This window comes from Sphingopyxis bauzanensis, assembly GCF_002205675.1.
Taxonomy (GTDB): Bacteria; Pseudomonadota; Alphaproteobacteria; order Sphingomonadales; family Sphingomonadaceae; genus Sphingopyxis; species Sphingopyxis bauzanensis.
In genome coordinates, this window is the sequence record NZ_NISK01000001.1 from 1,095,303 (window position 1) to 1,319,873 (window position 224,571).

The 224,571-nt window shown below is 64.1% G+C and carries 217 protein-coding genes, 1 pseudogene and 3 riboswitches (1 of these 221 cut by a window edge); of the genes and pseudogenes, 74 read left to right on the top strand and 144 right to left on the bottom strand.

The window, feature by feature from the left end; all coding sequences use genetic code 11:
- The first annotated feature begins 133 nt into the window (after window positions 1-133).
- Window positions 134-583, top strand: a complete 450-nt coding sequence (locus tag CDQ92_RS05355) for a hypothetical protein (RefSeq protein ID WP_088440284.1) — start codon at window positions 134-136, stop codon at window positions 581-583.
- Window positions 584-589: 6 nt separating this feature from the next.
- On the opposite strand, the gene CDQ92_RS05360 is transcribed toward CDQ92_RS05355, so the two are convergent.
- Both CDQ92_RS05360 and thiS read right to left on the bottom strand, forming a co-directional pair.
- Window positions 590-1,360: a thiazole synthase gene (locus CDQ92_RS05360; protein WP_088440596.1), complete on the bottom strand. Its 771-nt coding sequence runs from the start codon at window positions 1,358-1,360 to the stop codon at window positions 590-592.
- Window positions 1,357-1,560: a sulfur carrier protein ThiS gene (gene thiS / locus CDQ92_RS21910; RefSeq protein WP_229667277.1), complete on the bottom strand. Its 204-nt coding sequence runs from the start codon at window positions 1,558-1,560 to the stop codon at window positions 1,357-1,359. Before thiS ends, CDQ92_RS05360 begins: the two co-directional genes overlap by 4 nt.
- An 81-nt stretch (window positions 1,561-1,641) precedes the next feature.
- On the opposite strand from thiS, the gene CDQ92_RS05370 reads away from it, so the two are divergent.
- The 4 genes from CDQ92_RS05370 (at window position 1,642) to CDQ92_RS05385 (ending at window position 5,559) form a co-directional block, all read left to right on the top strand.
- On the top strand, window positions 1,642-2,082 hold the full coding sequence (locus CDQ92_RS05370) for a type II 3-dehydroquinate dehydratase (protein WP_088440285.1): 441 nt from the start codon (window positions 1,642-1,644) through the stop codon (window positions 2,080-2,082).
- Between the two features lie 70 nt (window positions 2,083-2,152).
- Complete coding sequence (gene accB / locus CDQ92_RS05375; protein WP_088440286.1) at window positions 2,153-2,626, top strand: acetyl-CoA carboxylase biotin carboxyl carrier protein; 474 nt, start codon at window positions 2,153-2,155, stop codon at window positions 2,624-2,626.
- Between the two features lie 20 nt (window positions 2,627-2,646).
- Window positions 2,647-4,008, top strand: a complete 1,362-nt coding sequence (accC, locus tag CDQ92_RS05380) for an acetyl-CoA carboxylase biotin carboxylase subunit (protein ID WP_088440287.1) — start codon at window positions 2,647-2,649, stop codon at window positions 4,006-4,008.
- 192 nt (window positions 4,009-4,200) lie between these two features.
- Window positions 4,201-5,559 (top strand): L,D-transpeptidase family protein, encoded by a 1,359-nt coding sequence (locus tag CDQ92_RS05385; RefSeq protein ID WP_088440288.1) that lies wholly within the window; start codon window positions 4,201-4,203, stop codon window positions 5,557-5,559.
- A 110-nt stretch (window positions 5,560-5,669) separates the two neighbouring features.
- Here CDQ92_RS05385 and rpoC read toward each other — a convergent pair whose 3' ends face one another.
- Together rpoC and rpoB are read right to left on the bottom strand one after the other, a co-directional pair.
- A complete protein-coding gene (rpoC, locus tag CDQ92_RS05390) occupies window positions 5,670-9,956 on the bottom strand; it encodes a DNA-directed RNA polymerase subunit beta' (protein WP_088440289.1) in 4,287 nt (1,428 codons plus the stop codon).
- Between the two features lie 55 nt (window positions 9,957-10,011).
- The gene (rpoB, locus tag CDQ92_RS05395) at window positions 10,012-14,190 is read right to left on the bottom strand and encodes a DNA-directed RNA polymerase subunit beta (protein WP_088440290.1); all 4,179 of its coding nucleotides are present in this window, start codon (window positions 14,188-14,190) and stop codon (window positions 10,012-10,014) included.
- A 544-nt stretch (window positions 14,191-14,734) separates the two neighbouring features.
- Here rpoB and CDQ92_RS05400 point away from each other — a divergent pair.
- Entirely contained in the window at window positions 14,735-15,583 is an 849-nt protein-coding gene (locus CDQ92_RS05400) for a hypothetical protein (RefSeq protein WP_188682326.1), read from the top strand.
- A gap of 330 nt (window positions 15,584-15,913) precedes the next feature.
- Here CDQ92_RS05400 and CDQ92_RS05405 read toward each other — a convergent pair whose 3' ends face one another.
- The 31 genes from CDQ92_RS05405 to CDQ92_RS05555 all read right to left on the bottom strand — a co-directional run bounded on the left by CDQ92_RS05405 (window position 15,914) and on the right by CDQ92_RS05555 (window position 49,807).
- Window positions 15,914-17,473: a fatty acid--CoA ligase gene (locus CDQ92_RS05405; RefSeq protein ID WP_088440291.1), complete on the bottom strand. Its 1,560-nt coding sequence runs from the start codon at window positions 17,471-17,473 to the stop codon at window positions 15,914-15,916.
- Window positions 17,474-17,574: 101 nt separating this feature from the next.
- Window positions 17,575-18,213: a DUF938 domain-containing protein gene (locus CDQ92_RS05410; RefSeq protein ID WP_188682324.1), complete on the bottom strand. Its 639-nt coding sequence runs from the start codon at window positions 18,211-18,213 to the stop codon at window positions 17,575-17,577.
- Window positions 18,213-18,659, bottom strand: a complete 447-nt coding sequence (locus tag CDQ92_RS05415; protein ID WP_088440292.1) for an ABA4-like family protein — start codon at window positions 18,657-18,659, stop codon at window positions 18,213-18,215. Before CDQ92_RS05415 ends, CDQ92_RS05410 begins: the two co-directional genes overlap by 1 nt.
- Before the next feature lie 92 nt (window positions 18,660-18,751).
- Window positions 18,752-19,090 (bottom strand): hypothetical protein, encoded by a 339-nt coding sequence (locus CDQ92_RS05420; RefSeq protein WP_088440293.1) that lies wholly within the window; start codon window positions 19,088-19,090, stop codon window positions 18,752-18,754.
- Entirely contained in the window at window positions 19,087-20,679 is a 1,593-nt protein-coding gene (gcvPB, locus tag CDQ92_RS05425; protein WP_088440294.1) for an aminomethyl-transferring glycine dehydrogenase subunit GcvPB, read from the bottom strand. Before gcvPB ends, CDQ92_RS05420 begins: the two co-directional genes overlap by 4 nt.
- On the bottom strand, window positions 20,676-22,034 hold the full coding sequence (gene gcvPA, locus CDQ92_RS05430; protein WP_088440295.1) for an aminomethyl-transferring glycine dehydrogenase subunit GcvPA: 1,359 nt from the start codon (window positions 22,032-22,034) through the stop codon (window positions 20,676-20,678). The genes gcvPB and gcvPA overlap by 4 nt, the downstream gene beginning before the upstream one ends.
- 3 nt (window positions 22,035-22,037) lie before the next feature.
- The gene (locus CDQ92_RS05435) at window positions 22,038-22,820 is read right to left on the bottom strand and encodes a glycosyltransferase family 2 protein (protein WP_088440296.1); all 783 of its coding nucleotides are present in this window, start codon (window positions 22,818-22,820) and stop codon (window positions 22,038-22,040) included.
- A 155-nt stretch (window positions 22,821-22,975) separates the two neighbouring features.
- The gene (gene gcvH, locus CDQ92_RS05440) at window positions 22,976-23,347 is read right to left on the bottom strand and encodes a glycine cleavage system protein GcvH (protein WP_088440297.1); all 372 of its coding nucleotides are present in this window, start codon (window positions 23,345-23,347) and stop codon (window positions 22,976-22,978) included.
- Window positions 23,348-23,350: 3 nt separating this feature from the next.
- Window positions 23,351-24,493 (bottom strand): glycine cleavage system aminomethyltransferase GcvT, encoded by a 1,143-nt coding sequence (gene gcvT, locus CDQ92_RS05445; RefSeq protein WP_088440298.1) that lies wholly within the window; start codon window positions 24,491-24,493, stop codon window positions 23,351-23,353.
- A gap of 54 nt (window positions 24,494-24,547) precedes the next feature.
- Window positions 24,548-24,657: riboswitch (glycine riboswitch) on the bottom strand.
- Window positions 24,658-24,759: riboswitch (glycine riboswitch) on the bottom strand.
- Window positions 24,760-24,816: 57 nt separating this feature from the next.
- Window positions 24,817-25,464 carry an NAD-dependent epimerase/dehydratase family protein gene (locus CDQ92_RS05450; protein ID WP_088440299.1) on the bottom strand — a complete coding sequence of 216 codons (648 nt, stop codon included), beginning with the start codon at window positions 25,462-25,464 and terminating at the stop codon, window positions 24,817-24,819.
- On the bottom strand, window positions 25,457-26,629 hold the full coding sequence (locus CDQ92_RS05455) for a deoxyguanosinetriphosphate triphosphohydrolase (RefSeq protein WP_088440300.1): 1,173 nt from the start codon (window positions 26,627-26,629) through the stop codon (window positions 25,457-25,459). The genes CDQ92_RS05450 and CDQ92_RS05455 overlap by 8 nt, the downstream gene beginning before the upstream one ends.
- Window positions 26,626-28,536, bottom strand: coding sequence for a tetratricopeptide repeat protein (locus tag CDQ92_RS05460; RefSeq protein ID WP_088440301.1), 1,911 nt, complete (start codon window positions 28,534-28,536; stop codon window positions 26,626-26,628). Before CDQ92_RS05460 ends, CDQ92_RS05455 begins: the two co-directional genes overlap by 4 nt.
- 59 nt (window positions 28,537-28,595) lie before the next feature.
- Window positions 28,596-30,059, bottom strand: a complete 1,464-nt coding sequence (gene ftsZ, locus CDQ92_RS05465; RefSeq protein ID WP_088440302.1) for a cell division protein FtsZ — start codon at window positions 30,057-30,059, stop codon at window positions 28,596-28,598.
- A gap of 152 nt (window positions 30,060-30,211) precedes the next feature.
- The gene (ftsA, locus tag CDQ92_RS05470) at window positions 30,212-31,468 is read right to left on the bottom strand and encodes a cell division protein FtsA (protein WP_088440303.1); all 1,257 of its coding nucleotides are present in this window, start codon (window positions 31,466-31,468) and stop codon (window positions 30,212-30,214) included.
- A gap of 3 nt (window positions 31,469-31,471) precedes the next feature.
- Window positions 31,472-32,410, bottom strand: coding sequence for a cell division protein FtsQ/DivIB (locus CDQ92_RS05475; protein ID WP_088440304.1), 939 nt, complete (start codon window positions 32,408-32,410; stop codon window positions 31,472-31,474).
- The gene (locus tag CDQ92_RS05480) at window positions 32,407-33,330 is read right to left on the bottom strand and encodes a D-alanine--D-alanine ligase (protein WP_088440305.1); all 924 of its coding nucleotides are present in this window, start codon (window positions 33,328-33,330) and stop codon (window positions 32,407-32,409) included. The genes CDQ92_RS05475 and CDQ92_RS05480 overlap by 4 nt, the downstream gene beginning before the upstream one ends.
- Entirely contained in the window at window positions 33,327-34,226 is a 900-nt protein-coding gene (murB, locus tag CDQ92_RS05485) for a UDP-N-acetylmuramate dehydrogenase (RefSeq protein WP_088440306.1), read from the bottom strand. The genes CDQ92_RS05480 and murB overlap by 4 nt, the downstream gene beginning before the upstream one ends.
- On the bottom strand, window positions 34,223-35,653 hold the full coding sequence (gene murC, locus CDQ92_RS05490) for a UDP-N-acetylmuramate--L-alanine ligase (protein ID WP_088440307.1): 1,431 nt from the start codon (window positions 35,651-35,653) through the stop codon (window positions 34,223-34,225). Before murC ends, murB begins: the two co-directional genes overlap by 4 nt.
- Complete coding sequence (gene murG, locus CDQ92_RS05495) at window positions 35,653-36,837, bottom strand: undecaprenyldiphospho-muramoylpentapeptide beta-N-acetylglucosaminyltransferase (RefSeq protein ID WP_088440308.1); 1,185 nt, start codon at window positions 36,835-36,837, stop codon at window positions 35,653-35,655. Before murG ends, murC begins: the two co-directional genes overlap by 1 nt.
- A complete protein-coding gene (locus tag CDQ92_RS05500; protein ID WP_188682322.1) occupies window positions 36,834-38,072 on the bottom strand; it encodes an FtsW/RodA/SpoVE family cell cycle protein in 1,239 nt (412 codons plus the stop codon). Before CDQ92_RS05500 ends, murG begins: the two co-directional genes overlap by 4 nt.
- Complete coding sequence (gene murD / locus CDQ92_RS05505; RefSeq protein WP_088440309.1) at window positions 38,069-39,373, bottom strand: UDP-N-acetylmuramoyl-L-alanine--D-glutamate ligase; 1,305 nt, start codon at window positions 39,371-39,373, stop codon at window positions 38,069-38,071. Before murD ends, CDQ92_RS05500 begins: the two co-directional genes overlap by 4 nt.
- Window positions 39,370-40,440: a phospho-N-acetylmuramoyl-pentapeptide-transferase gene (gene mraY, locus CDQ92_RS05510; protein WP_088440310.1), complete on the bottom strand. Its 1,071-nt coding sequence runs from the start codon at window positions 40,438-40,440 to the stop codon at window positions 39,370-39,372. The genes murD and mraY overlap by 4 nt, the downstream gene beginning before the upstream one ends.
- The gene (locus CDQ92_RS05515; RefSeq protein WP_088440600.1) at window positions 40,440-41,816 is read right to left on the bottom strand and encodes a UDP-N-acetylmuramoyl-tripeptide--D-alanyl-D-alanine ligase; all 1,377 of its coding nucleotides are present in this window, start codon (window positions 41,814-41,816) and stop codon (window positions 40,440-40,442) included. Before CDQ92_RS05515 ends, mraY begins: the two co-directional genes overlap by 1 nt.
- On the bottom strand, window positions 41,813-43,252 hold the full coding sequence (locus CDQ92_RS05520) for a UDP-N-acetylmuramoyl-L-alanyl-D-glutamate--2,6-diaminopimelate ligase (RefSeq protein ID WP_088440311.1): 1,440 nt from the start codon (window positions 43,250-43,252) through the stop codon (window positions 41,813-41,815). Before CDQ92_RS05520 ends, CDQ92_RS05515 begins: the two co-directional genes overlap by 4 nt.
- Window positions 43,252-44,946, bottom strand: a complete 1,695-nt coding sequence (locus CDQ92_RS05525) for a peptidoglycan D,D-transpeptidase FtsI family protein (protein WP_088440312.1) — start codon at window positions 44,944-44,946, stop codon at window positions 43,252-43,254. Before CDQ92_RS05525 ends, CDQ92_RS05520 begins: the two co-directional genes overlap by 1 nt.
- Window positions 44,943-45,536: a hypothetical protein gene (locus CDQ92_RS05530; protein WP_169714531.1), complete on the bottom strand. Its 594-nt coding sequence runs from the start codon at window positions 45,534-45,536 to the stop codon at window positions 44,943-44,945. The genes CDQ92_RS05525 and CDQ92_RS05530 overlap by 4 nt, the downstream gene beginning before the upstream one ends.
- Entirely contained in the window at window positions 45,530-46,510 is a 981-nt protein-coding gene (gene rsmH / locus CDQ92_RS05535; RefSeq protein WP_088440313.1) for a 16S rRNA (cytosine(1402)-N(4))-methyltransferase RsmH, read from the bottom strand. Before rsmH ends, CDQ92_RS05530 begins: the two co-directional genes overlap by 7 nt.
- Window positions 46,507-47,007, bottom strand: a complete 501-nt coding sequence (locus CDQ92_RS05540) for a division/cell wall cluster transcriptional repressor MraZ (RefSeq protein WP_088440314.1) — start codon at window positions 47,005-47,007, stop codon at window positions 46,507-46,509. The genes rsmH and CDQ92_RS05540 overlap by 4 nt, the downstream gene beginning before the upstream one ends.
- Before the next feature lie 273 nt (window positions 47,008-47,280).
- Entirely contained in the window at window positions 47,281-48,444 is a 1,164-nt protein-coding gene (locus CDQ92_RS05545) for a Gldg family protein (protein ID WP_229667275.1), read from the bottom strand.
- Window positions 48,441-48,830, bottom strand: coding sequence for a hypothetical protein (locus CDQ92_RS05550; protein ID WP_229667272.1), 390 nt, complete (start codon window positions 48,828-48,830; stop codon window positions 48,441-48,443). The genes CDQ92_RS05545 and CDQ92_RS05550 overlap by 4 nt, the downstream gene beginning before the upstream one ends.
- Complete coding sequence (locus CDQ92_RS05555; protein WP_088440603.1) at window positions 48,827-49,807, bottom strand: cysteine synthase A; 981 nt, start codon at window positions 49,805-49,807, stop codon at window positions 48,827-48,829. Before CDQ92_RS05555 ends, CDQ92_RS05550 begins: the two co-directional genes overlap by 4 nt.
- A gap of 192 nt (window positions 49,808-49,999) precedes the next feature.
- Between CDQ92_RS05555 and CDQ92_RS05560 the strand changes: the two genes are divergently transcribed.
- Complete coding sequence (locus tag CDQ92_RS05560) at window positions 50,000-52,126, top strand: TonB-dependent receptor (RefSeq protein WP_088440315.1); 2,127 nt, start codon at window positions 50,000-50,002, stop codon at window positions 52,124-52,126.
- Between the two features lie 204 nt (window positions 52,127-52,330).
- Here the strand turns inward: CDQ92_RS05560 and CDQ92_RS05565 are convergent, their stop codons facing one another.
- The 4 genes from CDQ92_RS05565 to CDQ92_RS05580 form a co-directional block, all read right to left on the bottom strand.
- Window positions 52,331-52,801 (bottom strand): hypothetical protein, encoded by a 471-nt coding sequence (locus tag CDQ92_RS05565; protein WP_088440316.1) that lies wholly within the window; start codon window positions 52,799-52,801, stop codon window positions 52,331-52,333.
- A 34-nt stretch (window positions 52,802-52,835) separates the two neighbouring features.
- Window positions 52,836-53,579 (bottom strand): 3-oxoacyl-[acyl-carrier-protein] reductase, encoded by a 744-nt coding sequence (gene fabG, locus CDQ92_RS05570; protein ID WP_088440317.1) that lies wholly within the window; start codon window positions 53,577-53,579, stop codon window positions 52,836-52,838.
- Window positions 53,580-53,604: 25 nt separating this feature from the next.
- The gene (fabD, locus tag CDQ92_RS05575) at window positions 53,605-54,543 is read right to left on the bottom strand and encodes an ACP S-malonyltransferase (RefSeq protein WP_088440318.1); all 939 of its coding nucleotides are present in this window, start codon (window positions 54,541-54,543) and stop codon (window positions 53,605-53,607) included.
- A 106-nt stretch (window positions 54,544-54,649) separates the two neighbouring features.
- The gene (locus CDQ92_RS05580) at window positions 54,650-55,477 is read right to left on the bottom strand and encodes an LD-carboxypeptidase (protein WP_088440319.1); all 828 of its coding nucleotides are present in this window, start codon (window positions 55,475-55,477) and stop codon (window positions 54,650-54,652) included.
- A gap of 157 nt (window positions 55,478-55,634) precedes the next feature.
- Here CDQ92_RS05580 and CDQ92_RS05585 point away from each other — a divergent pair, with 157 nt between their 5' ends.
- Window positions 55,635-57,017 (top strand): Mur ligase family protein, encoded by a 1,383-nt coding sequence (locus CDQ92_RS05585; RefSeq protein WP_088440320.1) that lies wholly within the window; start codon window positions 55,635-55,637, stop codon window positions 57,015-57,017.
- Between the two features lie 54 nt (window positions 57,018-57,071).
- Here CDQ92_RS05585 and CDQ92_RS05590 read toward each other — a convergent pair whose 3' ends face one another.
- Window positions 57,072-58,295 (bottom strand): S8 family serine peptidase, encoded by a 1,224-nt coding sequence (locus tag CDQ92_RS05590; RefSeq protein ID WP_201792029.1) that lies wholly within the window; start codon window positions 58,293-58,295, stop codon window positions 57,072-57,074.
- 342 nt (window positions 58,296-58,637) lie between these two features.
- Between CDQ92_RS05590 and rpsF the strand changes: the two genes are divergently transcribed.
- From rpsF to CDQ92_RS05615, 5 genes are all read left to right on the top strand, one after another.
- Window positions 58,638-59,006, top strand: a complete 369-nt coding sequence (gene rpsF / locus CDQ92_RS05595; RefSeq protein WP_088440321.1) for a 30S ribosomal protein S6 — start codon at window positions 58,638-58,640, stop codon at window positions 59,004-59,006.
- Window positions 59,007-59,017: 11 nt separating this feature from the next.
- A complete protein-coding gene (rpsR, locus tag CDQ92_RS05600) occupies window positions 59,018-59,242 on the top strand; it encodes a 30S ribosomal protein S18 (protein WP_088440322.1) in 225 nt (74 codons plus the stop codon).
- 14 nt (window positions 59,243-59,256) lie between these two features.
- Window positions 59,257-59,886: a 50S ribosomal protein L9 gene (rplI, locus tag CDQ92_RS05605; protein ID WP_088440323.1), complete on the top strand. Its 630-nt coding sequence runs from the start codon at window positions 59,257-59,259 to the stop codon at window positions 59,884-59,886.
- A gap of 179 nt (window positions 59,887-60,065) precedes the next feature.
- Entirely contained in the window at window positions 60,066-61,124 is a 1,059-nt protein-coding gene (locus tag CDQ92_RS05610; RefSeq protein ID WP_088440324.1) for a hypothetical protein, read from the top strand.
- Complete coding sequence (locus CDQ92_RS05615; RefSeq protein WP_088440325.1) at window positions 61,112-61,768, top strand: Fe2+-dependent dioxygenase; 657 nt, start codon at window positions 61,112-61,114, stop codon at window positions 61,766-61,768. The genes CDQ92_RS05610 and CDQ92_RS05615 overlap by 13 nt, the downstream gene beginning before the upstream one ends.
- 92 nt (window positions 61,769-61,860) lie before the next feature.
- On the opposite strand, the gene CDQ92_RS05620 is transcribed toward CDQ92_RS05615, so the two are convergent.
- Window positions 61,861-63,642 carry a sensor domain-containing diguanylate cyclase gene (locus CDQ92_RS05620; RefSeq protein ID WP_088440326.1) on the bottom strand — a complete coding sequence of 594 codons (1,782 nt, stop codon included), beginning with the start codon at window positions 63,640-63,642 and terminating at the stop codon, window positions 61,861-61,863.
- Between the two features lie 84 nt (window positions 63,643-63,726).
- Window positions 63,727-64,338 (bottom strand): TetR/AcrR family transcriptional regulator, encoded by a 612-nt coding sequence (locus CDQ92_RS05625; protein ID WP_088440605.1) that lies wholly within the window; start codon window positions 64,336-64,338, stop codon window positions 63,727-63,729.
- 86 nt (window positions 64,339-64,424) lie between these two features.
- On the opposite strand from CDQ92_RS05625, the gene CDQ92_RS05630 reads away from it, so the two are divergent.
- Window positions 64,425-65,867, top strand: coding sequence for an 8'-apo-carotenoid 13,14-cleaving dioxygenase (locus CDQ92_RS05630; RefSeq protein WP_088440327.1), 1,443 nt, complete (start codon window positions 64,425-64,427; stop codon window positions 65,865-65,867).
- Here the strand turns inward: CDQ92_RS05630 and CDQ92_RS05635 are convergent.
- Window positions 65,788-66,648 carry an NTP transferase domain-containing protein gene (locus CDQ92_RS05635; RefSeq protein ID WP_088440328.1) on the bottom strand — a complete coding sequence of 287 codons (861 nt, stop codon included), beginning with the start codon at window positions 66,646-66,648 and terminating at the stop codon, window positions 65,788-65,790. The two genes, CDQ92_RS05630 and CDQ92_RS05635, sit on opposite strands and share 80 nt — an antisense overlap.
- On the bottom strand, window positions 66,645-67,673 hold the full coding sequence (locus tag CDQ92_RS05640) for a D-alanine--D-alanine ligase family protein (protein ID WP_088440329.1): 1,029 nt from the start codon (window positions 67,671-67,673) through the stop codon (window positions 66,645-66,647). Before CDQ92_RS05640 ends, CDQ92_RS05635 begins: the two co-directional genes overlap by 4 nt.
- A gap of 283 nt (window positions 67,674-67,956) precedes the next feature.
- Between CDQ92_RS05640 and CDQ92_RS05645 the strand changes: the two genes are divergently transcribed.
- Window positions 67,957-69,024, top strand: a complete 1,068-nt coding sequence (locus tag CDQ92_RS05645; RefSeq protein WP_088440330.1) for a hypothetical protein — start codon at window positions 67,957-67,959, stop codon at window positions 69,022-69,024.
- 114 nt (window positions 69,025-69,138) lie between these two features.
- On the opposite strand, the gene rplL is transcribed toward CDQ92_RS05645, so the two are convergent.
- The 3 genes from rplL to CDQ92_RS05660 all read right to left on the bottom strand — a co-directional run bounded on the left by rplL (window position 69,139) and on the right by CDQ92_RS05660 (window position 71,564).
- Window positions 69,139-69,510, bottom strand: coding sequence for a 50S ribosomal protein L7/L12 (gene rplL, locus CDQ92_RS05650; protein ID WP_088440606.1), 372 nt, complete (start codon window positions 69,508-69,510; stop codon window positions 69,139-69,141).
- Between the two features lie 58 nt (window positions 69,511-69,568).
- Window positions 69,569-70,084: a 50S ribosomal protein L10 gene (gene rplJ, locus CDQ92_RS05655; protein WP_088440331.1), complete on the bottom strand. Its 516-nt coding sequence runs from the start codon at window positions 70,082-70,084 to the stop codon at window positions 69,569-69,571.
- A gap of 337 nt (window positions 70,085-70,421) precedes the next feature.
- The gene (locus CDQ92_RS05660) at window positions 70,422-71,564 is read right to left on the bottom strand and encodes an ISAs1 family transposase (protein WP_088440332.1); all 1,143 of its coding nucleotides are present in this window, start codon (window positions 71,562-71,564) and stop codon (window positions 70,422-70,424) included.
- Between the two features lie 197 nt (window positions 71,565-71,761).
- On the opposite strand from CDQ92_RS05660, the gene CDQ92_RS05665 reads away from it, so the two are divergent.
- The 5 genes and pseudogenes from CDQ92_RS05665 (at window position 71,762) to CDQ92_RS05685 (ending at window position 74,123) form a co-directional block, all read left to right on the top strand.
- Window positions 71,762-72,367, top strand: a complete 606-nt coding sequence (locus CDQ92_RS05665; protein ID WP_229667270.1) for a PadR family transcriptional regulator — start codon at window positions 71,762-71,764, stop codon at window positions 72,365-72,367.
- Window positions 72,367-72,687: pseudogene (locus CDQ92_RS05670) on the top strand (DUF2218 domain-containing protein). The gene CDQ92_RS05665 and the pseudogene CDQ92_RS05670 overlap by 1 nt, the downstream one beginning before the upstream one ends.
- 229 nt (window positions 72,688-72,916) lie before the next feature.
- Window positions 72,917-73,441, top strand: a complete 525-nt coding sequence (locus CDQ92_RS05675) for a DUF2975 domain-containing protein (RefSeq protein ID WP_088440333.1) — start codon at window positions 72,917-72,919, stop codon at window positions 73,439-73,441.
- Window positions 73,441-73,650: a helix-turn-helix domain-containing protein gene (locus CDQ92_RS05680; RefSeq protein ID WP_088440334.1), complete on the top strand. Its 210-nt coding sequence runs from the start codon at window positions 73,441-73,443 to the stop codon at window positions 73,648-73,650. Before CDQ92_RS05675 ends, CDQ92_RS05680 begins: the two co-directional genes overlap by 1 nt.
- Window positions 73,651-73,856: 206 nt before the next feature.
- Window positions 73,857-74,123 (top strand): TFIIB-type zinc ribbon-containing protein, encoded by a 267-nt coding sequence (locus CDQ92_RS05685; RefSeq protein ID WP_229667282.1) that lies wholly within the window; start codon window positions 73,857-73,859, stop codon window positions 74,121-74,123.
- Between the two features lie 148 nt (window positions 74,124-74,271).
- Here the strand turns inward: CDQ92_RS05685 and CDQ92_RS05690 are convergent, their stop codons facing one another.
- From CDQ92_RS05690 to CDQ92_RS05700, 3 genes are all read right to left on the bottom strand, one after another.
- Window positions 74,272-75,669 carry an amino acid permease gene (locus CDQ92_RS05690; RefSeq protein WP_088440335.1) on the bottom strand — a complete coding sequence of 466 codons (1,398 nt, stop codon included), beginning with the start codon at window positions 75,667-75,669 and terminating at the stop codon, window positions 74,272-74,274.
- A gap of 143 nt (window positions 75,670-75,812) precedes the next feature.
- Window positions 75,813-76,454 (bottom strand): YoaK family protein, encoded by a 642-nt coding sequence (locus tag CDQ92_RS05695; RefSeq protein WP_088440336.1) that lies wholly within the window; start codon window positions 76,452-76,454, stop codon window positions 75,813-75,815.
- Between the two features lie 4 nt (window positions 76,455-76,458).
- Window positions 76,459-76,746, bottom strand: coding sequence for a 4a-hydroxytetrahydrobiopterin dehydratase (locus tag CDQ92_RS05700; protein WP_088440337.1), 288 nt, complete (start codon window positions 76,744-76,746; stop codon window positions 76,459-76,461).
- Window positions 76,747-76,797: 51 nt separating this feature from the next.
- Between CDQ92_RS05700 and CDQ92_RS05705 the strand changes: the two genes are divergently transcribed.
- From CDQ92_RS05705 to CDQ92_RS05715, 3 genes are read left to right on the top strand one after another with little or no spacing between them, the layout of a single operon-like run.
- Window positions 76,798-77,217 (top strand): metallopeptidase family protein, encoded by a 420-nt coding sequence (locus CDQ92_RS05705; protein ID WP_088440338.1) that lies wholly within the window; start codon window positions 76,798-76,800, stop codon window positions 77,215-77,217.
- On the top strand, window positions 77,214-77,798 hold the full coding sequence (gene ccmA, locus CDQ92_RS05710) for a heme ABC exporter ATP-binding protein CcmA (RefSeq protein ID WP_088440339.1): 585 nt from the start codon (window positions 77,214-77,216) through the stop codon (window positions 77,796-77,798). The genes CDQ92_RS05705 and ccmA overlap by 4 nt, the downstream gene beginning before the upstream one ends.
- Before the next feature lie 34 nt (window positions 77,799-77,832).
- Window positions 77,833-78,480, top strand: a complete 648-nt coding sequence (locus CDQ92_RS05715) for a heme exporter protein CcmB (RefSeq protein ID WP_088440340.1) — start codon at window positions 77,833-77,835, stop codon at window positions 78,478-78,480.
- Between the two features lie 5 nt (window positions 78,481-78,485).
- Here CDQ92_RS05715 and CDQ92_RS05720 read toward each other — a convergent pair whose 3' ends face one another.
- The 5 genes from CDQ92_RS05720 to CDQ92_RS05740 all read right to left on the bottom strand — a co-directional run bounded on the left by CDQ92_RS05720 (window position 78,486) and on the right by CDQ92_RS05740 (window position 85,274).
- A complete protein-coding gene (locus CDQ92_RS05720) occupies window positions 78,486-79,409 on the bottom strand; it encodes a right-handed parallel beta-helix repeat-containing protein (RefSeq protein WP_308423604.1) in 924 nt (307 codons plus the stop codon).
- A 123-nt stretch (window positions 79,410-79,532) separates the two neighbouring features.
- On the bottom strand, window positions 79,533-82,157 hold the full coding sequence (metH, locus tag CDQ92_RS05725) for a methionine synthase (RefSeq protein WP_088440342.1): 2,625 nt from the start codon (window positions 82,155-82,157) through the stop codon (window positions 79,533-79,535).
- Window positions 82,158-82,300: 143 nt separating this feature from the next.
- On the bottom strand, window positions 82,301-83,350 hold the full coding sequence (locus tag CDQ92_RS05730; protein ID WP_088440343.1) for a homocysteine S-methyltransferase family protein: 1,050 nt from the start codon (window positions 83,348-83,350) through the stop codon (window positions 82,301-82,303).
- Entirely contained in the window at window positions 83,347-84,285 is a 939-nt protein-coding gene (metF, locus tag CDQ92_RS05735; protein ID WP_088440344.1) for a methylenetetrahydrofolate reductase, read from the bottom strand. Before metF ends, CDQ92_RS05730 begins: the two co-directional genes overlap by 4 nt.
- Window positions 84,282-85,274: an ArsR/SmtB family transcription factor gene (locus CDQ92_RS05740; protein WP_088440345.1), complete on the bottom strand. Its 993-nt coding sequence runs from the start codon at window positions 85,272-85,274 to the stop codon at window positions 84,282-84,284. Before CDQ92_RS05740 ends, metF begins: the two co-directional genes overlap by 4 nt.
- Before the next feature lie 229 nt (window positions 85,275-85,503).
- On the opposite strand from CDQ92_RS05740, the gene CDQ92_RS05745 reads away from it, so the two are divergent.
- The 4 genes from CDQ92_RS05745 (at window position 85,504) to CDQ92_RS05760 (ending at window position 87,455) form a co-directional block, all read left to right on the top strand.
- Complete coding sequence (locus CDQ92_RS05745) at window positions 85,504-85,821, top strand: hypothetical protein (RefSeq protein WP_088440346.1); 318 nt, start codon at window positions 85,504-85,506, stop codon at window positions 85,819-85,821.
- A 172-nt stretch (window positions 85,822-85,993) separates the two neighbouring features.
- Window positions 85,994-86,287, top strand: coding sequence for an entericidin EcnAB (locus CDQ92_RS05750; RefSeq protein WP_088440347.1), 294 nt, complete (start codon window positions 85,994-85,996; stop codon window positions 86,285-86,287).
- 84 nt (window positions 86,288-86,371) lie between these two features.
- Window positions 86,372-86,581: a hypothetical protein gene (locus CDQ92_RS05755; protein WP_088440609.1), complete on the top strand. Its 210-nt coding sequence runs from the start codon at window positions 86,372-86,374 to the stop codon at window positions 86,579-86,581.
- A gap of 34 nt (window positions 86,582-86,615) precedes the next feature.
- A riboswitch (ZMP/ZTP riboswitch) is annotated at window positions 86,616-86,708 on the top strand.
- A gap of 21 nt (window positions 86,709-86,729) precedes the next feature.
- Entirely contained in the window at window positions 86,730-87,455 is a 726-nt protein-coding gene (locus CDQ92_RS05760) for a DJ-1/PfpI family protein (RefSeq protein ID WP_088440610.1), read from the top strand.
- A gap of 108 nt (window positions 87,456-87,563) precedes the next feature.
- Here the strand turns inward: CDQ92_RS05760 and CDQ92_RS05765 are convergent, their stop codons facing one another.
- The 5 genes from CDQ92_RS05765 to CDQ92_RS05785 all read right to left on the bottom strand — a co-directional run bounded on the left by CDQ92_RS05765 (window position 87,564) and on the right by CDQ92_RS05785 (window position 92,932).
- The gene (locus tag CDQ92_RS05765) at window positions 87,564-88,310 is read right to left on the bottom strand and encodes a glutaminyl-peptide cyclotransferase (protein ID WP_088440348.1); all 747 of its coding nucleotides are present in this window, start codon (window positions 88,308-88,310) and stop codon (window positions 87,564-87,566) included.
- Between the two features lie 214 nt (window positions 88,311-88,524).
- Entirely contained in the window at window positions 88,525-90,168 is a 1,644-nt protein-coding gene (gene groL, locus CDQ92_RS05770) for a chaperonin GroEL (RefSeq protein WP_088440349.1), read from the bottom strand.
- Between the two features lie 63 nt (window positions 90,169-90,231).
- A complete protein-coding gene (groES, locus tag CDQ92_RS05775; RefSeq protein ID WP_088440350.1) occupies window positions 90,232-90,519 on the bottom strand; it encodes a co-chaperone GroES in 288 nt (95 codons plus the stop codon).
- Window positions 90,520-90,726: 207 nt separating this feature from the next.
- Window positions 90,727-92,115, bottom strand: coding sequence for an MATE family efflux transporter (locus CDQ92_RS05780; RefSeq protein ID WP_169714532.1), 1,389 nt, complete (start codon window positions 92,113-92,115; stop codon window positions 90,727-90,729).
- Between the two features lie 244 nt (window positions 92,116-92,359).
- Window positions 92,360-92,932 carry a Pycsar system effector family protein gene (locus CDQ92_RS05785; RefSeq protein ID WP_088440352.1) on the bottom strand — a complete coding sequence of 191 codons (573 nt, stop codon included), beginning with the start codon at window positions 92,930-92,932 and terminating at the stop codon, window positions 92,360-92,362.
- Between the two features lie 164 nt (window positions 92,933-93,096).
- On the opposite strand from CDQ92_RS05785, the gene CDQ92_RS05790 reads away from it, so the two are divergent.
- The 3 genes from CDQ92_RS05790 (at window position 93,097) to CDQ92_RS05800 (ending at window position 96,717) form a co-directional block, all read left to right on the top strand.
- Window positions 93,097-93,333 carry an acyl carrier protein gene (locus CDQ92_RS05790; RefSeq protein WP_088440353.1) on the top strand — a complete coding sequence of 79 codons (237 nt, stop codon included), beginning with the start codon at window positions 93,097-93,099 and terminating at the stop codon, window positions 93,331-93,333.
- A gap of 94 nt (window positions 93,334-93,427) precedes the next feature.
- Window positions 93,428-94,630 (top strand): serine palmitoyltransferase, encoded by a 1,203-nt coding sequence (spt, locus tag CDQ92_RS05795; protein ID WP_088440354.1) that lies wholly within the window; start codon window positions 93,428-93,430, stop codon window positions 94,628-94,630.
- A gap of 113 nt (window positions 94,631-94,743) precedes the next feature.
- Window positions 94,744-96,717 carry an ATP-binding protein gene (locus tag CDQ92_RS05800; protein ID WP_088440355.1) on the top strand — a complete coding sequence of 658 codons (1,974 nt, stop codon included), beginning with the start codon at window positions 94,744-94,746 and terminating at the stop codon, window positions 96,715-96,717.
- A gap of 27 nt (window positions 96,718-96,744) precedes the next feature.
- Here the strand turns inward: CDQ92_RS05800 and CDQ92_RS05805 are convergent, their stop codons facing one another.
- Genes CDQ92_RS05805 through CDQ92_RS05815 form a run of 3 tightly spaced genes read right to left on the bottom strand, consistent with a single transcriptional unit; the run spans window position 96,745 to window position 99,113 of the window.
- Window positions 96,745-97,605, bottom strand: coding sequence for a hypothetical protein (locus CDQ92_RS05805; RefSeq protein WP_088440356.1), 861 nt, complete (start codon window positions 97,603-97,605; stop codon window positions 96,745-96,747).
- 10 nt (window positions 97,606-97,615) lie between these two features.
- Window positions 97,616-98,590: a diacylglycerol/lipid kinase family protein gene (locus CDQ92_RS05810; RefSeq protein WP_088440357.1), complete on the bottom strand. Its 975-nt coding sequence runs from the start codon at window positions 98,588-98,590 to the stop codon at window positions 97,616-97,618.
- Window positions 98,591-98,597: 7 nt separating this feature from the next.
- A complete protein-coding gene (locus tag CDQ92_RS05815) occupies window positions 98,598-99,113 on the bottom strand; it encodes a DUF2141 domain-containing protein (protein WP_088440358.1) in 516 nt (171 codons plus the stop codon).
- 132 nt (window positions 99,114-99,245) lie between these two features.
- Between CDQ92_RS05815 and lptF the strand changes: the two genes are divergently transcribed.
- Together lptF and lptG are read left to right on the top strand one after the other, a co-directional pair.
- On the top strand, window positions 99,246-100,466 hold the full coding sequence (gene lptF, locus CDQ92_RS05820) for an LPS export ABC transporter permease LptF (RefSeq protein WP_088440359.1): 1,221 nt from the start codon (window positions 99,246-99,248) through the stop codon (window positions 100,464-100,466).
- Entirely contained in the window at window positions 100,467-101,564 is a 1,098-nt protein-coding gene (gene lptG, locus CDQ92_RS05825) for an LPS export ABC transporter permease LptG (protein WP_088440360.1), read from the top strand.
- A 37-nt stretch (window positions 101,565-101,601) separates the two neighbouring features.
- Here lptG and CDQ92_RS05830 read toward each other — a convergent pair whose 3' ends face one another.
- Both CDQ92_RS05830 and CDQ92_RS05835 read right to left on the bottom strand, forming a co-directional pair.
- Window positions 101,602-102,090 carry a hypothetical protein gene (locus CDQ92_RS05830; RefSeq protein WP_144035686.1) on the bottom strand — a complete coding sequence of 163 codons (489 nt, stop codon included), beginning with the start codon at window positions 102,088-102,090 and terminating at the stop codon, window positions 101,602-101,604.
- A gap of 30 nt (window positions 102,091-102,120) precedes the next feature.
- Window positions 102,121-103,227: a fatty acid desaturase family protein gene (locus tag CDQ92_RS05835; protein WP_088440362.1), complete on the bottom strand. Its 1,107-nt coding sequence runs from the start codon at window positions 103,225-103,227 to the stop codon at window positions 102,121-102,123.
- A 119-nt stretch (window positions 103,228-103,346) separates the two neighbouring features.
- Between CDQ92_RS05835 and CDQ92_RS05840 the strand changes: the two genes are divergently transcribed.
- From CDQ92_RS05840 to CDQ92_RS05850, 3 genes are read left to right on the top strand one after another with little or no spacing between them, the layout of a single operon-like run.
- On the top strand, window positions 103,347-104,513 hold the full coding sequence (locus CDQ92_RS05840) for an N-acetyltransferase (RefSeq protein WP_088440363.1): 1,167 nt from the start codon (window positions 103,347-103,349) through the stop codon (window positions 104,511-104,513).
- Window positions 104,514-104,561: 48 nt separating this feature from the next.
- Entirely contained in the window at window positions 104,562-106,007 is a 1,446-nt protein-coding gene (locus CDQ92_RS05845) for a DUF1800 domain-containing protein (protein ID WP_229667267.1), read from the top strand.
- Window positions 106,008-106,010: 3 nt separating this feature from the next.
- Window positions 106,011-107,132 carry a DUF1501 domain-containing protein gene (locus CDQ92_RS05850; RefSeq protein ID WP_169714533.1) on the top strand — a complete coding sequence of 374 codons (1,122 nt, stop codon included), beginning with the start codon at window positions 106,011-106,013 and terminating at the stop codon, window positions 107,130-107,132.
- On the opposite strand, the gene xth is transcribed toward CDQ92_RS05850, so the two are convergent.
- The 7 genes from xth to CDQ92_RS05885 all read right to left on the bottom strand — a co-directional run bounded on the left by xth (window position 107,129) and on the right by CDQ92_RS05885 (window position 114,327).
- Window positions 107,129-107,899 carry an exodeoxyribonuclease III gene (xth, locus tag CDQ92_RS05855; protein WP_088440612.1) on the bottom strand — a complete coding sequence of 257 codons (771 nt, stop codon included), beginning with the start codon at window positions 107,897-107,899 and terminating at the stop codon, window positions 107,129-107,131. The two genes, CDQ92_RS05850 and xth, sit on opposite strands and share 4 nt — an antisense overlap.
- Before the next feature lie 120 nt (window positions 107,900-108,019).
- On the bottom strand, window positions 108,020-108,361 hold the full coding sequence (gene erpA / locus CDQ92_RS05860; RefSeq protein WP_088440364.1) for an iron-sulfur cluster insertion protein ErpA: 342 nt from the start codon (window positions 108,359-108,361) through the stop codon (window positions 108,020-108,022).
- Between the two features lie 101 nt (window positions 108,362-108,462).
- Window positions 108,463-109,137 (bottom strand): M23 family metallopeptidase, encoded by a 675-nt coding sequence (locus CDQ92_RS05865; RefSeq protein WP_229667266.1) that lies wholly within the window; start codon window positions 109,135-109,137, stop codon window positions 108,463-108,465.
- Window positions 109,138-109,277: 140 nt separating this feature from the next.
- Window positions 109,278-110,069, bottom strand: a complete 792-nt coding sequence (locus tag CDQ92_RS05870; protein ID WP_373289622.1) for a ferritin-like domain-containing protein — start codon at window positions 110,067-110,069, stop codon at window positions 109,278-109,280.
- A gap of 149 nt (window positions 110,070-110,218) precedes the next feature.
- A complete protein-coding gene (locus CDQ92_RS05875; RefSeq protein ID WP_088440367.1) occupies window positions 110,219-110,686 on the bottom strand; it encodes a peroxiredoxin in 468 nt (155 codons plus the stop codon).
- The gene (locus CDQ92_RS05880; RefSeq protein ID WP_088440368.1) at window positions 110,683-113,388 is read right to left on the bottom strand and encodes a bifunctional [glutamine synthetase] adenylyltransferase/[glutamine synthetase]-adenylyl-L-tyrosine phosphorylase; all 2,706 of its coding nucleotides are present in this window, start codon (window positions 113,386-113,388) and stop codon (window positions 110,683-110,685) included. The genes CDQ92_RS05875 and CDQ92_RS05880 overlap by 4 nt, the downstream gene beginning before the upstream one ends.
- A 144-nt stretch (window positions 113,389-113,532) precedes the next feature.
- A complete protein-coding gene (locus tag CDQ92_RS05885; RefSeq protein ID WP_088440369.1) occupies window positions 113,533-114,327 on the bottom strand; it encodes a response regulator in 795 nt (264 codons plus the stop codon).
- Window positions 114,328-114,524: 197 nt separating this feature from the next.
- Here CDQ92_RS05885 and CDQ92_RS21055 point away from each other — a divergent pair, with 197 nt between their 5' ends.
- On the top strand, window positions 114,525-114,695 hold the full coding sequence (locus tag CDQ92_RS21055; RefSeq protein WP_158213764.1) for a NepR family anti-sigma factor: 171 nt from the start codon (window positions 114,525-114,527) through the stop codon (window positions 114,693-114,695).
- Window positions 114,696-114,697: 2 nt separating this feature from the next.
- On the opposite strand, the gene tgt is transcribed toward CDQ92_RS21055, so the two are convergent.
- The 8 genes from tgt to CDQ92_RS05925 form a co-directional block, all read right to left on the bottom strand.
- Entirely contained in the window at window positions 114,698-115,822 is a 1,125-nt protein-coding gene (gene tgt / locus CDQ92_RS05890) for a tRNA guanosine(34) transglycosylase Tgt (protein ID WP_088440370.1), read from the bottom strand.
- Window positions 115,823-116,015: 193 nt separating this feature from the next.
- Entirely contained in the window at window positions 116,016-116,504 is a 489-nt protein-coding gene (locus CDQ92_RS05895; protein WP_088440371.1) for a hemerythrin domain-containing protein, read from the bottom strand.
- Window positions 116,505-116,562: 58 nt separating this feature from the next.
- On the bottom strand, window positions 116,563-118,752 hold the full coding sequence (locus CDQ92_RS05900; RefSeq protein ID WP_088440372.1) for an EAL domain-containing protein: 2,190 nt from the start codon (window positions 118,750-118,752) through the stop codon (window positions 116,563-116,565).
- 252 nt (window positions 118,753-119,004) lie between these two features.
- Window positions 119,005-120,042 carry a tRNA preQ1(34) S-adenosylmethionine ribosyltransferase-isomerase QueA gene (gene queA, locus CDQ92_RS05905; protein WP_088440373.1) on the bottom strand — a complete coding sequence of 346 codons (1,038 nt, stop codon included), beginning with the start codon at window positions 120,040-120,042 and terminating at the stop codon, window positions 119,005-119,007.
- A 23-nt stretch (window positions 120,043-120,065) separates the two neighbouring features.
- Window positions 120,066-120,875 carry a peptidylprolyl isomerase gene (locus CDQ92_RS05910; RefSeq protein WP_188682320.1) on the bottom strand — a complete coding sequence of 270 codons (810 nt, stop codon included), beginning with the start codon at window positions 120,873-120,875 and terminating at the stop codon, window positions 120,066-120,068.
- Window positions 120,876-120,962: 87 nt separating this feature from the next.
- Window positions 120,963-121,469 (bottom strand): pantetheine-phosphate adenylyltransferase, encoded by a 507-nt coding sequence (gene coaD, locus CDQ92_RS05915; RefSeq protein WP_088440374.1) that lies wholly within the window; start codon window positions 121,467-121,469, stop codon window positions 120,963-120,965.
- On the bottom strand, window positions 121,469-122,323 hold the full coding sequence (locus CDQ92_RS05920) for a polyprenyl synthetase family protein (protein ID WP_373289621.1): 855 nt from the start codon (window positions 122,321-122,323) through the stop codon (window positions 121,469-121,471). Before CDQ92_RS05920 ends, coaD begins: the two co-directional genes overlap by 1 nt.
- A 72-nt stretch (window positions 122,324-122,395) precedes the next feature.
- Complete coding sequence (locus CDQ92_RS05925; RefSeq protein WP_088440615.1) at window positions 122,396-122,671, bottom strand: exodeoxyribonuclease VII small subunit; 276 nt, start codon at window positions 122,669-122,671, stop codon at window positions 122,396-122,398.
- 131 nt (window positions 122,672-122,802) lie between these two features.
- On the opposite strand from CDQ92_RS05925, the gene CDQ92_RS05930 reads away from it, so the two are divergent.
- The 4 genes from CDQ92_RS05930 to CDQ92_RS05945 all read left to right on the top strand — a co-directional run bounded on the left by CDQ92_RS05930 (window position 122,803) and on the right by CDQ92_RS05945 (window position 126,767).
- Entirely contained in the window at window positions 122,803-123,219 is a 417-nt protein-coding gene (locus CDQ92_RS05930) for a DUF2177 family protein (RefSeq protein WP_188682318.1), read from the top strand.
- Between the two features lie 132 nt (window positions 123,220-123,351).
- Window positions 123,352-123,648 (top strand): hypothetical protein, encoded by a 297-nt coding sequence (locus CDQ92_RS05935; RefSeq protein WP_088440376.1) that lies wholly within the window; start codon window positions 123,352-123,354, stop codon window positions 123,646-123,648.
- A gap of 81 nt (window positions 123,649-123,729) precedes the next feature.
- Window positions 123,730-125,985, top strand: coding sequence for a phosphoribosylformylglycinamidine synthase subunit PurL (purL, locus tag CDQ92_RS05940; RefSeq protein ID WP_088440377.1), 2,256 nt, complete (start codon window positions 123,730-123,732; stop codon window positions 125,983-125,985).
- Between the two features lie 44 nt (window positions 125,986-126,029).
- Entirely contained in the window at window positions 126,030-126,767 is a 738-nt protein-coding gene (locus CDQ92_RS05945) for a DUF72 domain-containing protein (RefSeq protein ID WP_088440378.1), read from the top strand.
- Between the two features lie 35 nt (window positions 126,768-126,802).
- Here CDQ92_RS05945 and CDQ92_RS05950 read toward each other — a convergent pair whose 3' ends face one another.
- A complete protein-coding gene (locus CDQ92_RS05950; RefSeq protein WP_229667264.1) occupies window positions 126,803-127,585 on the bottom strand; it encodes a ubiquinone biosynthesis protein COQ4 in 783 nt (260 codons plus the stop codon).
- A 129-nt stretch (window positions 127,586-127,714) separates the two neighbouring features.
- Here CDQ92_RS05950 and CDQ92_RS05955 point away from each other — a divergent pair, with 129 nt between their 5' ends.
- Window positions 127,715-128,968, top strand: a complete 1,254-nt coding sequence (locus CDQ92_RS05955; RefSeq protein WP_088440380.1) for a DUF418 domain-containing protein — start codon at window positions 127,715-127,717, stop codon at window positions 128,966-128,968.
- On the opposite strand, the gene CDQ92_RS05960 is transcribed toward CDQ92_RS05955, so the two are convergent.
- From CDQ92_RS05960 to panB, 6 genes are all read right to left on the bottom strand, one after another.
- On the bottom strand, window positions 128,962-129,366 hold the full coding sequence (locus tag CDQ92_RS05960; RefSeq protein WP_188682316.1) for an Hpt domain-containing protein: 405 nt from the start codon (window positions 129,364-129,366) through the stop codon (window positions 128,962-128,964). The genes CDQ92_RS05955 and CDQ92_RS05960 overlap by 7 nt on opposite strands.
- 115 nt (window positions 129,367-129,481) lie before the next feature.
- Entirely contained in the window at window positions 129,482-129,709 is a 228-nt protein-coding gene (locus CDQ92_RS05965) for a sulfurtransferase TusA family protein (protein WP_088440381.1), read from the bottom strand.
- Window positions 129,699-131,075, bottom strand: a complete 1,377-nt coding sequence (der, locus tag CDQ92_RS05970; RefSeq protein WP_088440382.1) for a ribosome biogenesis GTPase Der — start codon at window positions 131,073-131,075, stop codon at window positions 129,699-129,701. Before der ends, CDQ92_RS05965 begins: the two co-directional genes overlap by 11 nt.
- Before the next feature lie 48 nt (window positions 131,076-131,123).
- A complete protein-coding gene (locus tag CDQ92_RS05975) occupies window positions 131,124-132,458 on the bottom strand; it encodes an outer membrane protein assembly factor BamB family protein (protein WP_088440383.1) in 1,335 nt (444 codons plus the stop codon).
- Between the two features lies 1 nt (window position 132,459).
- Entirely contained in the window at window positions 132,460-133,233 is a 774-nt protein-coding gene (locus tag CDQ92_RS05980; protein ID WP_088440384.1) for a tetratricopeptide repeat protein, read from the bottom strand.
- A 118-nt stretch (window positions 133,234-133,351) separates the two neighbouring features.
- Window positions 133,352-134,215: a 3-methyl-2-oxobutanoate hydroxymethyltransferase gene (gene panB / locus CDQ92_RS05985; RefSeq protein ID WP_088440385.1), complete on the bottom strand. Its 864-nt coding sequence runs from the start codon at window positions 134,213-134,215 to the stop codon at window positions 133,352-133,354.
- A gap of 125 nt (window positions 134,216-134,340) precedes the next feature.
- Between panB and CDQ92_RS05990 the strand changes: the two genes are divergently transcribed.
- Genes CDQ92_RS05990 through CDQ92_RS06000 form a run of 3 tightly spaced genes read left to right on the top strand, consistent with a single transcriptional unit; the run spans window position 134,341 to window position 135,437 of the window.
- Window positions 134,341-134,760 (top strand): hypothetical protein, encoded by a 420-nt coding sequence (locus CDQ92_RS05990; RefSeq protein WP_088440618.1) that lies wholly within the window; start codon window positions 134,341-134,343, stop codon window positions 134,758-134,760.
- 34 nt (window positions 134,761-134,794) lie between these two features.
- Window positions 134,795-135,223, top strand: a complete 429-nt coding sequence (locus CDQ92_RS05995) for a hypothetical protein (RefSeq protein ID WP_229667262.1) — start codon at window positions 134,795-134,797, stop codon at window positions 135,221-135,223.
- Window positions 135,216-135,437, top strand: coding sequence for a helix-turn-helix transcriptional regulator (locus CDQ92_RS06000; protein ID WP_088440386.1), 222 nt, complete (start codon window positions 135,216-135,218; stop codon window positions 135,435-135,437). Before CDQ92_RS05995 ends, CDQ92_RS06000 begins: the two co-directional genes overlap by 8 nt.
- Window positions 135,438-135,759: 322 nt before the next feature.
- Here the strand turns inward: CDQ92_RS06000 and CDQ92_RS06005 are convergent, their stop codons facing one another.
- Genes CDQ92_RS06005 through CDQ92_RS06015 form a run of 3 tightly spaced genes read right to left on the bottom strand, consistent with a single transcriptional unit; the run spans window position 135,760 to window position 137,888 of the window.
- The gene (locus tag CDQ92_RS06005) at window positions 135,760-136,845 is read right to left on the bottom strand and encodes a glycerophosphodiester phosphodiesterase (protein WP_088440387.1); all 1,086 of its coding nucleotides are present in this window, start codon (window positions 136,843-136,845) and stop codon (window positions 135,760-135,762) included.
- Window positions 136,842-137,192 (bottom strand): ArsC family reductase, encoded by a 351-nt coding sequence (locus tag CDQ92_RS06010; protein ID WP_188682315.1) that lies wholly within the window; start codon window positions 137,190-137,192, stop codon window positions 136,842-136,844. The genes CDQ92_RS06005 and CDQ92_RS06010 overlap by 4 nt, the downstream gene beginning before the upstream one ends.
- A 57-nt stretch (window positions 137,193-137,249) precedes the next feature.
- A complete protein-coding gene (locus tag CDQ92_RS06015) occupies window positions 137,250-137,888 on the bottom strand; it encodes a cyclic nucleotide-binding domain-containing protein (RefSeq protein WP_229667260.1) in 639 nt (212 codons plus the stop codon).
- A 293-nt stretch (window positions 137,889-138,181) separates the two neighbouring features.
- Here CDQ92_RS06015 and CDQ92_RS06020 point away from each other — a divergent pair, with 293 nt between their 5' ends.
- Window positions 138,182-139,555: a class II 3-deoxy-7-phosphoheptulonate synthase gene (locus CDQ92_RS06020; protein ID WP_088440390.1), complete on the top strand. Its 1,374-nt coding sequence runs from the start codon at window positions 138,182-138,184 to the stop codon at window positions 139,553-139,555.
- 125 nt (window positions 139,556-139,680) lie between these two features.
- On the opposite strand, the gene CDQ92_RS06025 is transcribed toward CDQ92_RS06020, so the two are convergent.
- Window positions 139,681-141,186 (bottom strand): M20/M25/M40 family metallo-hydrolase, encoded by a 1,506-nt coding sequence (locus CDQ92_RS06025; RefSeq protein WP_229667258.1) that lies wholly within the window; start codon window positions 141,184-141,186, stop codon window positions 139,681-139,683.
- Between the two features lie 188 nt (window positions 141,187-141,374).
- A complete protein-coding gene (locus tag CDQ92_RS06030) occupies window positions 141,375-142,178 on the bottom strand; it encodes an HpcH/HpaI aldolase/citrate lyase family protein (protein ID WP_088440392.1) in 804 nt (267 codons plus the stop codon).
- A gap of 81 nt (window positions 142,179-142,259) precedes the next feature.
- Here CDQ92_RS06030 and CDQ92_RS06035 point away from each other — a divergent pair, with 81 nt between their 5' ends.
- Together CDQ92_RS06035 and CDQ92_RS06040 are read left to right on the top strand one after the other, a co-directional pair.
- On the top strand, window positions 142,260-143,201 hold the full coding sequence (locus tag CDQ92_RS06035; protein WP_088440393.1) for an SPFH domain-containing protein: 942 nt from the start codon (window positions 142,260-142,262) through the stop codon (window positions 143,199-143,201).
- Window position 143,202: 1 nt separating this feature from the next.
- A complete protein-coding gene (locus CDQ92_RS06040) occupies window positions 143,203-143,649 on the top strand; it encodes an NfeD family protein (RefSeq protein ID WP_088440394.1) in 447 nt (148 codons plus the stop codon).
- 98 nt (window positions 143,650-143,747) lie between these two features.
- On the opposite strand, the gene CDQ92_RS06045 is transcribed toward CDQ92_RS06040, so the two are convergent.
- The 4 genes from CDQ92_RS06045 to radA are packed head-to-tail and all read right to left on the bottom strand — an operon-like array spanning window position 143,748 to window position 147,955.
- Window positions 143,748-145,625: a cation:proton antiporter domain-containing protein gene (locus tag CDQ92_RS06045; RefSeq protein ID WP_229667256.1), complete on the bottom strand. Its 1,878-nt coding sequence runs from the start codon at window positions 145,623-145,625 to the stop codon at window positions 143,748-143,750.
- Window positions 145,622-146,050, bottom strand: coding sequence for an iron-sulfur cluster assembly scaffold protein (locus CDQ92_RS06050; RefSeq protein ID WP_088440395.1), 429 nt, complete (start codon window positions 146,048-146,050; stop codon window positions 145,622-145,624). Before CDQ92_RS06050 ends, CDQ92_RS06045 begins: the two co-directional genes overlap by 4 nt.
- Entirely contained in the window at window positions 146,047-146,583 is a 537-nt protein-coding gene (locus tag CDQ92_RS06055) for a CvpA family protein (protein WP_088440396.1), read from the bottom strand. The genes CDQ92_RS06050 and CDQ92_RS06055 overlap by 4 nt, the downstream gene beginning before the upstream one ends.
- A gap of 10 nt (window positions 146,584-146,593) precedes the next feature.
- Complete coding sequence (gene radA, locus CDQ92_RS06060) at window positions 146,594-147,955, bottom strand: DNA repair protein RadA (protein WP_088440621.1); 1,362 nt, start codon at window positions 147,953-147,955, stop codon at window positions 146,594-146,596.
- 211 nt (window positions 147,956-148,166) lie between these two features.
- On the opposite strand from radA, the gene fsa reads away from it, so the two are divergent.
- From fsa to CDQ92_RS06075, 3 genes are all read left to right on the top strand, one after another.
- A complete protein-coding gene (gene fsa, locus CDQ92_RS06065; protein ID WP_088440397.1) occupies window positions 148,167-148,817 on the top strand; it encodes a fructose-6-phosphate aldolase in 651 nt (216 codons plus the stop codon).
- A 165-nt stretch (window positions 148,818-148,982) separates the two neighbouring features.
- Window positions 148,983-149,777 (top strand): crotonase/enoyl-CoA hydratase family protein, encoded by a 795-nt coding sequence (locus CDQ92_RS06070; RefSeq protein WP_088440398.1) that lies wholly within the window; start codon window positions 148,983-148,985, stop codon window positions 149,775-149,777.
- Window position 149,778: 1 nt separating this feature from the next.
- Complete coding sequence (locus tag CDQ92_RS06075; protein WP_229667254.1) at window positions 149,779-151,281, top strand: acetyl-CoA acetyltransferase; 1,503 nt, start codon at window positions 149,779-149,781, stop codon at window positions 151,279-151,281.
- Between the two features lie 118 nt (window positions 151,282-151,399).
- Here CDQ92_RS06075 and amaB read toward each other — a convergent pair whose 3' ends face one another.
- The gene (gene amaB, locus CDQ92_RS06080) at window positions 151,400-152,899 is read right to left on the bottom strand and encodes an L-piperidine-6-carboxylate dehydrogenase (RefSeq protein ID WP_088440623.1); all 1,500 of its coding nucleotides are present in this window, start codon (window positions 152,897-152,899) and stop codon (window positions 151,400-151,402) included.
- Between the two features lie 98 nt (window positions 152,900-152,997).
- Here amaB and acs point away from each other — a divergent pair, with 98 nt between their 5' ends.
- A complete protein-coding gene (acs, locus tag CDQ92_RS06085; protein ID WP_088440399.1) occupies window positions 152,998-154,962 on the top strand; it encodes an acetate--CoA ligase in 1,965 nt (654 codons plus the stop codon).
- A gap of 219 nt (window positions 154,963-155,181) precedes the next feature.
- Here acs and CDQ92_RS06090 read toward each other — a convergent pair whose 3' ends face one another.
- The 9 genes from CDQ92_RS06090 to CDQ92_RS06130 all read right to left on the bottom strand — a co-directional run bounded on the left by CDQ92_RS06090 (window position 155,182) and on the right by CDQ92_RS06130 (window position 165,183).
- Window positions 155,182-156,339 (bottom strand): serine hydrolase domain-containing protein, encoded by a 1,158-nt coding sequence (locus CDQ92_RS06090; protein ID WP_158213765.1) that lies wholly within the window; start codon window positions 156,337-156,339, stop codon window positions 155,182-155,184.
- A 76-nt stretch (window positions 156,340-156,415) separates the two neighbouring features.
- Window positions 156,416-157,147 (bottom strand): proteasome-type protease, encoded by a 732-nt coding sequence (locus tag CDQ92_RS06095; protein WP_088440401.1) that lies wholly within the window; start codon window positions 157,145-157,147, stop codon window positions 156,416-156,418.
- Between the two features lie 48 nt (window positions 157,148-157,195).
- Entirely contained in the window at window positions 157,196-157,999 is an 804-nt protein-coding gene (locus CDQ92_RS06100; RefSeq protein WP_088440402.1) for a transglutaminase family protein, read from the bottom strand.
- The gene (locus CDQ92_RS06105; protein WP_088440403.1) at window positions 157,996-158,937 is read right to left on the bottom strand and encodes an alpha-E domain-containing protein; all 942 of its coding nucleotides are present in this window, start codon (window positions 158,935-158,937) and stop codon (window positions 157,996-157,998) included. Before CDQ92_RS06105 ends, CDQ92_RS06100 begins: the two co-directional genes overlap by 4 nt.
- Complete coding sequence (locus tag CDQ92_RS06110) at window positions 158,937-160,334, bottom strand: circularly permuted type 2 ATP-grasp protein (protein WP_188682313.1); 1,398 nt, start codon at window positions 160,332-160,334, stop codon at window positions 158,937-158,939. The genes CDQ92_RS06105 and CDQ92_RS06110 overlap by 1 nt, the downstream gene beginning before the upstream one ends.
- Before the next feature lie 187 nt (window positions 160,335-160,521).
- Window positions 160,522-161,256 carry a sulfite exporter TauE/SafE family protein gene (locus CDQ92_RS06115; protein WP_088440404.1) on the bottom strand — a complete coding sequence of 245 codons (735 nt, stop codon included), beginning with the start codon at window positions 161,254-161,256 and terminating at the stop codon, window positions 160,522-160,524.
- 15 nt (window positions 161,257-161,271) lie between these two features.
- Window positions 161,272-164,007, bottom strand: coding sequence for a preprotein translocase subunit SecA (gene secA, locus CDQ92_RS06120; protein ID WP_088440405.1), 2,736 nt, complete (start codon window positions 164,005-164,007; stop codon window positions 161,272-161,274).
- 109 nt (window positions 164,008-164,116) lie between these two features.
- Window positions 164,117-164,377 carry a hypothetical protein gene (locus CDQ92_RS06125; RefSeq protein WP_237246111.1) on the bottom strand — a complete coding sequence of 87 codons (261 nt, stop codon included), beginning with the start codon at window positions 164,375-164,377 and terminating at the stop codon, window positions 164,117-164,119.
- 290 nt (window positions 164,378-164,667) lie between these two features.
- On the bottom strand, window positions 164,668-165,183 hold the full coding sequence (locus tag CDQ92_RS06130) for a hypothetical protein (protein WP_088440407.1): 516 nt from the start codon (window positions 165,181-165,183) through the stop codon (window positions 164,668-164,670).
- Between the two features lie 109 nt (window positions 165,184-165,292).
- Here CDQ92_RS06130 and CDQ92_RS06135 point away from each other — a divergent pair, with 109 nt between their 5' ends.
- Window positions 165,293-166,096 (top strand): SDR family oxidoreductase, encoded by an 804-nt coding sequence (locus CDQ92_RS06135; RefSeq protein WP_088440408.1) that lies wholly within the window; start codon window positions 165,293-165,295, stop codon window positions 166,094-166,096.
- A gap of 42 nt (window positions 166,097-166,138) precedes the next feature.
- Here the strand turns inward: CDQ92_RS06135 and CDQ92_RS06140 are convergent, their stop codons facing one another.
- The 8 genes from CDQ92_RS06140 to CDQ92_RS06175 all read right to left on the bottom strand — a co-directional run bounded on the left by CDQ92_RS06140 (window position 166,139) and on the right by CDQ92_RS06175 (window position 171,210).
- Window positions 166,139-166,852, bottom strand: coding sequence for a head GIN domain-containing protein (locus CDQ92_RS06140; RefSeq protein ID WP_088440409.1), 714 nt, complete (start codon window positions 166,850-166,852; stop codon window positions 166,139-166,141).
- 43 nt (window positions 166,853-166,895) lie between these two features.
- Window positions 166,896-167,663, bottom strand: coding sequence for a head GIN domain-containing protein (locus CDQ92_RS06145; protein WP_088440410.1), 768 nt, complete (start codon window positions 167,661-167,663; stop codon window positions 166,896-166,898).
- A 61-nt stretch (window positions 167,664-167,724) separates the two neighbouring features.
- Window positions 167,725-168,375 (bottom strand): NrsF family protein, encoded by a 651-nt coding sequence (locus tag CDQ92_RS06150; RefSeq protein ID WP_088440411.1) that lies wholly within the window; start codon window positions 168,373-168,375, stop codon window positions 167,725-167,727.
- A 1-nt stretch (window position 168,376) separates the two neighbouring features.
- Window positions 168,377-168,898, bottom strand: coding sequence for a sigma-70 family RNA polymerase sigma factor (locus tag CDQ92_RS06155; protein ID WP_088440412.1), 522 nt, complete (start codon window positions 168,896-168,898; stop codon window positions 168,377-168,379).
- Window positions 168,895-169,353, bottom strand: a complete 459-nt coding sequence (locus tag CDQ92_RS06160; protein WP_088440413.1) for a DoxX family protein — start codon at window positions 169,351-169,353, stop codon at window positions 168,895-168,897. Before CDQ92_RS06160 ends, CDQ92_RS06155 begins: the two co-directional genes overlap by 4 nt.
- A 3-nt stretch (window positions 169,354-169,356) precedes the next feature.
- Entirely contained in the window at window positions 169,357-170,052 is a 696-nt protein-coding gene (locus tag CDQ92_RS06165; protein ID WP_088440414.1) for an HvfC/BufC N-terminal domain-containing protein, read from the bottom strand.
- The gene (bufB, locus tag CDQ92_RS06170) at window positions 170,045-170,911 is read right to left on the bottom strand and encodes an MNIO family bufferin maturase (protein WP_088440415.1); all 867 of its coding nucleotides are present in this window, start codon (window positions 170,909-170,911) and stop codon (window positions 170,045-170,047) included. The genes CDQ92_RS06165 and bufB overlap by 8 nt, the downstream gene beginning before the upstream one ends.
- A 5-nt stretch (window positions 170,912-170,916) precedes the next feature.
- Window positions 170,917-171,210: a BufA1 family periplasmic bufferin-type metallophore gene (locus tag CDQ92_RS06175; protein ID WP_088440416.1), complete on the bottom strand. Its 294-nt coding sequence runs from the start codon at window positions 171,208-171,210 to the stop codon at window positions 170,917-170,919.
- Between the two features lie 163 nt (window positions 171,211-171,373).
- Between CDQ92_RS06175 and CDQ92_RS06180 the strand changes: the two genes are divergently transcribed.
- From CDQ92_RS06180 to CDQ92_RS06200, 5 genes are all read left to right on the top strand, one after another.
- Window positions 171,374-171,850 carry a GreA/GreB family elongation factor gene (locus CDQ92_RS06180; protein ID WP_088440417.1) on the top strand — a complete coding sequence of 159 codons (477 nt, stop codon included), beginning with the start codon at window positions 171,374-171,376 and terminating at the stop codon, window positions 171,848-171,850.
- Window positions 171,847-172,026, top strand: coding sequence for a hypothetical protein (locus tag CDQ92_RS06185; protein ID WP_056368868.1), 180 nt, complete (start codon window positions 171,847-171,849; stop codon window positions 172,024-172,026). Before CDQ92_RS06180 ends, CDQ92_RS06185 begins: the two co-directional genes overlap by 4 nt.
- 6 nt (window positions 172,027-172,032) lie before the next feature.
- On the top strand, window positions 172,033-173,211 hold the full coding sequence (locus CDQ92_RS06190; protein WP_088440418.1) for a BaiN/RdsA family NAD(P)/FAD-dependent oxidoreductase: 1,179 nt from the start codon (window positions 172,033-172,035) through the stop codon (window positions 173,209-173,211).
- A gap of 65 nt (window positions 173,212-173,276) precedes the next feature.
- The gene (locus CDQ92_RS06195) at window positions 173,277-175,145 is read left to right on the top strand and encodes a DEAD/DEAH box helicase (RefSeq protein ID WP_088440625.1); all 1,869 of its coding nucleotides are present in this window, start codon (window positions 173,277-173,279) and stop codon (window positions 175,143-175,145) included.
- Window positions 175,146-175,328: 183 nt separating this feature from the next.
- On the top strand, window positions 175,329-176,312 hold the full coding sequence (locus CDQ92_RS06200; protein ID WP_088440419.1) for a quinone oxidoreductase family protein: 984 nt from the start codon (window positions 175,329-175,331) through the stop codon (window positions 176,310-176,312).
- A gap of 94 nt (window positions 176,313-176,406) precedes the next feature.
- On the opposite strand, the gene fghA is transcribed toward CDQ92_RS06200, so the two are convergent.
- The 12 genes from fghA to CDQ92_RS06260 all read right to left on the bottom strand — a co-directional run bounded on the left by fghA (window position 176,407) and on the right by CDQ92_RS06260 (window position 190,023).
- On the bottom strand, window positions 176,407-177,255 hold the full coding sequence (gene fghA, locus CDQ92_RS06205) for an S-formylglutathione hydrolase (RefSeq protein ID WP_088440420.1): 849 nt from the start codon (window positions 177,253-177,255) through the stop codon (window positions 176,407-176,409).
- Complete coding sequence (locus tag CDQ92_RS06210) at window positions 177,252-177,755, bottom strand: prolyl-tRNA synthetase associated domain-containing protein (protein WP_088440421.1); 504 nt, start codon at window positions 177,753-177,755, stop codon at window positions 177,252-177,254. Before CDQ92_RS06210 ends, fghA begins: the two co-directional genes overlap by 4 nt.
- A gap of 16 nt (window positions 177,756-177,771) precedes the next feature.
- A complete protein-coding gene (locus tag CDQ92_RS06215) occupies window positions 177,772-178,149 on the bottom strand; it encodes a VOC family protein (RefSeq protein WP_088440422.1) in 378 nt (125 codons plus the stop codon).
- Between the two features lie 51 nt (window positions 178,150-178,200).
- The gene (purU, locus tag CDQ92_RS06220) at window positions 178,201-179,061 is read right to left on the bottom strand and encodes a formyltetrahydrofolate deformylase (protein WP_188682311.1); all 861 of its coding nucleotides are present in this window, start codon (window positions 179,059-179,061) and stop codon (window positions 178,201-178,203) included.
- A gap of 130 nt (window positions 179,062-179,191) precedes the next feature.
- On the bottom strand, window positions 179,192-180,304 hold the full coding sequence (locus CDQ92_RS06225; protein WP_088440424.1) for an S-(hydroxymethyl)glutathione dehydrogenase/class III alcohol dehydrogenase: 1,113 nt from the start codon (window positions 180,302-180,304) through the stop codon (window positions 179,192-179,194).
- Between the two features lie 378 nt (window positions 180,305-180,682).
- On the bottom strand, window positions 180,683-182,062 hold the full coding sequence (locus CDQ92_RS06230; RefSeq protein WP_088440425.1) for an L-serine ammonia-lyase: 1,380 nt from the start codon (window positions 182,060-182,062) through the stop codon (window positions 180,683-180,685).
- Window positions 182,063-182,269: 207 nt separating this feature from the next.
- The gene (locus tag CDQ92_RS06235; RefSeq protein WP_088440426.1) at window positions 182,270-182,884 is read right to left on the bottom strand and encodes a superoxide dismutase; all 615 of its coding nucleotides are present in this window, start codon (window positions 182,882-182,884) and stop codon (window positions 182,270-182,272) included.
- A gap of 267 nt (window positions 182,885-183,151) precedes the next feature.
- A complete protein-coding gene (locus tag CDQ92_RS06240) occupies window positions 183,152-184,804 on the bottom strand; it encodes a cisplatin damage response ATP-dependent DNA ligase (RefSeq protein ID WP_088440427.1) in 1,653 nt (550 codons plus the stop codon).
- A complete protein-coding gene (locus tag CDQ92_RS06245; protein WP_088440428.1) occupies window positions 184,801-185,814 on the bottom strand; it encodes a ligase-associated DNA damage response exonuclease in 1,014 nt (337 codons plus the stop codon). The genes CDQ92_RS06240 and CDQ92_RS06245 overlap by 4 nt, the downstream gene beginning before the upstream one ends.
- A complete protein-coding gene (locus CDQ92_RS06250; protein ID WP_088440429.1) occupies window positions 185,814-187,241 on the bottom strand; it encodes a UdgX family uracil-DNA binding protein in 1,428 nt (475 codons plus the stop codon). Before CDQ92_RS06250 ends, CDQ92_RS06245 begins: the two co-directional genes overlap by 1 nt.
- Window positions 187,238-188,488 (bottom strand): putative DNA modification/repair radical SAM protein, encoded by a 1,251-nt coding sequence (locus CDQ92_RS06255; protein WP_088440430.1) that lies wholly within the window; start codon window positions 188,486-188,488, stop codon window positions 187,238-187,240. The genes CDQ92_RS06250 and CDQ92_RS06255 overlap by 4 nt, the downstream gene beginning before the upstream one ends.
- A gap of 50 nt (window positions 188,489-188,538) precedes the next feature.
- A complete protein-coding gene (locus CDQ92_RS06260) occupies window positions 188,539-190,023 on the bottom strand; it encodes a sensor histidine kinase (RefSeq protein ID WP_229667251.1) in 1,485 nt (494 codons plus the stop codon).
- 252 nt (window positions 190,024-190,275) lie between these two features.
- On the opposite strand from CDQ92_RS06260, the gene CDQ92_RS06265 reads away from it, so the two are divergent.
- Window positions 190,276-191,070, top strand: a complete 795-nt coding sequence (locus CDQ92_RS06265) for a response regulator (protein ID WP_088440432.1) — start codon at window positions 190,276-190,278, stop codon at window positions 191,068-191,070.
- A gap of 6 nt (window positions 191,071-191,076) precedes the next feature.
- On the opposite strand, the gene CDQ92_RS06270 is transcribed toward CDQ92_RS06265, so the two are convergent.
- Both CDQ92_RS06270 and CDQ92_RS06275 read right to left on the bottom strand, forming a co-directional pair.
- Complete coding sequence (locus CDQ92_RS06270) at window positions 191,077-191,706, bottom strand: sigma-70 family RNA polymerase sigma factor (protein WP_088440433.1); 630 nt, start codon at window positions 191,704-191,706, stop codon at window positions 191,077-191,079.
- A gap of 112 nt (window positions 191,707-191,818) precedes the next feature.
- Window positions 191,819-192,238, bottom strand: coding sequence for a BLUF domain-containing protein (locus tag CDQ92_RS06275; protein WP_088440434.1), 420 nt, complete (start codon window positions 192,236-192,238; stop codon window positions 191,819-191,821).
- A 172-nt stretch (window positions 192,239-192,410) separates the two neighbouring features.
- On the opposite strand from CDQ92_RS06275, the gene CDQ92_RS06280 reads away from it, so the two are divergent.
- The 4 genes from CDQ92_RS06280 to CDQ92_RS06295 all read left to right on the top strand — a co-directional run bounded on the left by CDQ92_RS06280 (window position 192,411) and on the right by CDQ92_RS06295 (window position 195,526).
- Window positions 192,411-192,665, top strand: a complete 255-nt coding sequence (locus CDQ92_RS06280) for a NepR family anti-sigma factor (RefSeq protein WP_088440435.1) — start codon at window positions 192,411-192,413, stop codon at window positions 192,663-192,665.
- Window positions 192,665-193,294: a sigma-70 family RNA polymerase sigma factor gene (locus CDQ92_RS06285; protein WP_088440436.1), complete on the top strand. Its 630-nt coding sequence runs from the start codon at window positions 192,665-192,667 to the stop codon at window positions 193,292-193,294. The genes CDQ92_RS06280 and CDQ92_RS06285 overlap by 1 nt, the downstream gene beginning before the upstream one ends.
- Window positions 193,295-193,481: 187 nt before the next feature.
- Complete coding sequence (locus CDQ92_RS06290; protein ID WP_088440437.1) at window positions 193,482-194,654, top strand: PQQ-dependent sugar dehydrogenase; 1,173 nt, start codon at window positions 193,482-193,484, stop codon at window positions 194,652-194,654.
- Window positions 194,655-194,776: 122 nt separating this feature from the next.
- Window positions 194,777-195,526, top strand: coding sequence for an esterase/lipase family protein (locus CDQ92_RS06295; RefSeq protein ID WP_088440438.1), 750 nt, complete (start codon window positions 194,777-194,779; stop codon window positions 195,524-195,526).
- Here the strand turns inward: CDQ92_RS06295 and CDQ92_RS06300 are convergent, their stop codons facing one another.
- Window positions 195,527-196,039: a GNAT family N-acetyltransferase gene (locus tag CDQ92_RS06300; protein WP_088440439.1), complete on the bottom strand. Its 513-nt coding sequence runs from the start codon at window positions 196,037-196,039 to the stop codon at window positions 195,527-195,529.
- A 375-nt stretch (window positions 196,040-196,414) separates the two neighbouring features.
- Here CDQ92_RS06300 and CDQ92_RS06305 point away from each other — a divergent pair, with 375 nt between their 5' ends.
- Together CDQ92_RS06305 and CDQ92_RS21060 are read left to right on the top strand one after the other, a co-directional pair.
- Complete coding sequence (locus CDQ92_RS06305; RefSeq protein ID WP_158213766.1) at window positions 196,415-197,737, top strand: S41 family peptidase; 1,323 nt, start codon at window positions 196,415-196,417, stop codon at window positions 197,735-197,737.
- Window positions 197,721-198,245: a MarR family winged helix-turn-helix transcriptional regulator gene (locus tag CDQ92_RS21060; protein ID WP_158213767.1), complete on the top strand. Its 525-nt coding sequence runs from the start codon at window positions 197,721-197,723 to the stop codon at window positions 198,243-198,245. The genes CDQ92_RS06305 and CDQ92_RS21060 overlap by 17 nt, the downstream gene beginning before the upstream one ends.
- Here the strand turns inward: CDQ92_RS21060 and CDQ92_RS06315 are convergent.
- Window positions 198,205-198,597, bottom strand: a complete 393-nt coding sequence (locus CDQ92_RS06315; protein ID WP_088440441.1) for an acyl-CoA thioesterase — start codon at window positions 198,595-198,597, stop codon at window positions 198,205-198,207. The two genes, CDQ92_RS21060 and CDQ92_RS06315, sit on opposite strands and share 41 nt — an antisense overlap.
- Before the next feature lie 136 nt (window positions 198,598-198,733).
- The gene (locus CDQ92_RS06320) at window positions 198,734-199,984 is read right to left on the bottom strand and encodes a threonine ammonia-lyase (protein ID WP_088440442.1); all 1,251 of its coding nucleotides are present in this window, start codon (window positions 199,982-199,984) and stop codon (window positions 198,734-198,736) included.
- A gap of 47 nt (window positions 199,985-200,031) precedes the next feature.
- Here CDQ92_RS06320 and CDQ92_RS06325 point away from each other — a divergent pair, with 47 nt between their 5' ends.
- From CDQ92_RS06325 to CDQ92_RS06340, 4 genes are all read left to right on the top strand, one after another.
- Entirely contained in the window at window positions 200,032-200,922 is an 891-nt protein-coding gene (locus CDQ92_RS06325; RefSeq protein ID WP_237246112.1) for an NAD(P)-dependent oxidoreductase, read from the top strand.
- On the top strand, window positions 200,919-202,580 hold the full coding sequence (locus CDQ92_RS06330; RefSeq protein ID WP_088440443.1) for an amidohydrolase: 1,662 nt from the start codon (window positions 200,919-200,921) through the stop codon (window positions 202,578-202,580). The genes CDQ92_RS06325 and CDQ92_RS06330 overlap by 4 nt, the downstream gene beginning before the upstream one ends.
- Complete coding sequence (locus tag CDQ92_RS06335; protein WP_158213768.1) at window positions 202,567-203,829, top strand: FAD-dependent oxidoreductase; 1,263 nt, start codon at window positions 202,567-202,569, stop codon at window positions 203,827-203,829. Before CDQ92_RS06330 ends, CDQ92_RS06335 begins: the two co-directional genes overlap by 14 nt.
- A gap of 104 nt (window positions 203,830-203,933) precedes the next feature.
- Entirely contained in the window at window positions 203,934-205,082 is a 1,149-nt protein-coding gene (locus tag CDQ92_RS06340) for an alpha-hydroxy acid oxidase (RefSeq protein ID WP_088440445.1), read from the top strand.
- A 146-nt stretch (window positions 205,083-205,228) separates the two neighbouring features.
- On the opposite strand, the gene creD is transcribed toward CDQ92_RS06340, so the two are convergent.
- The gene (gene creD, locus CDQ92_RS06345; protein ID WP_088440446.1) at window positions 205,229-206,713 is read right to left on the bottom strand and encodes a cell envelope integrity protein CreD; all 1,485 of its coding nucleotides are present in this window, start codon (window positions 206,711-206,713) and stop codon (window positions 205,229-205,231) included.
- A gap of 165 nt (window positions 206,714-206,878) precedes the next feature.
- Window positions 206,879-207,625 carry a TorF family putative porin gene (locus CDQ92_RS06350; protein ID WP_088440447.1) on the bottom strand — a complete coding sequence of 249 codons (747 nt, stop codon included), beginning with the start codon at window positions 207,623-207,625 and terminating at the stop codon, window positions 206,879-206,881.
- Window positions 207,626-207,886: 261 nt separating this feature from the next.
- On the opposite strand from CDQ92_RS06350, the gene ispG reads away from it, so the two are divergent.
- The gene (gene ispG, locus CDQ92_RS06355) at window positions 207,887-209,038 is read left to right on the top strand and encodes a flavodoxin-dependent (E)-4-hydroxy-3-methylbut-2-enyl-diphosphate synthase (RefSeq protein ID WP_088440448.1); all 1,152 of its coding nucleotides are present in this window, start codon (window positions 207,887-207,889) and stop codon (window positions 209,036-209,038) included.
- Between the two features lie 15 nt (window positions 209,039-209,053).
- Here the strand turns inward: ispG and pip are convergent, their stop codons facing one another.
- From pip to CDQ92_RS06400, 9 genes are all read right to left on the bottom strand, one after another.
- On the bottom strand, window positions 209,054-210,148 hold the full coding sequence (pip, locus tag CDQ92_RS06360; RefSeq protein WP_088440449.1) for a prolyl aminopeptidase: 1,095 nt from the start codon (window positions 210,146-210,148) through the stop codon (window positions 209,054-209,056).
- A 79-nt stretch (window positions 210,149-210,227) separates the two neighbouring features.
- Window positions 210,228-210,953, bottom strand: coding sequence for a 2OG-Fe(II) oxygenase (locus tag CDQ92_RS06365; RefSeq protein ID WP_088440628.1), 726 nt, complete (start codon window positions 210,951-210,953; stop codon window positions 210,228-210,230).
- Between the two features lie 126 nt (window positions 210,954-211,079).
- Window positions 211,080-213,413, bottom strand: coding sequence for a polyribonucleotide nucleotidyltransferase (pnp, locus tag CDQ92_RS06370; protein ID WP_088440450.1), 2,334 nt, complete (start codon window positions 213,411-213,413; stop codon window positions 211,080-211,082).
- Between the two features lie 192 nt (window positions 213,414-213,605).
- The gene (gene rpsO, locus CDQ92_RS06375; protein WP_088440451.1) at window positions 213,606-213,875 is read right to left on the bottom strand and encodes a 30S ribosomal protein S15; all 270 of its coding nucleotides are present in this window, start codon (window positions 213,873-213,875) and stop codon (window positions 213,606-213,608) included.
- A 25-nt stretch (window positions 213,876-213,900) separates the two neighbouring features.
- Window positions 213,901-214,857 (bottom strand): tRNA pseudouridine(55) synthase TruB, encoded by a 957-nt coding sequence (truB, locus tag CDQ92_RS06380; RefSeq protein WP_088440452.1) that lies wholly within the window; start codon window positions 214,855-214,857, stop codon window positions 213,901-213,903.
- Between the two features lie 32 nt (window positions 214,858-214,889).
- The gene (locus tag CDQ92_RS06385) at window positions 214,890-215,306 is read right to left on the bottom strand and encodes a DUF6491 family protein (RefSeq protein ID WP_088440453.1); all 417 of its coding nucleotides are present in this window, start codon (window positions 215,304-215,306) and stop codon (window positions 214,890-214,892) included.
- Window positions 215,307-215,485: 179 nt separating this feature from the next.
- Complete coding sequence (locus CDQ92_RS06390) at window positions 215,486-216,022, bottom strand: GNAT family N-acetyltransferase (protein WP_088440629.1); 537 nt, start codon at window positions 216,020-216,022, stop codon at window positions 215,486-215,488.
- Window positions 216,022-217,296, bottom strand: coding sequence for a M20/M25/M40 family metallo-hydrolase (locus CDQ92_RS06395; protein ID WP_162291065.1), 1,275 nt, complete (start codon window positions 217,294-217,296; stop codon window positions 216,022-216,024). The genes CDQ92_RS06390 and CDQ92_RS06395 overlap by 1 nt, the downstream gene beginning before the upstream one ends.
- Window positions 217,297-217,355: 59 nt before the next feature.
- The gene (locus CDQ92_RS06400) at window positions 217,356-217,961 is read right to left on the bottom strand and encodes a thymidine kinase (RefSeq protein WP_088440455.1); all 606 of its coding nucleotides are present in this window, start codon (window positions 217,959-217,961) and stop codon (window positions 217,356-217,358) included.
- A 56-nt stretch (window positions 217,962-218,017) separates the two neighbouring features.
- Between CDQ92_RS06400 and CDQ92_RS06405 the strand changes: the two genes are divergently transcribed.
- The 5 genes from CDQ92_RS06405 (at window position 218,018) to CDQ92_RS06425 (ending at window position 223,249) form a co-directional block, all read left to right on the top strand.
- Entirely contained in the window at window positions 218,018-219,604 is a 1,587-nt protein-coding gene (locus CDQ92_RS06405) for an AbgT family transporter (RefSeq protein WP_088440456.1), read from the top strand.
- 87 nt (window positions 219,605-219,691) lie between these two features.
- The gene (locus CDQ92_RS06410; protein ID WP_088440457.1) at window positions 219,692-221,107 is read left to right on the top strand and encodes a WS/DGAT/MGAT family O-acyltransferase; all 1,416 of its coding nucleotides are present in this window, start codon (window positions 219,692-219,694) and stop codon (window positions 221,105-221,107) included.
- Window positions 221,108-221,193: 86 nt separating this feature from the next.
- The gene (locus CDQ92_RS06415) at window positions 221,194-222,117 is read left to right on the top strand and encodes a hypothetical protein (RefSeq protein ID WP_088440458.1); all 924 of its coding nucleotides are present in this window, start codon (window positions 221,194-221,196) and stop codon (window positions 222,115-222,117) included.
- 31 nt (window positions 222,118-222,148) lie between these two features.
- The gene (locus CDQ92_RS06420; RefSeq protein ID WP_088440459.1) at window positions 222,149-222,628 is read left to right on the top strand and encodes a GNAT family N-acetyltransferase; all 480 of its coding nucleotides are present in this window, start codon (window positions 222,149-222,151) and stop codon (window positions 222,626-222,628) included.
- Between the two features lie 153 nt (window positions 222,629-222,781).
- Window positions 222,782-223,249: a nuclear transport factor 2 family protein gene (locus tag CDQ92_RS06425; protein WP_088440460.1), complete on the top strand. Its 468-nt coding sequence runs from the start codon at window positions 222,782-222,784 to the stop codon at window positions 223,247-223,249.
- A 48-nt stretch (window positions 223,250-223,297) separates the two neighbouring features.
- On the opposite strand, the gene CDQ92_RS06430 is transcribed toward CDQ92_RS06425, so the two are convergent.
- Both CDQ92_RS06430 and CDQ92_RS06435 read right to left on the bottom strand, forming a co-directional pair.
- Window positions 223,298-224,407: a S41 family peptidase gene (locus tag CDQ92_RS06430; RefSeq protein ID WP_088440461.1), complete on the bottom strand. Its 1,110-nt coding sequence runs from the start codon at window positions 224,405-224,407 to the stop codon at window positions 223,298-223,300.
- A gap of 81 nt (window positions 224,408-224,488) precedes the next feature.
- Window positions 224,489-224,571, bottom strand: the final stretch of a protein-coding gene (locus CDQ92_RS06435; RefSeq protein ID WP_088440462.1) for a hypothetical protein. It continues 115 nt past the right edge of the window; 83 of the gene's 198 nt are visible here — the last part of the coding sequence; its start codon lies beyond the right edge, outside the window; the stop codon is at window positions 224,489-224,491.

Consider the following 224,571-nt stretch of genomic DNA (forward strand, 5'->3'; position numbering starts at 1 on the left):
AAAGCAAATCACGTCGATGACGGCTCTGAGCCGTGCGCGGCATCAGATCGGAATCCCGCGCGGGATCAGATCGGAACGATGCGCGTGATCATGTCGGTATCCCTGCGCGGGATCGTCGGAATCCGCAGGCGGCATGATATTTTTGCGCGCAATCCCGCTCGCCGCGACCGTGCTGCTGTTCGCCCCCGGCGCTCTCGCGCAGTTCGGCCCGACAAAGGTCGACGCGCAACCGCAGTTGCGCGGCATGACGGCCGATGAAGCGGCGGCGCTGATCGCAAAAGTCGCCGATGCGCAAGCGAAGGTGAAGAACGAGGAGCAGGTCGTTTTCGACCTGCTGTCCGGCGCCCCCGCCTTTTATTCGATGACGCGCACGAGCCCGCGCGAGGCTTTTCTCCGCCTGCCGCTCGCCAAGACGTTCAGCGTCGAGCGCAAAGCGACCGACAACAGGTTGTGGCAGCCTTACCAGATCATCGTCCTGCCCGACGGCCCCGGCAAATTACTCTGGGATGTCGAAGTCGTGCTGGGCATCAACGGCCAGATCGAGCGGATCGAAATGCTCTACCGCCCGCCTGCGCCCTTCTGACTGCGCTCAGATTAGTCCCGCCAACGGACTGGACGGGTCGGCATATTTGCGCAGCCCCATCCGCCCCGACAAATACGCGTCCCGCCCTGCCTCGACCGCCAGCTTCATCGCCCGCGCCATCCGGATCGGATCTTTCGCCTCGGCGATCGCGGTGTTCATCAGCACGCCGTCGCAGCCAAGCTCCATGGCCACCGCGGCATCGCTCGCCGTGCCAACGCCGGCATCGACCAGCACGGGTACCGACGCGCCCTCGACGATCAGCCGGATCGTCACCCGGTTCTGGATCCCCAGCCCCGACCCGATCGGCGCACCCAGCGGCATTACCGCGACCGCGCCCGCATCCTCCAGCTGTTTCGCGGCGATCGGATCGTCGACGCAATAGACCATCGGCAGGAAACCTTCCTTGGCCAGCACCTCGGTCGCCTCCAGCGTCTCGCGCATGTTGGGGTAGAGTGTCTTGGCCTCGCCAAGCACTTCCAGCTTGACCAGATCCCAGCCCCCTGCCTCGCGCGCCAGCCGCAAGGTGCGGATCGCGTCGTCGGCGTTGAAGCAGCCCGCGGTGTTGGGGAGGTAGGTGATCTTCTTTGGATCGATATAATCGGTGAGCATCGGCGCGGTCGGGTCCGACACATTGACGCGGCGCACCGCGACCGTGACGATCTCCGCCCCCGAAGCCGCGACCGCCGCCGCATTCTGCTCAAAATCCTTGTACTTGCCGGTCCCGACAATCAGCCGCGACGTGAATGTCCGTCCGGCAACGCTCCAAGTGTCGGTCAACAACCGCCTCCCACAAAATGTACAATTTCCAGCGCGTCGCCCTCGCACAGCGCCACATCCGCCAGCGTCGAGCGAGGCACGATTTCGCGGTTGCGTTCGACCGCGACCTTTTTGACGTCGAGGCCGAGCGAGGCTACGAGATCGGCAATGCTGCCATCGCGCACCTGCCGCGTTTCGCCGTTGAGGATGACCAAGATCACTGGGGAATCCGCCTTGCTTTGCCTTTTGCCGAGCAGCCCATATAGGGGGAGCGCATATCGTCGCAACCGAAAGCCCCCGCCTTGACCGACAAGCCGACCGTTTTTGTCCTCTCCGGCCCTAACCTCAACCTGCTCGGTACGCGCGAGCCGGAGATTTACGGCCATGATACGCTGAACGACATTCACGCGCGGCTCGAAGCGCAGGCGGCCGAACTCGGCCTTCGCGTCGAGTGCCGCCAGACCAACCATGAAGGTGTGCTGATCGACTGGCTGCACGAAGCCTATGTCGCGGGCGCCAAGGCGGTGTTGCTGAACGCGGGCGGCTACACGCATACCTCGATCGCGCTCCACGATGCGATCAAATCGATCAAGGTGCCGGTGATCGAGGTCCACCTGTCGGACCCGATGCAGCGCGAAGAGTTTCGCCACATCAGCTATGTCGGCATGGCAGCAGTGGCGCATTTTGCAGGCCATGGCGCGAACAGCTACACGCTGGCGCTGGACGCCGCCGCGCGTCTCTGACAAGAGGGCGCATCAAAAACGGGGTCTGAGCGTCCTTATCAATGGACGCCGCAAAAACAGGAAAATTCTCATGGGTGACCATAAAGACGATGGCATCAATATCGATCCGGCCTATGTGCGCGCGCTCGCCGAGCTGCTCGACGATACCAGCCTGACCGAAATCGAAGTCGAGGACGGCGATCGCAAGGTCCGCGTCGCGCGCAAGGCCGCGGTTACCGCGGCGCCCGTCGCTTATGCGCCCGCACCGGCACCCGCCGCCGCGGCCCCGGCGGCAGCCCCCGTCGCGGCCGCCCCCGCGGCTGCCAGCTTCGCCGACGCGGTCAAGTCGCCGATGGTCGGCACCGTGTATCTTTCGCCCGAACCCGGCGCACCGAATTTTGCGACCATTGGCTCACCGGTCAAGGCTGGCGACACCGTGCTGATCATCGAAGCGATGAAGGTCATGAACCCGATCGTCGCCCCCGCATCGGGTACGTTGACGGGTGTGCATGTTGAAAACAGCCAGCCGGTCGAGTTCGACCAGCCGCTGTTTACCATCGCCTGAGGCGAAGGAAACATTCGGCAATGGCCATTGAAAAACTTCTGATCGCCAACCGCGGTGAAATCGCGCTGCGTATCCACCGTGCCTGCCACGAAATGGGCATCAAGACGGTCGCGGTTCATTCGACCGCCGACGCCGACGCGATGCACGTCCGCCTCGCCGACGAAGCCGTGTGCATCGGCCCCCCCGCGGCGAAGGACAGCTATCTCAACATCCCCGCAATTATCTCGGCCGCCGAAATCACCGGCGCCGACGCGATCCACCCGGGTTATGGCTTCCTGTCAGAAAACGAGCGCTTCGCCGAGATCATCGAAGCGCACGACATGATATTCGTCGGGCCAAAGCCCGAACATATCCGCACCATGGGCGACAAGGTCGAAGCGAAGCGCACGGCGGTCACGCTCGGCCTGCCGGTCGTTCCGGGTTCACCCGGTGCGGTCACCTATGGCGACGAATGCCGAAAAATGGCCGAAGACATCGGCTATCCGGTGCTGATCAAGGCCGCGTCGGGCGGCGGCGGGCGCGGGATGAAGGTCGTCCCCGACGCCGACAGCCTCGAAAGCCTGATGGGCCAGGCATCGAGCGAAGCGGCGGCGGCGTTCGGCGACCCGACTGTTTATATGGAAAAATATCTCGGCAACCCGCGCCACATCGAATTTCAGGTGTTCGGCGATGGCCGGGGAACGGCAATCCACCTCGGCGAGCGCGATTGCTCGCTTCAGCGTCGCCACCAGAAAGTGCTCGAAGAAGCGCCCTCGCCGATTATCTCGGCCGAAGAGCGCGCGCGCATGGGCAAGGTGTGCGCCGACGCGATGGCCGCGATGCAATATCGCGGCGCCGGGACGATCGAATTCCTGTGGGAAAATGGCGAATTCTTCTTCATCGAAATGAACACGCGCATCCAGGTCGAGCATCCGGTGACCGAAATGATTACCGGCTTTGACCTTGTTCGCGAACAGATTCGCGTCGCCGGAGGCCGCGACCTGTCGGTCAGACAGGAAGACCTGGAGTTCCGCGGCCACGCGATGGAATGCCGCATCAACGCCGAAGACCCGCGCACCTTCATGCCCTCGCCCGGCAAGGTCACCAATTATCACGCCGCGGGCGGCATGCATGTGCGCGTCGATAGCGGGCTGTACGCCGGTTATTCGATCCCGCCCTATTACGACAGCATGATCGGCAAGCTGATCGTTTATGGACGCACCCGCGAAAGCTGCATGATGCGGATGCGCCGCGCGCTCGAGGAAATGGTGATAGCGGGGGTCAAGACCAATATCCCGCTGCACCAGGCGCTGCTCGCAGACCCCGACGTGATCAACGGCGATTATACGATCAAATGGCTGGAAGATTGGCTCGCGCGACACGATGAGGCGGGCGCAGCATGAACATTTTATAAACCCCTCCCATCAGGGCAGAGGCAGCGAGAATTGCCAGCTTGCTGGCTTAGTCGCAGCGGGGTGGGCTTTGAGACGCAACCGCCGCCCCAACCGCTCTCCCGCAGGGGAAGGGCTTCTTATGCGCCCAACTGTGCGCCACCTCACTTTAACTCCCCCGCATTTTTGGCTAAGGGCTAAACCATGGTCAAAAACGCCCCAAACGCAGCGCGCCGCGCCGCGACGCTCCTTCTGCCGCTGAGCCTGCTCGCCATGCCCGCCTTCGCCCAAACCGCGGTGAAAGAGGATTCGGTCATCCTCCAGCCCGACAAGGTCGCCGACGACGCCCCGGTGATCGCCGCACAAGTGACGTTGCCGAGCTGGACCGAAGAAGACGCCACCGCGCTGCTCAGTACGATCGAAAACATCGGCGCCGAAGGCCTGTTCGCCAAGGATTATAACCCCGATGCGCTCGCCGCGGCGATCCTTTCCAACGATCAGGTCGCGCTCGACAAACGCGCGACCGACACCTTCCTGCTGCTCGCGACGCATCTGCGCGACGGGCGCACGCCCAATGCGGCACGCAAACAATGGTTCATGGTCGATAGCGACGCCGATGCCGAACCCTTGCTGCCGCTCCTCGAGACCGCGCTGAACGCCGGGTCGATCCGAGAAACGCTCGCCTCGCTCAACCCCATTCACCCCGACTTCGCGGTGCTCAAGGCCGCGCTCGCCAATGCCAAGGCGCCAGCCGACGCCAATGCCATCCGTGTCAACATGGAACGCTGGCGCTGGATGCCGCGCGCGCTCGGCGAGCGCTATGTCGTCAGCAACGTCCCCGAATATATGACCCGCGTCGTCCATGGCGGCACGATCATCGCGACCCACAAGGCCGTCGTCGGCAAAGCATCGACTGCAACGCCGCAGCTGAACCCGATGGCCACCGGCATCATCGTCAACCCGACCTGGACCCTACCGCGCAGCATCATTAACGAAGGCATCGGCGCGACGATTGCCCGCAACCCCGCCTCGGCGCGCGCGCAGGGCTATACCTGGACCGGCAGCGGCAAGACGCTGTCGGTGGTGCAAAAGGCGGGGCCAAACAACGCGCTGGGCGTGATGAAGATGGAAATGCTCAACGAGCATGCGATCTACCTGCATGACACTCCGTCCAAGGGCGCGTTCAACGCTGCCGCCCGCGCATTCAGCCACGGCTGCATCCGCACCGAACGCGCGCTGCATTTCTCGGGCCTGATGGCGGTCATGTTCGCGGGACGTAGCCCGGAAGAGTTCGGCGAAGCGATCGCGAGCGGCAAGACCACCCGCTTCGGCTTCGACCAGCCTTTCCCTGTCTATGTTGCATATTGGACCGTCATCCCCGACGGCAAGGGCGGCACCAAAAAACTCGCCGATCTCTATGGGCGCGATGCGCCGGTGGTGGCCAGCTTTGCCAAACCCGGTCGCCCGACCGCTACGATCATCACACCGGTCGCGCCGCAAGTGGTCCCGACGGTCCAGACCACAGCGCGCGTAACGACACCGGGGACCAGCGGAATTTATTGAGCAGAGCCGCTTCCGACCGGAACCCGTTCTCACCGCAAACCACACAAGAAAAAGCCCCGCCAGATCACTCCGGCGGGGCTCTTTTCTGTCAGGCCTGGAGACCGAAGCGGTTACGCCTCGCCCTCACCCTCCGGACGCTCTTCGACCATCACGTCATCGGTCGTGAAGTCTTCGCCCTGCACCTTGCCCAGCGGATCGTCGCCCATCGCGGCTTCCGGCCCCTGCGCCAGTTCGGCCGCATGCTCGGCAGCGGCATTCGCCGGCGCGATCAGGTCCACCTGGCTCGCGGCGCGCATCGATGCGCGCAGCGCGGCATCCTTGCTCGACGCGGTGACGCGGACGCGGTTCATCGCGGCACCGGTACCCGCCGGGATCAGGCGGCCGACGATGACGTTTTCTTTCAGCCCGATCAGTGAGTCGACCTTGCCCTGCACCGAAGCTTCGGTGAGAACGCGCGTCGTCTCCTGGAACGATGCTGCCGAAACGAAGCTGCGCGTTTGCAGCGACGCCTTGGTGATGCCCAGCAGGACCGGACGGCCCTCGGCTGGAACACCATTCTTTGGCAGCTTGGCGTTATATTCCATCATCTCCAGATAATCGAGCTGTTCGCCCGGCAGCAACGTGGTGTCGCCGCCCGCGGTAATCTCGACCTTCTGCAGCATCTGGCGAACGATCACTTCGATGTGCTTGTCGTTGATCTTCACGCCCTGCAGTCGGTACACTTCCTGGATTTCCGCGACCAGATATTCGGCCAGCGCCTCGACGCCCATGACGTCCAGGATGTCGTGCGGGTTCGGCGAACCGCTGATCAGCGCATCGCCGCGCTTGACCTGATCGCCTTCCTGCACTTCCAGCACCTTCGACTTGGGGATCAGATATTCGATCGGATCGCCTTCTTCCGGAACGATCGCAATCTTGCGCTTCGCCTTGTAATCCTTGACGAATTCAATGCGGCCGCTGATCTTTGCGATAACGCTGTTGTCCTTCGGAATGCGCGCTTCGAACAGCTCGGCCACCCGCGGCAGACCGCCGGTGATGTCGCGCGTCTTCGACGCTTCACGGCTGACGCGGGCCAGAACGTCACCCGCCTGCACCGTCTGACCATCCTCGACCGACAGCATCGTGCCGACCGCGAGCAGGTAGCGCGCGGCTTCACCCGAAGCATCGTCAAGCAGGGTCAGGCGCGGCTGAAGATCTTCCTTCTTGGCGCGGCCAGCCGAACGATATTCGATCACGACGCGCTGGGCGATGCCCGTCGCTTCGTCGACCTGTTCGATCAGGGTCTTGGTGTCTTCCAGATCCTGATACTTCACGACGCCCTGCTTTTCGGTGATCAGCGGCATGGTGAACGGATCCCATTCGGCAATCCGGTCGCCCTTCTTCACCTTGTCGCCATCCTTGAACAGGATATGCGCGCCATAAGGCAGCTTGTGCGACGCGCGCTCGCGACCTTCGCTGTCGATCACCGCGACTTCACCCGAACGGGCGAGCGCCAGACGGCGACCGCGCTGGTCGACGATCGTTGGCATGTCACGATATTCGATCGTGCCGTCCGAGATCGATTCAGCGTTCGACTGCTCGTTAACCTGCGCCGCACCACCGATGTGGAAGGTACGCATGGTCAGCTGGGTGCCGGGTTCACCGATCGACTGGGCGGCGATAACGCCGACCGCTTCACCGATGTTCACCGGGGTACCGCGGGCCAGATCACGGCCATAGCATTTGCCGCAAACGCCCAGCACCGCTTCGCAAACCAGCGGCGAACGGATCTTGACCGACTGGACTTCGGCATCTTCGATCCGCTGCGTCGTCGGCTCGTCGAGCAGGGTGCCGACGGGGGCCAGCACATTGCCGTCCTTGTCGAGCACATCTTCCAGCGTCGTGCGGCCCAGGATGCGCTCGCCCAGCGAGGCGATCGTCGAACCGCCCTGGATGATCGCGCGCATTTCCATGCCGCGGTCGGTGCCGCAATCTTCCTCGATCACAACGCAATCCTGCGACACGTCGACCAGACGGCGGGTCAGGTAACCCGAGTTTGCCGTCTTGAGCGCCGTATCGGCCAGTCCCTTACGGGCGCCGTGGGTCGAGTTGAAATATTCAAGAACGGTCAGACCTTCCTTGAAGTTCGAGATGATCGGCGTTTCGATGATCTCACCCGACGGCTTGGCCATCAGGCCGCGCATACCGGCGAGCTGCTTCATCTGCGCCTGCGAACCACGGGCACCCGAGTGCGCCATCATATAGATGGAGTTGATCGGGGCCAGACGACCCGTTTTCGGATCCTTCGGCTCGGCGCGGATTTCGTCCATCATCGCGGTCGCGACCTTGTCGCCGCACTGCGACCAGGCGTCGATCGCCTTGTTGTACTTTTCCTGCTGCGTGATCAGGCCGTCCTGATACTGCTGCTCGAAATCCTTTACCAGGGCGCGGGTTTCATCAACCATGCCGACCTTCGACGCCGGAATGATCATGTCATCCTTGCCGAACGAGATGCCGGCTTTGAACGCGTGGCGGAAGCCCAGCGCCATGATGGCGTCGGCGAACAACACGGTCTCTTTCTGGCCGGTGTGACGATAGACCTGATCGATCACGTCGCCGATTTCCTTCTTGGTCAAAAGGCGATTGACGACGTCGAAGGGCACGGTGTGCGACTTCGGCAGGCATTCGGCGATGAGCATACGGCCCGGGGTCGTTTCAAAGCGCTGAAAATATTCATTGCCCTTCTCATCGGTCTGCGGGACGCGGCTGACGACCTTGGTGTGCAGGGTCACGGCACCGATAAACAGCGCCTGATGCACTTCGGCCATGTCGGCGAGCAGCATGCCCTCGCCGGGTTCGCCTTCGCGCTCCATCGACAGATAATAGAGACCAAGCACCATGTCCTGCGACGGCACGATGATCGGCTTGCCGTTCGCGGGGCTCAGGATGTTGTTGGTCGACATCATCAGCACGCGCGCTTCCAGCTGGGCTTCCAGCGAGAGCGGGACGTGAACGGCCATCTGGTCACCGTCGAAGTCGGCGTTGAACGCCGCGCAGACCAGCGGGTGAAGCTGGATCGCCTTGCCTTCGATCAGCACGGGTTCGAACGCCTGAATGCCCAGGCGGTGAAGCGTCGGGGCGCGGTTCAGCAGGACCGGGTGCTCGCGAATGACTTCGTCGAGGATGTCCCAGACTTCCTTGCGTTCCTTTTCAACCCACTTCTTTGCCTGTTTCAGGGTCATCGACAGACCCTTGGCGTCGAGGCGCGCATAGATGAACGGCTTGAAAAGCTCGAGCGCCATCTTCTTCGGCAGGCCGCACTGGTGCAGCTTGAGTTCGGGACCGGTCACGATGACCGAACGGCCCGAATAATCGACGCGCTTGCCGAGCAGGTTCTGACGGAAGCGGCCCTGCTTGCCCTTGAGCATGTCGGACAGCGATTTCAGCGGACGCTTGTTGGCGCCCGTGATCGTGCGGCCGCGGCGGCCGTTGTCGAACAGCGCGTCAACGGCTTCCTGCAACATACGCTTTTCGTTGCGGACGATGATGTCCGGCGCGCGCAGTTCCATCAGGCGCTTCAAACGGTTGTTACGGTTGATCACGCGGCGGTAGAGATCGTTCAGATCCGACGTCGCGAAGCGGCCACCGTCGAGCGGCACCAGCGGGCGCAGTTCGGGCGGGATCACGGGGACGACTTCCAGGATCATCCATTCGGGGCGGTTGCCCGAATCGATGAAGCTTTCGACGACCTTCAGACGCTTGATGATCTTCTTGGGCTTCAGCTCCGACTTGGTCGTGGCCAGATCTTCCATCAGGTCGGCGCGTTCCTGCTCCAGGTCGAGATTTTCGAGCAGAACGCGGATCGCTTCGGCGCCAATGCCGGCCGAAAAGGCGTCTTCGCCATATTCGTCCTGCGCGTCGAGCAGCTCGTCTTCGGTCAACAGCTGGAACTTCTCGAGCGGGGTCAGGCCGGGTTCGAGCACGATATAGGCTTCAAAATACAGGACGCGCTCAAGCTGCTTGAGCTGCATGTCGAGCAGCAGTCCGATGCGCGACGGCAGCGACTTCAGGAACCAGATGTGCGCAACGGGCGCGGCGAGTTCGATATGGCCCATGCGCTCGCGGCGGACCTTGGTCACCGTGACTTCAACACCGCATTTTTCGCAAACGATGCCCTTGTATTTCATGCGCTTGTACTTGCCGCACAGGCATTCATAATCCTTGATTGGGCCAAAGATGCGCGCACAGAACAGGCCGTCACGCTCGGGCTTGAACGTGCGGTAGTTGATGGTTTCGGGCTTCTTGATCTCGCCGAACGACCATGAGCGAATGCGCTCGGGGCTCGCGATGCCGATCTTGATCATGTCAAAGGTTTCGGTCTTCGCGACCGGATTCATGAAGTTGGTAAGCTGGTTCATATTCTAGCTCCACTCTTCCCCCTTCGCGCGGAGCGAAGGGGGTGAGGATAAGATCTTATTCGGCGGCTTCGGGAAGGGCGTCGGGCGCCTCGTCCGGGTCCAGATCCGCATGGGACGACAGTTCGACGTTGAGTCCCAGCGAGCGCATTTCCTTGACGAGCACGTTGAAGCTTTCGGGAATGCCGGCCTCAAAGGTGTCGTCGCCCTTGACGATCGCTTCGTAAACCTTGGTGCGGCCGATCACGTCATCGGACTTCACCGTCAGCATTTCCTGAAGCGTATACGCGGCGCCATAAGCTTGCAGTGCCCACACTTCCATTTCCCCGAAGCGCTGGCCACCGAACTGCGCTTTACCGCCCAGCGGCTGCTGGGTAACAAGCGAGTACGGCCCGATCGAACGCGCGTGGATCTTGTCGTCGACAAGGTGATGCAGTTTCAGGATATACATATATCCCACCGTCACCTTGCGGTCGAACCGGTCACCGGTGCGGCCGTCGTACAGATCGACCTGACCCGACCGGTCAAGACCGGCACGTTCCAGCATCGCCGACACGTCGGCTTCGCGCGCACCGTCGAACACCGGGGTCGCAAAAGGTACACCGACCGACAGGTTCGAGGCGAGTTCGACAACCTCGTCTGCGGTGCGGGCCTTGATCTCGTCGGCATATTCATCGCCATAGGCATGAAGCAGTGCATCGCGCACGGCCTCGGGCGGAGTTCCCGCCACGGGGTCGGGGTTCGCCATGCGCCAATCTTCCAGCGCCGTCGTGATCTGCTGACCGAAGCCGCGCGATGCCCAGCCAAGGTGCGTTTCGAGAATCTGTCCGACGTTCATGCGCGACGGCACGCCCAGCGGATTGAGCACGAAATCGACATGCGTGCCATCTTCCAGGAACGGCATGTCTTCGACCGGCAGGATGCGGCTGATGATGCCCTTGTTGCCGTGACGTCCTGCCATCTTGTCGCCCGACTGCAGCTTGCGCTTCACGGCAACGAAGACCTTGACCATCTTGAGCACGCCCGGGGCGAGTTCGTCGCCGCGCTGCAGCTTTTCAACGCGATCTTCGTATTTCGCGCTGATCCGCTTGATCGCGTCGTCATACTGCGCCTTGATCGCTTCGAGCGCGGTCTGACTGTTGTCGTCGACAACCGCCAGCTTCCACCAGTCGCCGCGATCGAGTTCGGTCAGCATCTCTTCAGTGACGACGTCGCCCTTCTTCAGCCCCTTCGGTACCGCGCTGGTCGCTTGACCGATCAGCAAGTCTTTCAGGCTCGAGAAGGTCGCACGGTTGAGGATCGCGCGCTCATCGTCGGCATCCTGCTTCAGACGCTCGATCTCTTCGCGTTCGATCGCGATTGCGCGCTCGTCCTTGTCAATGCCGTGGCGGTTGAAAACGCGGACTTCGACGACCGTGCCCGAAACGCCCGGCGGCAGGCGGAGGGAGGTGTCGCGCACATCGCTGGCCTTTTCGCCAAAGATCGCGCGCAGCAGCTTTTCTTCCGGCGTCATCGGCGATTCACCCTTGGGGGTGATCTTGCCGGCCAGAATGTCGCCCGGGCCGACTTCGGCGCCGATATAGACGATGCCCGCCTCGTCGAGGTTGCGCAGCGCTTCCTCGCCGACGTTCGGGATGTCGCGTGTAATGTCTTCGGGGCCAAGGCGCGTGTCACGCGCCGTGACTTCGAATTCCTCGATGTGGATCGAGGTGAAGACGTCGTCCTTCACGATGCGTTCGCTGATGAGGATACTATCCTCATAGTTATAGCCATTCCACGGCATGAACGCGACGAGCACGTTCTTGCCCAGCGCCAGTTCGCCCAGCTCGGTCGACGGGCCGTCGGCGATAATGTCGCCGGTGCGGACGATCTCGCCCACCTTCACCAGCGGACGCTGGTTGATGCAGGTGTTCTGGTTCGAACGCTGGAACTTTTGCAGGCGATAGATGTCGACGCCCGACTTGCCGGGTTCAACCATATCGGTCGCACGGATGACGATACGCGTCGCATCGACCTGATCGATCACGCCGCCGCGGCGCGCTGCGATCGCAGCGCCCGAATCGCGGGCAACGGTTTCTTCCATGCCGGTGCCGACCACCGGAGCCTCTGCACGCAGCAGCGGCACAGCCTGACGCTGCATGTTCGAACCCATCAGCGCGCGGTTGGCGTCATCGTTTTCCAGGAACGGGATCAGCGATGCCGCAACCGAAACCAGCTGCTTCGGCGACACGTCCATCAACGTGATCTGTTCGCGCGGCGCCATCAGGAATTCGCCCGCTTCGCGCGCCGAGATCAGCTCGTCGATAAAGCTGCCGTCGGGGTTGAGGTCGGCGTTCGCCTGCGCAACCGTGTGCTTCTGCTCTTCCATCGCCGACAGATAAACGACGTCGGTCGTCACCTTGCCGTCGATGATCTTGCGGTACGGGGTTTCGATGAACCCGTACTTGTTCACTCGCGCAAAGGTCGCGAGCGAGTTGATCAGACCGATGTTCGGGCCTTCCGGCGTTTCGATCGGACAGATACGGCCGTAGTGGGTCGGGTGAACGTCGCGGACTTCGAAGCCAGCACGCTCACGGGTAAGCCCTCCCGGCCCAAGCGCCGACACGCGGCGCTTGTGGGTGACTTCGGATAGCGGATTGGTCTGATCCATGAACTGCGAAAGCTGCGACGAGCCAAAAAATTCACGCACCGCGGCAACCGCAGGCTTCGCGTTGATCAGGTCGTTCGGCATGACGGTCGACACATCGACCGAGCTCATGCGCTCCTTCACCGCGCGCTCCATGCGGAGCAGGCCGACGCGATACTGGTTTTCCAGCAGCTCGCCGACCGAACGGACACGGCGGTTACCGAGGTTATCGATATCGTCGATTTCGCCCTTGCCGTCCTTCAGGTTAACCAGCTCCTTGACGACGGCAAGGATGTCGTCGCTGCGCAGCGTGGTGACCGTGTCTTCGGCATCGAGACCGAGGCGCATGTTCAGCTTGACGCGGCCGACAGCCGACAGGTCGTAACGCTCGGGGTCAAAGAACAACCCGCCGAACAACGCTTCTGCGGTTTCGCGCGTCGGCGGCTCGCCGGGGCGCATCACGCGATAGATGTCCGAAAGCGCCTGATCGCGATCCTCGGCCTTGTCGGCCTTCAGCGTGTTGCGGATCCACGGACCGGTGTTGTTGTGGTCGATGTCGAGCAGGACGAGCTTGTCGATACCCGCCGCGTCGATCTTTTCGAGGTTCTCGGCCGACACTTCGTCACCAGCTTCGATGTAAATCTCGCCGGTCGTCTCATTGATCAGGTCATAGGCCGAATAGCGACCGAAGATTTCCTCGGTCGGGATCAGCAACGTATCGAGACCGTCCTTCGCCGCCTTGTTGGCAAGGCGCGGGCTGATCTTGTGACCAGCAGCAAACACGACTTCGCCGGTCTTCGCGTCGACGACGTCGAACGCGGGCTTCGCACCGCGCCAGTTTTCGACCATGAACGGCACGCGCCAGCCATTGGCGGCGCGCTCGAAAATCAGGCGGTCATAGAAATGGTTGAGGATTTCCTCACCCGACATGCCCAGCGCGTAGAGCAGGCTGGTGACCGGCAGCTTGCGCTTGCGGTCGATGCGGACATTGACAATGTCCTTGGCGTCGAATTCGAAATCGAGCCACGAACCGCGGTACGGAATGACGCGCGCAGCGAACAGGAACTTGCCCGACGAGTGGGTCTTGCCGCGATCGTGGTCGAACAGGACACCCGGCGAACGATGCATCTGCGACACGATAACGCGCTCGGTGCCATTGACGAAGAAGGTGCCGTTGCCCGTCATCAGGGGCATGTCGCCCATGTAAACGTCCTGCTCCTTGATATCGAGGACCGAACGGGTGTCGGTTTCGCTGTCGACTTCAAAGACGATCAGGCGCAGCGTGACCTTCATAGGCGCCGCATAGGTGATGCCGCGCTGGCGGCATTCGTCGACGTCGTACTTCGGCGCTTCGAGTTCGTAATGGACAAAGTCGAGCTCGGCGGTGCCGGCGAAATCGCGGATCGGGAACACGCTGCGCAGCGTCTTTTCAAGCCCCGAGACATAACCGATCGACGGATCCGAGCGGAGGAACTGCTCATAGGATTCGCGCTGCACCTCGATGAGGTTGGGCATCTCCACCGCTTCGTGGATATTGCCGAACAGCTTGCGGATGCGCTTGCTCGCGGTTGCTTCGAGGGCCTTGCCCACCGACTTCGCTTTGGTCGCCATAAGTGATTGTCTCGCCTGTCAAAAATCCAAATCGCGGGCGCTCCGACGCGAAAAAAGCCGCAGGCAACCGTTGCCGGTTTACCGCAGCTTTCCAACGCCTGTCGAAATCCCCGCCGACCTATCCGTACAATCCGCTGCGCAAGGCGGACTCTATCTCGAACGATGGGGTGTGACGGCGATATAGGTTTGGGGGGGCGAAGTGTCAACGGGCGGATCGCGAAATGCGCCGTTGCAAAGGACAGCGATGAGGTGGGCGCGTACCTCATGCTCCCCGACGCAAGCCTACGACATTCACACATCGTGTTTTGAATGAGGTTGAAGGGCTGTGCGATGTCCTGTCTAACAGCAAATCATGCTGCGCAAAAGTGCGCGGTGCGCCGACGGAAATGCGCGCGGCGGCACGCGATATTATGGCAGCGAGCCGACGGTGGCTCAGTTTGTCGCGACTTAGGCACGGTTAGTCAGCATTGGCGTGTCCTTTGCCGCACTACACGCGTTCAAACTGCGACCCTCTCGTTCAACACACTCTAGGAGACCACAAGCAATGCGGAAATTCGCAGGCTTTATCGCAACCCTTTCCCTTGGCGCAGCCGCCATTGTCGCGCCCCCCGCGATGGCGCAGGACGCAGCAGCGGCAACCGTCGACGTGTCGGTCGGCACCAAGGTTTTTGATTCCGAAGGCGCCGAACTCGGCACGGTAACCAGCGCGCAGGGCGCGAATGTTGTCGTCGACCTTGGCGCGGGCAAGCAGGTTACGCTCCCCAGCAATGCATTCGGCAAACTTGAACAAGGTCCGACAATCGGCGCGACCAAAGCTCAGGTTGTCGCAGCCGTCGATCAGGCCGCAGCTGGCAGCGACGCCAAACTGACCGCCGCGCTTCAGCCGGGTGCTGACGTGCGCAGCGCCCACGGCGCGGCCATTGTCGGTAAGGTGAAGCTGGCTGAGGCGGATGCCGTCGTGCTCACGACCCCGACCGGCGACGTCAAATTGCCGCGCAAAGCCTTTTTTGTCGGCCAAGCAGGGCTGGCGACCAGTTTTACTGCTGAACAATTTGCCGCTGCGACGGCCGAGGCGAACAGCGCTGCCGTCGCCAACGCTGCTGCAGTCGCGTCTGCACTTGTTCCGGGCGCCGATGTCCGGAGTCTCAAAGGGACAACAGTGCTGGGCAAGGTGAAATCGGCGAGCGCCGAGAGCGTTATTGTGACTGCGGCCACGGGCGACGATGTCAGCCTGCCGCGCAGCGCCTTCCTCATGTCACCGGCAGGCCTAGCAGCGGCGTATACCGCAGATCAGTTTGCAGCCGCTCTCGCGCAGGCGACCGGAGCCCCGGCGCCGCTCCCCGACGCGACCGCCGAGGCCACATCGGCCGCTCCGGACAAGCCGGCGAGCTGAGCCTTTCGGTACGTTCGTTCAGGGCGCGGAAGCACAGCTTCCGCGCCCTTTTCGCTGCCCGGCAATTACACAATGGCGCCATCACACTGCGGCACCTCTACGGAATATCCTTTGGGGTGGAAAACGGACATGAACTCGTCTCCCCTTGAGGGAGAGGATAGCGCAGCTTGCTCCGTCAGGAGCTGGTGAAGCTTGGGGGTGAAGCGCCAGCGGACGAAGAATCCCCTCTCAACTGCAGCTAGGCAGCAAAGCTGCCAAGCCTGCGTATCTCTCCCTCAACGGGAGAGAGGAAGAACGTGCCAAGTCCGCAATGGGTCGTTTTACCGCCGCTCAATTCACCATCCGCTCAAACCCCGCCCAATAGGGCGCCCGCAAATCCTTGCGCAAAATCTTGCCGCTCGCGTTCCTCGGCAAAGCATCGATCACGTCAACACTGCGCGGGCATTTGAACGGCGCAATGCGCTCGCGCGCCCAGGCGATAATGTCGGCTTCGTCGACCGTCATGCCCGGCTTGGCGACGCATACGGCCTTCACGCTTTCGCCCCATTTGTCGTCGGGGATGCCGAACACCGCGACCTCCTGCACCGAGGGGTGGCCGAAAATCGCGCTTTCGACCTCGGCGGGATAGATATTCTCGCCGCCCGAAATGATCATGTCCTTCATCCGGTCGTGGATGAACAGATAGCCGTCTTCGTCGAGATAGCCGGCGTCGCCGGTGCGGATCCAGCCGTCGGCGCTGACCGTCTTGGCGGTCGCGTCGGGCAGGTTCCAATACCCCAGCATGTTGTTCGAGGATCGCGTGACGACCTCGCCGACATCGCCGACCGGGACTTCCTCGCCATCGGGGCCAAGGATCCTGATCTCAACCCCCGGCAGTGGCTTGCCCGCCGATCGCATCCGCGCATTGCCCGCCGGATCATGGTCCTCGGGCGGCAGCATCGAAATGGTGCCGGTTGTTTCAGTCATCCCATATGCCTGAATGAACTGCGCCCCGAACATCTGGATGCACTGGCGCAGCAATTCGAGCGGGATAGGCGCGGCGCCGTAGAGGATATATTTGAGGCGGCTGTAATCAACGCTGGCGCAGCGCGGGTGCATCAGCAGGAATTGCAGCGCCGCGGGAACCATGAAAAAGCGCGTCACGCCATGTTGCTCGACCGCGTCGAACACCCCGTCGGGGTTGAACTCGGCAAGGATGATACCGGGCAGACCTGCCGCCAGCGCCATGATACCCAGCCCGGTGCCGCCAATATGCGCGCACGGCATCGCAACCAGCACTGCCTCGTCATCGTCCCATTTGGTATAGGGCATGTCGAGGTCGCTGGAATGTTTGCGCAGCGCGAACAGGTTGCGGTTCGACAGCACGGCGCCCTTGGGGTTGCCGGTGGTGCCCGAAGTGTAAAGCTGGAGCACCGCGTCATCGGTGCCCGATGGCGCGAATGCGGTCCGCGTGGCGCCGTCGATCATCGCGCGCGCCTCGGCGGCACCGACGATGGTGGGGGCATGGTCGAGCTTACCGGCAAGCTGATCGGCGAGCGTGTCGAACCCCGGCCCCGCGAACACCATCTTCGCCTGCGTGTCGTTGACGATGAACGCCCATTCGGTCGGCGACAGGCGCCAGCCGATCGGCGCCATCACGATCCCGGCGCGCGCGGCGCCGTAGAAGAGGATGAAATAAAGGTCGCTGTTCTTGCCGATCCACGCGATCCGGTCGCCCTTTTGCAGCCCCGCAGCGAACAGCGCCGACGCGACTCTCGCGGTCGCTTCGTCGAGTTCGGCATAGGTGTAAACGCGGTCTTCCTCGCGCAGCGCGACGCGGTCGGCGCGCTCGCTGGCCCAGTGGGTCAGGAATTCGTCGAATGTGAAAAGCTCCGAAACGTCGCGGGGCATGAACTCTCTCTCCTCGAATCGCATCTTTTGCGTGCAATTGGGAAAAGGCTAGCGGCTGCGCGCGGCACGTAAAGCGCGTATCGACAACCCTGTCAGCAACGTCAGGTGCGGCGGAACAGCAGCATCAGGTTGTTCGCAGGCATTGCGCGCCGCTCCATGAAGGTCAGGCCCGCGTCGGCGGCTGCCGCCTTGACGCCATCGATGTTACGCAGCCCCCACGCCGGATCGCGTGCGCGAAGACTGGCGTCGAAGGCAATATTGCTGTCCGCGGTCGGCACATTGAGTTCGACATAAGGGCCGTAAAGAATCAACGGCGCACCGGTGCGCAGCAACCGCGCCGCGCCCGCCAAAAGTCCGAGGGACGCATCCCACGGGCTGATATGCACCATGTTGATGCAAAGGATCGCGTCGGCGCAGTCGATCGGCCAGCCGCTGACAGATGCGTCGAGCGCCAGCGGCGGCGCGATATTGGCAAGCCCTGCGTCGGCGCACCATGCCGCGATCGAAACCAGTCCGGCCGGATCGGGATCGCTCGGCTGCCAGCCCAGCGTTGGAAAGGCCGCGGCGAAATGGACAACATGTTCGCCCGATCCGCTTGCGACCTCCAGCACGGTGCCTGTCGCGGGCAACCACTCGGCGAGCACCGCGGCGATCGCGTCGCGGTTGCGCAGCGTCGCCGGGGCGTGGCGCTTGTCGTCGCTGCCGCCGTCGCGGGGCATCCACGGCGGTGACGATGCCATCAGGCTTTGGCCTGCGCCCGTGCACGGCGTTCGCGGACGATCAGCCATACGAGCAGCCCGACGGGGCCGGCCATCAGGGTCAGAAGCAGGAATGGGAACTGCACGACGCGGCTGAACCCCTTGTTGTCCGCATCGCGCGCGATCCACATGCCGGTGAACAGGTCGAAAGCCAGATAATGCGTCCACCCCAAAGTCGCGCCGCCGGGGCTGTCGAACAGCTTCATGACCCCCGCCAGCGTCGTGAAATCGCCGCCGCCAGGGCCGCCGGGATCGATCCCGCCGCTGAGGAACCCGACAATCATCACGGTGTAGGCGAGGCAGAGCAGGAACACCCCGGCATAGAGGATTACAGCTAGGATTTTCGGACCGCGCGGCAGGAACGCCAGCGCGATCCAGCTGGCGAACGCCCAATAATTGGCGAGCAGAAAGATCGTATCCCAAGTCATCTATCGTCCCTCCCCCAAAATGCAAAACGCGATCCGTCTCGGCGACATGCGTCGTACGCGCGCACGCTGCCGACGTTTCGGTTGACCTCAGCCTATATCAACCCGCCAAGCCCGAACAGCACGATCCCGCCGAACAGTGCGACCAGCCCGGTCGTGGCGATCAGCAGCGTCATGCGCGCCGCGGGCAGTCGCCGCGTCGCCGCGAAGGCCGCGGCGAGTCCCGCCCCCAGCGCGATCAGCGGCGCATAGACGAAGGCCCAGCCGTAGCTGAACTCGCGGCGCACCTTGATCAGCTCCCATTGTTCGACGACAAGCCCGTACAGCGTGATCGCGGCAAGCCAGACCGCGACGAAGACGACCGCGAACAACGCTCCGCCGGCCAGGCAGCCCGCCGTCGTGCGTTTCGCGCCGCTGTCGCTGCCTTCGCTCAACTGCCGCCGATCTCGCTCGGCGCGGGGGTGTCGGGTGCGGCGGCGGGCTCGTTCCAGGCAAGGATCGGCTTGCGCGCCGCCGCGGTCTCGTCAAGCCGCGCGCGGGGGGCGAAATGCGGGGCGGATTTGAGCGCCGGGTCGCCGTTTTTCGCACGCATCGCAATGCTGCGCAGCGCGCCGATGAACTGGTCGAGCGCCGCCTTGCTCTCGGTCTCGGTCGGCTCGACGAGCATCGCGCCGTGGACGACGAGCGGGAAATAGACCGTCATCGGATGATATCCCTCGTCAATCAGCCCCTTCGCGATGTCGAGGGTCGAGAAGCCCTCGGCGAGGCCTTTGTCGCTGAACAGCGCCTCGTGCATGCACGGCCCCGACGCGGCGAACGGTGCGTCGAGCACGCCCTCCAGGCTGCGCAACACATAATTGGCGTTGAGCACCGCATCCTCGGCAACCTGTTTCAGCCCGTCGGCGCCATGACTGAGGATGTAGGTCAGCGCGCGGGTGAACATGCCCATCTGGCCGTGAAAGGCCGTCATGCGGCCAAAGGTTTGCGGATGATCCTCCCCCGCGCTTTCTTCTTCGATCAGGCGGAAGCCTTCGGCATGCTTTGTCACGAATGGCAAAGGCGCAAAGGGCGCGAGTGCTTCGGACAGCACCACCGGCCCCGAACCCGGTCCACCGCCGCCGTGCGGAGTCGAGAAGGTCTTGTGCAAATTGATATGCATGGCATCGACACCGAGGTCGCCGGGGCGCACGCGGCCAACGATCGCATTGAAATTGGCGCCGTCGCAATAGACATAACCGCCCGCCACATGCACCGCGTCCGAAATCGCCTTCATGTCGCGCTCGAACAGCCCGCAAGTATTGGGGTTGGTGATCATCACGCCCGCGACGTCGGGGCCAAGCCGCGCCTTGAGCGCTTCGAGGTTGACGCGGCCCGCTTCGGTTGCCGGAATATCCTCGACCGTGAAGCCCGCGAACGCCGCGGTCGCAGGGTTCGTGCCGTGCGCGCTTTCGGGGACCAGAATGACGCGGCGGTCCTCGCCGCGCGCTTCCAATGCCGCCTTGATGCAGAGGATGCCGCACAGCTCGCCATGCGCGCCCGCCTTGGGCGACATTGCGACGCTGTGCATGCCGGTCAGCGTGATCAGCCATTCGGCGAGTTCGTGGATCACCGCATAGGCGCCCTGCACCGTCTCCTGCGGCTGCAAGGGATGCGCGTCGGCAAAGCCCGGCATCCGCGCGACCTTTTCGTTGAGGCGCGGGTTGTGCTTCATCGTGCAGCTGCCCAGCGGGAACAGGCCAAGGTCGATCGCATAATTCTGCCGCGACAGGCGCGTGTAATGGCGCACCGTTTCGGCTTCGCTTAGCCCCGGAAGGCCGATAGGCGCGGTGCGCGCCAGCGGGCCGAGATCGGCGGCGGATGCGGCTTCGTCGAAATCGACGCCAGTCGTTTCGGTCGAGCCGATTTCGAAGATCAGCGCTTCCTCGAGCATCAGCGCGCGGTTTCCAGTGAAGGTGGTGCTGTCATCGGCACCGCCCGCGGCGATCATTTCGGGGCGCCAGCCGCCGGGGTTGAGCGCAGTCATGCCAGCACCTCCTTCAGAGCAGCGGCGAAGACGGATATATCCGCGGCAGTCACGGTTTCGGTGACCGCAACGACAAGGCCGTTCGCCAGGTTTGCGTTGGCGGGATAGAGACGGCCCAGCGATACGCCGCCCAAAATGTCACGCTCGGCCAGCTTATGGATCACCGGCCGCGCTTCGGTCGGCAGCAGCAGGGTGAATTCGTTGAAATAGCTGTTGTTGAGTACCGACACACCCGGGATTTTGGCCAGTTCAGCGGCAGCTTGCTTGGCGCGGCCATGGTTGATTGCGGCGAGCTGGCGCAGCCCCGCCTCGCCCAACAACGTCATATGAATGCTGAAGGCGAGCGCGCAGAGCCCTGAATTCGTACAGATATTGCTCGTCGCCTTTTCGCGGCGGATATGCTGTTCGCGCGTCGACAGCGTCAGCACAAAGCCGCGTTTGCCATTGGCATCGACCGTCTCGCCGCAAAGGCGGCCCGGCATCTGGCGGACATATTTGGTCTTGCATGCGAACAGGCCGACATAAGGCCCGCCGAACTGCAATCCCACGCCGATCGACTGCCCTTCGCCGACCACGATGTCGGCGCCCATTTCACCCGGCGCTTTGATCAGGCCGAGCGCGACGGGTTCGGTGACTACCGCGATCAGCAACGCCCCCGCGGCCTGACACGCCGCGGCAAGCGCGGTCATATCGTCGATGCGACCGAGGATGTCGGGATATTGGACGACAACGCAGCTTGTTTCCCTGTCGATTTTATCCGCGAGTGCCGCCCAATCGGTCCCGGCGTCGAGGCTGGGATCGCCATCGACGAGCACATCGCCGGTATATTTCGCCATCGTGCGCGCCACGCTGCGATAATGCGGATGCAGCCCGGTCGACAGCAGCGCCTTGCCGCGCTTGGTGATCCGTCGTGCCATCACGATCGCTTCCCAGCAGGCGGTCGAACCATCATACATCGACGCATTGGCAACGTCGGTGCCGAGCAGGCGCGCCACCTGCGACTGGAATTCGAACAGCATCTGCAGCGTGCCCTGCGCGATTTCGGGCTGATACGGGGTGTAGGCGGTCAGGAACTCGCCGCGCTGGATCAGATGATCGACGCTGGCAGGAACATGGTGGCGATAGGCGCCTGCGCCGAGGAAAAACGGCCCGTCGGCCGCGGCGCGGTTCTGGCGCGACAGCGCCGCCATGTGCCGTTCGACCGCGAGTTCGCTGGCGTGCATCGGCAGCCCCGCCATCGGGCCGTCGAGCCGCGCATCGACCGGAACGTCGGCGAAAAGTTCGTCGATCGACGCCGCCCCGATGGTGGCGAGCATAGCGCTGCGGTCATCGGAGGTAAGGGGCAGGTAACGCATGTACTACTCCGCAGAAGAAACTGGTTTTGAAGAAAAAAGCTGGACGGTATCGGCGAGCGTGCCGGAAAAGATCGCCGGACCGGCGTGGGTTGTGCGGATCCATGGCGCGAGCCAGATGCGAAACCCCGCGTCGCGCACGCGGCGACAAAAGGCATAATCGTCCGACAGCAGAGCCTGGCTTTCGGGCTCGATATAGGGGCAGAAAAACGCGGGGACGATATCGCCAACGCCATGCGCCTGCCGCTCGGCCGGGTCAGGCCGGAAAACGAGGTCGGGCATCTCCTTCGCCATGCCTTCGAGCACCGCACGACGGATGAGCATCATCGCGGTGCCAAGCCGCGTCAGCTCGACGAGGTCGGTCATCTTGAAACTCTGCTCGGGGTTCAGGAAATGCAGCGCGAAGTCGCCAGTGTAGCGCGCGAGATCGGCGGGATTATCGTTGGCCAGCCCCTGTTCGACGGCACGCGCGACATTGGCCCAATTGATCATCCGCCGCGGATAGGCGCCGCCCAGCACCCCGCAATCGGGGTTCGCCTCCATCACGCGGATCAGCGAGAACACATCGTCGGCCGAAAAATCGATGTCGGCATCGATGAACAGCAGATGGGTGCAATCGCTGGCGAGGAACATCGCGTTGAGCATGTTGCGCGCGCGGGTGATCGACGGCTGGTAGAGGATGAATTCGAACCGCACCGAAATGCCCATCGCCTGCGCGCGCAGCGCCAGCGCCAGCGCCGCGCGGACATAGGTGCCCTGCGCCCCTTCATAGATGGGTGTCGCCACCATCAGGCGGCAATTGGCGAGGGCAGGTTCGGTGGCGATTGCTTTTCTCCCCCCTCCCGCTTGCGGGAGGGGCCGGGGGAGAGCCTGTTCGAAAGAAAAGTCTGTCCCCCGACAGGCCCCTCCCCTAACCCCTCCTGCAAGCGGGAGGGGGATCAACTCTACAGCGCGTCGCAGAAGGCCTTGTACGCGGCGGCGTCCATCAGCCCGTCGAGTTGGCTCTTGTCGCTGAGCGCGAGGCGGAAGAACCAGCCTTCTCCCTCGGGGTCCGAATTGACGAGTGCCGGGTCTTCCTCGAGCTGGTTGTTGCCTTCGGTCACGGTGCCATCGACGGGGGCGTAGACGTCGCTCGCTGCCTTTACCGATTCGACCACCGCAGCATCTCCGCCCTGGCTGAGCTCGGCGCCCGTGTCGGGCACCTCGACGAACACGATGTCGCCAAGCTGGCCCTGCGCAAAATCGGTGATGCCGACCGTTGCGACGTCACCATCGACATCGATCCACTCATGCTCTTCGGTATAATAACGCGGCATCGATCAAGCTCCTGTTTTACGAACATAATTATGCGGAACAAAGGGCATGGCGGCGACGGTGCACGCGACCCGCTTGCCGCGCACTTCGGCGGCGATCGCGGTGCCGGGCTCGGACAGACCGGTCGGCACATAGCCCATCGCGATCGGCGCGCCGACGCTGGGCGCGAACCCGCCCGAGGTCACGACCCCGATTTCGGTATTGCCGTCGAACAGCTTGGCACCCTCGCGCACTGGCATTTTCCCGTCGACAAGGAGGCCAACGCGCTTGCGCGGGCTGCCGTCGGCGAGGTGACCAAGGATACGCGCTGCGCCGGGAAAGCCGCCTTCCTCGCGGCGACGCTTGCTGATCGCGAACGCCAGATCGCCTTCGACCGGATCGATCGTCGGGTCGAGATCATGGCCATAAAGCGGCAATCCCGCCTCCAGTCGCAACGAATCGCGCGCACCCAGCCCGATCGGCTTGACTTCGTCCATCGCACACAGCGCGTCAGAAAAAGCGTTCAGCACCTCATTGGGCAGCGAAATTTCAAAGCCATCCTCGCCGGTATAGCCGGAGCGGCTGATCGCGATCGCATGGCCGTTCCACGTCGCACGCATCGCCTGCATGAACACGAGGCCCACTGCCTCGGGCACGAGCCGCGTCAGCGCGGTGACCGCCTTCGGCCCTTGCAGCGCGAGCAGGCCATAATCCTCATTGTGGTTGAGCGTGATGTCGTCGGGCAGGCTTTCGCGCAGGTGCCCGATATCTTCCCACTTCACCGCGCCGTTGACGACGATGCCATATTGATCACCCTCGTTGGTGATCATCAAATCGTCGAGAATGCCACCATCCTCGTCGAGCAGCAGGGAATAGCGCATCCGGCCCGGCTTCAGCGCCGAAATATCCCCGGGAACCAGCGTTTCGAGCGCTTCGGCGACCTTGTCGCCCGACAGCGTCAACTGCCCCATATGGCTGACATCGAACAGTCCGGCGTGTTCGCGGACCCACAGATGCTCGGCCATGATACCTTCATACTGGATCGGCATCCAGTAACCGGCGAATTCGACCATCCGGCCGCCTTTCGCGCGATGCCAGGCATCGAGCGGCAGCACTTCGGTCGCGGCTTCGATCGCGACCTCTTCGTCCAGCTGTTCGGTTTCGGTCATGTCAGTCTCCCGCGGTTGCACGGCGGATGCGCGGCGGGGTGCCGCGCCTTTCGCCATGCCCCCTCTGTCACGGGAACCTGAGAGTTTTCCCCCGGCAACAAAGTCCGCGGTTACCCCTTCGGTGGCTCCAGCAGACAGCCGGAACGCTTTCCAGAGTGTCCGTTCCAGCCTGCGCGGTCCTGCTGACCTGAGAGTTTCCGGGGCGGTTGCTCCTTCGGTGGTGAGGCGCCGGTTACCCTGCCCTCACGCTCTCCCGCGCGGCCGGTCGAATCTCTTGCGAAACCCGACAGACACCCGAGCCTTGGCGCTGCCCTTAAACGGAGTCAATCGGCGAGCGCGCGGATTGCGTCGTTTTCGTGGATATGCACACCCGAACCGTCTTGGCCAACGAGCGCAACGATCGCGGCGGCCACCGTCGGGCCATGAATCGAGCGGTAGCGGCGGAACGACCCGTGCAGCAAAGCATCGGCCAAGGGCGCCGCGATCGTCGCCAGCCCCTCACCCAGCCGCGGCGGCCCGGGCCGAGCGCCGAGCAGCAGGCCGGGGCGGATCAGGTCGAGCCGCGCGAACCCGAGCGCGCGCAACGCATCCTCGGTCTCGCCCTTGGTGCGCAGATAGAAATTGCCCGCTTTCGCCGATGCCCCCACCGAGCTGACGACGATCATTTGCGCCGTGCCGCCTTGCCGGGCACCGCGCGCCGCAGCGAGGATCAGGTCATGGTCGACGGCGCGGAACGCCGCTTGCGACCCGGCCTGGCGGATCGTGGTTCCGAGGCAACAGATCAATACCGCGGGTTGTTCGGCGGCGATGATGTCGGGCCAGTTGTCGGACGGCGCCACGCGTTCAGCGTGGTGCGGTGCGAGCCCTTCGACCGGGCGGCGGGCGACGACCGTGACGCCCCTGCTCCCGAACGCGTCGATCACGGCGCTGCCAACTAGTCCGGTTGCGCCAACGATCAGTGCGTCAGACATGCGCCAACGCTCCGGGCACCGCAGGGCGCCCAAAAATCTCGGCGTAGCGGTCGATGGCGAAACGATCGGTCATCCCGGCAATATAGTCGCCTATATGCCGGGTTGTCGCGCATTCGTCGCCGGGCAGACGGGCTGACCAATCCTCGCCCATCAGGCGCGGGTCGTCGGCATAGGCGCCGAACAGCCGCCCGACGACCTCGTTCGCGCCAGCGGCGGCGGCGACCTGTTCGGGGTGGTGATAGAGGTTGGCGTACATGAAGCCCTTGAGCTCGCGCTCCTCGGCTGCAAGTTCGGGGGAAAACCCGCCGAGCGAGCGGCCCGCGGCGCGGACCTCGGCGACACTCGCCACGTCAGCCGCCACCACATTCGCCGTGGTCGCGGCGATCACGTCATTGACCATCACCCCGATCTGGTCGCGGACGAGTTCGCGCAACAAGCGGTCGCGCGGCGCGCCGGGGAAGCGTGCTTCGACGGCGCGGAAATTGGCGGCGACGAACGCCTGCTCCATCAACTGATCGAGATCGAGCAGGCCCGCGCGCAGCCCATCGTCAATGTCATGATTGTCATAGGCGATGTCGTCTGCAACCGCCGCAATCTGCGCCTCCAGGCTGGCGTGGCTGCCAAGGTCGAGCGCGAAATCACCATCGATGGCGGCGAGCGCCCAGCCGGGATCGGTCACCGGACCATTATGCTTCGCCAGACCTTCGAGCGTTTCCCAAGTCAGGTTCAGCCCGTCGAAACGCGGATAGGGACATTCAAGCGCCGCCAATGTGCGCAGCGTGTGGCCATTATGGTCAAAGCCGCCATGGTCCGCCATCGCCGCCTTGAGTGCATCTTCGCCCGCATGACCAAAGGGCGGATGGCCGATGTCGTGCGCGAGGCAGAGCGCCTCGGTCAGATCTTCATTCAGCCCCAGCGCGCGGGCGATCCCCCGCCCGATCTGCGCGACCTCGATGCTGTGGGTCAGGCGGACGCGGTAATGGTCGCCGTCGGGGGCAACGAACACCTGCGTCTTATGACGCAGGCGGCGAAAGGCGATCGAATGTATGATGCGGTCGCGGTCGCGCTGAAAATCGTCGCGCGGCCCGCGCACAACGCGGCCCGTTTCTTCATATCGACGCCCGCGGCTTTGCGCCGGGTTGCTGGCGCAGGCGGCGACGGTCACTTGATCGGATCGACGGTCTCGCCCGCCTCGCTGTTGAACAGAAAGCCGTCGCCCTCCGCCTTTTTATAGTCATCGAGCCATGTCTGGGCTGCCTTGCGACTGGCGAACGGTCCGACCAGCAGGCGCCGAGTCTGACCCCAGTCGGCCGTGCCGCCCGATTTGCCCTTGAACAGCGCGGCGTTGCGTTTGGCGAAGCGATTATAGTCGAACGCCAGCGCCTTGGGATTGGCGCCGGTCGCGATCTGAACCCAGGTGCGCGCCGGATGCGCCTTTTTCTCGGCGGCTTCGGCCTTGGCCTTGGCGTCGGCTTCGGCTTTGGCTTTTGTCGCGGCCGCATCCTTTTCGCGTTTCGCCTCCTCGGCAGCATCGGCGCGGCGCTTATCCTCGAGCAATTTGGTCAGCGTTTCGGCACCGATTGCATTTTCGGGCTGGCTCAGCTCTTCAGGCGGAATTTCGATCGACCCGACAATATCCGCGAGCGAGGCTAGCGGCGCGGAAACAGTTGCGGACGGCGCGGCCGCGACAGTCGCGGTACGAATCGGCGACCGTGGCACAGTCGTGGGGGCGCTCGCGGCACCACGACCGATGTCGGCAATCGAGAAGCCGGGTCCGACGGGGTCGGCCGATTGGGTTGGATTCGTGCCAACCGGCGCTGCCGCCGATGCCGCGGCGATCGATTCAGTCGCCGCCTTTGATGAAACCTCCACAATCGCCGGTTTCGGCTTCGAAGCGGCGGGGAAAGGATTTTCCGGCGTCGGTCCATCCCGAACCACGGTCGGCGCCGGGCCGCCAGCGGCGGGAAACGGATTCTCAGCAGTCGGTCGCGGTGACGCGGTCCGGGGGGTGGGGTTCACTGTCGATGATGCGACCGTCGCCGGGCGCGGCGGCGTCGCTACCGTGGTCGGCGGAGTGGCGGGCGTCCGCGGCTGGGCATAGGCCGGTCCGAGTGGTCGGGAGCTGGCAGTCGAGGTCGGAGACGCGGTAGCGGCAACCGACGCCGCCGGCGGACGCTTCGTGCTGGCCGACGCGCGCCTGCCCGATGCAGCGGGGGGCGGCGAAGGCGGCGTTGTTGCCGCTATCTGCACGGGCTTGCGCTTCGGCCCGAGCTGGCCGTTGGGGAAGCGCCCAAAATGCGCCGCGGCGGCCTGCTGCGCAGGATTGAGCCGGTCCATCTGGGTCAGATAGGGCAGGATATTCTGCGCCATCGCGGGTGGCATCGTCGCGTTGACGATTTCGGTGGCCTCGCCGTCGCGACCGTTCATCGCCAGGATCATCGCGCGCAGCCGCCACGCGCCGCGATCCTGGGCGCGCAGTTGCGGGGTGAGCATCTGGATCGCACGGTCAGCCTCGCCAGTGATCCCGAGCGACAGCGCGTAGCGCCGGGTCAGTTCGTCATTCGGGGCAATTGACAGTGCCAGCTGATAATCGCGCTGCGCTGCATCCTGTTGGCCGAGCAGGTCGCGCGCCAGCGCCCGGTCGGACAGGAACAACCGCTCCGGCGCACCGAGCAGTTGCGCTTCGCCGAAATAGTCGAGCGCGCGGGTCGGGTTTTCCATATGGACCATCGCCGACCCAAGCGCCGCCTTGATCGCCCCATCGCGCGGGCTCGCCTGTTCGGCGCGGACCAGAAACCCCAAGGCCGCACGATAATCATCGAGTTCGATCGACGCCCGCCCGGCGTCGAGCAGTGCGCGGGGATCGCTATGGTTCGACCCGATGCGGGCGAGCGCCGACGACAGCAAAGTCCGCGCCGCGGTGCGTTTTTCCATCGCCGCCTTGGTCGCGGCATCGGGCGGCGTCACCTGCGCGGACGCAGGCGCCGCCGCGAGCCCCAGAAGCAGCGCGCCGAACGCACGAGCGCAGAGCCGCGCGCGTGTCGGCTTCGCCGTCATTTTCGCTTGCCGCATGGGCAAATCATCCCGATCTCCGGTCTGCCGTGCCCTGCGGGCAGCCGATTACAGCCCCGTTACTGGTTGTTCTGACGCCCCAGGAAACGCGGGATGTCGACACCCTCTTCCTTATCAGCCGTCTCACCTTCGGGCGGAGTGGCTCCACGCGACAGGCGCGACATGCGCTCGAACAAGGTACCACCGCCGATCGAGCGGGCTGGCGATTCATCACCAGCCGCCGCATCGCCGGCCGATGCCGGCGCCGTGCGATAGTCGCTTACGGGTGCCTCAGGAGCATCGAGGACAAGTTCGTCGGACGTATCGTCATAGCTCGCGGCGACCTGTGACAATTCCATCGGCTCTTCACCGACCGCAGGCGCTTCGGCTTCAACCGTTTCGCTCAACGAAAAGCCGGGCGACGGTTCATTCGCGTCATCGGCGGGAACTTCTGCAACCACCTCTTCTTCGACGACCGGTTCAAAGGCTTCTTCGACCACCGGCGCAGTGGTCGCGGCGCGTGCCGGGGCAAAGGAGAAGCTGCGCGTCGCGGGCGAGGCCTGCGCTGCCGTTGCGCCGCTGCTATCGATGCCGGTCGCAACCACCGACACGCGGATCTTGCCGTCGAGGCTGTCGTTGAACGCGCTGCCCCAGATGATGTTGGCGTCGGGATCGACCAACTCGCGGATATGGTTCGCGGCCTCGTCGACTTCCATCAGGCGCATGTCCTCGCCGCCAGTGATCGAGATGATGACACCCTTGGCGCCCGCCATCGACACGCCGTCGAGCAGCGGGTTGGCGATGGCTTTCTGCGCAGCTTCGAGCGCACGGCCGTCGCCTTCGGCTTCGCCGGTGCCCATCATCGCTTTGCCCATTTCGCGCATCACGCTGCGCACGTCGGCAAAGTCCAGGTTGATCAGGCCGGGCATGACCATCAGGTCGGTGATCCCGCGCACGCCCTGTTGCAGCACTTCATCCGCCATGGTGAAGGCTTCTTTGAAGGTCGTGTTCGGATTGGCAACCAGGAACAAATTCTGGTTCGGAATGACGATCAGCGTGTCGACATGTTCCTGCAGCTCGGCAATGCCCGAGTCCGCGGAACGCATCCGGCGCTGGCCTTCAAAGGTGAAAGGCTTGGTCACGACGCCGACGGTCAGGATGCCGCGGTCGCGCGCCGCCTTGGCGATCACAGGCGCCGCACCGGTACCGGTACCGCCGCCCATGCCCGCGGCGATGAAGCACATATGCGCGCCGTTCAGCGCTTCTTCGACCTGCGCGATGCTTTCCTCGGCGGCCGCGCGGCCAACCTCGGGCCGCGAACCAGCGCCCAACCCCTGGGTAATCTGGGTCCCCAGCTGGATGCGCCGCTCAGCGGGCGACGCGTTCAGCGCCTGCGCGTCGGTGTTCGCAACGATGAAGTCGACCCCCTCGACCCGCGCCGCAATCATGTTCGCGATGGCATTGCCACCCGCGCCGCCGACGCCGATCACCGCGATCCGCGGCTTCAGCTCATCGACCTGCGGTGGGCCAATATTGATGCTCATCAAAAAGTCTCCCTGCAGCGGCGGACAGGTGCCGCTTCCCCAACCTTGCGACCCAAACGAGCGGGTGTCCCGCCGCCCGGTTTCTTACCCCGCATTGCACTATTGTGACCGGGGAATCACCCAAAAAATTAACCTTTTTTCGCGTTTCACCGCTAAAAACTGCTTTTTAGGGCCGCCATCAACCGATGCAGGATCGAAGTGCTCGCCGGACGATAGACGTCCTGCGACATCATAGGGAGATCGCGCAGGTCGACCGGGTCCGACGCGGCGTACAGAACCAGACCGGCGAGCGTCGCGAAAGCGGGGCCGCTGTGCGCATCGGGCAGACCGTGCAGCCCGCGCGGTCGCCCGATACGCGCAGCGCGCCCGAGCGCGCTCTGGGTGTAATCGGCGATGCCTTTCAGGTCGGCGCCGCCGCCGACGAGCACGACCTGACGCCCGATCGGGCCGACGAAATGCAGGTCTTTCAGCGTCCTGCCAATCTCTCCCATCATCGCGTCGAGGCGTTGACGGATCACTGTCACCAACTGCGCGCGGGTGATACGCGGGGCATCGCCGCTCGTCGGCGCGCCGGGTTCCAGCTCGATAATCTCGTTATTGTCGCGCGGGCTGGCCGAGGCCGAGCCGTAAAAGCTCTGGAGCCGCTGCGCCTGACTGCGCCGGATGCCAAAGGCCGAGGCAATGTCGTCGGTGATGTCGCTGGCGCCAAAAGGCAGCGACGCCATTTCAACCAGCATGCCGCCGGCATAGAGCGACACCGTCGTCACCGCCGCGCCGAGTTCAACGAGCGCGACGCCGAGGTCGCGTTCTTCGTCCGACAGGCACGCCAGCCCCGCCGCGATTGGTGACGCCACCACCGCGTTCACGTCAAGATGCGCCTGCCGCACCGCCGCCTCCAGGTTCCGCACCGGGGCGCCGTCGGCCATAATGATATGGATATCGACCCCCAGCCGGTCGGCGTGGAGCCCGATCGGGTTCTTGACCCCAGTCAGCCCGTCGAGCGTGTAGAGCGCGGGCTGCGCGTGGAGGATCATCCGCCCTTCGGGATCGATCCCGGCACGACCCGCGGCGAGCAGGTCGTCGATGTCTTCTTTCTCGATGCGGTGGCCGCCAAGCTCGCTTTCGATCGGCGCCACATCGCTGAGCAACCCGCCCGCCGAGAAACTGACCCAGACGTCATCGATATTGAGCCCGGCGATGCGCTCGGCCTGCTCGATCGCCTCGCGCACGATATGCTCGGTCTGCTCCATGTCGGCGACATAGCCGCGCTGGACCCCGCGGCTTTCGCGCTGCCCGGTGCCGAGCACGTGCAACTGGCCGTCGGCAGTCTGCCCCGCGATCAGCGCGCACACCTTCCACGACCCGACATCGAGCGCGGTGATGATCTTTTCGATGCGCGGCGGCGCCATGCCCTATCCTTCGTTCGACGCGGTGGTCGCGACCGCATCGACCGCGGCGCGTGCGTCGTCGAGCTTTGCGGGCGCCACCTGCCCCTCATGCGGCAGGCGTAGCACGAACCGCGCCGGATCGCGCATGTCGAAACGCAGGATGCCGCGCCCGAGCAAGCGGTTGGCGCCATCCAGATGCGCAAATTTGGCGAGCGCGGCCTTTGCTGCAACTTCACCTTCGGGGAGCGATAGCGTTTCACCGCTGCGGAAACGCAAATCCCAGCGGCGGTTGCCGACCCAGGTTGCGCCCGCGAGCAATTCTTTCAACGAGCTTGCCTCGGCCAGCAAGCGGTCGAGATCCTGCGAGCGCTGGTTCGCCTTGGGGCCGATAACCAACGGCAGGTCGGGCATCGTCGCGACGGTCACCGGCTCAAGCACCACACCCTTTTCGTCGATTAACGACAGGCGATTATTATGCTGCCAGATCGCCGCCGGGGTGCGTTCGACGATGTCGACAACCAATGTATCGGGCAGCCGCCGCGACACGCGCGCATCCTTGATCCAGCCATAGCGCATCAAATCGCCGCGCACGCCGTCGAGGTCGACCGCCGCCATCGAACGGTCCTTTTGGGCCAGCGCAATGTCGTAAACTTTCAGCCGGTCGATACGATCGGCCCCAACGACCTCGACCTTCTTGACCTGAAACCCGGCGCGGCCGACCGCCTGCGCATATTCCTCATGAATCTTGGCGGTAACCCCGGTGGCGTGGGCGGCAAGGCCCGCGACCGCGAACAGGCCGAGCCCGATCGTCCAGTTGGCGACTTTCTGCAGCCGCTGCGGGCTGATCGGCAGCGCGTTGATTATCGCGTTGAGCCGCGACGTCTGTACCTTGCGGCGCTTCTTCGGCGTCCGTGCTGGTCGGCGTGGCGGCGAGCTGCCGCGCTTGATCCGCGTGTTACTCATAACGCTTCCCCCACGATGCGTTCGACCAGTTCGGCATAATCCATGCCGACCGCGCGACCCTGTTCGGGCACGAGGCTGAGCGGCGTCATCCCCGGCTGTGTGTTAACTTCGAGCAGATAGATGCCCGCCAGCCCATGTTCGTCGTCCCAGCGAAAATCGGAGCGCGAGGCGCCCTTGCAGCCGAGCAGGCGATGCGATTGCAGCGCCAGGTCCATCATTCGCTGCGCGACGTCGGCGGGGACATCGGCGGGGCAGACATGCTCGGTTAGTCCGTCGGTATATTTGGCGTCATAATCATAGAAGCCCGACTTGACGCGCAGCTCGGTCACCGCGAGCGCCTGATCGCCGAGCACCGCAACGGTCAGCTCGCGCCCCTTGATAAAAGGTTCGGCGAGCAGGCGGTCGAATTCCTGCCACGGACCCACGGCCTCGCGCGCGATCGGGTTGCCGTAATTGCTGTCGTCCTTGACAATCGCGACCCCGACCGACGAGCCCTCGTTGACGGGCTTCAGCACATAGGGGCGCGGCAAGGGGTCGATGGAATAGAGGCTCTCGCTGTCGACCATGGTCCCCGTCGGCATCGGAATACCATGCGGCACCAGCGCCTGCTTCGTCAATTCCTTGTCGATGGCGATCACTGAGGTGACGAGCCCGCTGTGGGTATATTTGAGCCCCATCAGGTCGAGCATGCCCTGCACCGTACCGTCTTCGCCCGGAACACCATGCAGCGCATTGAACACGACGTCGGGTTTCGCCTCGGCCAGCCGCTGCGCCACGTCGCGATCCATGTCGATCCGCGTGACCTTGTGACCGCGGCTTTCGAGCGCGTCGGCAACGCCGTTGCCGCTCATCAGCGACACCTCGCGCTCAGCCGACCAGCCGCCCATCAGGACGGCGACATGCCACGGACCCCGGCTCATTCGGGCTTACCCACGCGTTGAATCTCCCATTGCAAATCCACACCGCTCTTGTTCTTCACGCGGCGGCGAACTTCTTCACCAAGCGCTTCGATGTCGGCGCTGGTCGCATCGCCGGTGTTGATCAAAAAATTGGTGTGCTTTTCGCTGACCTGCGCGCCGCCAACCGCGAAACCACGGCACCCGGCCTCGTCGACGAGCTGCCAAGCCTTGTGGCCGTCGGGGTTCTTGAAGGTCGAGCCACCGGTTTTCGAACGCAGCGGCTGCGACGCTTCGCGGCTTGCGGAGATGCGGTCCATTTCGGCCTGGATCACCGCGGGCTCGCCGGGCCGACCGCGGAAGGTCGCGCCGATAACAACCGCCCCCTCGGGCAGCTCGCTATGGCGATAGGTGTAGCCGAGGTCGGCGAGCGACAACGTGCGGCGCTCGCCCGACCGCAGCACAACGTCGGCATCGATCAGTATGTCCTTCACCTCCCGGCCGTAGGCGCCGCCGTTCATGCGGACGAAGCCGCCAACGGTGCCCGGAATGGAGCGAAGAAACTCGAGGCCCCCTACACCGACATCCCGTGCCGTCGAAGAGACCAGAATGCCAGAAGCGCCGCCGCCGCAGCTTAGCGTCTGCCCATCCTCAACCGTCACCTTGGCAAAGGTCTTGCCGAGTCGGACGACGACGCCCGGGAAGCCGCCGTCGCGGACGATGAGGTTCGAGCCGAGGCCGAGTGCCATCACCGGGATGGCAGGATCCAAGTCGCGAAGGAAATCCGACAGGTCACCCGCGTCCTTGGGTTCGAACAGCCAGTCGGCGGGGCCACCCGACTTGAACCAGACGAGCGGCGCCAGCGGCGCCTTCGCCGTCAACTTGCCGCGCACGACGGGAAGGGTTTCGGCGGTGCTCACGCCGCCTCAACCACGTTCGCCAAACCCGCTGCCATCTTCGTTATATCACCCGCACCAAGGCAGATGACCATATCGCCCGCGCCCAGATCGCCCGCGGCAATGCTGGCGGCGATGGCCGAGGCCAACGCCCGCGCATCCGCAACGACGCTTGCCTGCCGATGCCCGCGATCGCGCAAACCCGCGACCAGCGCGTCTGACGACACGCCGTCGATCGACGCCTCGCCCGCGGCATAGACCGGCAGCGCCAGCACCATGTCGGCGTCGTTAAACGCCTGCTGGAAATCGTCCATATGGTCGCGCAGGCGCGTGAAGCGGTGCGGCTGAACCACGCCGACGACGCGCCCTGCCCCGACACCTTCGCGCGCCGCCGACAGCACCGCCCGGATTTCGACCGGGTGGTGGGCGTAGTCGTCTATCACCGTGACCACGCCGCCCTCGACCTCGATCTCGCCAACCTTGGTGAAGCGGCGCTTGACCCCGGCAAAGCCATTGAAGCCCGACACGATCTTGTCGTCACTGACACCCATGTGAAGCGCGACCGCAATCGCGGCGAGCGAATTCTGGACATTGTGGCGGCCCGACATCGGCAAATGGATGCCCTCGACCGTCCGGCTGTTCCCGTCGCGGTCGCGCACGACGACGTCGAAGCGGTTGCCGTCGGGACCAGGCACCACATTGGTGCCGCGCACGTCGGCCTGCGCCGAAAAGCCATAGGTCACGATCCGCCGGTCGCGGATGCGCGGAATGATCGCCTGCACTTCGGGATGGTCGAGACAGAGCATCGCGGCGCCATAGAAAGGCACATTCTCGATGAACTCGACGAAAGCGTCCTTGATCGCATCGAAGCTGCCATAATGGTCGAGATGTTCGGGATCGATGTTGGTGACGACCGCGATCGTGCCGTCGAGGCGGAGGAAGCTGCCGTCGCTCTCGTCGGCCTCGACCACCATCCAGTCGCTGGCGCCGAGGCGCGCGTTCGAGCCATAATTGTTGATGATGCCGCCGTTGATCACCGTCGGATCGATGCCGCCCGCGTCAAGTAGCGCGGCGACAAGGCTGGTCGTCGTCGTCTTGCCGTGGGTGCCAGCGATGGCGACGGTCGATTTCAGCCGCATCAACTCGGCGAGCATTTCGGCGCGGCGGACGAGCGGGATGCGGTGCGCGAGCGCCGCCTCGACCTCGGGATTGCCGCGCTTGACCGCGGTCGAGGTGACGACCACCGCGACGCCATCGACGTTCGCGGCGTCATGACCGATTGCAACCTTGATCCCGCGCTTGCGCAAGCCATCGATGACATAGCCGTCGGCGATGTCGCTGCCCTGCACCTGATAACCCAGGTTGTGCATCACTTCGGCGATCCCCGACATGCCGATGCCGCCGATGCCGATGAAATGGATGGTGCCGATGTCGGTCGCAACGCCGCGCATCACTCGCCTCCCATGCGCGCCGACGCCATGCCGCTCGCTGCGGCGCGCTGGCCCGACAGCGCACCGACGCGGATGACGTCCATCATCGGCGGCGCGGCGAGCGATTCGACGAGGTCGGCCAGATCGCGGGTCGCATCGGGCAGGCCGCAGCTCGCGGCGCGCGCGGCGGCATTTTCCAGCGCGCCGGGTTCGAGCGCCATGCGCTGAATCTGCTTGGCGAGCTCGCTGGCTGTGAATTGCGGCTGCGGGATCGACCGCGCCCCGCCCGCCTCGACCATATCGACGACATTCCAGGTCTGGTGATTGTCCATCGCGTGCGGATAGGGAACGAAGATTGCCGGTCGCCCGGCGCAGGCCAGCTCAGCGACCGTGGATGCCCCGGCGCGCGCAATCACCAGATGCGCCCAGCGCAGCCGGTCGGGGAAATCGGCGATATAGGTCGCGCATTCGGCGGCGACCCCCATGTCGGCATATTTGCCGCGCACCTCATCCAGATCGGCGTCGCGGCATTGCTGCACCACCTGCAACCGGTCGAGCAGCGCGCGCGGCAGCATCGCGATCGCGGCGGGGACCACGTCGCTGAGCACCGTCGCGCCCAAGCTGCCGCCGACCACGAGCAGACGAAAAATGCCGTCCTCGGTCAGCGGCGGAAAACCTTCCTCACGGATCGCGATAATCTCGTCGCGCACCGGGTTGCCGGTGATATGTTTCTTCAGCTCATGCCCTGCCGGGTAACGTTGGATATTGTGGTAAGCGACCGCCACCGCATCGACGCGCGGCGCCATCATGCGATTGACGCGGCCGAGCACGGCATTTTGTTCGTGCAGCACGCGCGGCCGTTTCGTCGCGCCCGCCGCAAGCAAGCTGGGCAGCGACGGATAACCGCCGAAGCCGACGACGACCGCCGGGTCGAAGTCGCGGATCAAGTCGATCGCCATGCGGCGCCCTTTGCGGATCGCCAGCGCCGCTTTTATCCAGCCGACCGGACCGCCAGTGACACGGCCCGCTGGCAGCACATGCGTTTCAAGCTCATGCGGCGCGCCAGGAATTTTCAGGCCGCGGTCATCGCTGACCAACGCGACGCGGTGTCCACGCGCAATCAGTTCGCCCGCAAGCGCATAGGCGGGCAGCATATGTCCCCCCGTCCCACCGGCGGCGAGAAGATAGTGGCGCGTTGCAGTCATTTCTTGTTCCAATTGCGGGTCATCGACACCCGCGCCGCATAGGGGTTTCGCCGGGTCAGCGACAAGAGCAAACCCATGCCGATCGACAGCGCAATGAACGACGAACCACCATAGCTGATGAACGGCAAGGTCATGCCTTTCGACGGGAAGATCTGGGTGTTGACCGCCATGTTGATCACCGCCTGCCCGCCGAATTGCGCGATCAGCGCCGCGACCGCGAGGATCAGGAAACTATCCTCCTCGTCGAGCAGGCGCACCAGCACCCGCACGATGATCGCGAGATAGAGGATCGCGATCGCGATGCACGCGATCATCCCGAATTCTTCGCCGATGACCGAGAAGATATAATCGGTGTGCGCCTCGGGGAGCTGGAATTTCGCCAACCCTGCGCCCGGGCCGGTGCCGATCAGCCCGCCCGCGGTCAGGGTCGCATGGGCCTTGTCGACCTGGAAACTGTCACCCTCGGCGAACAGCCAGATATTGATGCGCTGCTGCGCCACCGGATAGAAGAAATAGGCGAGGATGATGCCGACGACCCCGGTCGCCGCGAGCATCCCCATGATCCGCATCGACAGCCCGGCGACCAACACCAGCACCAGCCAAGTCGCGGCGAAGATGACGGTCTGGCCGAGATCGGGCTGGCCCATCAGCAACACCGCGATGACCCCGGTCAACACAAAGCTGAGCGGGACGACCGGCAGGCTCTGATCGTGCAAGCGGAGCGACAAGATCCACGCGAGCGACACGGCGAAGAAGGGCTTGAGAAACTCCGACGGCTGCAACCGGAAAATTCCGCTGCCGATCCAGCGCTGCGCGCCGTTCACCGTGGCACCGAACAACGGCACGAGGAACAGCAGGACTAGAAAGATGATCGTGCCGTAAATCGCGAAACGCCGCGCCTGCGCCTTGGGCAGCATCGACACACCCAGCATCACCGGAACCCCGACGATCACCCACATCAGCTGGCGGTAGAAATAATAAAGCGGGTCGAGCAACGCCGTGCTGGTCGACAATTTCTGCGCCGCCACCGGTGACGCTGCGGCGACCGCGACCAGCCCGATTGCGACCAGCATCGACACCAGCAGCAGCAGGACGCGGTCGATTTCCCAGAACCACAGGCCCAGCGGAGTGCGGTCGGCGCGGCTGAGCCGCGGGCCGCGGCGCTTGACGGTGCGCGTCGCCGCGATCACCGGCCGCTCGGTCGTGGCGTCCATATTGTCCATTCCCCCGCTCATGCCCCAAGCGCTTGCACAAGTCCGCGAAAGACATCGCCGCGCTGCTCAAAATCCTTGAACTGGTCGAACGACGCGCAGGCGGGCGACAGCAGCACGATGTCGCCGGCCTTTGCCGCCGCCGCCGCATGCGCAACCGCCGTCGCCATATCGCCGGAAAGATCGACCGGAACCGCATCGCCGATCTCGGCGGCAAAAGATTCCGTCGCAGCGCCGATCAGATACGCCTGCTTCACATGGCCGAACCACGGGCGGCACGCCGCCAGCCCGTCGCCTTTCGCCTGCCCGCCGACGATCCAGTGCAAACGCTGGTCCGGCGCCGGCGGAAAGGCCGCCAGCGCCGGTGCAGCGGAAGCCGCGTTGGTCGCCTTGCTGTCATTGAACCAGCGGACACCCGCGACTTCGCCGACCAATTCCATGCGATGCGGCAGCGACGTGTAGGTCGCGAGGCCGCGCTCAATCTGTTCGTCGTTCAATCCCAGTACCCGGCACACAGCAATCGCGCAGACGGCGTTCTGCGCATTGTGCGGGCCTTGCAGCGCGGGCCAGCGGTGCTGGTCGACCGGATCGATGTCCTGGCCCGACACGCGGTGCAGCCGATGGTTGATCCGGCTCGCGATCATCTTCGACGGATCGTCATCGACCGCAACGATCGCGACCTGATCGCGGCGCTGCAAGCCGAACAGCCGCGCCTTCGACGCAGCATAGCCGGTAAAGCCGTCATAGCGGTCGAGGTGATCGGGGCTGAGATTCGTAAGCACGGCAACGTCGCACGCCAAGCTGTGCGACAGGTCGATCTGGTAGCTCGACAGTTCAAGCACATAGACCCCGCCCTCGGGCAGCGGGTCGCGCGACAGGATCGGCAGCCCGATATTGCCGCCCATCAACGACGGAACCCCTGCGCTCGCCAGCATATGATGGATCAGCGCAGTGACCGTCGACTTGCCGTTGGTCCCGGTGATCCCGACGACCTTGTGCGGCGGCAGGTCGCCCCGCGCCTCGGCAAACAGCTCGACGTCGCCGATCACCGGCACATGTGCCTCGCGCGCATGGGCCGCGATCGGGTGGCGGTTGAGTGGCACGCCTGGCGAGACGACGACCCCGGCGAAACCGATCAAGTCGATGTCGAGCGGATTGCCAATGTCGGCGCCCAGCGCCATCGCATCGTCGCACGCCTCCTCGCGGTCGTCCCACGCCGTGACCCCGGCGCCGCTGGCGACGAGAGCCTCGACCGTCGCGAGCCCCGAGCGCGCCAGCCCCAGCACCGCATAGCGGCGACCGGCAAAGGCGCGCGAGGTGATCACCGCAGTTTCAAGGTCGCGAGTCCCGCGAGCGCAAGGACGATCGACACGATCCAGAAACGGATAACCACGGTCGATTCGGGCCAGCCCAATTGTTCGAAATGATGGTGGATCGGCGCCATGCGGAACACCCGCTTGCCGGTGCGCTTGTACCAGAACACCTGGATGATCACCGACAAGGCCTCGACCACGAACAGCCCGCCGATCAACACCAGCACCAGTTCGTGCTGCGCGGTCACCGCGATCGTCGCCAGCGCGCCGCCGAGTGCGAGGCTACCGGTATCGCCCATGAACACCGCCGCGGGCGGGGCGTTGAACCACAGGAAGGCCAGACAGGCGCCGATGATCGCGGCGGCGAAGATGGCGAGTTCACCCGCCCCCGCGACGTGCGGAATGCCCAGATATTCAGCGAACTTGGCGTTGCCCGACAGGTAAACGATGATCAGCATGGCCATGCTGGCGATGATCACCGGGAAGGTCGCGAGACCGTCGAGCCCGTCGGTCAGGTTCACCGCGTTGCCAAAGCCGACGATCAGCACCATCGCAAAGACATAATAGAGCGGCCCGAGTTCGAGCACGATACCGCTGAAAAACGGCAGATACAGGTCGGTGCCGGTGCGTGACACGATCAGGAACACCGCCACGCCCGCGATCAGAAACTCGATCAGCAGCCGCACCCGCCCCGGAATCCCGCGGTGGCTGGCCTTGGTGACCTTATCGAGATCGTCGAGGAAACCAACCGCCGCAAACCCGCCGGTCACAAAAATACACGCCCATACAAAGCGGTTCGACAGGTCCATCCACAGCAGCGCCGAGATCATCAGCGAGATGAGGATCATCAGCCCGCCCATTGTCGGCGTGCCTTTTTTTGCGAGGTGGCTTTGCGGCCCGTCCTCGCGGATCGGCTGGCCCTTCCCTTGCCGCATACGCAGCATCAGGATGAAGCGCGGCCCGATCCACAGCCCGATGATCAGCGCGGTCGCAACCGCGGCGCCCGAGCGGAAGCTCAGATAGCGAATGAGGTTGAGAACCCCCGGAAAGCCCAGCCATTCCGCCAGCCAGTAAAGCATCAAAATTCCCCGTTGGTCAGCGCGGTCACCAGATGCGACAGGCCGACGCTGTTCGACCCCTTGATCAGCACCGTGTCGCCGGGACGGATCAAGTCGCCCAGCCGCGCTTTGGCGGCCGAATGGTCGGCGACATGCGCGAAATCGATGCGGCCCTCAAGCGCCTTTGCCAGCGGCGCGATCTCGTCGCTGACGAGCAGGGCGAACTGCACCCCGGCTGCGACGAGCGGAGCCGCGAGGTCAGCATGATAGGCTGCGCCATCAGGACCCAGTTCCTTCATCGCCCCCAGAATCGCGATCCGGCGCTCGCCCGATTCGCTGCCGAGCTGGCCGATCGTCGCCGCCATCGAAGCGGGGTTGGCGTTGTAGCTTTCGTCGATCAGCAGGATATGCCCGCCGCCGAACGGCACGCGGTGCCGCGCGCCGCGTCCGGCCAGCCCGGCCATTTCCGCAAAGGCCAGTCCTGCCGCGGGCAGGTCTCCGCCCACCGCCTTCACCGCCGCGAGCACTGCGAGCGAATTGGACACCCAATGCGCCCCCGCCTGCGCGATCGTGAAGCACAGCAGCGCGTCCTGCACCTGCGCGGTCACGAGCGATCCGCCCTTGCCGTCCGAAAGCCAATCGACCGCGCGCACATCGGCATCGGCACCCAGCCCAAAGCTGATGACATGCGCGGCGTGCTGCTCGGCCTTGGCGCGCAGCCGCGCGTAGTGCGGGCTGTCGAAGGGCACGATCGCAGTGCCGCCGGGCTCCAACCCTTCGAAAATCTCGCCCTTCGCGTCGGCGATGGCTTCTTCGCTTCCGAAAAACTCCAGATGTGCCGGGGCGATGGTGGTGACGATGGCGACATGCGGGCGGACCATGCGCGTCAGTTCGGCGAGTTCGCCGACATGGTTCATTCCCATCTCGAACACCCCGAAATCGGCGGTCGAGGGCATCCGCGCCAGGCTGAGGGGTACCCCGACATGGTTGTTATAGCTTTTGACCGAGCGGTGCGCCTTGCCGGGACGGAAGCGATCGAGCGCCGCGAACAGCGCCTCCTTCGTCCCGGTCTTGCCCGCCGACCCGGTCACCCCGATGATGCGGCCATGGCTGCGCGCGCGCGACGCGGTGCCGAGCGCGTTCAGGGCCGCGGCGCTGTCGGCGACGCGGACATGCGGGTGGTCGATGGTGCTTTCGCAGACGATGCCAGCAGCGCCCGCTGCAATCGCCTTGTCGATGAACTTGTGTCCGTCGGTCGCCTCGCCGCGCATCGCGACAAACAGGTCACTGGTGGTCACCTCACGCGAATCGAAAGCAACGCCATGCACGGTAAAATCGCTGCTCGCTTCCCCGCCGGTTGCAGCAGCGATGGCGCGCGCGGTCCACAGCGGGGTCATGCCGCGCACTCGCGCGCAACGGCAACGTCGTCGAAGGGAAGGACGCGCATCGCGGTGCCCGCGCCGACGATCTGCCCCTGTTCATGCCCCTTGCCCGCGATGCAGACGATGTCGTCGGCGCGCGCCTTTGCAATCGCGGCAGCAATCGCGGCGCGGCGGTCCTCGATGACCTGCGCGGTCGGTGCGCCCGCAGCGATTGCGGCACGGATCAATTCCGGATCCTCACCGCGCGGGTTGTCGTCGGTGATGATCAGCACATCGGCTTTCGCGGCGGCCACCCGGCCCATCTCGGGGCGCTTCGCCTGATCCCGGTCGCCGCCGGCTCCGAACACCAGGATCAACCGCCCGCTCGCATGCGGGCGCAGCGCGTCGAGTGCCGCCTCGATCGCGTCGGGGGTGTGGGCATAATCGACATAGATCGGCGCACCTGCCCGGGTGATCGCCGCACGCTCCAGCCGCCCGCGTACCGGCTGAAGCCGCTCCAGATTGGCGAGCGTCTGCGCGACATCGCCGCCCGTCGCGATGACCAGACCCGCCGACACCAGCGCATTGGCGACCTGATACGCCCCGATCAGCGGCAGATCGATCTTGTGGTTCACATCGCCCGCCGCGATGACGAGTGACTGCCCAAGCTGAGTCGGTTCGCGCGAAACGAGGCGCAGGTCGTCGCCCGTCACGCCAACGGTCATCAGCCGCACGGCGCGTGCGCGCGCCGTGTCGACCACGGCGGCAGAATAGGCATCGTCGTTCCACACGACCGCCGTGCCGCCGGGTTCCACCACTTCGCTGAACAGCCGCAACTTGGCAGCAAGATAGGCCTCCATCGTGCCATGATAATCGAGATGATCGTGGCTGAGGTTAGTGAATGCCGCCGCCTTTACCGGCAGCCCCTCGGTGCGATACTGGTCGAGACCGTGGCTCGATGCCTCGAACGCCGCATGGCTGACGCCTTCGGTTGCGAGCCCCGACATATTGCTCAGGAAGGTCACGATGTCGGGCGTCGTCAGCCCGGTCGAGGCACTGTCGTTCGACGTCGTGATGCCCAGCGTGCCGATCGACGCGGCGTAAAAACCCGCCATCCTCCACAACTGCCGCGTCATTTCGACGGTCGAAGTCTTGCCGTTGGTCCCGGTCACTGCGACGCAGGTCGCCGGAAAACGATGAAAATAATGTGCCGCGATATGGGCAAAAGCGCGGCGCGGATTGGCATCGGCCACATGCACTGCGCCGGCAACCGGCGCCTCGGGCCGCGCGACAACCGCAATCGCCCCGGCTTCGACTGCCGCCGGAATGAAATCTTCGCCGTTGAATTTTTCGCCGACAAACGCGCCGAAGATCGTCCCCGGCGCAACCTTGCGATGATCGATGGCAAGGCCGGTGACGACCGGATCGGTGCCCACCGGCCCAGCGTCGCCTATCAGCGCGGACAGGCGCATTATTCCTCTTCCCCGTTTCTCCACAGCAGCGGGGTGAGTTCGGACACATCGACGTCGCGGCTTTCGTCGGGGAAGACGCCCAGCATCGGACCGGCGCGGGTGACGACCTTGCTCACCACCGGCGCCGCGGTCCAGCCCGCAGTACGCTGCCCCGAGCTAAAGGCATTGCCCTTCGGCTCATCGATCATCACCAGCACAACGTAGCGCGGATTGTCCATCGGAAAGGCCGCGGCGAAGGTCGCGACGACCGAGCTGCGGCGATAGCCGCCCGCGCCCGGCTTTTCGGCGCTGCCAGTCTTGCCCCCGACGCGGAAGCCTGGCGCTTCGGCCTTTTTGCCGGTGCCGTCGGACACGATCAGACGCAGCAACTGGCGCATCCGCGCGCTGGTCGCGGCCTTGAACACGCGGCGGCCCTTCGGCGGCGCCTGGTCGCCGAGTTTGGTGACCGTCGCCGGACGATAAATGCCGCCATTGACCAGCGCGGCATAAGCGCTGGCGAGATGCAGCGGGGTGACAGCAATACCATGGCCGTACCCGGTGGTCATCGTCGTCAACCGGCCCCAGTCGCGCGGCCACAGCGGGAAGGCGCGTTCCTTGATATCGATCTGCGGGCGACCGTCAAATTCCAGGCTGCGGAACATCGCCTCCATCTTTTCGCGGCCAAGTTCGTCGGAAATGCGCGCGGTGGTGATGTTCGAGCTGTGGATCAAAGTCTCAGGTACATTCAGCCAGCGGTTCGACGGATGGCTGTCTCGGATCCGGAACCCGGCGATCGCCAGCGGCTGCGTCGCGTCATAGCGGCGCGCCATACTGGTGACGGTGCCCGCGTCGATCGCAGCAGCAACGGTCAACGGCTTGAAGGTCGACCCAAGCTCATACAGATTATGCGTCATCGCATTGCGGCGCGTCGCGGGATCGCTGCCGCTCAGCTTGTTCGGGTTGAAGGTCGGCAGCGACGTCATCGCCATCACTTCGCCCGTGTGAACGTCGAGGATGATCCCCGCGCCGCCGATGGCTTCAAGGTTTGCAACCGCCGAACCCAATTCGCTTTCGAGCACCCCCTGCACGCGCGCGTCGATCGACAGCGCCAGCGGATCGCCGCGCGTCGCCTTGTCGATCAGGCGGTTGTCGAATGCGCCTTCGACCCCGGTAACGCCATGGCCCGCGGCATCGGTGAAACCCAAAACATGCGCAGCAAGCGAAAGCTGCGGATACAACCGCTCCTTTTCGCGCGGAAAATCGAACCCGACGTCGCCGATCGCATTCACCGCCGCGACCTGGTCGGGCAGCGCGCGGCGGCGGATATAAGTCGGGCGCGATCCGCTGACCTTGGCGAGCAGCTCGGCCCGGGGCATATCGGGAAAAATCTTGTGCAGTTCGTCAGCCAGATACTGTCGGTTGTTGAGCAGCTTTTCGGGAACGACGCGGATCGCGTAACCGTCGATCGTGCGCGCCAGCGGCACACCGTTGCGATCGACGATATCGGCGCGCGCCGGGATGAAGGCGGCCGACGCCGACCCATTGCGCGACCCGGTATCGAACAGCGCGAAATAGACCAGACGGACCGACACCAGAAAAAATGCCGCCATGAACAGCAGCATCAAGATCATCAGACGCTGCTGCGCGGTCAGCAAGATCTGCTGCCGCACCCCAGCGGTACGCACGCGCGTCGGACGGACGACCAGCGTGTTCATCGGCTGGGCTTGCCCCCTGCGGCTTCGGCGGCGGCGGCACGCTTCAGGTCGGTGAGCGTCGATTCGGCGAGCAACTGGTCCTCGATCATCTTGATCTGCTCGCGGCGACGGGTCGGCGTCATGCGCGGCACAGCGTCGCTGCGGATGCCGGTTTCGGCCTGCGCCAGCATGACGGTCTTCGTCGCAGCGGGCTTTGCTACAACCGGGCTTTCCTTTGCCGCTGTTGGAACGGCGACCGGCGATACCATCGCCATCAACACCGGCGCGACCTCGTTGGCGCCGCGGGCGCGCGGCAGGCCATCGAGCGAGGCGAGCTGGCGCTCATTGGCGAGATATTGATCGGCACCCGGCGCCGAATAACCAAAGGTGTCGGCGTTCCACTGCTCGAGCTGGCGCATCGACGCGCGCACCGCGAGTTCGGATTCGAGGTAGCGGATATTGTCGCGGCTGCGCTCAATCTTTTTTTCGATGCGCGTCAGCTCGCTGCGCGTCGCTGCGACCTTGAGCGACACGGGATAGAGCATCATGGCACAGATGAGCACGAGCAGGACCAGCCCGATGCCCTGAAGTTTGCGCGCCGCCATCAGCATGAGATCGCCTCCTTCATATTGGATTGACCCGGCCAGGCCGGGGCTGCCGTCCGCACCGCGCTGCGCAGCGTGGCCGAGCGGGCGCGCGGGTTGCGCGTCTCTTCGGCCTTGCTCGGCCGCACTTTGCGCGCCGGCGTTTCGAAAGTGGCGGCCCGCGCCAGAGGAATCGGCGCGGGCCGGTGACGCGAACCAGCGGCATCGCTTCCGCTCCGTTCGCGCAGAAAATTCTTCACGATCCGGTCTTCGGTGCTGTGAAAGCTGACCACCGCCAACCGGCCGCCCGGGCGGAGCAACCGTTCGGCGGCGGCGAGCCCCGCGACCAGCTCGTCGAGTTCAGAATTGATGTGAATGCGGATCGCCTGAAAGCTCTTCGTTGACGGATCCTTGGGCGCGCCGGGCGGGTGGCGCAGCGCCTTGCGGATCACCGTCGCCAGCTCGGCGGTACGTCTGAGCGGGCGCGCGGCAACGATCGCACGCGCGACGCGGCGCGACTGACGCTCATCACCATAATGGAATAGAACGTCGGCGATCTCGGTCTCTTCGGCGCGGTTCAGCCACTCGGCGGCGCTTTCGCCGTCCTGCGCCATCCGCATGTCGAGCGGGCCGTCCTTCTGAAACGAAAAGCCGCGCTCGCCCTGATCGAGCTGCATGGACGACACGCCGATGTCGAAGGTGATGCCATCGACGGCGTCGATGCCGCGTTCGGCGAGCAGCCGGTCGATTTCACCAAAGCGGCCGTGGATCAGCGTCAGCTTGCCATCGGCTTCCTCGACCAGCACCTGCCCTTCGGCAATCGCATCGGGATCGCGGTCGCAGGCGACGACGTCGGCGCCCGCGGCGAGCATCGCGCGGGCATAGCCACCGGCACCAAAGGTCGCATCGACATGACGCTCACCAGGGGCGATGGCGAGCGCGGCGATCACTTCGTCGCGCAGGACGGGGTCGTGGCGGGGATCGCGGGAAAGGTCGCTCATTTGCGCCCCTTCCCTTTGGTCGCATCCCATGCCGCGGCGAGCCGCTGCAGCACCGGATCGGCGTCGGCGCATTCGGCGAGCGTCGGCAACCACCAGATTTCAAACCGGCGACCCGACCCTACAAAGGCGGTCGCACCGACGTCGCCGACGCGGTCGCGGTGGGTGAAGCCGGGCAAGAAGCGCCCGCTGTCGTCGAGCGCATAGGCATCGGTGTAGCTGAAGCGCTTCTTAAACTCGGCATCCTCGTCGAAATCGAGGTTGCGCGAACGCGCAGTGTCGCGGTCGCGTTCGATCTCGCCATTCAGTCGGTCATATTGATCGTGGCCATAGGCGACGAGGCAGGGCAGCTTTTCGTGGAAGCCAACCCAAAGCACGCGCTGGCCGTCCGCCGTAAGGGGCACATTGTTGCGGAACTGAGAGGGGACGGCGATGCGTCCCTTGCCATCGATCGCAGCGAAGCTGGTTCCCGCATACTGGCCGGGCGTCACAATCGCCATCGCTCTGCCCCCCGTATGCGCCTGCGGGCAATACTTTCCTGGCCCCAGAATCGCGTGATTCCAGTTGGTTCGGTTTCGGCGGAGATTGCCCCTCTCCGATTCCTAACTACCAACTATAGAGTAGGGTGAAAAGGGGAAATTTAGGGTGAAATAGGGAATCTAGCCCCTAATCGCCGCAAAATGACCAATTAGTCGGCCGAAATGCGGTCGGCACGGATCAGCGCAGCCGCAACACGCAGCTTCGTCAGGGCAAAATGGGGTCAAAAGGACGCCTCAGTTGGCGCGGGCGCGAATCCACAGCGGTTGCAGCACCGCGACTCCGGCACCGGGCCACAGCTGCGCCGACAGCCATTCGATCGTGTCGGCCTGCCGCAGATGGTCTGCCCCCGGCACGAGCGGCGACCAAAGGGGCGCAAACAACAGGTCGGCATCACCCACCAGCCACGCTTCGCCCGCTCCGATCCGGCATTGCGCGACGTGGCGGTCGGCGAAGCTGCGGCACGTCGGCGGCAGGCGCTCGAATGCCCCAGCGCTCGACAGGCGCAGCCGCGCGCCATCGACATCGACCACCGACGCCGCATTGTCGTCCGTCGGCGCCGCGCCCAGCGCCACCCCCCAATGATCGAGCAAAGGGGTGAGCAAGCTGGTCACCGGCGGATTGCGCGGATCGCCGAGCGGGTGAGTCGCGGGCCAGCCCGACAGCGCATCGGCCAGCACCACCGCCTTGCCGCCACGGCGGACAAAGGCGTCAATCGCCACCAGTTCCTGCGGCGCCAGCGCGCGCGGGTGCGCAATGAGCAGCGTACCGCTCGGCGGCGGTACCGAATCGACCAGACTGTCGACCAGCGACACCGGCCCCATGGCCTCAAGCTGGGCCAGCGCCGGATCATCCTCTCCCCCATCGGCAATGATCACCGCAATATCGCCGCTACCCGACCAGCGCAGCGGCAGGCCCGTCAGCATCGTCATCGCCGGAGCGCGAGACGATGCCGTCGCGGGCCGATAGAGCGCAGCGAGCAGCGCATGCCCGCCCCCGAACCCGCCGATCACCAGCACAAGCGCAGCAAGCCAGGGCAGGAATGTCCTTCGCGGCCGCCATTGCACGACGTGATCGGCGACCAAAGCGGCCACAGCACCGACCATCAGCGTGAGTCCCACTTGTGACCACACCATCGATCCCGCCAGCACAGCCCCAAGCAGCGCTTGCGCCGTCGCCAGACATACTAGCGCGACGATGAACGTCCGCCGCCGCAGCGCAGTTCTCACTCCGCGATGCCAGAGCGCCAGCAGCAGCATCGGCAGCGCGATGATGGGTATTGCGAGCGCGGGATCGATCCGGCCAAGCCATGCTTGCCCGCCGCCGATCCACGTCAGCAGCAGCGTCAAGACAGCAATCGAAACAGCGCGCACCAACAGGCGGCGCGACAATATCGTCACGGAGCCGATCGGCGCGCGCGCTGCAATTCGGGATCGGGCTCAAGATCGGGAACGGTTGCGGGCGACGGTGCCGCCTGCGGCACCTTCACCGGTGTCTCGGCATTTTCATCTTTCGACGATGGCGACACCGGCTGAACCCCCAGCTCTTCAAGCGGGGCGCCGCCGGTCTTAACCTCATCGCCGGGCATTTTGACCTCGGCAGAGGTCGCTGCGTCGCTCTCAACATTTTCGCGCGCGCGGTCGCCGATCAGACCCGCCATGCCGACGAGCAACAACACCGTAAGCACCCCGGCGATACCGATCTGCAACCGCCGCATCGTGTCGTTGACCGGGGCCGGGACCACCACCTTTGGCGGCGCATTTTTGTCGATCCGCATATCGGTCATGCTGTCGTCTCCGCCAGACCTTTGCTCGCCAGCCACTCGGGGTTGTAGAGCGTCGAGAGGTAGCGAAAGCCGCTGTCGCACAGGATGGTTGCGATACGCTTGCCCGGGCCGAGCTGCCGCGCCAGCGCCATCGCCCCGGCGACGTTGATCCCCGATGACAGCCCCAGGCACAGCCCTTCGTCATCGAGCAGCGCCCGGACGACCGCTAGCCCCTCCGCATCTGAAATGCGGAACTGGGTGTCGATCGGCGCGCCGTCTAGGTTGGCGGTGATGCGGTTCTGGCCGATGCCTTCGGCAACGCTGCCGCCTTCAGCTTTCAATTCGCCGCACTGGTAATAATTATACAGCCCGGCGCCATGCGGATCGGTCAGCGCAATGACAATGTCGGGATTATGCGCCTTCAACCCCAGTCCCGTCCCCGCGATCGTCCCGCCTGTCCCCGCAGCGCAAGTAAAACCGTCGATCCGACCGCCCATCTGCTCCCATATTTCCTCGGCGGTGCCCATCACATGCGATTTGCGGTTGGCAATATTGTCGAACTGGTTTGCCCAGACCGCATTGTCGGTTTCCTCGGCAATGCGGCGCGAGGTGTGGACGAAGTGGCCGGGGTTGGCGAACGGCGCCGGCGGCACCAGCACCAGCTCGGCGCCGAGCGCGCGGATTGTCGCCATTTTCTCGGCGCTCTGGTTGTCGGGCATGACGATGATCGTCTTATACCCCAATGCGTTGCCGACCAGCGCCAGCCCGATGCCGGTGTTGCCCGCAGTCCCCTCGACGATCGTGCCGCCGGGCTTGAGGCTGCCGTTCGCTTCGGCGTCGCGGACGATATAGAGCGCGGCGCGGTCCTTCACCGACCCGCCGGGGTTGGCATATTCGCATTTGCCCCAGATTTCGCAGCCGGTGGCTTCGCTCGGCCCCTTCAGCAGCACCAGCGGGGTGTTGCCGATCAGGTCGAGGCTGTTTGCAGCAATAGTCATGCCCATGATCTAGGGCCGCACCTCCGGCCTCGCAAGACAGCTTCGCTTGATCCGGCGAAGATCAGCCTTTGTCGACCAACGGGCGCCCTCCTCCGACGAACGGCAGCGCACGCCCTCCGGCGGGGGTTGCCATTGTGACAGTATATCATTACTGGACCCGCACAGGTCGCTATAGAACAGGACTCTCCCCTTATGCGTTTGCTTTGCTCCGCCGGTTTCTCCTTTGCCATCTTCCTTGCCGCCCCCGCCTTGGCGCAGGACCGTGCCGCCGCGGGCAGCGACGACGATGTGCATACCGGCGACCCGATCATCGTCACCGCGCCCTTTGTCCGCAGCCTCGATATTCTCGGCAATGTGTCGGTGCTCGAGGGTGACGAGCTGGCGCGCGACATCCGTGGCCAGATCGGCGACACGCTGACCCGCCAGGCCGGCGTATCGGCGACCAGCTTTGCCCCCGGCGCCTCGCGCCCGGTGCTGCGCGGCTTTTCGGGCGAGCGCGTCCGCGTTCTGACCGACGGCATCGGGTCGATCGACGTCTCGAACACCTCGGCCGACCACGCCGTCACCATCGACCCGCTGACAGTCGAACGGATCGAAATCCTGCGCGGCCCCGCAGTGCTGCTGTTCGGCAGCCAGGCGATCGGCGGCGCGGTCAACCTGTTTGACCGCCGCATCCCGCGCAAGGTGCCGTCCGACCATATCCATATAGACGCGATCGGCGGCTACGCGACCGCCGCAAGCGACCGCAATATCGGCAGCTCGATTGACGTCGCGCTGTCCCCACAGATCGTTGCGCATCTCGACGGCAGCTGGCGCAAGACCGGCGACGCGCGCTCGGGCGGCTTTGTCTATGCGCCCGACATCCGCGACGACCTTCTCCATCTCGCCGAACATGAGGTCGAAGAAGGCCATCTCGACGAAGCCGCCGAGCTGACCGCAGACGCCAACCGCAGGGGCAAGATCCCCAACACCGCCAGCGAGACCTGGACCGCGGCGGGCGGGCTGTCGCTCATCAACGACGGCGGCCAACTGGGCATTTCGGTCAGCTATTACGACAGCAAATATGGCGTTCCCAACCGCCCGGGCACCGAGCATCACCATGAAAGTGGAGAGGAAGGTGAAGAAGAGGAAGGCCACGACCATGGCGAAGCGCCCGTCACCATCGGCCTGAAGCAATGGCGCGCCGACTTGCGCGGCGAGGTCGAGCTGGGAGATGGTTTCTTCGACAAGCTGCGCATCCGCGCCGGGTTCGCCGACTATGAACATACCGAATTTGAGGGCGACGAGGTCGGCACCGTCTTCACCAACCAGGGTGTTGAGGGTCGGCTCGAGCTGGCGCAGAACGACCGCGGCGGCTTGCGCGGCGCCAGCGGTATCCAGTACAGCCACCGCGATTTCAACGCGATCGGCGCCGAAGCCTTTGTCCCGCGCAACCTGACCGACCAGTTCGCGCTATTTACCCTGCAGGAATGGACACTGGGTTCGCTCGGCGTCGAAGCCGCGGCGCGCTATGAAACAACCGATGTCCGCGCCCCGGCGCTCGGCATCGCGCGCAGCTTCGACACCTTCTCGGGTGCCTTGGGCGCGAATTACGACATCAGCGACAGCGCGAAGATCGGCCTGTCGGTCGCTCGCGCCGTTCGCGCCCCGTCGGCCGAAGAGCTCTTCTCGAACGGGCCACACATCGCGACGCAATCGTTCGAGATCGGCGACGTCAATCTGAAGCGCGAAGCCAGCTGGGGGGCCGAAGCGTCGTTCAAGGTGAAGACCGAAGCGTTCAGCCTTAGCCTGACCGGCTATTCCAACTGGTTCGACAATTTCATCTATTCCGACGCCACCGGCGAGGAAGAAGATGAGCTGCCCGTCTTCCAATATTTCCAGCGCGACGCCCGCGTCTGGGGTTTCGAGGCCGAGGCGAGCGCCCGGCTAGCGCAGATCGGCGGTTTCAACATTGTCGGCGATGTCGTCGCCGACATGACGCGCGCCAAGATCAAGGGCGGCGACCATGTTCCGCGCATCCCGGCGATGCGCGTGCTGGGCGGCCTTGAAGCGCAGGGCGAACGCATCGACGCGCGCGCCGAGGTCGAATGGACCGACGACCAGACCCGCATCGCGCCGTTCGAAACGGCGACCAAGGGCTTCACGCTGGTGAACGCCTCGATCAGCTGGCGGCCGCTGCCTGACACCAAGAACCTGACGCTGTCGCTAGCGGCGAACAATATCTTCGATAGCGAGGCGCGGCGCCACGCCAGCTTTACCAAGGATTATGTGCCGCTGACCGGCCGCGATATCCGGATTACCGCGCGGGCAAGTTTCTGAGCGCTAAGCTTAAAATGGCACCGTCATTGCGCGGAGCGAAGCGACGCGGCAATCCAGAGTAGCGTAAACCGCCCTGAATTTCTTCGCTTCGCTCGCAATGACGAGTCTCGCGGGAGCGATCTTCCCAATCGATCGTCAAAACGGCAATTGTTTCCGCTTGTTCCAGTAAATCGATGTCGCCGCCGCATAGGCGCCGACCTTTTCCTACGCCGCTTCATCAACCTTTTCAATATCGACGCCACTGTCGATATAGGCCTGGACGATCGCCATGATCTGATCTTCCGTCATGTCGCTCGACAAGTCGGGGTTCGCGCCTGCCGGCCCGAAATCGAGCGCCTTATCGACGATCGCCGACGGCAGGTTGAGCTTGGCGATGTCACCAACCAGCCACTCGCGCGAGATGCGCGCGAGGCTGTAATCGAAATACGCGGTCTTCTGCGCTTCGGCGATGCCATGCTTCGTCACGCAGCCCTCGGTAATCGTCGCAAGCTGCTTGAACAGGGCTTCGCGTGAGGCATCGTCGCCTGCGCCTGCCATCGCCGCACCGATCGACGCCTTGATGTCGGCTGCGACCGCCGACACGGCGCAATCGAACTTCTCGCCTTCCTGCGCTGCGGCCCCGGCGGGTAGCGCCGCGATTGCCAAGACAGCGCTCGCGATCAAACCCTTCAGCATCCCGATATTCCCTTCACCGTCACCGCGCGATCCATCAGGACAGCATGGCCATGCCGCCGTTCACATGCAATGTCTGACCGGTGACATAACCCGCTTCTTTCGACGCCAGATAGACAACTGCGGCGGCAATATCGCTGCCCTCGCCCATTCGCCCCGCCGGAATGCGCTGGTTGAGCGCTTCCTTCTGCGCGTCGGGCAGGTCGTCGGTCATTGCGGTGGCGATAAAGCCCGGCGCGACGCAGTTCGCGGTGACACCGCGGCTTGCCAGTTCCTGCGCCAGCGCCTTGGTCATGCCGGTGACCCCCGCCTTCGACGCCGCATAATTGGCCTGCCCCGGGTTGCCGGTGGCGCCAACGACGCTGGTGATCGAAATGATCCGCCCGAACCGCGCCTTCATCATCGGCTTGGCGGCCGCGCGCGCAAGGCGGAAATTGGCCTCCAAGTTGATACGGATGACGTCCATCCACTCCTCGTCCTTCATCCGCATGATCAGATTGTCGCGCGTCACCCCGGCGTTGTTGACCAGGATGTCGAGCTTGCCACCAAGCGCCTCGACCGCCGCCGGGACGAGCACATCAACCGCCGCCGCATCGCCCAGATTGCAGGGCAAAGCCACATGGCCGCCGCCGAGCGTGTCGCGAAAAGTGTTCAGCTTGTCGGCATTGGAACCGGACACCGCGAGCCGTGCGCCCTGCGCCGCCAGCGCCTGAGCAATCGCCGAACCGATACCGCCCGATGCGCCGGTAACAAGGGCCGTCATGCCGGTGAGATCGAACATCTGAATTTCTCCTGAAATCTTTGAATTAGAGCGTCTTGAGCAGTGCTTCGATGTCGTCCATGGAAATGACGCTCACCGTCTCGACCTCGCCCGACGCGCTGCGCTTGACCATCGGCGACAGCACTTTGCCGCCGAATTCGACGAAGTGCGTCACCCCGACACCCTCCATCGCGCCGACGCTTTCGCGCCAGCGGACGCGGCCGGTGACTTGCTGGACGAGGAGGTCGCGGATCATGTCGGGGTCGCTGACCGGGCCGGCGGTGACGTTGGCGACGACCGGCACCAGCGGCGCAGACGGCGGGTTGGCGCTCAGCGCATCGCCCATCGCGTCGGCGGCGGGCTGCATCAGCGGGCAGTGGAAGGGCGCCGAGACGGGCAGCAGTACGCCGCGCTTGATGCCAAAATCCTTGACCAGCGCGACCGCGCGTTCGACCGCGCCCCTGTGGCCCGAGATCACGACCTGCGACGGATCATTGTCGTTGGCGACGGTGCACATTTCACCCTCGGCCGCCGCATCAGCGAGCTTCTGCGCGGTCTCGATATCGGCGCCGAGCAGCGCCGCCATCGCGCCGATGCCGACCGGCACCGCGGCCTGCATCGCCTGCCCGCGCGTCTTGAGCAGCCGCGCTGTGGTCGCAAGGTCAAAGGCGCCCGCTGCACAGAGCGCCGAATACTCGCCGAGGCTGTGGCCCGCGACATAAACGGCTTTGGCCGCCAGCGTCACGCCGCCTTCCCTTTCGAGCACGCGCAGCGTCGCGATCGCATTGGCCATGATCGCTGGCTGGGCATTTTCGGTGAGGACCAACTGGTCCTCCGGCCCTTCGGTCATCAGCCGGAACAGTTTTTGACCCAGCGCATCGTCGACTTCCTGAAACACCTCGCGCGCGACCGGCGACGCGTCGGCGAGCGCCTTGCCCATGCCAACCGCCTGGCTGCCCTGACCCGGAAAGATGAATGCGCGCATGATTCGTTCCTCATCGTCATCCCAGCGTAAGCTGCGATCGGTTGCGTCCTAACTCCCGCGATTCCAGCTTACGCTGGGATGACGGAAAGATGCCGCGCCTATTCCCTCACCCGGCGCGATGCAAGCCGAAGGGGACCACCTTGTTGTCCGCGTCATGCCCGATGTCGGCGCGGCCAAGGTACGGGATGTCGCAGCGCGCGCACCACTCCTGCGCGATCTCCTCGGCCTCCATGCCGAACGGGCGGTCGTTCTCGCGAATGTCGCCCACCCGGCCGAGCCGTAGGCCGGCGAGTCCGAGCGGACCAAGATAGCTTGCGACATGAAAAAGGGCGCGGTCAAACGCATAGAGATATTCGCTCACCTCCTCGATCACCAATATATGCCCCGCGAGGTCAGGCTCCAGCGGCGTGCCGAGCAGCATCGACAGCGTCATCAGGTTAAACGCCGCATGACGCGCCCCATGCTGCAAACCCGGCTCACAAGCGCCCGGATCGCGCGCGACGAGCCAGTCGAGTGCGCGCAGCACCGCCGCATCGCCGCCGTCGCGGCGGATGTCGGCGACCATCGGCCCGTGCGCGACATGGTCAAAGCCGTCGCGATAGAGCGCGCCGAGCAGATTGCCCTGATCCGAATAGCCCAGAAACGCCTTGCCCCGCGCGACGTCGGTCATCGCCGCGACCGCATCCTCGGCGATCCGGCACGCGCCATAACCGCCGCGCGCGAACCAGATCCCGTCGATGTCGGGACGGTTCGCCATCTCGACCAGCGCCGCAAAACGATGCCCGTCCTCGCCCGCAAAATGACCGTGCGTCGCGAAGCATTGCGGATCGAAGATCAGCTCGACGTCGGGATAGCCAAGGCTGGCGAGCGCCCGGACCGCCTCGGCATCGTCGGGCAATATGGGGGTCGAGGGAGCAACAATCCCGATACGCATTTTTTCAGCCGACCCCCTGTTCCGTTCGCATCGAGCGAAGTCGAGATGCCCCTCGGCCCTGCGCTGTCCCGATGGGTGCCTCGACTTCGCTCGACACGAACGGAATTTGCGGCGGGCGCCAGTTGCAAACCTTGTAACAAGCCCATATCGCGCCGCCATGTCGGAAAACAAATCCTATTTCTTCTGCGGCATCGGCGGGTCGGGCATGATGCCGCTGGCGATGATCGTCGCGGCGCGCGGCGCCAGCGTTGCGGGGTCGGACCGCAGCCATGACCAAGGCCGCTCGCCCGACAAATTCGCGTGGCTTGAAAGCCAGGGCATCGCCCTTTACCCGCAAGACGGCAGCGGCCCGAAATCCGGCCAAATCCTCGTCGCCTCGGCGGCGGTTGAGGACAGTGTTCCCGATGTCGCCGCGGCCAACGCGCTCAGCCTCGCGCGCATGACCCGCGCCGACCTCAACGCCGCGCTGTTCAACGCTGCGGACAAGGCGATCGGCGTCGCCGGGACCAGCGGCAAGTCGACGGTTACCGGGATGATCGGCTGGATCCTCGCAAGCGCAGGCCGGAAGCCCACAGTAATGAACGGCGCGGTGATGCGCAATTTCGCGAGCGACGACCGGCTCTATGCCAGCGCGCTCGTTGGCGATGCGGAAACCTATGTCAGCGAGGTCGACGAAAGCGACGGCTCGATCGCGCTGTACAACCCCGACGTCGCGGTCGTTACCAACATCAGCCTCGATCACAAAAGTCTTGCCGAACTGCACGCATTGTTCGGCGATTTTGCTGCGAAGGCGCGCATCGCGGTGATCAACGCCGACGACGCCGAATCCGCACCGCTGCTCGCGGCTCAAAACGTCATGCGTTTTGGTTTCAGCGACGCAGCGGCGATCCGCGGCGGCGATTTCGAAGCTTTGCCCGATGGCTGCCGGTTCACGGTCAGCTTTGCTGGCGACCGGCACGCGGTGCGCCTGCGGATGCCCGGGCGCCACAATGCGATGAACGCCCTTGCCGCAATTGCCGCGGCGCGTGCGGTCAACATTTCGGTCGATCAGTCGGTCGCCGCTCTCACCGATTTCGCTGGCCTCGCGCGCCGGTATGAGGTGCTCGGCCAAGCAAACGGCGTCACCGTCATCGACGATTTCGCGCACAACCCCGACAAAGTTGCCGCAACCCTCGCCGCGGTCGCCGAGCTACCGGGGCGCGCCCTGCTGTTCTTCCAGCCGCACGGTTACGGCCCGCTACGCCAGATGGGCAAGGAACTCGCGGCGAGCTTTGCGAAGGGAATGCGCGACGGCGACAAGCTCTATGTCTGCGATCCCGTTTATTTTGGCGGGACTGTCGACCGCAGCATCGGCAGCGAGGCACTCGTCGCCGACATCGTCGCTGGCAGCGGCGATGCGGCGCATCTGACCACCCGCGCCAATTGCGGCGCTGCGATGCTGGACGAGGCGAAATCCGGCGATCGCATCCTGACCCTCGGCGCGCGCGACGATACCCTCACCGAATTCGGGCGCCAGCTTCTCGAAAAATTGAAGGCATAGGAAAAGGCGCCGGTGGTCAAAGACCGCCGACGCCTCCCCGAACATCATAATCGATCAGCGGTGCGCGATCGGGTCGCGGTTGCCGTCAGGGTCGTTGATCGCCAGTCCGTCGGCGCGTACGGCGCCCAGCAGGAACAAGCCCGCCACATGCGGCGTCGCCATCGAGGTACCCGAAATGGTGTTGTAACCGCCGTCTTTCCAAGTCGACTGGATCGAAACGCCCGGCGCCGCCCAGTCGACCGGCGGATTGCCGAAGTTGGAAAAGCTCGCCCAAACATCGTTGCGATCGACGGCGGAAACGGTGACGATATTGGGTCCGTTGGCGCGCGCCGGCGACTTAGTCGTGGCGCTGGTGCTTTCGTTGCCTGCGGCGAGCGCAAAGACGATGCCATTGCTCGCCGCCGCGATCACCGCATTGTCGAGTGCCTGCGAGGCACCGCCGCCAAGGCTCATATTGGCGACATCGCCGCTGCGCCCGGTCGCCGCAACATAATCGACCCCCGCGATAATGTCGGCATAGCTGCCGGTACCGCGGCGATTAAGCACCCGAACTGCCGCAACCCGCGTCCCCGGCGCGACCCCCACGACCCCGATGCTGTTGTTCACCGCCCCGATGGTCCCGGCGACATGCGTGCCGTGGCCGTTCGTATCTTCAGCCGAGCTTTCGCGCGCCACGAAGTTGCGACTGAGCACGGTGTCGACGATCAGGTCGGGGTGGTTGAGGTCGATGCCCGTGTCGATGACCCATGCGATCCCGGCAGCGGTCGTCGTGCCGCCGCCGACGCGGGCGATCCCGGCCGGCACTGTCTGCGCAGGTGGCGTACCGCCACCGCCGCCCGGCTTGGCATTGATGCCAACCGGATCGATAATCGACGCCACCTGGTCCTGCTCGCAGTAGGCGATGTTCGGATTGCGCGCCTGCATATTGGCAACGCCTTGCGCTGACGCCTGCACGGCAAAGCCCTGCAAGGCGGTTGAATAGACATGGCTGACATTGCCGCCGCCGGCATTGGCCGATCGCACGGCTTCGGCCCGCTCGTTACCGCGGCCGACGGCGCGGGCGCGAAAGATGCAGATATAGCTGCCGGCGATCTTGTCGCCGGCCTTCAGCTCTGCGACTGGCGCCTTGGCGGATGCCGCCGCGGGCGTCGAAGCTGTCCCGGCAGCAGGCAATTGCACCAGCCAGTCGCCGGCCATGCCCTTGCCGCCGGCCGCCGCATAGGCCGCCCCGGCCAATGCCACGAGCGCCACCCCACCAATAATTCCGGATTTACGCATCAAAAGTCTCCCCGTTTTTCGATCCGGAAAAGCTGCGCCCATCGGACGCGCAATGCTATCAATTTCTCATCTCGATCCGCACTTTTGCGCCCCCGGTAATGGAGCATCTTCGTCCGAGAGGATTTTGTATCAAAATTGCCCATCATGGCGAGTGATACTGGCTGGTCGCCGCCACCCCAAAGCTTGCTTTCCGTCGCCAAATCTGTAAAGGCGCCCTCATTCGGGGCGAGGCTCTATGCCATCGCCCCGTTTGCTTTGCACCGATTCGCAAAGCGAGACGACAGCCGGAGGGGCCTGCGATTGGCGCAGGTCAGCGATCGGCCAAATCGAAGGAAGCGCATCATGCCGTTCTACGAGCATGTTTTTATCGCGCGTCAGGACCTGAGCCAAGCTCAGGTCGACGCGCTGGCGGAAACCGTCACCAACGTTATCACCGAATATAAGGGCGAAGTCCACAAGACCGAAACCTGGGGTCTGAAGCAGCTCGCCTACAAGATCCAGAAGAACCGCAAGGGTCATTATGTGATGTTGTCGGCCGAAGTGTCGGGCGACGCGATCGCCGAGATCGAGCGTCAGGCAGCGATCAGCGAAGACATCATCCGCTGGATGACGATCAAGGTCGACGAACTCGAAAAGGGCCCGTCGGTCATGATGCGCAAGCAGGAACGTCGGGGCGGCCGTGGCGGCCGTGACCGCGACGGCGAAGAATAAGGATAGAGACCATGGCACGACCCTTTTTCCGCCGCCGCAAGACCTGCCCCTTCACCGCGAAGGATGCACCGGTCATCGATTACAAGGACGTTCGCCTGCTCCAGGGTTACCTGTCGGAGCGTGGCAAGATCGTCCCGTCGCGGATTACCGCGGTGTCCGCCAAAAAGCAGCGTGAGCTGGCAAAAGCGATCAAACGCTCGCGCCACATCGGCCTGCTGCCCTACATTGTGAAGTAAGGAGGGCTGGTCTGATGGAAATCATTCTGCTCGAACGCATCGAGAAACTCGGCGGCATCGGCGATGTCGTCAACGTCAAGAACGGCTTTGCCCGCAATTACCTGTTGCCCAACAACAAGGCGCTGCGCGCGAACGACACCAACCGCAAGCTGTTTGAAGCGAACCGCACCAAGATTGAGGCCGATAACGCCGAACGCCGTGGCGAAGCCGAAGGCCGCGCCAAGGACATCGACGGCAAGCAGATCGTTCTGATCCGCCAGGCGTCGAACACGGGCCAGCTTTATGGTTCGGTTTCGGTCCGCGACATCGTCGATGCGCTGGCCGAAGACGGCATCACGGACATCGGCAAGTCGATGGTCGCGCTCGAACGCCCGATCAAGGCGCTCGGCCTGGTCGACGTCAAGGTCAAGCTGCACCCTGAAGTCATCGTGTCGGTAGGCGTCAACGTCGCCCGCTCGCCCGATGAAGCCGAGATGCAGAAGCAAGGCATCGACGTCATCGCCGCGATGTTCGAGGAAGAACAGGCCGAAGCCGTCGCAACGGCGCTCGAGCCCGACAGCGAAGACGAATTCGACGACGCAACGCCGCCGTCGGAACTGGTCGCCGAAGCGCCTGCCGCGGACGAAGCCGAAGAGAAAGCCTGAGCCTTCTCTGGCGAAAGCCATTTGAAAAGGGCCGCGTTTCCGAAAGGAAGCGCGGCCCTTTTGCTTTGCGGGAAGCTTGACGGGGAGGATCGGCTTCGTCCGCTCCCACCCCTAAGCACTCTCCGGTCACCGGCTCATCCCATCTGGCCAACCCGCTTCGCCTTTCCTATGGCTCGGCAATGGCCGACGATCCCTTCCAGCGCCGCTTTGCCGCCGATGCAAGTCTGCTCCCGCATATGGCGGACCTTGCCAACGACCGAGTTCTGGTCGCGCTGCTTGCAGAGCCCGACTATCGCGCCGCAAGCTTTCTCGACCAGCGGCTGCTTACCGATCGCATCGGGCGTGAGTGGCTGCCGTGGGATGCGCTCCCCGACCTCGGCGCCGCGGCGCCGTCGCCCGATTTCATCTTTCATATCGGCCATGTCGGATCGACGCTCGTCTCGCGCCTGCTGGCTGAGGCCAGCGATGTACTGCCGCTGCGCGAACCGATGTTGCTGCGAACGCTCGCGCAGGTCGCCGAACGGGTCGAGCGGGCGGAGTCGGTCTGGTCGCCCGACCGGTACCAGACCCGCCGACGACAGGCGCTGGGCTGGCTTGGCCGTGGTTTTGGTCCCGGCCAACGCGCCATGGTCAAGGCATCGAGCGTCATCACCGCCATCGCCGCCGACCTGACCGAAGCCGACGGACGCAGTCTGTTTCTGTACGCTTCGCTCCGCCGCTACATAGCAACGATTCTCGCCGGCGAAGCATCGCTGGCAGAAACGCTCGCCCAGGCATCGGCCCGCATGGCACGGCTGGCCGCCATGCTTCCTGACTTTGATGCGGCGCTTTGGCAGCTGCCCCCGGTGACGCGGGTGGCGATGAGCTGGCTGTGCGAGATGGCCACCGCACGGCGGACGCTTCCGCCCGGCGATCCACGCCACCTGTGGATCGATTTCGAGGCGATGCTCGCCAATCCGGCAGCCGCGCTCGCGGCGCAGGTGGCACATTTTGGTTTGGTGTCCGATCCCGGACGGATCGATGCCGCAATCGCGGGGCCGATCATGCGCCAATATTCAAAGTCGCCCGACCATAGCTACAGCCCCGACCTGCGCCGTGAACTTCAGACACAAGCCGAAGCGACCCATGCAGCGGCGATTGGCGAGGCAATCGCGTGGGTTGAAGCACTTGTGGCACGTTATACAAGTCTTGCAGATCTGCCGATCCATAACGACCAGGAAATCACATGTTCAAACTAGTGCAGCTTCTCGACGACGGTGCCGTTCGCGCCCTGCGCGACATCGCCGCCGGCGGCCAGTTCGTCGATGGCAAGATCAGCAATCCGCATTCAAAGGTAAAGAACAACCTTCAGCTTCATGATGCCAATGCCTATGAGCGATCGTCGAAAATCCTGCTCGAAGCGATGGTCCAGAACCCCGATTTCATGGAGTTCGCCTTTCCGGCCCGCATCGCTCCGCCATTGATGACGCGCTACGCGCCCGGAATGCACTATGGCCTCCACCCGGATACGGCCTATATCCCGCTACCCGAAGGCCAGCTGCGCACCGATGTCAGTTGTACTGTGTTTCTCAACGATCCTGCCGACTATGACGGCGGCGCGCTGCATGTCCAGCTCGGCAGCGCGGACCTGCGATTCAAGGAAGCGCCCGGCGTCGCGATCATTTATCCCTCGCACACGCTGCACGAGGTCGAGCCGGTGACCCGCGGCGAGCGGCTGGTCGCGATCACATTCATCCAAAGCCTCATTCCCGACGTTCAGCAGCGGAACCTGATCTACGAACTCAACGAAGTTGCCGCTCTCGAAGGGCTGAACATGGCGCCCGAAAACTATACCCGCTTGCAGGCGGTACAATATCAGTTGCTGCGGATGTGGCGGCGCTAAAGCCGTCATTCGTCAGAACCGTTCGGAATCCGCACGCAGCTTGCGCGATATCCGGCACGCGTCGATCATCGGGATAATGCAGACGCCACGGCCTATGCCGCCATTTGTAGCCGGTTGCGGCCCCCGCGCTTTGCCATATACAGCGCCTTGTCTGCCCGCTGCAGCAGGTCTTGGGGGGTCTCTTCGTCGGCGAAGATCGCCAGGCCGATGCTGATCGTCGCCCCGGGACCGTCGCCGCTTTCGCTATCGGTCTGCACCGCTTTGCGTACCCGTTCGGCGACCAGTTCGGCCGACAAGGCACTGCGTCCGCGCAGGATGCAGACAAATTCCTCACCGCCGAACCGCCCGACCAGATCCTCTTCGCGCAGCGACGCCTTGGCGCGCTGACCGACACGGCGGATCACATCGTCGCCCGTGGCGTGCCCATGGGAATCGTTGATCTGCTTGAAATGATCGATGTCAAAGATCGCGACTGCCAGCGGCGTGCCTTGCTGCCTGGCTTCACACAGCACCTGATCGAGGATTGCCAGCGTATGGCGCCGATTGGGCAGGCCGGTCAGCATATCGGTGTTGGCCACACGTTCGGCGGCGCTGCGCGCCGATTCCAGAATGCGGGCGTTTTCGACGGTTTCGGTGACGTCCTGAACCGTACCGAAAATGGCGACGGCTTTGCCCCGACGCCCCTTTTCGATCGACCCGTGCGACCTGACGTGCCGGATTCCTCCGTCGGCCCGCTTGATCCGTCCCTGATACACGAACGGTTCTCCCGTCCGAACAGCCTCCGTCAGGACTTTTTGAACTTTTGCACGATCCTCGGGCAGATATTGCGCGACACTGTAATCGACATCGACCGGAACACCCGGTTCCAGCCCGTGGACGCGATAGGTTTGATCCGACCATTGGATCGTCCACGCTTTCAGATCGACGCGCCAGTGGCCGACAAGCGCCGCCGCTTCTGCCTGGAGCAGCCAGCGGTTACTCTGCTCCAGCCGCTTGGCCAATCGGCGCTGGACCACCAGCAGCGCGGCCAGCGGCAGCGCAATAAACAGCATCGTCACCAGATAGAATTGCAGGAACAGCACCTCGACCTTTTGACTGTAGTTCATCGCCGCGATCGGACCTTGGCCCTGCGCCGTCAGCAGCGATGCAATCGCCGCAACGATCAGCATTCCCGCCGCTGCGCCGAACGGGCCAAGCCGGTAAGACGCGACGATGACCGCGACGCAAGGCAGGAACGTCACCGGGAATTCCGATTGCGCGAACGAAGCGCCAGTAACGAATGCCGCCATGGTCAGCAGTCCGACGGCCTCAATCTTCATCGCGGTCGACACGTTGTGAAGCGCGTTGGATCCGACAATGCGCGCCAGCATGACGATCGGCGGGGTGACGATCAGCATGCCCAGCGCCACCGTCGTCATCCACGACAAAAAGAAATCCGGGCCGTTGGCCGTCAGCGCGGTGGCCACGACGGCGCTCGCCGCGCTTGCACTCAGCGTGGCAACGCAGAAGCGCCCCACCGCGCGCGGCGCCATGAACGACATCTCGGCACCCTCGAACCGCCGAATCAGCAACAGCGCGATCGTCGCTTCGACCGCATTCGCCACGGTGTAGGCGGTCGCCGTCAATGGACTGACGCCCCCGCTGATATTGGCGCCAACACTCGCCAGCGCCATCGCGGCAAAGGCAGCATAACGCACCCGGTCGGGCATCAACAGCAACAGCGCCAGAAAATAACCGCTCGGCGGCCACACGGCCGCGATATTGTCTGCGCCCTTGGTCGCATAAAGCGACAGGCTGGCCAGCAGATAATAGCCTGTGGCGGTCAGGAGAAACCAGAAAACCGCCTCGACTCGGGGAGACAAAGACCGGATCATGCCTCCAACTAACCGAAAAGTGAGTAAGAAACCGCTAATTTATCCCCAAGTTTGTCGGACGGGGTGCGGCGCGGTGCGATGGGATCATGCGATGCCACCAAAGGTCAATCCGACGACCTCCTCGACCATCGCCTCATCCCACTCCAGTCGCCGGTCGAGGATCAGCATGGCCAGCCCATGGACTAGCGCCCAGGCGTGCAACGCCGCACGGTCGGGGTTCTCAACGCCTGGCAACGCTTCGCCTACCCCGGCGCGGAGCAGATTATAGGCAACTTCGCCGCCGTCGCCGCCAACATTCGCATGGCGCGCCGACATCTGGCGGGTGAAACTCAGGCGGAACAGCGCCGGCTCGTCATGGGCAAAACGGACATAGGTCGTCCCCGTCGCCTTGAACCCGTTGCGCCCGCCGCCGGCCTTTAGCCACGCCTGCGCCTGTCGCGCGCCCAGCCGCCGCAACCCCTCGTCGGCGAGCGCGTCGAGCAGCGCCTCCTTGTCGGGAAAGTGGCGGTAAAGTGCGGTGGCGCTGACTCCGACGTCGCGCGCCAAGGCGCGCAACCTCAGCTCGCCGTCATCGCCCGCCTCCAGCCGTTTCAGCCCCGCTGCGATCACCGCCGCGCGCAAGTCGCCATGATGATAAGCGCCCCCCGCTTTTGCGCCGTCGCTTTTAATGTTGACACTGTTATCTTGTTCGATCATGTTGTCACCGTAAACATACCGAGTCGCCAGCGCAATCCCCTCCACGCTAAGCGGCACCTTCGCCAACATCCGTAAGGAGCAAGATCATGGCAAGCAACGTCGAAACCCTCATCCGCGGTGCCGTCGTCAAAGGCATCGGCAAAGTCGCCGATTTCAATCGCAAACGCCTCCCCCGTCCCACCGACGCCCACCCCTTCCTGACGGGCATCCACGAACCGATGACCGAAGAACTGACGCTCGAAGGCCTGCGCGTCGAAGGCGAAATCCCCGCCGGGCTCACCGGTCGCTACCTCCGCAACGGGCCGAACCCTGCCATCGCCCCCGATCCCGCGAGCTATCACTGGTTCACCGGCGCGGGCATGGTCCACGGCATCCGTATCGAGGGCGGCAAGGCCGACTGGTACCGGAACCGCTGGATCCGCGGCAGCGAAGCCTGCGAAGCGCTGGGCGAAGACCTGCCCCCCGGCCCGCGCGCCGATCGCAATGACGCGCCGAACACCAATGTCGTCGGCCTCGCCGGCCGCACCTTCGCGATCGTGGAGGCGGGCGGCAAGCCGGTCGAGCTGGACTATGAGCTGAACACGATCGCACATAACCCCTTCGACGGGACCCTGGTCGGCGCCTATACGGCGCATCCGCATCATGATCCCGTCACCGACGAGGTCCACGCGATCACCTATCGCGGCGACGAGCCGAACAAGGTCTGGCACGTGGTGATGGACAGCAACGCACACGTCATCCGCGAAGAAGCGGTTGCAGTCAGCGACGGACCCTCGGTCCACGACTGCGCGATCACCGAAAATTACGCGCTCGTGTTCGACCTCCCCGTCACCTTTTCGATGAAGATGCTGCTCGCGGGCTATCGCTTCCCCTATGCATGGAATGACGCGCATCCGGCGCGCGTCGGCCTTCTCCCCAGGAAAGGCAGCGGCGACAGTATCGTCTGGGTGCCGGTCGAGCCCTGCTATGTCTTCCACCCCGCCAATGCGTATGAGACCGCGGACGGCAAGGTAATCGTCGATGTGGTGGCACACGAAACGATGTTTGCCGAATCGAAACGCGGGCCCGACAGCCAGAAATCGCGCATGGAACGCTGGACGATCGATCCGGTCGCCGGGACAACGACGCGCACCGTCATCCACGATCATGCGCAGGAATTTCCGCGCTATGACGAGCGGTTGACGACGAAGCCCTATCGCTACGCCTACAGTATCGCGCTGCCTGATGGCGAGAATGTCGAATGGGCGTTGGCCGAAACGCGGCTGTTCAAGCATGACCTTGGATCGGGCTCGACCGCCATCCATGATTTCGGCCCTGGTCGCCATCCCGGCGAGTTCGTCTTCGTCCCGCGCAGCGAGAGCAGTGCCGAGGATGATGGTTGGTTGATCGGCTTGGTCGTCAATATGAATGACGAGACGACCGCGCTCGTCATCCTCAACGCCGATAATTTTACCGGGTCGCCGCAAGCTGTCGTGCATCTCCCGCACCGGGTTCCGCCGGGCTTTCATGGGAACTGGGTAGCGGACTGACCGTCCCGCGGCGCGCCATCAGCGCCTCGGTCACGCGCAGCGACCGTTCATTGTCGACATCGATCGCCGTCGCCCCGTTGCTGACCAGCAGCGGGGCGATTTCGACGTTCAAATGCCGCGAGATGCGTGCGAAAATGTGGTGGATCGGCCCGAGCCCAAACCGGAAGCGAAGCAAGTTTACTAGCCCGAAAGCCTGCATCACGCGGAAGGGTTTTTTGACAAACTGGCCGCCGCCGCGAAACGCCTCGGTCGCCTTCAGCGCACCGGGATGGCCGATCCAATAGGCGTTGCAGTTCGACACCGCGACGTCGGAAAATTCGTAAAAACGCCGCTGGCCTTCGGGATGCGCTGCCAACACATCCTCCCGCCGTGCCAATGCCACCCCCGCCTCGACATCGAGACGCGCGGCCTCCGCCTCGATCTCGGCGATCGTTTCGGGCGTCAGCAGGCAATTGTCGGCGGTCGTGATGAGCAACGGGAAACGGGCTACGCCCGCGACACCCAGAACCGAGTCCGCCAGATCGCCCGCCGCGGGGACAACGACCAGGCGTTTGCCCAGCAATTTTGCTATCGGGTCTTGCAAATCGGCCAGCAATCCCAAGTGGTGCGTCGACACGAATATCTGCCCGGCGTCGCTTGCCGCTGCACTGTTCAGAACATGCGCGATCATCGGCCGGCCCGCGACAGGAACCAGACATTTGTCCGCGACGCCATGTGCTGCCGCCAGAGCATCAACGGCGCCCGACCGACGCCCCGCGAGGATCAGGATCGAACCGGTCATGCCGCGTCCCGCCGCGCCATCGCCGGCGCGATCTGGCGGAGCATACTCTCGGCCACGATCGTTTCGATCAGCGTCGCATGGGTAAAGCCCGCGACCATGGCCGAGCGCGAGAACAGCTTTTCGGACCACAGGTTGCAGTTGAGATTCACTTCAAGAAGGTGCACGTCGCCGGTCGCCTGATCGACCCGGAACTCGAAACGGCCATAGTCGAAGGGGCGAAACACATCGGCCATCCGGCGCGTATATTCGATGACTTGCCGACTGATCAGCGGATCGTCGAAGCGCTTGATACAATAACCGACGTTGCCAACCAGATCGCGCTTCTCCTGATAGGTGCGCAGCTGGGTGGGATCGTCCTGCTCAAAAATCATCATCGGCAGCATCGCGGGTTCCCCGTCCAGCGTAATCACCGGCACCTCGATATCGCTGCCGTCGATGAAGGGTTCGACGAGCGCGTCATGGTCGAGCGCGTGGATTTCGGCGATCGCCTGCGCCAGTTCGACCCGGTCAAGGGCATCGCGGACGCCCCATGATGCGGAGCTGTTGTTCGGCTTGATCACCCAGCGCCGGGCGGGCGGGCAGCGCGCCGCGTCGACCGGCGCGCCGCGGCGGAACAGCGCCCAAGGCGCGGTCGGCACGCCGCGCGCCGCGGCCTCCAGCTTGGTCAGATGCTTGTCGTCGGAAAGACCGCGAACGATCGGCGATGCGCCGAGATAGGGCAAACCATGCTGGTTGCAGAGCAGGGGCAGCAGCATTTCCGAATTGAAGAAACCACCGCGGTTGAGCAGCGGGAAAACAAAATCGGCGGCGGGCCGATCAAACAGCGCGGCATAGTTGTCGGCGATCAGCAGTTCGATACCCAATCCCTCCAGCGTCTCGCGCATTTCACGATGATACAGGGCATGATTGCCGTCGTCGGCATGCAGCCCGCCGGTCCAGCGGGCGTGTTTGGCGATGAACAGCAGGCGCTGGGTTTCGCGCAGGCGATCGGGCAGCCGGGTAGGCGCAAGTGCGGTCGTTTTCATGCGCCGCGTTGATCATGCCAAGGTTGCGCGGCGATGACGAATTGGTGACGACAGGTGACCGCGAAATGCAAGATCAGTGTCATTTGTACCACCCAACCGCTGAGAAACCGGAATTTATGTACGGAGGGTAAGCACGACAGCGGTTCCACCGACCGCAAAGCCGATGCCCGAGCACAACCAATTACAGCGAATTCCTCGCCGCGCCGTCCGACCGCCACGGCTCGTCGCGGAAATCTGGCTTTCGGCGCAGCGCTTTTCCGGCGCGGTTCGTTCGTCCATCACTATGATGAAAAATTTCGCCCTCACCCGCCCTGCCACGAGCGCGATTGCCGCGTTCTTGGTCCTGTCCACCCCCGCAGCTTTTGCGCAGGAAGCCCCGACGATCACGATGACCCCGCCGGTCGCGGCGCCGACCACCGAAGCACCGGCACCCCAAATCCCGCCGGCGGTCGCCGAACCGAGCGCACCCGCACCCATCGCCGCGCCGCAGAGCGCGCAGACCCCGACGCCGGCCCCCGTGATCCGCGTGCCGCTGGAGATCGCGCCGGTCGAAGCTACCCCCGCGCCCCGCGCGGCCGAGCGTGCAGAAACGCCCGCTCCGGCCCGCGCCGCACAGCGTACCCGTTCGGCTTCCGCAACACCGGTAGCCGCCGCTCCTGTCGCAGCCCCGGTTGCCGATAAAGCTCCTCCAGTTTCGGAACTGGCGGCGATCGCTGCGCCGATGGTAGCGCCCGCTGAGCCCGCCCTTGAAGCGACCCCGGCACCTGCCGAAGCCGCGACCGCAACGGGCGGCGAATTCCCGTGGGAGATCGCCGGTGGCGCGGCTGCCCTGCTAATCGTCGGCGGAGCCGGTCTGGCCTTTGCCCGCCGTCGCCGTCACGCCGCGGACGAAATTGCCTATGACGAGGTTGTCCACGACGCGCCTGTCCAGCGTTTCGAACCCACCGCTGCGAGGGCTCCGGTCGCCAGCGAAACCCAGGAGTGGGTGAGCCCGGCCTATGCACCCCGCGCGGCGGAAACTACCGCCCCGCGCACGACGCCCGCCTTCGCAGCCGCCCCTAGCGGCAGCATGGGACGTCATGAAGCAATGGCGATGGCCGGTCCGACGCCGGAAAACCCGTTCGCGACGCTCAACAAGCGCCTGAAGCGCGCGCGTTTCTTCGATCGTCAGGAGCGCATTGCCTATGACGAAACGCTTGGCGCGCAGAAGGACATGACGCGCAAGCCGGTCAGCGCGTGGGAAATCGCCCAGCGCCCTGCCCCGGCGATGCAGCAACAGGAAGTGCGCCGCCCCGAACCGGCCCGTGCGCGCACGGCCACCACGTTCCGTCCGGGCTATTCAAGCAACTGAGCGCCCAGACAATCTGGCGTGGTCTCCTGACCAAAAAAAGGGCGGTGCCTCGCGGCGCCGCCCTTTCTTTTTGTCAGAAGCCGGTCGGATGAACCGACCGGATCCGCAAACTGATTACTTCAGTTCAACGGTGCCGCCAGCGGCGAGGATCTTGGCCTTCAGCTCTTCAGCTTCTGCCTTGTTCACGCCTTCCTTGATGGCCTTCGGCGCACCTTCGACGAGTGCCTTGGCTTCGCCAAGACCCAGGCCGGTGATCGCACGGACTTCCTTAATCACGTTGATCTTGTTGCCGCCGTCACCCGTCAGGATGACGTCGAATTCGGTCTGCTCTTCAGCAGCCGGACCAGCAGCAGCAGCAGCCGGAGCAGCAGCAACAGCGGCGGCAGCCGAAACACCCCACTTTTCTTCGAGCATCTTCGACAGGTCAGCCGCTTCGAGGACGGTCAGTGCCGACAGTTCTTCAACGATCTTTGCAAGATCAGCCATGTTCATTCTCCATCAGAACCGGGATTTCCCGGCAGTAAGTTTCAATATTAGTTCGAAATCACGCTGCTTCTTTGGCGGCATATGCGCCAAAAACCCGCGCCAGTTGGCCAGCCGGGGCTGCGGCAATCTGCGCAACCTTGGTAGCCGGAGCCTGCACCAGACCAATGATCTTGGCGCGCAGCTCGTCGAGCGAGGGAAGCGAAGCCAGCGCTTTGACGCCATTCACGTCGAGCACCACGTCGCCCATGCCGCCGCCAACGATTTCAAGCTTGTCGTTGGTCTTGGCAAATTCCACCACGATCTTGGCCGCCGCGACCGGATCGGTCGAGGTTGCAAGCGCGGTGGGGCCGGTCAGCAGTTCGCCGATCCCGCCATAGGACGTGCCGTCGAGCGCGATTTTGGCAAGACGGTTCTTCGTGACGCGAAAGTCGGCTCCTGCATCGCGCATCTGCTGGCGCAGCACCGTCGACTGAGCGACGGTCATGCCGAGGTTGCGGACGACCACAACCGAGGCAGCTGATGCCAGCGTAGCGTTCAGCGAGGATACGGCTTCGGCCTTTTCCGTACGATCCATGCCTATACTCCACTCTGTGCCCGGATGCGCGGACGCCGAAACGCACGCGCCGCCGGGCGGCTAACACACGCAAAACCGGACGCGAGCCAAGGCTCACCCGTCTTTGCGCAACGATGTCCGAAGGGGTCGGTCAAGACGCGTCGCCTGACAGGCAGGCGGGCGACCGAAAAAGACTGTTCCCCGTCTCGGCTGGAAATTAAGCAGGGCAAATCCCCTGCACCAACTGTCTCGGACGGAATTGCCGCGGCCGGAGCCGTGGCAACACGGGGGCGCTGATAGCCGGAAACGATCGGAAGTCAAGGCGGAGCGCGGATAAAGTCACGGCAACGAGTCCAGGTTAACAAATGAACGGCTGGAGGAGCGAAGTGAGGAAGGTGGGGTTCCATCCGGCGACTTTGCGAGCAGTTTTGATGGATTTCTTGCCGCGCCCTGCGCGCACGATGTTGAAGGCGAGGCGTCGGACGAGCGCCATATTCTGGGCCCCGTAGCCGCGGCGGAGCCGTGACTGATCCTCCTTGAAGATGACATCAAGAACCCAGTGGAGACTTTCGATGCCCCAGTGCGCGCGGATTGCCTCGGCGGCGCGCTCAGGTGGAAGGACGGCGGATGAGATAAAATAGCGGGTTTCGCAGGTGGTTTTGCCGCGCCAGTGGGTTGAGGTGGTCGTCTTGACCAGGCTTTTAACGGCCGCGAACCGATATTCGCCGGGATAACGGCGATCGCTGCTCAGCCACTCGACGTCGTGGCTCACGACATAGGTCCGGACCTCGACGCGGCCATGATCCTTGTCGGTAATCTCGATCGTCTTAAGCCCGGTCGTGGCGGGATCGGCAAAATAACGGGCGACCTCGTCATGCAGAGTCGGCTGATTACGCTTGAGGGCCAGCACATAGTCACCACCGGCGCGGGTGATAGCATCAGCGACGGTCGGATTGGTGGCGATGGCATCGATCGTGATGAGGGCACCGTCCAGGGTGAGGCGCTCGAGGATCGCCAGAATGGCGGTGCATTCATTCTCCTTGGCATCGACCGCCTCCTGGCACAGCACGAGACGCTGGGTCGACGCCCAGGCCGAGACAAGATGGATCGGCTTGCCGCCGGTGGCGCTATCGCCGCTACGCCGCAAGGTTTTGCCATCCAGCGCGATCAGATCGGCTCCGCCAGGACGCAGGCTCATGACCCAGGAGGTGAAGCAGGCCTCGAACAAAGCCGGATCGATCCGGTTGATCACAACACGCAACCAGTCTTCTTTGGGCGTCCCGAAAAAATATTCCGAATAACCCTTGAGAAAGTCGAGATGATCATCGCCCCAAGCCGCAATCTCATCAAAGTCGTCGCAGCCCGCAATCGTCGCGCAGGTCACCAGAAAAAGCACCTCGCGCAGCGGGAATTTTACCTTCGCCGCTTCACGCGGATCCTTTACCGCCCCAAAATGATCGAGCAAAAGCGCAAGGCGATCCTTGATGAATATCTGTTCCATAAGCGTCCGGTCTGTTGTGAACCCGACACGCTATGAATCACGCCCGCACCTCCGCCGCTACAAAAACCTTCGCCGCGGCGTTAACCTGACCTCGTTGCCGTGCGGATAAAGTTGTCATGCAGTGCGCATCCAACACCTTGCAAAGTTCAATATAAGATATATCTTAGACGCATCGAGACTCACTTAAAGGAATGACCATGATTTTTTATGCGAAAATGGAAGGCCGCGGTTGCGGCGGGCGGCGGGCGATTCATCGCGGCGGCGGGCGCGGGTTTGGCCATGGCTTCGGACATGGCTTTGGCGGTCGACGCGGGGGCGGTGGCCGGGGCGAGCGCGGCGAGCGGCGGCGGATGTTCGACAGCGGCGAGCTGCGGCTGGTGCTGCTGAAACTGATCGCCGACGAACCGCGCCACGGATATGACCTGATCCGCCAGATTGAGGAGCTGACCGGCGGCGCCTATGCGCCAAGCCCCGGGGTGATCTATCCGACGCTGACCCTGCTCGACGACATGGGGCAGATCGAGGCGCAGCAGAGCGAGGGCGCGAAAAAGCTGTTCGCGATCACCGACGCCGGACGCGCCGAGCTGGAAGCCAATGCGGACGTTGTCGATGCCGCGATCGCGCGCCTGACCGCAGTCGGTGAAGAAACGCAGCGCACGGACTCGGCGTCGGTCCGCCGCGCGATGGGAAATTTGCGCCAGGTACTGATGGACCGGCTTGGCGACCGCGATCTCGACAAGGCGGCGCTGCACGACATTGTCGCGCTGATCGACGAGGCGGCGCAAAAGATCGAGCGGCTTTAATGACGGTCAGTGCCACCGCGACGGTGCCGACCGCTCATACGAGCAAGATTCTGCAACATCTGGGCAAGCATTGGCAGCATAATTTGCAGGTCGAGTTCACCCCCGACCACGGCACCGTGACCTTTCCGAAGGATGCGCGCGGGGCCGACTGACCGGGCGATGCCCTGGTGACCTTCGATGCCGGAGCCGACAGGCTGGAGGTCCGCATCGACGCCAGGGTCGGAGGGCAGCTCGAGGGACTGAAGGGCGCCGTCGCGCGCCACCTCGACCGCTCCGCGTTTCGCGAGGCGCCCCTGCCGTTGAACTGGCAGAAGGGGTGATCGTCGTCACGCCTTATCTTATCCTCATTGCGAGGAGCCGAAGGCGTCGCGGCAATCCAGCGCGTGCGTAAACCGCTCTAAATAGGTCAGCCTATGGCCGCCTTCGGCCCGCTCCGCTCGCAATGACGAGTGCGGTGATGCGTTCTTATCGTTCTTCAATAATATCGATTGACGGTAAGCATGCCTCGCTTTATATTGTTCTTCGATAAGCAATCTATCGGAGAACGATATGCCTACTGCCAACCCCACCCTGCTCCGCGCGACCCGCGGCTTGCTCTGGCTGACGCTGGGGCTGATCATCGCCGCAGCCCTTGTCGTTGCCGGGGTCGCGGTCGCGCTGGTCGTCGCCTGGCCCGAGGTGATGACCGAAATTCGTAGCACCCCCGAGTTCATCGACGCGACAACGATGCACTTTCCGCTGGGCGTGCTGATGCTGTTGCTCGTCGCGATCCTGACCGCAGCGGGCTATATCATCCGCCAGTTGCAGGCGCTGGTCGCCAGCGCGGCGCGTGATCCCTTTATCGTCGACAATGCGGCACGACTGCGCCGGATCGGCTGGGCGCTGGTCGCGGTCCAGTTGCTGGCCATCCCCCTGCACTGGACCGCCAGCAGCATCGCCAAGGCGGGCAGCGAGTTCAGCGAGATGGGCGGCCTTTCGATCAGCAGCCTGCTCGCGATCCTGCTCGCCTTTGTCCTGGCGGCGGTGTTCGAACAGGGCGCCGCGATGCGCGACGAGCTGGAAGGGACCGTGTGATGGCGATCGTCGTGAAACTGGATGACCTTTTGCACGCCAAGCGGATGACGCTGACCGACCTGTCCGACCGCATCGGAATCACGCTGGCCAATCTGTCGATCCTGAAAACCGGCAAGGCGAAGGCGATGCGCTTTTCGACGCTGGAAGCGATTTGCACCGAGCTGGAATGCCAGCCGGGCGACCTGTTGGTGTTCGAAACCGAACGCTGACCGCGCCGCCGGCCGGACCCTGACCCCGCTCCGCCCTCTGGCTGGAGCGGGGTTTTCTTTGTCGGTTTGACGCGGAACGCGAATCTGCAATGATGCGTTGGACCATTCGGCGGCTTTTCCAGCCGCCGTTTTCGCAACCGATAAAAGGATCATCCGTGACCGACCCCCAAGGCCTGCTTTGCCCGACCTGCCGCGTGAATTTGACGATGTCGGAGCGGCAGGGGATCGAAATCGATTATTGCCCCCAGTGCCGCGGCGTGTGGCTGGACCGCGGCGAGCTCGACAAGATTATCGAGCGCAGCGAAGCGGCGGCCGCCCCTGCCCCGCGTGCGTCGGCACCGCCGCCTCCGCCGCCGCAGCCCTATCAGCAGCAGCCGCAGTATCGCGAGCATGGCCATGACGACCGCTATTATGGCGGCAAGCCTTACAAGAAGAATTACAAGAAGAGCTTTTTGAGCGAGTTGTTTGACTGAGCTGAACGATCCGCCCTGTCGCGAAGCGATGGGGAGGTGGCAGCGCGAAGCGCTGACGGAGGGGCCTTAGCGGGAAGTCGCCGCCCCTCCACCATCGCCTACGGCGACGGTCCGCCTCCCTGTGGCTCCGCCACAGGGACGAACTTAGTCAGCCCACCACCGCATTCCGCCGGGCGTAGAGGAAATAGACCCCCAGCCCGACAACGTTCCACACCAGAAACCACAGCTGCGTCTGTGCCGGCAGGCTGAAGAAAAGATAGATACAGCCGAGCACCGCGATGGTGCCGATCAGCCACGGCATCGGGGCGCGGAAAGTGCGCGGGGCGTCGGGGGCGCGGACGCGCATGATCAGCATGCAGATCGACACCGCGGTGAATGCGGCGAGCGTTCCGGCATTGGCGAGCGCCGCGAGTTCGCCGAGCGGGATAAAGCCCGCGAGCACGGCGACGACGAGCGCGGTGAAGATAGTGATGCGCACCGGGGTACCGCGCGACGACAGGGTCGCGAGGCTGGCGGGCAGCAGGCCGTCGCGCGCCATGGTGAAGAAGATGCGGCTCTGGCCATAGAAGAAGGCGAGGATGACGGTCGGAAGCGCGATGATCGCCGACACCGCGAGATATTGCGCCGCCAGCGGGCTGCCGAGTTCGCGCAAGATCAGCGCCAGCGGTTCGGGGCTGTTGGCGAAGCGGGTGTACGCAATCGCACCGACCGCAGCGACCGCAACCGCGATATAGATGACGACGCAAACGAACATCGACCCGACAATACCGATCTTGAGATCGCGGTCGGGGTTTTTCGTTTCTTCCGCCGCCGTCGCAATGGCGTCGAAGCCGTAGAAGGCGAAAAAGATGATCGCCGCAGCGGCCATCACGCCGCGCTCGACCCCGTCCGGGCCCATATGCTTGGCAAAGCCATAAGGGCTAAAGGGTTCAAGATTGGCGGCGTTGAACGCGGGGAGCGCGACCGCGACAAAGATCACCAGCGCAATCACTTTCACGACGACGAGGATCGCGTTGAGCGTCGCGCTTTCGCGCGTGCCGACGAGCAACAGCCCCGCGACCACCGCGATGATCGCGATCGCCGGCAGGTTGACGATGCCGCCGAGTTCCGGCCCCTGCATCAGCGCCATCGGCACACCCGCCCATGCCTCCAGCAAGGGCGCGGCATAGCCCGACCAGCCGACCGCGACCGCGCTGACCACCAGCGAATATTCGAGGATGAGGCTCCACCCGACGACCCAGGCGATGAGTTCTCCAATCACGACATAGGAGTAGGTATAGGCGCTGCCCGACGCAGGGATCATTGTTGCCATTTCGGCATAGGCGAGCGCCGCGCAGGCGCAGATCAGGCCGGCAATACCGAACGCGAAGATTACGGCAGGGCCAGCCTTGTCAGCGCCGACGCCGATCAGCGTGAGAATGCCGGTGCCGACAATCGCCCCAACGCCGAGTGCGATCAGATGTGGCCAGCCGAGCGTGCGGGCGAGCCCATGCCCGTCCTGCGGTTCCGGAACGATCGGTTTACGGCGCAGCAGGCTGTCAGACATTGAGACCCCTCTCCTAAAGGAAAAAATTTTTCCTGCCTTTTAGGCCGGTGTGACATGAGCGCAAGATGCGCCGTGAAAATCGTGTGGAACGGCAGCTTCGGCGTAGGCAGCGGACGGTCCCATGAAGGTCGCTTGGCCAGCCACTACCCGACATTGCGGACGATCCAGCCCGCACGCAGCGCCAGCACCGCGGCCAGCGCAACGGCGAGTGCATAGGCTAGCGGCGGTGACCAGATGACGGCGCGCGCGCCGAGCAAAGCGCCGCCGACGAGCGCCGCCCACAGGCCGAGGTGGTGCAGCCAGCGCCGATCGCCTTCGCCGCGCACGGCATTGGCGATCTTTTGCCCCATCTGAACCAAAGTGCCGGTCATATAGGTAACCCCGATCACCGACCCGTCGCGGCCCGCGATGGCGGTGTTGGCAACGCCCATGGCGAGTGCAAGCGACAGGATGGCGCTCCAGCCCTCGCCCTCCAGCCGCAGCAAGGTGGCTATGGTCAGCAAGATGGTGACGCCGAGCAGCACTGCGGGTGTGCGCCGCCGCCCGGCGCCCGCGCCGACCAGCGATCCCGCCACCACCCCGGCGATGAACACCGCAATGATGATCGCGGCGACCAGCGCAGCGTGCTGCGCCTCGGCCAGCCCGACCGCGAGCCGGGTCGAATTACCGGTCATGAACGAGACGAAAAAGCCCGCCGATTCGACGAAGCCGATGGCATCGACAAACCCCGCTAGGATGGCGACCCCGACGGCGAGCAGTTGATGCGAGGGGTCGAAGCGGATCATGCGATCAGAGCAGCCGCTCGATGGCTTCGGCCAGCTTGGCATCGCGCTCCGACAGGCCGTCAGCGTCGTGCGTCGTCAGCAAGATGTCGACGCGGTTATAGACGTTCGACCATTCGGGGTGATGGTCCATTTTTTCGGCGATGATCGCGACGCTGGTCATGAAGCCGAACGCCTGGGCGAAGTCGTCGAAGGTGAAGCGGCGGGTGATCGCGTCGCGGGTGGGATCGTGCGTCCAGTCGCGGAAGCGGGTGAGCAGCGCGGTGCGGGCGTCGTCGTCGAGTTTCTGGACCATGTTTCTTCTCCCGCTGGTAAAGGCCGTGACGCCGCCATAAGGAAGGGCGCGATGACCGACAAGTCTGCCCTGCCAGCCGGATGGTCCGGAACCGCGCCCGATGCCGACGCGATGTTCGCGATGGCCGAGGTCGCGCTCGACACGATGCCCGCGGTGTTTCTGCCGCATCTTCAGGGCGTGGTGATTCTGATCGAAGAATTTGCCGACGACGAGGTGCTGAAATCGCTCGACATCGAACATCCCTATGACCTGACCGGGGTGTACGAAGGGCGGCCGCTGACCGAGCGCAGCATCGGTGAGAGCGGCGGGATGCCCGACCGGGTGACGCTGTACCGCATTCCCATACTGGTCGAATGGATCGAAACCGGTGAGCGGCTCGACCGGCTGGTGCGGCATGTGCTGATCCACGAGATCGGGCATCATTTCGGTTTTTCGGACGATGATATGCACACGCTCGAGGATATGGCGTGAGCGAGCTTTTGCGGCTTGATGGGGTGGCGTGCATCCGTGGCGACCGGCTGCTGTTCGAAAACCTGTCGCTGGCACTGGCGCCCGGCGACGCGCTGTGGCTGCGCGGGCCGAATGGCGCGGGCAAGTCGAGCCTGATCCGGCTGGCCGCGGGGCTGCTGCACGCCGCGGCGGGGACGGTGGAGCGCCGCGGGCGCTGCGCGCTGATCGACGAGGCCTCGGCGCTCGACGCCGAACTGCCGCTGCGCCGCGCGCTCGATTTCTGGGCGCGGGTCGATACCGTCGATGGCCATGCGGTCGACCGCGCGATGACGGCGATGGCGATGGCGCCGCTGAGCGAGGTGCCGGTGGCGATGCTGTCGACCGGGCAGCGCAAGCGCGCCGCGATGGTCCGCGTGATCGCGTCGGGAGCATCGATCTGGCTGCTCGACGAGCCCGCGAACGGGATGGACGATGCGGCGCAAGGTCGGCTGATGGCGGCGATTGCGGCGCACCGGACGAATGGCGGAGCGGTGTTGCTGGCGTCGCATTTTGCGTTGGGGATTGCCGATCTGGCGGAGCTGGACATGGGGGCGCTGGCATGATGCTCTGTCACTTCGTCATTGAGGGAGAAGCGCAGTGACTACCCTCCTCGCCCTGTTCTGGCGCGACCTGAAACGCGCGTGGGGCAGCGGGGCGTTGTGGTTGCCAGTGCTGTTCTTCCTGCTCGTCGCGACCGCCTTTCCATTCGCGGTGGGGCCCGACGCGCCGTTACTGCGGCGTGCGGGCGGCGGGATGGTTTGGGTCGCGGCGTTGCTGGCGGCGTTGCTGCCGATCGACCGGCTGGTGCGGCCCGACCGCGATGCCGGGGTGCTCGACCAGCTGGCGGTGCGCGGGATCGCCGACGAGGTGATCGCGGCGGTGAAGATTTTGGGTCACGCGATTGCGTTCGGGCTGCCACTGATGATCGCCTTGTTCCCGGCGGCGGCGTTGCTGGCGCAGGATGCGGCGCGGGTGGAGGTGCTGGCGACGGGGATTGCGATTGCGATCCCGGCGCTGGCGTCGCTGGCGGTGCTTAGCGCGGCGCTGACCGCGGGGTTGAAGGGCGGCAGCGCGATTGGCGGGCTGCTGGTGCTGCCGCTGGCGGTGCCGCTGCTGATCTTTGGCGCCGGGATGCTCGACCCGTCAGGGCGCGGGGCGATGAAATTGCTGGCCGCGACGAGTTTGCTGCTGACGATGATCGGGCCGTTTGCCGCGGGTGCGGCGATGCGCGGGCTCAGGGAATAGCCGCTTTATCGTTTCTCGAACCGCGTCAGGCCGGCGCCCAGTTCATTCGCGCCAATGGCCAGTGCTTCACCGCTCCAGTCGGCGACGAACACCGATTTGCGGTTTAATCCCAGCGGCAGGCTGGCGCGATTGCCCGCGATCGCCAGACCGCGCGACGGGTTCTTGCGTTCCTCGGCTGCGACGGCGATGAGCGCCGAATAATTTTCCTTGTTGCGCCCCTGCACGAACATGTTGTTCGCGATCTGGCCGACCGATCCCGACGGGAGGTCGATCATGTAATTGGTGCTGGTTCCCTGCGTGTCGTCGAAACTATTGTCGTTGATGTCGACCGTCATCGCGCGGGTTTTGAGATAGTGTCCGCCACTGCCCTTTTCGAACCGAGTCCGCGTCACGACGACCTTGCCGTAAACGCCAGTATAGACGCTGTGCGCGCAGCTGAGCCCACGGTCGCAGCGACCGAGGCGCGAGAAGGTCGAGCGGTCGATGGTCAGCGTTGCGCCCGGATCGTCGGCAGTCAAAATACCTTCTTCGCTGTTGCGGAACATCGCGTTCACGACATCGAGGTCGCTCGTTTCGAGCCGGATGCCAGCGCCATTGCCGTCGGGAACGCGCATGTTCTGGAACACCAGCCCGTCGATCCGCGCGCCCGCGCCGCGCAGTACCAGCGCGGCTTTGCCCTCGCAGGTGACGCCGTCGAAGATCGCCCGGCCGGGTTCGGCGGCGACAAAGGCGATGCGTCCCGCGGTCTGTACGGCACAGTCGCGGTGATAGCCGGGGGCTATGCGGATCGTTCCCTCGCCTTCACCGATCGCATCGACCGCGTCCTGAAGCCGTCCGAAGCTCTGGTCATCAATGCTGTAGGGCGCACCGGCAGTCTGCGCGGGCAGAGGTGCCGGGACGGCGAGGAGCGGCAGGGCGAACAGCGGCAACAGGGGCCGACGGAGCAGAGACTTTACCATGCAATCGTTATAGCGCGTTTCGCGCCGCCAGTCGTTCGCGAAGGCGGTTAACCGGCCGCCCGTCCCGTTGTCGGACAGACGCGTCCGATCAGGTTAATCCAGATTGGGCCGCAGCCAGCGCGTCGCGGTCTCCAGGTCAACGCCGCGGCGCCGCGCATAATCCTCCAGCTGGTCGCTGCCGATGCGCGCCACGCCGAAATACTGGCTTTCGGGGTGGCCGAAGTAAAAGCCGCTGACCGCCGCGGTCGGCAACATGGCAAAATTTTCGGTCAGCACCAGCCCGGCATTATCCCCTGCCGCGAGCAGATCGAACAGGATCGGTTTCAGGCTGTGATCGGGACAGGCGGGATAGCCCGGTGCCGGACGGATGCCGCGATATTCTTCCTTGATCAGCGCCTCGTTAGTCAGCTGCTCGCCGGGCGCATAGCCCCACAGTGTGGTGCGGACATGCTGGTGCAGCCGCTCGGCGAACGCCTCGGCGAACCTATCCGCCAGGGCTTTCAGCAGGATGTCGGAATAATCGTCCTTGTCGGCGCGGAAGCGCTCGGAATGCGGCTCGATACCATGGATGCCGACCGCGAAGCCGCCGATCCAGTCGCCCGCCGGATCGATGAAGTCGGCAAGGCACATATTAGCGCGGTCGCGGCTTTTCTTGATCTGCTGGCGCAGGAAGGGGAGCGTCACATGGCGCTCTTCTTCGACAATATGGAGCGTGACATCGTCACCGTCGCGCGCGCAGGGCCAGAAGGCGCAGACACCACGCGCGGTCAGCCATTTTTCGGCGATCAGCTGGTCGAGCATCGCGTCAGCGTCGGCCTTCAGCGCCCGCGCTGTCTCGCCGACGACCTCGTCGTCCATGATCGACGGCCAGGTGCCGTGCAATTCCCACGCACGAAAGAAGGGCGTCCAGTCGATGCAGTCGCGCAGATCGTCGAGAGACCAGTCGTCGAAGCGGTGCAGCCCGGGTTGCAGCGGCGGCGCGGGTTTGTCGCTGAGATAGGCGTCGTAATAATTCGCGCGCGCTTCTTCGAGGGTGTGGAGGACGCTCTGCCCCTTGCCCGCGCGCACGTCGCGGATATGGCCATAGTCGTCCTTGTAACCCTGCACATAGGCGTCGCGCCCGGTGTCGCTGACGAGCGCCGTCGCCACGCCTACGGCGCGGCTCGCGTCGAGGACGTGGAGCACCGGCCCCTGATAGGCCGGATCGATGCGCAGCGCGGTGTGGACCTTCGACGTCGTCGCGCCGCCGATCAGCAGCGGCATCGTCATCCCGGCGCGCTGCATTTCCTCGGCAACCGTCACCATCTCGTCGAGCGAGGGGGTGATCAGGCCGGAGAGGCCGATCATGTCGGCGTCATTCTCGTTCGCCGCCTCAAGGATTTTCGACCACGGCACCATGACGCCAAGGTCGACGATCTCGAAGCCATTACATTGCAGCACGACGCCGACGATATTCTTGCCGATGTCGTGAACGTCGCCCTTGACGGTCGCCATCACAACCTTGCCCTTGCCCTTCGCGCCCGGCTCTTTGGCGGCTTCGATAAAGGGCAGCAAATGCGCTACCGCCTTCTTCATCACGCGCGCTGATTTGACGACTTGCGGCAGGAACATCTTGCCCGATCCGAACAGGTCGCCGACGACGTTCATGCCGTCCATCAACGGCCCCTCGATCACCTCGATCGGGCGCGGCAACAGCTGGCGCATTTCTTCGGTGTCTTCGACGACATAGGCGTCGATGCCCTTGACCAGCGCATGTTCGAGCCGCTTGGCGACGTCCCAGCCGCGCCATTCCTCGGCGGCCTTTTCCTGCGCGGGGTTGCTGCCCTTATAGCGTTCGGCGAGCGCGATCAGACGTTCGGTCGGGCTTTCGGCCTCGCCGTCTTTCTTGCGGTTAAGCACGACATCCTCGCACACCTCGCGCAGTTCGGGGTCGATCGTGTCGTACACGTCGAGCTGTCCGGCGTTGACGATCGCCATATCGAGCCCGGCGGGGATCGCATGATAAAGGAAGACACTGTGCATCGCGCGGCGTACTGTCTCGTTGCCGCGAAAGCCGAACGACAGGTTCGACAGGCCGCCCGAGAAATGAACGTGCGGACAGCGAACGCGGATCACCTTTACCGCCTCGATGAAGTCGACCGCATAATTGTCATGCTCTTCCAGCCCCGTCGCGACCGCGAAGACGTTAGGATCGAAGATGATGTCCTCGGGGGGAAAGCCGATGGTCATCAGCAGTTTGTAGGCGCGCTCGCAAATTTCGATCTTGCGGTCCATCGTGTCGGCCTGCCCGACCTCGTCGAACGCCATGACGACCACCGCGGCGCCGTAAGCCCTGCATTTGCGGGCATGGTCGAGAAAAGCCTCTTCGCCTTCCTTCATGCTGATCGAATTGACGATCGGCTTGCCGGGGACGCATTTCAGCCCCGCCTCGATCACGCTCCATTTTGAGCTGTCGATCATCACCGGTACCCGTGCGATGTCGGGTTCGGCGGCGATGAGCTTCAGGAAGGTCGTCATCGCATATTCGGCGTCGAGCAGCCCCTCGTCCATGTTGACGTCAATCACCTGCGCACCATTCTCGACCTGCTGGCGCGCAACCTCGACCGCCGCGGCATAATCGTCGGCGAGAATCAGCTTCTTGAACGCTGCCGATCCGGTGACGTTGGTGCGCTCGCCGATATTGACGAAGTTGGTGGCGGAGGCGGTTGTCTCGGTCATGTCATGCTTTCGAGCCCCACCTTCAGGGGTGGGGTTGGGGTTGGGGTCGCAGGAGGGAGCGAGGCCGCTTGGCCCACCCCGCTGCGACTAGCCAGCAAGCTGGCAAGTCTCACTGCCCCTCCCCCGAAGGGGAGGGGATAAAGTCACGCCGCCATCGTGAATGGCTCCAGTCCCGCGAGCCGCGTCCGCACCGGCACTTGCGGAATCTGCCGCGCGGGCAAGCCCACCACCGCTCTTGCCATCGCCGCGATATGCGCGGGGGTCGAACCGCAGCAACCGCCGAGGATGTTGACCTGCCCATGCTCGGCCCATTCGCACACCAGCTCCGCTGTGGTGTCGGGCAGTTCGTCATATTCGCCGAGTTCATTGGGAAGGCCAGCGTTCGGATAGACCATCACCAGCGCATCGGCGATTTCGGAGAGAACCTTTACGTGCGGACGCAGCTGCGCCGCGCCGAACGAGCAGTTCAGCCCGATGGTCAGCGGCTTCGCGTGGCGTACCGCGTACCAGAACGCCTCGACCGTGTGCCCCGAAAGGTTGCGGCCCGACAGGTCGGTGAGCGTCATCGAAATCATCAGCGGCAGCTCGCGGCCGACCTTCGCCTCGGCCTCCAGCACCGCAGCGATCCCCGCCTTGGCATTGAGCGTATCGAAGATCGTCTCGATCAGAATGAAGTCCGCTCCGCCCTCGGCCAGCGCGACGACCTGTTCCAGATACACGTCCTTCAACTCGTCGAAATCGATCTCGCGGTATCCGGGATTGTTGACATCGGGCGACAGCGACAGCGTCTTGTTCGTCGGCCCTACCGCGCCCGCGATAAAGCGGCGGCGACCGTCCAGCGCCTCATACTTGTTGGCGGCTTCGCGCCCCAATCGCGCGCTTTCATGGTTGATGGCGGCGACGAGATGTTCGGCGCCATAGTCGGCCTGGCTGATCCGGTTGGCGCTGAAGGTGTTGGTCGACACGATGTCCGACCCCGCCGCCAGATAAGCTTCGCCGATCGCGGTGACCACGTCGGCGCGGGTCAGCGCAAGAATGTCGTTGTTGCCTTTCTGGTCGTGGGTCAGGCCAAGGTTTCCGGCATAGTCGGCCTCGACCAGCTTGCGATCCTGGATCTGCGTCCCCCAGCCGCCGTCGGTGAGCAGGATGCGCTCCTTCGCCGCCGCCACCAATGCTTCGCGTGCGCTTGTCATGCTGCCTGATCCTTCGCGGACGAAACCGGACGCAATCCCAGCAGATGACAGATGGCATAGCTGAGTTCGGCGCGGTTCAATGTGTAAAAATGGAAATCGCGTACCCCGCCCGCGTACAGGCGGCGGCACATTTCGGCGGCAATGGTCGCCGCCACCAGTTGGCGCGCGGCGGGATGATCGTCGAGGCCGTCGAACAGCGACACCATCCACGCCGGAATCGCGGTGCCGCACATGTCGGCGATACGGCGCGTCTGCGACACATTCGACACCGGCAGGATGCCCGGAATGATCGGCGCGTCGATCCCAGATGCGGCAGCCTTATCTCGGAAACGCAGAAAGCTGTCGGGCGAGAAAAAGAACTGCGTGATCGCGCGCGTTGCCCCGGCGTCGAGCTTACGCTTCAGATTGTCGAGATCGGCCTGCGGACAATCGGCGTCGGGGTGCGTTTCAGGATAGGCGGCGACCGAGATTTCAAACGGCGCAACTGCCTTCAATCCAGCGACCAGTTCGACGGCATTGGCATAGCCCTCCGGATGCGCGCTGTACGGCGCCCCGCCCGGCACATCGCCGCGCAGCGCCACAATGTGCCGCACTCCGGCCTCCCAATAGGCTTCCGCCACCTCGTTGATTTCCGCGCGCGATGCCTCGACGCAGGTCAGGTGGGCCGCGGGCGGTACGGCGCTTTCGGCGGCGATGCGCGCGACGGTCGCATGAGTGCGTTCGCGCGTCGAACCGCCGGCGCCATAGGTGACCGACACGAAACGCGGCGCCAGCGGTTCAAGCGTGCGGAACGTGTCCCACAACTGCGCTTCCATCTTTTCGGTCTTGGGCGGAAAAAATTCGAAGCTGACGCCGATGTCTCCGTCCAGATTGGCGAACAGCGGCGATGCCGCGGCGCGGCGCGCTTCCGCGAGCGAGTTCAAGTTCGACGTCATGCCGCAAGCCTTTTGCTTTGCCCGTCGCCATCATGGGCGACCGGCGGTTGATCTTCGTCGCTGCGACGGCGGCCGAGCCAGAGCTTGACGACCAGCTCGCCGCCTTCGAGCGTTTGGGTGTTTTCGAGCAGCAACCCGGCCGAAGCGAACCAGCCGCGGATCTGCGCGTCCGAAAAGCCGAGGCGTGCGTGCGCCGCCTGATCGCGCAGCGCCTCATCATCATGCGGCGCGAAATCGACGATCAGCAGATGTCCGCCGCCGCGCAGCACCCGGCTCGCTTCGGCAATCACCCGATCGGGCTCGTGCGCAAAGTGCAGCGCCTGATGGATGACGATGCTGTCGACGCTGGCGTCGCCGACCGGCAGGTTCAGGAAATCGCCCTGCACCAGATCGACCGGGACCGCCTGCCCCGCCAGCTTAGCGCGCGCGATGCGCAGCATTTCGGGGCTACGATCGAGCGCGGTGATCCGGCGCGCAGTCGGCGCGAATATTTCTGCCATCCGGCCGGTGCCCGTGCCGATGTCGAGCAGATGGCCCAAACGACGGTTGTGCATCATCGCCAGCATGGCCGCCTCGACCTCGCTTTCGGCGACGTGGCGCGAACGGATCGCGTCCCATTCGGCGGCATGTTCGGCAAAATAGCGTGCAGCCACCGCAGCGCGTTCGTCGCGCACCGCCGCCAGCCGCCGCGCGTCATGCGCGATGACGAGCGCCTCGCGCGTTGAAAACGGCCAGCTTTCGGCTTGGCCGATGATGTCGGCAATCGGTCCGTCCTTGGCGATCCGCAGGAACACCCAGCTCCCTTCGCGCCGCCGCTCGACAATCCCCGCTTCAACGAGGATACGGACATGGCGCGAGACGCGCGGCTGGCTCTGATCGAGTACGACCGCCAGTTCGCCGATCGCCAGTTCCATTTCGCGCAGCAGCGCAACGACTCGCAAGCGCGTCGGGTCAGCCAGGGCACGAAAGATGTCGATCAGCTCGCTCATGGTTACGCATATAAAGATTTCTTTATATGCGGTCAACCAGTGCCTGCTCCCCTATTTCAGCCACGTGGGGCCAGACCCGATAGGCTTTGCGCCCAAACATCCCGGCCCGCGAGAAAAAGGACGTTGCACGCCATTTGCCGAGCGACTATTTCTGCGCGTGATTGGCATATTCCGGGATCGATCTGTTCCTGTGCCGGTCGATCAGTTCAATCCGAGAGGGGTTTCCCAAATGAAAAAATCGATCACCATGTCGCTCGTCCTTGCCGCGTCGCTCGGCCTCGCCGCTTGCGGTGAAAAGGCTGCCGACGACGCAGCCGTCACCACCGAAGAGGCCGCAACTGTCGAGGGCGCTGCTGACGGCGCGATGGAAGCTGCCGAAGGCGCTGCTGACGCCGCAGCAACCGCTGACGCCGCTGCTGAAGGCGCAGCCGACGCCGCTGCTGCTGGCGACACTGCCGTTGCCGCCGACAAGGCGACCGAAGCTGCTGACGCCGCCAAGGAAGCTGCCGACGCTGCCAAGGGCGCGATGGAAGAAGCCAAGAAGTAAGCTTCTTACCGGCCGTTCGGTCGAAGGAACAAGGGGGTCGCCGGTTCGCCGACGGCCCCTTTTTCCTTTTGGGACATGCGAACCGCAGCGCGGTTGCCAAGCCCCTGATCCATCGCTAACCCTCTAAAGCCATGATCGGTCACTCGATCATTGCATTCGAAAGGAATTACCCATGCGCAAGATTCTCATCGCTTCGATGGCCGCTGCGGCCTTCAGCCTCACTGCCTGCTCGGAAAAGACCCAGGACGCTGCGGGCGAAACCGCTGACTCGATGGCTGACGATGCTGCCGCCACCGGCGACGCAATGGCAGAAGGCGCAGCCGACGCTGCCGACGCCACTGCCGAAGCGACTGCCGACGCCGGCAATGCCGTCGAAGGCACGGTGAATGCTGCCGGCGACGCCGTCGATGCGGCTGGCGACAAGATTGAAGAAGAAACTGCCAAGGCCGAAGCCAACGACAAGTAAGTCGTTGGCGCGCGTCTGAGCGTGCGACTATGGAAAGGGCTCCATCCTTGGCGGATGGAGCCCTTTTTCGTAGGAGACCGGATCATGGACAGCCGCAAACTCAATATCGCGCTGACCGCTGCGGCGGCGCTCATGCTGGTCGCGGGGTGCAGCCGCACCGATAACGAACCCGGTCCCGGCGGGGTTACGGTCAGCGAGGCGAAGGCGCTCGACGATGCTGCCGAAATGCTCGAAAGCCGCGACAACCTGCCCGCAGACACCACAGCCACCGAACGCGCGAAGGCGAACAAATAACGCCTTCCCCTTGATGCACGGCGGCGTTAACCTGCCCGGGCCTCGCGACTGGCGCTAAAGATGGGTATCCATCAGGGAACGAGGCTGGCCAAACGGCCATGTCGAGCCGCGCGCCTGGGTGATCCATGACCAGCGCAAGGACATCCGCATGACCGACACCGCCGCCGCCCCAGCCGCTACCACGATCGTTTTCCTGCTCATTCCGGGCATCACCCAACTCGATTTCACCGCGCCCGCGCAGGCGCTATGCCGAATGCCCGGTGCGCTTCTGGTCAGTGCTGCCGCCAGCCGCGACCCGATCGCCACCGACAGCGGTTTTTCGATCTTGCCGACCGACGATTTCGCTAGCTGTCCGCAGGCCGATATCCTTTGCGTCCCGGGCGGGCATGGCGTCGCCGAGGCGTTAGGCGATGCCGCAACGATCGACTTCATCGCGCGACAGGCCGCGGGGGCAAAGTGGGTGACCAGCGTCTGCACCGGCGCCTTCCTGCTCGGCCGTGCCGGTCTATTGACGGGCAAGCGCGCGACGACGCATTGGGCCTATGCCCATCTGCTGCCGCTGGTCGGCGCCGAACCGGTGACGGCGCGAATCGTCGAGGATGGCAATCTGGTGACCAGCGGCGGGGTGACGTCGGGGCTCGATTTTGCGCTGACGCTGATCGGCCGATTGCACGGCGACGCGGTGGCGCAGGCGATCCAGCTCGCAATCGAATATGACCCCGCCCCGCCCTATATCGGCGGCCACCCCGACCGCACGCCGCCAGCGATCACCGCCGGGTTGAAAGCGCGCGTGTATGACGCCGCCGCAGAGCGGATGGAGCGGGCGCTTATAGGCCCGTTAGGATCCTCCCGGTCGCGTAGCGATGGGAGGTAGCAGCGCGAAGCGCTGATGGAGGGGCCATGACGCGCCGTTTCTGCCCCTCCACCATCCGCTTCGCGGACGGTCCCCCTCCCCATGCCCACGGCACAGGGCGGAATTGGGCTAACTACAGTCCGCGAGGGCGACTTCGTAAAGCTTCGGCCAGTATTTGCCGGTGACGAACAGGCGCTTGTTTTTCGCGTCCCATGCGATGCCGTTGAGGACGCTGTCTTGTCCCGTGGCGCCGGCCTGTTCCTTCAGTCCCGACAGGTCGACGTAGGATTTGATATTGCCATTCGCAGGGTCGATCCGCACGATCATGTCGGTCATCCACACATTGGCCCAGACCTCGCCGTCGATCGTCTCCAATTCGTTCAGCATCGCCAGCGGACGGGTGCCAAAGCGCACCGTCACGCGCCGCTGCTCGGTCATCGTCGCGGGATCGAAAAAGCGCAGTTGTGAAGTGCCGTCACTAAGCACGAGGCTGTCGCCGACCAGCGTTACCCCCCAGCCCTCGCCCGAATATTTGAACGTGCCGACGGGTTTTAGATCCTTGATCCGCCAACGGTTGCCGACCCCGCCCTGCCAGGTGACGCCGATAATCTGGTCGCGCCAGCGGGTGATGCCTTCGCCGAACTGGTTTGACAGCAGTTTTGTCTGTGCGAGCGCCTTGCCGGTCTTGAGATCAAGCCGCGTGACGCGTGAGCGGCCGTAGTGGCCGGTGGCTTCGTAGAGATGGCCGTTGTCCCAGAACAGGCCCTGGGTGAAGCTGGTCGTATCGTGCGGATAGGTCTCGACAATACGATAGCCGCAGCGCTCTATCGGCTGGACCGGGTCGGCGATCATGGCGAGGGCTAAGAACAAGCTCATGCAGCCTTGCTATGCGGGGCCGCGTGAACAGGCAATGACAGAACCGCCGCGCTCTGCGAAGGCAGGGGCCCATCCGACGATCTCGTCATTCTGCGCCCCTTGCTCTGAAATTCGACGCCGGATGATGGGCCCGGTCGCAGCGACGAAAAAAGGGCCGGAGGATTGCTCCCCCGGCCCTTCTTGTCAGCTTGCGCCGAGCGGTAAGCGTTTGGACTTAGAAGTCCATGCCGCCCATGCCGCCCATGCCGCCGCCACCCATGGGCATGGCGGGCTTGTCGTCGGGCGATTCGGCGATGCCGGCTTCGGTGGTGATCAGCAGACCAGCAACCGAAGCTGCGTCCTGCAGCGCGATGCGGACGACCTTGGTCGGGTCGATGACACCGGCTTTGACCAGATCTTCATAGACATCGGTCGAAGCGTTGAAGCCGAAGTTGCTGTCCTTTTGGTCGAACAGCTTGCCGGCGACGACACCGCCGTCGAAGCCGGCGTTTTCGGCGATCTGGCGAACCGGAGCCTGCAGCGCACGACGGATGATGTCGATGCCGCGGGTCTGGTCTTCGTTGATGCCGGTCAGGCCTTCGAGCGCCTTGGTGGCGTACAGAAGTGCGGTACCGCCGCCGGGGACGATGCCTTCTTCGACCGCAGCGCGGGTTGCGTGGAGGGCGTCGTCGACGCGATCCTTGCGTTCCTTCACTTCGACCTCAGAAGCGCCGCCGACCTTGATGACCGCAACACCGCCGGCGAGCTTCGCCAGACGTTCCTGCAGCTTTTCCTTGTCGTAATCGCTGGTCGTCGTTTCGATCTGCGCCCGGATCTGCTCGACGCGGCCCTTGATCGTGTCGGCATCGCCGGCACCATCGACGATCGTCGTATTATCCTTGTCGATCGTGACGCGCTTGGCCTGGCCGAGCATGTTCAGCGTGACGGTTTCGAGCTTGATGCCCAGGTCTTCGCTGATCATTTCACCGTTGGTGAGGATCGCGATGTCCTGCAGCATCGCCTTGCGGCGATCGCCGAAGCCCGGCGCCTTGACGGCCGCGACCTTCAAGCCGCCGCGCAGGCGGTTGACCACCAGCGTGGCGAGCGCTTCGCCTTCGATATCTTCGGCGATGATCAGCAGCGGACGGCCCGACTGCACAACCGCTTCGAGAATCGGCAGCATCGACTGGAGGTTCGACAGCTTCTTTTCAAAGATCAGGATGTACGGATCGGCCAGCTCGACGAGCATCTTTTCCGGGTTGGTGATGAAGTAAGGCGACAGGTAGCCGCGGTCGAACTGCATGCCTTCGACAACGTCGAGCTCGAAATCGAGACCCTTGGCTTCTTCGACGGTGATCACGCCTTCCTTGCCGACCTTGTCCATCGCCTGCGCGATTTTCTCGCCGACTTCGGTGTCGCCATTGGCCGAGATGATACCGACCTGCGCGATTTCGGCGGTGCCCGAAACCGGCTTCGACTGAGCCTTAATCGTTTCGACAACCTTGGTGACCGCGAGGTCGATGCCGCGCTTCAGATCCATCGGGTTCATGCCAGCGGCAACCGATTTCATGCCTTCGCGGACGATCGCCTGCGCCAATACGGTCGCGGTGGTCGTGCCGTCACCGGCCAGGTCGTTGGTCTTCGAAGCAACTTCGCGGACCATCTGCGCGCCCATGTTTTCGAACTTGTCCTTGAGTTCGATTTCCTTGGCGACGGTGACGCCGTCCTTGGTGATGCGCGGGGCGCCGAAGCTCTTGTCGATGACGACGTGGCGGCCCTTGGGGCCGAGGGTGACCTTCACCGCGTCGGCGAGGATGTCGACGCCGCGCATAATGCGTTCGCGCGCGTCGCGGCTAAATTTTACGTCTTTTGCAGCCATGGGCTTATTCCTTTCAAAGGCGCAGAAAACTGCGCAACTTTACTCGAGATTCGATCAAATCGCTCAGGCGATGACGCCGAGGATGTCCGATTCCTTCATGATCAACAGCTCTTCGCCATCGACCTTGACTTCGGTGCCCGACCATTTGCCGAACAGGATGCGGTCGCCGGCCTTGACGTCGAGCGGGGTCACCTTGCCGTCATCGGCGCGGGCGCCCGAACCGACGGAGACGACTTCGCCTTCCTGCGGCTTTTCCTTGGCGGTGTCGGGAATGATGATGCCGCCAGCCGTTTTTTCTTCGGCTTCGATACGGCGGACGAGCACTCGGTCGTGCAGCGGACGAAATTGCATGGATATCCCTCCAATGATGCAATGGATGTGATTTAGCACTCACAGGGTATGAGTGCTAACAGACGGCCATATGGGTGGGTCATGCGACAGCGTCAAGGCAAGCGGCGGAAAAATTTCCGCGTTCTGCCACTAACGGCAGCGCCCGTAAAACGGGATGTCGAGACGCGATGTGATAGCGTCGCCGGCCGCGGCCGTCCGCCCGTCAATCTATGCCGCCGAGGGTAGCAACCCCAATCGTTCGCGCTGCATCCAGCGCGTAAGCATCAGCACCGCGACGATGCCCAGACCGATGGCGAGCCCGGTCCAGATGCCGACCCCACCCCACTCACGCTCGAAAGCCAGCCAGGCGCCGACACCGATGCCGATGAACCAATAACCCAGCAACGCGAACAGCATCGGCACAAAGGTGTCTTGTAAGCCGCGCAGCATGCCCTGCGCCACTACCTGCGCGCCGTCGGCGACCTGGAACAGCGCCGCAACGATCAGGAAGCTGACCGCCAGTTCGGCGACCTCGGCATTTGCCGGATCGCTGCGATCGATGAACAGGCCGGCGAGATGGCCGGGGATCGTCAGCATGATCAGCGCCATCACCGCCATGAAACCGGTGCCCATGACAAAGCTGGTCCACCCGGCGCGGCGAATGTGTACGGCGTCGCCGCGACCATGGCCGATGCCGACGCGCACGGTCGCCGCCTGCGCCAGCCCCATCGGAACCATGAAGGTCAACGACGCTAGTTGCAGCGCCACGGCATGCGCAGCGACCGCGGCGGTCGAAATCCAGCCCATCAGCATGACAGCGGCGGTAAACACCCCCGCCTCGAACGCGTGACTGATGGCGATCGGCGTACCGATACGCGTCATTTCGGCAAAGCGCGGCCAGTCGCTGCGCCACCACCGCCCCAGCAGATGGTATCGGCGAAACTGGCGGTCGCGACACACCACCACGATCATCAGCGCGACCATCACTAGGTTGGTGAGCACGCTGCCCACCCCGGCGCCGACGACGCCGAGCGCCGGCATCCCGAACTTGCCGAAGATCAGCGAGTAGTTGAACAAGATGTTGCCTAGCACCCCGACCACGCCGACAATCAGCGACCAGCGTGGACGTTCCAGCGCGGCGAGGAAGTTGCGGAACGCCAGCGTCGTCAAAAACAACGGGATCGACCACATATAGGCGCGGATATAGTCCTGCGCGAGCGCCGAGAGCCGCGCGTCCTGACCGAGCAGCGTCAGAATCGCGCCGGTGTTCCACAAGATGATCAGCAACGGCACCGACAGCATCGCGACGAGCCACAAGGTCTGCCGAAAGGTCCGGCGAATATCGCGAACCGAATGCCGGAAGCGCCCGATTTCGCTGGCCATCAGCGGCGACGCACCCGTGACCAGACCCATGCCGAAAATGGCGAGCAGCATCGACAGGTTAAAGCCCAGCGACGAGGCCGCCAGCTCGGTCGGCCCCAGCCATCCGACCATCAACACGTCGGTCGCCCCGATCAGCGACATCGTCAGATTCGTCAGAATCAGCGGCCAGGCAAGCGCCAGCGTCGCGCGGAACTCCGCACGATATCCCTGCGGCTTTTCCGAGGTCAAAGGCATGGCCAGCTGCAACATAGCCGGCCCGGATAGGCGAGGCGGTGCGGCGGTTCAATCGCGGGCGGTGATTGGCGAGATTTTGGAGGACGGGGGTGGCAAAAAGGCAACAGCGGCAGGCGTGATAATCCTCCCTGTCGCGAAGCGCTGACGGAGGGGCCATGGCGCAACGTCGTCGCCCCTCCACCACTCGCCTGCGGCGAGCGGTCCCCCCTCCCCATGGCTTCGCGACAGGGAGGATCGCTTTATCTCACCCCCGCCACATCTCGACCATCTCGAACGCAAACGCCCCAAAGGTCAGCGTCAGCCCGACGACGAACAACCGGTACGCATAGGCCAGATAGCGATATTTGCGCCGCGCGAGAACGATGCCGTTTTGATAGGTGTCGCGCAGCATCGTTTCGTACAGATCTTCCTCGGTGCGCAGCCGCGCCTTGACCGCGTCAATGAACTCATCCTCCTCCATCTGCGAAAAGCGGCCGAAGAACAGGATGTTGCTGTGGTCCTTGCCGTCCTTGTACACGATCGGCGGCGCCTTGCCGACGCGCGGCAGCACCGCGGATACGGCGAGTAGCGCCGACAGGAAGGAAAAGGTCGCGAGGATCGTCAGCGGCATCGCCAGCGCCCCCGCCCCGGCACGCGCCTGCCCGACCGCGAGGGTGAACACGACGAACGTCGCACCCATCAGGATTGATGCCTTTTGATCGGCCATTTGCGACAGCTGCATCGTCAGTTGCTGGTTGGTGCGCACCAGATGCACCGCGTTTGGCGGAAACGAAACCGCGGGCGGCGTCGGTGGTGTCGATGCGTTTTCGCTGTCCATGGCTTATCCCCCTGCCTTAGCAATGCGCCAGCGACCCGTCACAGCGATGCCATGAAGTGCCGCCAGCGGCAAGATGCTGCCCTGTTCCCGCCGCATTCGCTTGCCAATCGGACCATGGCGCGGCATGCCCGCGCGCAACATTATATCTTTACGGGACGCACCACATGAGCACCGCCCTGCGCGACCAGATTTTCGGCCTGATCAGTCCCTTCAACAAAAAGGGCGTCGAGCTGACCGACGCGACGACCTTTGCCGGCGACCTTGAATGGGACAGCCTGACGGTGATGGATTTTGTCGCCGAGGTCGAAGACACGTTCGACATCATCATCAGCATGAACATGCAGGCCGAGATCGAGACCGTGGGCCAGCTGGTCGCGGCGGTCAAGAAATTGCAAGGCTGAACCCCCGGGGTTCCCCGGCGAGGGCCGGGGTCCACATGGCCCCGCGCGACACCTCTGGACCCCGGCTTTCGCCGGGGAACATGAAAGAAATACGATGACCGACCTCTTCTCGAAATTCGATCCGCTGATCCAGCAGCGCGAAACCCTGCTCGCGACCGGGGTCACCGATCCCTACAATCTGGTGATGGAAAAGGTGATCTCGCCGACCGTCGCGATCTGCAACGGGCGCGAGACGATCCTGCTCGGCACCTATAATTATATGGGAATGACGTTCGACGAGGATGTCATTGCCGCAGGCAAGGACGCGCTCGACAAATTCGGCAGCGGCACCACCGGTAGCCGCGTCCTCAACGGCACCTATCAGGGTCACAAGGAGTGCGAAGAAGCGCTCAAGGAATTCTACGCCATGGATCATGCCATGGTGTTTTCAACGGGCTATCAGGCGAACCTTGGCATCATCAGTACGATCGCGGGCAAAGGCGACTATGTCATCCTCGACATCGACAGCCATGCGTCGATCTATGACGGCTGCGCGATGGGCAATGCCGAAATCGTCGCCTTCCGCCACAATGATGTCGAAGCGCTCGAAAAACGGCTGAAGCGCCTGCCGCCGGAAGCGGGCAAGCTGGTCGTACTCGAGGGCGTCTATTCGATGCTCGGCGACGTCGCACCACTCAAGGAGATGATCCGCGTTTCCAAGGAAAATGGTGCGATGGTGCTGGTCGATGAAGCGCATTCGATGGGCTTTATCGGCGAGAATGGCCGCGGCGTCGCCGAAGCGCAGGGGGTGATCGACGATGTCGATTTCATCATCGGCACCTTCAGCAAGAGTGTCGGCACCGTCGGCGGTTTCTGCGTGTCGAACCATCCGAAGTTCGAGATATTGCGGCTGGTGTGCCGCCCCTATGTCTTCACCGCCTCGCTTCCGCCGAGTGTCGTCGCGACCGCCGCGACGAGCATCCGCAAGCTGATGCAAGGGTCGAACAAGCGCGCGCATCTGTGGGAAAATTCCAAGGTGCTGCACAAGGGGCTGCGCGATCTGGGCTTCACGCTCGGCACAGACGAGCCGCAATCGGCGATCATCGCGGTGATCATGCCCGACCTCGAACAGGGCGCGATGATGTGGGAGGCGCTGCTAGAGGAAGGGTTGTACGTCAACCTCGCTCGCCCGCCTGCGACCCCTGCGAATATGACGCTCTTGCGCTGCTCGCTGTGCGCCGAGCATACGATCGAGCAGGTCAGCGAAATCCTTGGCCGCTTCGAACGCGCGGGCAAGCGCATCGGGATTATCGGCTGAGCCGAGCCGCTCCGCCGACCAGCGGATTCCTTTTTGCGCCGAACCGAAGCACCGAATGATCGGCGGGGATTTCGGTGCTTTGCGGCGCGGCGCATGTCCGGTAAGACAAGCGCGTGTTCGAGCGGGATGGCGATACCGAAACCGAGACGCGGCGAGAGCGGTTACGCTTCTGGCTGACGATCGGCATGGCGACGATGTTGACCGGCATCGTCGGGGCGCTCGTCCTGCTCCTCGCGCGCGCCAGCGACAATTACGACCAGTCTCTCGGCTGGCAGACGCAGAGCCTGGAAGTCATCTCGCAGACCCGCTCGCTCGACGCTTCGATCGCGCGCGCCGAGGCGGCGCTTGGCCGATTTGCCGTTGGACTGCAGAAGGAAGACGGCCGCGTCTATGAACAGCAATGGGGGCTGGCGCGGCAATATCTGACGCGCCTCGATCGAAGCGTGCGGGACAACACCGCCCAATCGAAGCTGGTCGATCAACTGACGACCGAAATGGACAGTCGCGGTCGCCAGCTCGGTGACGCCGCACTCAGCGCTAACTATAACCAGACCGTCGCAGCCATATCCAAATATCACGCGGCGGGACACGATGCCGTGCTCAGTCGCATCGATAATTTGCTGACCCAGATAATCGCCAATGAACGCGCGCTGCTGCGCGAACGCAACCGGGTCGCCGCCGACGATCGCGCCAGCCTGAACCAAGCGATATTGCTGTTCACCTTGCTCGGGGCTGCGATCGCCGCAGTGGCAATCGGCACGACCTTCTCGTTCGTCCGCGCCGAAGCCGAACGCCGGGTTGCGCGGCGCGAGCAGGTCGCCGAAAGCGACCGCGCGATGCAGCTGGAGGAAGCGGTCGAGGCGCGCACCGCCGAGCTGGAACAAGCCAATATCGCGCTGCGCAGCGAGATGACCGAACGCGCGGCGGCCGAGGCGCAGCTGCGACAGGCGCAGAAGATGGAAGCCGTCGGCCAGCTGACCGGCGGCATCGCGCATGATTTCAACAATATGCTGGCGGTCATTGTCGGCGGACTCGAACTTGCGCAGCGCTGGCTGCCCGACACCCCCGAAAAGGCCGAGCGTCACCTGTCCAACGCGCTCGACGGCGCCAATCGCGCCGCCGACCTGACGCGGCGATTGCTGACCTTTGCCCGGTCCGAGCCCGCGCGCCCCGAAATGACGGATATCGACGCCTGCATTGCGGGGTTCGCCGAGCTGATTGCGCGGACGATTGGCGACCGCATTGCGCTGACACTCGATTTGCAGGCAGGCGACCTCGCCTGCTGGCTCGACCGGCAGCAGTTCGAAAATGCGCTGCTCAACCTCGCCGTCAATGCGCGCGACGCGATGGAAGGACATGGCGCGCTGACGATCCGCACGCTGGACGATGATGACGGCAAGGCGCTAGCGGTGCAGGTGATCGACACCGGTTGCGGCATGGCGCCCGAGGTTCTCGAGCGCGTGTTCGATCCCTTTTACACCACCAAGCCCGCGGGTCAGGGGACGGGGCTGGGCATGAGCCAGGTCTTTGCCTTTTGCCGCCAGTCGGGCGGCGAGGTGCAGATTTCGTCGACCGAAGGCGAAGGCACCAGCGTCGCTATGCTGTTGCCGGTGGCAGCCCCCCAAACCGACCGCGTGGCAGAGCCGGTTTCCGGTCAGACCGAGCGAGCGACCACTCCGGCCGAAGCGCTGAGGATTTTGGTGGTCGAGGACGACGAACGCGTGCTCACCGCGACGGTCGATGCGGTCAGCGAACTCGGTCACACTGTTGTCGCCTGCGGCAATCCGCTGGAGGCCGAGGCGTTGGTCGAGGGACGACTTGCCGATGGCCAGGGCGGCTTCGACCTGATCCTGTCCGACGTGTTGATGCCCGAACTGACCGGCCCCGAGATGGTCGCGCAGCTCAAACAGCGCTGGCCCGACCTTTCGATTTTGTTCGTCACCGGCTATGCGGGCGATGCGGGCGAGGTCGCCAGTTTCGGCGACCATGACGTGCTGCGCAAACCCTTCACCCTCAACGCGCTGGACTTGGCGATCCGGCGGTGCGGCGATGCGCGAGCGATCGAGGGGCAGCGACTGGCCGTCTAAATCATCGGTCGTCCCGGCAACGAGCCGTTACCGGATCGCCCCGCCCTTGATCAGGCGCGGTACCAGCGTCAGTGCGGCGACCAGAGGCCAGCGGCGCTGCCACGGTTTGATCTCGATCTTGGTCCCCGCATGGCGATTGATCTTCCACGCCAGATAATCGATCCCGCCCGCATAGGTCAGGCTGGCCTTGGCGAGCCGTGCGATGCTGAGCGCCTTGCCTTCGATCCGCCGCCGACCCCACGCGCCGCCGCGCGTGCCGGTCGGAATTGCCGCGATCGCCGGAAGGCTGAAGCGGTCGTAGCGACCGGCGTCGGCATCGACCACCGACTGCGCGCGGCCCGTCCGTTCAGTGCGCAGCTCGACCGAATAAGTGAGCGCAAAGGCGCGCCGCCACCAGTCGAGCGGTGCCTCGCCGTCGATCGCGCCCGCCGCCGCCAGCAAGGTCGGCGCGGCGCGCGCCACCGCCGCCATGGCGCGCTCCCGCGCGGTCTCGTCGACCGCCCACACCAGCCGCGACGGCTGCGCAAAGCGCGCCCAAACCGACACATTGCGCGTCTCGGCACCGTTCAGCCGGTGAAAATCGGCCTCGCTGAGCACCGCGTATTTGGCGATCAACCCGTCATGCTGGAACGGAAAGACATTGGGGGGGATCAGCCGGTTGGCCGCCGCCATCCAGCGCTTGGGATAGGCATCGGTATAGTCCGACACGATCAGATAGAAATCGAGCATCAGCCCGTCGAGATCACTCTCGCGCAGACAGCTGCCGTAAAACAGCAGCGCGCGGGCGCTGCCCGGATATTCGGCGGCGATCGCCTGCGCCATTGCGGTGACGCGCGGATCGACCGGGGTCGACAATTCGGCGCGGACCAGATCGATCAGGCTGGACATGCGCGAACGCTCAGGCGGCGAGGCGCAGGAACGGGACAGGCTGGGTCGAGGTCAGGATGATCGGCATGCCGTGCTTCGCCTGAAAAATTTCGCCGTCGAGGATGACGTTCGAACGTTCGCCCTCGATACGGATTTCGTCACCCTGCTGAAAATGCACACCATTGAGCTGGTTCTGCCCCAACGTTCCGCGCCAGGTCGCGCCGAGCATGCGGAACAGCGCGCCCAGACCGCGCTCGACCGCGAGCAATTTCATTTGCCCGCCCTGCCCGGCGGTATCGTTGGTGCGGATGCTGAGCAGCAGTTTTTCCAGCGTGGTGACGATCAGCAGCGAGAATTTGCCTTTGAACTCGCCCTGCCGGATCAACGACACGGTCATCGCCTCGGGCTTGGGCGGCAGGCGCCCGCCGCCGAGGCCAAACAGCAACGCGAACAAGCCCAGAATCGCCGCGAGGAAATGCGAGACGCCATTGGGCAGGCCAAGCGGATAGATGCGGTTGCGGCAATAAAGCATGACATCGGCAAGATAGGCACCGCCGAGGAACATCCCGAGCACCGGGCGCGCTTCGCCGCCACGGTCGAGCGAGATCAGCTGGCGCTGGATCACATGGTCTTCAAGGCGCCCCGATTCGACCAGTTCGATCACCCGCTGCAACGCCTTGATCGGATCGCCCACGGCGCCCAGGTCGAGCGCGATCAAATTGGTCTTGCCGTTGGGCAGCACCGCGACTGGCGGCGGTGAACCGCCGAAATGGCCGCCCGAATAGAGCTCGGTCAGCGCCGCTTGCACCGTGCCATCGCCGCCGTTGACAACGACGATGCGCGGGCTGACCATCGCGATGGTGCGGATCGCTTCGCCGATCTGGTCGACATTTTCGACTTCATAGTGGAAAATATCTGGATGTGCCGCGCAATATTCGCGAACCCGGGGCAACAGGGCACGGTTGCCTGTCGAACGCGGATTGGAAAGAAGCGCGACGCTGGCCATATATTCCCTATTCTACCGGGTCGAACGACAGGCCGTTGACGTAATTCAGCACCACCGGCACGCGCCGGGTGGCATCGCCGACAGCAAAGCTGACCGTCGCCAATTTGGGCTTCCGCTTGAAGATGAAGTCGGTGACCTTCATGTCAGGATTGCCCGACAGGCCCGCACCATCGCTGCGGTCCGATTTGCCGTTGCCATTCAAGTCGTGGCGAACCGACACGACATAGCTGCCCTGCTGCTTCACCGGCACGCAGACCGACATGGTGCCACCTCGCGACACGGGAACATCAACGCGCTCGATCCATTTACGCTTTTCGAGATAGTTGCTGTTCGCGCTGTAAATCTGCACGCGCAGCGTTCCGGTGCGCGCCTTGAAACCGCGCACATCGACCTGCACCGCGGTGGCGTTGCTGTTGCACAGCGCGGCCGCCGGACCCAGTGCCGCACCCTGCGCCGCGACGGGCGCAATCAGCGCTCCGGCAGCGCCCGCGGCGAGCAGCCCGGCGAGAAAAATTTTCGACATGACCTCAATACCTCCAGAGGTTATAGCCACGCCAGCAAACGCAAAAGCACATGCTGGCACGGGTCCCTGTCGCCCTTGATCGGCATATCGGAACCATTTGCGGCCAAATCATGGTGATGGGGCGACGAAAGATTGAATAAGCTGCCTGCCATCGACCGCTACATCGCGCGTCTCATTTTCTTTCCCATGGTGGGTACGCTGGTGCTGTCGGCGATGCTGCTGGTGCTGGAAAAGATGCTGCGCCTGTTCGATTTCGTCGCCACCGAGGGCGGCCCGGTCAGCATCGTATGGCGGATGCTCGCCAATCTGATCCCCGAATATCTCTCGCTGGGTATCCCGATCGGGTTGATGCTGGGGATTTTGCTGGCCTTTCGTAAGCTTGCGACGACGAGCGAGCTTGACGTGTTAAAGGGCGTCGGGATGAGCTTTGGGCGCCTGATGCGCATACCCTTTGCCTTTGCGATCGCGCTCGCGGCGCTCAATCTGGCGATCGTCGGCTTCATTCAACCGGTTGCGCGCTACGCCTATGAAGGCCTGCAATTCGAGCTGCGCTCGGGCGCGCTGGGGGCATCGATCAAGGTCGGCGAGTTCACCAAGCTCGGCGACCGCATGACGCTGCGGATCGAGGAAAGCTATGATGACGGAAAGTCGCTGCGCGGCATTTTCGTGCGCGGCGACAACAATGACGGGCAGCGCGTGTCAGCGACCGCGGCGCGCGGCCAGTTCCTCGCCACCGACGATCCAAACACGATCATCCTGCGTTTGACGCAAGGGGTGCTGATCCACGAATCGCCGAAATTTTCGGCTCCGCGCGTGCTGACCTTCGACAATCACGACCTGCCGATCCCGCTGCCCAAGATCGAGGCGTTCCGCTTGCGCGGCGGGGCCGACCGCGAAATGACGATCCCGGAGCTGTTCGTCGCGGGCAAGGATCAAAGCCAGTCCGAGCAGACGCGGCTCGAATCGCGCGCCAATTTCCATTTCCGCATCGTCGAAGTGCTGTCGATGTTCCTGATCCCGCTGATCGCCATCGCGCTGGCGATCCCGCCCAAGCGATCGACCTCGTCGCTCGGCGTCTTCCTGTCGATCGTGCTGCTGGTGACCCAGCACAAGATCAACCAATATGCCGAGGATATGGGCGCGCGCGGGGTGATCGATCCGGTGATCGCGCTATGGGTGCCGTTCCTGCTGTTTGCGGCGCTGGCGATCTGGATGTATCATGTCGTCGCGCATGTGCCCGGCGGCCAGCCGATCGGTGCGCTCGAACGCGTAGCAGCGAAGGCAGCGCAAAAGATCCGCGGCCTGCTGACGCTGTTCCAGCGCAAGCCCCGGGCGGTGGAGAGTTTGACCTAAATGCACCAGCTCCACTTTTTTCCGTCGCGCACGATGGCGTTCTATGTTGGGCGCCTGTTCCTGATCCGCTCCTTCTCGATCCTGTTCGCGCTGGTGCTGATCCTGCAAACGCTCGACCTGCTGGGTGAGAGCGGCAAGATCCTGGCGGTTGCAGGGAACAGTGATTCGGATGTCTGGCGCTATGTCGGGATGCGGTTGCCGCAGATAATCGAGACGTTCCTGCCCTTTTCGGTACTGCTTGGGACGATACTAACGCTGATCACGCTGAACCAGAACAGCGAAGTCGTCGCGATGAAGGCGTCGGGGATGTCGGCGCATCAGGTGCTGGCGCCGTTGTTCCTCGCCGCGCTGCTGGTCGCGGGAATCAGCTTTGCCTTTAACGAACGTATCGTCACCCGCTCGACCGCCACGCTCAGCGCCTGGCAAAAGGTCGAATATAAACGCGTGCCCGCCGACAATGGGGTGCGCAGCAACATCTGGGTGCGCGACGGCGACGATCTGATCAACGCCGAGACGGTCGAGACCGGCGGGCCGTCGATCATCCTGCGCGGCGTCACCATTTACGAGCGGACCGGCGGGGTGCTGTCGTCAATGCTCAAAGCCGACAGCGCGCGCTCGGTCGCGGGTGGCTGGGAAATGTCGGGCGCGACGCGCTTCCTGCGCCGGTCGGGCACGGTCGAGCCGCTCGGGACGATCATCGCCGCCAAGAACGTGCGCCCAGACCAGTTCACGCTGGCGCAGGTTGATGGCGACGAATTGCCTTTCCTCCAGCTCCGCGCGGCGATCGCCGATCTCGAGGCCGCAGGACGACCGGTCAACGCGCTGAAAGGTGTTCTGTGGCACAAGATTTCGGGACCGCTGTCGGCGATATTGATGCCGCTTCTCGGTGCGGTCGCGGCGTTCGGGCTCGCGCGATCGGGCAAGCTGTTCATCCGTGCGATTTTCGGCATGGCGCTGGGCTTTGCCTACTTCGTGGCCGACAATTTTGCGCTCGCGATGGGCGATCTGGGCGCCTACTCGCCGTTTCTCGCCGCGTGGGGCCCGTTCATCCTGTTTGCACTGATTGGTGAGACGATTTTGATTAGGACCGAGGAATAGGCTCAGTCTGCGCGGGAAACGGGGATTCCGCCTTCATTTACCTTATCGTTACAGTCAGAAATCCCCTTGTGAGGCTTTCTGTCGGTCTCGGATTCTCTGGGCGAGTCAGTTTCCGCCAAACTCGAACATCGACAACCCAGTAGCCGGGGTTCGGTTTCAGACTTTCATAAATCCGATCTTCCGACTCGTTGCTCGAAACAATTTTGGGATCGAGATAGGCCGGGAGCGTCACGTCGCAGCAGCCCGGAAAGGCGGCATAATATGCATAAGCGACGTCCATGTCCGACGAATTGAGATAACGGTCGCTGTAATTTTGATGCCAATTCAGGAAATGAATACCGCCATCAAAGGCCCAATTTTTGACAAGCCGCTCACTGTCTTTGGCCAAAGACTCAAGGGCTTTGGTTATCCTTTCGGCTTTGGTTATTTTTCGCCACGCTTGGTCACAATAGTCTTCCGGAGCCACCCGTGGGGCAGAGCAAGCTAGCAGGACGATGAAAGCCGCCGCTGCGCTCAGAATTTTCACCCTGAAGCCTATCCATGTTCGCCGATTCAGTCAGACCGCAGCGCCCCGCGCTGACCCTGCCACCAAATTTGCAACCAGCTTCGGCAGGCTGTCGTAATTCGCGCCATGATATTGCGAATCGGTCGGCAGCACGTCCTTCAGGCGGCGATGTGCTTCGGCCAGCGCATGATAGGGTACACCCGGCAGCAGATGGTGCAGCGCGTGATAGCGCAGCCCGACCGGCGCCCACAGCTCAGGCAGCACCCCCGGCGGCGGGACGTTGACGCTGTCGAGGAACTGGCCGGTCACGGTCAGCACCTCGCCGTCATTTTCCCACAGATGCGCCACCAAAGTACGGATCTGGTTGAGCACCAGCGTCGCCGCGGCAATCGCGCCAAAGATCAGCAGCGCGCGCAGCGGCACCCAGCCGAACACGCCCGCGGCGATCAGCAGGCTAGACCATGCCCACGCGCCGCCTTCCTGCCACGCCCACATCCGACGAAACTCGCCGTCGGGCGCCTTGCGGCGGAACAGCGGGTTGATGATCATCCCCGAATAGCGCGCGACAACGATGCGGCGCAGCGGCGGGATCAGGAACGACAACGGGGTCAGCACCGCATAGCGGAATAGCAGCGCGAGCGGCGCAAAGGCCGCGGCGACGACAAACAGCGGCACCGTCCACGGCTTCATCAGCGCAAGCGGCAGATATTCGGGATCCTCGACCGTGCCATATTTGGTGCGGTTGTGGTGCAGGCTGTGGATGCCCTCATACATATACGACGGGATCAGCAGCGGCACGCCGACGAGCAAATTCCAGCCAAAACGAAAGCCCGGCAGCGCATTTTTGCGGATGTGGGTGAGCTCGTGGATGAAGCTGCCCGCGCGATAAAGCGCGAGGATCGCGACCAAAGCGGCGGCAAGCGCCCACGCGGTCGTCGGCGCGAAAATCGCGCCCGCGACACCCGCGTAACCGATGAACGCCGACGCCAGAAAGTCGGTCCAATAGATACGCGGCGACGGCGTGACGAGGTCGCGCGTCAGCTCCGACGCTGCGCGGATCATCGCCATGTCATCGGCGATTGCCGACTTTGGGATCTTCGTTGCCGACGGCGCGAAAGGTGTCGCGACCCGGTCAGCGGGGGCATTGATCGTCGTCATAACCTGCACTCTTCATCATGGTTTCATGGCAGCATAATGGCCAAATGCGGGTCGCCAGCGGCTTAGCGATGCCCTAATGCGTCGCCAGACATATAAGGTTGGCGTTTCAGGAAACCAGTATGAGCGGACATTCGGACGGCCCGATCACCATCCACCCGGTGAAGGACAAGAACGACACGCGCGAGTTCGTCGAGCTGGCGTTTCGGCTCAACCGCGGAGACCCGGCGTGGGTGCCGCCGCTGAAGGGGGAGGTCTATAGCCTACTGACCCCAGGCAAGAATCCGTGGTTCGAACATGGCAAGGCGCAGCTGTTCCTAGCCCGCCGCAAGGGCCGCACCGTGGGCCGCATCTCGGCGCATATCGATGAACTGGCACTCGCCCAGCCGGCCGAACAGGGGATGGGCCCCGGCACGGGCAACTGGGGGCTGCTCGAGGCGGAGGATGAAGAAACCACCCGCGCGCTGCTCGTCGCCGCCGAAGATTGGCTGCGCCGTCAGGGCATGCACCGATCGCTCGGCCCGCTGTCGATTTCGGTGTGGGACGAGCCCGGGCTGCTGATCGAAGGTTTCGACAACCGTCCGACGGTGATGATGGGACACAACAGCCCGCTCTATCGCGGGTGGGTCGAAGGCACCGGCTATCGCCCGATCAAGCAGCTAATCAACTATGATGTGTACGTCAAAGAAGGCTTTTCGCCGCTGGTGAACCGCATCGTCGCCGCGGGCGAGAAAAATTCGCGCATCCAGGTGCGCAAGGTCGACAAGAAGAATTTCGACGCCGAAGCCGCGCTGATCATGGGGCTGCTCAACGACGCCTGGTCGGACAATTGGGGGTTCGTACCGCTGACCGACAGCGAGATCGCCTTTGTCGGCAAAAAGCTGAAAACGATCGTGTTCGAGGACCTAGTCCGCGTTGCAGAACTCGACGGCGAGGCGGTGGCGTTCATCATCGTCCTGCCAAATATCAACGAATTGCTGATCGACATGGACGGGTCGCTGCTCCCCTTCAACTGGGCGCGCCTGCTGTGGTGGCTGCGCAAGCCGAAGAGCCGCGCCCTGCGCGTGCCGCTAATGGGGGTCGCCAAAAAGCTGCAAAACAGCCGCATGGCGAGCACCCTCGCCTTCATGATGATCGAACTGATCCGCCGCGACGCAGTGCGCGATTATGGCACCGAGCGCGGCGACATCGGCTGGGTGCTCGACGACAATCAGGGGATGAAGGCGGTCGCCGAGGCGATCGATGCCAAGGTCAACCGGGTGTATCAAATTTACGACAAAATGCTCTGACGGCTGGGACAGCTTTGCGACAACCGCGGGCCATCGTGTGTTTGGGGCATGAAAGGCTTTGTCATGGCAGTCCAATATCTTGCCGCTAACCGCTTTGGCCTCGGTCGCCGCTTTGACGATCCGGCGATCGGCAATCCCAAAACGTGGCTGAGCCGCCACCTCGCCGACTATGATCCCGCCCCCGCCGCCACAGCGGGGCTTGCCGGGCGCGCCACGATCGCCACTGCCTATGTCGAATATCGCGAAGATCGGCAGGCAATGCGCCGCACGGCGGCCGAAACCCCGATGAGCGAGGAAGAAAAGGGCATGGACCCTGAACTGCGGCGGCTATCGCGGTCGGCGATTCACCGCCATTATGTTGAGGCCACCGCGGCGCGCCTGACCGCAGCGATTGCGACTCCGACCCCTTTCCCCGAACGCCTCGTCCATTTCTGGGCCAATCATTTCGCGGTGTCAGCCGACAAGCAGACGGTGATCGGCTTCGTCGGCAATTATGAGAATGAAGCGATCCGACCGCACATCATGGGCAAGTTTTCCGACCTGCTGATCGCGGCGGTGAAACATCCCGCGATGCTGCTGTATCTCGATCAGGCGCAGAGCTTCGGCCCGGAAAGTCCCTTCGCGACGCGGGTGCGCAACCGCGGCAGCCGTCGGTCACCGGGTCTCAACGAGAATTTGGCGCGCGAGATCTTGGAGCTGCACACGCTAGGGGTGCGGACGGGCTATACTCAGGCCGATGTGACCGCCTTTGCCAAGGCGCTCACCGGTCTGACCGTCGCCGGGCTCGGGCGCGGCGCGGGCCAGCGGCTGATGCCAGCCGATGCCGAACCGGGCGCCACGGTGTTTATCGCGCCGCTGCACGAACCCGGCGCGCAAACCTTGCTGGGCCGACGCTATGACGCCGCCGGGGCGGCGCAGGCCGAGGCGATCCTGCGCGACCTGGCCGTCCATCCCGCGACTGCGCGGCATATCGCGACCAAGCTGGCGCGCCATTTCACTGCCGACGACCCGCCCGGAGCGCTGGTTGATCGGCTCGCTGCTGATTTCCTCAAGACCGGCGGCGACCTGGCGTCGCTCTATCGCGCCCTGATCGCCTCACCCGAACCGTGGGTCGCTGCCCCGACGATGTTCAAGTCGCCGTGGGACTGGACGGTGTCGATGCTGCGCGCGCTGAAAATCTCGGCGCTCGGCGAAAAACAAAATGTTGCGGCGATGTTCACCCAGCTGGGCCAGCCGATCTGGCGCCCCGGATCACCGGCCGGATATGATGACAAGGTTGCGACCTGGGCCGGATCGGCGGGATTGATGCAGCGCGTCGAACTCGCCAGCCGGATCGCGGGGCGGATCGGCGATCGCGTCGATGCGCGCCAGCTTGCGCCACTGGTGCTGGCCGACGCGCTGAGCCCCGAAACCGGCCAGGCAATCGCGCGCGCCGACAGTCCCGGCCAGGGCATCGCGATGCTGTTCGCCAGTCCCACGTTTTTGCGGAGATAGACGATGATCCTTTCGCGCCGTTCGATCATCCTGTCCGGGATTACCTTCGCCGCCGCGGGCACCCTCCCCGGCTTTGTCTATGCCGCGGCGGCCACGCCCAGGCGGCTCGTCTTCATCATCCAGCGCGGCGCCGCCGACGGGCTCGCAACGGTGGCGCCGACGGGTGACCCGGCGTTCGCCGCCGCGCGCCGCACGCTGGCCGACGAGACCGCACGCGGGGCGAAGCTCGACACAATGTTCACGCTGCACCCGGCACTTGCGACGACCGCGGGGCTGTATTCGTGCCAGCAGGCGCATTTCGCCCAGGCCGTCGCCACAGCCTATCGCGACCGGTCGCATTTCGACGGGCAGAATATGCTCGAGGGCGGCGGATCGCGACCCTATGGCCGCAGCGACGGTTGGGTGGGGCGGCTGCTGACCTTGCTTCCCACTGCCGAGCGCGACGCGATCGCCATCGCCCCCGCGGTGCCGCTGGCGCTGCGCGGGCCGGTACAGGTCGGCACCTATGCAGCCAGCCGCCTGCCGCAGGCCGACGGCGACCTGATCGCTCGGCTATCGGTGCTGTATGCCGAAGACCCGCTGCTGCACCCGCTATGGGACAGCGCGGTCAGGACGCAGGAATTGGCGGGCGACATCGGCGGCAACAATGGCCGCAACGGCGCCGATCTCGGCAAGCTCGCCGCGTCGCTAATGCTGCCCGCCGACGGAGCTCGGGTGATGATGGTCGAAACCGGCGGCTGGGATACCCACAGCGGCCAGCGCGGACGGCTGAACGCGCAGCTGCGCGGGCTCGACCAGCTGATCGGCGCGCTCCAGTCTGGGCTCGGCCCAGCGTGGAACGACACGCTGGTGATCGTCGCCACCGAATTCGGCCGCACCGTCGAAGTCAACGGCACCGGCGGCACCGACCATGGCACCGCATCGACCGCGATGCTGCTGGGCGGGAATTTGGCGCTCGGCGGCAAGGTGTCGGCAGACTGGCCCGGGCTGACCCCGGCCGGACGGCTCGATGGCCGCGACCTCAGGCCGACGCGGTCATTGGAAAGCGTGATCGCCGCGGCGGTCGCGCATCATTATGCGCTCGACCCGAAACGGGTGATGACGACGCTGTATCCCGACGATTAAGCGAGCACCGCCCAGGTCGGGGCATGGTCGCTGGCCTTTTCTCGCCCGCGATGGTCCTTGTCGACCCCGGCGTCGACCAACCGGTCGGCGAGCGCCGGGCTGAGCAGCAGGTGGTCGATGCGAAAGCCATGGTCGCGTTGCCAGCCGCCGGCCTGATAGTCCCAAAAGGTCCAGACCTGGCCGCCGGGACGGCGGCTGCGCAGCGCGTCAGTCCAGCCGTCGCCGAGCAGGCGGAACCACCCATCGCGCGATTCGGGCTGCATCAGCGCGTCGGTCGCCATAACGCGCGCATCCCACACATCGTCGTCGTGCGGGATGACGTTGTAATCGCCGGTCAGGATCGTCGGGATTTCAGAGGCGAGGAGGAATTTCGCGCGCTCGCGCAGCCGCGCCATCCAGCGTAGCTTGTAATCGAATTTGGGACCGGGCTGCGGGTTGCCGTTGGGCAGGTAGATCGAAGCGACGCGGACCCCGTCAACATCGGCCTCCAGATAGCGCGACTGCTCGTCCTCATCCTCGCCCGCGAGGCCGCGCTGCGTCTCGACCGGCTGGGTGCCTTTGGCGAGAATCGCGACGCCGTTGAAGCCCTTTTGGCCATGATAGAGAAAGCCATAACCCGCCGCCTCGATCTCCGTGGTCGGCATGGTTTCGTCGCTCGATTTCAGTTCCTGCAAACAGGCGACGTCGGGCTGGGTTTCCTCGAGCCATTCGATCAGGCGCGGCAGGCGGGCCTTGATCCCGTTGATATTGAAGGTCGCGATTTTCAGGGCCACAGGCGGATATCTCTTTCCGTTCGCCCTGAGCTTGTCGAAGGGCTGTTCTTTCCTACTGCGTAAAAGAAGGACGGTGCTTCGACAAGCTCAGCACGAACGGAAATGGGTGTCGGCCTAAATCGAGAAACTGGACCCGCAACCGCAGCCCGAGGCTGCGTTGGGGTTTTCGACCTTGAACGACGATCCGCCCAGCGAATCGACAAAATCGACGATGCAGCCGCGGACCAGATCGATGCTCACCGGATCGACGACCAGCTTTACCCCGTCGGTTTCGGTGACGATGTCATCGGCATCAATGCCTTCGGCCAAGCCAAAACGATAGGTGAAGCCCGAACAGCCACCGCCATCGACGGCAAGGCGCAGCGCCGCTTGCGCTTCGCCCTTGCGGTCTGCGATCCAGCGGACGCGCGCCGCGGCGGCGGGCGACAGGGTGATATCGGAAAGCTGCGTGGCCATAAACGCTAGATAGGCGCTTTATACCAAATGAAAAGGGCGCCGCGACGGTTACCCCGCCTGACGCCCCTCCTCTCCGACCCAGGAAAGCTCGTCATTATTTCTTATTCGGGACCGCCCATCGCGACATTCTTGCCGGTGATCGCGGCGATTGCCATTTGATCCGACCGCACGAACGGCATTGGATTGACCGGCGCGCCTTCGATGCGGACTTCGTAATGGAGGTGGTTACCGGTCGAACGGCCCGTCGAACCGACATAGCCGAGCACATCGCCCTTTTTGACCGACTGGCCGGAGACGACGACATAAGACGACATATGGCCGTAGCGCGTCTGGATCGCGTTGCCATGTTCGACTTCGACATAATTGCCATAGCCGCCAAGGCGCTGGGCGCGGCCGACGATGCCGTCGGCGGTCGCGTAAATCGGGGTGCCGTGCGGCGCGGGAATGTCGATGCCGTTGTGGCGCGCGACCTTGCCGGTGACGGGGTGGACGCGCATGCCATAGGAGGACGACAGCGACATCTGGTCGATCGGGCGGCGTGACGGAACCGCGACGCCGATCGAGGCGGTCAGGCCGGTGTCGAGACGCTTCCATGCCTGGAAAATTGCGCGGGCTTCGCTGTCTTCGCCGACCGAGGGAACGCCAGCAGTGAAGCCGTCGTCATCGGGTTCATCGGGAGCGATAATTCCAGCGTCAGCGCTGGTTTCAGCCGCGTGGACAGCCGGAGTGGCCGTTGCGAAACATGCTGCGGCGCAGACGATTGCGACTTGATGCAACTTCTGCGTCAGAAGAGAGTTTATCAAAATACGACCCCGCGTGTGCCATGTCGCCAAAGTCATAAGAAGGCTTTGGCGCCGGTGTTTGTTGGTTTGGATGATTGCTCATCCCCCGCGAAGCCTGTGTGCTGCCCCAATGGTTAAGACGCAATAACGGCATAGTATTCTTGCGTTAAACCGGCGTCGTGGCGCGCTGAGTCGTTGAACGGAGCCTTCAACGGCCCGCGAAACCGCGCTTTTACGAGCGCGTGCCACGTTTCAACGGCGTTGAATCCCCGTTCGTCGCACATCCAGCCAAACCACACTGTGCCCGCGCGCACATGGCGGATTTCATCGTTGAAAATCCGCGATAAAATCTTCGCCGACGCCTCGTCACCGGCGCCCTGAAAGCGATCGATCGTCGGCGGGGTGACGTCGAGCCCGCGCGCTTCGAGTACCATTGGCACGATCGCGAGGCGCGCCAGCACGTCGTCTGCGGTGATCTGCGCCGCTTCCCACAATCCGGCATGCGCGGGCAATGCACCATAATGGCTGCCCAGCGCGCGCAGGCGGCGGTCGAGCAGCGCAAAATGCATCGCTTCGTCGGCGGCCACACCGATCCAGTCATCGACAAATTCACGCGGGAATTGGTCGCCGAACCGGCCGATCAGATCGACCGCGAGGTCGATCGCGACAAATTCGATATGGGCGAGCGCGTGGAGCAGGGCGATGCGGCCGCGTTCGGAGCCGCCCTTGCCGCGCCGCGGCATCCGGCCGGGTTCGAGCAGTTCGGGTGCGGCGGGCCATGCTGGCTGATCGGGCATTGGGGTATCGCAGCGATGGTCGAGCCGCCCCTGCCGCCACGCGCGCGCCAGACTGCGCGCCGCGCGGCGCTTGTCGTGCGGGTCCGGCGTCAGCAGGACCGCGCGCGCGGCTTCGCCCAGGCTCTGCATTGTCATATTGCCGTTCGTCCTGAGGAGGAGCTAAGCCTTGGCGAAGACCCATCTCGAAGGACATCAGCACTGCATCGGCGTCCTTGGAAACGCCATTTCGACAAGCTCAATGGCTCCTCAGGACAAACGGATTGGAACGGCACCATATCCTAGAGCGCCTTCGCGGCCTCCAGCACTGCTTCTGCGTGACCTTTGACCCGCACCTTGCGCCACTCTTTCGCCAGCTTGCCGTCGGCACCGAACAGGAAGGTCGAGCGTTCGATCCCCATATAGCTGCGGCCATAATTCTGTTTTTCGACCCAGGTGCCGAAGGCCTCGCACACGGCGCCGTCTTCATCGGACGCAAGGCGGACGGTCAGGCCATATTTGTCGCGGAACTTGCACAGCTTTGTCGGCGCATCGCGCGATACCGCGAGCACTTGCGCATAGAGATGCGCGAATTCCGGGGCGAGGCGCGTGAAATCCTGCGCTTCAACCGTGCAGCCCGGCGTATCGGCCTTGGGATAGAAATAAACGACTAGCGGCGCGCCTTTCATCGCCGCGAGATCGATCGTCGCCCCGTCGGCGTCGAGAAGTTTCACCGCGGGAATGGCATCGCCCAGTTTCAGACCGCTCATTTTTCATTCTCCTGCTGCGAGCGAATCGACGCCCACCAGTCGGCAATCTCCTGCCGCGCCGCATCATGCGCGGCAAGCAGTTGCGGCCAGCGGGGTTCGCCGCATTGGCTGGCGACGAGTTGGCGCGCCGCCGCCGTCGCGGGTTCTCCGTCGGGCGCGGTCAGCCGCAGCATGACCAGCATTCGCGCGAGCAGGCCGTGCGCTTCGCACACGCCGTCGGGCGCCAGCCCCGCCGCTTTCAGACAGGCGAGCGCCGCGGCAATATTGGGGTCGTGGCAATGGCCGGTGGCCAGCTGGGTCACCTGCATCGCAAATTCCAGATCGACGAGCCCGCCAGGGCCGCCCTTGATGTCGAGCACGCCCTGCGGCGCTTTGTGCGCCGCGATCCTGTCGCGCATTTCGGCGGCATCGGCGGCGAGCTTTGCCCGATCACGCGGGGTCGCGAGCAGTTCGGCGATGATCCGCTCGACCTCGTCGCGCGCGTTGTCCGATCCGTAGACCGGCCGCGCGCGGAGCAGCGCCATATGCTCCCACGTCCACGCCTCCTCGCGCTGATAACGTTCAAAGCTGTCGAGGGTGACGACGAGCGGTCCCTGCGCGCCTTGCGGCCGCAGCCGCGTATCGACATCGTACAGCTTGCCCGCCGCGGTCGGTACCGACATCGCCGCGGTCACCCGCTGGGCAAGGCGGTTGTAATAGGTCGTTGCGCCGAGCGGCCGCGGTCCGTCAGATTCGGCGAGATGGTCGCCGGTGAACAGATAGATGAGGTCGAGGTCCGACGCGTGGGTCAGCGCCCTGCCCCCGAGCCGCCCGAGCGCAAGCACAACCAGCTCGCTGTCGGAAATGCGGCCGTGGGCGGCGACAAATTCGGCGACGGTGGCATCGGCCAGGACACACAGCGCTGCCTCCGCGAGCTCGGAATAGCCAAGCGCGATCGCTAGCGGATCGGTCGCCCCGGCCACCAGCTGAACGCCATAGGCAAAGCGCCGTTCGCCGACAAGATCGCGCACCCGGTCGAGTAGCCGTTCATATTCGAGCGTCGCCAGCCCCGGCGCCCATTCCTGCAGCAGCTGCGTCTTGTCTGCAGGCGCGTCGAAGGCACGGCTGTCGATCAACCCCTCGATCAGCTGCGCCCGCACCCCGAGCGCGTCGGCGAGCGTCGGCGCGAGCGCCAGGACGCGCGTCGCGATGCGCGCCAAGGCTGGTTGCGCCGCGAGCAGGTGGAAGAAGTTGATCGCGCTCGGTAGCCCCGCGACGAGCTTGTCGAAGCGCGTCAGCGTCGCGTCGGGATCAGGCGCCGCGCCCAATGCCTTGATCAATTCGGGTAGCATCGTCTCGAGCGCGTCGAGCGCCGCGGGGCTGCGCAGCGCGCGCAATTTGCCGCCGCGCCACTCGGCGATTGTGCGCAAAGCGGCATCCGGCGGATCGAACCCCGCCGCCAGCAGCGCCGCGGCCAGACTGTCATCGTCGCGCGGCAAGCCGGTGGTAACCGCGCGTTCGGCAACCAGCCGGTCGTAGCAGGCGCCGACATCGGCGGTGACGGGTTCGAGCACCGCGAGCAGCGCCGCGCCATCGGCCTTGCCGTCGAGCCGCGCAACACCGTCGAGCGCGGCGGGCTGGGTCGGCAGGCAATGCGTCTGCTGGTCCTCGACCATCTGCAAGCGATGTTCGATCCGGCGCAGCGTCGCGTAATGGCCCGACAGACGCGTCGCGACCTCGGGCTCGACCCGACCCGCCGCAGCGAGTGCCGCCAGCGCATCGACCGTCGCGGGTACACGCAGCGAGGGATCGCGCCCGCCATAGATCAGCTGGTGGACCTGCGCGAAAAATTCGATTTCGCGGATGCCGCCGCGTCCGCGTTTCAGATCATAACCCGGCCCGAACGCCTGCCCCTGCGCGAAATGGTCGCGGATCCGATCGCTCATCGCGCCGATTTCCTTGAGCTGGCGGAAATCGAGGCTGCGGCGCCAGATGAACGGCTGGATCGCTGCGAGAAATTGTTCGCCGAGCGCGCGGTCACCCGCCGATGCGCGGCTGCGGATAAACGCCGCCTGTTCCCAAGCCAGGGCTTCGGATTCATAATAGGAGATGGCCGCATCGACCGGCAGGACAATCGGGGTGACCTCGGGATGCGGGCGCAGGCGCAGGTCGACGCGCAGCACATGGCCATCACCGGTGCGCGCCGACAATATTTCGGTCATGCGCCGCGCGATTCGCACCGCCGCCTCGGTCGGGTCGTCGCGCGAGCGGCGCGGCAGCGTGTCGGGATCGAAGATCAGAATGGGGTCGATGTCGGACGAATAGTTGAGCTCGTGGCTGCCGAGCTTGCCGAGCGCGATCACCGACAGCCCGCGCGGTTCCTCGTCGGGGGTACGTTCGGCAAAGGCTGCGGCAAGCGCGGCGTCGCACGCCTGATCGGCAAAATCGGACAGCAGCCGGGTGGTGGTCGCGACATCATGCTCGCCCGACAGGTCGCCGAGCGCGAGCAGCAGCGCGATGCGGCCGCGCCACTGGCGCAGCGCGCGCATGATATCGTCGTCTTCTGGCGGCGCAGACACGCCCGCCAGTGCGGCGAAAATACCATCGGTCAGGAAGCGCGTAACGTCATCCGGGTTGAGTTCGGCGAGCCGCGCCAGAAACGGTGCGTTGGCGGTCAGGCGGTTGAGTGCCGACTGGCGGTTCGAAGCGTCGCGGATGGTCATCGAACGCCGCTATCGCCCGCCCCCAATGAGGTAGCAACCCCCACTCCGTCATCGGAGCGAAGCGAAGCAATCCAGAGCGGTCTACGCGCACTCTGGATTGCTTCGCTTCGCTCGCAATGACGATTTTGTTCGACTCGACCAACCTTATGCCGGAACCGTGCTCTCGTCGAAGAACAGCACCTGCGAAATCGCCGCGCGCAGCGTCGCGGGCTGATACGGCTTGGTGAGCAGGAACGCCGGTTCGGGGCGATCGCCGGTGAGCAGCCGTTCAGGGAACGCGGTGATGAAGATCACCGGCACACTGAGGCCGGTCAGGATTTCCTGCACCGCCTCGATCCCCGAGCTGTTGTCGGCGAGCTGGATGTCGGCGAGCACCAATCCCGGCTGATGCTTCTGCGCCTCGGCCACCGCTTCGCGATGGGTGGTGGCGACTGCGACGACGTCGTGCCCCAGGTCGCGGACGATCATTTCGATATCCATCGCGATGATCGGCTCGTCCTCGATGATCAGGATGCGCGCGCGGGTCTGGCGGTCGATTTCGTCGGTCGCCTCGGCGATCAGCGTTTTCACTTCGTCGGTACCGCGGCCGATGATACGACCGGTGTCCTCGGCATTGAAGCCCTCGACCGCAGTCAGCAACAGCGCCTGCCGCGCCAGCGAAGGAATGCGGCGCAGGCGCGCGTCGGCGATCGCTATGTCGGTCAGGTCGGCGGCAGCGCCCGCCGCAGTGCCATTTGCCATCAGCCCAAAATTGTCATGGACCATCCGGTACAGCTGGACGCGCAGGTCGTTTCCGGTATCGACCGCAGCGGGATCTGCGACCAATGTTTCGAGCAAACGCGCGACCAGCGCGTCGCCGTTCTGCTGGCTTCCCGAAATCGCCCGACCATAACGTCGCAAATATGGAAGATGCGGGGCGATCGCCTGACCCAATGACATAATTTTCCCTCCTGATGCGGGTCTTAACCCGCCGAAAACCCAGCAAACACGGCTCACAGCCGCGCCCACCGACATAATTTCACCCCATGGGAACGATTTAGCCGCAAATTAGTTTCATGGGGAAGAACAAACGCGCCATTGCGGTTTGATAGATGCGCGGTTAGCAACAGGCCCCATGTTAAGCGGATGCCCCGATAATGTCGCCTAAAACCGGTTCGCCCAGCGGCGAGACTTCGGGGAAGGATACGACGAGAAAAACCCCAGCCAAGACGCAGGACGTCAATGGCGCGCTGCGGCGCGCCTATGAATCCACCGTGGACGAGACGATTCCCCAGTCGCTGCTGGATCTTTTGAGCAAGCTCGACTGACGTCAGCGCTGGTAGCGCGCTTCAAAACCACGCTGAAAAGCCGCGAACGTCCCTGCTCCGATGGCATCGCGCATGGCCTGCATCAGCGCCTGATAGAAGTGCAGATTATGCTGCGTCATCAACATCGCGCCGAGCATCTCGCCCGATCGGACGAGGTGATGCAGATAGGCGCGCGACCAGGTCGTACAGACCGGGCAATCGCATGACACATCGAGCGGCGCCTGATCCTCGGCAAACTTTGCGTTGCGAATGTTGATCGGCCCGTCCCAGGTAAAGGCCTGCCCATTGCGCCCCGACCGCGTCGGCAACACGCAATCGAACATATCGACCCCCCGCGCGACCGCGCCAACCAGGTCGTCGGGCTTGCCGACGCCCATCAGATAGCGCGGGCGGTCGGCGGGAAGCTGGGCGGGTGCATAGTCGAGCACGCCGAACATCGCCGCCTGCCCCTCACCCACCGCGAGGCCGCCGATCGCATAGCCGTCGAAACCAATGTCGATCAGCGCCGCCGCCGATCGCGCGCGCAGCTTTTCGTCGAGCGAGCCCTGTTGGATCCCGAACAAGGCCGACCGCGCCGCATGTTCTCCGCCCGCGTCAAACCCCGCGCGGCTGCGCGCCGCCCAGCGCATTGAACGCTCCATGCTCGCCTCGGCGCGCTTGGCATCGACGCCGTTCGGCGGGCATTCGTCGAATGCCATCACGATGTCGCTGCCGAGCAGGCGCTGGATTTCCATCGACCGTTCGGGGGTCAGCATATGCTTCGAACCATCGAGGTGGCTCTTGAACGCGACACCCTCTTCGCTCTGTTTGGTCAGCGCCGACAGGCTCATCACCTGATAGCCGCCGCTGTCGGTCAGGATCGGCCGGTCCCAGCCCATGAAATTGTGCAGGCCGCCGAGCCGCGCCATGCGTTCGGCGGTCGGGCGCAGCATGAGATGATAAGTGTTGCCGAGGATAATATCGGCGCCGGTCGCGCGCACCTCGGCAGGGCGCATCGCCTTCACCGTCGCCGCCGTGCCGACGGGCATGAAGGCGGGAGTGCGGATTTCGCCGCGCTGCATGGCAATTGTGCCGGTGCGCGCGGCGCCGTCGGTCGCGGCAATCGAAAAGGTGAATCTGTCGGTCATCGGGCGCGCCTATGGCGGCGGGGTGAGCAAAAGTCGAGGTATCGACGATCCTCCCTGTCGCGAAGCCATGGGGAAGTGGCAGTCCGCAGGACTGACGGAGAGGCCATGGCGCTACCGTCGCCGCCCCTCCACCATCCGCTTCGCGGGCGGTCCCTCTCCCTATGGCTTCGCCACAGGGAGCAATTAAAACCCACTATTCCTTATCGTCTTCACTCGAAGGCTCGTCAGCTGCTGCTTTGACCTTTTCCTTCGGTTTTTCCTTTTCAAAGATCGCCAACAGCTCCTTCTTCTTCGCCTCGGACAATCCTTCTTCGGCCTCGGGGAACATCTCTTCTTCCTCCTCCTCGATATGGTGGAGGTAGCGATCTTTCATCGTGCGAAAGCGGGTCAACCAGCCGGTCGAGGCGAAATCCATCTCGTAAAGCTCGGTGAGCAGGTCGTCGATTTCCTTATGCTCGGAAACGCTGTGCTGCGCGTCGTCGCGCAGGTCAGGCTTACCGAGCATTGTCGCATAGAGCGACATTTCCTCCGACGCAGCGTGCGCGGTCACCTCGATGCGAAACGCCTCGAACAGCTTTTCGCGCTCGGGGCTGTCGCCCTTCGTTTCGTCGATCTGGGTGAGCAGTTTGCGGTGGCGGTCGTGATCGGCTTTCAGCCGCGCAAAGATCTTCGTTTCAACCATGTTCGTCTCCTGCTTGGGAGCAGAACGGACAATCGCGAAGACGGTTCCCCGCCGCCGGTCAGGCGGCCTTCCAGTCGCTCGTCGTCGTAAACATCGGCAGCGCCATCGCGGCGGTCGATTGCGTCGCCGCGGCGATCAGATAGGGCGACACGCGGTGCCGCGTACACAGCCCGCCATTGCCATCGCTGACCATCGTTTGTTCGAATTCGACCCCCTGTTGGTGCTTCATCGACCGGCGGACGGTGGCGGTGACGAGCTGCCCCTCACCGAAATCGATGACAAATTGGGTGCCGGGCGGGACATTCAAAATGCCCTCGATAAAGGCGCCGGTCGACGACAGGTTGCGAATGACGACATTATAGCGATGATTGTCGTGGATCGCCCCGACAGTACGGAACAGCGAGAAACGATCGTTGCGCTGGCGCGCCGGTCCGGCCGGCTTGATTATCCACGAGCCCGCCTCGGCATGTTCGAGCAGCTCGGTATGCCGCACTGGCTTGCTATAAACATAGCCTTGGACATGGCTGACGTTGAGCTTGCGGATGAGTTCGAGCTGGTCGAGCGATTCGATCCCCTCGGCGGTTGTTTCCATCTCCAGCGCCTCGGCGAGCGCGACGATCGCCGCGATGATCGCCCCGTTGCGTGACCCCGGCACCGTCGCGTCGCGCACAAAACTCTGGTCGATCTTGATCTTGTCGAACGGCGCGGTCTGCAAATAGCTGAGCGACGAATAGCCGGTGCCGAAATCGTCGAGTGCAAGACGGACGCCGAGCGCATTGAGCGCCTTGAACATTTTGGCTGTGTCAGCCGAATCGCCCAGGAACACGCTTTCGGTGATTTCGAGCTCAAGCCGGTCGGGCGCCAGCCCCGTTGTCGCAAGCGCGCTGGCGACAATCTTCGGTAAATCCTCGTTGGCAAACTGGATCGGCGACACATTGACCGCGACACGCGTCTCGCCGGGCCAATTGACCGCATCCTCACACGCCTTGCGCAGCACCCATTCGCCGAGCGGCCAGATCAGATTGGCTTCCTCGGCGATCGGGATGAAGACGCCCGGCGAAATTACGCCGCGATCGGGATGCGTCCAGCGCACGAGCGCCTCGACTCCGGTCACCATATTCGACTTGGCGTTGACGACGGGCTGGTATCGTAGCTCCATTTCGCCGCGGGCGAGCGCGTCGCGCAAATCGTCTTCGAGCGCGCGGCGAATTTCCGCGGCCTGGTGCAGGTCGCTCGAATAGAAGCTGAACCGGCCGCGCCCGTTGCCCTTTGCTGCATACAGCGCGAGATCGGCGTTGCGGACCAGATCGTCGCTGGTCAGCCCGTCGAAGGGTGCAATTGCAACCCCGACCGAGGCGCCGATAATACAGCGGCTACCTTCGACCGAATAGGGTTGCGATAGGCTGGCGATAATGTCGGCCGCCATGTCGCCGAGCTTGCCGCGGTCATCAACGTCGGGAAGGATGATCTGGAATTCATCACCGCCGAGGCGGCTGACTATCTCCTTGTCGCCGACAATCTTGAGCAGCCGCTGGGCAACCTGCTTGAGCAGCGCGTCGCCTGCCGGATGCCCGAGCGTGTCGTTGACCTGTTTGAAGCGGTCGAGATCGAGCAGCATGATCGCACACACACGCTGCTGCTGGGCAAAGGCGGCGAGCGTTGTGTCCAACTTTTTCGAGATGTTGAAGCGATTGGCGAGCCCGGTCAGCGAATCATAGAGCGCGAGGCGCGAAGCATCCTCGGCCGATCGCCGCTGCGCGGTAACGTCGGTGCCGCTGCCGCGAAAGCCGGTGAATTTGCCGCTACCGTCGAACTGCGGCCGCCCGGAAATCGCCCACCAGCGATCGTCGCCCTCGAACGCGCTACGCAGTGGCAGCTCGTCGAACTTCGATAGTTTGGTCAGTAGGAACGGCAAGGTGCGCTGGCGTTCGCCATGGCTGTCAACGGGCAGGAACAGCTCGGTAAAGCTGGTACCAAGCAATTGGCCGCTGGTCCGCCCCATCAGCCGCGCGACCGAAGCGGTGATATAGGTCAGCCGCCCCCTGCCATCGGTCGACCAGAACCAGCCCTGTCCGCTCTCCTCGTAATTCTGGAGCAGCAGCAACGCTTCGCGGGTGTGCAAGGTTGACGCGACGTCGCCGCGCGGTTTGCCGATGCGCGATCCGATCAGGCCGAAAAAACCCCGCTGACCCTCATCGACACCATCACCCCCCCGGTCGCCGGATTCGATCCGCGATGACAGTTCCATTAAATCAAACTCTTGCTGGTCCCCACACTGACCATTGTTATGGGCGCAAGGGATTGCGATTATGTAAATAGACGGCTCGCTACACCAACGTCACGATGCCAAACCGGGCGGTCGCTAAGGCGTCTTCAGCGCTCCGGGTCGATGGACAAGCGTACAGTTACTTCGGATATCCCAGCCAGTCACCGGCATCGTCCCCGCCAAGATCATCATCGCGATTCAGTCGAGGATAGGTGGCTGGCGGAGACAGCACGCCTACACAGCGCGTACAGGCAGCAGCAGACTTGCATCGCCATAGCTGTAAAAGCGGTAATCGTTCGCGATCGCATGGGCGTAAGCCGCCTGCATCGTCTCCAGCCCCATCAGCGCGCTGACCAGCATGAACAGCGTCGAGCGCGGCAAGTGGAAGTTGGTCATCAGCCCGTCGATCGCCTTGAACCGGTAACCGGGGGTGATGAAGATCGCGGTGTCGTCCACGAACGCGGCGATCGTGCCGTCGTCCTGCGCCGCGCTTTCGAGCAGGCGCAGACTGGTGGTGCCGACCGCGATGATCCGCCCGCCCGCAGCACGTACCGCGTTCAGCCGCGCCGCGGTGTCGGCCTCGATTCGCCCCCATTCGGCGTGCATTACATGATCTTCGGTATCATCGGCCTTGACCGGCAGGAAGGTACCGGCGCCGACGTGCAGCGTCAGCGTTTCGGTCGCGATTCCCATCGCGGCGAGTGCAGCGAGCAGACCCGGCGTGAAGTGCAATGCCGCCGTGGGTGCGGCCACGGCGCCGTCTTTCGCGGCGAACATCGTTTGGTAATCGGACCGGTCCTCCTCGTCGGTGGCGCGCTTGCCCGCGATATAGGGCGGCAGCGGCATCGTTCCCGCGCGTTCGAGGAGGACTTCAACCGGCTCGTCGCCCGCGAACGCGAGGATGAAGCTGCCGTCGGGAAGCCGCTCCTCGGCTAGCGCGGATACCTCCGACCCGAAATCAACTGTCTCGCCGACGCGCAGCCGCTTGGCGTTGCGGACGAAGGCCTGCCAGCGGCGTAAGTCGATGCGCTTGTGCAGCGTCGCGCCGATCTTCGCGTCACCCCTCCTCCCCTCCAATTGCGCCGGGATCACGCGCGTGTCGTTGAATACCAGGCAGTCGCCGGGGTGCAGCCAGGCGGGCAGGTCGCCGACTCCGGCATCGACGATCCTGTCGCCATCGACCACGAGCATTCGCGCCGCATCGCGCGGCCGCGCCGGGCGTAGCGCGATCCGTTCGTTCGGCAGGTCAAAATCGAAGGCGTCGACGCGCATGGATCCTCGCGCCGATGGTCGGCTTAACGGATCGGCGCGTTGAGCTGGTCGGCGGTGATTTCGGCGACGGGCGCCGGAGCGGGAACCGCTTCGACCAGTGCCGACGTCGGCGGCATCGGTTTGTTGTCGGCCGCGACCGACACCTGAACCATGCGCGACATCACCGCGGGCGGCTCGCCCTTCTGGATCGCATCGACATATTGCATGCCCGACACGACCCGGCCGAAGGCGGTGTAGCGGTTGTCGAGCGCGAAGCGCGGCTGGAGCATGATGAAGAACTGGCTGTTGGCGCTGTCTTCGCTTTCCGCGCGCGCCATCGACAGCGTGCCGCGCAGATGCGGGGTGACGTTGAATTCGGCCTTGAGGTCAGGCAGCTGCGACCCGCCCTGCCCGGTCGCGCTTGGATCGCCGGTCTGCGCCATGAAGCCATCGATCACGCGGTGGAACTTGATCCCGTCATAAAACCCGGCGCGCGCCAGCAGTTTCAGCCGCTCGACATGGTTCGGCGCGACATTTGGATAGAGCTGGATCACCACCCGGCCACCGGTCGAAAGGTCGAGGTTGAGCATATATTCGGGGTTATTCACGTACTGGTCCGGCGTCATCGTCGGCACCACCGCGGTGGCCGCGGTGGCGGGAGCAGCCTCGGTCGCCGCAGGCGCTTCCGCCGCGGGTGGGGTTTCGACCGGCGGCGCGGGCATTTCCATTGGCGGCGCGGGCTGCGCCGTTTCGGGCATCGGGTTCGGCGCGGGCGGCGCCTCCTGTGCAACGGCCGAAGCCGCGAGACCGAATGCCATCGCCGTAAGAATCATGGGGCGGAAAGAAAATTTCATGCTGGATCGGCCTCTGTCAGAAAATCGGATTTTGCGCCCCGACTGGCGCGCCCTAGCGGGAAAAAGCTGAACGCTCAATGATCGGTATCAGCGCTCGCCCTGTAGGAGCCCGCGCTCGGCGATACGCGCCACGACGGCATCGCGCACCGAAGGCGTCACGAATTTATGGATGTCGCCGCCAAAGATCGCGATTTCCTTGACCAGCCGCGACGCGATGGGTTGCAGGCCGACATCCGCCATCAGGAACACCGTCTCGATCCGGTCGTTCAATTGCTGGTTCATCCCCGCCATCTGATATTCATATTCGAAGTCGGCGACGGCGCGCAGCCCGCGGACGATCATCCCAGCGCCCTCGCGTTCGGCAAAATCCATCAGCAGCGAGTTGAAGCCGACGACGCGAATATCGCCGCCCAGCCCCGCGACTTCGCTGTGGACCATCTCGATTCGCTCATCATCGTCGAATAAAGGCGATTTGGTGATGTTGGTGGTCACCCCGATCACCAGCCGATCGACCAGTTTCGCGCCGCGGCGGATGATGTCCATATGCCCCAGCGTGATCGGGTCAAAGGTTCCGGGATATACCCCAATACGCATCAACGATCCCTTTCCACCACATAGCGGGCGATAGCGCGCAGCAGCGTCGCCTCGTCGCCAAAGCTCGCCAGATGCCCGATCGCCTGGTCGACCAAAGCGGTGGCCTGCCCGCGCGCGCGTTCGAGCCCCATCAGCGTCACGAAGGTGCCCTTGCCCGCGGCTTCATCCTTGTGCAGCGCCTTGCCCGCCAGCACCTCGTCACCCTCGACATCCATGATGTCGTCGGCGATCTGGAACGCGAGCCCGATGTCGCGCGCATAGGCGCGCAGCGCGGTCCGCCCCTCGGGCGGGATGCGCGCCAGGATCGCCCCGGCCTCGACCGAAAAGGCGATCAGCGCGCCGGTCTTGAGCTGCTGCAGCCGCGTCACCGTCGGCAGGTCGAAATTCGCCGTCTCGGCGGCGAGGTCCATCATCTGGCCGCCCGCCATGCCCGCAGGGCCCGCGGCGCGCGCCAGTTCACAGCAGAGTTCGCCGCGCACAAACGGATCGCTGCTCGTCGCCGGATCGCAGAGCCATTCGAACGCCAGCGCGTGGAGCGAATCGCCCGCGAGCACGGCGGTAGCCTCGTCGAATGCCTTGTGCACCGTCGGCTTGCCGCGGCGCAGATCGTCATCGTCCATGCAAGGCAAATCGTCGTGAATCAGCGAATAGACATGCATCGCCTCGACCGCCGCACCGACGCGCAGGCTGAGGCCGCGATCGACATGGAAAAGATCGCCCGCGGCGCGGACGAGCAGCGGACGCAGCCGCTTGCCGCCCGCGATCGCGGCGTGGCGCATTGCTTCGTACAGCGGGGCGCGCGGGTCTTTGGGGACTGGCAGCAGCTGGTCGAACAGCGCGTCGATGTCCGCCATCACCTCGGCCTGGGTACTCAGCAGCAACCGCGTTCCACTCGAAATATCTTCGCTCGCCGACGCCATGACCGCTCAGCTTTCGCCGAAGGGAGTGGTTCCCGCCGGTCGCCCATCGGCGCCCAGGCTCACTTGCTCGATCCGCGCCTGCGCCGCGGCGAGCCGCGCCTCGCAGTGCCCACGCAGCGCATGGCCGCGTTCATAGAGCGCCACCGATTCCTCCAGGCTGACATCGCCGCTTTCGAGCCGACGGACGATCGTTTCGAGCTCGCCCATCGCCGCCTCGAATGAAAGCGCGGTGATGGCAGGATCGGGGGCGGGCGCGGCAGCGGTTTCGAGGGTGTCCGTCATCGCCATGCTTTGGCCCTTTCGCCCCCCCATGGTCAAGTGCGGTCAAACTTGACGTCATACTGTGTGCGCCTAGGCTGGTGTCATGCCTTCGGCCCCGACAATCTTCGGACGGTCGCCATGAAAGTCCCGCCATGACCCTGCAAGCCGTCGCCGCCTACTTCGCCACCGCCATCATCTTCGGCATCCTCGACGCGATCTGGCTCCGCACGATGCTGCTCAAAGTCTATCGTCCCGAAATCGGCGCGCTGCTGATGGACGGCTGGCGCCCTACCCCGGCGCTGATCTTCTACGCGCTCTACATGCTCGGCATCCAGATTTTCGCCGTCGCGCCCGCGCTGGCGGCGGGCAAATGGCAGGTCGCGGCGCAGTGGGGGGCGATGTTCGGCTTTTTCTGTTACATGACCTATGACCTGACCAACCATGCGACGATGAGGGTCTGGTCGACCAAAGTCACATTGCTCGATATCGCTTGGGGGACGTTGGCGACAGGCTTTGCCGCGGGCGCCGCGACGTGGCTCGTACTGACGCTGCTGCCGCGCCCCGCGTAACCCCCAGTCACTTTCGACAATCACGATTCCGCTTTTTGCAATTGCTGTGCAGCGCGCGGCCAATCATGCTGCACTGCACAAGAGAGAGGGGCGTAAAGGCAAGTTTTGTTCTGATAAACAAGGACTTGCACCATGAAAAATATCATTCTCCCCGTTTTGGCAATGTTCGCCGCTGCTCCCACCATCGCCCAAGCCGAAGAGAGCGCAACGCAGAGATTCGAGCATAAGGGCAGCAGCTACAGCTATACGGTGACGCAGGTCGGCGACGTCCGCGTCATCAGTGGCGTCGAGGAACGCACCGGCAAACCCTTCACCTTGCGCGTCGGCCAGCACCGCGTCCGCGGGACCGTCGGATCGCAGCAGGTCAGCTTTCCGCTGCGCGACGTCGAGCCGCTCGCCAAGCCCGCGACCACCCTCGCCTCGCGCTGACCCCGTCCGACCGCAGACCCCGTGGTGCTTTTCGCATCATGGGGTCTGTTCGTTTTGCGCCTACATCGCTAAAGGCGCGCCATGACTCAGACCGCAACCGCGCCCGCCTCCGTCATCACGCCTCAGGTCGTCGCCGACCATGGCTTGTCCCCCGAGGAATATGAGCGCGTCCTGCACGCGATCGGGCGCGAGCCGAACCTGGTCGAACTCGGCATTTTCTCGGTCATGTGGTCCGAGCATTGCAGCTACAAAAGCTCGCGCCTGCACCTCAAGAAACTGCCGACCGAAGCGCCGTGGGTGATCTGCGGCCCCGGCGAAAATGCGGGCGTCATCGACATCGGCGAAGGCGCAAGCGGCAAGAAGCTCGCCGCGATCTTCAAGATGGAGAGCCACAACCACCCATCGTACATCGAACCCTATCAGGGCGCGGCGACCGGGGTCGGCGGCATCCTGCGCGACGTTTTCACCATGGGGGCGCGCCCGGTCGCGAACCTCAATGCGCTGCGCTTCGGCCGCCCCGACCACCCGAAAATGAAGCATCTCATCTCGGGCGTCGTCCACGGCATCGGCGGTTACGGCAATTGCGTCGGCGTCCCCACGGTCGGCGGCGAGGTCAATTTCCACAAGGCGTACGACGGCAATATCCTGGTCAACGCGATGACCGTCGGCGTCGCGGAGCAGGACAAGATCTTTTATTCGGCGGCGAGCGGCGTTGGCAATCCGATCGTCTATGTCGGCTCCAAGACCGGCCGCGACGGCATCCACGGCGCGACGATGGCGTCGGCCGACTTCGGCGAGGACGCCGAGGAAAAGCGCCCGACAGTGCAGGTCGGCGATCCCTTCACCGAAAAATTGCTGATAGAGGCGTGTCTTGAACTGATGGCATCCGACGCGATCGTCGCGATCCAGGACATGGGCGCCGCGGGCCTCACTTCGTCGTCGGTCGAAATGGCGTCGAAGGGCGGCGTCGGCCTCCACCTCAGGATGGATGACGTGCCGCAGCGCGAAACGGGCATGACAGCATATGAGATGATGCTGTCCGAATCGCAGGAACGCATGCTGATGGTGTTGAAGCCCGGCCGCGAAGATTTCGCCGCCGCGATCTTCCACAAATGGGAACTCGACTTTGCGGTCATCGGCACCGTCACCGACACCGGCCGCATGGTGCTCGAACATCATGGCGAGATTGTCTGCGATATCCCTCTCGCGCCGCTCGCCGACGACGCGCCGCTCTACGACCGCCCGCATGTGCCGACCCCCAAGCAGGCGCCACTGACGAACGTCCCCGAGACAAAGGACGTCGCCGCCGACCTTAAGACCTTGATGGGCACCCCCGATATCGCCAGCCGCCGCTGGATCTGGGAGCAATATGACAGCCAGGTCGGCGCTGACACGGTGCAGACCGGCGGCGACGCCGCACTCGTTCGCATCCACGGCACCAACCGCGCGCTCGCGATGTCGACCGACTGCACCCCGCGCTATTGCTACGCCGACCCCGTCGAGGGCGGCAAGCAGGCGGTAGCCGAAACTTGGCGCAACATCACCGCGGTCGGCGCGACGCCGCTCGCGATCACCAACTGCCTCAACTTCGCCAACCCGCAGCGCCCCGAAATCATGGGCCAGATCGTCGGCTGCCTCGACGGCATGGCACAGGCGTGCCGGGCGCTCGACTATCCGATCGTCTCGGGCAACGTCAGCCTGTACAACGAGTCCAAGGCAACCGGCGGCGGCAGCGCGATCCTGCCGACCCCTGCGATCGGCGGCGTCGGCGTGATCGAGGACCTGAACAAGGCCGTCGGCATCGGCTTCAAGCGCACCGGCGACATCGTCCTCGCGGTCGGCGAACGCGCCGGGCATCTCGGCCAATCAATCTGGCTGCGCGAAATCCACGGCCGCGAGGAAGGCCCGCCGCCCGAGGTCAACCTGCGCTGCGAAAAGCGCACCGGCGATTTCATCCGCCATGCGATCAACGCGGGCTGGATCACCGCCTGCCACGACGTGTCCGACGGCGGCATCGCGGTAACCCTCGCCGAGATGGCGCTCAAATCGGACATCGGTGTGCTGGTCAGCGAAGAACAGCCGTTCGGGGTCGCCGAAAGCTTCTTCGGCGAGGATCAGGGGCTTTATCTGGTGACCGTCTGCGACACCTGCCTCGCCGACTTCCTCGACGCTGCGGGCCGGGCCGACGTGGCTGTCGATCCGATCGGACGCACGATCAAGGACCGGATCGTCTTCGAGCTGCCCGATAGCGACCATGAGGTGACCCTCGCGGAACTGCGAGAGGCGCATGAGGGATTCTTCCCGACGCTCATGGGGGCCGACGCGGCGCTGGCCTAATTCGTCATTGCGATGCGTAATTTGGCACTGGAGGTGACAATCCGATGAGCATCCATATCGGCATCGGCGGCTGGACCTTCGAACCATGGCGCGGGACTTTCTATCCGCCCAAGCATCTGCAAAAGCGCGAGCTCGAATATGCAGGCCAGCATCTGACCGGCATCGAGATCAACGGCACCTATTATGGCAGCCAGAAGCCCGAGAGCTTCGCGAATTGGGCGGCGTCGGTCCCCGACGGTTTCAAGTTCAGCGTCAAGGCGTCACGCTTCACGACCAACCGCAAGCTGCTGGCCGACGGCGCCGGGTCGATCGAGAAGTTCCTGACGCAAGGACTCACCCGCCTGGGCGACCGGCTCGGCCCGATCCACTGGCAGTTCATGGCGACAAAGAAGTTCGACCGCGACGATTTCGCAAGATTTCTCGATTTGCTTCCCGACACGCAGGACGGCCTGAAGCTGCGCCACGCGATCGAGGTGCGGCACGAAAGCTTCCGCGATCAGGCATTTATCGAAATGCTGCGCGAGCGCAACATGGCGATCGTTTACGCCGATAGCGACGAATTTCCCTGCATCGACGAACAGACCGCCGACTTCACTTATGCGCGGCTCCAGCGGTCGCAGGAGGACGTCGAAACGGGCTATGACGACAAGACGCTCGACCATTGGGGCGATCAAGCCCGCGATTGGGCGAAAGGCGACCGCGACGTCTTCATCTTCTTCATATCGGGCGCGAAGGTTCGCAACCCGGCTGCGGCGCAGGCGCTGATCGCGAAGCTAAGATAGATCCTCCCTGTCGCGCAGTATGGGGAGGATTTCGTTCAGGCCGCCACCGCCTGCTGCGACGCCAGGAAGTTATACGGATCGATCCCGCGGCTGCGGTAGGCGCGGTGCGCTTCGTGATACAGCGTCGGTTCGCCAATCCCCAGCCGCGCGCGCGCGGTATCTAGCGGCTCGGCGAGCAGCGCGCGGATGTCCTGTTCGATGATCGCCTTCGCCGCCTTGCCATGGCGCTGACCCTGACGGATCGCGCCGAACACCGGGGCATCGGCTTTCACGCCGCGCTTCACTTCATAACCGCCGGCATAGGCGATAAAGAAATTGCCGTAATTGCCGGTCTGGCCATAAGTGAAGCCCAGCACGCATTGTTCACCAAGCGCGTCGCGGCCATAGCCGGTTAGGATATGAAACAGGTCGTGCGTGTCGCGCAGGCGATTGGCATACCATTGGACCTGATCGTCGAATTTGGGGCGGCCCATTTTTTCGGCTTCGGCGACAAGTCCCGCGGCCGACAGGCCCTCGCGGCGCATGAAGGTGACATAGGCGTGTCCCACGGTTCCTTCGGGCAGCGCATCGATCCAGCTATGATCGTCGAGCAGGTCGGGCAGATAGGGTTCGCTTGCCATCAACTGGCGGCCCTTGTCGCTTTCGACGAAGGCGCGAGCATCATCCATGAACCCCTTGCGCGGCAGGCTTTCAAAGATGTGGAACACCTGTTCGGTGTCTTCCTTGTCCTTGATGAGCTTGCGAAAATGCGACAGCGCCTTGAATGGGCGAAAAGTCGGCATTTTGCGGTCGGGGTGGGAGAAAAGGTTCGGGGTCATGGCTGCTCTCGTGCGAATCTGGAGATAATCGTGAGATAGCACTACTGACATAGATGTCAATAGTGTGTTAATCGCTGGACCAACGCGATGCTCAACTGTTATAATGTCATAATACAGTGGGGGCGACACATGACCGACGACAACGGCAACAGAACCGAACGGCTGATCACCCTCGACGCCATGCGCGGCTTTGCCGTGATGGGAATCTTGGCGATGAACATCATTGCATTTGCAATGCCAGAGATGGCTTATGTGTCGCCGCGCGCCTATGGCGGCGAAACGGCGTCCGACATCGCGGCCTGGGCGTTCGGTTTCATCCTGTTCGACGGCAAGATGCGCGGGCTCTTCTCAATCCTGTTTGGGGCCAGCATGCTTTTGATCATCGACCGCGCCGAAGCCGCGGGACAAGAGCCGCGATCGATCCATTATCGCCGCATGGCGTGGCTCGCCATATTCGGCCTGTGCCATTATTATTTCATCTGGTGGGGTGACATCCTGTTTCTCTACGCCACGGTTGGCTGCGTTGCCTTTCGCTTCCGCAAGTGGGAGGCGCGGCGACTGATCAAATGGGCGCTCGGCCTGTTCACGCTCGGCGTCGTTTTGACGTCGCTGTTCTTCGGTGCCCAGCTGGCGGTCGCCAGCGCCGCCGACGATCCGGCATCTCCGATGGCCGAGGCAGGTCAGAGCGTGCGCGAAGAATATGCCAAGATCGATGGCGAGGTTACCGCCGAATTGGCGCTGTTTCGCGGCCCCTATCTGCCAATCCTCGATGAGCGGCTGGACAATGCCGTCAATCCGCTGGTCATGGTGGTGATGTCGTTTCTGGAAACGCTGCCGCTGATGCTGCTCGGCATGGCGCTGTTCCGCAATGGCTTCCTGACCGGAACCTGGAGCACCCATGACTATCGGCGGATCGCGCTGCGCTGGCTGCCGCCGGGGATGGCGTTGACCGCCGTGGTCGGCTGGCTCCAATGGCGCGCCGATTTCGACTATATCGTCGCGGTCAACGCCTTCCTGGCCTGGGCGGCACCGGGCCGACTGATGATGACGATCGCTTATGCCGCCTTGCTGGTGCTGGCGATCCGCCGCGCCGTGGGCAGCGCGCTGATCGCGCGCGTCGCGGCGGCAGGACGGGCGGCCTTTTCCAACTATCTGGGGACCAGCATCGTGATGACGACGGTCTTTTACGGCTATGGGCTGGGGCTGTTCGGCGATGTCGGTCGCTGGACGCTCTACCTGATGTGCCTGGCCATGTGGGCATTCATGCTGCTGTGGTCAAAGCTCTGGCTCGACCGCTTTCGCTACGGACCGCTCGAATGGTTGTGGCGCAGCCTCGCGCGCGGCGCGGTTCAGCCGATGCTGAAAGCGCCGTCCGCTCAGTAACCGACCGCGCGGCCGAACCCGGCCGGGCGGCGCTGGACCAGCGGATTGGCTTCGCGCTCGAGCGCACCCAGCGTTTCCTCGAACAACTGCCGCAGTTCGACGACGCGCGGCAGATATTCTTCGGGGCTGATCTGGCTTTCGACGCAGTGGCGCGCGAACATTTCGATGTCTTCGGCGACCGCACCGAGTTTTTCACCGCCGAACTGGCGCGCTTCGCTTTTCAGCGTGTGCGCGGGCATGACGAGGCCGCGCGCATCGCGGGCGCGCATCGCCTCTTCGATCGCCGCCACTGACTTGGTGCCGTCTTCGCGAAAATAGCCCAAGATCCGCACAAACGCGGCGCCCAGCTGGGTGCGCGTGGCACGGAATTCATCCCAGTCGACCAAGATTTCGTCCAATTTAGTGTCCCTTGGTGTGCAAAGTCGGTCGTGGTCCCGCCCGACACTTGCCCAAATTGAGTAAAAAAGACGTTACGACGTCGGGCGCTACTCAGCAAAGCCGCCCCAATTTGGGTCAGCGGCGGCGCACGCGCCAACGCTCCGCGTCATCCGTCGCCGTTTCCGGCTCGACCTGCCAATCATGCTCATCCGCGAGCGCCGCCACTTCGCGCCCTGCCTGCGGATCGTCGGCAATCAGTAGCACATCGGCGGCATCGCGCATCGCGCGCGCCAGCCGCAGCGCGGGCCAGGGGCAGCGCATTCCGCGTGCGTCGACGACCAGCGTCGACCCCTCATTCGTCATAGGGATTGCGCGAATTGCGGAAGTTGAGCCGCACCGGCACGCCCTGAAACCCGAGTTCCTTGCGCATGCCGTTGACCAGATAGCGTTCGTAGCTGCCCGGCAGGCTGTCGGTGCGCGTCCCGAACACAACGAAGGTCGGCGGCCGCGTACGCGCCTGCGTGATGTAGCGCAGCTTGATGCGCTTGCCGCCGGGGGCGGGGGGCGGATTGGCATCGACCGCACGTTCGAACCAGCGATTGAGCGCCGAGGTCGAGACGCGGTTGGTCCAGATCGCGCGCTGCTCGAACGCAACGCGGACCAGCGTGTCGATCCCCTTGCCCGTCGCACCCGAAATGGTCAGCACCGGCACGCCCTTGACCTGACTTAGCCCGTCCTCGAGCGCGGCGCGGACGCCGTTGAACAGCGACGACGGCTCTTCGGCGACATCCCATTTGTTGAGCGCGACGACCAGCGCGCGGCCTTCCTGCAAAACCCGGTCGGCGATGTGCAGATCCTGCGATTCCAGCCCCTTGGTCGCATCGAGCAACAGCACGACGACCTCGGCGAAATCGACCGCGTGCAGCGCGTCGGCGACCGACATTTTCTCCAGCTTGTCCTGCACCTTGGCGCGTTTGCGCATCCCGGCGGTGTCGAACAGCTGGATTTCGTGCACCTCGCCGTCGTCTTCCCATTGCCAGTCGACGCGGATCGAATCGCGGGTGATCCCGGCCTCGGGTCCGGTGATCAACCGGTCTTCGCCGATCATGCGGTTGATTAGCGTCGATTTTCCCGCGTTCGGGCGGCCGACAATTGCCAGCTTCATTGGGCCAAGTGGAGCGTCCTCGTCATCCGAAGCCGCAGCGACTTCTTTTTCAATCTCGTCGAACGGCTCGACGATCGGGCGCAGCAGGTCGAAAAGGTCGACCATGCCGTCGCCATGCTCGGCGCTGAGCGCGACCGGATTGTCGAAGCCGAGCGAATAGGATTCCATCAGGCCGTTTTCGCCCTGTTTGCCCTCGGCCTTGTTGACCACCAGGATGATCGGCGTGTCTTCACTGCGCAGCCAGCGCGCGATTTCCTCGTCGAGCGGGACGACCCCAGCGCGGCCGTCGATCATGAACAGCGCGGCATCGGCCTCGCGCACCGCCTTTTCGGTCTGGACGCGCATCCGACCGGGCAAAGTCGCGGCGTCCTGATCTTCGAAACCCGCGGTATCGACGATGCGAAATTCTAGCCCGAGCAGATTGGCGTCGCCTTCGCGGCGGTCGCGCGTCACCCCGGGCTGGTCGTCAACCAGCGCCAGCCGCTTGCCGACCAGCCGGTTGAACAGCGTCGATTTGCCCACATTCGGGCGGCCAACAATGGCTATCGTCGCGAATCGCGACATGTCACTTAATCCCTGTATCTGTCCGGGCCGCCCCGGCCCGGACGCTTGTCAGCGCCAGGCCGTGATCTGCCCGTCGTCTGCCAAAATATACAATATATTGTTCGCCACCACCGGCGTCTGCGACAACGGCGATTTGAATTCGGTCGAGCCAAGCAGCGACCCATCGGTCGGCGAATATTCCGCCATGATCCCCTCGCTGTTGACCGCGATCAGGCGGCCACCCGCCAGGATCGGACCGCTCCAGCGGATCGGATCCTTTTTCTTCTTTTCGGTTTCGATACGAAAACGCGAAAGCTGCTGAAGCCAACGCACCTTGCCCGACGTGCGCGCTACGCACAGCAATTTGCCGTCGTCGGTCATCGCATAGACCCACTCACCAACCACATAAGGCGTCGAGATACCGGCGATCGAGATTTCCCACGTGCGCTGCCCCGTGAGCAGTTCATAGCTCGCCATGCGGCCGCCCTGGCCGAGCGCGAAAACGCGGCCATTGTCGACGACCGGATCGGCGTCGACATCGGTGAGCGTCGACACCGACAGTGCCATCGACGTGCGCGCCAGCGCGTCTTCCCACAGGTCGCGGCCGTTTTCATACCGATAAGCCTGAACCTCGCCCGACGAGAAGCCGGCAACGATCGTCCCCTGCCCCGCCGCGGGCGATGCCGCGCCGAACACGCTGCCAGCTTCGAGTGACGCGGTCGCTTGCCACAACACCCCGCCGTTGGCGGCGTTAAGCGCGATGATCTGGTTGTCCTGAGTGATCACGTAAACACCGCCAAACGCGATCGTCGGGGCGCCGCGCAGCGGCCCGGCAGGCTTGACCTTCCAGATTACCGATCCGTCGGCGACATTGAGCGCAGCGACGTCGCCCGCACCGCTGGTCGCATAGACGACATTGCCGTCGACCCCGGCGCCGCCGCCGAACAGCGAATCCTTGAAATCCTTGCCGGTGCTGCCGATTGCAGTGCGCCACAGCGGCGCGCCGGTGTCGGCTGCGAGCGCGGTGACGACGGCATCGGTGCCGACGGCGAACAGGCGGTTGTCGGCGATCACCGGCGACGCAGCGAGCCGCTGCTTGTTGGTGCTGCCGGCGATATTCGCCTGCCAAAGCTGGCTGCGCGTCGCGCCCAGCGCCGGGTGGCCCATCGATTTTGCGGCGTTGCCGCCCGACTGCGCCCACGCCGCGTTTACCGCGGGTTCGGGCAGCACGACCGCGATAGCCGCGGTGGCCGGATCGACCTTGATGCTGGCATCGTTCGACAGGATCGACACGCGATCGCCGATCGTCGGCGTCTTCGGGCCGCCGTCGCCTTTGAACACACCGCAACCCGCGAGCGGCAGCGCGAGCAACGCCGCATAGATTCCGTAACGCGTCTTCCGCATATTAATTGGCTTCCTCAACTGGGGCGGCTGCCGCTGCTTGCGGCGCGGCATTGCCTTTTTGGTCCTTCGCAGCGCTTTCGGCCGCGCGATCGGTGACGGCATCGACGCCGAGCATGCCCGCCATCTGCACCGAGCGCGATTGCAACGATTTGGCGACACCGGGCAGCTTGGCGATGCGGCCGTAAAGCGAGCCGGCCTGGTCATATTGGCCAAGCTGATAATGGGCGGTGGCCGACAATTCAGCGGCGCTGGCGAACCAGCTCGACACCGGATCCTTGGCATCGACCAGCGGCGTCATGCGCGCAATCACCGCTTCGGGTTTCAGGCTGTCATATTCAAACGCGGTCTGGCGGATCAGCGCCAGATCGCGCAGAGCCTGATCGAGCTTGGTGTCAGCAGCGACCTTCGCCATCAGCGCGGCAGCGGCCTTCAGGTCGCCGCCTTGCGCCTTGATGTTCGCCTGCTGCATGACGGCGACGGCGCGATAAGCGGGATCGCCCCCGGCCGCGATTTTTTCGAGTTCGGTGGCAGCGGCGCGGGGCTGGTTCGTCGATAGTTTCTCGAACGAGGCGATCAGCTCCTCGGCCTGTTCACCGCGCGCGACGTCCTGACGATGGATCCAGTACAGATAGCCGCCGAACGCCAGCAAGGCAGCCAGCACGCCGCCGATGATCCAGCGGCCATAGCGCTGCATGACGGTGTCGAGACGATCCTTGCGGACGGCTTCGTCAACTTCCTGCAACAGCGCGGCATCGTTGGTCGGGCTCAGGGCCAATCAAACCTCCATTTATCGTTCAGGGCTTTGGGCATAGATCCCACCGCGGCTTCCTTAGCGACGGCGCGGAAAAAGGCCAAGCGATTCACTTGGTCTCGATCCTTGCCATACGCTCACGTCAGCCAGCGTAGATCTGATCCTCGGTCGGGAATGAACGAGACCTGACCTGATCGGCATATTCCCGAACCGCGCCGTCGACGACGCCGGCCATGTCTTGGTAGCGTTTCACGAATTTGGGGACGCGTTCGAACATGCCCAGCATGTCCTCCGTCACCAGCACCTGGCCGTCGCATTGCGCCGATGCGCCGATGCCGATGGTCGGGCAGGCAACCTTGTTGGTGACTTCGATCGCGATCGATTCGAGCACGCCCTCGATCACCAGCGAAAACGCACCCGCCTGCGCGACCGCCACCGAATCCTCGACGATCGACCGTGCCTCTTCCTCGCTCTTGCCCCGCACGCCATAGCCGCCAAGGATGTTCACCGCCTGCGGCGTCAGCCCGACGTGGCCCATCACCGGGATGCCGCGCTGGGTCAGAAATTCGATCGTCGGCGCGAGCGCGCGACCGCCCTCCAGCTTCACCGCCGCGGCGCCCGTTTCCTTGAGCAAATGCGCGGCGTTGGTGAACGCCTGTTCGGGGCTCGCTTCATAGCTGCCGAATGGCATATCGACGATGACCGCGGCATGATAGCTGCCGCGCACCACCGCGGCGCCGTGCAGCGCCATCATCTCCATCGTGACACCGACCGTGTGCGGCAGGCCGTAAATCACCTGCCCCAGCGAATCGCCGACGAGGAGCATGTCGCAATGCGGGTCGAGCAGCTGCGCCATGCGGACAGTGTAGGCGGTCAGCATCACGATTGGCTCGCCGCCCTTGCGCTGGCGGATGCGCGGCACCGTCAGGCGCTTCATCGGCTGCGGCGTCGGGTTCGCGCGGCTGGTCGAGGTGTCGAAGGTGAGCGTTTTGGGCAGGGTGGACATAGGGCGCGGGCTTAGCGGCTAAAGCGGCGGCGCGAAAGCGGCAAAGCCTGTTCATGTTATTCGTGATTGACTCTATGTTAAAAATATTCGACATTAGGTTCGAATCATATGACATGGAGTTCGACATGACGTTCCGCGAGAAAATTCACTGGGTGGCTTTTGTCACCATGCTCCTCGCCTTTGGCTGGTACTTCCTCGCCTTTCCGTGGAGCATTGCTGCTTCGCCTTCGGCGCTGTGGACCGCGGGCGGGATGCTGATCCCGCTGACGCTGGGGATCATCGTCGCCATGACGGTAGCGACCGTCATCTTGGCGATCCGCAACCGCAAGGAAGTGCATCTTGCCGAGGATGAGCGCGACCGGGCGATCCACTGGCGCGGCACCCATCTCGCCTATTATCCGATGGTGGTCGGCACCTGGGCATGCATCGGGCTGATCTTCACCGGCGCGGCGCCCGCGATCCTGCTCAACCTGCTGCTCGCGATGGTCGTGGGGTCCGAACTGCTGCGGATCGGCTCGCAGATCTGGCTCTATCGGCGCCATTGATGCGCCGGTCGGACCATTCAACCGACAGGAATTGATGATGACCTACAAGGAAAAAGCGAGTTGGCTGATGCTGGTGGCGATGGTGCTGGCATATAGCCTCTATTTCGGGCTGATCATCGCGGGGCATCCCGCCGGTACGTCACTGTTCGCCATGCTATGGCTGTTCGGCACCATCGCTGCAACGCAGGCGGTGGTCGTGATCATCGGCTGCATCTGGCTGGCGATCGAGGCGCGCAAGCTGCCACGTGCGCGGATCGACGAGCGCGACCGGGGGATCGCGGCGCGCGGCACCGCCATATCCTATCATGTCCTGCTGACCGCGATGATCGTCGTCGGGGTCGTGATGCCGTTCACCGAACCCGCGATCAAGATCGTCAACACCGCGCTGTTCGGCATCGTGTTGGCCGAACTCGTTGGGCTGATCGTCGTCGTAACCAGCTATCGCCGAGGCTGGCATGGCTAAACTGCCCTTCACCAACGATATTCGCACCCTGCGCTTTCTGGCGGGCGAAATGACGCAGGGCGACCTTGGCGACCGCGTCGGCGTGACGCGGCAAACGATCGCCGCGATCGAACAAGGCAAATATTCGCCGTCGCTCGAGGTCGCTTTCCGTATCGCGCTCGTGTTCGGCAAGCCGCTGGAAGCGGTGTTCCAATGGGAGACCGGCAGCGATTGAAGTCAGCGCGGCCGCGTGGCCCGGCCCACGCCTCTCCCCATGGGCGTCAGGCCGGGTTTTTGCGCTGTCTTGGGATCGAAAGCGAGCGCTCGCTAGCTAGCTTCGTCATCCCGGACTTGATCCGGGATCCATGACGACAGCGCGGCTATGGAGCCCGGATCAAGTCCGAGATGACGATGAGGCGAAAACCCTCCCTGTCGCGCAACGATGGGGAGGGGGACCGTCCGCGAAGCGGATGGTGGAGGGGCAGCGACGCTAGTGCCATCGCCCCTCCGTCAACTCGTCGCGCGGCCACCTCCCCATGGTTTCGCCACAGGGAGGATCAACGTCCACTTCGGTCGATCTTTCCCGCTAATGTCACCACCGCCTCGCGCGGATTGTCGCTGAACAGTCCGTCGATGCCAGTAGCCAGATAAGCGGCGATCTCGGCGCCCAGGTCGCCATGCCCCGCCGGGTTGACCCCGCCTTTGTTACCCAGCGGCAGGAAATAATTCTCGCGGCGGAACGTCCATGGATGCACTTTCAGCCCCTCAGCATGTGCGTCGCGCACCAGGCTGGTCGGTTCGGCCAGGGAGCCGAGCGCGCCGCGCGGGATGACCATCGCCTTGTTCGGGCCGATACCGTCCGCATAGGATGCGACGGTTTTGAGGCCTGCGGGTGACGCCATGGCGGCATAGCTGGTTTCAGGCCTGTCGGGCGGACCGCCCTCGCCGTCCATCAACTGAATCAGCGGCAGGTCGCTCTTGGCGCGCAGGTCCATCAGGTTCCGCACCTCAAAGCTCTGGATATAGACCGGCGCCTTGCGGCCGCGATAGCCGAAGCGGTCGAGCAGCGTGAGCAGCGGCGCCTCATGCGACAGCCCGATCGACGTAAAATAGCTGGGGTGCTTGGTCTCAGGATAGATGCCGACCGGCTTATCGCGGCCCGCGTTCACCTCGGCCAGCAGCGTCAGGATTTCCTCAAACGTTGGAATATCGAACTGTCCGTCATAATCTGTCGAGCGCAGCATCGGCAGCCGTTCACGGGCGCGCAGCATCTTCAATTCGGCCAGCGTGAAATCTTCGGTGAACCAACCGGTCACCTTGCTGCCATCGATCGTCTTGGTCGCCTTAAGGTCGGCAAACTCAGCGCGATCGGCGACGTCGGTTGTCTCCGAAATCTCATTTTCGTGCCGCGCCACCAGCACGCCGTCCTTGGTCAACACCAGGTCGGGCTCGATAAAGTCGGCGCCCTGTTCGATCGCCAGCCGGTACGCGGCGATTGTGTGTTCGGGTCGCTCGCCCGATGCACCGCGATGCGCGATGACGACAGGTGGCTGGCCATCGAGGGTCGATTGCGCGGTCACCGGATCAGCCGAGCAACCGGCCAGCAGCGTCAGGGCCAGCAAGGCCAGCATCCGCCGGATCATGCCGCAAAACGCGCCTGCCAGTCGGCGGCCGAAAAACCGACGCTGATCGCGCCCGCAGCTTCGACGACCGGACGGCGGATCATTGCGGGTTGGTCGAGCATCAAGACTTTCGCCGATGCCGCATCGAGCCCGTCCTTTTGCGCATCGGGCAGTTTGCGAAACGTCGTTCCCGCCTTGTTGAGCAGCTTTTCCCAGCCGAGCGCATCGATCCAGCTTTGCAACCTGGCGGCATCGAGCCCATCTTTGCGGACGTCGTGAAAGCGGTAGGCGACGCCCCGCTCATCGAGCCAGCGCCGTGCCTTTTTCATCGTGTCGCAATTCGAAATGCCGTAGAGAATCATTGTCATGGCGCCCTGACTAGCAGGCGGCGATGACAAGTTCGAGGCGTGGTGATCGCGGATTTTTCACACGATCGGCGCCCGGTCGGCCAGCCGCGTGTTCGCGCTCGCCAGCTTGCCGCGCAGCGCGCGCGCAAAACCTTCGTGCAGCGCGCTCGCGATCGCGGGGTTGGCGGCCAGATAGGCGCGAAGTGCCGCCGCCGGGACAAACCACAGCCGCGCATTGCTGCCCAGCAGCACCGTTCCCGTCGCATGCGTGCCGTCGAGCACCGTCGCTTCGCCGATCAGCGCGCCGTCGGATAATTTGCCGACCTCGGCGCCGTCGCGCCGGATCGCCGCCTGCCCCTCGGCGAGATAGAATAAACTCGGCGCCGCCTGGTTCTCGCGGATCAATATCTCGCCGCGCTTCGCCGAAATCCAATGCCCCTGATCGATCAGCCCGCGCGCCGCCACCTGGTTGAGCGCGCTGAAATGCTCACGCCGCAGCGCCTCTTCCTCCGCCGAAAAGCTGACCTGTCGCTCGCGCAGCCACAACCGCGCCAGGATGCCGAGGTTGACGATGAGGATCGCCAGCACCAGCATGCCGTATCCGACGTCGGGTTCGCGGAATAAAACCAGCGGCACCGCCACCAGCGCCGCCGCGGCGAGCCCGATCCGGACATAATCGATGCGCACGACAAAGCTGGTCGCCAGCAGCAACAGCAATGCCCCATATACAAACCATGCGGACTCGAAATTCGCCATAGCCAGTCGCTTTGCGTGGAGACCCGGTATCGGGTCGATGCATGTATAACGTCGCCGATAGCCCGATGCCTTGGTAACGCGAATTCCATTCCAAAGCAGTGAAACAAACTATCAGTTTTTGGTCCTCAAGAAAAGCATAGGTGCGCAAATGTCACGATAATGCTAATTTTATCGTTCGTGAAATGGCGTGCATTGCGTCCGAGCAACATTCGCGCCATGGCGGCGCCCGGTTCAAACAGTGAAGACACAGGCAGATGAGCAAGAATTGGCAACCGCATAGCTGGCGCTCGCACGAGGCCCGCCAACTCCCCACCTATCGCGACGCCGCTGCGCTCGCGGCGGCGGAGCGCGAGCTCAGCAATTATCCGCCGCTGGTCTTTGCCGGCGAGGCGCGCGACCTGACCGCCGACCTCGGCCGCGTCGCCGAGGGCAAGGCGTTTCTGCTGCAGGGCGGCGACTGCGCCGAAAGCTTTGCCGAGTTTCATCCGAACAACATCCGCGACACCTTCCGCGTGCTGCTCCAGATGGCGGTCGTGCTGACCTTTGCGTCGAAAATGCCGGTGGTGAAGCTCGGCCGCATGGCGGGCCAGTTCGCCAAGCCGCGATCGGCCGACATGGAAGACATCGATGGCATCTCGCTGCCGAGCTATCGCGGCGACATCATCAACGACATCGCGTTCGAGGAAACGGGCCGCGAGCCCGACCCGCAGCGCATGGTCAAGGCGTATAACCAGTCGGCGGCGACGCTAAACCTGCTGCGCGCCTTCGCCAACGGCGGCTATGCGAATTTGCATCAGGTCAACGCGTGGACGCATGACTTCATGGACCGCAGCCCCTGGGCGAAGAAGTATCAGGAAACTGCGGCGCGGATTTCCGAAGCGCTGGCCTTCATGGAAGCGTGCGGCGTGACGCCAGAGACGGTGCCGCAGATCAAAGGCACCAGCTTCTACACCAGCCACGAAGCGCTCCTGCTCCCCTATGAGCAGGCGCTGACGCGGCAGGACAGCCTGACCGGCGGCTGGTACGACACGTCGGGCCACTTCCTGTGGGTCGGCGACCGCACCCGTTTCGAAGGGTCGGCACATATCGAATATCTGCGCGGCATCGGCAATCCGGTCGGCATGAAGTGCGGACCGAGCCTGGAGTCCGACGTGCTGCTGCGCCTGCTCGACACGCTGAACCCGAACCATGTGTCGGGTCGGATGACGCTGATTACCCGCTATGGCCATGACAAGATCGAGGCGCATCTGCCCAAGCTGGTGCGCGCCGTAAAGGAATCGGGCCACCCTGTCGTGTGGTCGTGCGACCCCATGCACGGCAATGTCATCAAGACGCCCAACGGCTACAAGACGCGCCCGTTCGAGCGCATCCTCGCCGAAGTGCGCGGCTTCTTTGCCGTCCACCGCGCCGAGGGAACGCATGGCGGCGGCATCCATATCGAGATGACCGGCCAGAATGTCACCGAATGCACCGGCGGCGCGATGGACGTGACCCAGATGGACCTGGCCGATCGCTATCACACGCACTGCGATCCGCGGTTGAATGCGGGGCAGTCGCTGGAACTGGCGTTCCTGCTGGCCGAGATGCTCAATCAGGAAATGTCGGAGCGAGCGAAGCAGGCGGCGTAAGAGCGATCGATTAAATAGGGACAGTCCCTATTCAATCACCGTCATTGCGAGCGAAGCGAAGAAATCCAGGGTGGCGTAAACCGCTCTGGATTGCTTCGCTTCGCCCGCAATGACGATGAGGAAGTTTACTTCCCCGGCCACGCCTTCACGTCAGCGAACGCCCGCCCCAGCGCCACATGCAGGTCGGCATCCTCCGCCGCGCCCCCCAGCGGGATCTTGTCGCTGAAATTGTCGTTCGGGCCGTGATAATCGCTGCCCAGAAACGCTTCCAACAGCGGCATATCCGAAAAACTGCCGCCGACCATCAGCGACGTCACGCCCTTGGCACCCAGCGCCCAGCCGTCCTGGCGCTGAATGAAGGCGTCGGCCTCGCCATCCTCGTCGAGCTTGCGGCCCAGCTTGGTCGCGGCGGCGCGCACCACCGCATCATAGGCGGGCTTGCCGCGCCCGATCGTTGCGACCGGGGTGCCGCGCGGCGAAATCGCGATGGTGTCGACATTGAGCGCCACGGTGATGTCGCTCAGCGGCACCACGGGATAATCGGCAAAATAGCGCGCGCCGAGCAGACCCTTTTCTTCCGCGGTCGTCGCCAGGAAATAGATGTCGCGGTCGGGGCGCTGACCCGACGCCAGCCGCTTGGCTACCTCGATCAGCACCGCGATGCCGCTCGCATTGTCGACCGCGCCGTTGCAAATGCGATCGGCCTCGCCTTCCTTGCCGCAGATACCAAGGTGATCCCAATGGCCTAGGAACAGCACCGCCTTGCCGTCCGGCTTGGCGCCGGGCAGCTTGGCGACGACATTGTTGCTGATGAAGGGCCGGACCGTCGATTGGGTGGTCAGATCGGCGGTCATCGGCAGCACGATGCCGCGGTAGTCGGGCGACTTTGCCGCTTCACGCACCGCGCCGCCATCCTGTCCTGCCTTTTTGAGCAGCGCGTCGGCGGCTTCGAGCGACAGGAAGCCGCTCACCGGCGCGCCCGGCTTGGCGCTCGCCAGCCGCACGGCCGTGCTACCAGTACTTTCGCGCAGCTCCGCCCATGGCACGGCGTCGGTCGCAATCACCAGCACGGCTGCGGCGCCCGCGTCGGCCAGCATCTGCCGCCGCTCGCGGTAACGCGGCAGCTTGTCGCCGAACGGCGCATTGTCGAACAACATGATCGCCAGCTTGCCGGTGACGTCGGCGTTGACCTTGCCCGCGCCATCGACGCCGTAACCGACAAAGACCGCGGGAAGGTCGGCCAGTGACATCGACGCGTCGCGCCCGTTCAGGATGACCCCGTCATCCTCGATAGCGAAATCGCGGCCATGCACCTTGAACTTGGCGGTGCCGCCGACGGCGCGACTCTCGACGAAAGGGATCGGCTGCAACCACGGGGTGGCGCTGCCCGGTACGGCTTCGAGTCCGGCCTTGGCCCATTCGCCGACGATATAGGCAATGGTGCGATCCTCGCCATCGGTGCCCGGGGCGCGTCCTTCGAACGCGTCGTCGGCGAGCGCCTTGATATGCGCAGCGAGTTGGGCTTCGGTGACTGGCGGATCGGCCTTTGCGGGCGCAGCAGACGCGGCGGCAGGAAGGCAGGCGATGAGGGCGATGGCCGCGATAGCGGTACGGAAACGAATGATCTTCATGGGGCCGCCGCATGGCATTTCCGTTTGGCTCAGGCAAGGCGCGTTCGTCGAACGACGAATGGCAATCATCCCTCCCGCAAGCGGGAGGGGCAGCGAGACTTGCAAACTTGTTCGCTAGTCGCAGCGGGGTGGGCCAATGCGATGTCGCTGCCCACCCCCAATCCCTACCGCGAGCGGGAGGGTAGCTTTCAGCGCCGCGCCAGCAGCGCGCGCGCCGCAGCGACGTGCATATCCTCGATCATCCGCCCGTCGTGACGCTGCGCCCCGCCCGTCGCCGCCGCGACGAGCGCCTCGGCGGCAGCGATCTCGCGCGCCGAGGGGGCAAAGGCGGCATTGCACGGGTTGATCTGCGAGGGGTGGATCAGCGACTTGCCATCGAATCCGAGCCGCCGTCCCTCGGCGGCTTCGCCAGCAAAGCCAGCGACGTTGTCGATGGCGTTGTAAACCCCATCGAGCGCCCACACACCGGCCGCACGCGCCGCCAGCACGATCGCCTGGATCGCATGGCTCATTGCGCTCCGATCCATGCCGTCCGGGAGCTTCAATTCATGCGCCAGATCATTGAGCCCCGCGATCAAACCCGCAACCGCGGGATCGGCGCCAATGTCACGCGCAGCATAGATCGCCGCCGGAGTTTCGATCATCGCCAGAACCGGCAGACCCAGCCCGCGCACCGGACCCAGATCGGTCGGCGCATCGACCTTGGGCAGCACCACCGCATCGAGCGTCAGATCGGCGAGCGCGTCGATGTCCGCCGCCTGCTCCGCCGTCCCGGTTGCATTGACCCGCACCGCGACGCGCTTGCCCGAAAAGCCCGCCATCACCGCGGCGCGCATCGCAGCGCGCGCTTCGTCCTTGCGATCCGCGGGGACTGCGTCCTCAAGATCTATAATCAGCATATCGGCGGCGAGGCCCGACGCTTTTTCCAGCGCGCGGGCATTCGAGCCGGGGACATAAAGCAGCGAGCGCGGAGCAGATTCAGGGTGGGTCATGCGCTTTTGTCTGGCGCAACCGGGCCATTCTCGCAATAAAGGAGTGAGGCCTCACGGCCAGGTTCGCAGAGGGGATTTTCGATGGACTATTGGTTTCCGATCGCACTCGTCGTGCTCGCGGCGGTGTTCCTGCTGTGGGCGCTCACCCCGGTTCGTCAAGGTTTCAGCTACACCATCGAACGCTTCGGTCGCTACACGCACACCGCGCAGCCGGGGCTGAACTTCATCATGCCGATCTTCGATCGCGTCGGCCGCAAGGTCAATATGATGGAACAGGTGCTCGACATTCCCGGCCAGGAAATCATCACCAAGGACAATGCGATGGTCGCGGTCGACGGCGTGGTGTTCTTCCAGGTGCTCGACGCCGCCAAGGCCGCCTACGAAGTCAGCGACCTGTATCTGGCGATCATGAACCTGACGACGACGAACCTGCGTACCGTGATGGGCTCGATGGACCTCGACGAAACCTTGTCGAAGCGCGACCATATCAACGCGCGGCTGCTCGTCGTGGTTGACGAGGCAACGACGCCGTGGGGGGTCAAGATCACCCGCGTCGAGATCAAGGACATCCGCCCGCCTGCCGATATTTCGAACGCGATGGCGCGCCAGATGAAGGCGGAGCGCGAAAAGCGCGCCAACATCCTGGAAGCCGAAGGCATGCGCGCCTCCGAAATCCTGCGCGCCGAGGGTGAGAAGCAGGGCCAGATCTTGCAGGCCGAGGGCCGCCGCGAAGCCGCCTTCCGGGACGCCGAAGCCCGCGAACGCGAAGCCGAGGCCGAAGCCAAGGCAACCCAGATGGTGTCCGACGCGATCGCGGGCGGTAACGCGCAGGCGATCAATTACTTCATTGCGCAAAAATATGTCGAAGCCGTCAGTCAGTTCGCCACCAGCCCGAACAGCAAGACGATCCTGTTCCCGGTCGAGGCGACGCAGCTGATCGGGACGCTCGGCGGTATCGGCGAGCTTGCCAAGGATGCGTTCGAGCGCGGCCCGACGCCGCCGACGACGCCAGGAGTGCGCTGAGATGCCCGATTGGCTGTCGAACATGGAGCCGCATTGGGCGTGGCTGACCATCGGGGTGCTGCTGTGCGCCGCCGAAATCGTCGCGCCGGGGTTCTTCCTCGTCTGGCTGGGCGTCGCGGCGATCGCGACCGGCGTCCTCGCCTTTCTGCTCCCGATCGGCGTCCCGATGCAGCTCGGCGTCTTTGCCGTGCTCGCCTTCATCGCGCTCTACAGCGCGCGGCGCTGGCTCAAGAACAACCCGATCGTGTCGACCGACCCGCTGCTCAACCAGCGCGGCGGGCGGCTGGTCGGCGAAGTGCTGACCTTGGTGACCGCGATCGAAAACGGCCGCGGCCGGGCCAAGGTTGGCGACGGCGAATGGCCGGTCCGCGGGCCGGACGCTGCCGAAGGGACCAAGGTCCGCGTGGTCAGCGCCGAAGGCGGGATGCTGGTGGTCGAGGCGGCTTAGTTCCCGCAAGATGGCGTGACATCCTTCGGCGGCGACCGCTACTCCTGCCGAGACTCAGGGGTCCGTTCGCCAGATTTGGACCGGCTGATGACAGGGCTTTAACTGCGAACTGCTTCGCCTTCGTCTTTGGCAAGCTTGGCGGCGCGGCGCCGTTCGCGCAGCGTTTCCAGCACACTCGCCGCCTGCCGCCCGCCACCCGCGATAAAGCGGTGGTTCATGCCAGCGGTCAGATCACCCTCGCTGATCTGCACATGCAGTCGTTCGGAATCGAGGTGGCGCAGCGCCTGCTCGACATCGGCGATTTCAACGTCATCGACGTCGATCTGCTTCAGTGCCAAGAGCCCGAGCGCGATCGAACTTTCAAAGGTTTCACGCACCGCGCCGTCGACCCCGGCGCCGTCGATCGCCATCAGCTGGCGGCGGTCGAACACTCGAGTCAGGATTTTGGCGTTCGGAAACGCCTTGACGATCGGCGCCAGCACCGCGGCGTCAAAGCTGCGGTCGTCGGTGCAGAAAATGATCAGCCGTGCATCCTCGGCATCAGCGCGGCGCAGCACATCGACCTTCAGCCCGTCGCCATAATAGACTTTGGTGTTGTAGCGCCCCGACGTCTCGATCTGGCTCGGCTTCTTGTCGATCAGCGTCACCGAACAATCGACCGCGTTCAGCATCTGCGTCACGATCTGTCCGAACCGCCCGTAGCCGACGACAATCGCCGACCCGCGCGGCGCATGTTCGGGGTCGTCGAGTTCGGCTTCGATACTGTCGGGTGCAAACTCCAGGTTGCGCGCGAACAGCATCAGGAACGGCGTCGATATCATCGACAGCGTTACGACCGCGCTGAACAGGCTTGCCGCCTCGGGCGCGATCAGCTGCGCCTCGGTCGCTTGCGTGAACAGCAGAAAGCCGAATTCGCCGCCCTGGCTGAGCAGCAGACCAAGCCCGAGCGCGACGCTCCACGGCTTGCCGAACAGGCGCACAATCACGGTCAGCACCGCGACCTTCACCGCGACCAGCCCGGCGGCGAGCGCGACGACGCGCAGCGGGTCTTCGCGAATGACATTGAGGTCGAGCACCATGCCGACGGCAAGGAAAAACAGCCCGAGCAGCACAAGGCGGAAGGGTTCGACATCGGCCTCGATCTCGTGCCGGTATGGCGAATCGGCCAGCATCACGCCGGCGATGAAGGCGCCGAGCGCGGTCGACAGGTGCAGGCTATGCATAAAGGCGGCGCTGGCGATGACGACAAGCAGCCCGACGACAACGAACAATTCGCGCTCGCCATAGCGGCCGATGATCCGCAGCAACGGATTGACGACAAAGCGTCCGGCGAGGACGAGGACGACGATCGCGGCGACGGTATAAAGCGCCATCTGCCACCCCGGCGGCGCGTCGGAATTGGCGGGGGCGCGCGACAGCACCGCGATGATCGTGATCATCGGCACGATCGCGAGATCCTGGAACAGCAGCACTGAAAAGGCCTTTTCACCAAAAGGCGAGTTGATTCGGCCCGAGCTTTTCAGCCCTGGCAGCACCTGTGCAGTCGACGACAGTGCGAGCGGCAGCCCGAGCGCCAGCGCCGCCTGCCAGCTGAAGCCGAGCGTTAGGAAAATGAGGCCTGATAGGATCAGGCCGGTGATCACGACTTGCGCAAGTCCAAGCCCGAAGATCGCGCGGCGCATGTCCCACAGGCGCCGCGGATGCAGTTCCAGCCCAACGAGGAAGAGCAGGAACGCGATGCCGATTTCAGCAAATGCGAGCTTCGATTCGCCGCCGCCGACGAGCCCGAGACCGTAGGGGCCGACCAGCGAACCCGCGATCAGATAGCCCAGCACCGCGCCCAGCCCGAGACGGCGGAACAGCAGGATGAACAGCGTTGCGACCCCCAACAGGATCGCTCCTTCGACCAGCGCGGTGTCGGTTGCCTGCTCGGCGGCCACATCGGTCGCCACCGCGGTTAGCGCGAGCAAGTTCACACGCGTGCGCCCTGTTTTTCGAGCGCAAGAATCGCGGCGTCGAACGGCAACAGGATCGCCCCCTGCCGCGCAGGATACTCGCGCGCGGGGGCCAGCAGTTGAAAGCCCGGCCAGTCGGGCACGGCGCCAGTTCCGCCGAACCAGCCCGCAATCGAGTCGCGCGCACCGCGAATCTCGTCGCGGTTGCGTCCCTTAACGTGGCGCGCGAGTAGCGTCGCGGCCGCCTGTCCCAGCGCGCACGCCTCGACATGCATGCCGATGCCGGTGACCCGCCCCAGATCGTCGGCGTCAAGATCAAGGAGGATGCGGCTGCCGCACAGCGGCGCGCGCGCCGTGGCGTGATATCGCGCGTCGGGGTTGGGCAGATGTTCGGACGTCGCCACCGCCAGCGCCAAAATGTCGCGGTTGTACAGCGGCCCGCTCATGGCGTCGGTGCTTCGGCTTCGGCCGCGCGCGCTTCCGCGCGGCGCTCGGCGATCACCTTGCTCAGCGCCTGGCTTGTCGCGTTGAGCGCGGGATAGGTGCGGCTGTCTGTCATCCATGTCGGACGCTGCGCGTTGCCATAACCGATGTCGTACAGCAGCGCCACGAGCAGGAAGCCGATCGCCGCGATCATCAGCCCCTTTACCGCGCCGAACCCGGCCCCCAGCCCGCGGTCGAAGCCGCCAACGAGCGACGCGCGGCTGCGCTGCCCCATCGCGCGCGATCCCCATTTGGCAAAGGCGAAGACGCCCCCGAACAGCAACACAAACGCCAGCATTGCGGCGCCGCCGCCGCTGCCGACCCAGCCACTCAACAGGTCGGTGACGAACGGATGAAAGAAGCGCACCGCCGCAATCGCCAGGATCCAGGCGAGCAATGTCGTCACTTCCTGCACCAGGCCGCGCCAAAAACCGAGCACCGCGCTGCCGCCGACGAGCGTCAGCACGAGGATATCCAGAGCTGTCAGACTTCCCATTCAGGGGTGGCTAGTCGCGACCGAGCATCAGGTCAACGAGTTCGCCGAGCCGTTCGAAACCGGTCACCGAAATTCCCCCCACCGGCTTCATTCCCTTCGGACCCCAACCGCTCGAAAAACCCAGCTTTGCCGCCTCGCGCAGCCGCAATCCGTCGTGCGAAACCTGCCGCACCTCGCCCGACAGCGACAATTCGCCGAAGACGATCGCGTCGGCGGGCACCGGCCGCTCGCTGAACGCCGAAATTAGCGCCGCCGCGACCGCCATGTCGGCGGCGGGGTCAGTCAGTCGGTAACCGCCGGCAATGTTCAGATAGACTTCGGCGGCGCCCATCTGGAGCCCGCAGCGCGCTTCCAAGACCGCCAGCACCATCGCGAGTCGCCCGCTGTCCCACCCGACCACCGCGCGTCGCGGCGTCGCCCCGCTCGCGAGCCGCACGGTCAGCGCCTGTACCTCGACCAGCACCGGCCGGGTGCCTTCCAATGCGGGGAACACGACCGATCCCGGTACGTCGCGGCTGCGATCGGTCAGGAACAGGCTCGACGGGTTGCTGACCTCGCCCAACCCCTCCTCACCCATCGCGAACACGCCGATCTCGTCGGTGCCGCCAAAGCGGTTCTTCACCGCGCGCAGGATGCGATATTGATGGCTGCGCTCGCCCTCGAACGCCAGCACCGTATCGACCATATGTTCAAGCACGCGCGGCCCCGCGATCGTCCCGTCCTTGGTGACATGCCCGACCAGCACGATCGCGGCGTCGCTGTCCTTGGCATAGCGGATCAATTCCTGCGCCGACGCGCGGACCTGGCTCACCGTGCCGGGCGCGCTGTCGATCAGGTCGCTGTGCATCGTCTGGATCGAATCGATGACGACGAAATCGGCGGTCTGTCGGTCGAGGGTCGCGAGAATGTCGCGCACCGACGTCGCGCTGGCGAGGGCGACCGGCGCGTTGCCGAGCCCCAGCCGCTGCGCGCGTAGCCGCACCTGCGCCGTCGCTTCCTCACCGCTGATATAGACGACCGACTTGCCCGCCTGCGCCAGCCGCCCCGCCGCCTGCAGCAGCAGGGTCGACTTGCCGATCCCCGGATCGCCGCCGATCAACGTCGCCGACCCCGCGACGAACCCGCCACCCAGCGCGCGATCGAATTCGGCAATCCCGCACAGCATCCGCTCGGGCATCTTGCTGTCGGCATTCAGCGTTTCGAGCGCGATCGTGCGCCCGCCCTTGCTGAGGTCGTGTTTGGCCGAAAAGACCGTCTCGCCTGCTTCCTCGACCAAGGTGTTCCACTCGCCGCAATCGGCGCACTGCCCTTGCCAGCGATAGGTGGCGGAGCCGCAATTCTGGCAAATATATTGGCGTTTTGCTTTGGCCATGCGTTCGCGCATAATCGGAACAAAGAACGAACGCCAGTCCTTTCACACGTTCGTCACCCCGGACTTGATGCGGGATCCATGCGGCACCCTTGTTATGGATGCCGGATCAAGTCCGGCATGACGATAGTTGGACAGGACGGTTCAGTTTTCCCTGCCGTTGCTCTAGGGCGATCACCAATTCGAATCGCTCTTCCGACAGAAAGCCCGCGCCATGAAATTCTTCGCCGACACCGCCGAAATCGCCGACATCCAGGAACTCGCCGCAACCGGCCTGCTCGACGGCGTCACCACCAACCCGTCGCTGATCGCCAAGTCAGGCCGCGACTTCAAGGAAGTGACCCGCGAAATCTGCGCGCTGACGACCGGCCCGGTGTCCGCCGAAGTCGTCGCGCTCGACCATGAAACGATGATGAAAGAGGCCGAAATCCTCCGCAAGATAGCCGATAACGTCTGCATCAAGGTGCCGCTGACGATCGACGGATTGAAAACCTGCAAGGCGCTGACCAGCGACGGCACGATGGTCAATGTTACACTCTGCTTCTCGGCAGCGCAGGCGCTGCTCGCGGCCAAGGCGGGCGCGACCTTCGTCTCGCCCTTCGTCGGCCGCCACGACGACAATGGTTTCGACGGCATGCAGCTGATTTCCGACATCCGGCTGATCTATGACAATTATGGCTATGAGACCGAGATCCTCGTCGCCAGTGTGCGCCACGGCATCCATGTCCTCGAAGCCGCCAAGATCGGTGCCGACGTGATGACCGCGCCGCCGTCGGTGATCAAGGGGCTGTTCAAGCACATCCTGACCGAAAAGGGCATCGAAGGCTTCCTCGCCGACTGGGCGAAGACCGGGCAATCGATTTAACGACATATCCTCCCTGTCCGCTGACCGAGGGGCCATGACGCGACGTCGCCCCCCCTCCACCATCCTGCGGATGACCCCTCTCCCCATGGCTTCGCCACAGCGAGGATTACGGTTGACGTAAACGTTAACCAACCGCGATACTCGCCTCAAAGGGAGAGATTCGCGATGACCGACACCACCATCCTCACCGAACGCCGCGGCCATATCCTGATCGTCACGATCAACCGGCCCGACGCGCGCAACGCGGTCAACGCCGCGGTTCATATCGGCATCGGCACCGCGCTCGAAACCGCCGAAAGCGATCCCGAAATCCGCGCCGTCGTCATCACCGGCGCGGGCGACAAAAGCTTCTGCGCGGGAGCCGACCTGGTCGCCCTGTCGCGGGGCGAGAGCCTCTATCCCGACGATCCGGCTCAGCAGGCGTGGGGGTTTGCCGGCATGGTATCGCACCCGATATCCAAACCGATCATCGCCGCGGTCAACGGCTTTGCCTTTGGCGGTGGCTGCGAGATCGCGTTGATGAGTGACATCATCATCGCCGCCGATCATGCGCAATTCGGCCTGCCCGAAGTCAAGGTCGGGCTGTTCGCCGCGGCGGGCGGCGCGTTTCGCCTCGCGCAGCAAATTCCGCGCAAGCTGGCGATGGAATATATGCTCACCGGCGATCCGATCCCCGCCGCGCGCGCCGCCGAATTCGGGCTGGTCAATCATCTCGTACCGCTCGCCGACCTGCTTCCCACCGCGATCGCGCTGGCCGAAAAGATCGCCGCCAACGCGCCGCTGTCGGTGCAAGCGTCGAAGCGCGTCGCGCTCGGCATCCACGACGGCCGCATCGCCGCCGACGCGCCCTATTGGGAAGCCAACACGCTCGAACGCACCGCGCTGATGCGCAGCGAAGACGCGCGCGAAGGCCCGCGCGCCTTTGCCGAAAAGCGCAAGCCTGAGTGGAAGGCACGCTAAAATGACGATGACCGATCCCGAGCGTATTCCCGTCATCATCGGTGTCGGACAGGTCAATGATCGTCCCAACGATCCCGATCAAGGGCTGGACTCGCTAGAGCTGATGGTCGCCGCGCTCCGGATTGCTGCTGAGGATGCTGGCGTACCGCTGGCCGATCTCGACAGCCTCGCGATCGTCGATCAAATCAGCTTTCACCACCTTGGCAAGCTGTGCGAACCCCTCGCCGCCGCGATCGGCGCGACGCCTGCGATAAATTACCAATCCGCTGCGCCGCACGGCGACACGCCGGTGCGTCTGCTCAACGAGGCTGCGAACCGCATCGGCGCCGGCGAGGTCAAACTCGCAGCGATCGTCGGTGCTGAGGCGCTGCGCACCGCCGCGGGCCGCGCCGCCAAGGCCGCCAGCGGCGAGGATAAAAGCTATAACGCGATCCGCAAGGTCGCGACGCGGCGCGAGCCAAATTACGCGCAGCTGCACGGGCTGGCTGCGCCGGTCGATGTCTATCCGCTCTACGAGAATGCGACGCGCGCCGCGTGGGGTCAGAGCCTGGAAGACGCGCAATTCGAGAGTGCAGAGATCTGGTCACGCTTTTCCGAAGTCGCCGCAGCGCACGAAGGCGCATGGATCCGCAAAGCGTCGTCGCCCGAGGACATCCTTCGAGTCGACGAACGCAATCGCCCGATCGCTTTCCCCTATTCAAAACTGATGGTCGCCAATTCGTCCGTCAATCAAGGCGCAGGCTTCATCGTCGCCAGCCTCGCCGAAGCGTGGCGGCGTGTCATCCCCGAGGACCGGCTGATCTACGTCGGCATGGGCGCGGCGGCGAAGGAGCCCGCCAGCATCCTCCACCGCGACCGCTACGACGGCAGCGTCAGTATGGAAACGTCGATCACGCGCACCCTCGCACTTAACGGCATGACGGCGCAGGATTTCGACCATGTCGAACTTTACAGCTGCTTTCCATGCGTGCCGAAAATGGCGCGGCGCATCCTCGGCTGGCCGTGGGACCGCCCCGCGACGGTGTTCGGCGGGCTGACCTTTGGCGGCGGCCCGATCGCCAACTATATGAGCCACGCCATCGTCTCGATGGTTGATCGGTTGCGCGCCGAGGGTCGCCATGGCTTTCTGTTCGCCAATGGCGGCTTTGCAACCGACAATCATTGCATTGTTCTCGGGAGGGAGCCGATCGTCGGAGCGAGCTTCCCGCAGGATTTCGACTATCAGGCCGAAGCCGAGGCAAAACGCGGCGCGGTGCCTGAGTTGACCGAGGACTATGCCGGACCGGCGACGATCGAAAGCTACACGGTGTTCTACGGCCGCGATGGGGCGCCAAAGGCGGGTGTTGTCGTTGCGCGCACCCCGGATAGCGCGCGCACGCTCGCGCATGTTGATGTCGCGGATGCAGCGATGGTGGCTTTTCTGACGGACGGGACGCGGGAGCCCGTTGGCACAACTGGCCAAGTCGTTGCACTCGAAGAAGGCTTCGGCTGGCGGGCGGACTGACGCCGCCCACCCTGTTCCGTTCGCATCCTGCGAAGTCGAGATGCCCATCGGGCGTGTACGGCTTCACGGTGTCTCGACTTTGCGCGACACGAACGGGGTTTTGAGCAGCCGCTCGCCATCAAAGTTCGAAACTCACACCCTGTGCTAGCGGCAACGCATCCGAATAATTGATCGTATTCGTCGCGCGCCGCATATATTGGCGCCAGCTGTCCGACCCGCTTTCGCGGCCGCCGCCGGTTTCCTTTTCGCCGCCGAACGCCCCGCCGATCTCAGCGCCGCTCGTCCCCAGATTGACGTTCGCGATCCCGCAATCGCTTGCCGCCAAAAACCGCTCGGCTTCGCGAACATCGGTCGTAAAAATTGCCGATGACAATCCCGCCGCGACATCGTTGTGCAGGTCGATCACCGCATCCAGATCATAATAGCGCATCACGTAGAGGATCGGAGCAAAGGTCTCGTCGAGCACCGGCCCGACCTGTCCCGGCATTTCGACCAGCGCGGGCTTCACAAAATAGCTGTCGCCGTCGCCGACCCGCTCGCCGCCATGAACAACCCCGCCCACAGCCTTCGCTGCCCCCAGCGCCTCTTGCATCATGTCATACGCCGCGCGGTCGATCAGCGGCCCGACCAGCACCTCATCCTCGAGCGGATTGCCGACGCGCACGCTGCCGTAGGCGCCCTTCAATCGCGCAACAAAGCCGTCATAAATACTGTCATGGAGGAACAACCGCCGCGTCGTCGTACAACGCTGCCCCGCCGTCCCCATCGCGCCGAACGCCACGCCGCGCAGCGCCAGATCGAGGTCAGCCGATGGCGCGACGATCGCGCCATTGTTGCCCCCCAGCTCAAGGATCGCGCGTGCAAATCGCCCCGCAAGCCGAGGCGCCACGCTGCGCCCCATCCGTGTCGATCCGGTCGCCGACACCAGCGCCACCCGCCGATCGTCGACCAGCGCCTCACCGATCTCGCGCCCGCCGATCAGCAATTGCGACAGCCCCTCGGGCGCATCGCCGAAACGTGCCGCCGCGCGAGCGAATACCGCCTGCACCGCCAATGCGGCGAGCGGCGTCTTTTCCGACGGTTTCCAAACCACGCTGTTGCCGCACACCAGCGCCAGCGCGGCATTCCACGCCCACACCGCGACCGGAAAATTGAACGCCGAGATCACGCCGACAACGCCCAGCGGGTGCCAGACCTCCATCATCCGATGCCCCGGCCGCTCGGTGGCGATGGTCAGGCCATAGAGCTGGCGAGACAGCCCGACCGCGAAGTCGCAGATGTCGATCATCTCTTGCACCTCGCCCGCACTCTCGGACGGGATCTTGCCGGCTTCGATCATCACCAGCCGGGCCAGATCATCCTTAGCCGCGCGCAATTCCTCGCCCCACAGCCGCACCAGTTCGCCGCGGCGCGGCGCGGGAACATGACGCCAGCTGCGGAACGCGGCGCTCGCCCGATCGAGCCGTTCGTCGATCGCCGCAGCATCGACGGTCTGTACCATGCCGAGCTGTTCGCCCGTCAGTGGCGTCACGGCCGGCATCTTCCCTTCGGTCCAGGCCGCGCGGGAAACCCCCAGCCGGTCGAGCAGATCACCTATCACCTGGCCCAGTTGAACCATATTCCGCCCCTTCGTCGGCGCCATCGCGCCTTGCAACTTGTGGCTCGCGGGTTATCGCAGCCAGCAACCGAGTCAAATCGAAAGCGGGAGAAGCAGACGTGTCAGACCTACCCCCATCCGAACCGCTGATTCCCGTTCCGACCGACGCCGCGGCAAACACACATTGCACCGCCGCCGATTATGATCGCCTTTATGCCCAAAGCATCGACGACCCCGACACCTTCTGGGCCGAGCAGGCAAGGCGTCTCGACTGGATCACGCGGCCAACAAAGATCGCGAGCTGGTCCTACGATCCGGTCGAGATCAAATGGTTCGAAGACGGCGTCCTCAACCTCTGCCACAACGCCGTCGACCGCCATGTCGCGGCGGGCCATGGGATGCGCACCGCGATCATCTTCGAGCCCGACGCGCCCGATGGCGAATCACGCACGATCAGCTATGCCGCGCTGCTCGCCGACGTCATCCGCTTCGCCAACACGCTGAAGAAACTGGGCGTCCAAAAGGGCGACCGCGTCACCATCTACATGCCGATGATCCCCGAGGGGGCGGTCGCAATGCTCGCCTGCGCCCGCATCGGCGCCGTCCACAGCGTCGTGTTCGGCGGCTTCTCGCCCGAGGCGATCCACGGCCGGATCGAGGATTGCGGTAGCGACTGGGTGATCTGTGCCGACGAGGGCCTGCGCGGCGGCAAGGACGTTCCCTTGAAGGCCAATGTCGACAAGGCGCTTGAGCGCGTCGACGTCAAAGCCGTCCTCGTCATCGCACACACTGGCGGCAACGTGAATATGAAGGAAGGCCGCGATCATTGGTACGACGCGCTGTCGGCCGACGTCGGCGCCGACTGCCCCTGCGAGCCGATGAACGCCGAAGACCCGCTGTTCATCCTCTACACCTCGGGATCGACCGGCAAGCCCAAGGGCGTGCTGCACACCGTCGGCGGCTATAGCGTCTGGACCGCCAGCACTTTCTTCTATGGCTTCGACTATCGCCCCAGCGAGATCTTCTGGTGCACTGCCGACATCGGCTGGGTCACCGGACATTCCTACGTCGTCTATGGCCCGCTCCAGAATGGCGCGACGACACTCATGTTCGAAGGCGTTCCAAACTATCCCGACCACGACCGCTTCTGGCAGGTCGTCGACAAGCACCAGGTCAACATCCTCTACACTGCCCCCACCGCCATCCGCGCGCTAATGCGCGAGGGCGATGATTATGTGACGCGCCACGACTTGTCGTCGCTCCGCCTGCTCGGCAGCGTCGGCGAACCGATCAATCCCGAGGCGTGGCGCTGGTACAGCGACACCGTCGGCAAAGGGCGCGTCCCTGTCATCGATACGTGGTGGCAGACCGAGACCGGCGGCATCATGATCACCACCCTGCCCGGCGCGCATCCCGCGCAGCCCGGCAGCGCGGGCAAGCCGTTTTTCGGCATCCGCCCGCAGCTCGTCGATGCTGAGGGCGGTGTCCTCGTCGACGAACAGACCGGCGGCGCCGCCGAGGGCAATTTGTGCATCACGCACAGCTGGCCCGGACAGGCGCGGACGATCTACGGCGATCACGCCCGTTTCGCCGAAACCTATTTCTCGACCTATAAGGGCAAATATTTCACCGGCGACGGCTGCCGCCGCGACGCCGACGGATACTGGCGGATCACGGGCCGCGTCGACGATGTGATCAACGTGTCGGGCCACCGCATGGGCACCGCCGAAGTCGAAAGCGCTCTGGTGCTGCATGAACTCGTCGCCGAGGCCGCGGTCGTCGGTTTCCCGCACGATATCAAGGGTCAGGGCATCTACGCCTATGTGACGCTCAACGCCGGGGTCGAGCCGACCGACGAGGTATCCGCGGCGCTCAGGCAGCAGGTCCGCAAGGAAATCGGCCCGATCGCAACCCCCGACCATATCCACCTGACCCCGGGCCTGCCCAAGACGCGTAGCGGCAAGATCATGCGCCGAATCCTGCGCAAGATCGCCGAGAATGACTTCGGGTCGCTCGGCGACACCTCGACGCTGGCCGACCCGAGTTTGGTCGATGGATTGATCAAAGGGCGGAAGAACAGATAGTCTCACCATCGTCATCCCGGACTTGATCGGCGATTATCCTGGTTAGCTAATGATCGGCAGTCCTCTGTCTTTCGCCATGCTGAACTTGTTTCAGCATCCATGGCCTTGCCGTTCTCGCAACGCTGCTCCGATGGAGCGGGCGGACTGTGGATACTGAAACGAGTTCAGCATGACGGAGGCTAGAGCAAGCGTGAACTTACACCTGCGAGATTCGTCGAACTATTCCGCCAGCGCCGCGCACAGCCCGTCGGTCGCCAACGCCACGCGCGATTCCGCCGTTTCGCGATTGACGACGCTGTTCTGCACCTCGCGCGTTTCGGTATTGAACGCCAGCAGGCTCCCGACCCTCTGATCGGGGCAGAAACTCAGATAGGCGCGAAAGCCGTTCTGGTCGCCATTGTGCCCGACAAACCCCACCGCGGCGCTGCGATCGATGAAGAAGGACAGGCCGCTCTGCGTCGTCGTCGCCATGCGGCCTTGCGTAAAGTCGTCGCCCGCCGAAATCTGCGGCTGCCACATTTCCTCGAACGATGAGCGCTTCAACACCCGATCATATTCGGTCGCACGCGCCGGATCGCCGACCAGGAACGCCAGATATTTCGCCATGTCGGGCATTGGCGCGTTGAGCCCACCGTTCGACACCGTCACTCCGGTATCGACGTCGAATGGCGCGGCGACCCGCTTGCCATCGCGGATAAAATAGCTGTGCGAGCGATGCGGCAGCAGGTGCGGCGGGGTGCGGTCGAAATAGCTCGCATGCATCGCCAGCGGCTTCAGGATGTTCTTGTCGATATAGACTTCATAATCCTCGCCCGACAGGCGCTCGATCACCTGTCCCAGATAGACGATTCGGGGGTTGGAATAGCCGAACCGGCTGCCCGGTTTAAACTCGACCGCGGTATAGGGCAGCATCGCCACCAGCTGCGACCAGCCCGCCGGCTCGAACGGCTGCCAGTCGCGCGCGCGCCACGGCCATGTCCCGCTGCGAAAGCCCGCGCTGTGGCTCATCAGCTGGCGCAGCGTGATCGCGCCCGTATCGCCATAGGGATTATGCACCGCCGCGAGTTCGGGGACATATTTGACGATCGGGTCATCGAGCGACAGCAGCCCGCGATCACGCAGCTGCATGATCGCGATCCCCGTCATCGTCTTGGTGATCGATGCCCAATGATAGATGGTCCGGGCATCGACCGGCACATGAGCGTCGGCATCCTGTTCGCCAAGATGATCGGCCGCGACCGTCCGCCCGTCTCGCACGACATAAAAGCTGCTCCCGGCGATATTCGACCGGCGCATTTCGGCGCGATGTCGCTCGCGAAAATCGTGCAGCGCCTTGTCGAAGCGCGCCTCATCGGCAGCGGCCGGCGTGGCGGTCAAAACAAGCGCAGCAGCAATCCAGCGCGTCATGGCAATCCCTCCCGGTGTGGTACCCGGGAACGGTGGCCGAAGGCGATCAGAAATGAAAGTCGGGAAGCTCGGCGAGCGCGATGCCCAGCGCCTCGGCCCAGCCATTGGCAACGCTGTCGAAATAGGGGTCGCCGCGTTCGAAGCGCCGTTCGCGCACCGTCGTATAATCGTCGCGCTCGTGGATTTTCAGGTCGATCGGCAGGTCGACCCCGGCGTTGGCGCGGATCGTCGAGTCGAACGATACGCAGAGGAGCTTGACCGCATCCTCGAACGACATCGCCGGATCATAGGATCGCACGATGATCGGGCGGCCATATTTGGTTTCGCCGATCTGGAAAAAGGGATTGTCCTCGCCTGCCTCGATAAAATTGCCCTCGGGATAGATAAGAAACAGCCGCGGCTCGGCGCCCTTGATCTGTCCGCCAATAATCAGTGAGGCGCGAAAGGGCGATGCCGCCGCCGGTCCTTCGGCATTGTGGCGCATCACGATCTGGCGCAGCGTTTCGCCGACGATTGTCGCGATCTGGAACATCGATGGCGCTTCGAGGATCGACGGGTGGCGGTCTTCGGGCGCCTTGGTCCGTTCGTCGAGCAAGCTGACCACCGCCTGCGTCGTCGCCAGATTGCCCGCCGACATCAACGTGATAACGCGCTCGCCCGGCACGTGCCAGCTGCGCATCTTGCGCACCTGTGCGATGTCGTCGACACCCGCATTGGTGCGGGTGTCCGACATGAACACCAGCCCTTTGTTCAACCGCATGCCAACGCAATAAGTCATCTAATCCCGTATCCCCGCCACGGATCGTCCCGTGTCCCCGCAGCCCGCTTATTGCTGGACCTGCAATTGGACAACCAGATTTTCCTGCGCCGCACCATAACGCATGCCGCGAACCGGGGCGGCGTCGCGATAATCGAGACCGGTGGCGACGCGGATATAGCGCTGGTCGGGCGAATGACCGTTGCTGACGTCAAACCCGATCCAGCCGATATGATCGAAATGCGCCTCGGCCCACGCATGCGTTGCGTCCTGCTGCGTCCGGTCGTTCATCATCAGATAGCCCGACACATAGCGCGCCGGATGCCCCAGATGGCGCATCGCGGCGATGAAGATATGCGCATGATCCTGGCACACCCCGCCGTCGCTGCCGAGCGCCTGTTCGGCGGTGGTCTCCGCATCGGTAAAGCCGATCCGGTAAGCCAGCCGGTCGATGATCAATGCCGACAGCGCGTGCGCGCGTTCGATGTCATTGGCGTAATCGCGGCCCAGCTGGGCGGTCAGCGCGCGCACTTGCCGCCCCGCGCGCGTAAGCGGCGTCGGGCGCAGAAAGATCCACTGCGGCATTGCGCCGCGGTGCGCTCCGATCACCCCGTCCCAGGTTTCGAGCTCGACCGTGCCGTGACAGCGGATCGTGAGTTCGGTCACGCCGCCATCGATCGCGATCAGGTCGACGCCATTGCCGTGGTGATCGGTGTAGTGGAGTTGCTGCGCGCCGCCCTCTATATCGATCGCCCAGTCGACGATATGCTGCTGCCCCGGCCGGTTCTTTGGCGTCAGCTTGAGCTGCTGCAGCGCATATTTGACCGGCGCATCGTAATGATAGCGGGTGATATGTTCGACGCGGAGTTTCATTCGACAAAACGATAGTCGCGCTCGACCTGCCGCGCGAGGTTGGCAATATCGCGCAGGAAGCCGGTCACATACTGGTGGAGACCGCCGTCAAAGATCGACTGGATCGGCGCATTGAGCTTTTCGTGGCTCAGCGCATGCGCCAGCCGCCAGGCGTCGGTCTCTTCGCCATAATGGCGCTGCAGTTGGGCCAGATGATTCTCCATCCGCTCGCTGCAAAATGCCAGGCTGCGGGGCATCTGCGGATAAAGGATCAGGAACTCGGCGATCTTCAGCGCGCTGATCTCCGCCCCGTACAGCCAGCGATAGGCGCGGTGCGCCGACACCGAGCGCAGGATCGTTTCCCACTGCACATTATCGATCGAGGTGCCGATGTGCGCGACCGAAGGCAGCAGCAGATAATATTTGACGTCGAGGATCCGCGCGGTGTTGTCGGCGCGTTCCAGATAGGTACCGAGCAGCGCGAAATGATAGCCGTCGTTGCGCAGCATCGTGCCGTTCAGCGCGCCGCGCACCTGCGCGCTCTGCTGGCGGATCGTCGTCAGCACATCGGGCAGGTCATCCTCGCGCACCTGCCGCTTGAGCAGCGCGGTCAGCGTCATCCAGCTGGTGTTGACCGCCTCCCATGTCTCGCGCGTCAACGCGGTGCGTGCGGTGCGCGCGTTGTCGCGCGCCTGGCGGATCACCGACAAGATGCTCGACGGGTTGGCGGGATCGCGGAGCAGGAAATCGATCACCCGCGCCGAGCTGTAGTCGCCATGCGCCGCCTGAAACGCCTGATTGACCCCTGCGGTCACCAGCACCGATTTCCATTCCGCCGCCGCGGTCTGCGACCGGGTCAGCGCGATGCGGAACCCCGCATCGATCAGGCGCGCATTATTCTCACTGCGCTCGAGGTAGCGCGCCATCCAGAAGAGGCTGCCTGCGGTCTTGCCCAGCATCAGTCTTCCAGTACCCAGGTATCTTTGGTCCCGCCGCCCTGGCTCGAATTGACCACCAGCGACCCCCGGGTCATCGCGACCCGCGTTAGCCCCCCAGGGGTGATCGTGATCCCCTGCGGCGACATCAACACGAAGGGTCGCAGATCGACGTGGCGCGGCGCCAACCCCTTTTTGGTAAAGATCGGCACCGTCGACAGCGACAGCGTCGGCTGCGCGATATAGTTGCTCGGGTTGGCCTCCAGCTTGGCGCGGAACGCCGCCAGTTCCTTCTTGCTCGCAGCGGGGCCAACGAGCATTCCGTAGCCGCCCGATCCATGCACCTCTTTGACCACCAGTTCGGGCAGGCGATCGAGCACCTCGCGCAGATGCTCGGGTTCCGAACAGCGCCACGTCGGCACATTGGGCAGCAGCGCCTTTTCGCCCGTATAAAATTCAATAATGTCAGGCATGTAGCTGTAAAGCGCCTTGTCATCGGCGATACCGGTGCCGGGCGCGTTGGCAATCGTGATGCCGCCGGCGCGATAGACGTCCCAGATCCCCGGCACGCCCAGCATCGAATCGGGTCGGAAGTTCAGCGGGTCGAGGAAATCATCGTCGACGCGCCGATAAAGCACGTCGATCGCCTTATACCCCTGCGTCGTGCGCATCGCGACGCGGCCATCAACGACGCGCAGGTCATGCCCCTCGACCAGTTCGGCGCCCATATGATCCGCCAGATAACTATGTTCGTAATAGGCGCTGTTGTGAATGCCCGGGGTCAGCACCGCGACCGTCGGAGTCCCGCCGCAGGCGGGCGGCGCGCAGGCCGCCAGCGATTTCAGCAGGTTGATCGGATAATCGCTGACCTCACGCACCGGCACTTTGGCGAACAGCTCAGGAAACATCTGGAGCATCGTTTCGCGATTCTCGAGCATATACGACACCCCCGACGGGGTACGCGCATTGTCCTCGAGCACGTAAAATTCATTGGCGCCGGTGCGGACGATGTCGGTGCCGCTGATGTGCGTATAAATGCCGCCGGGCGGATCGAGTCCCATCATCATCGGCAGGAACGCCGCGTTGCCAGCGATCAGGTCGGTCGGCACCCGGCCAGCGCGCAAAATCTCCTGCCGGTGATAGATGTCGTAGAGAAACGCGTTCAGCGCGCGCACGCGCTGTTCGATGCCGCGCGACAGGCGGCGCCATTCGCTGGCTGAGATGATGCGCGGCACGACGTCGAAGGGGATCAGCCGCTCATCGCCATCGACCGCGCCATAGACGTTGAAGGTGATCCCCGTAGTGCGGAACAGCGCTTCGGCCTGCACCGCCTTGTGTTGGATACGCGCCACATCCTCGGCCTCGAACCACCCGCAATAGTCTCGATAGGGCGACCGGGTTTCGCCCTCCTGGCTGTTCATTTCGTCAAAGAAGGAAATGCGCCTGCCCTTTCCACGCAACGTGCCAATTCGTACCGCGCCTGATGCGCCAGTCCGGCGCGGCGTCCCGTGTTCCAGCTGCTGCGTCGCTTGTCAGCTACGTGGCCACCAAGCTTGTAATGCCGATGCTAGCACCGCCGCACGGGAAGGCAAGGGCACAAAAAAAGCGTTAGAAACCAAACAACAGGCGGATCGCGACGACCCCAACCAGCACCGCGGTGAGCCGCCGGATCAGCGCCGCGGGTCCGCTCTTCACCGCAAGCTGAGTCCCGATGGCGCCGCCGATCAGCACCGCGACCAACAGCGGCCAGTGGCTCGCGACGGCACCGATCATTTCGCTGCCCTTGCCTTTTAACAACTGACCAGTCAGCCCGAAGAGGCTGTTGACGAGAATGAAGAAGCTCGCAGTCGCCGCGACCGTCCGGGCTTCGGCCCAGCGGATCAGGTGGAGGATGGGCGCGAGAAAGATGCCGCCGCCGATCCCGACGACCCCCGCAAGAAAACCGAGCGCTGCAGCAATCGGTAGCAACAGCCTGGGCGACAACTGCTCGGGCTTGGCCTTCTGCGGTTGGATCAGCAGCGCGACCGCCGAGGCAAGCAGTGAAAGGCCAAGCAGGACGACAAGCACCCCCTGCTTCACCGGCGTCAGTCCGCCGAGAAATGCCAGCGGCGCTGCAACCGCGACGAGCGGCAGCGCCTTTGCCCACGGCATCGCGCCCGACCGCGCAAAGCGGATCGTGCCGCCGCTGACAACGATGATGTTGCACGCCAGACTGATCGCCGGAACGAGCCCAACCGCGACGCCGCCGAGGAGCAGCAGCGCGGTATAGGTCGACCCGCCACCAAAGCCGACCGCAGCATAGAGCAGCGCGGTCAAGCCAAAGAGCGCGGCGAGCCCCGTCATCGCGTCAGAGCAGAATCAAATCTGGCCGTGGCAATGCTTATACTTGCGGCCCGACCCGCACGGACACGGCGCGTTGCGGCTGATTTCGAGCGACGCATAGGGATTTTCACCCTCGGGCATGTCAGGACGCGGGATCTGCATCGGCGGCAGCGTATTCGCGATCACGCCCAGCCCGCCGCTATCGATGTCCGCGCTGTTATCTTCGCCAGTGAACGGGTCGATGTGGGTGGTCAGGAAATCGGGCAGATCGGGCAGCGGCATCGCTTCCGGCTCTTCAAAGCGCAGATCGATCCGCGCCACAGTCCGCGTCACATCCTCGCGGATGTTCGACAACATGCGTTCGAACAGCGCAAAGGCTTCCTGCTTATATTCGTTGATCGGCTGTTTTTGCGCATAGGCGCGCAGGAACACCACCTGACGCAGCGCGTCGAGCGTTGCCAGATGCTCTTTCCATTGATGATCAAGCGTCTGCAGCAGCACCGATTTTTCGATGCCCTTCCACGTATCCGCATCGACGAGCCCGGCCTTCTCAGCTGCGGTCGCGTCGGCCATCGCCTGAATGCGTTCCTCGAACATTTCGGGATCGACCGCGTCTTCCTGCATCCAGTCATCGATCGGCGGATTAAGGTCGAGGATATTGGCGACCCGCTCCTTCATCTGCTCGATATCCCATTGTTCGGGATAGCTCCCCGGCGGGCAGGCGTCGGCGACAATCGCGTTGACCGTTTCGGCGCGCATCGCGACCATAACATCGTCGACCGTCTCGCTGTCGATGATGTCGCCGCGCTGTTCGTAGATCACCTTGCGCTGGTCGTTCATGACGTTGTCATATTCGACGACCTGTTTGCGGATGTCATAGTTGCGCGCTTCGACCTTTTTCTGCGCGGTCTCGATGGCCTTAGACAGCCATTTCGACCCGATCGCTTCGCCATCCTCCAGATTCTTGTTCATCATCTTGGAAAACAGCGTGTCAGGGCCAAAGATGCGCAGCAGATCGTCGTCGAGGCAGAGGTAGAATTTCGACAGGCCGGGGTCGCCCTGACGCCCCGAACGGCCACGCAGCTGGTTGTCGATGCGGCGGCTTTCATGACGTTCGGTCGCGAGCACAAACAGCCCGCCCGCGGCTTTCACTGCTTCGCGCTCGGCGGCAACTTCGGCGGTGATGCGCGCGATACCTGCATCGCGCTCGGGGCCTTCGGGGACATCCTTCAGCTCGTCGTCGATGCGGAATTCTTCGTTGCCGCCCAATTTGATGTCGGTGCCGCGACCCGCCATGTTGGTCGCGATCGTCACCGCGCCGGTACGTCCCGCCTGCGCAACAATATGCGCCTCGCTTTCGTGGAAACGCGCGTTGAGGACGCTGTGCGCGACGCCTTCCTTTTCGAGGTAGGACGACAGCAGCTCGGATTTTTCGATCGACACGGTGCCGACCAGCACCGGCTGGCCGCGCTCGTTCGCTTCGCGGATCGTCTTGGCGATCGCGCCGAACTTGTCGGCGATATTTTTGTAGAACTCATCCTCGTCGTCGATGCGCGCGATCGGACGGTTGGTCGGGATGTTGACGACATTCATCTTGTAGATGTCGAAGAATTCCGCGGCCTCGGTCGCCGCGGTGCCGGTCATCCCGGAAAGCTTGGGATACATGCGGAAATAGTTCTGGAAGGTAATCGATGCGAGGGTCTGGTTCTCGGGCTCGATCTGCACGCCTTCTTTGGCCTCGACCGCCTGGTGCAGACCGTCGGACCAGCGGCGCCCGTCCATCATGCGGCCAGTGAATTCGTCGATGATGACGACCTTGCCGTCCTTGACGATATAGTCGGTGTCGATCCGGAACATCTGGATCGCCTTCAGCGCCTGATTGACGTGGTGGACGACCTGGGTGTTCTCGATGTCATAAAGGTTGCTGCCCTGGAGCAGCCCTGCATCCTCGAGCAGCCGCTCGACATGCTCGGTGCCGTCTTCGGTCAGGTTGATCGATTTGGACTTTTCGTCTTTCTCATAATCATCCTCGGTCAGTTGCAGGACGACCTCATTGACGCGAATATACAGCTCGGACTTGTCGTCGGTCGGGCCGGAGATGATCAGCGGGGTGCGCGCTTCGTCGATCAGGATCGAATCGACCTCGTCAACGATCGCGAAATTGAAGGTGCGATGGACCATCTGCTGGCGGTCGAACTTCATATTGTCGCGCAGGTAATCGAACCCCAGCTCGTTGTTCGTCGCATAGGTGATGTCGCTGCCATAGGCGTCGCGGCGCTGCATTTCGTTGAGGTTCGGCACGATAATCCCGGTGGTCAGCCCCAGGAAGCTGTAGACCTGCCCCATCCATTCGGCGTCGCGTCGGGCGAGATAGTCGTTGACGGTGACGACATGGACGCCCTTGCCTTCGAGCGCGTTGAGATAGGCCGCAAGCGTCGCGACCAAAGTCTTACCTTCACCGGTTCCCATTTCGGCAATCTCGCCGCGGTGCATGACGATGCCCCCGATCATCTGGACGTCGAAATGACGCATGCCGAGCGTGCGGACCGCGGCCTCGCGCACCGTCGCAAAAGCTTCGGGCAGGATGTCGTCGAGCGTCTCGCCGGCTTGGAGGCGGGCGCGGAACTTCGGCGTCTGCGCCTGCAGCGCCGCGTCATCATACGCCTGCATCGTGGGTTCAAAGGTGTTGATATTTTCGACGATCTTGCGGATCGAGGCGACATAACGGTCGTTGGACGAGCCGAACAGGCTCTTGGCGAGGCCAGAAAACATCGAATATTCCTTGGAATGTGAAATGGAGAGGCGGCGTGCGGGCCGCAAGAATATGCAAGAAAACCCCACGCAGGGCGGCGCCTGACGAACAGGACGCTAAAGCAGCGCTCTACTCGAGCGCGCGGTCGCTACCGGTGAGCAGGCCGGGGAGATGCGGCGGCGCGGCTTTGCGCGGCTTGCGGCCGATGCCACCGCTAGATCGCCGGGTCGGCGCAGCGACGGCGGGACGGCGTTCGCTATCGCTGGCTTCGGCCTGCCCCGCGGTTTCGGCGAGCAGCACAAGCGCACCCATTGCCGCCGGAACGGCAGGCGCAGCAACCGCCCGGTCGGCGGTCGCCAAGCCGGTCAGCAATGCCAATAGGGTCAGCAATAACCGCAAGAATCGCCCCTGTTATCGTTGGAGCATAAGATATTGCGCCCCGTTCCCTGAACATAGGGTGAAAGCGGGGCTGCGTCTAGGGGGAGGTTATGGCCCGGAATTGCCGGGGGCTCGCTACAATGGCGGCTTCCGGGTAGGGATCCGCCCTCATGTCTTCGGCACCCCGGACTCGATGCGGAATCCATGCGGCCTTGAACAGCGTTTTACCGAGAGGGCGGCTGGATCCCGGATCAAGTCCGGGATGACGACAGTGGGTGTCCGCGCCTAGTCGAAACCCGCGGTCAGCCCAAACCCGGGTTCAACCCCTTCACCTCGATCAAAAAGCTCTTCGGCTTCTTGAACAACTTGCTCTTGCGGTTGACCGTCAGCCCGACAACCTCAGCCAGCTCCATCACGAAATGCACGCAGTTGCGTTTGTTCAGGCTGTAACTCGGCTGCTCGCGGTCGCGCCATTCGGCGATCCTTGCCATTAGCCGCGCATAGGTTGCGTCATCGACCGTGACGTCGAACTGGCGGTCGCTCTTGGCGATATAGTCCGGCTTCGAAGTCTGCACCTTGCCCTTGACCGACCCTAGCAGGATCGCGGGGCTGACAGACGATGCGGTGAAGCCGTAATTGGCGTGGACCGCCTCCCCCGTCGCGTCGATCTTGCCCTTCAGCACGATGAAAGCGTGCGGAAAACGGTCGCCGAAATCGTGGCTGTAGAAACTCACCACAACCTCGGCGCGGGCCGGGGTGGTCAGGCCGACGCAAAAAAGCATCAACGACAGGAGGAGCAGACGCAGGCCGCGGGTCATCGCCGCACTCTTAGCCAGCGGCAAGCGACCTTGCCAAGCCGCGATTGTCGCTTGACGCGAACGTCACCTTCGCATCATGTCCAACTGACAACAATGTAAAGAGGGGCGGATGGCACGAAAGACGATTTTCATCACCGGCGGCGGATCGGGCATTGGCCGCGCGGTCGCGCGCCATTTCGCCGCTCAGGGCTGGTTCGTCGGGATCGCCGACGTCAACCGCGCCGGGATCGACGAAACCGCCGCGCTGCTGCCCGACGGCGCCTCGTCGCGCCATGTGATGGACGTGCGCGACCGCGACCAGTGGGCCGCAGCACTCGATGCCTTTGCCAAGGACAGCGACGGCCGCCTCGACGTGCTGTTCAACAACGCCGGGATCGGTACTGGCGGCCAGTTCGCCGACATGCCGCCCGCCGAAGCTGACCGGTTGATTGCGATCAATTTCGGCGGCGTCGTCAACGGCATCTACGCCGCGTTGCCGTTACTGCGCGCGACCCCGGGATCGACGATCCTCAACACCGGGTCCGCATCGGGATTTTACGGCGTCGCCGGTCTCGCCATATATTCCGCGACAAAATTCGCGGTGCGCGGGTTGACCGAGGCGCTCGAAATCGAGTTCTCCAAACACGGCATCAAAGTGCGTTCACTGATGCCAGGCTTTATCGACACTCCGCTGCTCAATCAGGTCAGCGCCGACAGCAATGCACCGGCGCGCGAACGTCTGTCGCAAAGCGGGTTCGAGATCGTCCCGGTCGAACGCGTTGCAGAAGCGGCGTGGGCTGCGGTCCACGGCGACAAGGTTCATACAACGGTCGGCAAGATGGCAAAGCGGTTGTCGCGGCTCGCGCGCTGGTTCCCGGGACTGATCATGCGCCAGTCGAAGAAGATCGACGGGCTGGGAACGGCGGGTCAATAGCCCGACGCAGGGCTAGAAGTCCGTTCGTGGCAACCGAACGAACTAACGTTTGACCGCCCCGCATTGCACCGACCCATTGCCGATATTACGCACCGTACACACCGGCTTGCCCAGCACGACGGTCTTGCCAACCCCGCGCGCCGTTACCCTGGCGGTTTTCACCGCGCGCAGGACATGGTCGCCCGCGCCTTCGCCATCGAACGTCAACATGTCGACCGCCAGCGCCCCGGCAACGAACATCCCGGCGCCCGACAGCGTCATTTGCGCTTGTTTCGCAGTACCACCCAGCGTCATCGTGCCATTACCGATCATCGTCACCGACAACCGGTCGGTTGCGATCGTTCCAACCGACAGCGTCCCGGGGCCGCGCAGCCCAACGGTAACGCGACCTCCCTTCATCCGGTCGATCCGAAGCAATCCTGCACCGCCCATCGTCGCAGATCGCAGGTTCGCGGCATTGATCCGGATCGTCACCGCGCCGCGCGGCGCCCGCCGTTCCGCATCGCCCGCAAACTGGCGCTGGCCGATGACTAGCCGCCCGTCGCGCGCATCGATGGTCAGCCGATCGAGCGCGTCCTGCGACCCCGTCGCCACCGCGCCGACGGGCGCGCGGGTCGTTACCTCCACGATATAATCGGCGTTGACCTCGATTGCCTCGAAGCTCGTCAGCCCAAAGCGTTTTTCGGCCGCCGCAGCGGGAGCAATAACGAGTAGAACGATGGTCGCCAGTGCGGCGGTTCGGAGGGCAAGCGTCATCGTGCCGCCTTACCCGGTCCGGGCAGGCAGCACCAGCGCCGCCTTACTTGCAGCTGACTGATCCTGAACCGAGCTGGCGCGACGAACATTTGGCGCCGCCACCCAGCGTGACATCGCCCGACCCCAGGATGTTGACGTCAGCGGTGCCGGTCGCCTGCGCTTCGACATTGCCCGATCCGGTTATCGACACCTCGAGCGTCTGCGCGACGAGCCCGTCGGCGTCGATGTCGCCCGATCCGGTCACGCTATACTCGCCCGCATCCACCGTGCCGCCGCCGATTTCGATGTCGCCGGATCCCGATACGCTAATGTCGGCGCGCTTGCCGGTCAGCTTCGCGATCTTGAGGTCGCCCGATCCCGTAACCACTGCCTCGACCGCATCGCCATCGACGCTGTCAGCGTCGATCGATCCCGACCCGGTCAGCCGTATCCCGTTGAGGCGCGGCATGGTGATGGTAATTTCGACATCACCGTCGTCGCGGCTCGAAAAGCTGAAACCTTCCCGCTTTCGTCCGATCGACAGCGTCGGACCGTCGACGTCTATCTCCAGCCGGTCGAGCAACGCCTGCGGCCCCTTGGCACTGATCGAAAAGGCTTCGCCTTGGCGGATGGCGACATCGTCCGGGCCGGCGACCTTGACCTCAGTGAACCCGGTCAGCGCATAGCTTTTCCTCGCGACCGGACCCGCGTCGGCGGATCCTGTCGTCCCACTCTTGCGCTGCTGGTCGCCGTCCGCGCGGTCGGCACCGCTGCATGCGGTGACCGTCATCGCCAAAGCCAGCGGCAGCACCGCCATCGTCCAGTTACGCATCGCCAATCTCCTTTGTGTGTTACCTATATAATACACAAAAGAAGTATTTTGTCCAGCGCTCCTACCAGCGCAGCAACGGCGCCAGCAGCACGCGGCCGGCGACACCCGACAGCGCGACCGCCAGTCCGTGCCAGAGCCCGATATGAATCATGTCGTTCGACGCGCAGTGTAGCGCGATGATCGTTGCGCCCGCAGCGCCCGCCGCGATACCGATCACCCAGCCCGCGCGCGTCGGCGACGTCGGCGCACCGACCTTGAGCCAGGCGAATAGCGCCGCTCCCACCCCCAGCCCCGCGAACACACCCTGTGCGAGGCAGTGCAGACCATTGTCGGGGCGCGCCGCATCCATCGCAGCGTGACCGTCGCTCAACGCCATCACCACGGCGGAAAAAGGCAGCGCGAGCGCTGCCAGCCCGGCCCAGCGCCACCCGCCATAATCGCGGCCGACGCCGGGTAATCCCATCCGCAACGCGCTCCACGCCGCGGCAAAACCCAATGCGACGATCAGCCAGAAGGCAAGCAGCGGCAGCGGCGGCATCATCGCGCCATCCGCCAGGTCGTGCCGCGGCCCGGCGAGCCACAACAATGCCGCGGCGCCAACGAGCCAGCCACCCGCCACCCACAGCGATCCGCGCACGAGGCGACGCGGTTGCACGGGTTCAAGCTCCCCCGCCAGATCCTCGATCAGATTGTCGATCGATCCATTCGTCATTTCATTCGCTTTCAATCAACTGCGCCAGCTTCTTAAGCCCGCGATGGATATTCACCTTCACCAGCGACTCGCTCTGTCCGCAAATCTGAGAGGCTTCGGCGATCGAGGCGCCCTCGATCTTGACCAACATGATCGCCTGCGCCTGTCCCGCCGGAAGCAGGGTGAGCATGCGGTCGAGGCTGAGGCGCGCGTGGACGACCTCATCCTCAGCCCCGACCGCCGCGTCGCTCTCGCCCAGTTCGATCTCGTCGCGCTGGCGGCGCAACAGGTCGATCCAGCGATAGCGCGCGATCGCCGCCAGCCAAGGCAGGAACGGCCGGCTGTTGTCACAGGTCGCAAGCTTGCGGTGCACCGACACTAGCGTCTCCTGCACCAGATCGTCGATCTGATGCGGTGCGATGCGGCGCGCAAAATAGCGCGCCAGCCATTTACCGCAATCGCCGAGCAAGGCGCGATAGGCCGCGCGGTCGCCGCGCTGCGACGCCGCCATCAACCGCGCCAGCGAGGGTTCGTCGATGCTCATCTGCGCCGCAGCGTAGCAGCAACGGCATCGAGCGCGAACAGTCCGCCGCCGCGCACGATCAACATCGCCGCCATCGCCGCCCACAACAAATGCACCGGCCACCATGCATCGGGGAATACGAAAATCTGAATCACCAGCGTCATTACCAGCAGCCCGCCAGCCGACAATCGCGTCGCGAGGCCGAACAGCAACAACAGCGGAAAGACATGCTCGGCGTAGGTCGTCAGTGGTACCGCAATTGCCGGGTCCAGTGGCAAGCCCGAAAATTCCGACGCGAACAGATCATATTGAATCGGGTCAATCTGCAAGAAACTGCCTTCGACGACCTTCGTGCGCCCCGAGCGCCAGAATATCCCGGCAAGCGCAACGCGCAGGAGGAGCAACGCGATCGATTCACCGACGCGGCCCGACACCAGCGCGACACCGCGATCGTAAAAGGCAAAAACGCCGTTCATTTATCAAACCCTTTCGAAAGCCCCGGCGGCGATCAGCGCCGCGATGGCCGCTCCGCCTTCGGGATGTTCTTCGGCAAGTTGTGCGATAAGGTTACCCAGCGGCGTCATTTCGTCCGCCATCTCTATCGCCGCGGCATCGGCAGGCCCGACCGCGTGCAGCTGCACCATGGCCTCGGGTCGCACCACCATCAATGCGCCGACGTCGGTCGCAAATGCAGGATCGACCAGCAGCGCAGCGGCATGGGCCAGCGTCACGACGCGGGTCGCCGGATGGCGCCGGACGCGAAACGCCAGCAGCGCCGCTTCGTCCAACTGCGCCAGGTCGGTCAGCGTCAGAGCCACCGTGTCGGGCGCGTGATAGCTTTCGAGCCACGCCCATTCGACGCGTGCGAGGTCAGCGGCGCTCGGATCGACGAGCCAGTCGGAAAAACTCTCCCCGATCAGCGCTAGTGACCGGCCCTGCGCGCCGCCGCCGTCGATGAAGGCGCGCGACAGTCGATTGAACTCGCCTTCGCCCAGATAGTCGCGGGTACGGGGAAAAGTGTCTTCGAGCGCGACAAGCCGCGCGTGCGAGATGGTGTTGGCATGGACGCGCAGGCCGCGCAGCACCGCAGCGCGGCCGCCCGCGAACAATCCGGTTGGCAGGTGATCGGGACCGCGAAGCAGCGTCGCGGCGATCGCCGCCTGCCCGTCAAGCATCGACTGGCTCGCGCGCCAGTAGCGCGTCGGCCTTGGCTACCTCGGCCATCAGCACCGCAAAATCGGGAACATCGCTGTCCCATTCGATCAGCACCGGTTTCGGCCCGGCGTGGCGCCGAAAGGTCGCGAGCAAATCCCAGCAACTGTTGCGCACCGCTGACCCATGGTCGTCGATTGCGATCGTGCCGCCCATATCGTCGGCCTTGCGGCTGTGCCCCGCGACATGTACCTCGCCGACCAGCGCCGGATCGAACCTGTCTAGCCATGGCGCCGGATCAAGCCCAAGGTTGAAGGCCGACACCTCGACATTGTTGATGTCGAGCAGCAGGCCGCAACCGGCGCGGCGGCACAGTTGGTGGAGGAAATCGACCTCTTCCCAATCGTCGCCAGCGTAAGCGAGATAGCGCGAGGGATTTTCGATCAGCATCGACCGCCCCAAGCGGTCCTGCACGCGCCCGACTTCACGCACGAAATGGTCCAGCGCAGCATCGCTGTAAGGAATGGGAAGCAGGTCGGGAAATTTGTCGTCCGGCCCGTTGCTCCAGCTGAGGTGATCCGACACCATCGCCGGTTCATAACGGTCGCACAACGTCGCCAGCGATTCCAAGTCGCCAGTATCCGCACCGGCCGCCGAACCCAGCGACAATCCGACCGAATGAAAGCTCAGCGGCACATGTTCCGCAATCGCGGTCAGCCAGCGATGCGGAGGCCCGCCTGCGCCGAAGTAATTTTGGGGATGAACTTCGGCCCAGGCGGGCGGGGCACCCCGCTCCGCCGCCGCCAGCACGTCGGCATAATGTTCGGGCTTGAGCCCGAAACCGGCGCGCTGCGGCAATTCACGGAGCGGGCGGGGGGGCACTTGGCTCAGCTCTTTTTGGCGACCGGCTTGGTGTTGCCCTTATGCGCGGCCAGCGTGCCGCCCATCTTTTCGCAGCTGCCCTTGGTCACATATTTCCAGGCGTTGCCCTGGTAATCGACGGTCGAGGTACCGGCGCAGCTGGTGCCCGGACCGGCGGCGCAATCATTCTTGCCCTTCAGCGATACGCCATAGCAGCGCTCCTTGGCACCGTCGGCGGCAACGGCGGGTACGGCGACCGCTCCGGCGGCCATGGCGAGAACCGCCGAGGCGGCGAGCGACAGTTTCAGGCTGTTTGACATATTGGATACTCCCTTTGAAAACGGACGATGCGGAGGATGGCATCGACAGGAGTTTCGGCGGCGCGCACCCAAAGGTTACGCTTCACCTGGTTTATCGCGCCATTTTGTCGCCACCTTCGGCGCGCAGGAGCGGCTTTTGCGATTTCGACCGGAAAGCCAGACCATGAGCGTAGCGTTTCGCCGCGAGGGCGACGACGAGCATAAGGAACCCGAGTTCGAGCTGCCCATCGCGGTCGGCCCGAATCTGGTGACGCCGCGCGGGCTGCGACGGCTCGTCGAAGCGGTTGCGCAAATCGAAGCCGAGATCGCGGCGACCGGCGACAAAGAGGCACGCAAGAAATTGCAGCGCCGGCTGCGCTACTTCCACACCCGCCAATCGACCGCCCAGGTGCAGGCGCCCCCTGCCGATGGCAGCGTCGGTATCGGCAGCCGCGTGACCTATCGCCTGAACAAGGCCGAAAAAACGATCACCATCGTCGGCGGTGACGAGGCTGACCCGGCGCTCGGCTGCGTCGCCTTTTCAGCGCCGCTCGCTCGCGCACTCATGGGCGCCGAGGCGGGAGAGAGCGTCGAATATCAGGGCCGCGACGATGCGATCGCGATCCTCGCGGTCGAAACCGACCCGGAGACGCAGGCATGAAAGACAAGTTCGAACGCCACAAACAGCCGTGGACGCCGGCCGAGATCGACAAACTGCATACGCTCGCCAAAAAAGGCATGCCGCTGAAGTCGATCGCCAAAGCGCTGACCCGCAGCGAGGAATCCGTGAAGGCGCGCGCCAAGGCCGACAGCCTGCCAATCGCGAAGCTGCACTGAGGCACCATGTCCACTACCGAATTTGATGCCATCGTGCTGGGTGCCGGCGCGGCCGGATTGATGTGCGCCGCGATTGCGGGTCAACGCGGGCGGCGCGTGCTGTTGCTCGACCACGCCGATCAGGTGGGGAAGAAGATCCTGATCTCGGGCGGCGGGCGGTGCAATTTCACCAATGTGAATACCGCGCCCGACCGCTTTATCTCTGCGAACCCGCATTTCGCCAAATCGGCGCTCGCCCGCTACACCCCCGCCGATTTCGTCGCGCTCGTTGATCGCTATGGCATCGCATATCACGAAAAGACGCTGGGCCAGCTGTTCTGCGACGGGTCGGCGAAACAGATCGTCGCGATGCTGTTGGAGGAGGCAGCCAATGGCGGGGTCGACGTCCGCACCGGCCAGCCGGTGCGTGATGTCACGCACGCCGACGCCAAGTTCACCGTCCGCTTCGGCGACGCCAGCTTTTCCGCGCCCGCTCTCGTCATCGCCACCGGCGGCCCGTCGATTCCGCAGATGGGCGCGACCGGCTTCGCCTATGACCTCGCGCGCCAGTTCGGACTCAAGGTCGTCGAGCCGCGCCCCGCGCTCGTCCCGCTCACGCTTGGCGGCGACGATGTGCTGTTCCGCGAATTGTCGGGCATTGCAGCGCCGGTCGAGGCGCGCGCGGGCAAGGCGGCGTTTCGCGAAGCGGCGCTCTTCACGCATCGTGGCCTCTCGGGTCCGGCGATTCTCCAAGCGAGCAGCTATTGGCGTCACGGAGAGCCCGTCACGATCGATTTCCTGCCCGACACGCCAAAAGACTGGCTGCTCGAAGCCAAGCGCAGCCGTCCACGCGCCACCCTGCGCGCCGCGCTGGGCGCGATGCTCCCCGATCGCCTCGCCGAAACGCTCGCCGAACGCCTTGCCCTCACGGGCGAACTCGCCGCGCAAACCGACCGCAAACTTGCTGATGCCGAATCGCGTCTCACGCGCTGGGATTTCCGCCCCAATGGCACCGAAGGCTTCGCAAAAGCGGAGGTCACCGTGGGCGGAATTTCGACCGCCAGCCTGTCGTCGCAAACAATGGTGGCCAAAACCGTTCCAAACCTCTATGCGGTCGGCGAGGCCGTAGATGTCACAGGGTGGTTAGGCGGCTATAATTTTCAATGGGCCTGGGCAAGCGGACACGCTGCCGGACAGGTGATTTAAGCCCATTGAGCCCCTTCTATCGGCCCGTCACCGCACCGGTGACCGCCTATGTTATTGAGATAATAATGACTTTCGAAAATCTTTCCCCCGTCCTTTCGGACGCCCTGACCGCGCGCGGCTATGAAACGCTCACCCCCGTTCAATCGCAAGTCAGCGAAGATCAGGCCAAGGGCCGTGACCTGCTCGTTTCCGCCCAGACCGGGTCGGGCAAGACCGTCGCCTTCGGCCTCGCGATGGGTGACGAACTGCTCGAAGATGGCCGTATGCCCTACGCGACCTCGCCGCTCGCGCTAATCATCGCTCCGACCCGCGAACTCGCGCTGCAGGTCAGCCGTGAGCTCAGCTGGCTCTATGCCAAGGCCGGCGCGCGCATTGCAACCTGCGTCGGCGGCATGGACGCCAGCAAGGAACGCCGCGCGCTCGGTCAGGGCGTGCAGATCGTCGTCGGCACCCCCGGGCGCCTGCGCGATCACCTCGAACGTGGCGCGCTCGACCTCTCGGCGCTGCGCGTCGCGGTACTCGACGAAGCCGACGAAATGCTCGACATGGGCTTTCGCGACGATCTTGAGGAAATACTCGACGGCACCCCCGCCACCCGCCGCACGCTCTTGTTCTCGGCGACGATCCCCAGTCCGATCGTACAACTCGCCAAGCGCTACCAGACGAACGCGCTGCGCATTTCGACCGTTGGCCAGGACCGCGGCCATGGCGATATTGCCTATCAAGCCGTCACCGTCGCCCCCGCCGATATCGAAGGCGCGGTCGTCAACCTGCTCCGTTTGCATGACGCCGAAACGGCGATGCTGTTCTGCGCGACGCGCGACAATGTCCGCCGCCTACACGCGAGCCTGGTCGAGCGCGGGTTCGCCGCGGTCGCGCTGTCGGGCGAGCATAGCCAGAACGAGCGCAACGCCGCGCTGCAGGCGCTCCGCGATCGCCGCGCCAAAGTCTGCGTCGCGACCGACGTCGCCGCGCGCGGCATCGATCTGCCGACGCTCAGCCTGGTCGTCCACGTTGAAATCCCCCGCGATGCTGAAGCATTACAGCATCGTTCGGGCCGCACCGGTCGCGCGGGCAAAAAGGGTACCGCGGTCATCATCGTCCCCTATCCGCGCCGCCGCCGCGTCGACGGCATGCTGCGCGGCGCGCGGATCGAGGCCGAATGGATGGACGCTCCGACGGCCGCTGACGTGCGCAAGCGCGATCAGGAACGGTTGATGGAGAAATTGCTGACCCCCGTCGAGCATGAGCCCGAAGATATCGAATTGGCGCAGCGCCTGATGGCCGAACGCACCCCCGAGGACATCGCCGCTTCGCTCGTCCAGGCGCACCGCGCGCTGATGCCGCCGCCAGAGGATCTGATCGACAACGGCCCGCGCGGCCGCGACACCGCTGGTCGGCCCGAACGCGGCGAACGCTTCGAGCGTCCGGAACGCGGCGCCGGTGGTGATCAGCGCGAAGGGTTCGAGGACAGCGTCTGGTTCCGCCTCAACATCGGCCGTCACCAGAATGCCGATCCGCGCTGGATCCTGCCCCTGCTCTGCCGCCGCGGCCATGTCAGCAAGAACGAGATCGGCGCGATCCGCATTGGTCCCAAGGAAACGATGTTCAACATCCCGCGCGCCATTGCCGATCGTTTTGCCGAGGCGGTGATCCGCAGCGCCAACGAAGATGGCGAAGACGACAGCGGCGTCGCGATCACCCCCGCACCCGACGGCCCGACCTATCCGCCGCGCCGCGATAAAGGCGGCCATGGGGGCGGCCATAGCGGCCCGCGCGACGGCGCCCCGCGCAGCACGCTGGGCCGCGCGCCCAGCGGCGATCGCAGCTATGGCGAACGTCCGCGTGGTCCCGGTGGCCCCGGCGGCAAGCCCACCGATCGTTACAAGCCCAAACCCTTCGGCCAGCGCAGCCCGCGCCGTCCTTCGAAGTAAACTCGGCCTCTTTCGTCATTACGCCCCCGGCGAAAGCCGGCGAAAGCAATCCAGAACCGTCTTGCACCATTCTGGATTGCCGCGTCGTCGTCGGCTCCTCGCAATGACGCGCGAAGTGATCGCACCACCCTTGCGTCCTGCCGCTCGGCCCACCAGATGGATCGGACAGCAGGAGAGCGGCGCATGCAAGCCATCGAAGCCTTTATCGAAAGTCAGGGCGGACCTGAAGTCATCGACTGGCGCGAGGTAGCGCTTGGCGAACCCGGCCCCGGCGAGGTGCTGCTGCGCCAAACCGCGGTCGGACTCAACTATCTCGATACCTATCACCGCGACGGCACCTATCCCGTCCCACTGCCCAGCGGCCTTGGCGTCGAATCCGCCGGTGAAGTGATCGCCGTCGGCGAAGGCGTCCACGGCTTCCAGCCCGGCGATCGCGCCGCGACCTTCGGCCCCGAGCGCACCGCCTATGCCAACGCGAGGCTGGTTAGCGCAGCGTCGCTGTTCAAGCTGCCCCCCGCTATCGACGACGAAACCGCCGCGGCCGCGCTCCTGAAAGCGTGCACAGTGGAAATGCTCGTCGAACGCTGCGCGAAGGTCGAGGCAGGCTGGCCGGTGCTGGTCCACGCCGCCGCGGGCGGGGTCGGACTGATCCTCGTCCAGTGGCTGAAGGCGATCGGCGCGACCGTCATCGGTACTGTCAGCACCGAGGCAAAAGCGCACGCCGCGCGCGAGGCCGGCGCCGATCACGTTCTGATGTACAAAAGCGACGACGTCGCCGCGCATGTCCGCGAAATCACCGACGGCCAAGGCGTGCCCGTGACCTTCGACGGCATCGGCATGGCGACATGGGACGTATCGCTTAAGGCGACCGCGCGGCGCGGCTTGATTGTCAGCTATGGCAATGCCGGTGGGCCGGTGACCGGGGTGAACCTGGGCGTGCTCGCGCAGCATGGCTCGCAATTCGTCACCCGCCCTACCCTGTTCGACTATTATCTCCATGCAGGCGAACGCGCCGCGGGCGCGGCGCGCGTGTTCGAGATGATCGAGAGCGGCGCGGTGAAGATTACCGTCGGGCAGCGTTACGGGTTACAGGATGCGGCAAGGGCGCACGCTGATTTGCAAGCGGGGCGCACGACAGGCTCGACGCTGCTGATTCCAGAGCATTGATAACGTCACTCCTGCGAAGGCGGGGGCCGTTGTCGGCCTTACCCTTCGTCGCTGAGTAAACTTCCAGCGGTCCCCGCCTTCGCGGGGACGACGATCACGCCTTCAGCCGCTCCGCATGCCACCCAACATGCTCGGCCAGAAAGGTCGAGATGAAATAATAGCTATGATCATACCCCGGCTGCAGCCGGATCTCGGCCTTCTGCCCCGCCCGCTCGCACGCCTCGACCAGCAAATGCGTCTTGAGCTGATCGGTCAGGAAATTATCGGCGTCGCCCTGATCGACGAGCAAATCGGCTACGCGCGCGCCGTTCGCGATCAACGCGCAGGCGTCATAAACGCCCCATGCCGCGCGATCCTCGCCGAGATAGTTCGATAACGCCTTCTCACCCCAAGGGCATTGCAGCGGCGCGACGATCGGCGAGAAGGCCGATACCGAGCGAAACCGGTCGGGCGTTCGCAGCGCCACCGTCAGCGCGCCGTGCCCGCCCATCGAATGGCCGGTAATCCCCTGTCGCGTCATGTCGGCGGCAGCGAATTCGCGCAGGATCAGCGAGGGCAGTTCGTCCTCGATATAGGACCGCATCCGGTAGTTCTTCGCCCAGGGTTCTTCGGTCGCATCGACATAAAAGCCCGCGCCCAGCCCGAAATCCCAGGCTCCCTCGGGATCATCGGGAACACCCTCACCGCGCGGAGACGTATCGGCCGCGATAAAGATCACGCCATGTTCGGTGCAGGCGGCGCGATATTCGCCCTTTTCCATCACATTGGCGTGGGTGCAGGTAAGCCCCGACAGATACCAGAGCACCGGCAACTTCGCGCCTTCCGCATGGGCGGGCACGAAGACCGCAAAGGTCATGTCAGTGCCGGTGGTAGCGCTGGCGTGTTTGTACACGCCTTGCGTACCGCCATGGCTGCGAACGGTGGAGAGGGTTTCGATGGTCATGGATTGTCCTGCACTGGAATGGGGGCGACCACAGGATCATGCCCCCAATGGCGCAGCAGGTCCAGTATCGCGCCGCCCGCTAGCGCAAGCGTCGCAGTGTTGCGGAGCGGGTGGACGTTGACCAGATCGGCGTCGGCTAGCGGCGCGTCGAGCACCACCGTAATGCTTCCCGGCACCGCATTGATCGCAGCGAGCGGGGTCACGGAACCCGGCGTGATGCCGAGCAGGCGCGCCATATCCTCCGCCTTGCCGAAACTGACATGTTTGCATCCGATCGCGGCGGGCAATCGCTTCAGGTCGACCCGCGCGTCGGACGGTACGCTGATCAGCCAGAACGCCCCGCCCTTGTCCTTCAGAAACAAATTCTTGGTATGGGCACCCGGCATCGCGGCGTGCACCGCGTCGCTCTCCGCCACGGTGAACACCGCGTCATGGTCATGTTCGGCGAAGAGGATGCCGAGCGCACACATGTCCGCTCGCAATCCCGCTTCGCCGCGCATCAATCTTATCGTCCGCTTACAGGCGCTTCAGCGCGCACAGCTTGTTGCCGTCGGGATCGCGCAGATAGGCGAGATAAAGCTGGCCAAAGCCACCTTCGCGAATGCCCGGCGGGTCTTCGATGCTGGTGCCGCCCGCGGCGACGCCGGCATCGTGCCAGGCCTTGGCCTGCGCTTCGTCGGCCATCGCAAACCCGATGGTGCAGCCATTGCCCGCGGTCGCCGGTTCGCCGTTGATCGGCGGCGTCACCAGGAACAGGCCGTCATTGTGCATATAGATCAGGCGGCCCTTGTCGTCCTGAATCCCCGGCTTGCCGCCGATCGCCTGGAAGGTCGCATCATAAAATGCCTTCGCCTTCGCCACGTCGTTCGTGCCGACCATATTGTGACTGTACATCGCTCTCTCCTATTTTCGTTGCGAATCGATACCGATCTTGTGCCAGCCTTCTCAGCGGAAGACTACCGTCTTGCGTCCGTCGATCAGCACCCGCTGTTCGGCGACCCAACGCACCGCTTTCGCCAGCACCTGCGCCTCGACATCGCGGCCGATACGGATCAGATCCTCGACAGAATCGCGATGATCGACGCGCTCGACCGCCTGTTCGATGATCGGGCCTTCGTCGAGGTCACTGGTGACGAAATGCGCGGTCGCGCCGATCAGCTTGACCCCGCGCTCCTGCGCCCGGTGATAGGGTTTGGCGCCCTTGAACCCGGGCAAGAAGCTATGGTGAATATTGATGCAACGCCCCGCCAGTTTCCCCGACATGTCCTGCGACAGCACCTGCATATAGCGCGCGAGCACCAGATAGTCGGCGCCGCTGCGCGCCATCAGGTCGAGGATGCGTACTTCTTGCTCGGCGCGATTGGCATCGCTGACCGGGAAATGGTGGAACGGCACGCCATGCCATTCGCTTAGCCGCCGCTGATGCTCGTGGTTCGACACGACCGCGACGATATCGATCGCGAGATTGCCGGTCGACCAGCGGTGGAGCAGGTCATTGAGGCAATGGCTGCCCTGCGACACCGCGATAACGAAGCGCGGCTTTGCGGAGCTGTCGCTGATCCGCGCGTCCATCGCAAAGCGGTCGACGATCGGCGCGAACGCCGCCTGCACGCCCGCCAGCCCCTCAGGAAAGCGCGGCCCCGCGCCGCGAAAGGCGACGCGCATGAAGAAACGCCCCGAATCGAGGTCGGCATATTGCTGGCTGTCGAGAATGAAGCCGTCGCGCTCGGCGAGCAGGCCGGTAACGGCGGCGACAATGCCAACCGCATCGACGCAGCTGAAGGTCAGGACATAGGGTCCGGTCAATTCGATGCTCCCAAATTCACGTCATTGCGAGCGAAGCGAAGCAATCCAGGGCGGTTTACGCGGCTCTGGATTGCCGCGTCGCCTTCGGCCCCTCGCAATGACGAACCTTGGCGCCAGACGAAACTGCTTTTTAGTAAATTACCACGCTACGGATACTCTCTCCCGCGTGCATCAAATCAAACCCCTTGTTGATGTCCTCCAGCCCCATGACATGGGTGATCATCGGGTCGATCTCGATCTTGCCGGTCATGTACATATCGACGATCTTCGGCACATCGGTGCGGCCCTTGGCGCCGCCGAACGCAGTGCCGCGCCAGTTGCGCCCGGTGACGAGCTGGAACGGACGCGTCGCGATTTCCTTGCCCGCCTCGGCCACGCCGATGATGATCGAGGTGCCCCAGCCGCGGTGGCAGGCCTCGAGCGCAGTGCGCATCACCTCGGTATTGCCCGTGGCGTCGAACGTGTAATCGGCGCCGCCGTCGGTCAGCTGGACGATCGCGGCGACCGTGTCTTCGCGGCTCATGCCCCTGCTATTGAGGAAGTCGGTCATCCCGAACTTGCGGCCCCATTCCTCGCGATCAGCGTTGATGTCGACGCCGATGATCTGCTTCGCACCCGCCAGCCGCGCGCCCTGGATCACGTTGAGGCCGATGCCGCCGAGGCCGAAGACAACGACATTGTCGCCGACCTGGACCTTCGCGGTGTTGATCACCGCCCCGACCCCGGTGGTCACGCCGCAACCGATATAGCAGGCGGGCTGGAACGGCGCGTCCTCACGGATTTTGGCGACCGCAATCTCGGGCAGCACGGTGAAGTTCGAGAAGGTCGAGCAGCCCATATAATGGAAGATCGGCTGGCCCTTGTACGAAAAGCGCGTCGTGCCGTCGGGCATCAGCCCCTTTCCTTGAGTGGCGCGGATCGCGGTGCAGAGGTTGGTCTTGCCCGACAGGCAGCTTTTGCACTGGCGGCATTCGGGGGTGTAGAGTGGGATGACGTGATCGCCGGGGACAACGCTGGTGACGCCCGCGCCCACCTCGCGCACAATGCCCGCGCCTTCATGGCCGAGCACACTCGGGAAGATGCCCTCGCTGTCGAACCCGTCGAGCGTGTACGCGTCGGTGTGGCAGATGCCCGTCGCCATGATTTCGACCAGCACCTCGCCCGCCTTCGGGCCTTCGAGGTCGAGTTCGACGATTTCGAGCGGCTTCTTCGCTTCGAACGCTACGGCAGCGCGGGTCTTCATTTGCGGTCTCCTTCTCGGCGCTCCCAATCAGGCAAATGGAGCGGCAATGCAAGATGCTCGTAGCCTCGCTCTCATCCCTCACGTCGCCACGCTGAACATGTTTCAGCATCCATGCCCAGACCTCTCGTCGAGCGCCGCGCCGAAGGAAGCGACAGACCATGGATGCTGAAACGAGTTCAGGATGACGAGAATATCAACGTCGCACACGGCTCACCGCCCCACCATCGCCACCCCGGACTTGATCCGGGGTCCATGACTTCAGCGCCGCCGTCGATCCCGGATCAAGTCCGGGATGACGATGAGGTTTGAGCAGATCAGCCTGAAGCAGCAGATTTTGTTACAAACATGAAGTGAAACCGGAGCTTGATCGCTAAAAGCTCAACACTCCACCACACTAACCGCCAGCCCGCCCTTCGACGTTTCCTTATACTTGTCTCGCATATCCCGCCCCGTTTGCAGCATCGTCGCAATCACCGTGTCGAGGCTCACGACATGCGTGCCGTCGCCGATCATCGCGATGCGGCTCGCGTCGATCGCCTTGATCGATCCCATCGCATTGCGTTCGATGCACGGGATTTGTACCAGCCCGCCGATCGGGTCGCACGTCAAGCCGAGATTATGCTCCATGCCGATCTCGGCGGCGTTTTCGACCTGCGCGTTTGTGCCGCCCAATGCCGCGGTCAGCCCCGCCGCCGCCATCGAGCAGGCGACTCCGACTTCGCCCTGGCAGCCGACTTCGGCGCCCGAGATGCTGGCGTTGCGTTTGTAGAGCGCGCCGACCGCGCCCGCAGCGAGCAGGAAGGTGCGCACCCCCGCATCATCGCCGCGATAGCCGCGGCGGTAGAAGCGGATCACCGCGGGGATGATCCCCGCCGCGCCGTTGGTCGGCGCGGTGACGACCTTGCCGCCCGCAGCATTCTCCTCGTTCACTGCCATCGCCCACAGGTTGATCCAGTCCATCATCGCGAGCGGGTCGGTCAGATTTTGTTCGTGGCGGTTGCGGATGTCGTCGGCAATCTGCGGCGCCCGGCGCTTGACCTTCAGCCCGCCCGGCAGAATGCCGGTGCTGCAGCAGCCCGCCTCGATCGACGCGTCCATGGCGCCCGCAATCGCATCGAGCCCGGCGTTTACTTCGTCGAGGCTACGATGCACCAACTCGTTTTCGAGCATCATTTCGGCGAAGCTTTTGCCCGACGCGGCGCCCATGCTCAGAAGGTCGGCGCCCGAGGTGAAGGCGAAGGGCAGCTCAACCTCATCCTCGGCGCCCCGGCTGTTGCGCCCCGCCTCATCCTCGTCGACGACGAAGCCGCCGCCGATCGAAAAATACATCCGCTTGGCGAGGATTTCGCCTTCGGCCTCGCGTGCGGTGAAGCTCATCGCGTTGCTGTGGAACGGCTGGCGCTGGCGCATCTGGAAATGCAGGTCGCGCGCGGGCTGGAAGCGGACGCGCTGACGGCCGAGCAGGTAGAGAAAACCTTCGCTGGTCGCGCGATCCCAATGCGCCTTAATCGCGGAGAGGCTGGTGCTGGCAGGAATCTCGCCTGCCAGACCCGCAACGATCGCGGTGTCGGCGGCGTGGCCCTTGCCGGTCAGCGCCAGCGATCCATAAAGATCGGCTTCGACGTGCACGGTCCGATCGAACAGGTTCTGCTCGTCGAGCCAGACGGTGAAACGGCGGGCCGCGACCATCGGACCCACGGTGTGTGAGCTCGACGGTCCGACACCGATTTTGAAGAGTTCGAAGAGGCTGATTGTCATGACGGCGCCTATAGAGGCGGCACCGTCATCACGATAGATACCAGTTCAAATTTCGTTACGGCATCCGCGAAATCCTCCCCGTCGCGTAGCGAAGGGGAGGGGGACCAACGAAGGTGGTGGCGGGGCGACGACGTTGTGCCATTGCACCTCCGTCAGCGCTTCGCGCTGCCGCCTCCCCATCGCTGCGCGAGAGGGAGGATCATTCGGTTACGCCGGATAGGTCCAGGTCGTGTCGCGGGCGAAATTCTCTGCCGCGAAGTCCCAGTTCAACAGCTCATCGACCACCGCATCGACATAGGCCGGACGCAAATTCTTGCGGTCGATATAGTAAGCATGTTCCCACACGTCGATCACCACCAACGGCTTGATGCCAAGGGTCAGCTCGGTGCCGGCGTCGTGGGTGTCGGTGACCGACAGCGTGCCGTCGCGTGACACCAGCCAGGCCCAGCCCGATGCGAAATGATTGACCGCGGTTTCCTTGAGCTTCTTTTTCAGATCGTCGAGCGACCCGAAATCGCGAGTGATCGCGGCGAGCAGGTCGCCTTCGGGCGCGGTCTTTGCCGGGCTCAGGCTGTTCCAGTAAAAAGCGTGGTTCCACGACTGGGCGGCGTTGTTGAACAAGCCCTTGTTGCCCGCGCCCTCGGCATGGTGGACGATTTCTTCGAGCGGCTTGTCGGCGAGTTCGGTACCTTCAATTGCGGCATTGACCTTGTCGACATAGGCCTTGTGATGCTTGCCATGATGCGTCGCGAGCGTGTCGGCCGAAATATGCGGATCGAGCGCATCCTGCTTGTAGGGCAGCGGGGGAAGAGCGATCGTCATGGCAGTCTCCGTTGTTTTTTCAGAGGGGATGAGGGGTTAAACTCGGTATCGGGGCGCGGGGTTGCAAGGTTTGGGCGGGGAATTTTTCCTTTCGCCCGCTCCCCTTCAGGGGAGGGGGCAATGAGACCTTGGTCCGGCTCTTGCCGGACCTTTAGTCAAACGAGGTGGCGGCCAACGGTATTGCGCAATGCCGATGGCCCCCACCCGCTGCAACTTGGCAGCGAGCTGCCAAGTTTCGCTGCCCTCCCATGAAGGGGGGGGATGGAGCTACGTCACCATCGCTTGCAAAGTCGCAATCCGGTCAGCCTCCTCCGCCGGTTTATCGCGGCGGATGCGCGCGATGCGCGGGAAGCGCATCGCCAACCCCGACTTGTGGCGCTTCGATGCATGAATCGAATCGAAGGCGACTTCGAGCACCAGCGACTTTTCGACCTCGCGGACCGGGCCGAAGCGACCCACCGTGTAGTCGCGGACGAACTTGTCGAGCCATTTCAACTCCTCGTCGGTGAACCCCGAATAGGCTTTGCCCACCGGCAGCAGCTCGCCATCGTCGCTCCAGCAGCCGAAGGTATAGTCCGAATAGAAGCTTGCGCGGCGACCGTTGCCGCGCTGCGCGTACATCATCACGCAATCGGCGGTGAGCGGGTCGCGCTTCCATTTATACCATAGTCCGGCGCGCCGCCCCGCGATATACGGCGCATCGCGGCGCTTGAGCATCACCCCCTCGATCGCCGCATCGCGCGCGCCCGCACGGCGTTCGCCGAGGTCGTCGAAATCGGCCGCCTCGATCACCTGCGACAGGTCGAAATGGCTGTCGGCAAGCCGCGGGACGAAGGCTTCCAATTGCCGCCGCCGCTCGGTCCACGGCAAGGGGCGCAGGTCGTTGCCGTCGACCGCGAGCAGATCATAGACGCGGACGAATGCCGGATAGTCGGCGAGCATCTTCTTCGACACTGTCTTGCGTCCAAGCCGTTGCTGCAGCGCGTTAAAACTCGCAGCCTCGCCGCCCTGCGCATCCCCGCGGACCAGCAGTTCGCCGTCGATCACCGCATCCTGATCGAAGGCTGCGACCAGCTCGGGAAAGGCCGCGCTGATCTCTTCGCCGCCGCGGCTGTAGATACGCGTCTGGCCGCCACCATGGACGATCTGGACGCGGATGCCGTCCCATTTCCATTCGGCGGCGTAGTCGGCGAGATCGACGGTCGCGTCCTCGAGTGGATGCGCGAGCATGAAGGGGCGGAAGAAGGCGACATCGGCGAGGTCGGGGCGTTCGGCCTGCCCCTCGCCCCATGCGAACAGCAGCGTATAGGGCGGCGGAATCGCGTGCCACAGCTCCTCGACGTCGTCGACGGGCACGTCGAATGCCTGCGCAAACGCCTGCTTCGCCAGCCGCGCCGACACCCCGACGCGCATCCCACCGAGCGCGAGCTTGAGGAGTGCGTAGCGCCCGTCTGCGTCGAGGCGATCGAGGAGGGACGCCAGGATCGCGGGGGCGGTGGCGCGGGTGGCGGATGAGAGGGCTTCGACGGCCTGCGAAACCGTCAATCCCCCCTCCCCTTCAGGGGAGGGGCTGGGGGTAGGGTCGTCGGCGTCGCGCTGCCCTGCGACCCCCACCCCAACCCCTCCCCTGAAGGGGAGGGGCGTATTCGGTTCCGGCCACAGCAGCGCCGCAGTCTCCGCCGTATCACCGACAAAATGCCGGGACAGGCGGAACAATTCCTCATCGACCCGCGTCGCCAGCAATGTCCGCACCATCGCCGATTTCACCGCTGGGAAATCGAAGCTCTCGGTCAGCGCTGCAATCACCCAACCGCGATCGGGATCAGGGGTGTGCTTCAGATAATCGGCGATCAGCGCCAGTTTGCTGTTGCGCGAGCGAGTGTAGATCAGCCGATCGATCAGGGCGGCGAAGGCTTTCACGCCTCCTCTTCCAGATCGCGGCCGACCAGATGCAGTGCGCGCGCGTTGCGTTGGTGCAATTCGCACCAGCGCAGCAAGCCGTCCTCGCTGCCATGGGTGATCCATGTCTCTCTGGGGTTCACCGCCGAGATCGTCGATGTCAGCTCGTCCCAGTCGGCATGGTCCGAAATCACCAGCGGCAGTTCGACCATCCGCTGCCGCGCGCGCTGGCGCACGCGCATCCACCCCGAAGCCATCGCCGTGACCGGATCGGGCAATCGCCGCGACCAGCGGTCATTCAGCGCCGAGGGCGGTGCGACTATGATCTGCCCCGTCATGTCGGCTTTGTCGGTTTCGCCGACCAGCCGCAGTTCACCCAGATCGACGCCGTGCGCGGCATAGAGCGCGCACATTTTTTCCATCGCGCCGTGGATATAGATCGGTGCGTCCCATCCGGCGGCGCGGATCTCTGCCATCACCCGCTGCGCCTTGCCCAGCGCGTAGGCGCCGACCAGCACACAGCGATCGGGCTCGGCGCGCACCGCGCCGATCAGCTTGGCGATCTCTTGGCTTGTCGGCGGATGGCGAAACACCGGCAGGCCGAACGTCGCCTCGGTGATGAAGATATCGCAAGCCACGACCTCGAACGGCGCGCAGGTTGGGTCGGGGCGCCGCTTGTAGTCGCCGGTGATGACGATCCGTTCCCCCGCATATTCCATCAAAATCTGCGCGCTGCCCAGCACATGTCCGGCGGGATGAAAGCTGAAGCGCACTCCGCCGCGCTCGAAGCCATCGCCATAACCACACGCCTGATTACGGCTGGCCTCGACATCGACGCCGTAGCGCAGTGCCATGATCGCCAGCGTTTCGGGGGTCGCGAACACCGCGCCATGGCCGCTGCGCGCATGGTCGGCATGGCCGTGGGTGACCGCGGCGCGTTCGACGGGGCGCGACGGATCGATCCACAGGTCGGCGGGCTTCACATAAAGCCCGTGAGGATGCGGTTCGAGCCAGGGCTTGCCCTTTGCCATCAGGCGGCGAGCTCTCGCACATGCGCCAGATCGGCGACGAACGCCGCGCGCTCTTCAGCGGCGCGTGCCCGGTCGGGCAGCCGCAGCAGAAAAGAGGGATGGATCGTCGCGACCAGCCTGGTGCCTCCGGCAAGTTCATGCACCGCGCCGCGCATCGACGTGACGCTCATGCTCTTGCCCGTCACGCCGCGCAGCGCGCTGGCGCCCAGCGTGACGATCAGTTCGGGCTGGACCAGCGCGCGCTCCTTGTCGAGCCACCAGCGGCAGATGTCGATTTCACCGGTCGTCGGATTCTGATGCAACCGCCGCTTGCCGCGCGGCTCGAACTTGAAATGCTTGACCGCGTTGGTGAGGAACAGCCGCTGCCGATCGAGCTCCGCTTCCTCCAGCGCCTCGTTCAACACCTGCCCCGCGGGGCCGACGAACGGCCGGCCTTCCAGATCCTCGCGGTCACCCGGCTGCTCACCGACCAGCATGACACGCGCCGCCGCCGGACCTTCGCCAACCACCCCCTGCGTCGCGTTGCAATGCAGTGGGCAGCGCGTGCAGCCACCAACGGCGCGGGCGAGGTCGTCCAGCGTGTCGATGTCGTCAGTCAGGGCCAAGGCTTCGGGCATGCTGGTTCGCCATTTGTCGGTTTGCGGGTTCGCAAGCGAAACGGCGGTCGCGCGCATCCGTTCCACCCGCGCCGCGGCGCCCGCGAGCATCGGCGCGATATCCTGCGCCTCGGGCAAGTTCTTCCAGTATTTCTTCGGCATTTCGGCACGCATCGCAGCGATCTTGACCCGCGCGGGGTTGAAGATCGCGCCATAATAGGTGCGCCACTGATCCTCGACGACGTCGCTATCGGGTACCTCGTCCTTTGTCCCGCCCGCTCCATAGGTCAGCGTTTCGTCATGCCAGATCGCCCGCGCATTGGGGGTCACGATCGCCCAGTCCATGCCGTAAAAACGTCGCCGAAAGAAAGGCGCGGTCAGCCGCAGGATGCGATGGTCGGGTTCGAACCACGCGGCAAACCGCTCGCGCCCAGCATCCTCCCCTAACCGCCGAAAGCGCACAAAGGCGTGCATCTTATGAATGTCGCGGCGGATCGCTTTATCGGTCTTGCTGAGCCAGTCGATATCGGGATCGGATCGCCGCGCCAGCAGCTGCCGGTCGCGCAGCGCGCGCCAGACGATGCGATAGAGCCGTGCGGGCACGTTGGCATCGCTATGACAGATCACCCGGTCGGCCATGGCGAGCAGTTCGCGCGGCAGCGACACCGCAGCGCCCGATGCAGACGGTGCATCGTCGCCGAACAGCGACGCGCCTTCTTCAGCGCCACGCCAGCTCACATCCTCGGGCGCTACACCGCCCGCGAGCAGCCCCCGCGCCGCATCGCGCCATTCGGCGAAATCGCCGGGCCGGGCGAGCACGACCTCCCTCATAGCGCCAGCGACAATTGCTCCGCGGGCGGGGCGAAGCGTGCGCGCAGGCTGGCACTGTCGGTCAGCGGCCCCGGCCGCCAGTCGGGCGTGTGGATGAACGGCAGCAGTTTCTTCACCGACGCAGTCAGCTTTGCCAGGTCGCCGATCCGCAGCTTGCCGGTCCGCCGCACCGCCACAATCCGGTCGACCGCGCGTGTTCCCAGCCCCGGCACCCGCAGCAGCAGTTCGCGCGGGGCGCGGTTGATGTCGACAGGGAAAATGTCGCGCCGCATCAGCGCCCAGGCAAGCTTGGGATCGATGCTCAAATCGAGCATCCCGCCGCTCGCTCCCTCCATGATTTCGGCGCGCTGAAAGCCGTAGAAGCGCAGCAGCCAGTCGGCTTGGTAAAGGCGGTGTTCGCGCATCAGTGGCGGTCGTACCGGCGGCAAATCGCTGCTCGCGTCGGGGATCGGACTGTACGCCGAATAATAGACGCGGCGAAGGTGGTAGCCCGAATAAAGATTGGTTGCGGTTGCGAGGATATCATCGTCACGCGAAGCGTCGGCGCCGATGATCATCTGCGTCGATTGCCCCGCGGGCGCAAAGCGAGGCGGTTTCGCTTTTTTGAGCAAGCGCCCTTTGGCAGCCTCGATCGCATCGTCGGCGCCAACGCGTACCGATGCCATCGTTTTGCGAATTGTTTCGGGTTTTTTCTCGGGTGCGAAGCTCTGCAATCCAGCCTCGGTCGGCAGTTCGACATTGGTCGACAGCCGGTCGGCGTAGAGCCCGGCGCGGGCGATCAGTTCGGGCGCCGCCCCGGCAATCGTCTTGAGGTGGATATAGCCGCCAAACCGATGCTCCTCGCGCAGAATGCGCGCCACTTCGACCAGCTGCTCCATCGTATAATCTTCGGAGCGGATGATCCCCGACGACAGGAACAGCCCCTCGATATAATTGCGCTTGTAGAAGTCGAGCGTCAGCCGGACGACCTCTTGCGGATTGAACCGCGCCCGCGGCACATTGCTCGACGCGCGATTGATGCAGAAGCGACAATCGTAAATGCAGAAGTTCGTGAGCAAAATCTTGAGCAGCGAAATGCAGCGCCCGTCGGGCGCATAGCTGTGGCAAATACCCATACCCCCGGTCGATCCGATGCCCTTGGTGCCGGTCGAATCGCGCTTCACCGTTCCCGACGACGCGCATGAGGCGTCATATTTGGCGGCATCGGCCAATATGCTGAGTTTTTCGAGAATCGGTTTTCCGGACATTTCCTATACATAGCATAAGAACATAGCAGGAACAAACCACTCTGGCGCGGTCAGGCGTCGCGCCACCGCGCGGGCAAGGTGATGTCGAGGATCAACCCGGTCGGTTCCCAACGCCGCTCGATCGTCCCGCCCAGATTGTTGCGGACACTGCGCTCCATCAACAGGGTGCCAAAGCTGGTTTTTTCGGGCGGACCGATGGGGCCGTGATTGCCGGTTTCGTTCCAGGTCAACCGGAACAACCGCGGATCGCTGCCCTCCGGATCCTGGGTCCATTGAATGTCGACGTCCCCCGCGGCGCCCGACAGCGCGCCATGCTTGACCGCGTTGGTCGCCAGTTCGTTGAACACCAGCGCCATCGCGACCAGCGCATTTTCGGGGAGCAGCAGGTCGGGGCCAGACCAGCGAATGCGCGGAAAGGCCGCCTCGACCTCGCGCAGCAGCGCGTGCATCGACCCGGTCATGAAGTTCGCGCCGAGCAGGACATTCTGGGCGCGATTGAGCGCGTCGAGTCGACCGGTGATCCGCTCGACATAATCGTCGACATCGGTCGCCGCATGGCGGGTCAGCGAGATGATGGCGCTGACCGTGGCGAACAAATTGCGCATCCGGTGGTGCAATTCGCGCATCAACAGATTGGCGTTTTCCTGGCGGCTTTTCTGTTCGGTGATGTCGATGCTGATCCCGGTCAGGATCGCGTCGGTCGTGTTCACGTCCCAGTCGGCGCGGACCGCGATCCAGCGCACCCCGCGTTCGGGATGCTGGATCCGATATTCGGTTGCATAATGCGTGCCGCTCTCGACCGATCCACCCAGCACGCTGCGCACCATGTCGCGGTCGTCGGGAAGCAGTCGCTCGTAAAAGCCGTCGATATCGGCCAGCGCGGTATCAAAGTCCGCTCCCCAAAGCTCGGCAGCCGCGCCGCCCCAATTGATCGATCCGGTTCGCGCGTCATAGCGCCACGTCGCGATGCCCGAAAAGTCGAGCGCGCGCTCCAGCGTCTGCCGCGCCTCGTCGCGTTCGGCAACGATGCGCCGCAGGTCGGCCTCGGCCATGATGATCGCGGCGAAATCCTCGAGCCGTTCCAGTTCGCGCTCGACCAGCACCGGCCGCTCCTTGCGATCGATCACGCATAGGGTGCCCAATATGGTCCCGTTATAGGCGCGCAGCGGTACGCCGGCGTAAAAACGAATGAACGGATCGCCGGTGACCAACGGATTGTCGCGAAAGCGCTCGTCACCCAGCACATCGACGATGACCACCGGCTTGTCTTCGGCGATCACATATTGGCAAAAACTGATGTCGCGCGGCGTTTCAGAGACGTCGAGGCCGTAAGAGGATTTGAACCACTGGCGGCAGTCGTCGACCAGCGAGACCAGCGAGACCAGCGCGATCGGCGCGTCATACAGGTCGGCGACCATCTTGGTGACGCGGTCGAACGCCTCCTCCGGGCCGGTGTCGAGTATCCGATATTCGCGAAGCGTATCGAGGCGCAGGCGTTCGGCCTGTTCCGAACCTGCATAACCTCCGTCCGCCAACTGATGCCCCTCACGTCCTCCGGATCCTGCGGGCCGCTCTGCCATGAATATGGTCCCTAAAAAAGTCTGTTTGCCATCGGATCAGGAAAGCGGCGTAATTCCACTGACTTACCGATAGCGCGAAGGCGTCCCGGCTGACTCTACGCATCGCACGATGACAAGTTGCAGCGCTTCGTCGCGCATTTTTGATTCAATTTTGCGGAACCGTCGCGCGCGCGGACGCGTATGACGGGTCAAAGCGGGAGGTAATATATGCCATTGGGTGAAGAGCTTCGCGGACATTTGCCGTATCTGCGCCGTTACGCGCGCGCGCTGACCGGCAGCCAGCAACATGGCGACAATTTTGTGCATACGACACTGGAAGTCATCGTGGCCGCGCCTGACGAATTCAGCGCCGGCAATGGCACCCGCATCGACCTGTACCGCAATTTCCACCGCATCTGGGAAAGCGCCTACATCGATGATGGCGAAGGCAGTGACGACGGTGAAGATCCCTTCGTGCGTGCAGCAAACAAAAAGCTGGCGCAGATCACACCCTTGGGCCGTCAGATATTGCTGTTGACCGCCCTGGAAGGCTTTTCGGTCGGCGAAGCGTCGATCATCACCGGGACCGATGGCGAGACGGTCGAAACTTTGCTCGCCGAAGCGGTGGCGGACCTCGACCGCGAATCTTGTACGTCGGTGCTGATTATCGAAGACGAGCCGCTGATCGCGATGGAACTCGAACAGATCGTCCGTGACCTTGGCCATAGCGTCGCAGGCGTCGCCACCACGCACGCCGACGCGGTCGCCGCCTTCGAATCAACCGATGCCGGGCTGGTTCTGGCCGATATTCAGCTCGCCGACGGGTCGTCGGGGATCGACGCGGTACAGGATATTTTGGCGATCGCGCCGGTACCCGCGATCTTCATCACCGCCTTTCCCGAACGGCTGCTGACCGGCGGACGGGTCGAGCCGACCTTCCTGATCTCGAAACCGTTCCGCGAGAATACAGTGCGCGCAGCGATCAGCCAGAGCCTGCTGTTTACGCCCCAGCTGGCGGCGTAACCGGGGCTATTCGCGGCCGGGACCGTTTGCGGTCAGATAGTCGACGTCGTCCATGATCGAGCGGAACACTTCGCTCGACGCGAGTTCGTCGCTACTGCGCCGCGGCATAGTGCCGCTCTCGAGGATCGTCTGCAGCGCTGCGCGCGCGCGCGACACGCGGCTTTTCATGGTCCCCACCGCGCAGTCGCAGATCGCGGCGCCTTCCTCATAGGATAATTGTCCGGCCCCGATCAGCACCAGCGCTTCGCGCTGGTCGACGGGCAGCATCAACAATGCGCGCTGAACATCGGCCAGATGCAGGCTGTCATCCTGGTCATCGGGGGCGACGAGCAGCCGTTCGGCGGCGAGTTCGTCATATTCGGCGGTGAATTTCTTGCGCCGCATCTGCGACAGGAAACAATTACGCAGGATAACGAACGCCCAGCTTTTCATGCTGGCCGGACCCGGCACATATTGCGCGCGCGCCTTCCACGCCTTGAGCATCGTTTCCTGAACGAGATCGTCGGCTAGGTCGGCGTTGCCGCAGAGGCTGCGCCCAAAAGCGCGCAGATGCGGCAGCATCGCCGCCAACTCCTGTTTAAAGCTGGCATCGTCGAGCGGTTCAGCGCCGGGCGCTTGGGGCGTTATATCGTTGATACTATAGCCTTGTTTTTAGGGACAACGATCAATTGGCAGATCAGGCTTAGCGCGTCGTGCGGCCGATGCAAACCGGAACCGCGGCACCGGCCGAAAAAGCGGCGGGCAGCCGTCAATCGCCGAGCGCGCCAGAAGGGCGCGTGCGGCGTCCCAGCGCAATGAAATTTTCCATCATCAAAGTATCCTGCGGGTCCAGACGTCCGCTGCCCGCCAAACGCGACAAGGCGTCGTCATGGCCGCGGAACTGGGGATCATAGAGCATTGTCCATTCGGCGAAGGCGCGTTCCGCGATTTCGCGGCGACGGATTTCCACCATCCCGCTATGCCGCGGATCGCTGCGGATCACCGCCAGACAGGCATCGACCTTGTCCGCCGGACCTTCAAGCAGTTGCAGAAAATTATGACCGTTGAAAATCAGCGCGCCGGTGAGCGCGTCACGTTGATTGTTGCGGCGCGCCTGAACCAGAAGGGCGGCAATATCCTGTTCGCCGATCAACGGATCGGCAACGCTTATATAGATGACGGAAAGCAAGCGACGTTCTCCAGCCTTCCGCCATGCAGCAAAGGCAAAGTATAACCCCTCGCCGCAAGCCTGGTCGCCTACGCGGCACCTCGAATAGGGCCGCTGTGGCATCTTGGCAACGGTTTCGTCGCAAAAAACGCAAAGGTCGGGAACCAGCGGCGCTTTTCGTCGTTGCTCCGACATGGCTACGCAAGGCAACAACAGGTCGAACGGCACGGGCACCCCGCCCCCGGGGGCTGATGCGCCAAATCGCAAGCAGGGCAGCTTTCCCGGCACCGACAGCGACGAATGGCATCGCACGCTAACGGGTCGTCAGGCGCCCGAACCCGTCAGCGCAAAGCTGCGCATGATCTATGGCAACATCGTTTCCGAACAATTGCCCGATCATATGCTCGACCTCTTGTCGCAACTCGATCAGAAAAGCTCGAAGCAATAATGTCGGGGCCCGCTCCGGCGTCGCAAAACGGCGACAGCCTGTCCGATACCGAATTCAAGGCATTGCTCGCCGCGGTCATCCCGCATTTGCGCGCTTATGGCCGCAGTCTGTCGGGCAGCCCCGATCTCGCCGACGATTTGACGCAGGACACGATGGTCAAGGCTTGGGCGTCGCGCGATCGGTTCGAACGCGGCACATCGATCAAGGCGTGGACCTTTGTCATCCTGCGCAACACTTTCCTGTCGCAGATGCGCCGCAACAAGTTTGTTGGCGAATATGACGAAACCGCGGTCGAACGCACGATGTCGACCCCCGCCAGTCAAGAAGACAGCGGAGAAATGGCCGATCTGCAACGCGGGCTGATGGAATTGCCGCAAGACCAGCGCGAGGCGCTAATCCTTGTCGGTGCCGGCGGCATGTCCTATGAGGAAGCCGCGAGTATCTGCGACTGCGCGCTCGGCACGATGAAAAGCCGCGTGTCGCGCGCCCGCGCTGCGCTCGAAGAGATTATGAACAGCGGTCAATTCTCGCAAAAGCGCGCCGATGCGCCGCCCGCGAGCGAGGCAGTCGATGCGATCATGGACAGCGTCGAGATCATCACCGCGCGGCGTGAGGCGGCCAGCCGCTGATCCCGAGCTTAGGCTTGCATTGCCGTTCGCGCTGAGCTTGTCAAAGCACCGTCCTTCTTCCTGCGGCGCCCGAAGGAAAAGACAGCCTTTCGACAAGCGCAGGGGAAACGGATTTTGGGTACTCGACTTTGCCGCGTCGCGGCGCCAGATTGGCGCATCTTTCCCCCAGCATAGCGAGCTTCTTTCCATGAAATCATTGCCGCTCCTCGCCCTTGCCGCGGCGCTTGCCGCGGGCGCCTGCTCCGCCAGCACGACGTCGAGCAAAGCCGCCGATCCTGCGGCGCTCGACGCCTCGGGTGAGCACCCGGCGACGCCGGTCACCGATGCGCCATTCACCGTGCAAGAAGTTGCGAGCTTCAACGAACCCTGGGCAATGACCTTTGTCCCCGGCACGCGCGCTGCGCTGATCACCGAAAAGGCGGGCAAGCTGAAGCTGTGGCAAGAAAACGGCCCGACGCTCGACGTCGCGGGCGTGCCGACGGTGGCCTATGGCGGTCAGGGCGGCTTGGGCGATGTCATCGTCGCTCCCGATTTCGCGACCAGCGGCACGGTATACCTGAGCTGGGCCGAAGCGGGAGAAGGCGATACGGCGGGTGCCGTCGTCGGCATGGCAAAGCTGGTTCAAGGCGCCACACCCCGGCTGGAGGGGCTCAAGGCGATCTGGACGCAGTCGCCCAAGGTCACCGGGCGCGGCCATTATTCGCACCGCCTCGCCTTCTCGCCCGACGGGCAATATCTGTTCATCGGCTCGGGCGACCGGCAAAAGATGGAGCCGGCGCAGGACATGAGCGGCACGCTCGGCAAGATCGTCCGGCTGAGGCCCGACGGCAGTGTCCCGACCGACAATCCGTTCGTGGCGCAGGGCGGCGTCACCGCCCAGATCTGGTCGCTGGGCCACCGCAATATTCTCGGCCTGACCTTTGACGGCGCGGGGAAGCTGTGGAACCAGGAAATGGGACCGCGCCATGGCGACGAGATCAACCTGGTCGAGCGCGGAGCCAATCATGGCTGGCCGCTCGTGTCGAACGGCGACCATTATAATGGCAGCGCGATCCCCGATCACCCGACGCGGCCCGAATTTGCGGCACCGAAGCTGTGGTGGAATCCCGCGGTCTCGCCCGGCGGCCTCGCCTGGTACGGCGGCGACCTTTATCGCGGCTGGAAGAACAGCCTGCTGATGGGCGCCCTTTCGGGCGAAGGCCTGGTTCGCGCCAGCATCAATGGCGACAGGTTGAGCAAGGCCGATCGCTGGGACTTCGGCACCCGCATCCGCGAGGTCGAGGTGCGCGATGACGGCTCCGTGTGGCTGCTGACCGATGGCGAGAATGGCAAGCTGGTGAAGCTGGTTCCAAAGAAGTGAAGCAAGCCGCATAGCTGTGTCTCCGCGAAGGCGGAGGTCCATCTCGGGTCGGTGCAAGATGGGACCGGCGGGAGATGGACCCCTGCCTTCGCAGGGGCATGAATTCTGCTATAGGGCCGACCATGATCCGAAGCCTACTCACCCGGCGCGCCGAATGGCCCGCGCGCATTCCCGATCCTGACGCGCTCCCGCCGCTGGGGCTGCTATGGCGGGAGGTGACGAGTTTGGCGCGCGCGCTGTGGGGCCGCATCCGCCCGATGCCGCCCGAAACCAATCCCGACAGCGACCATCCACCGGTGATGGTTCTCCCCGGTTTCTTGTCGGGCGACTGGGCGACCAAGGCGCTGCGCGCCGATCTGCGCCGAGCCGGATTTCGCTGCTACGCTTGGGGGCTCGGTTTCAACCGCGGCGCGACCCCTGACATCATCGAACGTATCGACACCCGCGTCCAGTGGATCATCGGCCGCACCGGCCACGCCCCGGCGCTGGTCGGCTGGAGCCTCGGCGGCATTTACGCGCGCGAATATGCCAAGCATCATCCGGGCAAGGTCGCGCGCGTCGTCACCCTCGGCTCGCCATTCTCGGGCAGCCGCCGCGCCAACCGCGCCTGGCGGCTCTACCATCTTGTCGCGCGCCACCCGGTCGATAACCCCCCGATCGATTTCCACCCCGCCCCGCGCCCCGAAATGCCGACCTTCGCTTTGTGGTCGGCGTTCGACGGCGTCGTCGCGGTGAACAGCGCGCGCGGTCAGCCCGAAGAGAGCGACCGCCAGGTCGAAGTCGATTGCGGCCATATGGGCTTTGCCTATGCGCCCACATCGGTGGCGGCGATTGTGAAGGCGCTGAAGGAAGAGGTGGCGCGCCCGGACTGATCAGCACACGTCGATCCCTGGGCCAGCGCGCCATTTCATCACCCGCCGTCCGGGGCGCCGCCCCGTCTGCCCCGTCGCCAGAAAGCCGATCCGGCGCAGCAGCGCGCGCGAGCGTTCATTGTCCGGATGGCATTCGGCAATGATCGCGGCGCCCGGGCGCGACGCCGCAATCTCGCGCACGACCGCATCGACCGCCTCGGTCGCCAGTCCCTGCCCGCGCGCGGCTGCTGCAAACCAGTAACCGACCTCGACCGCGCGCGCATCGCGCCGGTGAACCCCGATCACGCCCTGCAGCCGTCCCTCGCGGCGATCCCGCACCGCGTGAAACACGTCGCCGCCGCCCGATCCCGCGATCAACGCGCGGGCGTCGGCCGCGGTAAACGGCGTTGGCAGGAAATCAACCTGATCGGTCACCGAAGCGTCGGTGATCGCGGCCAGTGCGGCGGCGTCATCGGCGTGCAGCGGCGCGATGCGGCATCGCGCGGTGGAGAGGGCAAGCAAAGTGTCGGTCATGTCGCGTCTTCTTCAAAAAAATGCGCGCCGTACCCGGGGGATCGTGGTGTGATGATGTGATGACAACCATTCGCCTTCCGGACACGGCGGCGATGGTCAAAGGTGATGCCATGCCGCTCCTAGATAAAGGAGCGCCAATACGCCTTGCATTGGGTGGATCGGTCGTTGGTCATCGTCGGTGGGGCTAATCGCTCCAGACCCGACGGTCAATACGGGTCGCAACCGGCGTCGAGCAATTCTACGCGGCGTTCACATAGTGCGGCTGGGTCGCCTACGCCTGACGCAAAGCCGTTTCCGTTCTTGCCTGTCCGAGTTATACAATATATTGCGCAATATCTTGTATAACTGAGTCGCAGGTGAAGGTTGATGCTTCCAATGAAAAAAATAGGGTCGACCGCAATTGTCGCGGCGGTGTGGTTTCTAGGCGTCGGCGCGACCGGCGAGGCGTCGCTCACGGCGGCCGATCGACGACAGGTGGTCGAGCAGCTGGGCCAGACATTGGAGGCCAATTATGTCTTTGCCGACAAGGCCAAGACACTTGCTGCGACGCTCCGCGCCCACCTCGAAAGGGGCGACTATGACGGTGCGCAGGACAAGGACGCGCTGGCGCAGGCGCTGACCAAGGATCTGATCGCGGCCAGCAACGACCTGCATTTTTTCGTCGGCGTCGACCCCGCCTTTGCCGCCGACTATGCCGCCCGGAAAGACCCCGCGCGCGCCGCCGAATTGCGCGAAACCGATCGGCGCGACGAAGCACAGAAAAACTTCGGCTTTACCGACCTCCGCCGCTTGGAAGGCAATGTCGCCTATGTCGGGATGTCGCATTTCGCCGAACCCGAACTCGCATATGATGCCGCCAGCGCAGCGATGCGCTTTATCGAGAATAGCGACGCGGTCATCTATGACATGCGGTATAACAATGGCGGCTATCTTGAGATGGCGCAGCTGCTCGCCAGCCAGCTTTTCCGCGCCGACAAGGATCAGGAGCTGTTCGATTATTATTACACCGACGATGGCCGCCGCGTCGCCCGCGGCCAGTGGGTACTCACTGCCATCCCGGCAAAGCGCCTGACCGGCAAACCCGTTTATGTCCTGACCTCATCGACCAGCTTTTCGGCGGCCGAATGGTTCGGCTATTCGCTGCAAAAGCTCGGCCGCGCGACGCTGGTCGGCGAACAGACAGCGGGCGGCGCGCACCCCGTTGACCGCAAGCCGGTGGGCACCGACTTTTTCGTCCAGGTGCCGATCGGCCAGATCCACGACCCCGTCGATCGCGGCGATTTCGAAGCACGTGGCGTCACTCCCGATCATGTCGTCGCCTCCGCCGACGCCTTGGTCGTCGCGCATCGTCTGGCACTGGCCGACATGGCAAAATCCGACACCGCGAAACAGGCCGACGCCGCGTGGTTCGCACCAACGCTCGCCGCGCGCGCCAAGGCGGTCCAGCTCACCCGTGCCGGTCTTGAGGCGATCGCGGGCCGCTACGAAGGCCGGCAGATCGCTATCGTTGACGGCAAGCTGCTCTACACCTGGCGCGAGCGTTTCCGTGCCACGCTGGAGCCGCTCGGCAATGACCTGTTCGCGGTCGAGGGCGTCGCCGATTTCCGCTTCCGTGTTGTGCGCAAGGCGGGCAAGATCGCCGCACTCGAACGCATCAACCGCGAGGGAACAACCGACAGCTATGCCCGCCTCGACTGACCCATCAACCAACCTCAACGACATCTCATTTCTTGGACGGCTCAGCGAGGCATTGAGCCAGACGATCGAGGATCAGACGCGCGAGCTGTTCGATGCGGCGGGCATTGTCATCCCGGTGCGCTCCTGCTCGCTGCTCACCGCGCTCCGTCAGGCGGGCGAGGCGTCGCCGGCCGAGCTGGCGCGAGCGCTGGGTCAGTCGCACCAGTTGGTGATCCAGAAATGCCCGGGGCTGATCCGCCTCGGCCTGATTACCCAGCATCCCGATCCCGCCGACGCGCGCCGCAAGCTGTTTCGCCTGACCGAAAAGGGTCAGGCCCAAATGGCGATGCAGGACCGATATAGCGATGAAATATCCGACGTGTACCGGCGCCTCTTCGCAGAGACCGGCGATGTGCATGCGATGATATTGAGAACCTTGCGGGCGCTCAAAGAGCGGCCCCTTCGTGACCGGGCGGCAAAAATTCTCGTTAGTCGAGAAAAGGAGCAACGACCTCCGCCGTCACCCTGAGTGGGCGCCCGCTCGCCTTGTCGAGCAGCGCCCAAACCGTCCGCGCCCGCACATGAACTTTGCCATCGGCGTCGGTGAATTCCATGAAGCGGTCGAACTTGGCGCCCTTTGGCTTGTCAGCGACCCACGTCCACGCGGTCACCGTTTCGCCAGGGCCAAGCGCGCGCAGATAATCGATCTCATGCCGCACGACGACCCAGATATACGCGTCCTTATGCGCCTGCGGCGCTGCCGCGTCCCAATGGCCGGTCGCGACCTGCTGTATCCACTGGACCCAGACGGCATTGTTGACATGGCCGAGCTCGTCGATGCTGTCGGGCGTGGCGGTAAGCTGGAGCACGAAGGATTTCATCGGATTTGCTTAGCCTCTGCACGTGAAGACAAAAAGACTCGTCATTGCGAGGAGCCGGAGGCGACGCGGCAATCCAGAGTCGCGTAAACCGCCCTGGATTGCTTCGCTTCGCTCGCAATGACGAAGTGGTTAGAGACTAAGCCAGCTCCACCGTCGTCACCATATATCCCGCATCGCGCAGCGAAGCGACCAGGCTGTCGAGATGCTCCCGGTCGCGCGCTTCGCATTCGATGTCGGTAATCAGCCCCTTGGCGGGCAGCGTGGTAAAGATGCGCTGGTGATAGATTTCGATAATGTTGACCTGTTTCTCGTCAAACAGCTTCATCACCTTGAACAGCGCGCCAGGGCGATCCTGCAAGCGGATGCGAAGCCGCGCGATGCGGCCCGATCGCGCGAGATCGCGCAGCAACACATTGGCGAGCAATCGCGTGTCGATGTTTCCGCCGCACAGCACCAGGCCGACCTTGCGCCCGGCAAATTCCTCGGGATGCGCGAGCAGCGCGGCGAGGCCCGCGGCACCCGCGCCCTCGACCACCGTCTTTTCGATCTGGAGCAGCAGGCTGACCGCGCGTTCCAGATGGCGTTCAGCGACCAGCACGATGTCGTCGTTCAGCTCGGCAACGCGCAGCCGCGTATAGTCGCCCGGTTCCTTGACCGCGATCCCCTCGGCCAGCGTGTCGCCCTCGCACGCCATATCGACGCCGTTGAGCTTGGCGTACATCGACGGATAGAGTTCGGCCTGCACCCCGATGAGGCGGATGTGGGGATTGATCCCGCGCGCCGCGGTTCCCATCCCGGTGAACAGCCCGCCGCCACCGATCGGGATGATCAGCGTGTCGATCTCCGGCACATCCTCGAGCATTTCGAGCGCCACCGTCCCCTGCCCCGCGGCGATATGTGGATGGTCGAACGGGTGGACAAAGGTCAGCCCGCGCTCGACTTCCAGCTCACGCGCATGTGCATAGGCGTCATCATACTTCTCACCGAACAGGACGATTTCGGCGCCGTGGCTGGCGGTCTGATACACCTTCACCTGCGGGGTGGTTTTCGGCATCACGATGGTGACCGGAACGCCCAGCCGCTTGCCATGATAGGCCAGCCCCTGCGCGTGATTGCCCGCCGATGCCGCAATAACACCGCGGGCTCGTGCCACGGGGTCCATCAGCAACAGCGCATTAAGCGCACCGCGTTCTTTATAGGCCGCGGTGAATTGCAAGTTTTCGAATTTCAGCCAGACTTCGGCGCCGACCATTTCGGACAGCGTCTGCGAATGCAGCGTCGGGGTACGCACGATCGCGCCGTCAATTCGCGCCGCCGCCGCGCGCACATCGTCGAGGGTGATCGCCGGCAAATCGGCAGCGGACAGGGTGGGTGCGGTCGTGCTCATGATGCCGCTCGCCCTAGCCTATCTGGCGCACCGCGCAAACCATGGTTATGAGCCTTGAGATGATCCAGGAAAAATTGCGCATCAGCTTCATCGGCACCGGCGTCATGGGCGGACCGATGGCGGGCCATCTTGCGAAAGCGGGCCATAACCTCACCGTGTATAACCGCACCCGCGCCAAGGCCGACACTTGGGTCGCCGCGCACGGCGGCAAGGCCGCTGCGACCCCGGCGGAGGCCGCGCACGATGCCGATATCGTCCTGACCTGCGTCGGCAACGACGACGATCTGGCGCAGGTCACCCTGGGCCGCGACGGCGCGTTCCGGGCGATGCGCAAGGGCGCCTTGTTCATCGATCACACCACCGTGTCGGCGCGGATCGCGCGCCAGCTGTCGGTCGAAGCCGAAGGGCTCGGCGTTCATTGCCTCGATGCCCCGGTATCGGGTGGCGAAGCGGGAGCGCAGAATGGCACCCTGTCGATCATGTGCGGCGGGACAAAAGCCGCGTTCGCCGCCGCCGAGCCGGTGATGCAGGCCTATGCCGCGCGCATGGTCCATATCGGCGGCCCCGGCGCCGGGCAAACGACGAAGATGGTCAACCAGATCGCGATCGCCGGAGTGCTGCAAGGCCTGTCCGAAGCGCTGCGTTTTGCGCAGGCGTCCAAGCTCGACGCCGACAAGGTGTTCGAGGCGGTGTCGGGCGGCGCCGCGGCGAGCTGGCAGATGCTCAACCGCTGGAACACGATGGCTAAGGACGAGTTTGATTTCGGTTTTGCGGTCGACTGGATGCGCAAGGATCTGGGCCTCGCGCTCGACGAAGCGCGCTCGAACGGCGCGACGATCCCCGTCGCCGCAATCGTCGATCAATTTTACGCCGATGTGCAAAAGGCCGGGCACGGTCGCCGCGACACCAGCTCGCTTATAACAAGGTTGCCGAAATGACCCGCCTCCTGCTGACCGCACTCGCGCTCACCCTCGCCGCCCCCGCGCACGCCGACACGCTCGTCGACAACGTCAACGGCATCACGCTCGACAAGGATGGCAAGTTGCTCCGCTTCACCGGGCTCGTCATCGACAAGGACGGCAAGGTCAAGGAGCTTCTCGACCGCAAGGACAAGCGCCCCGAACGCCCCGATTTCAAGGAGGACGGCAAGGGCCGTACCCTGATTCCCGGCCTCATCGACGCGCACGGCCATGTCATGGGGCTGGGGTTCCAGCTGATGCTGCTCGACCTTAGCGAGACCAACAGCCTTGCCGAAGCGCAGGCCGCGATCCGCAAATATGCCGCCGACAATCCCGAAATGCCGTGGATTATCGGATCGGGCTGGAATCAGGAAAGATGGGGTCTGGGCCGCTTCCCCACCGCCGCCGACCTTGACGCCGCGGTGCCGAACCGCCCGGTGTGGCTCGAACGCGTCGACGGCCATGCGGGCTGGGCCAATACGGCCGCCATGACCGCTGCCAAGGTCACCGCCGCCAGCAAGTCGCCCGACGGCGGCCGTATCGAAATAGTGGGCGGCAAGCCGAGCGGCGTGTTTGTCGATGCCGCAATGAGCCTGGTCGATAGCGCCAAACCCAAGCCGCTGGCGCGCGACCTCGACCGCGCGCTGTATCTGGCGCAGCAGAAGCTGCTCGAACAGGGCGTGACCACGATCGCCGACATGGGGACATCGATCCTCGACTGGCAGGCATTTCGCCGCGCCGGGGACAAGAAACAGCTCGCGGTGCGGATCCTGAGCTACGGCGGCGACATCGACAATATGGCGATGATCGCCGGGTCCGAGCCGACGCCGTGGCTGTATGACGACCGGCTGCGCATGGTGGGGGTCAAGCTCTACCTAGACGGCGCGCTCGGCTCGCGTGGCGCGTGGCTCAAGGCACCGTATAGTGATGCCCCCGGTCAGACCGGCCTGCCGCTGCTCACCCCCGCGCAGCTCCGCAACAAGATGGTCCGCGCGTCGATGGACAAATTCCAGGTGACGATCCACGCGATCGGCGACGCCGCCAATGCCGAGGCGCTCGACGCGATTGCCGACCTCACCGCCGACCTGCCCGGCGAGCGCCGCTGGCGGATCGAACATGCGCAGGTGATCGACCCCGCCGACATCGCGCGCTTCGCCAGCCTGAAAGTCATCGCGTCGATGCAGCCGGTCCACCAGACGAGCGACCGGCTGATGGCCGAAGCGCGGCTCGGCCCCGACCGGTTGAAGGGCGCCTACGCCTGGCGCAGCCTGCAGGCCGCGGGCGCCCGCATTGCCTTCGGTTCCGACGTGCCGGTCGAAAGCGCAAATCCGTTCGCCGGCCTTGCTGCGGCAATCTCGCGCACCGATGCCGCGGGCCAGCCATTCGGCGGCTGGCGCCCCGAAGAAGCGGTGAGCCGCGAGACCGCGCTCGACGGCTTCACCCGCACCGCGGCTTATGGGGGGTTCGCCGAGGATCGCATCGGCACGCTGATGCCAGGAATGCGCGCCGATTTCCTGATCGTCGAAACCGACCCGATGCTCGCCAGCCCCGACGAGATCCGCCGCATGATCCCGCTCGAAACCTGGATCGGTGGCTATCGCTATTACAAGAAAGAGGCGTCCGGTGGCGGGCGGTAAGACGCCCAGCCGCCGCGCGCTGCTGACGGGCCTTGCTGCGCTGCCCGTCGCAGCAACCGCGGCTGCGGCCGAGCGCCGTTCGAAGAAACGCAAACCCGCGAAGCCCAAGGTCCAGCATGTCGACGTCGCGATCATCGGCGCCGGGGTGTTCGGCGCCTGGACCGCCTGGCATCTGCTCCGCGCGGGCAAATCGGTGCGGCTGTTCGACGCCTACGGAGCCGGTCATGTCCGCGCGTCGTCGGGCGGCGAGAGCCGCGTCATCCGCATGGGCTATGGCGCCGACGCCATCTATTCGGAGATGGCGCGCGAATCTTTGCCCTATTGGAAGTCGCTCTCCGACACCGCCAGCGCGCCGATCTTTCATAACACCGGCGTGCTGTGGTTCGGGCCGCAGGGCGATGCCTACACCGCGCAGTCGCTCGCGTGGTTGCAAGCGAACCGGGTTGGGCATGAGCATGGCGACGTCCGCTGGCTGCAGAACAAGTACCGCCAGATGCAGTTTTACCAAGGCGAAACCGGCGTCCTCGAAACCGAAACCGGCGCGTTGATCGCCGGGCGCGGCGTACAGGAAGTGATCGCCGATGCGCAGATCACGGTCGAGCGCGTCGTCATGCCCGCACCCCTGCTGTCAAAACGGATAAAGCGTCACAGCCTCCCCGACGGCGGCACCGCCGACCATCTCGTCTATGCCCTCGGCCCCTGGCTCGCCGAACTCTTCCCGCAGCAGCTCATGAACAAGATCGTCGCGACGCGGCAGGAAGTCTATCATTTCGGCGCGCCGCAGGGCGACACGCGCTTCGCCCCGCCCGAGCTGCCGGTGTGGGCCGACAACAGCAACAATGGCATTTTTTACGGCATCCCCGATCTCGAGGGGGCGGGGTTCAAGATCGCGATCGATCGGCACGGCCCGATGATCGATCCCGACACGATGGAACGGCAACTGACCCCGGCGGGGATTGCCGAGGCGCGGGCCTATATCGCCCGCCGCTTCCCAGCCCTCGCCTCAGCACCGCTGATCGGCGGGCGCGTCTGCCAATATGAGAATAGCTCGAACGGCGACTATCTGATCGACCGCTTTCCGGGACAGGAGCGCGTGTGGCTGGTCGGCGGCGGATCGGGGCATGGGTTCAAGAACGGACCCGCAGTGGGCAAGCGCGTGGCAGCGCATATCCTTGCTCCGAAACTGGCCATCGAACCGCGCTTCAGCTTTGCGACCAAGGGGACGGTGGCGGCGCGAACCGTCTTCTAAATTCGTCATTGCGAGGAGCGAAGCGACGCGGCAATCCAGACCGTGCGTAAACCGCCTTGGATTGCTTCGCTTCGCTCGCAATGCCGGGTGAGAATGGGGCAAATATGAAACTCACCGACTGCCACAATATCGACGACTTCCGCGCGCTGGCAAAACGTCGCCTACCCTGGCCGGTGTTCGATTATATCGACGGCGCCGCCGACGACGAAGTCACCCGCCGCCGCAACCGCGCCGCGTTCGACGATTGCGACCTCATCCCGCGCGTCCTCGCCGGGGTCGCAAGCGTCGACATGCGCACCACGCTGTTCGGGCGCGAAATGGCGATGCCGCTGTTCCTGTCACCCACTGCGCTCCAGCGGCTGTTTCACTGGCAGGGCGAGCGCGCCGTCCTCCGCGCCGCCGCGAACGCCGGGACAATGGCGGGCATCTCCAGTCTTGCCACCATCAGCCTGGCAGAAGCGGGGGCGCTGACCGACGGTCCCAAGCTGTTCCAGCTGTATGTCCACAAGGACGAAGGACTCAACCGCGCAATGCTCGCCGCCGCGCACGACGCGAAATTCGACGCCGTGGCGCTTACCGTCGACACGATCGTCGGCGGCAACCGCGAACGCTGCCTGCGCTCGGGCTTCACCTCGCCGCCGCGTTTCACTCCGGGCAATATGCTGAGCTACGCCGCCAAGCCCGGTTGGGGGCTCAACTATGTCTGCCGCGAAAAATTCAGTCTGCCCAACCTCGCGACCCATGTGTCCGAAGGGTCGAGCGTCCCCAAATCGGTCGCCGACTATTTCACCTCGATGCTCGACCAGAGCCTCGACTGGAAGCGCGCCGCGGCGATCCGCCAGCAATGGGACGGCCCCTTCTGCCTCAAAGGCATCGTTGCAGTTGAGGATGCCCGCCGCGCCGTGGAGATCGGCGCCACCGCGATCATGGTATCGAACCATGGCGGCCGCCAACTCGACGGCAGCCGCGCGCCGTTCGATGCGCTCGCCGAAATCGTCGATGCCGTCGGCGACCGGATCGAGGTGATCTGCGATGGCGGCATCACCCGGGGCACGCATGTGCTCAAAGCGCTTTCGGTCGGCGCGAAGGCCTGTTCCGGCGGCCGCCTATACCTCTACGCGCTCGCCGCGGCGGGCGAGGAAGGCGTGGCGCGCGCCATCGCGCTGCTGCGCGCCGAGATGGAGCGCGGGATGAAATTGATGGGAGCCAAGACGCTGTTGGATCTCGGCCCCCACAATCTGCGCTGGCGGTAGCATGATCCTCCCTGCGGCGAAACCGTGGGGAGGGGGACCGCCGCGACGCGGTGGTGGAGGGGCAGCGACGGCAGCGCCAAAGCCGCTCCGTCAGTCCTGCGGACTGCCACCTCCCCATCGCAGCGCGACAGGGAGGATCAGTCACATCACACCGCGGGCAACGCCTCATCCTTCTTCCCCAGCCCGCTCCAGTCGATGCTCCGCGTCATGTACATCACGCCGGCGAGGGCGAAGAACATCAGCACCGAACCGATCAGCAGCGAATAGGCCTCAAGGTTGAGCAGCACATAAAGCAGCGCATACAGTCCGACCAGCATCGCGGCCAGGAACCGCGCGCGCTTCCAGCTTTTCAGCACCGCCGCGCTGTAAAAGGCCAGCAACCCGATGATCGCCGCCGACGCCAGCATATAGGCGAAGGTAAAGCCGATCACCTCGGCGAACGCCAGCAGCAGCACGAAGAACAGCACCAGTGCGATGCCGGTCAGCAGATATTCGGCCGGCGCCACCCGCGCCCCCGCGATGATGTCGAACATCAGGAAGGCGACGAAGGTAAAACCAATGAACAGGAAGCCGTATTTGATCGCGCGATCGACCTGGCTGTACAGGTCGACGGGTTCAATCAGGCTGATCGCCACGGCTTTGGCGGTCCCGCCCGACGCTTCACCTGCACTGCCATCGCTCGGCGCCGAAACGGCTACCGCGTCGACATAGGCGTCGCGCGGGCCATAGTTGGACGTTACGGGCGGCGACAAATCGCCGGTCAGCACCTGCGCCTGTCCCAATGCCAGGTTCGGCACCGCATAGGTGGCCGTAAATCCGCTGGCCGTCACACTGCGCTTCGCGGGGAGGAAATCGCCGCCGAAGCTCGGGTTCGGCCAACTCGACTTGACCGTCCAGCGCGTATCGACCCCGCGCGGGATCAGCTTGAAATCGCCCAGCCCGCGCACGCCGATCTTGTAATCGACCTTCAGCGGCGCCGCTGCGCTCCAGTCGACAAAGGCGAAGGTGCCCGAATTGCCGGTCGAGAGCAGCCCCTTTCCGGGCTGCAATGCCAGCGGCGTACCGTTGACCGCCACGCTATTGCCATCGACTAGCCCGCGCGCGTCGCTGACCCCCAGCCGCACTTCGGCGCGATCGAGCATCAGCGCCTCGCGCGCAACGCCAAAGCGCGCGATGTCGGCGGGCAGCACGAAATCGGCGCTGCCCGAAATCTGGCTTTCGTAAACGACCGTCTCGTAAATCGCTTTCTTGCGCTTTTCGGGCTTAATGACGACGTCGGCTGTATTGGCTTGCGGTGACAGGTAGAGGTTGCGGATCGTGTTCATCGTCCGCGTCACATCCTTGCCATTCTCGGTTACCGTGGTCGTTTCCGTCGCACGATAGGGGATGACTATCACCGGTCCGGCGATCGTCTGTTGCCCTCCCCAGCCCTGCCCGATCGACGCCTGCGCAGTTTCGGCCTGCTGCTGGCGATCCCACAGCAGCCCGTAGATCATGAGGAGCGGCACCATCAGCGCGACGGCGATCAGTACCGCGATGACCAGCTTGACGCCCGGACTGCGCTCGCTGCGCGCGGGCGGATTCGACGATGAAACGGGGGGAACAGAAACGCTCTGAGAGGCTTGAGTCATGGGGGGAATACTCTCGTTTCTTCAATTTGTCGATGAATTTGCACGGTTCATCGACGCGGTCAAGCGTGATGCGATGAGGCACCCGCCTGTGCCCCATGCACGAAAAAGGGGGCAGCCTCCCCCGAAGCCGCCCCCTTAACGCGTGGTCGCTGACCCGCTAGGCGATCAGAAAGAAATGCCCAGCGTAAAGACCACGGTTGGATCGAACAGCGTGTCGATGGCTTTGACGCCCGACTTTTTGATGTCGGTGTCGACATATTGCACGGTAAAAGTCGCGGGACCGGCGGCGAACGAGGCGCCGAGCATCCAGTCGAGATAATTGCCGCCGGGCGCCAGCGCGCCGAGCGATCCGTCGGTGTAACCAAGCGCGGCGTTCAGCGTCACTGGTGTATCGGCAATGCCATAGCCAAGGCCAAGGTTCAGATAGATATTGTCGTTGCTACCCAGCGAATTCTGATCGGGGGCATAGTACACACTTCCGGTGGCCGAAACGGGACCAAGGTCGTGCGACAGCTTGCCGACGACTTCGATATAGTCGCTGGGCCCCGCAAAGCTCTGGTTGCCGGGATAGACATAATAGATGGCCCCGATATCGACCGAAGTCCCCGGTGCGACCTCGGTCGCGAAACCGCCATAGAGGTTGAGTTCATATTTGCCGTACAACGGGCTGTCGGGAAGCGTCGACCCCCACACGCCGGCGTAAAAGCCGCTTTCGTGGCTGGCGGTCAGCGTCGACTGAAGTGCAACCTTTTCGTTCGACAGCGAAATGCCGCGGAAGCGATAGTCCGACACAACCGAAACGCCGCCCGAAAGCGAGACCGGGCCGCTGGCTTCTTCTTGGGCGAAGGCGGGCCTCGACATCGCCGACGCGGCGAGCAGCATGCCGAAACACGCTTTGGTAAGAAACTTCATGGGTGATCCCCCTAGTAAAAAAAACGGATCGTCCCGGCCTGCTGTGCGCGTCCACGCCTCTTCGTGCGGGCCTGTGACGTCGAACGCTTTCGAAATTGCCGATTTTGCTGCAATGCACAAACAAAAATTGCGCATGGTGGCGATTCAACGTCAGAGTGTGTCTTTCGCGCAACAGCCGCGCCGCACATGCTTGGCTTTGCCAATCGCCCGCCGGACCGCTAAAGAGCAGCGCATCCTCCCCTTTCGATCGAGCCCGAACCCATGAGCGATCACAATCCCGGCCTGCGCCCCTGGCGCGACATCGCGCGGCGAACCAGCCGCCAGATCATGGTCGGCACTGTCCCGGTCGGCGGCGGCGCACCGATCACGGTGCAGACGATGACCAACACGCTGACCAGCGACCCGGTCGCGACGATCGATCAGATTCGCCGCTGCGAAGAGGCGGGCGCCGACCTGATCCGCGTGTCGTGCCCCGACACCGAATCGACCGCGGCGCTCGGCAAGATCGTCCGCGCCGCACGTATCCCGATCATCGCCGACATCCACTTTCACTATAAGCGCGCGCTCGAAGCCGCAGATGCTGGCGCCGCCTGCCTGCGTATCAACCCCGGCAACATCGGATCTTCGGAGCGCGTCGGCGAAGTCGTCCGCGCCGCCAAGGCCAACGGTTGCGCGATCCGCATCGGCGTCAACGCCGGCAGCCTCGAAAAAGACCTGCTCGAAAAATACGGCGAGCCCTGCCCCGAGGCGCTCGTCGAAAGCGCGCTTGACCATATCAAGCTGCTTCAAGACCATGATTTCCACGAGTATAAGGTCGCGGTGAAGGCGAGCGACGTCTTCCTCGCGGTTGCCGCCTATGCGCAGCTCGCCGATGCGGTCGACTGCCCGCTCCACCTCGGCATCACCGAAGCAGGCGGGTTAATCGGCGGCACCGTCAAATCGGCGCTCGGCATCGGCAACCTGCTTTGGGCCGGCATCGGCGATACGATCCGCGTCAGCCTCTCCGCCGAACCCGAAGAAGAAGTCCGCGTCGGTTACGAGATCCTGAAATCGCTGGGCCTCAGAACCCGCGGCGTCCGCGTCGTGTCCTGCCCCAGCTGCGCGCGGCAGGGCTTCGACGTCATCCGCACCGTTCAGGCGCTCGAAGAAGCGCTCGGCCACATCAAGACCCCGATGTCGCTCTCGGTCCTCGGCTGCGTCGTCAACGGCCCCGGCGAAGCGCGCGAAACCGACATCGGCATCACCGGCGGCGGCAATGGCAAGCATATGGTCTATCTGTCGGGGGTCACCGACCACCATGTCGCCGACGCCGACATGATCGGCCATATCGTCAAACTAGTCGAAGCCAAGGCCGCCGAGATCGACGCAGGCAGTTCGGTCAGCATGGACGTCGCGCACGGCAAGGCGGCGTAGGCGCGCCTCCGCGGCTTAAGCGCGGACCAGCGGCGCCATCCCGTCCATCACCGCGGTCAGCGCCAGCGCATTTTCGCGCTCCATCGCGCTATGCCCGGCGTTGGTGACGACATAAGACACCGGCTCCGTCCCCGCCGCGCGGAGCGCTTCGACCAGCCGCGATGCCTGGGTCAACGGGCAGACCTCGTCGAAGCGGCCATGGACGATGTGGATCGGGATTGCCGCGAGCGTCGCGATATTGTCGAAGAAATGCCCCGCCGGAATGAACAGACTATTCGCAAAATAATGCGCCTCGATCTGCGCAAAACACAGCGCGAAATCGGCCTCGCCGAATTTCCCGGTATCGGCGGCTTCGGGGATCATGTTTGAAATCACCCCCTCCCACAGCGACCACGTCACTGCCGCTTCCATTTGCCGCGCCTTTTCCGCCGCGCTGGCCGGCACCATGTCGAAAATCGCCTTGTACGACGCCATGACATCGCCGCGCTCGGCCGGGGTCAGGACGTTCAGCAGCGCCGCCCATTCACCCGGATATTTGATATACGCCCCCGGCGCGGTCAGACCATAGGGGTTGGCTTGCCATGTCGCGGCATTGCCTTGATACAGATAGTCGAGGTCTTCCGGCGCGCCCAGAAAAATGCCGCGCAGGATCAGGCTGGCGCAATGCGCAGGGTGCGCGATGGCATAGGCCATCGCCAGCGTGCTGCCCCAGCTACCGCCAAACACATGCATCGCCCCCGTAATCGCCAGATGATCGCGCAACTTTTCGATATCGCCGATCAGGTTGGCGGTTGTGTTCTTGGCCAGCGCCGCCCCCGGTCCCGCCGACGCAACATTGGGTTCGCTCTTGCCGCACCCGCGCTGGTCGAACAGGACGACACGATAGCGTAGGGGATCGAAAAAGCGCGCCATCGCCGGGGCGCACGCGCCGCCGGGGCCGCCGTGCAGGAACATCACCGGTTCGCCCGCCGGATTGCCATATTCCTCCCAATAGATGCGATGCGCGGGATCGACATCGACCTCCAGCCAGCCGAAATTCAGGCACGGCGGCTGCGGATAAACCCAAGCGTCGCCGATCTTGCTGCTCGCCTGAAGCCGGGAAAAATCCATCGCCGCTATCCTCGCTGCCACCGTGGGGGGAACCAATGGCTTAACCGCCACAGCCGCCATGTCCACCCGGCGGACGATATTAGGCGGCGTCGTGAAAGATGATCCCCAGCGTACGGCGATGCCCCGACCGGACTTCGCTGACCCCGTGGCGCATCGCCACCCGGTAGTCGCCGCGGCTGCCCGCGACCGGCCGTTCGTTCACCGCGAACACCACCGCGTCTCCGTGACCCAGCGGTACCACCGCAGCGCGCGACTGCATCCGCGGCCGCTGCTCGGTCAGCACAAACTCGCCGCCGGTGAAATCGGCCCCCGGGGCCGATAGCAGCACCGCTACCTGCAACGGAAATACCTCCACCCCATACAGGTCGCGGTGCAGGCAATTATAGTCGCCCGGCCCATATTGCAGCAACAGCGGCGTCGGCCGCACTTGCCCCGCGGCATGACACTGCGCCAGATAATTGGTGTGGTCCGCAGGAAAACGTTCAACGCGCTCCATCCGCTCGTGCCAGCGGTTCGCAACCGGGGCCAGCTGCGCGTAAAGCGCCCCGCGCAACCCCCCGACCAGTGGCGGCAATGGGTAAGAAAAATAGCGATATTCGCCGCGCCCAAACCCGTGCCGCGCCATCTGGACATGACTGCGGAACAATTCTTCCAGCGGATAGAGCGCGGCGGTATCGTAACACTCGGCGGCTGAGAGCAGCCGCGGCAGCACTGCCCACCCCTCGCGATCAAGCGCAGCGGCGAGGGCGGTCCAGTCCAGCGCGGCGATGCGTGCGGTAACTTTGGTATCGTTCGTCTCGGTCATACCCAGCCCCTGCCACGCCGCCGCCCCGCTTCCGCCCCGTTTCTTGCGATCAAAGCGCACGCGCCGTGGGCAACAAAAAAAGGGGCCGCCGCAGCAACCCCTTTCCTTGTTCGATAAACCGAAGGCTTAGTCCTTCAGGAAGTCGGGCACATGGCCCTGATCTTCCGGACCTTCGTTGCGTTCGCGGCGCGGGCCGCGCTCGCCACCGCCGTCACGGCGCGGACCACGGTCACCGCCGCCATCGCGACGCGGACCACGTTCGCCACGACCGCCACCGTCGCCGCGCGGGCCACGATCGCCGCCGTCACGGCGCGGCCCGCGGGGACCGCGGTCGCCGCCTTCACGCGGCGGGCGGGTGTCTTCCAGCTCGGCGCCGGTTTCCTGATCGACGACGCGCATCGACAGGCGAACCTTGCCGCGCTGGTCGATCTCGAGCACCTTGACCTTGACTTCCTGGCCTTCGCTCAGGACGTCGGCGACCTTTTCGACGCGCTCGTTGGCGATTTCGCTGACGTGAACCAGGCCGTCCTTGCCGCCCATGAAATTCACGAACGCCCCGAAATCGACGAGATTGACGACCTTGCCGTCATAGATCTTGCCGACTTCGGCTTCTTCGACGATGCCCGAAATCCACTTGCGCGCAGCTTCGATCTGCGCCGGATCGCTCGACGAAATCTTGATCAGACCTTCGTCGTCGATGTCGACCTTGGCGCCGGTGGTCGCGACGATCTCGCGGATCACCTTGCCGCCGGTGCCGATGATGTCGCGGATCTTCGCCTTGTCGATCTGCATCGTCTCGATACGCGGGGCATAGTCGGACAGCTCGGTGCGGGCTTCGCCCAGCGCCTTCGCCATTTCGCCCAGGATGTGCGCGCGGCCTTCCTTCGCCTGGTTCAGAGCGGCTTCAAAGATCTCGCGCGTGATGCCCGCGATCTTGATGTCCATCTGCATCGTGGTGATGCCTTCGGACGTACCCGCCACCTTGAAGTCCATGTCGCCGAGGTGATCTTCATCGCCCAGGATGTCCGACAGGATCGCAAAATCCTTGCCTTCGAGGATCAGGCCCATCGCGATGCCCGAAACCGGGCGCTTCAGCGGTACGCCGGCGTCCATCATCGCGAGCGAACCGCCGCAAACCGACGCCATCGACGACGAGCCGTTCGACTCGGTGATGTCGCTGGTGATGCGGATCGTGTAAGGGAACTCGTCCTTCGTCGGCAGCACCGCGTGCAGCGCACGCCATGCCAGCTTGCCATGGCCGATGTCGCGGCGGCTCGGCGCCCCGAAACGACCGACTTCGCCGACCGAATAGGGCGGGAAGTTATAGTGCAGCATGAAGTTCGAGTAGCTGAGGCCGTTGAGGCCGTCGATCATCTGCTCGCTGTCCTTGGTGCCCAGGGTACAGGTCGCGATCGTCTGCGTCTCGCCGCGAGTGAACAGCGCCGAGCCATGCGCGCGGGGCAGGAAGTGCGTTTCGGCAAGAATGGGACGAATCTGCGTCGTGGTGCGTCCGTCGATGCGCTTGCCGTCTTTCAGGATGGCGCCGCGCACGATTTCGGCTTCCAGCTTCTTCATCAGCTTGCCGGCGGCCATCTGGTCCTGCGGCGCGGCATCGGCGAAAGCGGCCTTGGCAGCAGCGCGGGCTTCGTTCAGCGCGTTAGAGCGGGCCGATTTGTCGGTCAGCTTGTACGCGGCGGCGATGTCCTTGCCGATCAGCTTCTTCAGCTTGTCCTTGGCAGCGGTCAGGTCGGCCTGTTCGGCCATAGCCCAGGGATCCTTGGCAGCTTGTTCGGCCAGCTTCACGATTGCCTTGACCACATCCTTACACGCGTCGTGCGCGAACAGCACGGCGCCGAGCATGATCTCTTCCGACAGCTCATTGGCTTCGGATTCGACCATCATCACCGCGTCGTAAGTGGCGGCGACGACCAGATCGAGATCGCCTTCGGCAACCTGCGCATCGGTCGGGTTCAGGATATATTCGCCATCGATATAGCCGACGCGTGCGGCGCCGATCGGGCCCATGAAGGGCACGCCCGAAATGGTGAGGGCGGCCGAAGCGGCGACCATCGCCAGGATGTCGGGCTCGTTGTGACCGTCATAGCTCAGCACTTGGGCAATGACGTTGATTTCGTTGTAGAAACCTTCGGGGAACAGCGGACGGATCGGACGATCGGTCAAACGCGAAACCAAAGTTTCCTTTTCGGTCGCGCCGCGTTCGCGCTTGAAGAAGCCGCCGGGAATGCGGCCTGCGCCCGAATATTTTTCCTGATAGTGGACAGTCAGGGGGAAGAAGTCCTGCCCTTCCTTGACCGTCTTGGCGGCGGTGACCGCGGCCAGGACCATCGTTTCGCCGAGCGTCGCGACAACCGCGCCATCGGCCTGACGGGCAACCTTGCCCGTTTCGAGGGTCAGCGTTTCACCGCCCCACTCGATCGATACTTTTTTCACGTCAAACATGGAGTTTCCTTCGCCCGCCTGGCCCAATGCCGGGCGGGGCCTCTGATTCCGGGTAATCCGACCCGGGGCGGTGCGGGGCGTCTGTGGCCCCAATGGCGGTCCCGCCGGATGCGGGAGCGGCCCTGTGGTCCGGCGAATTTGCGCGGAGCCAATATGACAGCGGCCCCGGAAAACCGGGGCCGCCAGAAATTCTTACTTACGCAGACCCAGCTTCGCGATCAGTGCCTGATAGCGTCCCTCGTCCTTCTTTTTCAGATAGTCGAGGAGGCTGCGACGCTTGTTGACCATCATCAGCAAGCCGCGGCGGCTGTGATTGTCCTTGTGGTTCGCCTTGAAATGACCGGTCAGGTTATTGATGCGGTCGGTCAGGATCGCGACCTGCACTTCCGGCGAACCGGTGTCGCCCTTGCTGCGGGCATTTTCGGTGATAACTTCGGTTTTGCGCTCGGCGGTAATCGACATAGATATCTTCCTCGAACATCATGGCTTAAAGATTGAAGCCGCGTACGACCTTCAGCGTTCCCGCCAAAGCCTCGATCAGGGCGATCGGACGATTGTCATCGTCCCGTCCCCAATAGAGCCCGTCATCCGTAGCTACCCCGGTCCAGACACGACCCTGACGGATCGCCCCTGCCGCTTCCGGGGAAAGGTTCAGAGCCGGGATGTCGACCAGCCCTGCCTCGAGCGGCAGAATGACTTCTGATTGCGCGGCGCCTTGGCCGAATGCGTTGAGTTTGTCCAGCGAAATCGCCTGTTCCAAATCGAACGGCCCGGCCTTTGTGCGGCGCAGCCTGGTGACATGGCCGACCGTGCCGACGGCGTGCGCGATATCACGCGCGAGGGAACGGATATAGGTGCCTTTGGAGACGTGGGCGGTGAGGGTGATAGTTTCAAGCAACCCCTCTCCCATATCGTCACCCCGGTCTTGATCCGGGGTCCATTCTGCCGGCGCCCCAGTGGATACAGGATCAAGTCCGGCATGACGAAGCGAGAAAATGGTCACACTCCGCGCCTTCATCTCAACCGCCTCGCCCTTGCGCGCCAGATCATAAGCCCGCTGCCCGTCGATCTTGATCGCCGAGTAAGCAGGCGGCACCTGCTCAATCGCCCCGGTAAAGCGCGGCAGTACCGCTTCAACCTCCGCCAGCGTCGGCCGCACATCGCTGCTCGCGACCACCTCACCCTCGGCATCAAGCCCGTCGGTCTCGGTCCCGAACGCGATCGTAAACGCATAGGTCTTGCTTGCATCGAGCATCCGCCCGCACAGCTTGGTCGCCTCGCCCAGCGCGATCGGCAGCACCCCCGACGCCAGCGGGTCGAGCGTGCCGCCATGGCCGACCTTGACCTTGCCCAGCCCCGCCTCGCGGCACACGCGCTTGACCGCGCCGACCGCCTGCGTCGAGCCGAGCCGCAAAGGTTTGTCGAGAATGATCCAGCCGTTCATCCGCGCCCGCTACGGCCACGGGCGACCCGCTGTCAATTTGCGCCGGGTTTTTCGCCCATGATGTCTTTCGATTTATCACGCCGAAACGGCGGCCCGGCGGAGGTCACAAACGAGGTTAAGGGGCAGCGCTCGCCACGCACCACGATCGATGAAAACCGATCGAGCCGTCCGGCACCGCGCGTTTCGACGCCAATCGCCTGCGCGAAATCGACATCAGGGCAATATCCGGCGAAGGTGCCGTAATACCAGACGCGCTGGCGATCCTGAATCCAGATACCACGGCCTCGATCGGCCTGCCAGTTGCGGATCGAACTGTCGCTCGGAAAAGTAATGCTCGCCTCGGCACCGAGTTCGCGCGGCGCGTCGGCAGAATTGGGGGCGGGCTCGTTGGCCGCCGCTGCAGAAAGGGGAAGCAAGACGGCGGCCAGGGAGAGAGCGAGATTCTTCATAGCGACTCGCTTAGCAGCTCAAGGCTGAACGGGCGCTGACCCTGATCTTCCCTATCGCGCAGCGATTGGGAGTCGGCAGCGCGAAGCGCTGACGGAGGGGCTTTGGCGCTGCCGTCGTGGCCCCTCCGCCATTCGGTGCGCAAACGATTCCCCTCCCCATGACTTCGTTACAGGGAGAATTATCTTTGCCACTCACCCGCCAGCAGCGACCACAGCGTGGTGTCGCGGACATGGCCAGTCCAGGTGATGCGCTCGGACCGCAATGTCGCCTCTTTGTTGCAGCCAAGCTTCGCCACGGCGGCCTGACTGCGCGCGTTGCGTTCGTCGATACGAAACTCGATGCGGCGAATGCCAACCGCAAAAGCGTGCTCGATCATCAGCCGTTTCAGTCGCCGGTTAAACCCCGTCCCGCGCAAGTCGGGGTGAATATAGCTGTTGCCGATCTCGACCGTCTGCGCCGACCAGTCGGGGCGGAGCCAGGCGGTCATCCCCACAAGCCGGTCGCCATCGAAGATCGCGTAGGCCATCCGGCCTTCGCCACCGATCAGCGCGTCAAAACTCTGGTCGAAATGACCGGGACCAAAGCTCGATGAATAGATCGCCCAGATGTCGGCGTCGGCAGCGCAAACCGTGCGCAGCGCCTCGCGGTGCGCTTCGGTCAGCTTGACGAGTCGCAAATCGCCGTCGTCCAGCTCAACATACAGGCGATCGCGCATCATTTGACGCCCGCGGTCGCCAGCAGGATGCCCAGCCCGACCGAGGCGCCATGAAGGCTTTTGGTCTTTTCCACGTCGATCCATTCGTCGAGCGCATGCGCGCGTCCGCCCTCCCCGCCTGACCCGATCGTCACCGCCGGAACGCCAAGGCTCATCGGCAAATTGGCATCGGTCGATGAGGAAGCGGACCGCGGGGAAAGCCCGAGCGCGCTGATGATCGCATGGGCATAGCGGACGATAGGTTGAGTCGCCGCCGTTTCGCCCGCCGGTCGGTCGCCGATCGGTTTGATGTCGGCGGTGATCGCGCCTTCCTTGACCGAGCGCGCCGCATTTTCGGTTTCGACGCCCTTTTTGACAACCGCGAGGAAGGCCTGCTCCAGCTTGGCAAGCTCGCTCGGATCTTCGGACCGCATGTCAAATTCGATGAAAACCTCGTTCGGGATCGAATTGACCGATGTGCCGCCGCCGGTAACGCTGGCCGCATAGGTCGTCTTGGGCTTCGCCGGGACCGGGATCTTGTAGAAATCGGCGATCGTCTGGCTCATCGCCGCCATCGGATTGACGAGCCCGAACGCGCTGAAGCTGTGCCCGCCCGGCCCCTTAAAGGTGACGCGATAGCGCTTCGACCCGACGCCGCCGGTGACGATGCGCGACGGGTCGCTCCCGTCCATCGAGACAAAGGTCTTCACCCGGTCCTTATATTTTCCCTTGGTCAGCAGGTAGCGGACACCGCGCAAATCGCCCGGGCCTTCTTCGCCGACATTGCCGACGAAGATGATGTCCTGTTTCACCTTGATCCCGCTTTCCTTCATCGCGCGCGCATAGGCGAGCAGTACCGCAAGGCTGCGGGTGTCGTCGCCGACGCCGGGAGCGTGGAGACGCGTGCCTTCGCGGCGAACCTTTATCGGAGTGCCTTCTGGGAAAACCGTGTCAAGGTGCGCGGCGATCATCACCGCTGGGCCGCCGACGGGGCCGGTGCCCCGATAAATGCCCATCGCATTGCCCTCCGCGTCGATTTCGACGTCCGCCAGCCCGGCATCTATCAACATGTCGCGATAGGCCGCCGCGCGCGCTGCTTCCTTGAACGGCGGCGCCGGGATTTCGGTCAGCTTGATGATTTCGTCGACCATCCGGTCATGGTCGCGATCGAGGATCTGGACTGCCGATACATAGGCCTTGGTCTTGAGCACCGCTTCGGGCTTTGGCTGCGACGCGACCTGGACCGGCGCGGCGGCCAGCAGGGCAGCGGCAGTCGGCAGCAGCATGTTACGCATGAAAATCCTTTCGCGAAAACCACAAGAATTCTGGTCGGCAATTCAGCGCTGCTCAGGGGTCAGGAGGGCATCCGCAACGCTTCGGCAGCCTCGCGCCGCTTGGTCATAAAATGTCGGCGGCACATTGCAACGTAGCGGTCGTTGCCGCCGATCTCGGTCTGCGCCCCCTCGACCACCGCGCGGCCATTCTCATCGACCCGCAGGTTCATCGTCGCCTTGCGCCCGCATTCGCACACGGCTTTCAACTCGACGAGCGCATCTGCGATGCCGAGCAGCGCCGCCGATCCGGGGAACAGCTCCGCCGAAAAATCGGTGCGCAGGCCATAACACAGCACCGGAATGCTACTTTCATCCGCCAGCCGCGCGAGCTCCAGCACCTGCGCCCGCGTCAGAAACTGCGCCTCGTCAACCAGAACACAAGCGAGCGGACGTTCCGCATTCTCCGTACTGACCGCGGCCCACAAATCGCTCTCGGGATCAAATTTATGCGCCTGGGCGATCAGGCCGATGCGGCTCGTCACCTGCCCAGCGCCATAACGATCGTCGAGCGCCGCGGTCCACAGCATTGTTTCCATGCCGCGCTCGCGATAGTTGAAATCCGCCTGCAGCAGCGTGGTCGATTTGCCTGCGTTCATGCTGGCATAATAGAAGTAGAGCTTGGCCATGGACCGGCTATACTCGGGCCGGAAAGAACAACAAGAGTATCGAAGAGGGATGCTGGATGACTGACAACGCCGCCGTGGCCGCCGTTCCGCAAAAAGGGTTTCTGGGCTGGATTGAACGCGTGGGCAACCGGCTGCCCGACCCGGTGGTGCTGTTCCTCTGGTTGGTCGGAATTCTCATCATCATATCGGTGATCGCCTCGGCAGTCGGCTGGTCGGCGCTACATCCCACCGAGACCGACCCCGAAACCGGCCGGCAAAAGGTGATCGCGGCGACCAGCCTGCTCAGCCCCGAAAATATCGCGCGGCTATGGGTCGACATGCCGACGACCTTTACCCACTTCCACCCACTGGGTTACGTACTCGTGGTCATGCTCGGTGCGGGCGTCGCTGAACGCACCGGCCTGTTCGGTACCGCGATGCGCGCCAGCGTGCGCGGCGCGTCGCCGACGCTGCTGACCCCGATGGTCGCCTTTGTCGCAATGATGGGCAATCTGGCCGCCGACGCCGCCTATGTCGTGCTGATCCCGCTCGCCGCGGTCATTTATCACGCCGCGGGGCGCCATCCCGTCGCGGGCATCGCGGCATCGTTTGCGGGCGTGTCGGGCGGGTTTTCGGCGAATCTTTTGCCCGGCCAGCTCGACGCGTTGCTGTTCGGCATCACCCAGGCAGCGGTCGAAACGGTTTTCGGCCCCTGGCAGCCTAATATCGCGGGCAACTGGTATTTCATCGCGGCGATGCTGTTCATCTTCCTGCCAGTCATCTGGTACGTAACCGACCGTATCATCGAGCCGCGGCTCGGCACCTATGTTCCCGCGGGAACCGCAGGGACAGGCGACGTCGGCGAACGCGACCGGGCGCTGACCGATGCCGAGCGCAAGGGACTGCGCCACGCCGGGCTCGCCATATTGTTCGTGATCGGCCTGTGGGCGTTCTTCACACTTGGACCCGGCACCCCGCTGATCGACGAGGCCGGCCCGCCCGAAGCGCGGCTGTCGCCCTTTTACCGATCGCTGGTTGCCGCTTTCTTCCTGCTCTTCCTGCTTGCGGGCTGGGCCTATGGCCGGGCAACGGGAGTGATCAGCAACCACCGCGACCTGGTCAAGATGATGAGCGAGTCGATGGGCGACATGGCCTATTATCTCGTCCTCGCCTTTGCCGCGGCGCATTTTGTCGCGATGTTCGCCTGGTCGAACCTGGGACTGATCCTCGCCGTGCATGGCGCCGACGGCTTGCGCGCCGCCAACATGCCCGCGCCGGTCCTGCTGGCCGCCATCGTCTTGCTCACCGCCGCGCTCAACCTGTTCATCGGCTCGGCAAGTGCCAAATGGGCGTTGCTCGCGCCGGTGCTGGTGCCGATGCTGATGCTGCTCGGCATCAGCGCCGAAATGACCACCGCGGCGTACCGCGTCGGCGACGGAGCTACCAACATCATCACCCCGCTGATGGTCTATTTCCCGCTGATCCTGATTTTCTGCCAGCGCTGGCAACCCGATTTCGGTCTGGGCAGCCTCGCCGCAACGATGCTGCCCTATTCGATCGGGCTGCTAGTCAGCGGGATTGTGCTGCTGATGGGCTGGGTCGCACTCGACCTGCCGCTGGGGCCGGGCGCCAGTGTCTATATCCCCTTGCCGACCACATCCTGACCGCTGTGCGGGGGCCGGGGCGCTGCTTGACTCGTCCCGGCCCCCCTCTCATGCTGCGCGGCAGAACAGAATGAGGGGGAGCGCGCCATGCGCCTGATGCCGGTGACCGACGCGATGTTTCTCGTCGCGGAAACGCGCGAGACGCCGATGCATGTCGGCGGGGTCAATCTCTACACCCTGCCCGACAAGATCGACGAGACCGAGTGGCTGAACGAGCAGCTCGCCAACCTGCGCCAGTCCGCCGGACTGCGCCGCCCGTTCAGCGAGGTGCTGAAACTCACCCCGCTCGGCCAATATGGCCCGATCCGTCTTGAACCCGACCGCGATATCGACATGCACTATCATGTCCGCAGCGCCGCGCTGCCCAAGCCCGGGCGCTATCGCGAGATGTTCGAGCTCGTCTCGCGCCTGCACGGCACCCTGCTCGACCGCACCCGGCCAATGTGGGAAATCACCCTGATCTCCGGCCTGCCCGATCGCCAGATCGCGACCTATTTCAAGATCCACCATGCGCTGATGGACGGCGCATCATCGATGCACTTCACCAACGCAATGCTCAGCGCCGATCCCAAGGAGAAGCGCAGCTATTCGCCAATGTCGGTCGAAGCCTATGAGGCGTATAAGCGCAAATTCCCGGCGCCTAAAAAACCGCCAACCCCCAGCCTCACCGACCTGAAAGCCATCGGCGGCTTTCTGAAGGAGCAATGGGGTAACAGCGTCGGGGTAACCAAAGCGCTCAACCAATATGCCGCCGCGATGTTCGGCATGGGCGGCAGCGATCTGACGACGCCATGGTCGGTGCCGCGCACCAGCTTCAATCGCAACATCACCGGCGCGCGGCGCTTCGTCGCGCAAAGCTGGTCGCTCGAACGCGTGCGGGCGATGGGCAAGGCGTATGACGGGACGATCAACGACGCGGTGCTCGGCATGTGTTCGGGGGCGATGCGCAAATATCTGCAATCGCTGAACGAGTTGCCCGACAAACCGCTCAAAGCCATGGCGCCGGTGTCGATCCGGCCAAAGGATGACATCGACGCCGCCAACTCGGTCGCGGCGGTCACCGCCAACCTCGCAACCCATATCGACGATCCCGCGACGCGCATGGCGACGATCCAAGCGTCGATGAACGCGGCCAAGGCCCAGCTGCGCGAAATGACCGCGCAGCAGATCCAGATCTATACCGCGATCACCCAAATGCCGCAGATGCTGACCGCGCTGACGCGCACCGCCGACAAATTCCCGGCGTATAGCGTGACCATCTCGAACGTGCCCGGGCCGCGCGAGCAGCTGTACTGGAACGGCGCGCGGCTCGACGGCATGTATCCCGCCAGCATTCCGGTCGACGGCATGGCGATGAACATCACCCAGGTCAGCAACAACAAGAATATCGATTTCGGCATCACCGCCTGCCGCCGCAGCGTCCCACATGTCCAGCGCCTGATCGACTATCTGGAGGATGCACTGGTCGAATTGGAGGAAGCCGCGGGGATCAAGGGGAAATAGGCGCTCGCGACTGGTACATCTTAGCTTTTTACACCGTCGCCACTGCCGCCTAAATACCGCGCGACACCAAGCGAGGGGAAGCCGCAATGCTGGGCAAATTCGATGCGCTGGACCGGCTCGTCCAGCTGCTGCTGCTGGCCGCCGCGGTCGGCGCGATCGCCAATGGCGGCTTCATGCTGGTCGACCCGCTCGCCTGGTATGTCTTCATCCCGACCGTCATCACCACCGGCCCGCCGAACGCGCATTTCATCCGCGACATCGGGCTGGCATATGTCGGCTCGGGACTGATCCTGCTTTACGCCGCGGGGCATCCGATTCTGCGCTGGCGCGCCGCGGTCGTAGGCGGCCTCTGGCTGACGCTCCACGGCTTGCTACATATCTATGAAGTGATCGCGGGCATCTGCGGCCCCGCGACCTTCTGGGCCGACGCGCCGGGGGTGCTCGGCCACCCCTTGCTCGTCATCGTGGCGCTGACCATCCTGTTCGCGCGCCAGCGGCTCGCCCCCGCGGGCATCCCCGCGCGCCTGTTCGCGCAGGCCGCGGACAAAGCGACCGGCGGCAACAGCCCCTATCTGCCCGACCTCGTCGCCGCACCGGGCCACGCCGCCGAAAAATTCCAGCATTTCATGCCCGTCACCGCGCACCGCCAAGCCGCGCCCGCCGAAGCCTTCCACGCCGCGCGGATCGGCGCGACGCTCGCCGCCGATTGCGGCCCCTGCGCGCTGATCGCCGCCAGGGGCGCGCTCGGCGATGGCGTTGCGCGCGCCATCGTCAATCGCCTGCTCGCCAGCGACCCGCCCGCCGACCCGTCCGAAGCCTTTGCCTTTGGCGCCGCGGTGGGCAGCCACGACCCCGCCGCCGACGCGCATGGCGCCCAGATCGAGATGCTCTACGGGCGCACCGTCCGCTTCGAAATGGCGCTGACCGCCGCCACCGTCACCGCCTATCCGGCGCTCAAGCGCGGCCTTGGCTTCGCCACCAGCTGCGCGCTCCACAAGCTCGAGGTTTGACAGCGCGGACGGACCGCGACACAGCGCCGCGATGGCCATCTCGATCCGCCCCGCCGCCCCCGCCGACCTGCCGCTGATCGCGCAGTTCATCCGCGACCTCGCCGTCTATGAAAAGCTGGCGCACGAAGTCCGTTTCGACGAAGCCACGCTTGGCGAGAAGCTGTTTGGTCCGCGCCCTTATGCCGAGGTGGTAATCGGCGAACTCGACGGCGAGCCGCAGGGCTTCGCGCTCTTCTTCCACAATTTCTCGACCTTCGAAGGACGCCCCGGCGTCTATCTCGAAGATCTTTTCGTCCGTCCAGAGGCGCGCGGATCCGGGCTCGGCAAGGCGATGCTCGCGCATCTGGCTCAGCTGTCCGTGACACGCGACTGCGCGCGGCTGGAATGGAGCGTGCTCGACTGGAACACCCCCGCGATCGGATTCTATCAAAACCTCGGCGCAAAGCTGATGGACGAATGGACGGTCATGCGCGTCGATGGCGACGCGCTGACCGAACTGGCCGCTGCCTGATCTACAAAAAGGACAGCAATTTCAGTCCCGCCTGCGCGCCATTTGCTACATCGCCCCAATCATGCTCTCCTGATCCTGGGCCGCACCGGGCTCGCATGTTTGCGAGCGAGTCGTTCCTCCTCAACGGAGGCCGACGACAACAGGGGAAAGACCATGCACAGCAAGTTGTATGCCGCTTCAGCGGCCCTTTTCGTGATAGCGATGGCGCCGCTTGCCAGCGCCCAGATGCCGACCTGGTCGGCGGAACAGACCGAGGCGTGGAAAGTCGTCCAGCAAAGCTGGGTCGACGACGTCGCGCAGAATGGCAAATGGCCCGCCAACTATGCCGACCCACAGATGGTCGTATGGTCGTCCGAATTCGCCGCGCCGCGCGGCAAGGATTCGGCGGTGCGCTGGACCAAGTTCCAGAATACCCAGGGCAAGGTCATCCAATATGAGCTGAGCCCGCAGTCGATCTCGCTCAGCGGCGATACTGCGGTGGTCACTTACGCACTGACCATCGTCAGCCAGCGCGGGACCGACAAACCCGACTGGGGCAAGGAAGCGATCGTCGAAACGCTGGTGCGCACCACCACCGGCTGGAAATTCCTGTCTTCGACGAGCTTCGCGCTTGGCAAATAGGGGATTGCGGCGGTTAGCGTCCACCGTTTCCGCTTGTCGGAAATTGCCCTAGCGGCCCGGGCGTGGCCGCCGCCGTTCCATCGGCCAGCTTGGCATATGCGCGTCGGACAGCCGTTTGGCTTCGCCCGGCGCCACGCCTAGGTCGGTAAGCACACGCACGAGCGCCTCGGCGGGCGTGACGGTGATATCGGGCTGCACCCCGTTACGCTCCCAATCCTTGCCGGTAACCGGATCAAAGGTTCGCCCGACCGGGATGAAGGCGCGATAACCCCCGCCCAGCTCCTCGCCGCGGCCAAAATGATTGGCGCCTGCGGTCGGCGCGCCGACCAGCGTCCCGCGGCGCGTATGTTTCATTGCCAGTGCAAAATGTTCGGCCGCCGATGCGCTGGCGCCCGACGTCAGCACATAGACTTTCGCGTCGCGCAGCCGCACGTCGGTGTTCGGCGTCGCCCAATGCTCGCGCGTCACCATGCCAGCGTCGCCCTCGGCCCGCCGCATCGACGGCAGCCCGGCAATCGGCGAACCCCCACGCGCATCGACCGACGCGCGCGTCGCCATCGTCACCAGCCGCGTTTCCTGGTCGAACAGCCACGGAAAGATGACATCCATCTGGTCGAGCCCGCCGCCATTGTGGGTGCGGATGTCAAAGATGATCGCCTTCGCATCGGCGTGATCGGCCATGAACTTCGCGGCCTGCGCAGTCACGTCCGCATCCATCGGAAAGACGTTGAAGCGCACGAACGCAATCCCCGGCGCGATCCACCCTGCCTGCTCGACCGGCACCTTCGGCGGGCGTGGCGTCGATGCTGCCCCGCCTGCTACGGCGCCATTGGCCGCGGCCGTTTCCGGCACGCGCAACCGCAAATGTCCGTCGGGCGACACCGCATTCACATCCCGATCGATCGCCTGCCCCAAGGCTTCGCCGGTCAGGCTGACATAGCGTCCCGCCGCAATTCCCGCGCGCAGTGCGGCCGCGTAACGCTCGCCGGTTTCGGGATAGACATAGTCGCTCTGGAGCAGCGCCGCATAGGTTTCAGCGACCTTTTCGGCGCTCACGTCGTCCGCCGCCAACGCCGGCGACGACGCCATCATCGGCGCGGCTATCGTTCCGGCGGTGAGCAGCAGCGCAGGCAAAATAAGGGAAGCGCGAATCATCATTGTCTCCAATCCAACTCCGGTTGGACCGAGTGTATCACATCAGCAATACAGTTCAACTACATTTGTGGTCGATAGCCGAAATCAGCGTTTGCGCGCAAACCACACCAGAAAGATGCCGACCACCGCGAGCACCACGCCGTTGCGCGTCCAGGTGGTGTCTCCCA

What these genes read in the sequence shown, in the direction of transcription:
- CDQ92_RS05355 (WP_088440284.1), top strand. Translation starts at nt 134, where the DNA reads ATGATATTTTTGCGCGCAATCCCGCTCGCCGCGACCGTGCTGCTGTTC.
- accB (WP_088440286.1), top strand. Translation starts at nt 2,153, where the DNA reads ATGGGTGACCATAAAGACGATGGCATCAATATCGATCCGGCCTATGTG.
- accC (WP_088440287.1), top strand. Translation starts at nt 2,647, where the DNA reads ATGGCCATTGAAAAACTTCTGATCGCCAACCGCGGTGAAATCGCGCTG.
- CDQ92_RS05385 (WP_088440288.1), top strand. Translation starts at nt 4,201, where the DNA reads ATGGTCAAAAACGCCCCAAACGCAGCGCGCCGCGCCGCGACGCTCCTT.
- rpoC (WP_088440289.1), bottom strand. Translation starts at nt 9,956, where the DNA reads ATGAACCAGCTTACCAACTTCATGAATCCGGTCGCGAAGACCGAAACC.
- rpoB (WP_088440290.1), bottom strand. Translation starts at nt 14,190, where the DNA reads ATGGCGACCAAAGCGAAGTCGGTGGGCAAGGCCCTCGAAGCAACCGCG.
- CDQ92_RS05400 (WP_188682326.1), top strand. Translation starts at nt 14,735, where the DNA reads ATGCGGAAATTCGCAGGCTTTATCGCAACCCTTTCCCTTGGCGCAGCC.
- CDQ92_RS05405 (WP_088440291.1), bottom strand. Translation starts at nt 17,473, where the DNA reads ATGCCCCGCGACGTTTCGGAGCTTTTCACATTCGACGAATTCCTGACC.
- CDQ92_RS05410 (WP_188682324.1), bottom strand. Translation starts at nt 18,213, where the DNA reads ATGGCATCGTCACCGCCGTGGATGCCCCGCGACGGCGGCAGCGACGAC.
- CDQ92_RS05415 (WP_088440292.1), bottom strand. Translation starts at nt 18,659, where the DNA reads ATGACTTGGGATACGATCTTTCTGCTCGCCAATTATTGGGCGTTCGCC.
- gcvPB (WP_088440294.1), bottom strand. Translation starts at nt 20,679, where the DNA reads ATGACTGCGCTCAACCCCGGCGGCTGGCGCCCCGAAATGATCGCCGCG.
- gcvPA (WP_088440295.1), bottom strand. Translation starts at nt 22,034, where the DNA reads ATGCGTTACCTGCCCCTTACCTCCGATGACCGCAGCGCTATGCTCGCC.
- CDQ92_RS05435 (WP_088440296.1), bottom strand. Translation starts at nt 22,820, where the DNA reads ATGGTGGCGACACCCATCTATGAAGGGGCGCAGGGCACCTATGTCCGC.
- gcvH (WP_088440297.1), bottom strand. Translation starts at nt 23,347, where the DNA reads ATGCCGCGTTATTATACCGAAGAGCATGAGTGGATCGATGTCGATGGT.
- gcvT (WP_088440298.1), bottom strand. Translation starts at nt 24,493, where the DNA reads ATGACCGAAACCGAACAGCTGGACGAAGAGGTCGCGATCGAAGCCGCG.
- CDQ92_RS05450 (WP_088440299.1), bottom strand. Translation starts at nt 25,464, where the DNA reads ATGTCTGACGCACTGATCGTTGGCGCAACCGGACTAGTTGGCAGCGCC.
- CDQ92_RS05460 (WP_088440301.1), bottom strand. Translation starts at nt 28,536, where the DNA reads ATGCGGCAAGCGAAAATGACGGCGAAGCCGACACGCGCGCGGCTCTGC.
- ftsZ (WP_088440302.1), bottom strand. Translation starts at nt 30,059, where the DNA reads ATGAGCATCAATATTGGCCCACCGCAGGTCGATGAGCTGAAGCCGCGG.
- ftsA (WP_088440303.1), bottom strand. Translation starts at nt 31,468, where the DNA reads ATGGCGCCGCCGCGCATCGAAAAGATCATCACCGCGCTCGATGTCGGG.
- CDQ92_RS05475 (WP_088440304.1), bottom strand. Translation starts at nt 32,410, where the DNA reads ATGAGTAACACGCGGATCAAGCGCGGCAGCTCGCCGCCACGCCGACCA.
- CDQ92_RS05480 (WP_088440305.1), bottom strand. Translation starts at nt 33,330, where the DNA reads ATGAGCCGGGGTCCGTGGCATGTCGCCGTCCTGATGGGCGGCTGGTCG.
- murC (WP_088440307.1), bottom strand. Translation starts at nt 35,653, where the DNA reads ATGCGCGGCGTTGCGACCGACATCGGCACCATCCATTTCATCGGCATC.
- murG (WP_088440308.1), bottom strand. Translation starts at nt 36,837, where the DNA reads ATGACTGCAACGCGCCACTATCTTCTCGCCGCCGGTGGGACGGGGGGA.
- CDQ92_RS05500 (WP_188682322.1), bottom strand. Translation starts at nt 38,072, where the DNA reads ATGAGCGGGGGAATGGACAATATGGACGCCACGACCGAGCGGCCGGTG.
- mraY (WP_088440310.1), bottom strand. Translation starts at nt 40,440, where the DNA reads ATGCTTTACTGGCTGGCGGAATGGCTGGGCTTTCCGGGGGTTCTCAAC.
- CDQ92_RS05515 (WP_088440600.1), bottom strand. Translation starts at nt 41,816, where the DNA reads ATGACCCCGCTGTGGACCGCGCGCGCCATCGCTGCTGCAACCGGCGGG.
- CDQ92_RS05520 (WP_088440311.1), bottom strand. Translation starts at nt 43,252, where the DNA reads ATGCGCCTGTCCGCGCTGATAGGCGACGCTGGGCCGGTGGGCACCGAT.
- CDQ92_RS05525 (WP_088440312.1), bottom strand. Translation starts at nt 44,946, where the DNA reads ATGAACACGCTGGTCGTCCGTCCGACGCGCGTGCGTACCGCTGGGGTG.
- CDQ92_RS05530 (WP_169714531.1), bottom strand. Translation starts at nt 45,536, where the DNA reads ATGCTGATGGCGGCGCGCAAACTTCAGGGCATCGGGCTGGTCCTGCTC.
- rsmH (WP_088440313.1), bottom strand. Translation starts at nt 46,510, where the DNA reads ATGAGCGACCTTTCCCGCGATCCCCGCCACGACCCCGTCCTGCGCGAC.
- CDQ92_RS05540 (WP_088440314.1), bottom strand. Translation starts at nt 47,007, where the DNA reads ATGGCGATTGTGACGCCCGGCCAGTATGCGGGAACCAGCTTCGCTGCG.
- CDQ92_RS05550 (WP_229667272.1), bottom strand. Translation starts at nt 48,830, where the DNA reads ATGACCGATATGCGGATCGACAAAAATGCGCCGCCAAAGGTGGTGGTC.
- CDQ92_RS05555 (WP_088440603.1), bottom strand. Translation starts at nt 49,807, where the DNA reads ATGACTATTGCTGCAAACAGCCTCGACCTGATCGGCAACACCCCGCTG.
- CDQ92_RS05560 (WP_088440315.1), top strand. Translation starts at nt 50,000, where the DNA reads ATGCGTTTGCTTTGCTCCGCCGGTTTCTCCTTTGCCATCTTCCTTGCC.
- CDQ92_RS05565 (WP_088440316.1), bottom strand. Translation starts at nt 52,801, where the DNA reads ATGCTGAAGGGTTTGATCGCGAGCGCTGTCTTGGCAATCGCGGCGCTA.
- fabG (WP_088440317.1), bottom strand. Translation starts at nt 53,579, where the DNA reads ATGTTCGATCTCACCGGCATGACGGCCCTTGTTACCGGCGCATCGGGC.
- fabD (WP_088440318.1), bottom strand. Translation starts at nt 54,543, where the DNA reads ATGCGCGCATTCATCTTTCCGGGTCAGGGCAGCCAGGCGGTTGGCATG.
- CDQ92_RS05580 (WP_088440319.1), bottom strand. Translation starts at nt 55,477, where the DNA reads ATGCGTATCGGGATTGTTGCTCCCTCGACCCCCATATTGCCCGACGAT.
- CDQ92_RS05585 (WP_088440320.1), top strand. Translation starts at nt 55,635, where the DNA reads ATGTCGGAAAACAAATCCTATTTCTTCTGCGGCATCGGCGGGTCGGGC.
- CDQ92_RS05590 (WP_201792029.1), bottom strand. Translation starts at nt 58,295, where the DNA reads ATGCGTAAATCCGGAATTATTGGTGGGGTGGCGCTCGTGGCATTGGCC.
- rpsF (WP_088440321.1), top strand. Translation starts at nt 58,638, where the DNA reads ATGCCGTTCTACGAGCATGTTTTTATCGCGCGTCAGGACCTGAGCCAA.
- rpsR (WP_088440322.1), top strand. Translation starts at nt 59,018, where the DNA reads ATGGCACGACCCTTTTTCCGCCGCCGCAAGACCTGCCCCTTCACCGCG.
- rplI (WP_088440323.1), top strand. Translation starts at nt 59,257, where the DNA reads ATGGAAATCATTCTGCTCGAACGCATCGAGAAACTCGGCGGCATCGGC.
- CDQ92_RS05610 (WP_088440324.1), top strand. Translation starts at nt 60,066, where the DNA reads ATGGCCGACGATCCCTTCCAGCGCCGCTTTGCCGCCGATGCAAGTCTG.
- CDQ92_RS05615 (WP_088440325.1), top strand. Translation starts at nt 61,112, where the DNA reads ATGTTCAAACTAGTGCAGCTTCTCGACGACGGTGCCGTTCGCGCCCTG.
- CDQ92_RS05620 (WP_088440326.1), bottom strand. Translation starts at nt 63,642, where the DNA reads ATGATCCGGTCTTTGTCTCCCCGAGTCGAGGCGGTTTTCTGGTTTCTC.
- CDQ92_RS05625 (WP_088440605.1), bottom strand. Translation starts at nt 64,338, where the DNA reads ATGATCGAACAAGATAACAGTGTCAACATTAAAAGCGACGGCGCAAAA.
- CDQ92_RS05630 (WP_088440327.1), top strand. Translation starts at nt 64,425, where the DNA reads ATGGCAAGCAACGTCGAAACCCTCATCCGCGGTGCCGTCGTCAAAGGC.
- CDQ92_RS05635 (WP_088440328.1), bottom strand. Translation starts at nt 66,648, where the DNA reads ATGACCGGTTCGATCCTGATCCTCGCGGGGCGTCGGTCGGGCGCCGTT.
- CDQ92_RS05640 (WP_088440329.1), bottom strand. Translation starts at nt 67,673, where the DNA reads ATGAAAACGACCGCACTTGCGCCTACCCGGCTGCCCGATCGCCTGCGC.
- CDQ92_RS05645 (WP_088440330.1), top strand. Translation starts at nt 67,957, where the DNA reads ATGATGAAAAATTTCGCCCTCACCCGCCCTGCCACGAGCGCGATTGCC.
- rplL (WP_088440606.1), bottom strand. Translation starts at nt 69,510, where the DNA reads ATGGCTGATCTTGCAAAGATCGTTGAAGAACTGTCGGCACTGACCGTC.
- rplJ (WP_088440331.1), bottom strand. Translation starts at nt 70,084, where the DNA reads ATGGATCGTACGGAAAAGGCCGAAGCCGTATCCTCGCTGAACGCTACG.
- CDQ92_RS05660 (WP_088440332.1), bottom strand. Translation starts at nt 71,564, where the DNA reads ATGGAACAGATATTCATCAAGGATCGCCTTGCGCTTTTGCTCGATCAT.
- CDQ92_RS05665 (WP_229667270.1), top strand. Translation starts at nt 71,762, where the DNA reads ATGATTTTTTATGCGAAAATGGAAGGCCGCGGTTGCGGCGGGCGGCGG.
- CDQ92_RS05675 (WP_088440333.1), top strand. Translation starts at nt 72,917, where the DNA reads ATGCCTACTGCCAACCCCACCCTGCTCCGCGCGACCCGCGGCTTGCTC.
- CDQ92_RS05680 (WP_088440334.1), top strand. Translation starts at nt 73,441, where the DNA reads ATGGCGATCGTCGTGAAACTGGATGACCTTTTGCACGCCAAGCGGATG.
- CDQ92_RS05685 (WP_229667282.1), top strand. Translation starts at nt 73,857, where the DNA reads ATGTCGGAGCGGCAGGGGATCGAAATCGATTATTGCCCCCAGTGCCGC.
- CDQ92_RS05690 (WP_088440335.1), bottom strand. Translation starts at nt 75,669, where the DNA reads ATGTCTGACAGCCTGCTGCGCCGTAAACCGATCGTTCCGGAACCGCAG.
- CDQ92_RS05695 (WP_088440336.1), bottom strand. Translation starts at nt 76,454, where the DNA reads ATGATCCGCTTCGACCCCTCGCATCAACTGCTCGCCGTCGGGGTCGCC.
- CDQ92_RS05700 (WP_088440337.1), bottom strand. Translation starts at nt 76,746, where the DNA reads ATGGTCCAGAAACTCGACGACGACGCCCGCACCGCGCTGCTCACCCGC.
- CDQ92_RS05705 (WP_088440338.1), top strand. Translation starts at nt 76,798, where the DNA reads ATGACCGACAAGTCTGCCCTGCCAGCCGGATGGTCCGGAACCGCGCCC.
- metH (WP_088440342.1), bottom strand. Translation starts at nt 82,157, where the DNA reads ATGACCGAGACAACCGCCTCCGCCACCAACTTCGTCAATATCGGCGAG.
- CDQ92_RS05730 (WP_088440343.1), bottom strand. Translation starts at nt 83,350, where the DNA reads ATGACAAGCGCACGCGAAGCATTGGTGGCGGCGGCGAAGGAGCGCATC.
- metF (WP_088440344.1), bottom strand. Translation starts at nt 84,285, where the DNA reads ATGACGTCGAACTTGAACTCGCTCGCGGAAGCGCGCCGCGCCGCGGCA.
- CDQ92_RS05740 (WP_088440345.1), bottom strand. Translation starts at nt 85,274, where the DNA reads ATGAGCGAGCTGATCGACATCTTTCGTGCCCTGGCTGACCCGACGCGC.
- CDQ92_RS05745 (WP_088440346.1), top strand. Translation starts at nt 85,504, where the DNA reads ATGAAAAAATCGATCACCATGTCGCTCGTCCTTGCCGCGTCGCTCGGC.
- CDQ92_RS05750 (WP_088440347.1), top strand. Translation starts at nt 85,994, where the DNA reads ATGCGCAAGATTCTCATCGCTTCGATGGCCGCTGCGGCCTTCAGCCTC.
- CDQ92_RS05755 (WP_088440609.1), top strand. Translation starts at nt 86,372, where the DNA reads ATGGACAGCCGCAAACTCAATATCGCGCTGACCGCTGCGGCGGCGCTC.
- CDQ92_RS05760 (WP_088440610.1), top strand. Translation starts at nt 86,730, where the DNA reads ATGACCGACACCGCCGCCGCCCCAGCCGCTACCACGATCGTTTTCCTG.
- CDQ92_RS05765 (WP_088440348.1), bottom strand. Translation starts at nt 88,310, where the DNA reads ATGAGCTTGTTCTTAGCCCTCGCCATGATCGCCGACCCGGTCCAGCCG.
- groL (WP_088440349.1), bottom strand. Translation starts at nt 90,168, where the DNA reads ATGGCTGCAAAAGACGTAAAATTTAGCCGCGACGCGCGCGAACGCATT.
- groES (WP_088440350.1), bottom strand. Translation starts at nt 90,519, where the DNA reads ATGCAATTTCGTCCGCTGCACGACCGAGTGCTCGTCCGCCGTATCGAA.
- CDQ92_RS05780 (WP_169714532.1), bottom strand. Translation starts at nt 92,115, where the DNA reads ATGCCTTTGACCTCGGAAAAGCCGCAGGGATATCGTGCGGAGTTCCGC.
- CDQ92_RS05785 (WP_088440352.1), bottom strand. Translation starts at nt 92,932, where the DNA reads ATGGACAGCGAAAACGCATCGACACCACCGACGCCGCCCGCGGTTTCG.
- CDQ92_RS05790 (WP_088440353.1), top strand. Translation starts at nt 93,097, where the DNA reads ATGAGCACCGCCCTGCGCGACCAGATTTTCGGCCTGATCAGTCCCTTC.
- spt (WP_088440354.1), top strand. Translation starts at nt 93,428, where the DNA reads ATGACCGACCTCTTCTCGAAATTCGATCCGCTGATCCAGCAGCGCGAA.
- CDQ92_RS05805 (WP_088440356.1), bottom strand. Translation starts at nt 97,605, where the DNA reads ATGTCCAGCCTGATCGATCTGGTCCGCGCCGAATTGTCGACCCCGGTC.
- CDQ92_RS05810 (WP_088440357.1), bottom strand. Translation starts at nt 98,590, where the DNA reads ATGGCCAGCGTCGCGCTTCTTTCCAATCCGCGTTCGACAGGCAACCGT.
- CDQ92_RS05815 (WP_088440358.1), bottom strand. Translation starts at nt 99,113, where the DNA reads ATGTCGAAAATTTTTCTCGCCGGGCTGCTCGCCGCGGGCGCTGCCGGA.
- lptG (WP_088440360.1), top strand. Translation starts at nt 100,467, where the DNA reads ATGCACCAGCTCCACTTTTTTCCGTCGCGCACGATGGCGTTCTATGTT.
- CDQ92_RS05835 (WP_088440362.1), bottom strand. Translation starts at nt 103,227, where the DNA reads ATGACGACGATCAATGCCCCCGCTGACCGGGTCGCGACACCTTTCGCG.
- CDQ92_RS05840 (WP_088440363.1), top strand. Translation starts at nt 103,347, where the DNA reads ATGAGCGGACATTCGGACGGCCCGATCACCATCCACCCGGTGAAGGAC.
- CDQ92_RS05845 (WP_229667267.1), top strand. Translation starts at nt 104,562, where the DNA reads ATGAAAGGCTTTGTCATGGCAGTCCAATATCTTGCCGCTAACCGCTTT.
- CDQ92_RS05850 (WP_169714533.1), top strand. Translation starts at nt 106,011, where the DNA reads ATGATCCTTTCGCGCCGTTCGATCATCCTGTCCGGGATTACCTTCGCC.
- erpA (WP_088440364.1), bottom strand. Translation starts at nt 108,361, where the DNA reads ATGGCCACGCAGCTTTCCGATATCACCCTGTCGCCCGCCGCCGCGGCG.
- CDQ92_RS05870 (WP_373289622.1), bottom strand. Translation starts at nt 110,069, where the DNA reads ATGCAGAGCCTGGGCGAAGCCGCGCGCGCGGTCCTGCTGACGCCGGAC.
- CDQ92_RS05875 (WP_088440367.1), bottom strand. Translation starts at nt 110,686, where the DNA reads ATGAGCGGTCTGAAACTGGGCGATGCCATTCCCGCGGTGAAACTTCTC.
- CDQ92_RS05880 (WP_088440368.1), bottom strand. Translation starts at nt 113,388, where the DNA reads ATGACCATCCGCGACGCTTCGAACCGCCAGTCGGCACTCAACCGCCTG.
- CDQ92_RS05885 (WP_088440369.1), bottom strand. Translation starts at nt 114,327, where the DNA reads ATGTCATTGGGTCAGGCGATCGCCCCGCATCTTCCATATTTGCGACGT.
- CDQ92_RS21055 (WP_158213764.1), top strand. Translation starts at nt 114,525, where the DNA reads ATGTCGCCTAAAACCGGTTCGCCCAGCGGCGAGACTTCGGGGAAGGAT.
- tgt (WP_088440370.1), bottom strand. Translation starts at nt 115,822, where the DNA reads ATGACCGACAGATTCACCTTTTCGATTGCCGCGACCGACGGCGCCGCG.
- CDQ92_RS05895 (WP_088440371.1), bottom strand. Translation starts at nt 116,504, where the DNA reads ATGGTTGAAACGAAGATCTTTGCGCGGCTGAAAGCCGATCACGACCGC.
- CDQ92_RS05900 (WP_088440372.1), bottom strand. Translation starts at nt 118,752, where the DNA reads ATGGAACTGTCATCGCGGATCGAATCCGGCGACCGGGGGGGTGATGGT.
- queA (WP_088440373.1), bottom strand. Translation starts at nt 120,042, where the DNA reads ATGCGCGTCGACGCCTTCGATTTTGACCTGCCGAACGAACGGATCGCG.
- CDQ92_RS05910 (WP_188682320.1), bottom strand. Translation starts at nt 120,875, where the DNA reads ATGAAATTTTCTTTCCGCCCCATGATTCTTACGGCGATGGCATTCGGT.
- coaD (WP_088440374.1), bottom strand. Translation starts at nt 121,469, where the DNA reads ATGCGTATTGGGGTATATCCCGGAACCTTTGACCCGATCACGCTGGGG.
- CDQ92_RS05920 (WP_373289621.1), bottom strand. Translation starts at nt 122,323, where the DNA reads ATGGCGGACATCGACGCGCTGTTCGACCAGCTGCTGCCAGTCCCCAAA.
- CDQ92_RS05925 (WP_088440615.1), bottom strand. Translation starts at nt 122,671, where the DNA reads ATGACGGACACCCTCGAAACCGCTGCCGCGCCCGCCCCCGATCCTGCC.
- CDQ92_RS05930 (WP_188682318.1), top strand. Translation starts at nt 122,803, where the DNA reads ATGACCCTGCAAGCCGTCGCCGCCTACTTCGCCACCGCCATCATCTTC.
- CDQ92_RS05935 (WP_088440376.1), top strand. Translation starts at nt 123,352, where the DNA reads ATGAAAAATATCATTCTCCCCGTTTTGGCAATGTTCGCCGCTGCTCCC.
- purL (WP_088440377.1), top strand. Translation starts at nt 123,730, where the DNA reads ATGACTCAGACCGCAACCGCGCCCGCCTCCGTCATCACGCCTCAGGTC.
- CDQ92_RS05945 (WP_088440378.1), top strand. Translation starts at nt 126,030, where the DNA reads ATGAGCATCCATATCGGCATCGGCGGCTGGACCTTCGAACCATGGCGC.
- CDQ92_RS05950 (WP_229667264.1), bottom strand. Translation starts at nt 127,585, where the DNA reads ATGACCCCGAACCTTTTCTCCCACCCCGACCGCAAAATGCCGACTTTT.
- CDQ92_RS05955 (WP_088440380.1), top strand. Translation starts at nt 127,715, where the DNA reads ATGACCGACGACAACGGCAACAGAACCGAACGGCTGATCACCCTCGAC.
- CDQ92_RS05965 (WP_088440381.1), bottom strand. Translation starts at nt 129,709, where the DNA reads ATGACGAATGAGGGGTCGACGCTGGTCGTCGACGCACGCGGAATGCGC.
- der (WP_088440382.1), bottom strand. Translation starts at nt 131,075, where the DNA reads ATGTCGCGATTCGCGACGATAGCCATTGTTGGCCGCCCGAATGTGGGC.
- CDQ92_RS05975 (WP_088440383.1), bottom strand. Translation starts at nt 132,458, where the DNA reads ATGCGGAAGACGCGTTACGGAATCTATGCGGCGTTGCTCGCGCTGCCG.
- panB (WP_088440385.1), bottom strand. Translation starts at nt 134,215, where the DNA reads ATGTCCACCCTGCCCAAAACGCTCACCTTCGACACCTCGACCAGCCGC.
- CDQ92_RS05990 (WP_088440618.1), top strand. Translation starts at nt 134,341, where the DNA reads ATGACGTTCCGCGAGAAAATTCACTGGGTGGCTTTTGTCACCATGCTC.
- CDQ92_RS05995 (WP_229667262.1), top strand. Translation starts at nt 134,795, where the DNA reads ATGATGACCTACAAGGAAAAAGCGAGTTGGCTGATGCTGGTGGCGATG.
- CDQ92_RS06000 (WP_088440386.1), top strand. Translation starts at nt 135,216, where the DNA reads ATGGCTAAACTGCCCTTCACCAACGATATTCGCACCCTGCGCTTTCTG.
- CDQ92_RS06005 (WP_088440387.1), bottom strand. Translation starts at nt 136,845, where the DNA reads ATGATCCGGCGGATGCTGGCCTTGCTGGCCCTGACGCTGCTGGCCGGT.
- CDQ92_RS06010 (WP_188682315.1), bottom strand. Translation starts at nt 137,192, where the DNA reads ATGACAATGATTCTCTACGGCATTTCGAATTGCGACACGATGAAAAAG.
- CDQ92_RS06020 (WP_088440390.1), top strand. Translation starts at nt 138,182, where the DNA reads ATGAGCAAGAATTGGCAACCGCATAGCTGGCGCTCGCACGAGGCCCGC.
- CDQ92_RS06025 (WP_229667258.1), bottom strand. Translation starts at nt 141,186, where the DNA reads ATGAAGATCATTCGTTTCCGTACCGCTATCGCGGCCATCGCCCTCATC.
- CDQ92_RS06030 (WP_088440392.1), bottom strand. Translation starts at nt 142,178, where the DNA reads ATGACCCACCCTGAATCTGCTCCGCGCTCGCTGCTTTATGTCCCCGGC.
- CDQ92_RS06035 (WP_088440393.1), top strand. Translation starts at nt 142,260, where the DNA reads ATGGACTATTGGTTTCCGATCGCACTCGTCGTGCTCGCGGCGGTGTTC.
- CDQ92_RS06040 (WP_088440394.1), top strand. Translation starts at nt 143,203, where the DNA reads ATGCCCGATTGGCTGTCGAACATGGAGCCGCATTGGGCGTGGCTGACC.
- CDQ92_RS06050 (WP_088440395.1), bottom strand. Translation starts at nt 146,050, where the DNA reads ATGAGCGGGCCGCTGTACAACCGCGACATTTTGGCGCTGGCGGTGGCG.
- CDQ92_RS06055 (WP_088440396.1), bottom strand. Translation starts at nt 146,583, where the DNA reads ATGGGAAGTCTGACAGCTCTGGATATCCTCGTGCTGACGCTCGTCGGC.
- radA (WP_088440621.1), bottom strand. Translation starts at nt 147,955, where the DNA reads ATGGCCAAAGCAAAACGCCAATATATTTGCCAGAATTGCGGCTCCGCC.
- fsa (WP_088440397.1), top strand. Translation starts at nt 148,167, where the DNA reads ATGAAATTCTTCGCCGACACCGCCGAAATCGCCGACATCCAGGAACTC.
- CDQ92_RS06070 (WP_088440398.1), top strand. Translation starts at nt 148,983, where the DNA reads ATGACCGACACCACCATCCTCACCGAACGCCGCGGCCATATCCTGATC.
- CDQ92_RS06075 (WP_229667254.1), top strand. Translation starts at nt 149,779, where the DNA reads ATGACGATGACCGATCCCGAGCGTATTCCCGTCATCATCGGTGTCGGA.
- amaB (WP_088440623.1), bottom strand. Translation starts at nt 152,899, where the DNA reads ATGGTTCAACTGGGCCAGGTGATAGGTGATCTGCTCGACCGGCTGGGG.
- CDQ92_RS06095 (WP_088440401.1), bottom strand. Translation starts at nt 157,147, where the DNA reads ATGACTTATTGCGTTGGCATGCGGTTGAACAAAGGGCTGGTGTTCATG.
- CDQ92_RS06100 (WP_088440402.1), bottom strand. Translation starts at nt 157,999, where the DNA reads ATGAAACTCCGCGTCGAACATATCACCCGCTATCATTACGATGCGCCG.
- CDQ92_RS06105 (WP_088440403.1), bottom strand. Translation starts at nt 158,937, where the DNA reads ATGCTGGGCAAGACCGCAGGCAGCCTCTTCTGGATGGCGCGCTACCTC.
- CDQ92_RS06110 (WP_188682313.1), bottom strand. Translation starts at nt 160,334, where the DNA reads ATGAACAGCCAGGAGGGCGAAACCCGGTCGCCCTATCGAGACTATTGC.
- CDQ92_RS06115 (WP_088440404.1), bottom strand. Translation starts at nt 161,256, where the DNA reads ATGACGGGGCTCGCCGCGCTCTTTGGCTTGACCGCGCTGCTCTATGCT.
- secA (WP_088440405.1), bottom strand. Translation starts at nt 164,007, where the DNA reads ATGTTTTCTGGCCTCGCCAAGAGCCTGTTCGGCTCGTCCAACGACCGT.
- CDQ92_RS06130 (WP_088440407.1), bottom strand. Translation starts at nt 165,183, where the DNA reads ATGACCCGCGGCCTGCGTCTGCTCCTCCTGTCGTTGATGCTTTTTTGC.
- CDQ92_RS06135 (WP_088440408.1), top strand. Translation starts at nt 165,293, where the DNA reads ATGGCACGAAAGACGATTTTCATCACCGGCGGCGGATCGGGCATTGGC.
- CDQ92_RS06140 (WP_088440409.1), bottom strand. Translation starts at nt 166,852, where the DNA reads ATGACGCTTGCCCTCCGAACCGCCGCACTGGCGACCATCGTTCTACTC.
- CDQ92_RS06145 (WP_088440410.1), bottom strand. Translation starts at nt 167,663, where the DNA reads ATGCGTAACTGGACGATGGCGGTGCTGCCGCTGGCTTTGGCGATGACG.
- CDQ92_RS06150 (WP_088440411.1), bottom strand. Translation starts at nt 168,375, where the DNA reads ATGACGAATGGATCGATCGACAATCTGATCGAGGATCTGGCGGGGGAG.
- CDQ92_RS06155 (WP_088440412.1), bottom strand. Translation starts at nt 168,898, where the DNA reads ATGAGCATCGACGAACCCTCGCTGGCGCGGTTGATGGCGGCGTCGCAG.
- CDQ92_RS06160 (WP_088440413.1), bottom strand. Translation starts at nt 169,353, where the DNA reads ATGAACGGCGTTTTTGCCTTTTACGATCGCGGTGTCGCGCTGGTGTCG.
- CDQ92_RS06165 (WP_088440414.1), bottom strand. Translation starts at nt 170,052, where the DNA reads ATGCTTGACGGGCAGGCGGCGATCGCCGCGACGCTGCTTCGCGGTCCC.
- CDQ92_RS06175 (WP_088440416.1), bottom strand. Translation starts at nt 171,210, where the DNA reads ATGTCAAACAGCCTGAAACTGTCGCTCGCCGCCTCGGCGGTTCTCGCC.
- CDQ92_RS06180 (WP_088440417.1), top strand. Translation starts at nt 171,374, where the DNA reads ATGAGCGTAGCGTTTCGCCGCGAGGGCGACGACGAGCATAAGGAACCC.
- CDQ92_RS06185 (WP_056368868.1), top strand. Translation starts at nt 171,847, where the DNA reads ATGAAAGACAAGTTCGAACGCCACAAACAGCCGTGGACGCCGGCCGAG.
- CDQ92_RS06190 (WP_088440418.1), top strand. Translation starts at nt 172,033, where the DNA reads ATGTCCACTACCGAATTTGATGCCATCGTGCTGGGTGCCGGCGCGGCC.
- CDQ92_RS06195 (WP_088440625.1), top strand. Translation starts at nt 173,277, where the DNA reads ATGACTTTCGAAAATCTTTCCCCCGTCCTTTCGGACGCCCTGACCGCG.
- CDQ92_RS06200 (WP_088440419.1), top strand. Translation starts at nt 175,329, where the DNA reads ATGCAAGCCATCGAAGCCTTTATCGAAAGTCAGGGCGGACCTGAAGTC.
- fghA (WP_088440420.1), bottom strand. Translation starts at nt 177,255, where the DNA reads ATGACCATCGAAACCCTCTCCACCGTTCGCAGCCATGGCGGTACGCAA.
- CDQ92_RS06210 (WP_088440421.1), bottom strand. Translation starts at nt 177,755, where the DNA reads ATGCGCGGCGAAGCGGGATTGCGAGCGGACATGTGTGCGCTCGGCATC.
- CDQ92_RS06215 (WP_088440422.1), bottom strand. Translation starts at nt 178,149, where the DNA reads ATGTACAGTCACAATATGGTCGGCACGAACGACGTGGCGAAGGCGAAG.
- CDQ92_RS06225 (WP_088440424.1), bottom strand. Translation starts at nt 180,304, where the DNA reads ATGAAGACCCGCGCTGCCGTAGCGTTCGAAGCGAAGAAGCCGCTCGAA.
- CDQ92_RS06230 (WP_088440425.1), bottom strand. Translation starts at nt 182,062, where the DNA reads ATGACAATCAGCCTCTTCGAACTCTTCAAAATCGGTGTCGGACCGTCG.
- CDQ92_RS06235 (WP_088440426.1), bottom strand. Translation starts at nt 182,884, where the DNA reads ATGACGATCGCTCTTCCCCCGCTGCCCTACAAGCAGGATGCGCTCGAT.
- CDQ92_RS06245 (WP_088440428.1), bottom strand. Translation starts at nt 185,814, where the DNA reads ATGGCAAAGGGCAAGCCCTGGCTCGAACCGCATCCTCACGGGCTTTAT.
- CDQ92_RS06250 (WP_088440429.1), bottom strand. Translation starts at nt 187,241, where the DNA reads ATGAGGGAGGTCGTGCTCGCCCGGCCCGGCGATTTCGCCGAATGGCGC.
- CDQ92_RS06255 (WP_088440430.1), bottom strand. Translation starts at nt 188,488, where the DNA reads ATGTCCGGAAAACCGATTCTCGAAAAACTCAGCATATTGGCCGATGCC.
- CDQ92_RS06265 (WP_088440432.1), top strand. Translation starts at nt 190,276, where the DNA reads ATGCCATTGGGTGAAGAGCTTCGCGGACATTTGCCGTATCTGCGCCGT.
- CDQ92_RS06280 (WP_088440435.1), top strand. Translation starts at nt 192,411, where the DNA reads ATGGCTACGCAAGGCAACAACAGGTCGAACGGCACGGGCACCCCGCCC.
- CDQ92_RS06285 (WP_088440436.1), top strand. Translation starts at nt 192,665, where the DNA reads ATGTCGGGGCCCGCTCCGGCGTCGCAAAACGGCGACAGCCTGTCCGAT.
- CDQ92_RS06290 (WP_088440437.1), top strand. Translation starts at nt 193,482, where the DNA reads ATGAAATCATTGCCGCTCCTCGCCCTTGCCGCGGCGCTTGCCGCGGGC.
- CDQ92_RS06295 (WP_088440438.1), top strand. Translation starts at nt 194,777, where the DNA reads ATGATCCGAAGCCTACTCACCCGGCGCGCCGAATGGCCCGCGCGCATT.
- CDQ92_RS06300 (WP_088440439.1), bottom strand. Translation starts at nt 196,039, where the DNA reads ATGACCGACACTTTGCTTGCCCTCTCCACCGCGCGATGCCGCATCGCG.
- CDQ92_RS06305 (WP_158213766.1), top strand. Translation starts at nt 196,415, where the DNA reads ATGAAAAAAATAGGGTCGACCGCAATTGTCGCGGCGGTGTGGTTTCTA.
- CDQ92_RS21060 (WP_158213767.1), top strand. Translation starts at nt 197,721, where the DNA reads ATGCCCGCCTCGACTGACCCATCAACCAACCTCAACGACATCTCATTT.
- CDQ92_RS06315 (WP_088440441.1), bottom strand. Translation starts at nt 198,597, where the DNA reads ATGAAATCCTTCGTGCTCCAGCTTACCGCCACGCCCGACAGCATCGAC.
- CDQ92_RS06320 (WP_088440442.1), bottom strand. Translation starts at nt 199,984, where the DNA reads ATGAGCACGACCGCACCCACCCTGTCCGCTGCCGATTTGCCGGCGATC.
- CDQ92_RS06325 (WP_237246112.1), top strand. Translation starts at nt 200,032, where the DNA reads ATGAGCCTTGAGATGATCCAGGAAAAATTGCGCATCAGCTTCATCGGC.
- CDQ92_RS06330 (WP_088440443.1), top strand. Translation starts at nt 200,919, where the DNA reads ATGACCCGCCTCCTGCTGACCGCACTCGCGCTCACCCTCGCCGCCCCC.
- CDQ92_RS06340 (WP_088440445.1), top strand. Translation starts at nt 203,934, where the DNA reads ATGAAACTCACCGACTGCCACAATATCGACGACTTCCGCGCGCTGGCA.
- creD (WP_088440446.1), bottom strand. Translation starts at nt 206,713, where the DNA reads ATGACTCAAGCCTCTCAGAGCGTTTCTGTTCCCCCCGTTTCATCGTCG.
- CDQ92_RS06350 (WP_088440447.1), bottom strand. Translation starts at nt 207,625, where the DNA reads ATGAAGTTTCTTACCAAAGCGTGTTTCGGCATGCTGCTCGCCGCGTCG.
- ispG (WP_088440448.1), top strand. Translation starts at nt 207,887, where the DNA reads ATGAGCGATCACAATCCCGGCCTGCGCCCCTGGCGCGACATCGCGCGG.
- pip (WP_088440449.1), bottom strand. Translation starts at nt 210,148, where the DNA reads ATGGATTTTTCCCGGCTTCAGGCGAGCAGCAAGATCGGCGACGCTTGG.
- CDQ92_RS06365 (WP_088440628.1), bottom strand. Translation starts at nt 210,953, where the DNA reads ATGACCGAGACGAACGATACCAAAGTTACCGCACGCATCGCCGCGCTG.
- pnp (WP_088440450.1), bottom strand. Translation starts at nt 213,413, where the DNA reads ATGTTTGACGTGAAAAAAGTATCGATCGAGTGGGGCGGTGAAACGCTG.
- rpsO (WP_088440451.1), bottom strand. Translation starts at nt 213,875, where the DNA reads ATGTCGATTACCGCCGAGCGCAAAACCGAAGTTATCACCGAAAATGCC.
- truB (WP_088440452.1), bottom strand. Translation starts at nt 214,857, where the DNA reads ATGAACGGCTGGATCATTCTCGACAAACCTTTGCGGCTCGGCTCGACG.
- CDQ92_RS06385 (WP_088440453.1), bottom strand. Translation starts at nt 215,306, where the DNA reads ATGAAGAATCTCGCTCTCTCCCTGGCCGCCGTCTTGCTTCCCCTTTCT.
- CDQ92_RS06390 (WP_088440629.1), bottom strand. Translation starts at nt 216,022, where the DNA reads ATGCGCGATCGCCTGTATGTTGAGCTGGACGACGGCGATTTGCGACTC.
- CDQ92_RS06395 (WP_162291065.1), bottom strand. Translation starts at nt 217,296, where the DNA reads ATGCGTAACATGCTGCTGCCGACTGCCGCTGCCCTGCTGGCCGCCGCG.
- CDQ92_RS06400 (WP_088440455.1), bottom strand. Translation starts at nt 217,961, where the DNA reads ATGGCCAAGCTCTACTTCTATTATGCCAGCATGAACGCAGGCAAATCG.
- CDQ92_RS06405 (WP_088440456.1), top strand. Translation starts at nt 218,018, where the DNA reads ATGACTGACAACGCCGCCGTGGCCGCCGTTCCGCAAAAAGGGTTTCTG.
- CDQ92_RS06410 (WP_088440457.1), top strand. Translation starts at nt 219,692, where the DNA reads ATGCGCCTGATGCCGGTGACCGACGCGATGTTTCTCGTCGCGGAAACG.
- CDQ92_RS06415 (WP_088440458.1), top strand. Translation starts at nt 221,194, where the DNA reads ATGCTGGGCAAATTCGATGCGCTGGACCGGCTCGTCCAGCTGCTGCTG.
- CDQ92_RS06420 (WP_088440459.1), top strand. Translation starts at nt 222,149, where the DNA reads ATGGCCATCTCGATCCGCCCCGCCGCCCCCGCCGACCTGCCGCTGATC.
- CDQ92_RS06425 (WP_088440460.1), top strand. Translation starts at nt 222,782, where the DNA reads ATGCACAGCAAGTTGTATGCCGCTTCAGCGGCCCTTTTCGTGATAGCG.
- CDQ92_RS06430 (WP_088440461.1), bottom strand. Translation starts at nt 224,407, where the DNA reads ATGATGATTCGCGCTTCCCTTATTTTGCCTGCGCTGCTGCTCACCGCC.